This window comes from Gemmobacter caeni (genome assembly GCF_003054195.1).
Classification (GTDB): Bacteria; Pseudomonadota; Alphaproteobacteria; order Rhodobacterales; family Rhodobacteraceae; genus Gemmobacter; species Gemmobacter caeni.
Window position 1 is genome coordinate 1 of the sequence record NZ_QBKP01000006.1, and the last position, 217681, is coordinate 217681.

Sequence of the window (217681 nt, forward strand, 5' to 3'; positions counted from 1 at the left end):
TCGACAATATTCTCGGTATCCAGCAGGTCGCGCAGGCTTTCAAGCCCAAAGGCGGCCAGGAATGTCTCGGTGGTGACGAAGGTATAGGGCGCGCCACGGCGGGGCTCGCGCGGGCCGGTGGCGATCAGGTCGCGCTCGGCCAGCCGGCCGATCAGGTCGCGGCTGATCTCTTTCCCGAAGATCTCTTTCAGGCCGTCGCGGCTGATCGGCTGATGAAACGCGATCGCCGCCAGCACGGCGAGGTCGAATTCATAGGCGCGCACCGCATCAGGGATCAGGCAGGACAAAGCCATGGCGCCCTGCGGCAGGATCATCAGACCCAGAACGGCCGCCAGCCTCGCAATACGCATCTTTTGCTCCTTCCATTTCCCCACAGGACGCAGATCATTGAGCGTTCCTTGGCCTCAGCCCGCCGTTTCCAGCACCTCGGCCAGTGACAGGCCCAGATCGGCGAAGCGCTCCATCTCCCCCACGGACCACAGATCGGAGCGCAACCGCAGGCGCAGGCCGCCGGGGCCAAGGATCACGATGGGGAATCGCCGCTCTGCCGGGTGATCGCGCCGCCAGGCCGCCAGCAGCGGGTGCAGCCGGGTCGCATCCGGCAGGGGCACGCTTTCACTGGAACTGAACACCGTGCCCCCGAAGCCGGTTGCCTCCGGGCGTGGCACCAATGGCCCCATTTCACCTGCGGTCAACAGGGACATGGCGACGGTCCCGCCCGTCAGCCGCGCGGCCAGCGCCGCCTCTGCGCCGTCCAGCGTCGGGCCGATGACCACATGCCCCGGCCATGGCACACCCGGCGCCTCGAACTCGGTCGCAAAGACCGATGTGCCGGTTTCACCCTGAACATAGCGCCGGGTCTCTGCCCGCCAGCCGGGACCGGACAGCCGCAGCTTACGTGCCTTTCCGCCGGTTTCCTCGACCAGCGCCGCCTGCCAGCCACGCCGCGCGGCCAGCGCCGCCGCCCCCTTGCGCAGCCTCGCACTTCCCCGCCCAGCCGTCAGCAGCAGGATCGTACCAAAGGCGACAATGATCAGCGCCAGCGCCACCAGCCCGAGGGCATTCATGCCCGGTTCCGCTTCCATGATGCCCCCCGGCGCCGGGACAGGCGCCTGATCCCCATTCAGTAACCGGATCAGCGTAGGCCGCCCCTTGCCTGGGGTGCAAGCGCGACGCGCTGGCCCGGGCGCGGCGGTCGTGCTAACCACAGGCAAAGCGCGAAGGAACAGCCCATGTCCGACAGGTCTTACCGTTTCACCCATGCGATCACCCGCAAGCCTGCCGCCTCGATCATCGCGGGTCTGCGCGCGGTGGATACCGGCACGCCCGACCTTGCCACGATGCAGGCTCATCACGCCGATTACATCGCGACCCTGCGCGAAACCGGCGCCACGGTGATCGAACTGGAGGCGCTGGATGCCTATCCCGACAGCGTGTTCGTGGAAGATACCGCGCTTTGCCTGCCTTCCGGCGCCGTCGTGATGCGCCCCGGCGCCCCCTCGCGCCTGGGCGAAGCCGCCGAGATGGCGCCGCATCTGGCCGCCCTTTACGGCGACATCCGCCGCATCGAGGGCGCGGACAGCTTCATCGAAGGCGGCGACATCCTGATGACCGAGACGGAAATCCTCGTCGGGCGGTCGGCCCGCACCAATGCGGCAGGCATCGCCGAACTGGCCCGCCTGACCGCCGATTGGGGCGAGGTGGTGCGCGAGGTCCATACGCCTCCCGGCGTACTGCATTTCAAGACCGACTGTTCGCTGCTGGATGCTGAAACCATCCTGTCGACCACGCGCCTTTCGGCCTCCGGCTGCTTCCAGGGCTATCGTCTGATCGACGTGGCCGAGGGCGAGGAAGCGGCCGCCAACACCATCCGCTTCAACGATCTGGTGCTGATGCCCGCAGGCTTCCCCCGCACCCGCGACCGGCTGGTGCAGGCGGGTTACGATGTGCGCGAGATCGGCAACAGCGAATGCGCCAAACTCGACGGCGGCATGTCCTGCCTCAGCCTGCGTTTCACGCCGAAGCCCTAAGGCATCAGCACCGCCGCACGTTCATAAGTGGCACTGTCGGCGGTGCCGTCGTCATAAACGACCATCACATCCACCCGCTGCACCGATCCTGCCGGCAGCACCGCATAGGGCAGCCGGTCGGCCCCGATGGCATTGGGCTGCGCCGTGCCCTCGCGGCAGGGCTCCATCGCCCAGTCGGTCAGCGGGCCGCCGTTGATGGCATAAACCACCCGGTCCAGCCCGCAGCGCCAGCTTTCCAGATGGGTGAAATACAGAAGATCCTGCCCATCGTAATCACGCAGGGCAATCCAGTTGCCCCTGGTGGCCTGTAGGATCGGCCGTACCTCGGCCGCCGTGGTCATCTGCTGGGCGAACACCGGGGTGGCCGCCAGAAAAACAAACGGAAGAACGATCCGCAACATGATGAAAACCCTTTCAAAACGAAGATTTTGACGCCCGCGCGCCTGTTCTGTAGGGTGGCCGGGCAAAACCAGACGAGTATCCGCATCATGGCAAAGGTTCCCGGCGCGGGGCAATCCTTCAATATTCTCGCCATCATGCAGGCGGGACGCCTGCAACATGAGGCCGTGTTGCTTGCGGCCTCCTTGCGCCATTGCAACCCCGGCTTCCGGGGCCAGCTGTTTCTGGCAGAGCCGCAGCCCGGCCCGCGCTGGCAGGAGGATCCGCGCGTGACCAACAGCGCCGTGCGCGAGCTTCTGGCCGAACTGGGCGCAGTGTTCCTGCCCTTTGAAAACAAGGTGTTCGGCCAGTCCTACCCCTATGGCAACAAGATCGAGGCGCTGACCGCGCTGCCGGACGAACCATTCCTGTTTCTGGATACCGACACGCTGATCACCGGCAGCTTCGACACCGTTGGGTTCGATTTCACCCGCCCTTCGGCCTCGATGCGTCGGGAGGGCACATGGCCCGAGCTGGAGCTTTACGGTCCCGGTTATGCCGCCACCTGGAAATCGTTGTATGACCGTTTCGGGCTGGAGTTCGACAGCACGCTGGACCTGAGCCAGCCTGACGAATACTGGCAGCGCTACCTCTATTTCAACGCGGGCTGGTTCTTCCATCAAAGCCCGCAGGCTTTCGGGCAGCGTTTTCTGGATTACGCACGCGAAATCCGCGACAACCGTCCCGATGCGCTGGTCTGTCAGACGCTGGACCCTTGGCTGGACCAGATCGCGCTGCCGCTGGTCATCCATTCCTTCGGGGGGGGCCGTCCGGGGCCGGAGCTGGCGGGGCTGGATGGCGATGTGACCTGCCACTATCGCACCCTGCCCCTGCTCTATGCCCGCGAAAGTGACCACGCCGTCGCGGTGCTGGAGGAGGTGTGCAACCAGAAGCCGGTGAAAAAGGTCTTGCGGGAATATGAAGCCTTCCGGCGCATGGTGTTCCAGCCCAAAGGCCGCAAGGCACGCGCGCTGTTTGACCGCAGCGACCTGCCTCACCGCGAGCATGTGATCCGCAACACCCTGAAGCGGAACGGCTTCTGGTATCGCTGACACAGCAGATGGCACCGCCTCTCACCCCTGCCCTGCTGTCGCCGCTTGCGGCCTTTGCAACCGCGCATCTTGCGGGGGAACCTGCGCCGCTGCCCGATCTGCCGGCAGAGATCCGGGATCAGCGGCTGGTCCATCTGACCCTGCGCCGCAAGGGCAGCTTGCAAATGGCCTTCTGGGCGCAGGGCGCCGGGCTGGCTGACGCCCTTGCGCATAGTCTTGCGCAGGCCCGTGCCGCGCTGGCGGCGGGGCGCCGCTCGCCCCCCGACATGCTGCTGCTGGATATCACCGGGGCACCCGAGCCCCTGGACCCCGATGACCTGCGCCGGGGGCGTTGCAATGCGTTTCGCGGGATCTTTGGGATGGAATTGCGCGCGGCGGGGCGGCTGGCGCGGATCGCACCATCCCTGATGATCGCGCGCAATCTGACACCTGCGCGCGCGCTGGAACTTTTACAAGCGGACCTGTCCCAACCGCCTGAGGCGCCGGTTGAGGCGCTGCGCCTTCCCGCCGTCCAGATTCTGCTGGAACTGCCGCAGGGCCGGGCGCGGCCACTGATGCGCGGGCAGCCGGTGGTGCCACAAACGGCGATCACCCGTACCAGGGTGGCGGAAATGGCCGCCTTGATGACCGGCTGGATGCAGCGCGGCGTCTCACCTTCGGGCCGGGCGACCTACAAATACTGGCCCTCCTCGGGGCAGTATGCGCTGTCCAACAACATGATCCGACAGTTCATGGGCAGCGCCTGCCTTGCCCGCGCCGCCGCACGCCCCGAGGCACCTCAGGGGCTGGCCGAGGCGCGCGACCGCAACTTTGCCCATAACTTCCATCATTGGTATCGCGACGAGGGCGCCTTTGGCGTGATTGTCGAGGGTCCGAAGGTCAAGCTGGGGGCCGCTGCCGTCGCGCTGGGGGCCATCCTCGATCTGCCCGCCCCTGCGGCCTATGCCACCGAGCTGCGGGGGCTCGCCGCCTTTCTGAAGGCGATGCAGCACCCGGAGGGCCGGTTCACCTGCTTTCTGCGCCCGCCGGGGCGTGAGGATGATTGTCAGAATTTCTACCCCGGCGAGGCGTTGCTGGCGCTGATGCGGCTATACCGTCATACCGGCGATCCTGCCCTGCTGGATCAGGTTGCGCGTGGCTTCGCCCATTATCGCGACTGGCATCGCGCGCAGCCGAACCCGGCTTTCGTGCCCTGGCACAGCATGGCGCTGGCGCTTTATCACGCCGAAACCGGCGACGCCGCCGCCGCTGCTTTCGTGTTCGAGATGAACGACTGGCTTCTGGGCATGCAGCAGGGCGATGAGGCCCCCACCGATGTGCAGGGCGAGTTCTTCGACCCTGCCCGGCCGGAGTTCGGCCCCCCCCATGCCTCTGCCACAGGCGTGTATCTGGAAGGGCTGGTCGAGGCCTTCGCGCTGGCACGCGCCCTGGGTGACCGCGACCGGGAAAGCCGCTATCGCCGCGCCATCCTGCGCGGGTTGCGATCACTGCGCCAGCTACAGTTCCGCCATGCCAGCGACATGGGCTATATCACCCGCCGCAGCGCAGTTCTGGGCGGACTGCGGTCCTCGGCCTTCGACAATACGCTGCGCATCGACAATGTGCAGCATGGGTTGATGGCGATTTTCCGCATTCTCGACCTGTTTTCGGATGCGGATTATCGAATGTGACCCCGCCGGCCCGATCCTCCGTTGCCTGCCGCGCGGCTGTCCCCTAACCTCCGCCGCGACTGCATTCCGGGGAGGAGACCCATGACCGACAAACCGCTCGGCTTCGATACGCTTGCCATTCATGCCGGCGCCAAGCCCGATCCCGCCACCGGGGCGCGGCAGGTGCCGATCTATCAGACCACCGCCTATGTGTTCAAAGACGCCGACCATGCTGCACGGCTCTTCAACCTTCAGGAAGTGGGTTACATCTATTCCCGCCTGACCAACCCGACCGTGATGGCGCTGGCCGAACGCGTGGCGGCGCTGGAAGGCGGCGCGGGCGCGATCTGCTGCTCCTCCGGCCATGCGGCGCAGATCATGGCGCTGTTCCCGCTGATGGGGCCGGGACGCAACATCATCGCCTCCACCCGGCTTTACGGCGGCACGATCACCCAGTTCAGCCAGACCATCAAGCGTTTCGGCTGGTCCTGCAAATTCGTCGATTTCGACGATCTGGCGGCGCTGCGTGCGGCAGTTGACGACGACACCCGCGCCATCTTCTGCGAAACCATCGCCAACCCCGGTGGCTATATCACCGATCTGGACGCCATCGCGGGTATCGCCAACGAGGTCGGCCTGCCGCTGATCGTCGACAACACCACCGCAACGCCCTGGCTGTGCAACCCGATCAAGCATGGCGCTACGCTGGTCGTGCATTCGGCCACCAAATACCTGACCGGCAATGGCACCGTCACCGGCGGCGTGGTGGTGGATTCGGGCAAGTTCGACTGGTCGGCCAGCGGCAAGTTCCCCTCGCTGTCGGAACCGGAGCCCGCCTATCACGGGCTTGCCTTCCACCCGGCGCTGGGGCCGATGGCCTTCACCTTCCACTCCATCGCCGTCGGCCTGCGCGATCTGGGCATGACGATGAACCCGCAGGGCGCGCATTACACGCTGATGGGGATCGAGACGCTGGGCCTGCGCATGCAGCGCCATGTCGAAAACGCCCGCACCGTCGCCGAATGGCTGGAGGCCGATCCGCGGGTCGAGGCCGTGACCTGGGCCGGGCTGAAATCCTCGCCCTGGCATGACCGCGTGGCGCGGATCGTGCCCAAAGGGGCCGGGGCATTGTTCACCGTCGCGGTGAAGGGTGGTTATGAAGCCTGCGTGAAGCTGGTGGATAACCTCAGGCTGTTCAGCCACGTCGCCAACCTTGGCGACACCCGTTCGCTGATCATCCACCCGGCCTCGACCACGCACCGCCAGCTGGACGAGGCGGCGCAGGTTCGTGCCGGGGCGGCACCGAATGTGGTGCGCATTTCCATCGGGATCGAGGATGCCGCCGATCTGATTGCCGATCTGGATCAGGCGCTGAGCGCCGCAACTGCCTGAAACAAAAAGGGGCGCCACCGGGCGCCCCTTTCAATTTTACTGGCCGATTTCCCAGACGATCGTCACCTGCATCGCGGTTTCGACCTCACCTCCCGCCATCGGCACCGGGGCCGCCTCGGCCGCCATGCGGAACATCGGCGCCGGGTAATTGCCGCCGCCACCGCCTTCGGTGATCGTCACGATGGGACCAAGCGTCACACCCGCAGCCTCGGCCAGAACAGCAGCCCGCGCCTTTGCGTCGGCGACCGCACGCTTGCGCGCCTCGGCCTCGACCGGGGAGGGATCGGCCAGACCGAAATTCACCCCGTTCAGTGTATTGGCGCCGTCCTTCACGGCCGCATCCAGCACATTGCCAAGACCATCCAGCGCGCGCACCCGCACGGTCAGCATGTTGGAGGCGATATAGCCGGAAATCCGCGACCCGCCGGTCGAACTGTCATTCTGCCAGTTCGGGTTCAGCGACAGCCCCGAGGTCTGAAGATCGCCGGGGGCGATTCCCGCCTGGGTCAGCCGCGCCATGACCGCCGCCAGCGCGGTCGAATTTGCCGCCAGCGCCTCGGCTGCGGTCTTGCCTTCGGTGGTTACACCGAGGCTGACGCTGGCCATGTCAGGCGCCTGCGCCACACGCCCTTCGCCGGTAACGGTCAGCGTCGCCGGGGCAGCCGCGGCAAAGCCGGCAAAACCGGCCACCATGGCAGCCGCCAGAAGGGTCGAACGGAAAGCTTGCATCGTGATCTCCTTGTCCTGATGCGACATTCGCCTGTTATGACGTCCGGCAAAAGCCGATCCTTGGCGTTCACGGGGGTGTTTTTCTTTCATTCGGCGGAAAGCTGCTATAGTGACTTCGGCGGGCGGCGGCTGCGACTCCCCGCATCCTGCCAAGAGTGCTAGACCTCGTGCAATGAAACCAAATTTCGCCCTGAACTTCTCTGACGACGGCATCAGCCTGCTGCATCGCACCGCGCGCGGCTGGCTGGAAGTGGGCTCCACCGCGCTGGACGCGCCCGATCTCGGCGAAGCACTGAATTACCTGCGCCGTTCGGCGCTGGGGCTTGCCCCGCATGGCGTGACCTCCAAGCTGGTCATTCCCAATTCGCAGATCCTCTATACCGAGGTGGATGCTCCCGGCCCGGATGATGCGCACCGGCTGCAACAGATCCGCCGCGCGCTGGAAGGGGTGACGCCCTATGCCGTCGACGATCTGGCCTTTGACTGGTCGGGGGACGGCCCGCGCGTTCAGGTCGCCGTGATCGCGCGCGAAACGCTGCAAGAGGCGGAAGGCTTCGCCGCTGAATACAGGTTCAACCCGGTGTCCTTTGTCGCCATCCCCGACGAAGGCCGCTTTACCGGCGAGCCGTGGTTCGGCCCCTCGTCCATCGCCCCCGAGGTCTTGCCACAGGGCGAAAGCGTGGAACGCGACGCCGAGCCGGTGCTGATGATCAGCCGGGAAACCCGCACGGCCGAAGCCCGGCATGAGGCTACCAGTCCGCCGGAGCCCACGGTTTCGGCAGCGCCCGAGCCCGCCCCTGTGCCGGAGCCCGAGGTTGAGCCCGTGCCAGAACCGGCCCCGGTCGAACCAGCTGCGCCTGTGCCCGCACCTGTCGAGGAGCCTGCCCCCGCGCCGGAGCCGGAAATCCCCGAGCCGGAACCCACTCCTGCGGAGCCGGAGCAGCCGGAACCCGAGGCCCCGCAGCCGGACCTGCCGGAACCCGCCCCGGACCTGCCTCCCGAACTGCCGGAACCGGAGCCGGAACCCGATCTGCCGTCCGCAGAGCCGGAACTGCCCGAACCTGCCGAGCCGGAAATCCCGCTGCCGGAATGGGAACCGGAGGTCGAACTGACAGCGGTTCAGGAGGTCGTGGCTGCGGCATACGAGGCCGCGCAGCACGAAGCTGCGCCTCCGCCCGCCGAGGTTGCGCAACAGCCCGAGCTGGATTTTTCGCCAGTCGCCGCTGCGCCCGCCCCGCCACCGCCGCAGGTGGCGGCGGAAAGCGTGCCCGAAGCGCCCTTCATCAGCATCGACATGGAGGAAGCCGAGGAACTGCCGGCCCGCCGCCGTGCCGTGCCGCCACTCGCGCGCAGCCCTGAGGTGATTCCGCCGGTTGCGCCGGGCAAGCGGAGCACTGGGCGCCGCGTGGCCGATCCGGGTCTGCCGGAAGAACCCCCGGCCTTCGCCTCGCGCCGCGCCGCCGGGCAAGAGCCGCCCGTGTCTGCCGAAGCCCCCAAGCTTTCCGTGACCAACGTCACAGCCCGGCGCAAGGCGCCTGCCGCACCGCTCAGCCCGCCGCCGCTGGCCAGCACGGCCGCCGAGGCCCGGAGCTATGCGCCGCCCGCCGAGGACACCGCAACCGAGGATGATGTGCCGCCGCCGCTGGCCCCCGCGCTTCAGGCGCGTCTGGCAGCGCAACGCGCCGCGCCCGTCGCAAGCCGTCCGACCCGGACTGAGGCCGCCAAGCCTGCCGTCGCCAGGGATGCCGCGGCCAAGGCAGCAAAATCTCTTGGCGGGATGGTGACGGCCCCTGGCATTCCTGGCCTGGCAGCCGGACGCAAGGCAAAGCCCGCGCGCCAGATGTCGCCGCAGGCTGCGGCAGAAACGCTGGTCGCCCCGCCGCCGGGTGCGGTGGGAGAGCCGCCTTTCGGCATGGGCCGCCCGGCACGGCGTGGCAAGCCGCGGTTCCTCGGGCTGATCCTGACGGCGGCGCTCCTGCTGCTGTTGGGTCTGATCGCCGCATGGTCCAGTTTCTATCTGGCGCGTGGCGATGATACGGCCCCCGCCGAGGTTGCCGGCACGGATGGCACTCCGACGCTGGCCGCGCCCGACAGCGGGGCCGATCCGGCTTTCGCCGATGCCGCGCCGGAAGACACTCCGACGACCGAGGACGAGGCCGCCGCAGATGGTGTGCCCCTGCCCGAGGATGAGGCGGCTGCCGACGGGCAGGCGCTTGCCCCCGAAGCGGCACCGGTCGCCGAGCCTGCGCCCGAAGCCGCCTCGGGCACCGGCGCCGCCCCGGTGCCCCTGCCGGGCAGCCAGGATGAAATCATCCTGTCCACCATGGATAACCCGCCCGAGGCACTGGATGCGCTGGCACTTGAGGCGCCGCAAACCACCGCTGATGCCGGGCCGGTTGCCCCTGCGCCGCCACCGCCCTTTGGCACGCAATATGAATTTGGAGCCGACGGGCTGATCAAGCCCACGGCGGAAGGCATCGTGACGCCGGATGGCGTGCGGCTTGTCGCCGGGTCGCCCCCGCGTGTGCCACCAACCCGCCCCGAGAGCATCGCGACGCAGGCCGCTGCGGCTCAGGCAGCGGCCGCACCTGCGGCAGAAGCAACGCCCGCCGAACCGGCACCCGAAGCCGCAACGGCGACGACAGCCGAACCGCCGCCCGCCGCCGACCCGGCGCTGGAGGGGTTCCGCCCGAAACCGCGCCCGGAAGGGCTGGCCACTGCCGCGCCTGCGCAGGATGACGCCGCGCTGGATATTCCGGCGGACCAGCGCATGACCAGCCGCCGCCCGCGCGAACGCCCTGCAAGCATTGCCGCACAGGTGGAACAGCGGCGGCTTGATGAGGAAGCCCGTCGCGTAGCCGAAGCCGCCTCGCTTTCCGCCGCTGCCGCAGCCGAAGCGCTTGCTGCGACCGCGACGCAAACCGAGACGCCCGCTGTTGCGGATCGTGGCCCGGTCAGCCCGCTGGCCGTTGCCATCTCGCGCCGTCCCGCTGCCCGCCCGAAAGACCTGAGCCGCGCCGTCGAGGCCGCAGTGGCCGCAGCCGCCCGCCCGGTCAAGGAAGCCCCGGCCAAGGAAGTGGAGCCCGAGCCGAAACGTGTGGCCCGCAGCGCCATTCCGGGTGAGGATGAAGAACCTGACAACGTTCCCGCCGCGCGCGCACCGAAGATCCCGACCAAAGCCTCGGTCGCCAAGAGCGCGACGTTCGTCAATGCGATCGACCTGCGCAAAACCAACCTGATCGGCGTCTATGGCACACCCGCCAAACGCTACGCACTGGTGCGCACCGGCTCCGGCAGCTACAAGAAGGTCCGCGTGGGAGATCGTGTGGACGGCGGCACCGTGGCCGCCATCACCGACAACGAACTGCGCTACAAAAAGGGCAGCCGGATGATCGCCCTGAAAATGCCGAAGGGCTAAGCTCTATTCTGCCGCTAGGACCCCGCGTTCGATCTGGTCCCGTTCGATGCTTTCGAACAGGGCCTTGAAATTGCCCTCGCCAAAACCCTCATCCCCCTTGCGCTGGATGAACTCAAAGAAGATCGGCCCGACCACGGTTTTCGAGAAAACCTGAAGCAGTATCTTGGTCCGGCCGCCATCCACCACGCCCTCGCCGTCAATCAGGATACCGTGACGAGCCATGCGGTCTATCGGTTCGCAATGGCCCGAAACCCGCGCGTGGCTGTCCTCATAATAGGCCATCGGCGGCCTTGGCATGAAGCGCAGGCCGCGCGCGTGAATCTCGTCCGCCGCGTCATAGATCGCTTCGGTGCCGATGGCGATGTGCTGGATGCCCTCACCGTTGTAGCGGCGCAGATATTCGACGATCTGCCCGGTCTCGCCCTTGTCCTCGTTGATCGGAATGCGGATGCGGCCGCAGGGCGATTGCATCGCCCGGCTGTAAAAGCCGGTCAGCTTGCCCTCGATGTCGAAAAAGCTGATCTGCCGGAAATTGAAATGCCGCCGGTAGAACGCGACCCAGGTTTCCGAATTTCCCTTGTGGACGTTGTGGGTCAGGTGATCGAGATAATAAAAGCCCACGCCTGCCGGACTGGCCTCGGCAATCCAGTCGAAATCCGCATAGGCGCCGCGATCATCGACGAAATAGATCAGCGAGCCCCCGATCCCCACGATGGCAGGAAGATCCAGAGCACGGTCACCGGCGGTATAGGCGACGGCCCCCTGAGCAACCGCATGGGCCAGCGCCTGTGCCGCATCCACGACCCGCCACGCCATAGAAGGCGCGCAGGGTCCGTGTTCCCCGACAAAGCGGCGGGCATGGCTGCCTGGTTCGTCATTCAGCACATAGGTCACATCACCCTGCTGCCAGAGTTCGATGGCCTTGTGCCGATGACGGGCGACGCAGGCAAAACCCATGCGCGAAAACACCACACGCAACTCATCCGGTGCCGGATGGGCAAATTCGATGAACTCTATGCCATTGGTTCCGGCGGGGTTTTCGGCAGTGATTTGCCCTGCCGGGGCTGAATGGGGGAACGGACCCAAGGGGCACCTCACACATTGACGCAAGGATGCCAGAATAAGGCCAGAATGTGTCTAAAAGGTGCCTCAAATGAGATCGCGGCGAGGAAAGACCGTTTCCCTCGCCGCAACATTTTCCAACAAGTTCAAAATGTTACCGTTGCAAATGCAACCTGGTTATTCCGCCGCCGACAGAACCCCACGCTCGATCTGATCGCGTTCGATGCTTTCGAACAGCGCCTTGAAATTGCCCTCGCCAAAGCCGTCATCGCCCTTGCGCTGGATGAATTCAAAGAAGATCGGACCGATCACGGTTTTCGAGAAAATCTGAAGCAGGATGCGGGTTTCGCCGCCATCCACCACGCCTTCACCGTCGATCAGGATGCCGTGCTTCGCCATCTCCTCCAGCGGCTCTTCATGGCCGATCACGCGGTCGCGCGACATATCGTAATAGGACATCGGGGGCTTCGGCATGAATTTCAGCCCGCGATCCGCGATGGCATCGGTGGCGGCATAGATATCATCGGTACCAACGGCGATGTGCTGGATGCCCTCGCCGTTATAGCGCTTCAGATATTCGACGATCTGCCCCTTTTCGCCCCGGTCCTCGTTGATCGGGATACGGATGCGACCACAGGCCGAGGTCAGCGCGCGGCTGTAGAGGCCGGTGAACTTGCCTTCGATGTCAAAGAAACGGATCTGCTTGAAGCCAAAGATGCGGCCGTAGAAATCGAACCAGACATCCATATTGCCCTTGTGGACGTTGTGGGTCAGGTGATCGAGGTAGTAGAAGCCCACGCCTTTCGCCTGTTCAGGCGTCAGGAAATCGAACTCCGCCCAGGCGCTGCCTTTGCGGTGGCCGTCGATAAAGTAGATCAGCGACCCGCCGATGCCGACAATCGCGGGCACATCCAGCGCCTTGTCGTCGGAGTCATGCGGCCTGGCGCCGCTTTTCACCGCATGGTCATAAGCGTGCTGCGCATCCACCACGCGCCAGCCCATTGAGGGGGCGCAGGGGCCGTGTTCCTCGACAAAGCGGCGGGCGTGACTTCCGGGTTCGTCATTCAGGATATAGGTGATATCGCCCTGCTGCCACAGCTCGATCGCCTTCTGGCGATGGCGGGCGGTCAGAGTATAGCCCATGCGGCTGAACAGCGCGCGCAATTCCTCGGGTTGTGGATGGGCAAACTCGACGAAGGCAAAGCCCTCGGTTCCGGCCGGGTTTTCAGCCGAAATCACCGCCGGCGGGGCATTGTGCGGAAACGGACCCATCTTATCCTCCTGTTCGTTCGCGTTCCCGCATTATAGCGCGGAGGCTCCGCCGAATTTGCGCGAACTGGAGCGCATGTCTGGACATAAATGCGTAATTCACGCACGTTTAAAGAAAAACATACGGAAAACCCGCCATGCTGGATGAAACCGATTCCCGCCTTCTGGCCGCGCTGCAACGCGACGCCCATCTGACGGCCGAGGCATTGGGCCAGATGCTCAACCTCTCTCCCAGTCAGGCCGGGCGAAGACGGCAGCGGCTGGAGGCCGAGGGCTATATCACCGGCTATACCGCGCGGCTGGACCCGGCCCGCGTCGGCCTGGCGGTGCAGGCTTTCGTACAGGTGCAGATGGCTGCGCATTCACCCGAGGCCGCGCGCGGCTTCGCAACGCTGATCGCCACCCTGCCCGAGGTGATCTCTGCCTGGACCCTGACCGGAGAGGCGGATTACCTGCTGCGGATCTGGTGCGCCGATCTGCCCGCGCTCAATGACCTGATCCACCATCGTCTGCTGCCGCATCCCGCCGTGGCGCGCGTGCAAAGCCAGATCGTCATGGATCAGTTCAAGGCCGATGCACCGTTGCCCGTGCGCACCTGAGACACGGCATGTTACAAGTGCCTCGCAAAAGGTGAGCCAGCGCCCGTTGCCTCTGCCCCGCTGCCACCGGATAGTCGCGCCATGGAAAATCTGCTGCTACAAGCCACCTTCTATCTGGGCGCCGCCGTCCTGATCGTTCCGATTTCGGTACGGCTCGGGCTGGGGTCGGTTCTGGGCTATCTTGCGGCAGGCCTGCTGCTTGGCCCTGCCCTTGGTCTTGCCGGGTCCGAAACCCATGACCTGCAACATTTCACCGAATTCGGTGTGGTGCTGATGCTGTTCCTGATCGGGCTGGAACTGGAGCCGCGCACGCTGTGGGACATGCGGCACAAGTTGCTGGGCCTCGGTGGGCTTCAGGTCACGCTGACCTCGGCTCTGGTCGCGGCCCTGCTGCTGGCGATGGGAGAGCCATGGCAGATCGCGGCAACGCTGGGCATGTTGTTTTCTTTGTCCTCGACGGCCATCGTGCTGCAATCCATGACCGAAAAGAACCTGCTGCGTACGGCGGGCGGACGCTCCACCTTCGCAGTGCTGCTGTCACAGGACATCGCGGTGGTGCCGATGCTGGCGCTGATCCCGCTGATGGCCCTGCGCAGCCCCGCGCACACGCCCGAGGAGGGCGCCGCGCAGCCCATCATGTCGCTGGTCGAGGCGCTGCCCGGCTGGGCGGTCACCGGGCTGACGCTGGGCATCGTTGCGACCATCGTTCTCGTCGGGCATTTCCTGTCGCGCCCGGTTTTCCGCTTCATCCATGCCTCGCACCTGCCCGAGATGGGCACCTTCATCTCGTTGCTCATGGTCATCGGAATTGCCTTCCTGATGATGCTGGTCGGTCTGTCGCCTGCTTTGGGAAGCTTCATCGCCGGTGTCGTGCTGGCCAACTCGGAATTCCGGCACCAGATCGAGGCCGATATCAAACCCTTCAAGGGTATCCTGATGGGCCTGTTCTTCACCACTGTGGGCGTGAACATCGACACCGGCCTCCTGGCGGATCAGCCCTTGCGCATTCTGGCGCTGACCCTGCTTCTGATGCTGGCCAAGACGGCCGTGCTGTTCCTGCTGGCCACATTGTTCCGTCTGCGCGGCCGCGACCGCGTGCTGTTCACGCTGGCGCTGGCGCAAGCGGGCGAGTTCGGCTTTCTGATCGTCAGCTTCGCCTCGACCCAGGCGATCCTGCCGGAAATGGTGGCACAGCGCGCCCTGCTGGTCATCAGCCTGTCGATGTTGCTGACCCCGCTGCTGTTCATCCTGCATGACCGGCTGGCGCGCCGCCCCCAGCGCGGTGGCGACCAGCCCGCCGACGAGATCGAGGAGAAAGGCACGATCATCATCGCCGGGATCGGGCGCTTCGGGCAGGTGGTCAACCGCATGGCCCGCTCCGCAGGGCTGAGCACGGTGGTGCTGGATTCCGATGCAGCGGCCATCGAGCGGCTGCGCCGTTTCGGCATCAAGGGCTATTTCGGTGATCCTTCGCGCCCGGACCTGCTGCAAGCCGCCGGTCTGGCAGAGGCCGAGGTTCTGGTGGTCGCAGTCGACAGCCCGGAAAACGCCACAAGGATCGTGGAGTTCGCTCGTCGGCAAAGGCCCGACCTGCATATCGTTGCCCGCGCCTATGACCGGGTGCATGTCTACGAGCTGTTCCGTGCCGGGGCGAATGACATCCTGCGCGAAACCTTTGACAGTTCGGTCCGCGCAGGGCGCTATGTGCTGGAAAACATGGGCTTCACCGAATACGAGGCCGCGAAGCTGAGCCAGACCTATTACAAGGTTGACCGCGCGGCCCTGCGCGATCTGGCCGAGCTCTGGGTGCCGGGCCAGCCCATCCACCAGAACGAGGCCTATGTCGCCCGCGCCCGGCGGCTGGACGAGGATCTGCGCACGGCGCTGCTGGACGATCAGGACGACATCGCCGCCGACCGCGCCGCGCAATAGGGCGTTCGGGGCAAAGCGACGCCCCGAACCACCGCAGGCTCAGGCGTCGGACACACCGGCTTCGGCGAAGGTCGCCATGCCGGAATGGCAGGCAACTGCACCTTTCAGCACGCCGATGGCCAGCGCCGCCCCAGAACCTTCGCCCAGACGCAGGCCCAGTTCCAGCAGCGGCTGCTTGCCCAGCTTCGACAGCAAGGCGCGATGCGCCGCCTCGGCACTCGCATGGCCCGCGATGCAGTGATCCAGCGCGCCTTCCGCCGCCAGCGCCAGCACGGCGGCAGCAGCGGTACAGATGAAGCCGTCAAGGATGACCGGAATACGCGCGTGATGCGCGCGCGCGATGGCCCCCGCCATGGCGGCAATCTCGCGCCCGCCAAGGCAGCGCAGCACCTCCAGCGGCTCGCGGTCCGGATTCGTCACCAAGCCCTCGGCCACGACCTGCGTCTTGACCGACAGCCCCTTGTCATCGACGCCGGTGCCCCGCCCGGTCCATTCGCCGGGCGTTCCCCCGAACAGCGCGCAGGCAATGGCGGCGGCCGGGGTTGTATTGCCGATTCCCATCTCGCCCACCACCAGCAGATCGGCAGCCGCATCCACCGCCAGCCAGCCCGCCGCAAGGGCAGAGATCACCTCGGCTTCGGTCATCGCGGCGGTTTGCGTGAAATCGGCGGTCGGGCGATCCAGTTCCAGCGCCAGAACATCCATTGTGGCGCCGAAAGCCTTGGCAAGCTGGTTAATCGCCGCCCCGCCCGCCCGGAAATTCGCCACCATCTGCACCGTCACCTCGGCCGGAAAGGCCGAAACTCCGCGGGCAGCCACGCCATGATTACCTGCAAAGACAATGACCTGCGGGTGTTCCAGCCGGGGCCGGGCATCGCCGCGCCAGCCCGCATACCAGATCGCCAGTTCCTCCAGCCGCCCCAGGGCGCCGGGCGGTTTGGTCAATTGCCCGTTGCGGGCCTGCGCTGCCGCGACCGCCGCCGCATCGGTGGCCGGAAGCGCCTGCAACAGGGCGCGAAACTCGGACAGGCTGGAAAACGGCGCAGTCATGGCGCACTCCTCGATTGAACCTCGGCTGCGCCTTGGCTAGCGAGGATCACGGGTGAAAACCATCCCGGAAAGGGCATTGCAATGTATCAGAGCGACCCCGAGACCCTTGCGGCGCGCCTGTGGACCGAGGCGCGCGCCGGGCTGAGCCTGCTCAGCCGCCTGCCCCTGCCCGCCCCCACCCGTTTTCCCAACCCGCCTGCCGTCTGGGCCTGGCCTGTGGCCGGGCTGGTGCTGGGCGGTCTGGCAAGCCTTGGCGCGGCGCTGGGTGGCTGGTTCGGTCTGCCCGCCAGCCTTGCAGCAGCGCTTTTCCTCGGGCTGGGCACGCTGATGACGGGCGCGCTGCACGAGGACGGGCTGGCCGACAGTTGTGACGGGCTCTGGGGCGGCTGGACGCGCGAACGGCGGCTGGAAATCATGAAGGACAGCCATATCGGCAGTTATGGCGTCATGGGGCTGGTACTGGTGACGCTGGCCCGGTGGAGCGCAGTCACCGCGCTGATCAGCACCGGGGCCTGGGGCGCGATGATCGCCGCCGCCATCCTGTCACGGGCGCCGATGGTGGCCCTGATCAGCTTTTTGCCCAATGCGCGTGGCAGCGGGTTGAGCCAGTCCGTCGGTCGCCCCGATGCCACGGCGGCCCTGCTGGCCATGCTCGTCGCATTCGTTCTGGCGCTGGGGGTGGCCGGGGGCCAGGCCCTGATCATGGCACTTTGGGTCGCGGCCATGACACTCGCGCTGGCCGTTCTGGCCCGGCGCAAGATCGGCGGGCAAACCGGCGATATTCTGGGGGCCAGTCAGCAACTGGGGGAGCTGGCCGCGCTGGCCGCCGCCTGCACACTGCAGTAACGCAAAAGGCCGCGCATCAGCGCGGCCTTTCAACGGATTTCAGGCAGGTCAGGCCGCGCGCGAAGTCAGCACCTGATCAACGGTCTTTTGCGCCTGCGCTTCGTCAACACCGGAAACGGCGGCGACTTCGCGGGTCAGACGCTCCAGCGCGGCTTCATAAAGCTGACGCTCGGAATAGCTTTGTTCGCGCTGGTCATCATTGCGGTGCAGGTCGCGCACCACTTCAGCAATCGACAGCAGATCGCCCGAGTTGATCTTCTGGTCATATTCCTGCGCCCGGCGCGACCACATGGCGCGCTTCACCCGCGCCTTGCCCTTCAGCGTGTCCAGCGCCTTGTTCACCACATCCGGCGTCGAAAGCTGACGCATCCCGATTTCGGTCGCTTTGTGCGTCGGCACACGCAGCGTCATCTTGTCCTTCTCGAACGAGATCACGAAGAGTTCGAGATGGATACCGGCGATTTCCTGCTCTTCGATCGAGATGATCTTGCCGACACCATGGGCCGGGTACACAACAAACTCGTTCGGGCGGAACTCAGGCTTCTTGGTCTTGGTCATTCCAGCGGCTTCCTCATGCGCAGGGCCAACCCGGGCGCAACAAATTCCCCCGCCGGATGCCAGAGCATCGGCAAAATGGGGGAATGTCACATGGATAACCGTCTCAGGCGAGCAGTCCCGAGGCGGAAAGCGGGCAACCGTGCTTTGTTTGTTTCAGAGATATAACACAAAAACGACCTGATTCCAACTGCGACCATACACGCAGCAGGTTCGCCGACGCGCCCAAACGCACAAAAAGGCGCGACCTTACGCCGCGTCACCCCTTCCGTTCGCGAATCGGGGGCCGTCGCCGGATCAGGAGCCTTCGCCCGGATTCGGCGAGAAGTATTTCTCCAGCTTGCCGCTTTCGCCGTCGCGCGCCTCGGCCTCGGGCAGCGGATCGCGCTTCTGGGTGATCACCGGCCAGAGTTCGGCATATTTGCGGTTGAACTCGACCCATTTGTCCATATCCGGCTCGGTATCCGGGCGGATGGCATCCGCCGGGCACTCCGGTTCGCAGACACCGCAGTCGATGCACTCATCGGGGTGGATCACCAGCGTGTTCTCACCCTCGTAGAAGCAATCTACCGGGCAGACCTCGACACAGTCGGTGTATTTGCAGGCGATGCAGTTGTCAGTCACCACATAGGTCATGACTCAAACCCCGGTCAGTCGTTTCTGGGCTGTTGCTCTAGTCCAACGCGCCCGCTCATTCAAGCGACGAAGTGTCATCCCCGGCAGAAGCGTCCTCCGCTCCGGCGGGCTGCGGGTCAAGATCGAGGTAAAGCGTCTGCGCCTCGGTCGCAGGTCCGCGCCGCTGGCCGGAGGCAAGTACCCGGATCAGACGGATGCGGCGGCCCTGCGGGAAGGTGAGCGTGTCGCCCTCCCCCACCTGCTGCCCGGGTTTGAGACAGCGATTGCCATTCAGCCGCAGGTGCCCTTCGGCGATCACGGCACAGGCAAGCGGGCGCGATTTGAAGAATCGCGCCTGCCAGAGCCACTTGTCCAGCCGGATGGTCACACGCGGCGGTGCCGCATCGGCCTTCCGGGCCGCTTCGGAACGGTGCTTGGCCAATCAGACCTTGCCCTTCAGCGCCAGCAATGCCGCAAACGGATTGTCGGGGTCGATGGGCTTTTCAGCCCGGGGCGGACGCGCCTCGTAGGATTTGGGCTTGTGGCCCTGGTCCTTGCCGGGTTTGCCGCCCTTGCGATGCTCGTCACGGCGGCCTTCGGGCTTACCGCCCGGCTTGCCTTCGCGACGCGGCGCATCACCACGCGGACGATCCTCGCGCTTGCCGCCCTCGCGGGCTTCCCGCGGCGCACGTTCAGGACGGTTGCCCTGCGTCTCGCCCGCCTCGCGGCGCGGACCGCGATTGCCCTGCCCCTCGCGGCGCGGACCACGGTTTTCATTCCGCTGACGCGGTGCCCAGGTGAACGTGTAAAACACTTCCATCTCGGGAGCAGCTTCGCCTTCCGCCGCCTCGGGGGCTGCGGTGTCCTCGGCAGGGGCCAGAACCGAAACTTCTTCGGGAATCGGCGCCACGCTGCCTTCGGTCACCTGAGCCGGAGCTTCGGCGCGGCGCTGCTTGGCGCGTTCGCCCTTTTCGCCCTTGTAGCCCAGACCGCCCATCAGATCCGCGAACTGTTCCAGCGTCATGCCGGTGATCGACAGCATGTCGGGCGTGGCCTCAAACCCCGCACGGCTGTCCTTGGCGCGCAGCAGATCTGCCAGACGCTCCAGCATGTCGATGCGAATGGCACGGGTGCCCGCCGGACGATAGCCGGCCAGCGTATAATGCTCTTTCGGCACATCCGGGATGTTCGGAATGGTCACAAGGCCCGGCGGCGGGCTTTCAGGAAACTCCTGAAGCCCCTTGGCCAGCGACCACAGAACCAGACGCAGCCGGGTCGGCGCGGGTTTCAGCAGCAGCGGCAGGAAGATCGTATATTGCCCGAAGCGCACGCCATGCTTGCGCAGCGACGACCGCGCCTCCTGGTCCAGCGCCTTCACATCATCGGCCACGCTTTCGCGGCTGACGATGCCCAGCCCTTCGACCAGACGGAAGGCAAAGCCGCGCGCCAGCCCTTGCAGGCTTTCGTCGCGGTTGAGGTTCGTGAGCGGTTCGAACAGCGCAGCAACCTTGCGGTCGATGAAATGCTGAAGACGACGCTTGACCTTCTCGGTCACCTCCGGCCCGGCCTCTTCGTCAACGAAGGCCTCGACCTGCGGTTTCATCGCATCCGAACCCGCCACCAGCTTGCCGACGGCAGCGCTGCCCCACATGAGGCCACCCTGTTCGGTGAAATCCATCTCGGTATCGGGGGAGTTGTAGAAGCGATCCGCCCGCAGATGGAACTCGGGGCGCAGCGCCTCGTAGGCGGCCTGCCGCATCACCCGCGCCTCTTCACCCGAAGCCGAGGCATCCTGACCGAAGCGGAAACCCTCCAGACGGCCGACGAATTCGCCCTCCACCGTCACTTCACCCTTGTCATTCACCTCAGCCACAAGGCTCTCCTTCTGTTTCAACCGCCGCATCAGGACCGATGTGCGGCGGTCGACAAATCTCTGCGTCAGCCGCGCGTGCAGCGCATCCGACAGGCGGTCTTCTACAGCGCGCGTTTCGTCGCGCCAATGGGATTCATCCTCGACCCACCCTTTGCGCTGCGCAACGTAAGTCCAGGTGCGGATATAGGCCAGACGTTTTGACAGCGCGTCAATATCGCCGTCGCTGCGATCAATGCGCGCAACAGCTTTTTTCAGCCAGTCAGCCGGGATACGCCCATCCTGAAGGAAGCCGAACAGCCGGTGCAGCAGCCCCACATGATCGGAGCCGGTGGTCGAGCGGAAATCGGGGATGCGGCAGACATCCCACAACAATTTCACCGCACGCGGCCCGGCGCGCAGCCGGTCGGCCATGTCGGGCATCTGCGTCAACGCCTTCAGCGCCATCAGATCGTCGGCCTCGCGCGTGCGCATCAGCCATTCATTGCCGGTCGGCGCCTCCAGCGAGGCGATCAGCCGCTCGGCCGAGCCGAAGTCCAGCGCGTCGTTTCGCCACATCAGCTTGCGGACAGGCGCGAAGCGGTGCTCCTCGATGGCGGCGACCAGATCCTCGTCCAGCGGGCTGGCCTCGCCCGTCACGCCGAAGGTGCCTGCCTCCATATGCCGCCCGGCACGACCGGCGATCTGCCCCATCTCGTGCGGGAACAGATGCCGCATCCGGCGGCCATCGAACTTGTGGGTGGCCGAAAAGGCGACATGCTTGATGTCGAGGTTCAGCCCCATGCCGATGGCATCGGTGGCGACCAGGTAATCGACCTCGCCATTCTGATAAAGCGCGACCTGCGCGTTCCGGGTGCGCGGCGAAAGCGCGCCCATCACCACTGCACAGCCCCCCTTCTGGCGGCGGATCAGCTCGGCGATGGCATAGACATCATCAACAGAAAACCCGACGATGGCCGAGCGTGGCGGCATCCGGCTTATCTTTTTCGAACCTGTATAGCTGAGCGTCGACAAACGGTCACGCCGCACGAACTGTGTCTGCGGGATCAGCGCGGCAATCGCCGGGCGCATCGAATCGGACCCGAGGAACATCGTCTCCACCAGCCCGCGCGCATTCATCAGCCGGTCTGTGAAGACATGGCCGCGCTCGGGGTCGCCGCAAAGCTGGATCTCGTCGATGGCCAGGAAATCAGCGCCGATGTCCGTCGGCATCGCCTCGACCGTGCAGACCCAGTATTGGGTCCGTTCCGGCACGATGCGTTCCTCGCCGGTGACCAGCGCCACCACCGAAGGCCCGCGCGCCTTGACGATACGGTCATAGACCTCGCGCGCCAGCAGGCGCAGCGGGAAGCCGATGACCCCCGTCCGATGCCCCAGCATCCTTTCAATGGCGTAATGCGTCTTGCCGGTGTTCGTCGGTCCCAGGACCGCCGTGACCCGTCGCTGAAGGACCATAGGTTCGTTGTCTCAGATGCTTTGCCCGGAGGTTTCAGTTTCCAGGCGTTTCACTGCTTCCAATACCGCCTGCATATGCGGATGTATAGCAAGAGCCGCCCGATAGACTTCCAGCGCCTGAGGTTTTCGGTCAAGCTGCTCAAGAATCATCCCAAACCCGGCCAGCGCGCCGAAATGGCGCGGGTTCAGCGCCAGGACATGCCGGATGTCACTGACCGACTGCCCGTAGCGACCGGCCAGAAAATAGGCCGTGGCCCGTGCGTTCCAGCCTTCGGCGAAATCGGGCGCATGATCGGTCAGCGCGGTCAGATGGTCGATGGCAGTTTCCGCATCGCCCTGGTCGATGGCCTTGCGCCCGCGTTCCAGCAGCAGATCCATCGAAGCCGAACCGGAACGCGACCAGATCCGCTGGATATCGCTTTCGATGGCACGCGCCCCGGCATCATCCGTCGTCTTCAGATCGGCAAACAGCCGGTCCAGCGTCGCTGCATCCTCGGCAGGGCCCGCCTGCGCCGCAGCGTCACCAAGCGCCAGCGCGAAAACTGCCGCCACGGCAAGATTGAGAAGCGTCAACAGGACTTTCATATCTACACTCTATCCAAGGCACGGGGAAATGCCATAACCCTCGGGTCACATTCCGGGGATGGCACAGCGAGGAGGCAAGAATATGAGCGACGTGATCAATGCAGCGGTCGAGGCCCTGTCAGCCAAAGTATCGGGCTTCGACGGTGTGGCGAAGTTCGTCATTCCGGGGGAAGGCGCCATCATGATCGACGCGACGGGCGTCCACGCGGGCGATGAAGAGGCCGATGTTACCCTGACCGCGAATACCGAGGTATTTCGCGCCATTCTGGACGGCGAGATGAACCCGACCACCGCCTTCATGACCGGCAAGCTGAAGGTCGACGGCAGCATGGGAATGGCCATGAAACTCGGCTCCGTGCTGAGCTGACCATGACCGCCGCGCCGTTTTACGCCGATATCGCGCAGGGCCCTGAAAGCGGCCGTGCGGTCTGGCTCGCGGCGGGCGATGGCACAAAACTGCGCGTCGCCCATTGGGCACCCTTCGGGGCGGCGCGCGGCACGGTCCTGCTGTTTCAGGGCCGGTCGGAATATGCCGAGAAATATGGGCCTGCTGCCGTCGCACTGACGGGTGCGGGCTGGCATGTGCTGGCGCCCGACTGGCGCGGCCAGGGCCTGTCGCAGCGCCGCCACCCCGATCCGATGCTGGGCCATGTCGAGGATTTCGACGAATACCAGCAGGATGTCACGGCGGTGCTGGATTTTGCTCGGGCCGAAGGACTGCCTGAACCCTGGCATCTCCTCAGTCATTCCATGGGTGGCTGCATCGCGTTGCGGGCGCTGTTACGCGGTTTGCCGGTGAAAAGCGCCGTGTTTTCCGCCCCGATGTGGGGCATCCGGCTGTTTCCGACGGTGGAACCCGTTGCCGTCACCCTGTCGCGTGTGCTGCATGAACGCGGGCATGGCCATCTGTTGACCCCCACGACCACGCGGCAGACCTATGTTTTGCACGCGAAATTCCGCGGCAACATGCTGACCCGCGATCCCGCGATCTGGAGCTGGATGCGCCAGCAGGCCACGGCCCATCCCGATCTGGCACTTGGCGGCCCGTCGCTGACCTGGCTGCATGCCGCCTTCCGCGAGATGCAGGCGCTGCAAGCCCTGCCCGCCCCCGCCACACCCGCGCTCACCGCGCTTGGCACCTCGGAACGCATCATCAGCCCCCGCGCCGTACGCCGTCGCATGGCCGCCTGGCCGCAGGGCCGGCTGGAGCTTTTCGCGAAGGCGGAACATGAGGTTATGATGGAGCTTCCAGCCCATCGCGGCCGCTTCCTGGCCGAGACCAGCGCCTTCTTCGCCGCGCAATCCTAGACGGCCGGCGCCTCGGCCAGTTGCACCAGCACCGTCATGGCCGCATTCAGCGGAACCGGAATGCCCAGAAGCCCGGCGCGCCGGACGATCTCGCCATTCAGAAACCCGATCTCCGTCGCACGCCCGCGCGCCATATCCTGCGCGGTCGAGGACATTTGCCCCGCCATCGTCTCGGCAATGCGACGCACATCGTCCTCCAGCCCTTCGGGCAGGGTGATCCCGCTGGCGGCCGCCACCGCCCGGCATTCTGCAACGAGGCCAGAAACCACCCCCTCGGCCCCCGGTGCGGCGAGGATGCGGCCATAGGGCTGCCGGGTCAGCGCAGAAATGGCGTTCCAGGCACAGTTGATGGTCAGCTTGACCCAAAGCGCGGTTTCGGCACCTGCGGAGACTTCGGTCGGAATGCCCGCCGCCGCGAACCGCGTGGCCAGTGCCGCACTTTGCGGCGCATCGCCCAGCACCAGATCACCACGTCCGTGGTGGCGCAGATGCCCCGCCGCCGTCATCCCGACCGCGACATAGACCACCGCCGGAATCACAGGCCGCCCCAGAATCGCCGCCAGCCTCTCTGCATTTCCCACGCCGTTCTGAAGGCTCAGCACCACCGCATCGGGCGCCAGATGCGGCGCGATCTGCCGTCCCGCCGCCTCGGTATCCTGAGATTTCACGCAAAAGAGCACAAGCTCAGCCCCGGCTATCGCCCCCGGATCGGTCGCCACCGGCAGGTGCACCACCTCGCGGCCCGTCGCCCGGTCGATGATCAGCCCCTGACCTGCAACAGCGCTGGCCAGCGCGGGACGGCCGATCAGCACAACCTCCTCGCCCGCCTGCGCCAGCATTGCGCCATAATAGCAGCCGACAGCCCCCGCCCCCATCACCGCGATCCGGCCCATTCCTGCCTCCCTGTCCGCAGAAACGAAAACCCCGGCACCTTGGCCGGGGTCTCACGATCAGTTGTCGTCTTCTTCTTCGTCGTCATCGCCATGTGGCAGATTGAAGAAACTGTCCGCATCCGAGTAATCGGCGGGGTTTTCCTCTTTCTCCACCTGCGTGAAGGCCTCCAGACCGGCCAGCGACCCCGGCATCTTCGGCTCGGGCGCCATGCCCAGCGACTGTTCGGTCGACACGAGCTTGCGACGCTCGTCGTCGCTCATCACGCCACCCTCGGCCGCTTTCTTGCGCACGGCGGCCTGCACGGCGGCATCCAGTTCAGACTGACGGCAAAGCCCCAGCGCGACCGGGTCGATCGCCTGCATATTCTGGATGTTCCAGTGCGTCCGCTCGCGGATCGACTGGATGGTAGGCTTGGTCGTACCGACCAGCTTGCCGATGGCGCCATCCGAAAGCTCGGGATGGAACTTCACCAGCCACAGGATCGCATTCGGACGGTCCTGGCGCTTCGACAGCGGGGTGTAGCGCGGCCCGCGACGCTTGTCCTCGCCCACGGCAGCAGCGTTGAACTTCAGCTTCAGCTTGTAGAAGGGATCTTTCTGCCCCTTCTCGATCTCGATCGGGTCCAGCTGGTTGTTCGCCACCGGATCGAACCCCTTCACGCCGGTCGCCACATCGCCATCGGCAATGCCCTGCACTTCCAGCTCGTGCATGCCGCAGAAATCGGCGACCTGCCTGAAGGTCAGCGTCGTATTGTCGACCAGCCAGACCGCGGTCGCCTTGGCCATAAGGGGTTTCGACATGAGGATCACTCCTTTACAAATCTTTCCCGCGCCGGGAAAACGGCTGCGGGCGAGGCCCGCGATTTCCACGTTTTCGGGGAAGTCTGGCGCGCCTTATAGTGCGATTTTACTGCGGGGGAAAGAGAAAATGCGCATCTTGCTCCGGGCCACTCTCGCTTCCCTGATCTCCACCGCCGCGTTTGCCGGGGGCGAGAAAGCCGGCGACTTCGACTACTACGTCATGTCTCTCAGCTGGTCGCCCAACTGGTGCGCGCTGGAGGGGGACGCCCGTGGCGCCCCGGAATGCCACAAGGGCGCGGGACGCGCCTTCACCCTGCACGGGCTCTGGCCGCAATATGAGGAAGGCTGGCCCAGCTACTGCCGCACCACCGAACGCGATCCTTCCCGCGCGGAAAGCGAGACGATGGCCGACATCATGGGCGCCTCGGGACTTGCATGGTATCAGTGGAAGAAACATGGCCGCTGTTCCGGCCTGTCTGCGCGCAGCTATTACGACAGCCTGCGCCGCGCTTTCGCCACGGTGAAGATTCCAAAGGTCTTCCCGATGATCGACAAACGCCTGAAAGTCCCCGCCGATGTGGTGGAAGGCGCATTTCTGGAGGCCAACCCCGGCCTTTCCCCTGACCAGATCACCGTCACCTGCGACAGCGGCATGATTCAGGAAATCCGCATCTGCCTGACCAAGGATCTGCGCCCCCGTCGCTGCGGCGCTGACGCGATCCGTGACTGCCGACTGAAGGATGCGGTGCTGGAACCCATCCGCTGACCACCCCACCTGCGCAGCTTCGACCGGGCAAAACGAGTATTTCTGCAAGAAGCAAGGCAGGGCGGACAAGGGGATGCCAAAACGGCTCTCTGCGGCCTGTATTGCTTCTTGATCAAATACTCAAACTCCTCCCGCGCCGTCGCTGAAACGCTGTATCGAAAGCACCAGCGGCACCACCGCCCATGGCAATGCCGCATGACGATGGCCCCGCCGGGGCCTGAGGAGGGCGGCACTTGTGTTCAGATCAGCCCGTGGCTGCGGAACATTTCCTTCAGGTCAGCCTCGGGACGTGCGCCGATGTGGCTGATGACCTCGGAGGCGGCAAGGCAACCCATGCGGCCCGCCATTTCATAGCCATGGCCGTTGGTCAGCCCCCAGAGGAAGGCCCCGGCAAACAGGTCGCCCGCGCCGGTCGCGTCGACAATCCGCGTCGGGTAAGCTGGCGCGTGCCAGCGCTGGCCCTCGGCGAGGATATGGGCGCCCTTCTCGCTTTCCGTACAGGCCACGATGGCGACATCGGCAGCAGCGGCTTGCAGGGCAGTCTCGAAATCGTCGGTTTGATACATCGACATGATCTCGGCCCGGTTGGCAAACAGCAGGTCAACGTCATCGTGGATCATCTTGCGGAAGGCATCGCGATGGCGTTCGACGCAGAACGGGTCCGACAGCGTGACCGAGACGCGGCCCCCTGCCCCCTTGCAGGCGCGGATCGCCTTGGCGAAGGCCGCGTGGCTTTCCGGGCCATCGAAGCGATAGCCTTCCAGATAGATCCAGTCCGCCTCGGCCATCTGGGCCTCGTCGATGTCGGCGGGGGTCAGGAACTCGGACCAGCCAAGATAGGTATTCATCGAGCGTTCCCCGTCCGGCGTCACCAGAACGATGCAGCGGCCGGTTTCCTGTTCGCTGTCCGCCGGGGCCAGCGCGGTTTCATAGACCGCGCCCTGCGCCCGCAGGTCGTGGGCGAAGATGCGGCCAAGCTGGTCGTCCTTCACCTTGCCGACATAGGCCGTCCGCCCGCCCAGTGCGGCGATGCCCGCAATGGTATTGGCCGCCGATCCGCCCGAAATTTCCTTGGCCGGGCCGATCCGGTCGTAAAGCGTCACGGCACGCTCCATGTCTATAAGCTGCATAATGCCCTTGCCGATACCGTTCGTTTCAAGAAACGCCTCTTCGGCATGGGACAGCACATCGACCATGGCATTGCCGATGCCGACGACCTGAAACTTCTTCATGCAGTTTTTTCCTCGTAGGGGCACAGATCGCGGATCAGGCAATCGGCGCAGCGCGGTTTGCGTGCGGTGCAGATGTAGCGGCCGTGCAGGATCAGCCAGTGATGGGCGTGTTGCTGGAACTCAGCCGGAATATTATCTTCGATGGCACGTTCGACCTGATCGACATCCTTGCCGGGACAGATCCCGGTGCGATTGCCGACGCGGAAGATATGGGTATCGACCGCCTGAGCGGGCACATGCCACCACATGTTCAAGACGACATTGGCGGTCTTGCGCCCCACGCCCGGCAGCGATTGCAGCGCTGCGCGGGACGAGGGCACTTCGCCACCGTAATCATTCACCAAAATCTCCGACAGGCGGATCACGTTCTTCGCCTTCTGGCGAAAGAGGCCGATGGTCTTGATCGCCTCGGTCAGCCCCTCAAGCCCCAGATCCAGCATCTTCTGCGGCGTATCCACGGTGGCGAACAGGGGCCGTGTGGCCTTGTTCACCCCGGCATCAGTGGCCTGGGCGGAAAGCGCGACCGCCACCAGCAGGGTATAGGCATTGACGTGATGCAGCTCGCCCTGCGGTTCGGCCTCGGCGGCCTGAAACCGGGTAAAGATCGTGCGGATCGTATGGTAATCAAGTTGCTTCGCCATGCCGACCTCCTAGCGCGCCCTTGGTCTGCTGCCAAGCGAAGCCGCATATTCCGGGTCGAAGGGTGTTGCATTGCCGCCTAAAGTGGCAATGTGACCTGCCGGAGTTTACCATGAACGACCAAAGCCAGAGCTATCATTACCGTGTCATCGCGCGCGCCCTGGCCGAGATCGACGCGATGCAGGCGGGTGGGCAGGCACCGACGCTGGACGGGCTGGCGGCGCGGATGGGGATGAGCCCGGCGCATTTCCAGCGCACCTTTTCGCAATGGGTGGGCGTCAGCCCGAAACGCTATCAACAATATCTGACGCTGGATCATGCGCGGCACCTGCTTGCAGAACGACATTCCGTGCTGGAGGCGTCACTGGCCAGCGGGCTGTCCGGCACCGGGCGGCTGCATGACCTGTTCATCAAATGGGAGGCGATGACGCCGGGTGAATTCGCCCGTGGTGGCGAGGGGTTGACCATCTACTGGGGCTGGTTCGAAAGCCCGTTTGGCCCCGCGCTTGTCATGGGGACGGATCGGGGCATCTGCGGCATGGGCTTCGCCGCCGAACAGGACGAGGCCGAGGTGATGGCCGATCTGATCCGCCGCTGGCCTAGGGCCGATTTCGTGGAAGACCCGATAATGTTGCGCCCCTGGGTGCTGGATGCCTTCAGCGCTACCGGCACCGCGCCACTGTATCTGATCGGGGCGCCATTCCAGATCAAGGTATGGGAGGCTCTGCTCGCGGTGCCCTCGGGCCATGTCACAACTTATTCCGACATCGCCCGCGTCATCGGCCATCCGGCGGCGGTGCGGGCCGTAGGCACGGCGGTCGGGCGCAACCCGGTCAGCTTCCTCATCCCCTGCCACCGCGCGCTCCGCAAATCAGGGGCGCTTGGCGGCTATCACTGGGGCCTGCGCGTGAAGCGGGCCATGCTCGCATGGGAGGCCGCCCGCGCGGATGCAGGCGGTGCCGCGCCGGTTCCGGTGCCGCAAACGTGATGCGCGGAATACTGCGCATGCGCACGCAACCAATTCCGGCCTCATGCGTTGCTGCGATATGGTGGAGCGAGGCTGGCCCGGTGCCGGCAAAGAGAGAGGCGAGAAAATGACCTTCAGAACCCCGGTTATCCTTGGCATCGCGGGTATTGCCCTGCTGGCAGGCTGTGTGCAGGACCCCTATCGCTATGAAGACCCGAATGCCCGCACCAAGGGCGGCGCGGTTACCGGCGCGGCTATCGGTGCGCTGATCGGCGCCAAGTCGGGTGGCGATGACAAGCTGGCGAAAGCCGTGGTCGGCGCGGCTGTCGGCGGCGCCCTCGGCGGGGCCATCGGCAATGCGATGGACCGTCAGGCCGCCGAACTGCGCGCGCAGATGAGCCCCAACACCACCATCACCAACACCGGCAACGCGCTGGTTGTGACCATGCCGCAGGACATCCTGTTCGCGACCGACAGCGCGAACTTGCGTCCCGATCTGCAAGGCGACATCCGCGCCGTGGCCGCCAACCTCGTGCGCTATCCCAACAGCCGCGTCGAAGTCGTTGGCCATACCGACAACACCGGCTCGGCAGCCTACAACCAGGACCTGTCAGAGCGCCGCGCGCGTTCGGTCGCGGGTGTCCTGATGTCCGGCGGTGTGCCCGGCTCGCGGATTTCGGCCTATGGCCGGGGCGAGGATCAGCCCATCGCCTCGAACCTCACCGAGGCGGGCAAGGCGCAGAACCGCCGGGTCGAGATCATCATTCGCCCGAACTGAGCGGCACTTATGTCGGAAAGGGCGGCCTGCTGGCCGCCCTTTTTCATTGCTGAAACCGACAGTTGGTCATATTTTCTGACCAGTCGGGGGAAGCCATGCCATTCGAAAAGATCGTGTCCGAGAAACTGTCGCAAAGCGTTGCCCGCCAGATCGAACTCCTGGTCCTGCGGGGCATCCTGCGGCCGGGCGAGCGTTTGCCTGCCGAACGCGATCTGGCAGAACGCATGGGCGTGTCACGCCCCTCGCTACGCGAAGCGCTGGAGGCGCTGGAACTGAAGGGGCTGGTAATCAGCCGCCCCGGCTCGGGCGTGTTTGTTGCCGATGTGCTGGGCTCGGCCTTCTCGCCCGCGCTGATCGAGCTGTTTTCCAGCCATGACGAGGCCGTGTTCGACTACCTCGACTTTCGCCGCGATCTGGAAGGACTGGCCGCCGAACGCGCCGCCCGGCTGGGATCGGATACCGACCTTGCGGTGATCGCCACGATCTTCGGCAAGATGGAGGCCGCGCATCAGAAGCGCGACCCGACCGACGAGGCGCAGCTGGATGCCGAATTCCACATGGCTATCATCGAGGCCAGCCACAACGTCGTCATGCTGCACATGATGCGATCCATGTTCGATCTGCTGAAACAGGGCGTGTTCTTCAACCGCATGATGATGTTCCGTGACCGCATGACCCGTGACCGGCTGCTGGACCAGCACCGCGCCATCAATACGGCGATCCAGTCCCGCAATCCGTCCGCCGCGCGGGCGTCGATCTGTCATCACATGGATTACGTCGAACAGGCCCTGAAAGAACAGCAGCGCGCCGCCCGGAACGAGGCAGTGGCCCGCCAGCGTATCGAACACGAACGTCAGCGCTGAAACGCAAAAACCCCGGCAGCGCCGGGGTTCCGCGTCACCGATCCGGGATCGGATCAGTGAAGTTTGGCTTCGACCTGCGCAATCGCCTCGTCGATGGAGGCTGCGGTGGTTTCGGCCGACATCTGCTTGGTCAGCACGTCACCGGCCGCCGCAATCGCCACATCCACCGCGCGCTCGCGCACTTCACGCACCGCCGCAGCTTCAGCCGAGGCAATCCGCTCTTCCGCCGCAGCCAGACGGCGTGCGATGGAGGTCTTGAGATCCGCCTTGGCCTGTTGGGCCGCCGACAGCGCCTCTTCCTTGGCCGCCGCCACGATCCGCTCCGACTGCTCCATCATCTCCTTCTGCTTGCGCTCGTAGGAGGCGAGGATGGTCTTGGCTTCTTCGCGCAGCAAACGCGCTTCTTCCAGTTCCGCCTTGATCAGCGCGGCCCGGTTGTCGAGCATCGCCCCAAGCTTGGCCGGAACCTTCAGATACAGAAGGATCAGGACGAAAACGACGAAGGCCAGCAGGACGATGAAGTTCGAGTTGCGCAGCGAGACGAACGGGCCGTCCGCCGCCAGCGCGGGGCTGGCCGCCAGGGCTGCAACGATCAGGATCAGCTTTTGCATGATCTTATCCTTTCAGCCGGGCGTTGATTGCCGCCGTCACGCTGCGCGCGTCGGCCTTGCCGCCAAGCGCCGCAACCAGTTCCTTCGCCGTATCCTTGGCCACTTCGGTCACGCTTTCCAGCGCGCCCGCACGGATCTCGCCGATCCGGGCTTCGGATTCCGCCGTCTTGGCCGCGATTTCGGCATCGGCCTTCGCCGTCGCCTTGTCGAGATCAGCCTGAATTTCGGCCTTCGCCTCGGCCACGATCCGGCCGGCTTCAACCCGTGCCTTCTCGAGCGCCTCGTTGTAAGCCTTTTCGGCGGCCAGCGCCTTCTGCTTCAGCTCTTCGGCTGCCGCGAGGTCGTTGGTAATGGTGCCGCTGCGTTCGGCCAGAACCGCCCCGATCCGGGGAAGGGCCACGCGCCACAGCACGAGAAAAATCACGACAAGCGCGACCACGAGCCAGAAGATCTGGTTGCCCCAGGTCGAGACGTCGAGTTGCGGCATACCGGCGGAATGACCCGCCGCGCCAGCCGCTTCATGCGCTTCGGTCGCCATGTGATGTCCTCACGTCGTCAAAAACCTGGCCGGGGGACGAAGCGCCCTCCCGGCCGAGAAGATGCGAAGCGTCAGGATCAGACGGCGAACATCAGCAGCAGGGCGATCAGGAACGAGAAGATGCCCAGAGCTTCGGCAAACGCGATGCCGACGAAGAGGTTCGCGGTTTGCGAAGCAGCAGCCGAGGGGTTGCGCAGCGCGCCGGCGAGGAAGTTGCCGGCGATGTTGCCCACGCCGATGCCGGCGCCGCCCAGACCGATGGCCGCCAGGCCAGCACCGATGTATTTGCCCATGAGCGCGAGTTCGACCATTTGAGTTCTCCTTGGTGGAAAGTCAGATTGAAGGGTTGAGGTCCGGACCTTAGTGGTGGGCGCCGCCCACCGCGTCTTTCAGATAGACGCAGGTCAGAATGGTGAAAACATAGGCCTGCACGACCGCGACGAGCAGTTCCAGACCGTAGATCGCGGTCACGGCACCCACCGCCACCGGCGAGATGACAGCCATTGAGGCAAAGCCCGCGAACACTTTCATCACAGCGTGGCCCGCCATCAGGTTGCCCGCAAGACGAATGGAATGGCTGACCGGACGCACGAAGTAGGAAATCACCTCGATCACCGCCAGCACCGGGCGCAGCGCCAGCGGCGCCGACGAGACCCAGAACATGCCGAGGAAGCCGATGCCGTTCCTCACGAGACCCAGGATGGTCACGAACAGGAACACGAGCAGCGCCAGCGTCACGGTCACCGCGACATGGCTGGTGGTGGTGAAGCTCATCGGGATCAGACCGAGCAGGTTCGAGAACAGCACGAACAGGAACAGCGTCATCACGAAGGGGAAGTATTTCACCCCGTCATGGCCCGTCACATCCTCGACCATCTTGTAGATGAAGCCGTAGATCATCTCGCCGACCGACTGGATGCGCGAAGGGATGATCGCCCGACCGCGCGAACCGAACACCATCAGCGCGATGATCACCAGAACCGTCGCAGCCATCCAGACCGTGACATTGGTGATTTCGAACGCACCGATGTTCGAGGTGCAGTCCGCATGCGCGGGATCACAGAAAAACCGTTTCACGATGAACTGATCCATCGGGTGGATCGCAAATCCGGTCTCGGCCACGTCTGTTATCCTTCGGTTCCGGCGGAACGTTCCGCCTGTGTCTCGGTCGCCTGTGCCCGCAACTGGCGCTCCTGCATGTCACGGGCGGTGCCGATGACGGTGCGGATACCAGCCGCAAAGCCGAGCAGGAGGAAGACGATCAGCAGGATGGGCTTGGTGCCGGACAGATAGTCCAGCCCGTAACCGATGCTGCCCCCGATCATGATCCCCGAGGTCAGCTCCAGCACCATCCGCCAGGCCACTTCCGCCTGCGAAAAATCCTTGCCTGCCGCAGCGGGCTTCGCCTTGCTCCCCTTCGCCTCGGCCAGACGCGCTTCCAGCGCGCGAAGCCGTTCCGGATCGGGTTCCTGAGCCATGCGGTACGCCCCCTGAACAGTCGGCGCGAACCTACGCAGAGGCGGGCATTGAGTCAAGCAACACCGCACCCATCAACTCATTGATAAAGAATGATTTTGCAAAATCATTCAGGCCCCGCCGAGGCCGTTTGCGCTCTCACGGCGGCGTGAGACATATTCAACCCCGCAGTTGACGATCACGCGCCCCTCCGCCAAGGATGCGCCATGACCGACCCTCTGTCGCCCATCTTCTCGGCCCTCGCCGACCCGACGCGCCGCGCCATTCTCGGCATGCTGCTGGAGGATGACATGGCCGTCACCGACGTGGCGGAACCCTTCGCCATGTCGCTGGCCGCCATCTCGAAACATCTTCAGGTGCTGGCGGATGCCGGGCTGATCAGCCGCGAGAAACGCGGCCGCGTGATCTGGTGCAAGCTGGAACCCGACGCCATGCGCACTGCCTCGGTCTGGATGCAGGGCTTCGGCCAGTTCGAACCCGTGGATCTGGATGCGCTGGAACGCTTTCTGGAAACCGAGCTGCGTGATGTGGCCCCTGCCCCGCCGGATCAAGGGACGTCCGAAGTTGATTGAGTATTTTTACAAGAAGCAGGACACATCGGTCTGCTCTTGCTTCTTGCCCAAATACTCAAAAGCCTCAAGCGATGCCGCGCGAAGACCGAAGGGTGGCGAAACCTGTCAGCCTCCCATGGCAATGCCGAATGACGATGGCCCCAAAGGGGCCTGAGGAGGGCGGCGCACGTTTGCGGGTCAGGCTGTGAACCAGCCGCTATACTGGTCGCGCAGCAGGTTCTTCTGCACCTTGCCCATGGTGTTGCGCGGCAGGGCCTCGACCACGACAGCGGCTTTCGGCTGCTTGAAGCGCGCCAGACGGTCGCGGATGGCCGCAAGTGCGGTCTCGACCTCCAGCACCGCCCCCTTCTGCAGCACAAGGACCGCAAAGACCGCCTCGCCGAAATCCGGGTGCGGCAGGCCGATCACCGCGCTTTCCAGCACACCCGGCACCTCGTCGAGCAGCAACTCCACCTCTTTCGGATAGATGTTGAACCCGCCCGAGATCACCAGATCCTTGGCGCGGCCGACGATGGTGACATAGCCGTCCGCGCCCTGCACGCCCAGATCGCCAGTGATGAACCAGCCATCCTCACGCAATTCCTCGCGGGTTTTCTCGGGCATCTGCCAATAGCCCTTGAAGACGTTGGGGCCGCGCACCTCAAGCGTGCCGACCTCGCCGCGCGGCACTTCAACTCCGTCCGCCATCACCCGCAGTTCCACCCCCGGCAGTGGCAGGCCGACGGTGCCGGCGCGGCGCTCGCCCTCATAGGGGTTCGAGGTGTTCATGTTGGTCTCGGTCATGCCATAGCGTTCAAGGATCCGATGGCCGGTGCGGGCTTCGAAGTCGCGGTGCGTTTCCGCCAGCAGCGGGGCGGAGCCCGAGATGAACAGGCGGAAATGCCCGACGAGATCGCGGGTGAAGCGCGGATCATCCAGCAGGCGGGTGTAGAAAGTCGGCACCCCCATCATGGTGGTTGCTTGTGGAAGCAGACGGATCACGGCCTCCTGATCGAAACCGGGCAGGAAGATCATCTTGCCGCCAGTCAGCAGGACAAGGTTAGAAGCCACGAACAGCCCGTGCGTGTGGAAGATCGGCAGCGCATGCAGCAGCACATCCTCAGCCGTGAAACGCCAGAGGTCGCGCAGCACTTTGGCGTTGGACAGCAGGTTGAGATGCGTCAGCATCGCGCCTTTCGATCGGCCTGTGGTGCCCGAGGTATAAAGGAAGGCGGCCAGATCCTCGGGACCACGATCCACGGGGGCGATGGTTTGGGGCTGTCCGGCCGCGTGGTCCGTCAGGCTACCGCTGCCATCCGCGTTGAGGGTCAGCACCGTCGCGCCGTGGCGCGCCGCGACCGGCGCAAGCGCTGCCTCTTTCGTGCCGTCACACAGAAAGACCGCAGGCGTCGCATTGCCAAGGAAATAATCAACTTCATCAGGGGTATAGGCTGTATTCAGCGGGAGGAACACCGCCCCCAGCGCCACTGCCGCGCCATAGACCGCCAAAGCCTCGGGGCTTTTGGCAATCTGCACTGCAATCCTGTCACCAGTTCCCAGACCGGCCGCACGCAGGGCATGGGCCTGCTGCGCCACCATTGCCAGAAACGCGTGACCTGTGATCTGGCGCCCGTCCGGCAAGATCAGAAAAGCGTCGTAACGATCCGCAAGCGGCGCGAAAAGGGCATCGAACAGCGTGTTTGGCATGGGCACCTCCGTCACCTTCCTGCCATGCGGCAGGCGCTGCCTCAAGGCTGTGGAGCGGATTGGGTCCGGTTCGGAAACGGTCCGTTTAACCCAATCTTGTGATTTTGCCGGGGCGGAGCGGCTTGCTGCCGCAATTTTGCCGCGAGTGCCCCTGAGGCTCAGGGCAACCAGAAAGGAGGATCACATGAGCTTCGTCACCCGCATGATCCAGATGTTCCGCAAGACGCCCGCGACGCAAGAGGCCACGATGGATGACCTTTTCGATATCCGCATCCGCAAGATGCAGGGCCGCCAGCGCCTTGCGCCGCGCGCCACCCCGTTCAGAAATTCACGGCTACATTCGGCAGCCTGAGTTCGGCCACCAGATCGCGCAATTCCTGCCGGGCCGCGATGTTCGACAGGTTCAACTGCTCGACCCCGGTATCCTTGAGGTCCAGCAGGGTCAGCCCGCGCGGAAAAAGTTCGCGGAAGATCACGCGTTCGGTAAAGCCAGGCGCCACGCGAAAGCCGATACGGCGCGAAAGATCGGTCAGCGCCGCACCAACCTTCTTCTTGTTGTGCATCTGTTGCGCGCCCAGACGGTTGCGCAGCACGATCCAGTCGATCGGCTTCAACCCGGCCTGCGCCCGAAGCTGACGTGCGTTCCACACCATCTCGGCATAGATTGACGGCCCCTTCACCTTGTTGGTTTCCGGGTCGATCCGCGCCAGCAGGTCGAAATCCACGAAGGAATCGTTCAGCGGCGTGATGAGCGTATCGGCCAGGCTGTGCGCGACCTGGCTCAGCCGGGTATGCGAGCCGGGACAGTCAATGATGATGAAATCACTGATCGGTTCCAGCGCCGAAACCGCGACAGACAGCCGGTGGTCATAGGTATTCTCGCCCGGCGCAAGGGTTTCGGCATCGGCCTCGGGCAGTTCGCGGTAATCCGGTGTGGGCAGGTCCACCCCGTTCGCCGCCATCCAGGCGCGGCGGTTCTCGACATATCGGCCAAAGCTGCGCTGCCGCAGATCAAGATCCAGCGCGCCGACGCGATGACCCATCCGCGCAAGGGCCGTGGCGATATGCATGCAGGTGGTCGATTTGCCCGAGCCACCCTTTTCATTGCCCACAACGATAATATGCGCCATGGCCCGCTACCCTTCCGCTGGTCTGTGTGGCGGCCTTCATAAGGCCTGTCCCCGCCAGAGGGAAGCGGGAAGCCGCCGATGTGACACGCTGCGCGCGAATCCTGCAAGACAGACACCATGTCACCGGGCGAGTTGCCCGATGACGGGGCACTCTGATGACCGGCAAAGAAAAAGGCGCATCCGAAGATGCGCCTTTTCCGAAATTCGCAGAGACGTGGATCAGAAACCCAGGCCCGCGTATTTGTTCTTGAACTTCGACACACGGCCGCCGGTGTCCATCAGCTTGGCGGTCTGGCCGGTCCAGGCCGGGTGCGAAAGCGGGTCGATGTCCAGCGCCATCGTGTCGCCTTCCTTGCCCCAGGTGGTGCGGGTGCGGAAGGTGGTGCCGTCGGTCATCTTCACTTCGATGAAGTGATAGTCGGGGTGGATGCCCTGTTTCATGGCGCCAATCCTCACTCAGCTTTTTCTTTGTAGTTGGTGACTTCGGCGATACGGGCCGATTTGCCGCGACGCGAACGCAGGTAGTAGAGCTTCGCACGGCGCACACGGCCACGACGCACCACCTCGATCGAGTCGATGTTCGTCGAATAGAGCGGGAACACACGTTCCACGCCTTCACCGAACGAGATCTTGCGAACGGTGAACGAGGCCGAGATGGTCATGCCGCCCTTGCGGCCGATGCAGACGCCTTCATAGTTCTGCACACGCGACCGGGTGCCTTCGGTCACTTTGTAGCCGACGCGGATGGTGTCGCCGGCTTTGAAATCCGGGATCTTCTTACCGAGGGCAGCAATCTGCTCGGCTTCAAGCTGCGCGATCAGGTTCATGCGCAAGTCCTTTCGTTGCTTGCGGTTGTTCCGCAAAGGTGATGCCGTGTCAGAGCTCCTGGCCTTCGATCGGGTCCCCGCGCATCCGCGCAAGCCCGCCGGAGATGAACCGACGCATTTTGTGCCGCCCCTGTAGCCGAAACCCGGTGAAGAAGCCGGGCCTGTGGCAAAGGGAATCGGGTCCGGCGGGCATTTCGCCCCCGGACTGCGCGCGTATAGGGGGAAGGCGTGATCCGGTCAAGGGCAGCGGGGGGCTCAGCCGCCCTTCTTCGCCTGATGTGCGGCCCACAGATCGGGGCGGCGCGCGGCGGTCAGTTTCTCGGCCTCGGCCCGGCGCCATTTCGCAATCTCGCCATGATGGCCGGATTGCAGCACCGCCGGGATTTCGTGCCCTTCCCAGACCGTCGGGCGCGTGTATTGCGGGTGTTCCAGCAGCCCGTCGGCAAAACTTTCCTCCTCGGTGGAGGCCATGTTGCCCAGAACACCGGGAATCAGCCGGACGGTGGCGTCGATCATCGCCTGCGCAGCGATCTCGCCCCCGGTCATCACGAAATCGCCAAGGCTGATTTCCTCGATGCCATAGGCGTCAATCACGCGCTGGTCCACGCCCTCGAACCGACCACAAAGCAGGGTCAGCCCCTCGGTCGCGGCCCATTCATGCGCCTTGGCCTGGGTGAACGGTCGCCCGCGCGGGCTCAGGAAGACGATGGGCCAGCGGGCACGGTCGCGCGGTGCGCCCTGCATCGCCTGATCGAGCGCCCGCGCCACCACATCGGCGCGCAGCACCATGCCCGCCCCGCCCCCGGCCGGGGTGTCATCGACGTTGCGGTGCCTGCCCTCGCCAAACGGCCGCAGGTCGATTGTTTCCAGCGACCACAGCCCCATATCCAGCGCCTTGCCTGTCAGCGACAGGCCCAGCGTGCCGGGGAAGGCATCGGGGAACAGCGTCACGATCTTTGCGCACCATGCCCCTTTCACCCGCTGCGGCGCCATCAGGTCGCGCGGTTGCAGGCTGGCCGAGATGCTCAGCCGGCCATGGCTTTTCGGCTTCGGGGGGATGGTCGGTTCGCTCATGCCCCCGCTTTTAGGGCAAAGCCTGTGCGGCGCAAAGGGGCGTTACAGCGGCAGGCCCGCGCGAAACTGCGCCAGAAGCGCATCTTTCGCCGCCTGCCGGTCCGCCCGCGGCATCGTCTGCCGGTTCAGCGCGACGAAGGCCGCCACCAGTTGGGCCGGGGCGCCGCGATTGGCGGCAGGCACGGGCGCAAGATGCGCGCGCAGATCCGCTCCCAGCCCCGCCGCATCATAGATTGCCTCCACCGGGCCAAGGCGCCGCTGTGCCTGCTCTTCCAGCGGGGCTGCATGGACGGGTGCGCCAGTCGCACGGGCCACGGCCTCCAGCACCGGGCCTGTGCGCACCGCGCCCGCCATGCGATCCGCGAAAGCGGTGGCATCCTCCAGCATCGTGTGCCGCTTGGCCTGCTGCCAGTGGAGCGAGGCCAGCCAGGCCCCCGGCGCGCGCGTCCCCAGCACGACGCGCAGATCGGCGCCGGGAAAGGCTGCGCGCAGACCCCGCGCAAGCTCGGCCAGCAGGCGGGGCGCGGCCCCGTAATCCGTGATACCGAAATCGCCGGGCATATGCCCCGCCAGATCCTCGCTCGACACGATCAGCCCCTGCCCCGCCGCCAGATCGAGGCCGCCGAGCCATTGCGCCAGCGCCTGACGGTAAAGCCGCATCGCCATCGGGCGCCGCTCCGCCGACCACAGACGCGCTGCCCGGGTCAGCGTTCGGAAGGCCGGGCCGCGCGGCAGTTGAAGCGCGAAGACGGGGGCCAGCGCCTCCCGATGCGCAGCCAGCGCGGCCTGAACCGATGTCGTGCCGGTCTTGTGAAATCCGGCATGGATCACCACCACCCGGTTGCCCGCAGGATCAGCCTGCCCGGACGACACCGCGACCATCGCCGTTCAGCGGCGCGAGCCGCAGGTTGAGCGCGGCAAGCGCGCGCAGGGTCCGGGCCGCCTCGGGACCGGACCGCGCCGCGACGGCCTCAAGCGCCGCTGCATTGGGGCAATCGCCCCAGACATCGACATTCTGCTGCAACAGCGCGGAACAGCGGGTGGCGAACAGTATCAGCAACGCGTCATCGCCTGCCGCGATCTGCAAAGCCCTGACCGGCGCCGCCTGCCCGGCGCAAAGCTCTGCCCCATGGGCATCGGTGGCCTGAAGGATGAAGGCCTGCCGCAGATGGCGCGGGGCCTCCGGGGCCTGGCCCCGCTCCCACAGGGCGCGCAGCAGAAGATCCGGCGGCAGATGCGGCGCCAGCGCGGCCAGATGCGCCTCGATCTGGCCAAGGGCGGTTTCCGCCGGAAGATCGGCCAGGGGTTGCGTCATGCGAAAGGCCAGATCCGGGTCGCACGGCAGGGAGGCACCGCTGTCGCCCGCTGTCGGCCAAGCGTCAGGCGAGGCGCTGCGCGGCCCGGGCGTCCAGATCAGCCGCGCCAGCGGTATCGCAAGGAAGGACAGACCCACCGGCAACATCACGGGGATCTGCGGGGTGCTGCCCATGACACCGCCGATGCCCCGGCCCAGCCCGAACAGCAGGGCAACCAGCAGCACCTGCACCACCAGACGCCCACCCGCGTTCAGCAGGCTGTCCGGCGCCCGCCATTCCGCGCCACCGCGCGGCCAGTCCGCCGGGTTCATCACAAACAGCCAAAGCGCGAAGATCAGGGTGAATGCGGGCACGACCCGCCAGCCAAACCCGCCCAGACCTGCCAGCAGCGGCCCGAAATACATCAGCCCGTTGGCAAACTGCAAAAACCGCAGGCGGTTGGTCATTCCGGTGCCCCCTGACGTGGCTTCATGCCCTTCTTGACGCACAGATTGCGCCGACTTCCCCTGCACGTCCAGCCTGATACGAGGGGCCTCAGCCCCTTACGCCTGCTCCTCCGGCGGATCGACCACCAGAATCCCGGCGGCAAGATCCACGGTCGGCACATTCGCCTGCGTGAACGGCAGCAAGAGACCCTGTTTCAGACCCGGCCCGGAGATTTCCAGAAAATCGCCCGCGCCATGGTTATGCACCGCCCGCACCCGGCCCAACACCGCGCCGCCGGTATCCTGCACCGTCAGCCCGACCAGATCGGCATAATAGAACTCGTCATCCGGCAGCTTCGGAAGGCAGGATTTGTCGGCGTAAAGATGTACACCCTTCAGCGCGTCGGCCTCTTCCTTGGTGGCCACGCCTGACAGCCGCGCGCCCAGCCCGCCCGCCAGGGGCCGGGTCAGGCGCAGCTTGAAGCTGCGGCTGCCATCCTCGGTATAGAGCGGGCCATAATCGGCGATGGCGGCGGGTGCGGCGCAGAAACTTTTCAGCCGCACCTCGCCCTGCACCCCGAACGCGCCCGCGATGGCGCCCACACAGATCCGGTCAGCAGCGTCGGACATCTCAGCGTCTCTCCATGATCAGCGCGGGCGCGCGGGCTTCCCAGCCTGCCCGTTCCAGCTCGGGGGTGTCGTCGGTCTTTTCGGGCCAGCCGAGGCAGAGATAGGCGATGAAGCGCCAGCCCGCCGGCACGGCCAGATCGCGGGTCAGCCGGTCGGGATCGAGAATCGAGACCCAGCCGAGGCCAAGCCCCTCGGCCCGGGCCACCAGCCAGAACAGGCTGATCGCCCCCACCACCGACCAGGCACGGGTTTCAGCCATGGTTCCGGCCCCGAGACCCGCGCCCTTGGCGGTTTCCTCGTCGCAGAATACGGCCAGATGCACCGGCGCCTCGCGCATGCCCGACAGTTTCAGCCGGGCATAAAGCGCCGCCTTGTCGCCATCGTAGGCTGACAGCGCATCCGCATTGGTGCATTCGAAATTGTCAATCGCCGCCGCGCGCGCGGCCTCGCTTTCCACCCGGATCAGGCGCCAGGGTTCGGAAAGTCCAACCGAGGGGGCAAGCGCAAAAGCGCGAAGGCAGCGGTCAAGCACCGCTGCCTCCACAGGATCGGTGCGAAAACGGCGCACATCGCGCCGCCAGCGCATCAGATCCAGAAGCTCTGCCCGGAACTCCGGGCCATAGCTGCCCTGCATGGGCGGCCGATCACTCTTCCGCCGGGGCGGCGTTGCGGGCGGCTTTCTTCGCGGCGCGTTCCTGCGCGGCCTTGCCAGGCACGGCTGCCTTCGGGTTGTTGCGCACGGTTTTCGCCTTCAGGCCAGCGGCTTCGAGGAAACGCGCCACGCGGTCGGTCGGCTGCGCGCCCTGACCCAGCCAGTATTGCACGCGCTCGACATCCATCTTCACGCGGTCTTCGCTGTCCTTGGCCAGCAGCGGGTTGTAGGTGCCCAGCTTCTCGATGAAGCGGCCATCGCGCGGCATGCGCGAGTCCGACGCGACGATGGCGTAGTGCGGACGTTTTTTCGAGCCGCCACGGGCCAGACGGATTTTCATGGACATAGGTTTTCTCCTTCAAGTCCGGTTTGACGGGCGCATCAGCCCCCGCCGGGATGGGTGTTACTTTTGCAGTTGCTCGTGATGCCTGATGACTTCGGAAATGATGAAGTTCAGGAATTTCCGGGCGAATTCCGGGTCGAGATCCGCCTCTTGCGACAGCCGTTCCAGCCGCTCGATCTGCCGCGCCTCGCGCGTGGGGTCCGAAGGCGGCAGCGCATGCTCGGCCTTCAGACGTCCCACCGCCTGAGTATGTTTGAACCGCTCGGCCAGCGTATAGACCAGGATCGCGTCCAGCCGGTCGATCGATTCACGATGTTCCTTCAGCACGGCGGCGGCCCGGGTCGCTGCGTCGGTCGTCATGCGTAAGCCTCCATTCCGCCATCGCTCAGCGTATCGGGCGCCGGGTGACGCCAGATGCCGCTTTCGCCGAATTGTTCATGCACGAATGTGCCGTCGGGCTCGCAGCCCATGCGCCGCGCCAGCGCCTGCGACCGCGTGTTGTTCGCGGCAATCAGGCTGATGACCGTGGGCCAGCCCAGAACGCCATAGACATATCCACGCGCGGCCAGTGCCGCCTCATATGCCAGGCCCTTGCCCTCTGCCTCCGTCGCCCAGACCGACCAGCCGATCTCCGGCTCGGGCCAACCCTCGGGGAACCATGGCCCACACATGCCCAGCGGTGCACCGCTGGCGCGGTCGGTGAAGATGAACATGCCGTAACCGCGATGGACCCAATGCCCGGTCATATGACCAAAGGCCCGCCAGGCCAGCGCCCGGCTGATCGGCCCGCCGATATGGACAGAGCGGTCAGAGGCCATGAACTCCGCAAGAGCCTCGAAATCCGAGGTGACCGGCGCGCGCAGGATCAGCCGTTCGGTTTCCAGCACCGGGGTGGGGCCATAGCTCAGCACGGCAGCCCCCTGCCCCAACGGGTCGCCCTAATGATATGGACGCGACTCCGGCTCATTTCTTCTTCATCAGCCCCGACAGGCCCGAAGGCAGGCCCATGCCACGCGGCAAGCCCGGCATACCACCCCCAAGGCCCGGCATGCCCGATTTCATCGCCCGCGCCGCTTCCTCAAGCTGCGCCGGGTCCATGTTCTTCAGGTCCGGCATGCCGCCGCCCTTGCCCATCATGGCCTTGGCGACCTGCTTCATCATGCCGCCCTTACCCATTTTCTTCATCATATCAGCCATCTGCTTGTGCTGCTTCAGCAGACGGTTCAGCTCAGCCACTTCAAGCCCCGCCCCTTGGGCGATGCGCTTCTTGCGGCTGGCCTGAAGAAGGTCCGGGTTTGCCCGTTCCCTCTTGGTCATCGAATTGATCAGCGCGATCTGGCGGCGCAGCATGCGGTCGTCGAAGCCCGCATCCTCGGCCATCTTGGCGGCCTTGCCCATGCCGGGCAGCATACCCATGACGCCCTGCATCCCGCCCATCTTGAGCATCTGATCCAGCTGCATCTTCAGGTCGTTCATATTGAACAGACCCTTGGCAAAGCGCTTGGCCATGCGTTCGGCCTGCTCGGCCTCGAAGGTCTCGCGCGCTTTCTCGACCAGCGCCACGATGTCGCCCATGCCGAGAATACGACCAGCCACACGCTCAGGCTCAAAGGCGTCCAGCGCGTCCATCTTCTCGCCCAGACCGACAAAGCGGATGGGCTTGCCGGTCACCGCGCGCATCGACAGCGCGGCACCGCCACGGCCATCGCCATCCATCCGGGTCAGCACGACACCGGAGATGCCGACCTTGCCGTCAAACTCGGTCGCCACATTCACCGCGTCCTGCCCGGTCAGACCATCGACCACCAACAGGGTTTCGCGGGGTTGGGCGATGTCGCGCACCGCCTGAACCTCGTCCATCAGCACTTCGTCGATGTGCAGACGGCCCGCGGTATCAAGGAACAGCACATCATAGCCGCCCAGATTGGCCTGGGTCTTCGCCCGTTTGGCGATCTGCACCGCCGACTCGCCCTTGACGATCGGCAGGCTGTCGACGCCGATCTGCCCGGCGAGGATCTGAAGCTGCTCCATCGCGGCGGGGCGCTGCGTGTCGAGCGAGGCCAGCAGAACCTTCTTGCCGTTCTTTTCCTTCAGCCGCTTGGCCAGCTTCGCGGTCGTCGTGGTCTTGCCCGAGCCTTGCAGACCCACCATCAGGATGGTCGCGGGCGGGTTGTCGATCTTCAGCGCATCGGCGGCGCCATCACCCGACAGCACGCGCACCAGCTCGTCATGGACGATCTTCACCACCTGCTGACCCGGCGTCACCGATTTGGTAACCGACTGCCCGGTGGCCTTGGCCTTGACCGCCTTCACGAAGTCGCGGGCGACCGGCAACGAGACGTCGGCCTCCAGCAGCGCCACCCGCACCTCGCGCAGCGCGGTTTCCACATCCGCCTCGGACAGCGCGCCCTGACGGGTCAGCCGCTCGAACACACCTCCAAGGCGTTCCGACAGGTTCTCGAACATCGCGCGCCCTCCTTGGCCGTTGCGGTTCTGCCGGATATGGGTCCGGCGGCGGATGAAGCAAAGCCCAAGGGCACCCGTGGGCGCAACGCGCTGACGGATGGCGATCCCGGCTCATGCCATGGGACCGGAAGCGACGAGCCTCCGGGGAATTGGACCTGCCTCTAGGCCAAACCACACCCTGAGTCAACACAGAGCCCCCTTTTACCCTGGTCCCAATATCCCCGCCGGAGGCACGCCGCGCCGGACCGGTGCAGCCGGACGGCAAGACAAAGCCGTGCGGCCGCCAGGCCGCGCCGCCTGAAAACCGCCCGGAGCCGCTCTCATGCCGGTGCCCCTTGCCGCCGCGGCCCCAGCCGCTAATCTCGCACCGAACAGCAGGAGCCCGCGCATGGAAAACTGGGATGAGGTCCGCACCGCCTTTCAGGTCGCCCGGCTGGGCACCGTCTCGGGCGCGGCCGAGGTGCTGGGCGTGCACCATGCGACCGTGATCCGCCATATCGACGCACTGGAAAAGCGGCTGGGAACCCGGCTGTTCCAGCGCCACGCGCGCGGCTACACCCCGACCGAAGCCGGGCGCGACCTGCTTTCGGTTGCGCAGGCCACTGAGGAACAGTTCAGCCAGCTCGCCTCACGCATCAAGGGTCAGGGCGAAACCGTGACCGGAGAGCTGGTGGTCACCTCGATCACCGGCCTCGCCTCGCTGCTGACGCCGGTCATGGTGTCGTTCCAGAAGACGCATCCGGGGCTGATCGTGCGCTACCTCACCGACATGCGGCTGTTCCGGCTGGACTACGGCGAGGCGCATGTTGCGATCCGCGCGGGCGCCATCCCGGAAGAGCCCGACAATGTGGTGCAACCCCTGCTGCGGATGCGCACCGGGCTTTACGCGGCGCGCAGCTATGTCGAGCAGCATGGCCACCCCCGAAGCCCGGATGAATTTGCCGGACATCTGTTCATCGGGGCTGACAGCAATCTCAGCCGCGCGCCCTTCCACCGCTGGCTGCACGATACGGTGCAACCCGAACAGATCAGCTATCGTGCAACGGACAGCGCCGCACTGGAAGCAGCACTGCGCGAGGGCGCGGGCATCGGCTTCCTGTCGCATTACATTGCCGCCCGTGACCCCGGTCTGGTCGAGATCATGGCGCCGCGCGATGAATGGGCCGCCCCGCTGTGGCTGGTGACCCATGTGGATCTGCATCGCACCGTGAAAGTACAAAGCTTCCTGTCACATCTGAAAGCCGCTGCCGCAAGCTGGGCCGACGTATGACATCGGCGGGGTTGAGCGCATTGAGCCCGGGCCAGCGCGGACATCTGGCGATGCTGGGATTTTCAGCGCTGGTTGCCGGGTCGTTTTCGCTGGGCGCGATGGCAGCCCCCCATATCGCCCCCGCCGCGCTGACCGTGCCGCGGTTCGCGCTGGCTGGCGCGCTGGTGGGGATTGCGGCACATCTGACCACCGGCATTCCGCGCCGCGCCTTCGTGGCCCCCTGGCGCTACCTGATTCTCGGTGCGCTTCTGGCCGCCTATTTCGTGCTGATGTTCGAAGGGCTGCGCACGGCCGCCGCCGTTCCGGCCGCTGCCGTCTTTACCCTGACACCGCTGATGGCGGCAGGCTTTGGCTGGATGTTGCTGCGCCAGCGCACGACCCCACGCATGGCGCTGGCGCTGGCCATCGGGGCCGCCGGGGCTGTCTGGGTGATTTTCCGGGGCGATCCGGCCGCCCTGATGCAGATGCATGTCGGGCGCGGCGAGGCCATCTATTTCATCGGCTGCATCGCCCATGCGCTTTATGCCCCGATGATCCGCCGCCTGAACCGGGGCGAACCCGCCGTGGTCTTTACCTTCGGCATGATGCTGGCGGGCTTCGGCTTGCTATGCCTTTACGGCTGGCGTGACGTACTGGACACAGACTGGGCCGCGCTGCCCGCGATAGTGTGGATCTGCCTTGTCTATGTCGCGGTCGCCGCCAGCGCCGCCACCTTCGTTCTGCTCCAATACGCAACCCTGCGCCTGCCATCCGCCAAGGTCATGGCCTATACCTATCTTGTGCCAAGCTGGGTGCTGATCTGGGAGATCGCGCTGGGGCACGAGGTGCCGCCCGCCATCGTGCTGGGGGGCGTGGCGCTGACGATCATCGCGCTTCTTCTGCTGCTGAAGGACGAGGAAGGCTGAACCTTCTGTGCAAAGCAAGCGGCTGACTGTGCCCCCATGCAGGGCGACATTGACCGCCCGGCTGCTTACCTTGGCGGCAACGTGAAGGAACAGGAGGCAGACCATGGAATTCGGTCTCGATACTTTCGGTGACGTGACCCGTCGCCCCGATGGCAGCCTGAAGGCGCAGGACGAGGTGCTGCGCGATGTGGTGGCCGAGGCGGTCCTTGCCGATCAGGCGGGCGTTGATGTCATCGCCCTGGGGGAACATCACCGCGACGATTTCGCCATTTCCGCGCCCGAGATCCTGCTGGCCAATATCGCCGCCCGGACAAGCCGCATCCGGCTGGCAACCGGGGTCACGGTTCTGTCGACCGACGATCCGATCCGGCTTTACCAGCGCTTCTCGACGCTCAATGCCCTGTCCGGCGGTCGGGGCGAGGTCATCCTCGGCCGGGGATCGTTCACCGAAAGCTATCCGCTGTTCGGCCAGGACCTGCATGATTACGAGATGCTGTTCGAGGAAAAGCTGGACCTGTTCGCCGCCGTCAACAAGGGCGGCCCGGTGAACTGGAAAGGTCGTCACCGTGCGCCGGTGAAAGTTGGCGCGGTCTATCCTCCGGCCGGGCCGCAGGGCATCGCGGCCTGGATCGGCGTGGGCGGCAGCCCGGAATCGGTCGTCCGGGCGGTCCGCTATGACATGCCGATGATGCTGGCCATCATTGGGGGTGACGCGCGCCGCTTCCGCCCCTTCGTCGACCTTTACCATGACGCCTATGCGCAGATCGGCGGCACGGCAAAACCTCTGGGCGTGCATTCGCCCGGCCTGATCGCCGATACCGACGAGGCCGCCCGCGAGATCGCCTATATCGGCTACAAGGCGCTGCATGACCGGCTGGGCCGCGAACGTGGCTGGTCGCCGATCACAAAGGCTGCCTTCCTGCACGAGGTCGAACAGGGCAGCCAGTATGTCGGCAGCCCGGAAACCGTGGCGCGCAAGATCGCCGGGACGGTGAAGGCGCTGGGGCTGAACCGCTTCAGTCTGAAGTATTCGGCAGGCACGACCCCGCACGAAGACCTGATGCGCTCGGTCGAGCTTTACGGCACCCGCGTCATCCCTCTGGTGCGCGGGATGCTGGCGGAAGGCTGATCGGGAAAAGCGGGAAAGCCGGTGCGATCCCGGCTTTCCTTTTGTCCGGCGTTCAGCCGCAATAGGCCAGCCGCAGTTCCGCCATCAGCGCCTCCACCGCTTCGCCGCGCGCGGTCGGAGCGGCATAGAGGCAGACCGAAAGACTCCCCAGATCCGGCAACCCCTGCCCCGAAACCTCGACCGTGCCATCCGGCCAGCGGCCGCGAAGCCGGGCACTGACCGCCAGATCGGCAGCAACCAGCGCCTCAGCCGCCTGCTCGCTGTCGCCCTCGAAGGCAAGCTCCCACGGGATACCTGCCGCATCCAGCGCCGCCTGCGCAGTCGGGCGGAAGATGCAGGTATCCTTGAACCCCAGCCGCAACGGGCGCTGGCTGGCCGCCGTGCCGCCGTCGGCACCGATCCAGACCAGTTCCTGCCGCGACAGAACCTCGCCCCCCGGCCCGGGCCGATCCTCGGTCGTCAGCATCACATCCACCTCGCCCTTGTCGAAGGCAGTGCGCAGCAGCGTGGTGAAAGACGAGGAGAGGTTGATCCGCAGCCGGGGATATTGCCCCGACAGCCGCTTAAGAATGCCGGGGATCGCGGGATAGACGATGTCATGCGGGACACCCAGCCGGATCTGGCCCTCGAACGCATCCGAGGCCAGGCGTGCCGTCGCCTCGTCATTCAGATCCAGCATCCGGCGCGCAAAGCCCAGCAGCTGCATCCCTTCGGGCGTAAGGCTCAGCTTGCGGGCGGCACGCTGGAACAGCGATATGCCCAGGCTTTCCTCCAGCCGCTTGATCTGCATGGAAACCGCGCTTTGCGTCAGGTTCAGCAGGCCCGCCGCCCGCGTCACACCGCCCGCATCTGAAACAGCAACGAAAGCACGCAGCGCCGTAAGGTCGAGATTTCGCGGCATATCACGATCCTTGATATGATTCCCAACGATCATTCGTTTCCATGAAGATGCCAGATCCCGCATGATCCATCAAGAGATCTGATTCATCTTGCCACTTGCATCAGGAAGGAAACTGAAAATGGCACAATCACAAAGCCTCCGCCGCGCCCGGCCCGCCCCGCGCCAACCCTTGCTGCGCCGTCTGTTCGCGCTTGCCCTGCTGTCGCGCCAGCGCCGGGCGCTGGCCCGTCTGGATGCCGCATTGCTGAAGGATATCGGCCTGACGCAGGACGAGGCGGCGGAAGAGGCCCGGCGGGCCATCTGGGACGTTCCGGCGCACTGGCGGCATCCGCTGTGAAACCGGCATGGTTTTCACTGCGAAGCGCTTGAAATCATGTGTGACACTTCCGATATTTGCGGCATAAGGCGCGGCTGGCAGCAATCGGCCGTGCCCCGATGTAACAACCGGAGGCACTCATGGCTGAATACGATACCATCCGAACCGTCGGCGCAGGCGCAAGCGCCGCGCGGATCGACCAAGGGCTTCGCGCCCATATGAACAAGGTCTATGGCCTGATGTCGGTGGCAATGCTGATCACCGGCGCGGCTGCCTGGGCCATTGCGGGTCTTGCTGTCACCACCGATCCCGCTGCGGGTGTCGCGCAGATCGGCGCCGGCGAGTATCTGACCAATTTCGGCGCTCTGCTTTACACCTCGCCGCTGAAATGGGTGGTGATGTTCCTGCCGCTCGTCATGGTCTTTGCCTTCAGCGCCCTGATCAATCGCCTGTCGGCCCCGGCCGCGCAGCTGTTCTTCTACGTCTACGCCGTGGCGATGGGCGTCTCGCTCAGCTCGATCTTCCTCGTGTTCACGGGCACGTCGATCGCGACCACCTTCCTGATCACCGCGATCGCTTTCGCGAGCCTCAGCATCTACGGCTATGTGACCAAGCGCGACCTGAGCGGCATGGGCACCTTCCTGATGATGGGTCTGATCGGGCTGTTTGTCGCGATGATCGTCAACATGTTCGTGGGTTCCGACGCGCTGCAATTCGCCATTTCGGTGATTGGCGTGCTGATCTTCGCGGGCCTGACGGCATACGACACGCAGAACATCAAGAACACCTACATCCAGCACGCCCAGTATGGCGATCAGGAATGGCTGGCGAAATCGGCGATCATGGGGGCACTGAACCTCTACCTCGACTTCATCAACCTGTTCATGTTCCTGCTGCAATTCCTCGGCAACCGCGAATAAGCGGCCCGACGGCACGGCAATCAGGGCCGGGGGAAACCCCGGCCCTTTTCATTGGCGACCTCTTGCAGAAACGCCGTGACGGCCCGGCGGCCTTGCAGATGACGGACTCGTTTGCCCGCCGGAGCCGAAGCAACCAGCCGCGCCATAGCCGCGCGGGAACTGCGACGGGTGCGCCAGATGAAGCCCAGGAACTCCGGCAGGTTCGCAAGCCGTTCAGGGCATCCTTCGGGCAGGTCGGGGCGGTTGCGCCCCAGACCCATCAGCGTGCGGCGCAGGACACGCCAAAGCCGCAGCCACAGCGGCATATCAATCCAGATCAGCGTATCCGCCCGGTCCAGCCTGTTGGCCCATGTTGCCGAATGCCCGCCTTCGAAGATCCAGCGCGGCTGCGCCTCGACCTCTTGGCACAAGCGGGTCTTTTCCTCGCGTGTCCGCTCCTGCCAGCCGGAGCACCAGTGAATCAGGTCGATATGCACTACAGGCAACCCGGTCAGCCCACCAAGCTGGCGCGCCAGAACGGATTTCCCGGCGCCGGGCTGGCCGACAATCATCACGCGCTGCATCACACCCACCCCGCAAAAGCAAAAACCGCGCCGAAAGGCGCGGTTTCGATCCAGAAAGGAGCGGCAGATCTTACTTGATCTTGCCTTCCTTGTATTCGACGTGCTTGCGCACCACCGGGTCATACTTGTTGACCGTCATCTTCTCGGTCATGGTGCGGGCATTCTTCTTGGTCACATAGAAGTGCCCGGTGCCCGCCGTCGAGTTCAGACGGATCTTGATCGTCGTCGGCTTCGCCATAGTCGTCTCTCCTGCATCAGGCGAAACAGCGTCGCCCGCTCAATCCTTTGAAGCCTGCCTTTTAAGGATGCGGGCGGCAGAGTCAACAGCGAAAAGCCGGATTCCCTGCCGCTTTTGCAGGGTCAGACCAGCGGTTTGCCTGCGCCGGTGTGAATCGCCGTCACGGTTGCCGCATCCAGCCCCAAAGCGGTGGCCAGACCGCGCAGATAGGTGCGTTCGGCATCCGTATCCACGGTAATCGCCATCAAAGCCGCGGCATAGACCTGGCTGCGCGCAGCCTCGCCCACATCTGCGGCCAGCCCGGCATAATCGACCGGCGCATCAAGCTGAGCCTGAACGAAGGCAATCTCCTCGTCGCTGGCATCCGACAGATGCGAGAGAATCGCCGCCCGCTCCGCCGGATCAATCTCGCCATCGGACTTGGCGGCCTGAATCATCGCGCGGATCATCAGGCGGGCATTTTCCTCGGCCATCGGGCCAGCCGGGGTGGCGCCGGTCAGTGCCCCCATCATTTCGCCCATGTTCTTGGCGCCCGCCGTCGCGGCGCCGGTCATGGCGCCCATCAGGCTGCCAAGGCCCGCCTCGGCCTGCTCGGTCGCCTGTGCGGCGCCGGCGCCCCATTTGCCCATCATCTCGCGCATGGCAGCGCTGCCGCCGGGGATGCCCAGCTTGTCGGCCATGGCCCCCATCTGGTCAGCCATGCCGCCGGGCTGCCCCGCACCGCGCAGCGCGTCCTTCATGCCGGTCAGACCGCCGTTCTGCTGGAACTTCTGCACGCCTTTTGCGGCGGCGAAGCCCACGGCCAGCGTGGCGAGGGTGCGGATGAAACTCATGATGCGACTCCCTTCTGTTTCCCGCAGCATAGCGCGATTCGTTGAAAGGGAAGCATCGGATTGCCGCGAGGCGGGTCAAAGGGCAGAAAATTGCGCGGATAGCCTGTAAGCCGGATTCTGTCCAAGGCGTTGCCGCCTCTGGATGACCATTCCTCTGCGCGCCGCGTTGCCACGGCGCTCTAGCTGCCAACCCGGGCGCTCTTGGGCTGAAGCGTCCCTTGCGGAGGTCTCCGACAGCCTTGCGGCTGAACGTCGGACCTTTCCGCGCGAGGCCCCTATTCGGCATTGCTCCGGGTGGGGCTTGCCATGCCGGTCCTGTTGCCAGTCCCGCGGTGGGCTCTTACCCCACCGTTTCACCCTTACCCTGCAAGCAGGGCGGTTTGTTTTCTGTGGCGCTTTCCCTGGGGTTGCCCCCGCCGGGCGTTACCCGGCACCCTTACTTCATGGAGTCCGGACTTTCCTCGCACGTCTTACGACGCACGCGGTCATCCAGCCATCCGCGCGACAGGCGGCTTACGCCTGCGCCACGGGGGCGTCAACGGGAAAACGGGTAGCAAGGTCCATGACCATGGCCAGATCGGTGGCATCCACCGGACCGGAGGCATTGGGCCGGAACCGCGCACGGAAGGCTGCCAACAGCACATCCTCGGCCGCATCCGGGTAGCCAAAGCCCCGCGCCGCCGCCACGAAGGCGCCCGGTTCGGGGTCCGGTCCCGCCGTGGTTGCGGGCCAGACCGACAGACCGCGCGCAGCAAAGCGCTGCCAGTCGAAGTCCGGACCCGGGTCGGATTTGCGCGCGGGCGCCATGTCGCTGTGGCCGATGACCCGCTCAGGCGGAATCTGCCAGCGATGCATCAGATCGGCCAGCAACACCTCAAGAGCCGCCATCTGCGCCTCGGGGAATGGCCCCGTGCCGGGATGATCCAGCTCGATCCCTATGGACCGCGAGTTCACATCGCTGGCGCCCCCCCAGGCCCCTGCCCCGGCATGCCAGGCGCGCAGCTCCTCGGGCACCAGCGCGATGACCTTACCCTGTTCCGAGATCAGGTAATGCGCCGAAACCTCGGCACCGGGGTCGCAAAGCCGGGCCTGCGCCTCGGCGCAACTGGCCATTGCGGTATAGTGCAGCACGATCAGATCGGGCTGTGCCCCGTTGCGGCGCGGGCCGCAATTCGGCGAGGGATGATCGCCAAAGGCCAGCATCAGATCAGTTCACCGCCGCGCGGAACGGCGCAGGGTTCCACGAACAGGCATAGCCATCGCCATCGGGATCAAGCCCCTTGCGGTCCTTCTCGGGTCCGCCCGCCTGAAGGAAAGCGATCTGCGCCTGATCCGAGGAGGAGAAGGCGGCACAGGCGCGGTCGGCGTTCTTCAGTTGCAGTGAGGATCGCGGATACATCGGCGTGCCGACCGCATGCGAGGTGGACAGCGCGAACTGCACGATGTTCGGCCCGCTGGAACTTTTCTGCACCGGCAACGGCATGGTCACCGCCGGGGTCACGGGTTGCGGTGCGGGCGCCGGGGCAGCCACCGGAGCCGCGCCAATCATCGCGCCCTGCATCGGCTCGCTTCCGCCCGAGGCTCGGTCGATGGCCGCCCCCACACGCTCGGCCGAGAAGCCGGGCGAGGTTGCGGTGGTGGTGCCTCCCAAAGGCTGCCCCGCCGTCACGCCGCCCGGCATGATCGGCTGCGCGCCAGTCGCCACCATGGGGGTGCCGTTGTTCAGCGCCGCTTCGCGCCGCGCGGCATAGCTGCCGTAATCCTCAAATCCCACTCCGGCGCCGGAATCCGGCACGGAAGGCCCACCGCAGGCCGAAAGAATCAGGACAGGGGCACAGAGGATCAGGGCAGGCAGCGAGCGGCGCATGGCATCCTTCCAGAAAGACAGGACCGGCCCGAGGGGCCGGTCGCAAAGATTTCGCGGTGGATTACCACCATTTCCGGGGTTTTTCCACAAATCCCGCCGCACGTTCCAGCACATAGGCGTGATTGAGCAGATCGCCCTCTTCCCAGGGCCGCCCGATCAGTTGCAGACCCAGCGGCAAACCTTCGCGGTCCAGCCCCATCGGGACCGACACGCCCGGAAGGCCGGCAAGGTTCAGCGTCACGGTAAAGACGTCATTCAGATACATCTCCACCGGATTGGCGCTTTGCATCTCGCCCAGACCGAAGGCCGGGCTGGGCGTAGTGGGCGCGAGGATCGCATCCACCCCGGCGGCAAACGCCTGTTCGAAGTCGCGCTTGATCAGCGCACGCACCTTGCGGGCACGATTGTAGTAGGCGTCGTAGAAACCGGCTGACAGCACATAGGTGCCGATCATGATGCGGCGCTGCACCTCGGCGCCGAAGCCTTCGGCGCGGGTCTTTTCATACATCTCGGTGATGCCGTCGCCCGCCCCCAGCTTGGCACGGTGGCCATAGCGCACCCCGTCATAGCGGGCGAGGTTCGACGATGCCTCGGCCGGGGCGATGACGTAATAGGCGGGCAGCGCGTATTTTGCATGGGGCAGCGAGATGTCGACCACCTCGGCGCCCGCGTCGCGCAGCATGTCGGCACCCTTCTGCCACAGCGCCTCGATCTCCGGGCGCAGGCCCGGCAGGCGGTATTCGCGCGGAATGCCGATCTTCTTGCCGCGGATATCGCCGGTCAGCGCCGCCTCGAAATCCGGCACAGCCAGATCGGCACTGGTCGAATCCTTCGGGTCGTGCCCCGACATCGCGCCCAGCAGGATCGCGGCGTCACGCACCGATTTGGTCATCGGCCCAGCCTGATCCAGCGACGAGGCATAAGCGATGATGCCCCAGCGGCTGACACGGCCATAGGTCGGCTTGATGCCGACGATACCACAGAAAGCGGCGGGCTGACGGATCGAGCCGCCGGTATCCGTGCCGGTGGCCGCGATGCACAGATCGGCCGCGACGGCGCTGGCCGAACCACCGGACGAGCCGCCCGGCGAAAGCTCGCGGTCATCAACCCGCCATGGGTTCACCGCAGGCCCATAGCAGGAGGATTCGTTGGACGAGCCCATGGCGAATTCGTCCATGTTCAGCTTGCCCAGCATCACCGCACCCGCATCGAACAGCTTGGTGGTGACGGTGGATTCGTATTCCGGCCTGAAGCCTTTCAGGATGTTCGACGCAGCCTGTGAAGGCACGCCCTTGGTGCAGAACAGATCCTTGATGCCCAGCGGGATGCCGCACAGATCGGGCGCCCCGCCCGCCTTCAGCCGCGCGTCCGCAGCACGCGCCTGATCCAGCGCCATTTCCGGCGTCTTGTGGACATAGGCGCCCAGCGCATCGCCCGCATCCATCGCGGTCAGACAGGCCATCGTCAGGTCGGTCGCAGACAGATCCCCCTTGCGCAGCGCATCGCGCGCATCGGCAAGCGTCAGTTCGTTGGCGTTCGTCATTCCACCACCTTCGGCACGGCAAAGAAACCCTCACGGGCATCGGGGGCGTTCTTCAGAACCAGCTCCTGGATATTGCCATCCGTCACCACATCGGCGCGGCGCTTCAGGCGCATCGGCGTGACCGAGGTCATCGGCTCCACCCCAGTCACGTCGACCTCGTTGAGCTGCTCCATGAAGCCGAGGATATTCGAAAGCTCCCCGGCCAGTGCCGGCAGGTCGCTTTCATCCACCTGGATACGGGCGAGTTTCGCCACCCGCCGCGCGGTTTCAACGTCGATCGACATTGCCCGATCTCCCTTCGCATCTTTGCCCACCGTTTAACGGGGCCGGGGCAGGCGCGCAAGGCGCAGGGGTCAGACCAGGATGGTATCCTCGCTGGCCAGCAGGTCGGCCAGATCAATCCCCCGCAGAAGGATGCTGGCCTGCCGGATCGTCAACAGCGTGCCATTGTCCACCTGCTCCGGCCGGAGTTGCGCATTGCCGATCATGTCGATCACATCGACCCCGATCACGAAATCCATGACGACATCACGACCACCCCCCGCACGCAGCACGAAAGTATCGGCCCCGGCCCCGCCTTTCAGCACGTCATTGCCGGAGCCCCCTTCCAGCCGGTCGCGCCCGGCGCCGCCCTCCAGCCGGTCCCTGCCACTGCCACCGATCAGCGTATCATGCCCGCTCCCGCCAAAAACCGTATCCCGGCCCGCGCCAGCCCGTGCCACATCATTGCCGGCGCCCAGGCTGATGCGGTTGTCGCCCGAAAGATCCAGCTGCGCGAAAGCCGAAAACAGGGAACGGTCGAAACGATCATTGGCCCGCGTCCCGTCGATCCGCAGGTCATCCTGCCCCAGCAGAAGCCGCGCCAGCCCGGCGCCGTCCTCGCTGTTGACAATGGACAACACCACATCCGCCGGATCAACCGACAGGCCATCAAAGCTGATGATACTCCGCCCGCTGAGCGCCGAAACCAGTTCGATGGCCTTGACCGAACCGGGGGCCTGGTTCGACAGGGCCTGCAAACCGCCCTTGTCGGCATCAAACCGGGTTGCCGTGCTGAACCGGCCGGTAATCTTCAGGTCGAACAGGCCGTCGCGGTCATAGGTCCATTCCCGCAAGCCGCCCTCCAGCACCTGCTCCGACGGCGCGGGCACATTCGGCCGCTCGCCCGTGCGTTCCAGGATGAATTGCATATCGTCGAAAAGACCCGCGAGCTTGCGGCCAAAAGACGCCGCGAAGGAAAGTCTGGGCATGAAATCTCTCCATCAGCTTCAAAATTGCTTGGCCCCGAAAAGTTAAACCCAAACACAGCTTCGGGCAACGAAACTTGCCAGCGCGGCCGCAAACGCCCACATTCGGACAGATAGAAGAAAGGACCATCCCCATGAAGATCATCTGGCTCGGCCATTCCGGTTTCCGCATCGAGATCGAGGACGCGGTGCTCCTGATCGACCCCTGGCTGACCGGCAATCCGGTCTTTCCCGCCGACCGCCGGGCCGAGGCGCTGGCAGGGGCCACCCATATCCTGCTGACCCATGCCCATGGCGACCATGCCGCTGATACCGCTACGCTGGGAGCCGAGCTTGGCATCCCGGTCGCCTGTATCCACGAAGTTTCCGAATGGCTGAATGCCGATGGCAAGGTGCAGACCATCGGCTTCGGCAAGGGTGGCACCATCCGCCTCAGCGGCGCAGCGGTGACCATGGTCAACGCCACCCATTCCGCCTCCATCGACTTCAAGACCGGCGGTTTGCAGCCCGCAGGCTCCGCCGCCGGTTTCATGATCGCGGGCGAGGGCCATACGATCTATGTCTCGGGCGATACCGACATCATGGCCGACATGGACTGGATGGGCGACTACCACAAACCCGACATCGGGATCCTGTCCTGCGGCGGCCATTATACGATGGACATGGCCCGCGCGGCCTATGCGGCCCGGCGCTATTTCAACTTCACGACCGTGATCCCCTGCCATTACAAGACCTTCCCGATCCTTGCGCAGGATGCGGCACCGCTGATCGAAGGGCTGCCCGGCGTGCAGGTGATCGAGCCGCAGGTGATGACGCCCATCATCCTCTGACCCCGGCGGCGCCCCGACGGGGCGCCCCGTTTCAGGGCTTCAGATAGGCATAGCCCTCGTATTGCAACTCCATCAGCCGCACCGCCCCGGAGGGCACCACCTGCGCATCCTCCAGCAGGGGCACGTCCTTGTTGGTCCTCTGCCTGATGGATTCCACCGTGTTCAGACAGGCGGAAAAGGTCAGGTTCTCGTGCTGCAAGGCCAGATCCCCCACGCGTGAGGCGACCGGCGAAATATCCGACCGCAGCATGGTCAGCCCCGGCCCGTAGGTCACGATCTCGACTACAGCCTCTTTGCCAAGCGCCTGATAATGCGCGATGATATTGACGGCATTGTTCAGCGCCATGTTCATCACAGCCGGATCGTCCTGATCGACATGGATCGCCACTTTCGGCACTTCGGGAACCTCCGCCTTCGCGCCGTGCGCCACAGGTGTAAACGCCAGAACCGCCGCCACGGCCAGACCGCGCAGCCCTTGCATGAAACGCATCCCATCCTCCCTTATGAGATTTTTCATATATATGAATATTGCGTTCATCCAGGCCGCGAGACAAGCCATTTACGCATTGCCTCGCCGCTGCGCGAAGAATGTCCGCAACAACCCCTCCGCCTCGGCCCCGGCAATCCCGTCATAAACCTCGGGCACATGGTGGCATTGCGGATGCGCAAAGACCCGCGCACCCACCGCCACGCCCCCGCTTTTCGGATCAGCGGCGCCATAATACAGCCGCGCGATACGTGCCGCCGAAATCGCAGCAGCACACATCGGACAAGGCTCCAGCGTGACGTAGAGGTCATACCCCGTCAGCCGCTCCTGCTCCAGGGCGGCACAGGCAGCGCGGATCGCCAGAATCTCGGCATGGGCGGTCGGGTCACACAGTTCGCGCGTCCGGTTCCCTGCCCGCGCCACCACCCTCCCCGAAGGCGCAACGACAACGGCCCCCACCGGCACTTCGCCCCGGTCACCCGCCGCGCGCGCCTCTGCCAGCGCCAGATCCATATACGACCGGAATCCGCTCACCGTTGCCCTTTCCCCTGCAAACCCGTAATTTGCACCTTGCAGAAATACTCTCGGGGGTCCGGGGGCAGACAGCCCCCGGGGCCGCCGCCCCTCGCCTCCTCCTACATGCCGGGAAACCCATGTCAGAACAAGCCAGGCCCAAAGCGCCGAAATCCGCGGCCCAGAAACCGGCGTCCGGGAAACCGGCCCCCGAAGGCGAGCGTATCGCCAAGGTGCTGTCGCGCGCAGGCGTCGCCTCGCGGCGCGAGGCGGAACGGATGATCGAGGCTGGCGAGGTCAAGGTGAACGGCAAGGTCATCACCTCGCCCGCCCTGAACGTGACCGCGAAGGACCGCATCACCGTGCGGGGTGAGCCGCTGGCCGAAAAACAACCCGCCCGGCTCTGGCTTTACTACAAGCCCGAGGGGCTGGTCACCTCGGCCGCGGATGAAAAGGGCCGCGACACGGTGTTCGACCATCTGCCGGAAGAAATGCCGCGCGTCATGTCTGTCGGGCGGCTCGACCTCAATTCCGAGGGGCTCTTGCTGCTGACCAACGATGGCGGGCTGAAGCGGCAGCTGGAACTGCCTTCAACCGGCTGGCTGCGCAAATACCGGGTCCGGGTCCATGGCAACCCGACCGACGCGGATTTTGAACCGCTCCGCAAGGGGATCGAGGTCGAGGGTGAACGCTTTCAGCCCATGCAGGTGACGCTTGACCGCGTTCAGGGGGCGAATGCCTGGGCCACCGTCGGCCTGCGCGAGGGCAAGAACCGCGAGATCCGCCGTGCCATGTCGGCCATCGGGCTGACGGTGAACCGGCTGATCCGGGTTTCTTATGGCCCGTTCCGCCTGAACGAGCTGCAACCCGGCGAGGTCGCCGAGGTGAAAGGCCGCATCCTGCGCGATCAGCTGGGCTTTGATCCCGACGGCGGCGAGGATCTCGCGATGCCCGAAAGGCCCCGCGCGAAACCCGCGCCCCGCCGCGAAGGGGCGGCGAAGGCCCCGGCAAAACCCACGCCACGATCCGCCGCCAAACCCGGCACCGCCGCCGCACGGCTGGCGCGATCCGCCGATCAGTGGCTGGATGGAGCAGAGGTGCGGGCGATCCGCGCCGGGAAGGCCGCGCCCGGCAAATCAGCAGCAGGCAAACCCCGTGCCACACGCCCCGAAGCCGGTGCCTCTGCCGAAGGTGGCGCCGCGCGCAAACCCGGCCCCACCCGCAGCGGCCCGCCGTCAGGCAAACCCCGCCCCCCGCGCAGCCGGGGCTGACCGGCAGGGGATCAAGGGGGAATTTCGTGCAGCCGCAGCACTGGAATGCAGGCCCAGCCTTCCCTATAATCAGTAGCGTGGCGCCCGCCACGCTGGCTTGACCCTGCCCCCGGAGGCCCGATGCCCGCATCCGCCATCCAAAGCTTCAGCTTCATCCTGTTGATGGCGCTTGTGCTTTATGTCGCATTTGCCGGAGGCGCCTGAGATGGCGCTGCGTTTCGGTGGCAAATATTCCCCGACCGGCGAGGTGCAGCGCGATCACGCCGCCGCCCCGCCGCAACAGCCCGCCAATCCGTTCGACAGCCGCCGCCCGGTGCGGGCCGGCGCGCGCTCGAACCTTCTGTTCGCGGTGCCGGTGATCTTTGCCTTCCAGGCTTTCCGCGCCGATCCGGCCGGGCTGGTGTTCGGCCTTGCCGCGACCGGGTTCAGCCTCGGCGCGGCCTGGCTGACGCGGGAAGGCATCCGCGCGCAGGAGGCCTATGACCAGCGCCGCGTCGCCAAACGCCCCGCCTTCCCGCGCAAGATCGCAGGCGCCGTGCTGACCGGGCTTGGCCTTGCCGCCGCAGGTATGATGACCACCGGCGCACCGCTGCTGGCAGTCGTGTTCGGCGTCATCGGCACTGCGCTGCATCTGGGCGCCTTCGGGCTTGACCCGCTGCGGGATAAAGGCGCCGAGGGGATCGATGCCTTCCAGACAGAACGCGTCGCCCGCGCCGTGGACGAGGCCGAGGCCTATCTGGCAGCCATGAAAGACGCGATCCTGCGCGCCCGCGACCGCGCACTGGAAGCGCGGGTGGATCGTTTCACAGCCGCTGCGCGCCAGTTGTTCCGCATGGTCGAAAACGATCCCGGTGACCTGTCCGCCGCGCGCAAATACATGACCGTCTATCTGATGGGCGCGCGCGATGCGACGGTGCGCTTTGCCGATCTTTACGCGCAGAACCGCGACCCGAAGGCGCGCGGCGATTACGAGGCGCTTCTGGCGGATCTTGAAACCAATTTCGCGGGCCGCACCAAGGCTTTGCTGGCAAATGACGCAAACGCACTGGATGTCGAGATTCAGGTGCTGCGCGAGAGGCTGGAGTACGAGACGCCCAAAGCGGACCGCGCCTGACGCAAGACCGTTGAGAAGCCGCGGCACCCTCCGTATAACCGCCACAGTAGCCCGTATCACCGTTTCAAACCCCGTGAGGCCAGAATGACCGAGACCGTTCGCACCGAAGCCGCCGCCGCCCTGGCGGAAGTGGAGAAAGTCACCGCTGTCGTCCTGCCCGAGCCAGGCACCGAGGTCGTTCCGCTGCAGGCCGCCCCCCCGGCCGAGGCCGCCGAAATCCGCAGACGGATGGACGAGCTGGACATGACCAATACCCAGTCCATCATCTCGTTCGGCTCGTCCGCGCAGGCCGAGCTTCAGGTCATCAGCCAGCAGATGCTGGCCGATGTGAAAAACAAGGATGTCGGCCCGGCGGGCGACGGGCTGCGCTCCATGGTTTCGACGTTGCGCGGCTTTTCGGTATCGGAACTGGACGTGCGCCGTGAGCGCAGCTGGTGGGAGAAACTGCTGGGCCGCACCGCACCCTTCGCCAAATTCGTGGCGAAATACGAAGAGGTGCAGAGCCAGATTGACCGTGTGACCACCGACCTGCTGGAGCATGAGCACAAGCTGCTGAAGGACATCAAGTCGCTTGACCTGCTCTATGCCCGCACGCTCGACTTCTACAACGAACTCGCGCTTTACATCGCGGCGGGCGAGGCCAAGCTGGCCGAACTGGATGCGACTGTGATCCCCGCGAAAGAGGCCGAGGTTGCCGCCGCGCCCGAAAACGATCAGGTTCTGAAAGCGCAGGAACTGCGCGACCTGCGCGGCGCCCGTGACGATCTGGAACGCCGCGTGCATGACCTGAAGCTGACCCGTCAGGTGACGATGCAATCGCTGCCGTCGATCCGACTGGTGCAGGAAAATGACAAGTCGCTGGTCACCAAGATCAACTCGACGCTGGTGAACACCGTGCCGCTGTGGGAAACCCAGCTGGCGCAGGCAGTCACCATCCAGCGCTCGCGCGAGGCGGCGGGGTCGATCAAGGCGGCAAATGACCTGACGAACGAGCTTCTGACCTCGAACGCCAAGAACCTGCAGGAAACCAACCGCATCGTCCGCACCGAGATGGAGCGCGGCGTCTTCGACATCGAGGCGGTGAAACAGGCCAATGCCACGCTGATCGCCACGATCAACGAAAGCCTCGCCATTGCCGACGAGGGCAAGGCCAAGCGCGCGGCGGCCGAGGCCGATCTGCACAAGATGGAGGCGGAGCTGCGCGACACGCTGGCTTCGGCCAAGGCCCGGCGCGACGGGCTGGGCACCGCCACCGGCACTTCGGTCTGAGTTCACATTGTGGCAAAGGGGCTGCGCCGTTTTCTTCTGAACCGTTCCGGCCTCGCCGCGCTGGCGCTGGCGGTCCTGTCGGCTTGCGTGCAGGCTCCTGTCACGCCCGCCCCGCCTGCGACCGGCCCGGCGCCCCGCCCCGCCCAGCCCCCTGCCCGCCCAGAGGTTTCGGCGGAAAGCCGGGCGCTGGAACATTACTATGCCCAGGTGCAGGCCGATCTTCTGTCGCAGCATCTGCTGCGCACCGATGGCGGCGGGGTGGATACGCCCTTCACCGATACGATGCTGACGGAAAACTTCATCCGCATTGCCCTGTTCGATGAATACCGGCGAGGGCCGGGCGGGTTGGTTGCGCAGGAAACCGCCAGCCGGTTGCGCCGGTGGGATGCGCCGGTACGGATGAAGCTGGTGTTCGGCGCCTCCGTCGCGCCGGACCGCCGTGCCACCGACCGGGCGCGCATCGCCTCCTATCTGTCGCGGCTGTCCGCGATCACGGGCCACCCGATCGGGCTGGCAGACAGCAACCCGAATTTCTTCGTCTACATGGTGAACGAAGATGAACGCCGCGCACTTGGCCCCGTCATCAGCGCCACCCTGCCGGATCTGTCCGGCCCGGAGGTTGCGGGGCTGACCAATCTGCCGCGTTCGACCTATTGCATTGTCTATGCGCTGTCAGAGGGGCATTCCTCGACCTACTGGAGGGCTTTTGCGGTCATCCGGGCCGAACATCCCGATCTGCTGCGGCTGTCCTGCATCCACGAGGAAATCGCGCAGGGGTTGGGGCTTGCCAATGACAGCCCGTTGGCACGCCCGTCGATCTTCAATGACGACGAGGAATTTGCCCTGCTGACCCGGCAGGACGAGCTGATGCTGAAAATGCTCTACAACCCTGCCCTGCGGCCGGGGATGAGCGCGGCAGAGGCCCGGCCCATCGTGCGCGAGCTGGCGATGCGGCTGGTCGGCGGCCCAAGCTGAACCAGCAGGGCTGCGGGTGCGACGCAATTCCCCCGCAAACCCCCTTCAAACCTCTGTCGCCTCGGCTATGTTACCCTCATGCAGGACGGGCCCCGTGGCCCGCCCCGGCGCGGCTCTTGCGCCCGGTAACGGAAAGGTTTCGTCATGGTCTTCGATTTTCTGAAGGGCGAATTCATCGACGTCATCGCCTGGCTTGATGACAGCCGCGATACGATGGTCTGGCGGTTCGAGCGGCGCGGTCAGGCGATCAAATACGGTGCCAAGCTGACGGTCCGCGAGGGGCAGGCGGCGGTTTTCGTGCACGAGGGGCAGTTGGCCGACGTGTTTGGTCCCGGCCTTTACATGCTCGAAACCAACAACATGCCGATCATGACCACGCTCCAGCACTGGGACCACGGGTTCCAGTCGCCGTTCAAGAGCGAGGTCTATTTCGTCAACACGACCCGTTTCAACGATCTGAAATGGGGCACCAAGAACCCGATCATGTGCCGCGATCCCGAATTCGGGCCGGTGCGGCTGCGCGCCTTCGGCACCTATTCGATGCGCGTGTCCGACCCGGCGGTGTTCCTCAAGGAAATCGTGGGCACCGATGGCGAGTTCACCGCCGACGAGATCAGCTTCCAGATCCGTAACGTCATCGTGCAGGAGATGAGCCGGGTTCTGGCCTCCTCGGGTATTCCGGTGCTCGACATGGCGGCGAATACCGCCGATCTGGCCAAACTGATCGCCACCGCAATCGCCCCCAAGATCGCCGAATACGGGCTGGTGCTGCCGGAGTTCTATATCGAGAACGTCAGCCTCCCCGAAGAGGTCGAAAAGGTGCTGGACAAGCGCACCTCGATGGGGATTGCGGGCGATCTGAACAAATACATGCAGTTCAACGCCGCCGAGGCAATGAATGCGCCGGGTGGTGCCATGGGCAGCGCGATGGGCGCCGGGATGGGCGCGGCTCTTGGCATGGGCATGGCGGGCCAGATGCAACCCGGCCCCTGGGGCGCCGCCCCGCAGGGTGCGGCGGCGGCCCCGCCCCCGCCTCCCCCGCCGCCGACCGCGAAACAGTGGCATGTCGCCGAGAATGGCGCGACGAAAGGTCCGTTCACCGAAGCAGAGCTGCAAGCCATGGCGCTGTCGGGCGGGCTGTCGCGCGACAGCATGGTCTGGACCGCCGGTCAGGACGGCTGGAAAACCGCCGCCGACACCGAACTCAGCCGCCTTTTCGCGCAGGTGCCCCCACCCCCGCCGCCCGGAGCCTGAGCCTTGGACGGAACCGAACGGCATTTCCCGTGCAAATCCTGCGGGGCGGATCTGCGATTCGCCCCCGGACAGACGCAATTGCGCTGCGATCATTGCGGCCATGTACAGTCCATCCCCGAGGCCGCGCCGGAAGGCCGGACGCGGGCCCTGGGAGAACATGACCTGACCGCTGCGCTGCGTGACGCCCTGCCCCCCGGCGCGATGGAGGAGGTGCGCACCACCCCCTGCCCCTCCTGCGGCGCGCTGGTCGAGTTTCGTGGCGCCGAACATGCCACCGAATGCCCGTTCTGTGCCACGCCCGTGGTCATCGGCACCGGCACCAACCGGCAGATCAAGCCGCAGGCGCTGATCCCGTTCCAACTGGATGAACGTACGGCCCGTTCGGCCATGGGCAAATGGCTGGGCAGCCTGTGGTTCGCCCCGAACGGTCTTGTGGAATATGCCCGTAAGGGCCGGGCGCTGAACGGGCTTTATGTGCCCTACTGGACCTTCGACGCCGAAACCCGCAGCGCCTATACCGGGCAGCGCGGCGAATATTACTATGAAACCCGCACTGTGACCGTCGATGGCAAAAGCCGTCAGGAACAGGTGCGCAAGACACGCTGGTATCACGCAAGCGGCCGGGTACGGCGGTTCTTTGACGATGTGCTGGTGCTGGCTTCGGCCTCGCTGCCCCGCCGCTATACCGATGCGCTCGCCCCTTGGGATCTGGGTCGTCTGGAACCCTACCGCGAGGATTACCTCGCCGGGTTCACCGCCGAAGGCTACACCGTCGGGCTGGAGGAAGGCTGGGCCCGCGCGCGTGAGGAGATGGCGCAGGTCATCGCGCAGGACGTGCGCCGCGACATCGGCGGTGACGAACAGCGCATCACCTCGGTCGACACCGATTATTCGGCGGAAACCTTCAAACATGTGCTGCTGCCGATCTGGATGGCCGCCTACAAGTATAACGGCAAAAGCTATCGCTTCGTCGTGAACGGCCAGACCGGCAAGGTGCAGGGCGAACGGCCCTACAGCGCCTGGAAGATCGCCTTTGCCATCCTGCTGGCGCTGATCGTGGCCGGGGTCTTCGCCTGGGCCAACCAGAAAGGCTATCTGGGATGAGGGGGCACAAGGTTGACAGCCCCCCGCCCGCGCGCGATAGGCAGCCAACCCGCGACCGGAGGCCCCCATGCGTGTTCTGACCGAAGCCCGTATCCCGGAACTGCCCAGCCCCTATTTCGGCAAGGTCCGCGATTGCTATGACCTGCCGCCGACGCCCGACTTCCCCGAGGGCCGCCGCATCCTGATCTCGTCTGACCGGATCTCGGCCTTCGACCGGATTCTGGCGGCGATCCCCTATAAGGGGCAGGTGCTGACGCAGGTCGCGCGCTGGTGGTTCGACCGCACCGCCGATATCTGCGGCAATCACGTTGTGGCCTACCCGGACGCCAATGTGGTGATCGGCAAGCGGCTGACCATCCTGCCGGTGGAGATCGTGGTGCGCGGCTATCTGGCGGGCACCACCGGCACCTCGGTGCTGACGCTTTACAAGAAGGGGCAGCGGCAGATGTATGGCCATACCCTGCCCGACGGGCTGCGCGACAACGAGGCGTTGCCGCAGGCAATCATCACGCCGACGTCGAAAGCCTTTGACGGTGGCCATGACGAGCCGCTGACGGCCACAGAGATCGTGGAACAGGGCCTGCTGAGCCAGGCACAATGGGACGAGGTTTCCACCAAGGCGCTGGCGCTGTTCGCGCGCGGACAGCAGATGGCGGCCGAACGCGGGCTGATCCTCGTCGATACGAAATACGAATTCGGTGTGGATCTGGACGGCAATATCCTGATCGCGGACGAGATCCATACCCCGGACAGCAGCCGCTATTGGCTGGCCAACGGCTATGAAACCGCCCTGCGTGACGGGACGCGGCCGCCGAGCTTTGACAAGGATGTTATCCGCGCCTGGGTCGCGGCGCGCTGTGACCCCTACAAGGATGCCATCCCCGAGATCCCCGCAGAGATGATCGAGGCGACGAGCGCCGTCTATATTCAGGCTTTCGAGGCGATCACCGGCGAGACTTTCGTGCCCGATCTGGAAGGCGCCACCGTGCTGGACCGGGTGCGCGCCCATCTCTCGCCGTATTTCGGGGCGTGAGGCGCCGAGGGGAGGCTGCCTGCCTCCCCGCCCGTTCCGGGCGTCCCCTCCGGGAGTATTTTTGCAAGGAGCAAAGGCGATGTTTGCGCTAACATCGCCTTTTCGGATATAAGCTCCGAAACTTCGGGAGGTTGCGATGATTCTGAGCTGTGGCGAGGCGCTGATCGATATGTTGCCGCGCGAAAGCACGGCGGGCGAGCCCTGTTTCGCACCCTATGCCGGGGGGGCGGTGTTCAATACCGCCATCGCGCTGGGGCGGCTGGGCGCGGCCTCAGCCTTCTTTTCAGGCGTCTCGACCGACATGCTGGGCGAGATTCTGGCCGAGACGCTGGAAGCCTCGAAAGTGGATACGCGATTTCTGGCGCGGTCAGGACGGCCGACGACGGTGGCTTTTGTCAAGCTGGTGAACGGTCAGGCGACCTATGCCTTCTATGACGAGGGTACGGCGGGGCGCATGCTGTCGGTCGATCAACTGCCCGAATTGCCGACCGACGCGGCCGCGTTGTTCTTTGGCGGTATCAGCCTGGTAAACGACCCTGCCGCAAGCACCTATGAGGCATTGCAGGCGCGCGAGGCCCGCGTGCGGGTGACGATGATCGACCCCAATATCCGGCCCGGTTTCATTGCCGGCAAAGAGGCGGAATATCGCGCGCGGATCGAGCGGATGATCGCGCGGGCCGATATCGTGAAACTGTCGGACGAGGATCTGCACTGGCTGCTGGGTCCGGGCGAGGTTTCGGCGCTCGCGCGGGGGATTGTCGCGCAGGGGCCGAAGCTGGTGTTCATCACCGAGGGCGCGGCGGGTGCGCGGGCGGTGACGGCAACGCAGGATCGCTTCGTTGCGGCAACCAAGGTGACTGTGGCTGATACGGTAGGCGCGGGCGATACGTTCAACGCGGGCGTTCTGGCGGCGCTGGACGAGGCGGGTGTGCTGACGAAGCAGGCTCTGGTCACCCTGCCCGATACGGTGCTGGATGCGGCGCTGAGCCTAGGCACGCGTGCGGCGGCCGTGACCGTTTCGCGCGCGGGCGCCAATCCGCCCTGGCGGTCCGAGTTGTGAGGGCCATCGTCCAGCGCGTTTCGCGCGCGAAGGTCACTGTGGACGGCAGTGTGACAGGGGAGATCGGTGCCGGGCTGATGATCCTCATCTGTGCCATGCAGGGCGATACCGAAGCCGATGCGGATAAGCTGGCGACGAAGATCGCCAGGCTGCGCATTTTCCGCGATGACAAGGACAAGATGAACCTGTCGGTGCGCGACATCGGCGGCGCCTGTCTGATCGTCAGCCAGTTCACGCTGGCCGCCGATCTGCGCGGCAACCGCCCCGGATTTTCGACCGCCGCACCCCCGTCTGAAGGGAAGCGGCTTTATGAGTACTTCACTGCGCGGATGCAGGCGGAGGGTCTACCCACCTCCAATGGCATCTTCGGCGCCGATATGGATGTGGAACTGGTCAATCATGGGCCGGTGACGATCTGGATCGACACCGACAATTGACAGACCTCAGCCCTGCCAGTCCCAAGCGGTTGCGAAATTGCCCAGCACCTGCGCCACGCGATCCGCCTCGGCCTTCGGCGCGAGTTTCGCGGTGAGGCCACGCTTCTTGTCCTCGACCACCTCGACCACGCGCGCTTCCAGACCTTCGGCTGCGAGCGCGGCATCCAGAACCCGCCGGATTGCCATACGGCGCAGATCGGGTTTGAACACCTTGCCCACGGCAGTCTTGGGCAGTTCGGGCAGGATTTCGACGTGTTTCGGCACGGCGGCGCGTTCGGGGATATGCTCCCTGGCAAAAGCCGCAAGCTCCGCTTCGGTCACGCTTGCCCCCTTTACCAACTCGACATAGGCGCAGGGCAGTTCACCCGCATGGGCATCGGGCTGACCGATGGCACCCACAAAGGCCACCGCCTCGTGCCGCATCAGGGTTTCCTCGATCAGCGCCGGGTCGATGTTATGGCCGCCCCGGATGATCAGATCCTTCGCCCGCCCGGTGATGAACAGATAGCCCTCGGCATCCAGCCGCCCCAGATCGCCGGTACGCAGATAGCGGCCTTCGGCAAACAGTGAGCGGTTCTTGTCGACCTCGGTATAGGTTGACCCCTCGAAGACACCGGGATTGGCCACGCAGATCTCGCCAACCTCATCGACACCGCATTCGCGGAAGCCGCCATTGCCGTCGGCATGCAGGATGCGGACATGGGTATAGGGGAACGGGATGCCGACAGAGCCGGTCTTCTTGGCCCCCGAAGGCGGGTTGCAGGACACAAGGCAGGTGCATTCCGTCAGGCCGTAACCTTCGATGATCTGCACGCCGGTCGCTTTTTCGAAGCGGTTGAACAGCTCAATGGGCAAGGGCGCCGAACCGGAGAAGGCGCCGCGCAGCGTGCTGACATCGGCATCAAGCGGGCGCTGCATCAGCGCGGCCAGCGCGGTGGGCACGGTGATCAGATATGTCACCTTCCAGCGCGCGATCAGCTTCCACAGATTGTCAAACACGCCCTCGCCGCGATAACCGGCAGGCGTCGGAAAGATCACATGTGCGCCTGAGGCGATCATGGACATCAGGATCGGATAGACCGCGAAGACATGGAACAGCGGCAGCGGGCACATCACCGTATCGGTTTCGCGGAACAGCAGCCGGTGCCCCAGCCAGCCGTTATAGACCATGCCGGAGACTTTGTGCTGCGCCACCTTCGGCATGCCGGTCGTGCCGCCGGTGTGGAAATAGGCGGCCACACGATCCTCGCGCGTATCGGCAAAGGTCAGGCGGTCAGCCGGATGTTTGCGTATCTCGGCATGGAAACTTTTGACATTTGCATGATGTCCGACCGGCGATCTGGGGCGCAGGAAATGCGCGATCCATTTCTTCGGCGGCTTCAGATAGCGCAGCAGGTCGACCTCCAGCACCGTCTTGACCGAAGGCGCGTATTTCACCGCCTCGGCCACCTTGGCTGACAGGTCGGTCTTGGGGAAGGCGCGCAAAGTGACGACAACCCTGGCATTGGTCTCGCGCAGGATCGCGCTGATCTGTTCGGGTTCCAGCAGCGGATTGATCGGGTTGACGATCCCCGCGACCATTCCGCCCAGCAGCACCTGCACGGTTTCCGAGCTGTTGGGGAGCACGAAGGCCACGACATCCTTTTCGCCAACGCCCAGACTGCGGAACAGGTTGGCGGCCTGGGTGACCTTGCCGAAAAGTTCGGACCACGTCAGGGTTTCCGAAGGATCGGCAGGACCGGAAGTCAGCATGTAGGTCACAGCGGGGCGGGCTCCATGAGCCTTGGCCGCGCGGCCGATGAAGTCGTGAATGCTACGGGCCATGTCACGTTCGGCCCAGCCCATTTCGGCCTCGATCGCCTTGATGTCGGCGACATTGGCAAAGCTTCCCATCCGTCAATTCCTCCCCTGCCGCCGGTTCCGCGCGTGATGCGACGACCGGGCGGTCTCCTCTCTGCCAGAATGCGGATTTCCGGGCCTTGCCGCAAGCAAAGCGGTCTGGAGGCTACGCTACGTCCCGCCCTGACCGACGCAGCGTCAGAAACAGCGGGCGGCGGAGGGGCCGCCCGCGCGGCATCACTTCTGCGGGATACGCAGCATCTGGCCCGGATAGATCTTGTCGGGGTGGCTCAGCATCGGCTTGTTGGCCTCGAAGATTTCCATATAGCGGTTGCCGTTACCCAGCGTCGCCCTGGCGATGGCCGACAGCGTATCGCCCTTCCTGACGGTGTGGAACACCGGCGCGGGGGCATCGGGGTGATCTTCGGCCTCGACCTCGGCCACACCATCGACATTGCCCACGGCGAGGATGATCTTTTCCTGCGCTTCCGGCGTTGCGGCCTTGCCGGTCAGCTTGACCTTGTCGCCCTCGACCCTGATCTGCACATCCCTGGCATCAAGGCCCAGCTTCTCGACCTCTTTCTTCAGCGCCTCTTCCTTGGCGGCAGCCGCGTCCGGTGCCTCGGCAGCCTCAGCTTTCGAGCCAAACAGCGACGACCCGGCATCCTTCACGAACGACCACAGACCCATGACATTCTCCCACCTGTACCGGCCGCAGCGACATGCGCGGCCCCTTCAGGAAAAGCATGCCCCGCATCGGCACCGGGTTCCAGTGAACATTCTGCGGCAATTTTCCCCCTTGAGCGGGATCAGGCCGTACCATCGGTAAATTGCAGCCGTGCGAGACGGGCATAAAGCCCGCCTTCGGCCACCAGCGCGTCATGGCTGCCCTGCGCGACGATCTTGCCGCCCTCGAACACCACGATACGGTCGGCGCGTTTCACGGTGGCCAGACGGTGCGCCACCACAAGCGTGGTGCGCCCTTCGGCCAGACGATCCACCGCCGCCTGCACCGCACGTTCGCTTTCCGCATCCAGCGCCGAGGTCGCCTCGTCCAGCAGCAGCACCGGCGCGTCGCGCAGGATGGCGCGGGCGATGGCTACACGCTGTTTCTGCCCGCCCGACAGCATCACCCCGCGCTCGCCCAGGAAGGTGTCATAGCCTTCGGGAAGCGCGGTCAGGAAATCATGCGCGGCGGCGGCGCGGGCGGCAGCCTCCACCTCGGCATCACTCGCCTCGGGGCGGCCGAAGCGGATATTGTCGCGTGCGGAGGTGGCGAAGATCACCGGGTCTTGCGGCACCAGCGCCATGGCCTGCCGGAAATCGCCGCGCGCCATGTCGCGCAGGTCGATCCCGTCCAGCGTGATGCGCCCCTCCTGCGGGTCGTAGAACCGTTGCAGCAGTTGCAGGATCGTGGTCTTGCCCGCGCCGGAAGGGCCGACCAGCGCCACTGTCTCGCCCGCCCGCACATGCAGGTCCACCCCGTTCAGGGCAGAGCTTTCGGGCCGCGTCGGATAATGGAAACGCACGCCCTCAAAGGCGATTTCACCCCGCACCGGGCGCGGCAGCACCCTGGGCTCGGGCGGGTCTTGCACCGTGTCCTCGGCATGCAGCAGTTCCACCAGTCGCTCGGTCGCGCCCGCCGCGCGCTGTAACTCGCCCCAGATTTCCGACAGCGCGCCCACGGCGCCCGCCACCATCACGGCATAGATGACGAACTGCACCAGCTCACCCGCCGTCATCGCGCCCTCGCGCACGTCGCGCGCACCGATCCACAGCACACCGACGATCCCGGCAAAGACGAGGAAGATCACGATGACCGTCATCACCGCCCGCGTGCCGATCCGCGCCTGCGCCGAAGCATAGGATTTCTCGGTCACATCGGCGAAAGCGGCGCGGGTGCGGCCCTCATGCGTATAGGCCTGCACGGTCTGAACCGCCTGCAACGCTTCAGAGGCCGATCCCGACGAAGCGGCGATCCAGTCCTGATTGTCGCGGCTGAGCCTGCGCAGCTTGCGCCCCATCACCACGATTGGCACCACCACCACCGGCACCACCAGCAGAACAAGGCCGGTCAGTTTCGGCGAGGTCCAGAACAGGAAGCCGAGCCCCCCCAGCAGCAGCAGCACATTTCGCAGCGCGACCGAGACGGAAGAGCCGATCACCGACAGGATCAGCGTCGTGTCGGTGGTCAGCCGCGACAGAACCTCGCCGGTCAGGATACGTTCGAAGAAGGCGGGCGACAGGCTCGAAACGCGGTTGAACAACGCGCTGCGGATATCGGCCACAACCCGCTCGCCCAGCCGGGTGACAAGGTAATAGCGTGCCCCGGTGCCCAGCGCCAAAGCGGCAGCGATCAGCAGCGCCGCCCCGAAATACTGATCCAGCAGCCCGGCGGCAGAGTTGAAATTGTCGACGACACGCCGCACCGCCAGCGGCAGGATCAGGCTGACCGTGGCGGTCAGCGTCAGCGCGGCAAGCGCGCCGATCACCATGAACCGATAGGGCGCAAGGAAGGGTTTCAGCCCGGCCAGCGCGCCCACACGTTTCGATGCGGCGCGGTCGGGAAGGGGTTCAGTGCCACGGGCCATCGCGCTTCTCCTGTCTCGCGCCGACGGGTTTAGGGGCTGGATCGGCGCGGGGCAAGCGTGACGAACCGCCGCTGCCCCCCTTTCGTCTGCCCTGCCCCTGTGCCAGTTTGGCGCCCGGAGGTGCGTGATGCAGGTTTCAGTGGTGGTTTTCGATGCCTACGGCACGCTGTTCGACGTGGCGGGTGCGGCACGCGCGGCGGCGGCCAGCGATACCCGGCTGGCCGGGCTCTGGCCCCGGTTGGCCGATGACTGGCGGCGTAAACAGCTTGAATACACCTGGCTCCGCAGCCTGATGCGCGATCATGCCGATTTTGCCTCGGTCACAGCCGAGGCGCTGGACTGGGCGATGGAGGCGGCAGGGCTGGAAGATGCGGCGCTGCGCGCCCGTCTGCTGGCGCTTTACGACGAACTGCCCGCCTATCCGGAGGTGCCCGCGATGCTGAAGGCGGTGCAGACGCGCGGCCTGCCCCGCGCGATCCTGTCGAACGGCACGCCCGCCATGCTGTCCTCTGCCACCCGTGCCGCCGGTGTCGCGCCCCTGTTGGACGCCGTGCTTTCGGTCGAGGATCTGGGCATCTACAAGCCGGACCCGTCGGTCTATGCGCTGGTGACCGCACACTTTGACGTACCCCCGCCCGAGGTGCTCTTCGTTTCCTCGAACGGCTGGGACGTGGCAGGCGCCAGTGCCTTCGGCTTCCGCACGCTCTGGGTCAACCGCATGGGCGCGCCGGTCGACCGCCTGCCCGGACGGCCCGACCATATCGCCCGCGACCTTTCCTCATTGACGGATCTTCTGCCATGACCGCCTTCTTCACCGCCACAGACGGCGCCCGCCTTGCCTACAAGGACGAAGGCGCGGGGCTTCCGGTTCTTTGCCTGCCCGGCCTTACCCGCACCATGGGCGATTTCGCCTATATGATCCCGCATCTGCCGCCCGTCCGGCTGATCCGCATGGATTATCGCGGACGCGGAGAAAGCCAGTGGACCGGCGCCGAGACCTACACCGTGCCGCAGGAGGCGCAGGATGCGCTGCGCCTGCTGGATCATCTGGAAATCGACAAAGCCGCTGTTCTGGGCACTTCGCGCGGCGGGCTCATTGCCATGTTCCTTGCCGCCACCGCAAAGGATCGTCTGCGCGGCGTCGCGCTGAACGACATCGGCCCGGTGATCGAACGTCCGGGGCTGGAGCGGATCTTCGACTACATCGGCCATAATCCCCGCGCCAAAAGTTACGAAGCGCTGGCCGAGGCCCTGCCCCGCAACATGCCGGGCTTCGCCAATGTGCCCGCAACCCGCTGGCTGGAGGAAGCACGACTGCATTATCAGCCCACTGAGCGCGGGCTTGGCATCACCTATGACCCGGCGCTGCGCGACGCTTTCCTTGCCGCCTTCAAGGGCGATCTGCCGGAAGCCTGGCCGCTGTTCGACGCGCTGGCAGACCTGCCGGTTGCGCTGATCCGGGGCGCCAATTCCGATCTGTTGTCCGAGGCCACCGCGACAGAGATGCGCCGCCGCCGCCCCGACATGATCTTTGCCGATGTGCCGGACCGCGCCCATATCCCCTTCCTCGACGAAACCGAAGCCGTCGATGCCCTGCATCGCTGGATCAGGAGCATGGCATGATCGACATCACCAATATCGAGGCCGCGGCCGCCCGGCTGTCCGGGCATGCGCTGCGCACGCCGCTGTTGGGATCTGCCTTCCTGAACGACATCGCCGGGCGCCAGGTCTGGGTAAAGGCCGAATGCCTGCAACATACCGGCTCTTTCAAGTTTCGCGGCGGCTGGTCAGCGGTCTCTGCCCTGTCCGCCGAACAGCGCGAGGCCGGTGTCATCGCCTATTCCTCGGGCAATCACGCGCAGGGGGTGGCGCTGGCCGCTCAGCGCCATCACGCGCCCTGTGTGATCGTCATGCCCGGCGACGCGCCGCGCCTGAAGATCGACAACACCCGCGCCCTCGGGGCTGAAGTTGTGCTGTATGATCGTGAACGGGAAAACCGTGATGCCATCGGCGCCCGGATCGCGTCAGAGCGCGGGCTGACCCTGATCAAGCCCTATGACGAGCCCGAGGTCATCGCCGGGCAAGGCACCTGCGGCCTTGAAATCGCCGAACAGGCGACGGAACACCGTATCCGGCAGGCCGATGTCATCATCCCCTGCGGCGGCGGCGGATTGACTGCCGGTGTGGGTCTTGCACTGGAAAGCCGGATGCCGGGCCTGCGCCCCCGCCCGGCCGAACCCGAAGGCTTTGACGATACGGCCCGCAGCCTTGCCAGCGGTGAGGTTTGTCGTAACGCCCGGCTGGCCGGGTCGCTCTGCGATGCCATCGTTACCCCGGCCCCCGGCGCGCTGACCTTCCCGATCAACCGCCGGCTCTGCGGCCCCGGCTTTGCCGTAACGGATGACGAGGCCTTGCACGCCGTCGCTTTGGCCTTCACGCGGTTGAAGATTGTGCTGGAGCCGGGCGGCGCGGTGGCCCTTGCCGCCGCCCTGTTCCGCCCCGACGAGATCGAGGGGGATGACGTTATCGTCATCGCCTCTGGCGGCAATATCGACGCGGGCCTGTTCACTTCGGCCCTGTCCCGCTTCGGGGGCTGAGCCATGCCGCTGGCCTTCCTGCCCGATCTGCGCCTGAACTACCGCGACGAGGGCACCGGCGCGCCGGTGGTCTTTTCCCATGCGCTTGGACTTGACCTGACGATGTGGGACGCGGTGCTGCCGCTGCTGCCGCCTGGCCTGCGCCTCATCCGCTATGACCATCGTGGTCACGGCGGGTCAGACGTGCCTGCCCCACCCTATACGATGGGTGCACTGGTGCGCGATGCAGAGCGTCTGCTGGATCATCTGGGGGTAAAGGACTGCGTATTCGTCGGCCTGTCGATGGGGGGGCTGGTGGCACAGGGGCTGGCCGTGAAGCGCCTGGATCTGGTGCGCGGTATGGTACTGTCGAACACCGCCGCGCGTATCGGGATCGAAAGCCAGTGGCAGGCCCGCGCCCAATCGGTATCAGATCAGGGCATGGAGGCCGTGGCCGACACCACGATGGAACGCTGGTTCAGCCGCCGCTTCCGAGCCGGGGGCCACCATCTTCCGTGGCGCGAACGGCTGCTGGCCTGTGCGCCCGAGGGTTATATCGGCGCCTGTGCCGCGATTGGCGGGACGGATTTCTATACGCCGACCGCCAGCCTCACGCTGCCGACACTGACCCTTGCGGGCAGCGAGGACGGCTCGACTCCGCCCGATCTGGTGCGCGAAACCGCCGAATTGATCGCAGGGGCAGAGTTCCGCCTGCTGCGCGGTTCCGGCCATCTGCCGCCCGTCGATGCGCCTGAGGCATTTTCCGAGGCGCTATCCGGCTTCCTGCGCCGTATCGGCCATGTATAAATCGAACAATCCGGCCAAAAAGGCCCGGATGAAGGAAGCCCGCTGACTCACTGCTCTGTGAGGGATATTCCTGATGTCCTGTTGCTTTGTCCTGCAAATGTCTTGACCTTTCCCGACTTTCGGGCCGGTTTGCCGGCACAGAACTTCGTCCGGTCGCACGCCTGACATTTACGACGAAAATTGTCGCGCCTGAGCCATCCTTGTCGCACAATCACTGGTCTCACGCGCGTTGCGGGCTTAGCCTTTCCCAGTGAAACAGGGGCAACCGGCGACGGGAAGCGCAGGCCCGCGCCCTCTGCGACAGGGATACAGCGCATGAAGCTGAAGGATCTGGAACTCTTCATCGTCGCGCCTCCGGCGCCCGGCTGGGGTGGGCGCTACTGGATTTTCCCGAAGCTGACGACCGATGACGGCATTACCGGCTATGGCGAATGCTACGCCTCGACCGTGGGGCCAAAGGCCATGCAGGCGGTGATCGAGGATGTGTTCGAACGCCACATGCAGGGCGAAAACCCGGAAAACACCGAGCTGATGTTCCGCCGCGCCTATTCCTCGGGCTTCACACAACGGCCCGATCCCACCGTGATGGGGGCCTTTTCAGGGCTGGAAATCGCCTGCTGGGATATCCTCGGCAAGGCGCGCAACAGACCCGTCTGGGCGCTGCTGGGTGGGCGCATCAATGACCGCATCCGGTCTTACACCTATCTTTATCCGGAACCGGGCCGCGAAAGCGCTGAATTCTGGGTCTCGCCCGAGATGGCAGCCGAAGCAGCGGTGCGCTTCATGAATCTGGGCTTCACGGCGGTGAAGTTCGACCCCGCCGGCCCCTACACGATCCGGGGCGGACACGAACCCGCCATGTCCGATATCACCCGTTCGGTCGCCTTCTGCCGCGCCATCCGCGAGGCGGTGGGGGACCGGGTCGACCTGCTGTTCGGTACGCATGGCCAGTTCAGCACGCCCGGCGCGATCCGTCTGGGACGCGAGCTGGAGCCCTACAACCCGCTGTGGTATGAAGAGCCGATCCCCCCGGACAATCTGCTGGAATTTGCCGAAGTCGCCAAGTCGGTCCGCGTGCCGCTGGCCACGGGCGAGCGGATGACGACCAAGGCCGAATTCGGCACCCTGCTGCGCGCGGGTGGGGTGAAGATCCTGCAACCTGCGCTGGGACGGGTCGGCGGTATCTGGGAAGCAAAGAAAATCGCCGCCATGGCCGAGGTGTTCAATGCCCAGATGGCCCCGCATCTTTATGCCGGGCCGGTGGAATGGGCGGCGAACGTGCACCTTGCGGCTTCGATCCCCAATCTGCTGATTGCCGAGACCATCGAGACGGGTGGCGCTTTCCACCAGAAGCTGATCCGCAATTCGATCCGCTGGGAAGATGGCTATATCCTGCCGCCAGAGGCGCCGGGCCTCGGGATCGACTTTGACGAGACGGTAGCCCGCGCCCATCCCTATACCGGCACGCAATTGCACCTCCAGATGCAGGAAGCGCCTTGTGATTACAGCCGCCCCAATCATTTTGAGGGGGGCGCCCCTTCCACCCCGACCTGAGTTGGCGCGTCAGGGCGCCTGACCGGCGCCCTGCCCCATGCCTTGCGGCAGGTGCATCCGTGCGCATCCCCTGCCCGCATGTTTCGCAGCATAAAGCGCCAAATCGGAATCCTGCATCAGCACAGCCGCTTCGGGGGTCTGGTAGAACCCCGACATGGTGATGCCCACAGATGCAGCAATCCGGCAAACCTCCCCCTCGTAGATCATCGGTTCGGACACGCGGTCGATGATCCGTTGCGCAATATCGGTCAGCCGCGCCGGATCGGCCGCGCCGGGCAGAAGCAGCATGAACTCATCCCCCCCGATTCGCGCCAGGGTGTCGCCGCGACGGGTTTCGACCGTAAGGATGCGCGCAACCTCGCGCAGTACATGATCGCCCGCCGCATGGCCCAGGCTGTCATTCACCTGTTTGAAGAAATCCAGATCCAGATGCATGAGACCGAAGGGCTGCGCCGCATCTATCATCCGGGACAAGGCCAGCTCGAACGCGCGGCGGTTGCGCAATCCTGTCAGCATGTCAGTTGCGGCCTGCTCTTCTGCCACCGATTTGGCGCCCTGAAGCCGCAGCGTCAGGCCGCGCAGCTCATCCGTGACAGCCGATTTCGCCTCGACCACATACAGAAGTTCCATCGCCAGCTCGGTCGGTGCGAAATCGGCGCTGGTCAGGGCGTGACGGCGCACCGCCTCAATGATGTCGATGCCGAAGGACAGGTTGACCAGCATGTCGCCCTCCCCCGCCAGCGGCACGGCAATTGCGCGGAACTGGGTCTGCGGCAGATGCCGGGCGGCGAGGAACAGCCTTTGCCCGGCGACTTGCTGCAAGAGGCCCATGCTGGTCAGGCCCGAAGGCCGCCGTATTTCGAACAGGCTGAAGAAATCCGCCGCGCCGGATGCCGCGCCCAACAGCCTGAATGCCGTCGGGCCGCAGGATCGGAGCCTGCCATCAGGGCCAAGATGCAAGTGCAGCGGCAAGAGCAGACCCAAGGCCCTTGCATCGAAACAGGCGACCGTCATCGGGTGACCCCGGGCGTCGCGCGGGCAAGCTCGAACTGACGACCCGCGCTGAATCCGGCCTGGGCCAGCGTAATGGAAATCCGCTCTCCCTCCGGGCCAGAGCCGCAGTGATCAACCAGACACAATGCCCCGTAATCATCCGCCATGGCCCGCAACAGCCCCACCACGACATGCCCCGCCCCATGAATTGCAGACCGGCAGATCAGGGTGAATTCGGTGGCGGAATGATCCTGCAATTCCAGCGTCGGAAGATCGATATCGGGCACGGCAAGACGGGCGCGGCCGGGCAGTTCCTCCAGCGATTGCAGGAAATCCACGAAGGTGGCGCCGCCAAAACGCAGCAGGCGCCGCAAGCCCTGCACGTTGGGATGCGACACCAGATAGATGCCCAGATCCTCCAGCACCGTATCGCGTGGCCGTGCCAGCAGCCGCGCGGCGGCGTCAATCACCCGGTCGGTCAGGCCCGGTTCATAAAGCAGCATCGGCTCAAACCCTTCAAGACCGGGTTGAGCCGCCTGCGCCACCGCCGACCACAGCGGGTGCCCATAGGTATCGCGCAGAAAGCACTGGATTGCCCTGTTGATCAGCCCGTGCATCGAAAACCCCTCAGATTTCCGACGAGGCTAGGGCATGGGCCTTAACAAAGCCCTTAGGGCAACAGGGGCAGCTCAACCTCGCCAAGGCGCAGGGCATTCAGCGGCACCGGCACAAACTCGGGTGTGCCTTTCGCCAGTTGCCGCATCAATGCCACCGCTGCCGCCCCTTCCGGCAGGACACCGCGCAGTGGAGTGACATAGCGCCGTTCCGAAAGGCCATCAGGCCAGCCGAAGCCGGTGACATCCAGCAGCCTGCCATCGCGCAACAGCAGGACCATCGCCTCGTCCCCCGCGATATGCGGCCAGAAATCCCCGGCGATCATCAGACAGGCGGTGCCTCCCTCCCCCGGCAGGTTCTGAAGGCAGGTCTGGCGCCAGTCTGCCAGCTCGGGCGCCGCCAGCTCAGACAGCACCCGGTCGCGCAGCGCCGTGGCCGTAGCGGGCCGCACCGGCAGCAGGGTCGCGAGTTCCTCACGCAGTGCAGCGGCATCCTCGGGCAGTGCGGGGACTGTCGCAGGCTTGCGGCGGAACAGCTCTGCCAGCGCCTCCTGCCCCGGCTCCGCCGCGCGCAGTCTCAGCATTTCGACCGCATCGCGTCCTGGCCGGCCCCAGTCTCGCAGCGCGTCGAGATCGAAACGTGCAACCGGAACCCGACCATTCTCCAGCCGGGCAAGCTGGCTCCGCGTCGCGATCCTTTCGGGGTTCAGAAGCGGGGTCAGCAGGGCGGCGGAAACTGCGATGATCAGCAGCGCCATCACGATATTGGCCTGCCGCAGACGCGCCATCCAGCCACCCAGACGCAGCGCGGCAATGGCATAGAGCACACCATAGCCCAGCCCGAATCCGGCGATCACGGCGCCCAGCACGCGCTCGGGCGTCCAGCCGTATTGCGCCACGCGCAACCAGACCGCCCAGGCTCCGAGCGCCGCGGGGGCGATGATCAGCACCGCCATCGCCCGCGCGGCCCAGCGCACCAGCCTGGCGCGCGCCGCCTCTTCATCCGACTGGTCGACAGCCGATGTGACCAGCGTCGCTCCGGTGGCCGCAATAGTCAGCAGCGTCGCCGCCGCCGACAGCGCGCCGAACAGACCATCCAGCCCCTGCACCGGCAGCACCACGAGGAACAGCACCACCACAAGCAGCAACACCGGCAGCAGAAGTCGCAGCAGCCGCAGGATCAGATAGGGCGACATCACATCGGCCATCTCGTCCACCACGGCAATGCCAAGGCCCAGCGCGATGCCGGTGATGACAGGGCTGATGAACGGCGTGCTGATCAGATCACCCAGAAAGCCGATGCCCACGGTTTTCAGCAGAGCATCCGACAGGAACAAGACCGCCCAGACAATACCGACGAACAGCCAGGCCGCCGCGTAGCGGATGACGATGGTCCAGGCTTCGATGAAAAGCAGCCGGTAATCCCGCCAATGGCTGAGTTGCGCTGCGACCAGAAAGGGTTGCGGCAGGAAGGTCAGGGCCAGAGCGGCAAGGATCACCGCCGGGGTGTCAAACATCTGATCAGCAGAGACATAGCCAAGGCTGGCCCAGGCCAGCCCCAGCCCGACCACCAGCGCCAGCGGCAGGGCCGTCAGCACCGACCGGCGCAGCGACAGCGGTCCCGCCATGCCCAGAACCGCAACAAAGAACACCAGGGTGAAGCCGGTCAGCGCGAGTGCGGCGCGTTCGGGCAGCAGATTATAGTCATGAATCTGACCCAGCCCGAAGAAGGCCAGCCCCGCCAGCCCCCCGGTCGCCGCCATGGCGATACGTTGCGAAATCTGCCGGTCCATGCCTGCCTCCTGCCATTCCGGCGCAGGTTATCCCGCGCCGGGGGCAAGGAAAAGGCGGTCAGAAATCGGTGGGGGCGCCGCCCTCCTGCTTGCGCTGCGCAACGAACCGGGTCAGCGCCTCCAGCCGGTCACCCTCGATGGGGGGCGGAGTGAAATCGGCGAGGATCTGTTTATACATCCGGTGCGCGCGCTCTGCCGTCCAGACCGCGCCATCCTGATGCCAGGCCTCGTAATTGCGCCAGTCGGCCAGGAATGGCGAATAAAAGGCGGTCTGGTAGCGGTCCTGCGTATGCTGGCAACCAAAATAGTGGCCCCCCGCCCCCACCTCGCGGATCGCGTCGAAGGCCAGATCGTCGTCGGTGGTGCCAAAGGTCTCTGGTTCGCAATAGCGCTGAATCATTTGCAGCACCTCGCAATCCATCACGAATTTTTCGGGGCTGGCGATCAGCCCGCCCTCCAGCCAGCCAGCCGCATGATAGACCATGTTGGACCCGGCCTGCACGGCGGCCCAGAGCGAATTGCAGGTCTCCCACATGCTCTGACCATCCGGCACGTTGGCTGCGCAGACACCGGAAGACCGCTGCGGCACGCCGTAGAAGCGTACAAGCTGCCCGGTCATCTGTGTCGCCCGCATGTATTCCGGCGTGCCAAAGGCCGGGGCGCCGGATTTCATATCGACGTTGGAGGTGAAAGTGCCGATGGCAACCGGGCAACCGGGGCTGATGTATTGCAGCAGTGCAATGGCCGACAGCGCCTCGGCCAGCGACAGGGCGACTGCGCCTGACATGGTGACCGGGGCCATGGCGCCCGCAAGGGTAAAGGGCGTTACCACCACCGGCTGCCGCCGCCGCGCCAGCCGCATCGCGCCATCCAGCATCGGATAGTCGTGTTTCAGGGGCGAAACCGAGTTGATGTTGGTATACATCCGCGGCTTCGCCTCGAACTCGTCATGGCTGAGCCCGCCCGCCAGACGCACCATCTCCATCACATCCTCGACCCGCTCGGCGCCAAGGCTGTAGGCGTGGCACACCTTGTCGGTGAGCGTCAGCTTCTCGAACAGGCAATCGAGATGGCGCACCGAAGGATGAATGTCGATCGGCTCTACCGGATAGCCGCCCGCGATATGGATGCAGTTGAAATACTGCGTCAGTTTCAGGAATTCCCTGAACGTTTCGAAATCGCCCGAACGTTTGCCGCGTTCCAGATCCCAGGCATTCGGCGGGGACGAGACATTGACGAAGACCATATGACGCCCGCCCAGAATGATCTCGCGTTCCGGGTTGCGCGGCGTGATGGTGAATTGCGACGGTGCCTTGCGCACCATCTCCATCACGAAATCCTCGTCCATCTTCACATTGGTGCCCGAAACCTTGCAACCCGCCTGCTTCAGGATCTCGCAGGCTTCGGGATTCAGCATTTCGATGCCGATTTCCCTCAGGATGCGCATGGCGGTGCGGTGGACGCGCTGCACGCCTTCGGCATCCAGCGGCTCGACCGGGGCGTCGGGCAGCACGGGGATGCGCCAGGGCATCTGGTCGATCACGGCGGTTCCGGCGCGGGCCTGATTACCCGCCCGGCCACCGGCGCGGCTGCGTTTGCGGCCCTGATCGTCGCTCATGCCCGTTCTCCATCCTGGGATTCCGCTTTCCGCCAGAATGGCCGAAAGGAACCGCCAAGGCGGACAACAAGCGCGACAGGTTTGTGTCGTTTTTGATCTAGGCGGTCAGGGCCGCGCCAGAGAGCGAGTCCAGCCAGCCCGGCAACGCACCAATGTGATCCAGCACCAGATCGGCATGCGGCGCAAGTTCGTCCTGCAAGGCGATGCCAGTCAGCACGGCAACACAGGTCATCCCGGCCGCGCGGCCGGCCTCCATGTCGTGCCGGCTGTCACCAACCATCGCAATGCGCGACGGGTCCAGCCCCATCTGCCCCGCAAAGGCCAGAAGCTGTCCCGGCGCGGGCTTGCCGCCATAGCCCGAGTCGTAACCGGCCACAAAATCGAACAGCTCCAGCACCCCATGCTTACGCAGATGCGTGCGGGCGGGGATTTCGGTATCATTGGTCGCAAGCCCGATTTTCAGCCCGCGTGCCTTCAGCGCGGTGAACAGCGGCACCAGCGGCACAGCCTCCACCGTGGGCGCCTCAGCGGCCAGCAGGTTCATGCGGTCCACAAGGCTGCTCGCGGCTTCGGGCGCCAGATGCGGCAGCATCGCTTCGGCAATTTCCGGGGCGGTGGCGGCGATCACCGGGCTGTCGGGGGCAAAATCCATCCGCGCCGCATCGAACCCGATGGACTGCGCCAGCACAGCGCGCCGGTCGGCATCCGGTTCCAGCTCGGCCAGCAGTCGCGCGGCCCAGCCGCCCCAGCTTTGCCGGAAGTCGAACAGCGTACCGTCCTTGTCGAAGATGAGCCCGTCGATCATTTCATCCCTATCCCGCGCGCTGCGCGTGGTTATGTCCAGTGTGGCAGCTCGCCGCCCGGCAGACCGGCCCGCGCCTGCATCGGCGCCTCGTAAGGCAGACCAGCCGCATCGCAGAAAGCCATGACCAGCGCATCCTCGGCCAGCAGAAAATCCATCACCGCCGCCAGAAACTCCGGCTCAGTTGCGCGGGCGGGAAGATCGGCGGGCGCGCTGCCGGTCGCCGCCAGAAAACCCGGCAACAGTTCCTCCTGGGTCACCAGCCAGCCCAGCGCACGAAGGGCCAGAGTTTCGGCAGATTCCCGCGCAGTCACCGGGAAAACTCTGATCTGGGATGCGACATTTCGGCTTTGATCCGCAAAGTGTGAACAGGTGGCAATGATTTCTTAACCATCTCGCGAAACACTGTCGATCAGGGAACGGTGACGGAGCTGGATATGGTCGGCAAGATCCTCATTGCGGATGATGTGGCCACCAATCGCATCGTCTTCAAGGTAAAATTGGCGGCGGCCTGCTATCATCCGCTGCTGGCGGGCGATGCGCAAACCTGTCTCGCCATGGCGCGGGCGGAAAAGCCTGATGCGATCCTGCTGGACGCAGATCTGGGAAACCGCAGGGGCCTTGCGGTGCTGGAACAATTGCGCGCCGATGCCGCCACGGCTGATATCCCGGTACTGATGCTGGCGGCATCACCGGATGCCGGGCTGCGGCTTGCCGCATTGCGGGCCGGTGCGGAGGATTGCCTGGCCAAGCCGCTGGACGACCAGTTGCTCATGGCCCGGCTGCGCAATCTGTTGCGGCTGCACGAAACCGCCGACGAACTGGGTCACCGCGAACAGGCCCTGCAGGTGCTGGGCCTGGCCGAGGCGCCTGCGGGGTTTGAGCGGCAGGGGCTGGTCGTCGTCGTCGCGGAGCGACCGGAGCAGGCATTGCTGTTGCGTCGCCAGCTTGCGGGGCGCGCGGGGATCGAGGTGCGGACCATGGGCCGGGACGAGGCGCTGAACGCCACCGCCGCCGGGCTGGCCCCTGATATCTTTGTGCTGGATGCCGAAATCAGCGGGCCGGGCGGCGGGTTGCGGCTGATGTCCGACCTGCGCGCGCGCCGCACCGCACGGCACAGCGCCATGGTGTTGATCGGTCAGGGGCAAGTGCCCGCCGATCTTGCCATGGCCTATGATATGGGAGTCAGCGCCGCCCTGCCCGACGATCTGCCGGCCGAGGAAATGGCCTTCCGGCTTCAGGCATTGCTGCGGCGCAAACGCACCGGCGACCGTCTGCGCCATTCGGTGCAGGACGGGCTGCGCCTTGCTGTGACCGATCCGCTGACCGGGCTTTACAACCGCCGCTATGCCCAGCCCCGACTGGCCGCGATTGCCGAGCGCGCCCATGCCTGCGGCAGCGCTTTCGCGGTCATGGTAATCGACCTCGACCGTTTCAAACAGGTGAACGACCGCTGGGGCCACGCGGCAGGGGATGCGGTTCTGGTCGAGGTCGCGCAGCGGTTAAGCCTGAACCTGCGTCCGGCGGATCTGGTTGCGCGCATCGGCGGCGAGGAATTTCTGGTGATCCTGCCCGAATCCGGCGCCTCCGAGGCCCGTCACATTGCCGAACGGCTGCGCCATGCCATCGAAAAGCCCCCGGTTGCCCTGCCGGGGGGGGAAACCTTGCAGATTACCGTGTCCATAGGCCTCGCCGTGCAGGACAGCGCACAAGCCGCAATTCCGGCGGCTGATCTGGTCGACATGGCCGATCAGGCCTTGCTTTGCGCGAAATCGCGCGGCCGCAATCAGGTGATCCAAAGCCGCAGCGCTGCCTGAGGCGCCTTACCTGTCGCCCTTGCGGTCCTCGGGCGGCGGGCTCTTGCGCGTGATGCGCTGTTCCAGCCGGTCGGCAAAGGCGTGGCGTTCGGCATCGCTCATCCCGGCCAGCCGCTCGCGCAGCAGATCCTGCCCGAGTTTCAAGTGATCGGCCAGACGCGCCTGCTGGGTGTCGAAAGCCCGAGAAAGCCGCCCGGCATCAAAAGGATCGGCCCGCAGGGCAGACAGCATCTCGCCCATATCCGCCCGCATTTGTGCCCGCGCCGCGCGGAAATCGGGGCGACGGTCGCGAAAGGATTTGCGCAGGGCGTCACGATCCGCCTCGCTCAGCGCCTCGGTGAAGGGACCGAAACCAAGATCCCGCACTTCGCGCCCACGGTCATGGGGGTCTTTCAGCAGGGCACCGCCCACGATACCGGCAACCATCAGGTTGACCGCCAGCGAGGCGAAGAAGGCGATCTTCCAGCGCCGCAGGCTGCGGTGACTGGCCGGGCGTGGTTCAGGGGTCGTCGTCATGGCTTCATCCCTCCGCCAGCCAGATTTCAAGATCGGGGATCAGTTCGACCACATCCACCGCAGCGGGTTCAAGGGCCTGCGATACATCGGCGACCGGCGCGGGTTGCACGAAGCCGATCCAGACCCCTGCCAGTGTCGCAGCCACCAGGCCCGCCGCCGCGCGGTTGTTCGCGGGTGAAAACAACCCCGCCAGCCAGCCCCGGCGCGCGGCAGGCCGGCGCTGAGCCGTATGCTGCGGCAGGGCATCCTGCGCGGCATAGGCATCTGCCAGCACCCGCGCCATCAGCCCCGAAGCCTCGGGCGGCGCAGCGGCGCGCGCCTCATCAAACAGGCTGTCCAGCGCCTCGGCCGTCAGTCCCACATCATCCCGAAGCCTGACACTCATGTCCCGGTCTCCTCATCCTCATAGCCCAGCGCCGCGCGCTGGCCCGACAAGACCGCAGCAAGGGCGCGTTTGCCCCGTGCGGTCAGGCTTTCCACAGCCTCTACCCCGATGCCCATGATCCCGGCGATCTCGGGGTTCGCAAGTCCCTCAAGGTGGCGCAACACCACCGCCTGACGCTGCCGCTCCGGCAGGGCAGTCAGGGCGGTGTCGAGTGCGGCCATCCTGTCGCGTTGCATCATCGCCGCCGCCGCGCCAGGCGCATCATCCGCCACCTCAGGTGCCGTCTCCGGCAGATCCAGGGGACGCCTCGCCCGCGCGCGCTGCCGGTCGGTCACCAGATTGGTGACCACACGATACAGCCATGTGCTGACCTGCGCCTCTTCCGCGCGCCAGTCCGGCGCAATCCGCCAGAGCCGCAACATGGCTTCCTGGGCCACATCCTCGGCCTCGGCACGGTCGCCCAGCAGACGGGTGGCATATCCCAGAACGCGCGGCGTGAACCGCAAGGTCAGAACCCGCGCAGCCGCCCGGTCGCCCGCCGCATACCGGGCAAGCAGAACCGCGTCGGGCAGGTCTGAGGAAACGTCAAGGGGCATGGACATCCTGCAAGGGTGTTATCCGCGAAACGGGGGCGCGACAATCGCCGCGCCCCCGGCACTCGTCAATTCCCTGCGCCGTCTTCCGCCGCACCCTCTTCGGGCTGCGGCATCACCGGCTTGCCGCCCTGCCCCTTGGCCCCGCGACCGTCCTTGCCATGCCAGCCCTTGCCATGCCCGCCCTTGCCGTGCTCGCCATGACCCCGGCGCTCCATGCGTGACATCATCTTCTCGCGCGCGGCATCCGCCTCGGCCTTGCTGATCGCACCATCGCCGTCCGTATCGACGCGGGCCAGCATCTTCGGCCCCGGTCCGGGCATCGCCAGAACCTCGGCCGCCGTCAGCATCCCGTCGCCATCCGCATCCAGACGCTGCATCATCTGATCGACCTGCGCGCGGATACGCTCTTCCGCACCCCGCATCCGCATCGCCACCAGTTCGTCGGCGCTGATCTTGCCATCCTTGTCGGCATCAAGTTCAGCCACCCGTGCTGCACGGGCCGCCGCGAATTCCTCGGGCGTGATCTTGCCGTCCTTGTCGGCATCCAACTTGTCAAAATCGAACATCGGGCCGTCCTGCATCATCATGCCCATCGGCCCCATACCGCCATGATCGCGCATCCGGTCTGCAAGCGCGGCAGATCCCAGACCACCGGCCAGGATCGAGGCCAGCGCTGCGGTGTAAACGAGGGTGCGTTTCTGCATCTTCAATCTCCTGTCTGTCGGGTGGGCCGCCTCTGCATGGCGCCACCGTCATGCCAGACAAACGCCCGGCGGCTGGGTTTCCGTCGCAATCACCGCTCACTTTCGGTCACGGCCCCGTGAGCACCTAAATGCGACTTTCCAGCGCATGTTTTCCGCGCCCCTTGCTCCTGCCCTGTCGCCATGACTATGCTGCGCCGATCCAGACCGCTATGCCCCCCTGATCCGAGGTTGACCGATGACCGCACTGGCGCAGACCGAAGACGACCGCCCGCTGTGGCCCGCTATCGTGCGCGGCTGGCGGCGGCGCTGCCCGAACTGCGGGGCGGGGCCGGTGCTGCGCGGCTATCTGACGGTGCGCGAAAGCTGCCCCGTCTGTCATGAGGCACTGCACCACCAGCGCGCAGATGATGGCCCGGCCTATATCACCATTCTGATCGTCGGGCACATCATGGGACCGGCGCTGCTGTGGGCCTTTGTGAAATGGCGGCCCGATCCGCTGATTCTGGTGTCGATCTTTTCGGTGATCGCGGTTGCGATGACCCTCTGGCTTCTGCCGCGCGTGAAAGGCGCCTTCGTGGCGCTGCAATGGTCACGGCGCATGCATGGATTCGGCTCAAGTGACTGAGCGGCCAGCCGATACGCCGGTACGGCCTGCTGCAACCGTGGTGCTGACCCGCGCGCGGGCCGGTGGCCCCGAGGTACTGATGGGCCAGCGCGGCGCCGGTGCGGCCTTCATGCCTTCGAAATACGTCTTTCCAGGCGGTGCGGTGGACCGCGCCGATGCTGCCGTTCCGCTAGTCGCGCCGCTGGGTGAGCCTTGTCGCAGTCGGCTGGCCGGAACGGACATCGCACCCGACACGCTGGCCGCCGCCGCAATCCGCGAATTGTTCGAGGAAACCGGCCTGGCTTTGGGCCAGCCCGCCACCTGGGCCGATCCGCCCGCAGACTGGCAGAGCTTCGCCGCGCGCGGTCTGCGCCCCGATGCCTCGGGTTTCCGCTTCATCTTTCGCGCCATAACCCCGCCCGGCCGCCCCCGCCGCTTTGACGCGCGCTTCTTCCTTGCCGATGCAGACGCCGTTCAGGGCGACGTCGAGGATTTCTCGGCCGCCTGTGACGAGCTTTCGCATCTGCACTGGATCTCTCTGGCCGAGGTGCGGCGGCTGGACCTGCCCTTCATCACCGAGGTCGTCCTGTCTGAAGTCGCCCTTCTGATGCGCGGCGGCCAGCAACCCGGTGTGCCGTTCTTCGACAATTCCGGCACCCGGCCCACCTTCCGGCGGATCACCTAACGCCGGAACGGCCAGAGCGGGTGCGGCACCGGATCTTTTGCCGTCACCAGATAGCGGCGAAACACCTCGGCATAGCTGCGGTAGACATAGCCATCGTTGCGTCGCTGATAATGATCCCGATGCGCGTGATAAAGCGCAGGCAGGGCATACCAGGGCACATTCGGGTGCATGTGATGCACCACATGCAGGTTGTTGTTCAGAAACAGCAGCGCCAGCGGGCCGCGATCTTCAATGATCACGGTGCGCGCGCGCGCAGCCTCATGGGCGCGGTGTTCCAGAAAGGTGCGGATCTTCAGCAGTGCATGGCCGATATAGGCCGCCATCAGATAGGCCCAGCCGCTCATCGGGGCGACCCAGATCCACCAGATCACCGGCACCAGCCCCGCCAGATGCAGCAGCCAGTCGCGGATCACCGCCCGGTCGCCACGCAATGCCAGCCCGGCCTCGGTGCGCAGCCACAGCAGATTGCCGATCAGCGGCCCCAGCAGCACCCGCCCCGCGAGGGTGTTGTTCACCTCCAGCAGCCAGCGTGCAGGGCGCGACAGCCGCGCCCAGACCGCCGGATCGAAATAGTTCGATTCCGGGTCGTCGTAGGGGTCGGTCAGGACCGGGTCGTGGTGGTGCGCCAGATGGGTGTCGCGAAAGCGGCCATAGGGCACGGTCAGGTTCAGCGCCGGGAAGGCCAGCGCCTCGTTGGCCATCCGCGAATGGAAGGGATGACCATGCAGCATCTCGTGTTGCAGCGAAGAAAACTGAGCGATGGCAACTCCGGTCAGCGCCACTCCCAGCACAGGCGACAGATCATAGGCCCAGGTCGTGCCCAGCGCCCAAAGCGCATAGGTCATCAGCAGCAGCGACAGGGTGATCCATTCAACGGTGCGGGGGGGGTGGCGCATAGCGGCTCCGGCATTTTTCAAGGGCTTAGCACCGGGCACGACCTGCGAGAATGCGGAAGATGCGCATGACAAAGTCATCAGAATTGATTATAGTCATCAATGATGGAAAAGATCGACAAACGTGACCGCGCCACCCTGTTTCGCGTCCGACTGGCCGAGGCGATGGCCGCGCGTCAGATGACACAGGCCGCGCTGGCGCGCGCGACCGGGGCAGACCGTTCCACCATTTCGCAGCTTCTGGCCGATGGGGTGCGGCTACCCAATGCCCAACTGGCCGCCGATTGCGCGCAGGCGCTGGGGATCAGCGCAGACTGGCTTCTGGGCCTGACCGAACGGCCCGAGCCGGTGGCCGACCTGCTGGCCACGCAACTGACGATGCGGGAAGCGCCGCGCGCCCTGTTTGACGAGGCGATCTTCGGCTGGCACCGCGAGGCGGCGGGCTACAAGATCCGGCATGTCCCGGCGACGCTGCCCGACATGCTGAAAACCCGCGCTCTGGTGGAATGGGAATATCGCCCGCAACTGGGCCGCACCGCCGAACAGGCGATCGGCGCCTTCGAGGATCAGCTGGCCTGGCTGCGCACCGCGCAATCGGATTACGAAATCGCCCTGCCGCTGCACGAGATGGAGGCGTTTGCCACCGGCACCGGCTATTACGCCGGGCTTCCGGTCGAGGTACGGCTGGGTCAGATCGAGCGGTTCGAGACGCTGGCGGATCAGCTTTACCCCTCGCTGAGGCTGTATCTCTTTGATGCGCGGCGGGTGTTTTCAGCGCCCGTGACGGTGTTCGGCCCGCTGCTGGCGGTGGTGTATCTCGGTCGCCATTACATCGCCTTCCGGGACCGTGCGCGGGTCGAGACCATCAGCGCGCATTTCGACTGGCTGGTGCGCGAGGCAACCCTGGGCGCCCGCGATTTTGCCGCGCATATGCGCGATCTGCGGACGCGCGTTCAGAACATCTGAAGCCCGGCAAGGCTATAGCCGTTCCAGTCGAGGATTTCGCGCGCGGCCTTCAGCCGGTCAGGCGAGGTTACGCCACCGCGTTCCAGCACAAAGCCCATGCGCCCCGACGGCGTGCCGATGACCAGCGTGCGGCTGTCGGCATCGGCCCACAGCACCCACCACGGTTCGGCCAGCGCACCTTCCGCAGCCTCGAGCTGCAAACGACCGGGCGCAACCAGCCGGGCGTTACCGCGATAGCGCGCGCGCTGCCCGTCAAGGCAAAGATCGGCTTCCACCTGCAGACCCTGCGCGCCCGACGGGCCGAAACTGACCATCCCGCCCCGGCAGCCCCCCGCCTCTGCCGCGAAGGTGCCGACCTGCTGCCAGCGACCGGCAAGACTTGCCGCATCCAGCACAGCGCTGGAATAGATCGGCACCGCCGTGTTGCGAAAGGCGCGTTCCGGCTCCGGTGTTTTGGCACAGGCGGACAGCGCCAGCAGCAGTGCAAACATTAGTCGAGACACAGTGTCACCTCGCGCCCGTCGGCCTGAAGGATGGGGTTGCAGCCGAAAAGCGGCGTGACCGGCGCGCAACTGCGCGAGCGGGCAAGACAGAATCCCTCGCAATCGCTTTCGCGGCTGCATTGCTTGCCCGCGTCCCGCGTGCGCCGCACGCAGGTCCGGGCCTGCGACAGCCCGGCAGCGGACCAGGTGCCCCCCGCCTTTTCGCAACTGATCTGCGCGGCGGTCTTCGCGGCAGGCTCAGGTTGAGGCGCCGTTACAGGCCTGGGCGGTGCGGCGGTGGGAGGCACCCCGGGTTGGGCCTCTGGCGCAGCCTTCGGCGCTGGGTCAGGCGCGGCGGCCGGTTTGACATCGGACGCCGCGGTTGCCGGGGCCAATGTCGTGGTCGTCACCGGACCGCCGGTGATCGCCCCCGGCGCGGCAGTTACCCCAGCTTCAGGCGGCGGCGCAGTCTTGCCGCCCCCAAGCCCCGCAGGCAACTGGCAGGCCGCCAGCAGGCCAATCGTCAACAGCGCTGCAATACGGCGCATCCCGTCCCCCACTCATCCCGCCTCAATAGGCCCGAAGCCCGGCACGGGCGCAACCCGTTCAGTAAGGCGCAGGGTAAAGACGGTGCAAGGCGTCAATATCGGCCAGAACCTCGTCCGACAGCGTCAGATCTGCCGCACCGATATTGCTTTCAAGCTGCGCAAGTGTCGTGGCGCCGATGATCGGAATGCAGGCAAACGGCCTCTGACGGGTGAAGGCAATCGCCATCTGGCAAGGATCAAGCCCATGATCGCGCGCAAGGCCAAGATAGGCCGAAACGGCAGGAAACACCTGCGCGGTGACACGTCCGCCCAGATCGGGGGTGCGTTCACGCCGCGTGCCTTCGGGCACCACATCCCCGGCGTACTTGCCCGACAGCAGCCCCGTTGCCAGCGGCGAATAGGCCAGCAACGGCATGTCCTCCAGCACCGAAAACTCGGCCCAGTCGGTATCGAACTGGCGGCAGAGCAGCGAATATTCGTTCTGCACGCTGGCCATGCGCGGCAGGTTTTCCATCCCGGCCAGCCGCAGCCATTCGGCCGCGCCCCAGACGCTTTCGTTCGACAGGCCAAGCGCGCGGATCTTGCCTTCAGCCACCAGATCGCCCGCAGCGCGCAGCACTTCGGCCATGTTGTCGCGGATCGCTGCGGGGTCGTCGAAACGCGGCGCATAGCGCCACATCTGGCGGAAGTGATAGCTGCCGCGATTGGGCCAGTGCAGTTGGTAAAGGTCGATGTAATCGGTCTGCAACCGCCGCAACGAACCTTCGACCGCCGTGCGCAAGGTGGCGGCGCTAATCGGCTGATCGGCGCGCACCGTCTTGCCCTTGCCGGTGATCTTGGTCGCCAGAACCACACGCTCACGCCCGCCGCGCGCGGCGAACCAGTTGCCGATGATCGCTTCGGTCCCGCCGACGGTTTCGGCGCTGACCGGGTTGGTCGGATACATTTCGGCGGTGTCCCAGAAGGTCACGCCGCGCTCTGTCGCCATATCCATCTGGGCAAAGGCCTCGGCCTCGGTGTTCTGGGTGCCCCAGGTCATCGTGCCGAGGCAGAGTTCCGAAACCATGAGCCCGCTGCGGCCCAGTGCAACCTGTTTCATCACGTTTCTCCTTGTCGGGCATCAGCTTAGAGCGGAACGCCGCAGTGGCAAGACCTGCGCCACCTCACGCGCTGTTACAAACTGTGATCATTTCGCCCTGTCATCCGGGCGCAATCCGGGCCAACCTGCCCCTCAAGCCCTGCCGGAATGACGAGCCGATGCGACTGCTGATCTCTTTTGCCGCCCTGTTCCTCGCTGTCGTGCTGCTGCAACTCGGTTCGGGTGGGGTCGCGCCGCTGGACGCGATTTCGGGCGCGAGCCTCGGTTTTTCCACCGAACAGCTTGGTCTGCTGGGCTCGGCCCATTTCTTCGGCTTCTTCATTGGCTGTTGGTGGGCGCCGCGGCTTATGGGGTCTGTCGGACATTCCCGCGCCTTCGCGGCCTTCACGGCGGCGGGGACCATCGGCATTCTGGCGCATATGCTGATCGTCGATCCGCTGGCCTGGTCGGTGATGCGGATGGCTTCGGGCCTTTGTGTTGCAGGCTGTTACACGATCATCGAGGCATGGTTGCAGGACAAGGTGACGAACGCGACCCGCGCCCGCGCCATGGGGGTTTACCGGGTTGTGGACATCGCGGGCAGCCTTGGCGCGCAGCTGATGATCGGCGTGCTGGAGCCTGCCTCCTACGTTTCCTACAACCTGCTGGCGCTGCTGTGCTGCTGTGCCATCTTCCCGCTGACCCTGACCCGCAGCGAGGCGCCCCCTACCCCGCTGGCCCCCCGCCTGCGCCCCGGTCTCGCATGGCGCAAATCACCATTGGCCAGCATGGGGGTGGTGGTATCGGGCGTGACCGGCGCAGCGTTTCGCATGGTCGGCCCGGTCTACGGGCTGGAGGTCGGTCTGGGCGCCGATCTGATCGCGCTGTTTCTGGCCGCCTATGTGCTGGGCGGGGCAGTGGCGCAAATTCCGGTCGGCTGGCTCGCCGACCGCTATGACCGCCGGTCCGTGCTGATCTGGATATCGGTCGCGGGCATCTTCGCCTGTGGCGCCACCATCGCTCTGGCGGCCTCCGGCATTTCCGGCGTCTTTGCTGCCGCCGCGCTGTTCGGATTTGCCACCTTGCCCGTCTATTCCATCTCGACCGCGCATGCCCATGACTACGCCGAGCCGCAGGAAAGGGTGGAGCTTTCGGCGGCGCTGATGTTCCTATATGCTGTCGGCGCCATCGCCAGCCCCTATGTCGCCTCGCTGGTGATTGAACATTTCGGGCCGGAAGCGATGTTCGTGATGATCGGGATTGCGCATGCCGGACTGATCGTCTTCGGCTTCGCCCGGATGCGGGTGCGCCCGTCGCAGACCCGCACCGCCTATACCTATGAACCGCGCACGTCATTCCTGATCGGGCGCCTTCTGAAGCGCGACCGCACGGGAGAGTGATCGGCCATTTGCGCCGGATCAACGCGATCACCCGCCGCCTGTGCCATACTGCCCCCACAAACAGCGACAGGAGGCAGAAATGCAGATTTCCTTTAGTGGCAAGACGGCCCTTGTAACCGGAGCGGGCTCCGGCATTGGCGAGGCCATCGCGCTGGAACTGGGTCGTGCCGGGGCGCGGGTCATTGTGGCCGACCTGCACCCCGATACGGCTGCCGCCGTCGCCGACCGGATCGTCGCGGCGGGTGGACAGGCCCAGCCCGGCGCGGGCGATATCTCGGACCCGGCGGTGGTGGAGCGCCTGGTGGCCGAGGCGGTGGCGGCGGGCGGCAGGATCGACCTGCTGGTGAACAACGCCGGAATCGGCGGACCGACAGCGCCTTTGGGCGAGTATCCGCTGGAGGGCTGGCGACAGGTGATGGGCGTGAACCTTGACGCCGTGTTCTACGGGTTGCGCTTCGCCATTCCCGAGATGCTGAAATCCGGTGGCGGCGCCATCGTCAACATGGCCTCGATTCTCGGCTCGGTCGGCTTTGCCAATGCGGGCGCCTATGTGGCGGCGAAACACGCGCTGCTGGGGCTGACCCGCACCGCCGCGCTGGAATATGCGGCGAAAGGCATCCGGGTAAATGCCGTGGGCCCCGCCTTCATCGACACGCCCCTGCTGGCCAACCTGCCCGAGGGCGCGAAAGAGGCGCTGGTGGCGGTGCATCCGGTGGGGCGGCTGGGACAACCGGCGGAGGTCGCGGCGCTGACGCTGTTCCTCTTGTCGGATCAGGCGAAATTCATCAACGGATCGTATCACCTGATCGACGGCGGATACTGCGCGCAATAGGCCGAAAGCCCTTTTCCCGCCTCGTCTGCGGCGCTAAACAGCGCCGGAACGGAAAGGCCTGTGGCGCTTGGCGGCGCAGCAATGGAAAGGCCCGCGGCGCAGGATGGTGCCGCAATGGAAAAGGGGACGCGGCATGGCTCGGATTCTCATCACTTCGGCTATTCCCTATATCAACGGGATCAAGCATCTGGGCAATCTGGTGGGCAGCCAGCTGCCCGCCGACCTGTTCGCCCGCTACATGCGCGCGCGCGGCAACGAGGTCATGTTCATCTGCGCGACCGATGAACATGGCACCCCGGCCGAGCTGGCCGCCGCGAAGGCGGGCAAGCCGGTCGCAGAATATTGCGCCGAGATGCACGAGGTTCAGGCCGATCTTGCGCGCGGCTTCCGGCTGTCCTTCGACCATTTCGGGCGATCCTCCAGCCAGCGGAACCACAGGCTGACCCAGCATTTCGCGGGGCAGCTGGCTGATCACGGGCTGATCCGCGAAGTTTCGGAAAAGATGATCTTTTCCATCGACGACAACCGCTTCCTGCCCGACCGCTATATCGAGGGCACCTGCCCGAACTGCGGCTATGACAGCGCGCGGGGCGACCAGTGCGACAACTGCACCAAGCAGCTTGACCCGACCGACCTGATCAACCCGCATTCCACGATTTCCGGCTCCACCAATCTGGAAGTGCGGGAAACCAAACACCTCTATCTGATGCAGCGCGCCCTGCGCGACAAGCTGGAAGCCTGGATCGACAGCAAGGCCGACTGGCCGGTGCTGACCACTTCCATCGCGAAGAAATGGCTGAATGACGGCGACGGCTTGCAGGATCGTGGCATCACCCGCGACCTGCATTGGGGTATCCCTGTGATGAAGGGCGATCAGCCCTGGCCGGGGATGGAGGGCAAGGTCTTCTACGTCTGGTTCGATGCCCCCATCGAGTATATCGCGGGCACCGCCGAATGGGCCGATGCCAATGGCAAGCAGGACGCCGATTGGGAACGCTGGTGGCGCACCGACAAGGGCGCCGAAGACGTGACCTATTACCAGTTCATGGGCAAGGACAACGTGCCCTTTCACACCCTGTCCTTCCCCGCCACGATCCTGGGGTCGGGCGAGCCGTGGAAGCTGGTCGATTACCTCAAGTCCTTCAACTACCTGAACTATGATGGCGGCCAGTTCTCCACCTCGCGCGGGCGCGGGGTGTTCATGGATCAGGCGCTGTCGATCCTGCCTTCGGATTACTGGCGCTGGTGGCTGCTCAGCCACGCCCCTGAAAGCGCCGACAGCGAGTTTACATGGGAGAATTTCCAGGCTTCCGTGAACAAGGATCTGGCCGACGTTCTGGGCAATTTCGTCAGCCGCGTGACCAAGTTCGCCAAGTCCAAGCTGGGCGAAACGGTGCCGGAGGGCGGCGAATTCGGCCCGCAGGAAACCGCGCTGATCGCGGAACTGGGGGTGCGCATCCGCGATTACGAAGGCTATATGAACGCGATTGAGGTCCGCAAGGCGGCGGCCGAGTTGCGGGCGATCTGGGTGATCGGGAACGAATACCTGCAAGCGGCGGCACCGTGGAGCGCGATCAAGACCGATCCGGCTCGGGCCGAGGCGATGATCCGCCTCAGCCTGAACCTGATCCGGGTCTATGCGATCCTGTCGCAGCCCTTCATCCCCGATGCAGCGCAGGCCATGATGGCCGCGATGGGATCAGACGACTGGACCTGGCCCAGCGACGTTCCGGAGGCCATTCGCGCCCTGCCCGCCGGGCACGCGTTCACCGTGCCGGAGAACCTGTTCCGCAAGATCACTGATGAGGAACGCGCCGACTGGCAACAGCGCTTTGCGGGCAAGCGCGAGTGATCGGGACATCATCATCGCCGTCGCAGAAAGCTGGTCACCATCGCTAATGCGTGGTGCAGGGACCGTCAGAAATGGGCGGCCCCGATGTGCTGAGAGCTACAGTTGCCAGAGCCGCTGACCGGAGAGCCTGTTGGGACGGGCAGCAATCGGATTTCGGCGACAGACCGCAGATCAATGGCCCCCAACGTGGGGGCCATGATGGCGGCGCGAACTGGGTCAGATCACCGCGCGCAGTTTTTCCTGGGCCTCTTTCGAGAAGGGGGCAAGGTGGACCGTGGCGCGGATCGTCGTTTGGTCGTGCCGTTCGACATGGGGTTTGCGCGAGCCGCCGCCCACTTCGCCCCAGGTCAGCACGACCTCGGTGCCTGGTTCGGCAAAGGCTTCGTCGACACAGGCCAGTGACAGGAATTCGCGTTCGTTGATGTTGTAACCGCAATATTGCGACATGCCGATCAGCGCGCCATCGGCGCTGCGCAGTTCATCTGCCTGGGGCCAGCCGTAATAGGAGGTGGGCATGTCGATCGCCTTGTAGATCGGCCCGTCGCCGGTCTGAGAGGCGAAGATCCTGGCCACATCGTCATGATGCCAGCGCAGCACGCGCTTGACGCGGCGCGGGGCCTGCATCTGCGCCTCAAGCGCGGCGCGACCGATGAAATCATGGTCGAACTTGACGAATTTCTCATATCCCAGCGCCGAGGGCGTCCAGTAATAATCCTCGATATCCCGGCTGTAGAGGCTGCCGCCCAACTGCATGTTCGCCTCCCAGCTGTCGGCCGGCAGCCATTCGCGATAGGCGCGCAGCTCGTCGCCGGTATAGATGCCGGGCAGCGGATAGGGAATCCAGCCGTCTTCAAGCGGGGTGGAGTAATAGGTCCGGGTGCCTGCCTGGCGCAGGCCGCGCTTTTCGCCCGCAGCAAGGATCGCATCGCGCACCCGGTCGAGTTCGGCGAAGGGGCCCGAGAGTTCCGCCCCGGCATGTCCGGCCATGCCATGCCGCAGCACATGCACCCGGCAGCCCGCGATGGTGACATACGCGGTGTGGAAGAACCTGATCTCGGGCCAGCCGCCCTCGCAGATCTCGTCCAGAATGTCCCGGGCATTGGGGCCTTCAAGCTGAAAGCGGAACTTCTCGCGCTGGCCGTCCCTGGCGTAGGGTGTGCTCGGATCGAAGCGCATCTGCACGTCATAGCCGCCGGTCTCGCCGTGGAAGCGGACCCAGTTCAGAACCGGCATGCCAGAGATGAGTTCGAAGCCCTCTGCCTCGCCATAGTAGTTCAGCACGCAGTCGCCGACATGATGGCCGCGCGGGGTGACGCAGAAATACTGCTTCGCCCGGTCGGTCGAGAGGTTCGAGAAGGTGCAGGGGCTGAGATATTCCAGAAGCTTGCGGGCATCGCGGCCTTTGACGAACAGGACCGGCATGTGATGCGACTGGTTGAACAGCACCGCCGTTTCGCGCCAGGCGCGCTGTTCTTCGCGCCAGGTCGTGTATTCGGGGGCGATCAGCGTGGCGAGGAGGCCGGTGCGCGACTTGTGATACTGCGAGATCGTGTCGTTGTAGAGGTGATCAACCAGATCGGGCGTCTGGTCGATCAGGTCCTGAAGCGTTTTCATCTTTCCGCTCCGCATGTCGGGTATGGACGGCTTTTGGGGTGAATTCGGGCATGCATCTTCGATCGCACAGCGCCCTTTGGCTGCGCGGTTCGGACCCTGCGCTGCTCCTCCTCTGATCGCGCGGGTGCGGGGTTATCGTGCGGGCAGGATAAGGCAAGACGGGCGAAAACGCAACTTACAAGGAGTATTCCTTGTTTTTTAAGTAGCTGAGAACTTGGGCAGAATCAGCACTGCAACCATTTGTTTTTGAAAACTTAAAGCCCGGACGCCAGCAAGGCGCGCGAGGCGTCACGCCATTGTGCGATGATCTTTTCGCGTTCGTCTCCCTGGGGCAGCCAGGTCTCGGCAAGATAGAGACCGCGCATCAGCACATGCGACAGGTCGACATAGCGCCGGGCGACGGCGGCCTCCTGACCCAGGCGGATCAGGACCTCGGTCCAGACATCGTCGAGCCGCCGCCTCGCATCAAGGACGATCGGGTGGATCACCCCGGCCAGCGCCCTGTCGGCACGGGCGGCGATGAGAAGCTCGATCTGGGCGGCATAGGCAGGGGCGAAGAAGAAGCGTTCCGAAGCGGAAAGGAAGGTGCCGACCGGATCGCCCGCCATGTCCGGGCTTGCGGCCGCTTCGCGCGCTTCGGCCACGGAACGCTCAATGGCATGGTGGCAGGCGGCGGCGATGAGGTCGATCTTCCTGGGATAATAATGCTCAAGTGCCCCGCGCGAAATACCGGCCCGCGCAGCGACCCCGCTTGAGGCGAAGGCGACGTAGCCCTCGGTCGCCAGGATTTCGAGCGCCGTGTCGAGGACCGCGGCCTGCGTCGCCTCGCGCCGTTCGCTTTGGGTACGCCGCCGGCGCGCCGGTTGTTCCGCCATCTTCCCGCCCTTCGCCGAAGCCACCTGCCCCTGCCTAGCGGGACAGGAAGCCGCCGTCGACGGGCAAGTTATGGCCGGTGATCATCGCCGCTGCATCAGAGGCAAGGAACAGGATCGCCGCCGCGACCTCCTCCGTCTCGGCCATGCGGCCAAGCGGCATCGCGGCCTGCATACGCTGCATAAGCGCCGGATCGCTTTCAAGCTTGCCGATAAAGCCGGTGCGCACCCAGGTGGGGGCGACGGCATTGACGCGGATCAGCGGCGCCCATTCATTCGCCATGGCACGGGCCATGCTGGCAACCGCGCCCTTGGTCGCGTGGTAGGACAGGTTCGGGTAGAGCCCGCCGCCCGAGAAGGCGAGGATCGAGGACAGATGCACCATGGCCGCCGGGCGGCCGCGCGCCAGCATGCCGCGTGCGACCGCGCGGGAGACCAGAAAAAGCCCGGTCTGGTTGACGGCGACCACCCGGTCCCAATCGGCCTGCGGCATCTCGGTCGCGGCCATGCGCAGCGCGATGCCAGCCGAATTGACCAGAATGTCGATGCCGTCCAAAGCCGTTTCGGCCTGCGCCAGGGCAGCCTCGACCTCGTCGGCCCGGGTGACATCGGCGGCAAGCGCCAAAGTCAGCCCCTCGGCCGAGCAAACGGCCCGGACCGCCGCTGCGTCGCGATCCAGGATCGCCACCCGCGCGCCGGCCCGGTGAAACAGCCGCGCCGTGGCAAGGCCAATGCCACTCGCCCCGCCTGTGATCAGGGCCGCCCGACCCTCCAGCCGGAACAGGTCCATCACGCCTCGCGCAGCGCGTCGCGCACAGACCTTGCGGCGGCGACCAGCAGGCCAAGATCGACGCTGCCCGCGACGAAGGCATAGCCCCAGGACAGGTAGCGCCGCGCATCAGCCGGATTGGTGGCCAGGATGCCGCCGGGCTTGCCCAGCTTGTGCAGCCGCGCGATGGCGTCTTGCAGCGCGGCCTGCACATCGGGATGCGCCGGATTGCCCAGATGCCCCATCGAAGCCGCAAGGTCCGAGGGGCCGATGAACACGCCATCGACGCCCGGAACCGAGGCGATCTCTTCCAGACGCGCCAGCGCCTCGCCGGTCTCGATCTGCACCAGCAGGCAGATCTCGGCATTGGCGACGCTGAAATAATCCGCGGTCTGGCCATAGCGGCTGGCCCGCGTGCCACCGGCCACGCCGCGGATGCCGTGCGGAGGGTAACGGCAGGCGGCGACAGCGGCCGCCGCCTCCCCGGCTGTCTGGACGAAGGGCACCAGCAGGGTCTGCGCCCCCATATCAAGCGCGCGCTTGATCAGCACCTTGTCGTTCCAGGCCGGACGCAGCACATGGGCCGAGGGCCCCGCAGAAGCCGCCTGCAGCAAGGGTTGCAGATCGGCCAGATCGACGGCCGCATGTTCGGTGTCGAACAGCAGCCAGTCGAAGCCCAGGAGGCTCAGCGCCTCGGCCGTCACCGCATTGGGGATCGACAGCCAAAGCCCGTGCAAAGCCTCGCCCGCCGCAAGCCGCGCCTTGAAGGCGTTGCGCGGGGCGGAAATCGGGCCGGTGGTCAGCGGGTGATGCGGCAGGCCGGTCATGTGAACTGCACCGAAACCGAGCCGAGCGGGCCGAAATCGGCATGCAGCGTATCGCCCTTTTTCGCATGGACGGGCCGGGTGAAGCTGCCTGACAGCATCATATGGCCGGGTTCCAGCACCGTGCCATATTGCCCGACCTTGTTCGCCAGCCAGGCAATCGCCATCGCCGGATGGCCCAGCACGCCCGCCGCAAGACCGGTCTCTTCGATTTCCGAATTGCGGTAGAAGATCGCGCCGACCCAGCGCAGGTCCACATCGGTGGGCCGCACCGGGCGGCCGCCCAGGATGATCCCCGCCGCCGCGCCATTATCGGCCACCGTGTCGAAGATCCGGCGCGGTTCGGTCACGCGGGCATCGATGATCTCGATCGAGGGCACGACCCATTCGGTGGCGCGCATCACGTCGATCAGCCCGATGCCCGGGCCTTTCAGCGGTTCTTTCAGGATGAAGGTCAGCTCGGGCTCGACCCGCGGCACGCAGAAACTGTCGAAGGGCACCTTGGCGCCGTCGTTCAGGATCAGGTCGTCGAACATATAGCCGAAATCCGGCTCGTCGATCTTCGAGGCCGCCTGCATCGCCTTCGAGGTCAGGCCGATCTTATGGCCGATGATGCGGGCGCCGGCCTTGACCTTGGCGTCGGCCACGGCCGAGGAGATCGCATAGCTGTCTTCCAGCTCGATCTGCGGAAAGCGTTCCGAGGGGCGCAGGCCCTGCACCTTGGTGCGGTGGCTTTCCAGAAGCGAGGCGACGCATTCCGCCCGCTGGTCTTCGGTCAACATGGGGCTTTCCTTAAAGCTTGATGCAGATGTTGCGAAGTTCGGTATAGAACTCCATCGAATGGACCCCGCCCTCGCGCCCGATGCCCGAGGCCTTGGCGCCCCCGAACGGCGTGCGCAGGTCGCGCAGGAACCAGCAGTTCACCCAGGAAATCCCCACCTCGACCTGACGGGCGACGCGATGGGCGCGGCCCAGGCTTTCGGTCCAGATCGTGGTGGCAAGCCCGTAGGGTGAGTTGTTGGCCAGGGCGATCGCCTCGTCCTCGGTGTCGAAGGGTTGCAGATGGGTGCAGGGCCCGAAGATTTCCTCGCGGATCACCGGACTGTCTTCCGCAAGGCCGGTCCAGACCGTGGGTTCCACCCAATAGCCACCTTCATAGCCCTGGATCGACGGCACGCCGCCACCGGCCAGGATCTGCGCCCCGCCCCTGGCCGCGCGGTCGTAATAGGACAAGACCTTGGCGCGATGTTCGGCCGAGATCACCGGACCCATGGTCGTCGCGGGATCGAAAGGGTCGCCGAAGCGATAGGCCCGCGCCTTGGCGGCCAGACCCTCGGCCACGCGGTCGAAAATGCCGCGCTGCACATAGATGCGTTCGGTGCCCAAGCAGACCTGCCCGGTATTCGCGAAACAGGCGCGCCCGATCCCTTCCATCGTCTTGTCGAAATCGGCATCATCAAAGATGATCCCGGCATTCTTGCCGCCCAGTTCCAGCGAAACCGGCCGCACGCCCCTGGAAGAGGCGGCCATGATCGCCTCGCCGGTCGAGGTTTCGCCGGTGAAGGTGATGCCGTTCACGCCGGGATGGCGGGTCAGGAATTCGCCGGCCGAGCCGGGGCCGTGGCCATGCACCACGTTATAGACGCCGGGCGGGATGCCTGCGGCGTTCATCACCTCGCCCAGAAGCGTGGCGGTGGCCGGGGTTTCCTCGGACGGCTTCACCACCACCGTATTGCCGCAGGCCAGCGCGGGCGCGACTTTCCAGGTCATCAGCAAGAGCGGCAGGTTCCAGGGGCAAACAACCGCGATCACCCCGCGCGGTCCGCGCACGGCATAGTTCAGCGCGCCGCCGCCATCAGGCGTCGCCATCTCGAAGCTTTCATTCGACAGCGTCATCACCTGATCGGCGAAGACGTTGAAATTGGCGGCCCCGCGCGGGATGTCGATATGGCTGGCAATCGAGCGCGGCTTGCCGGTGTCGCGAATCTCGGCGGCCAGGAATTCGTCGAAGCGGGCGTTGATCCCGTCGGCCACCTTGCGCAGCAGCGCCACCCGTTCGGCCAGGGCCATCCGGCCCCATGGGCCTTTCAGCGCTCGCTGCGCCGCGCCCACCGCCTCGTCGACCTGATCGCGGTCTGCGGCGCGCACCTCGCCCAGCACTTCGCCGGTCGAGGGGAAGTGGTTGGCGAAGGCCTCGGCCCGACCGGGAACGAAACGCCCATCAATGAAATTCAGAAACTCAGTCATCACGCTCTCCTTGCGGACCCGTGGCCGCGGCGCCTTCAGGGTCGCCTTCGGTCAGGTAGTCCCACATCCGTTCAAAAATCCGTCCGGCCTTGGTCGCCCGTTCGGCTGCGGCCTCAGGTCCGATCACCGGCGCATCGGCGAGGCCCGAGGCCAGCGCCGCCAGTTCGATCCGGCAGGCATCTTCCAGGTAGAAGGCCAGGCCCAACGCCTCGGTCAGGCTGTCGCCCGCCACCACCGCGCCATTGCCACGCATCAGCAGGCCCCGGCTGTCGCCCATGGCGGCGATCGCGCCCTTGGCCTTGGCATCATCGCGCACCAGTTGCGGATCATCCCACAACCCGACGCGTGGGGCAAAATAAGTGCCGAAGCCATGGCGCATTGCAGGCACGCGGCCCAGCGCCGCCAGGGCCATCGCCTGAGGCGACATGAAGCGGATCACGCCGCCCGCCTCGGGCCGCAGCGCATAGATCCGCTGATGCAGCCGCACCTCGCCCAGCACGCCCTCGGGCAGAGGGCCATTCACGGGCACCACGGTGCAGGCCTCGCCCGGGCGGACATGGGCCAGGGGTTTCGACGGCGCGACCAGAAAGTGATCGGCGTCGATCCGGGCCGAGCAATGGCCATAGGCATGGACCAGCCCTGCCCGCCCCAAGGCCCGCGCCGCGATCCGCACCGTGCGGGCCAGCGTTTCAATCTGCGCCGTCATCATTTCTTGAACGCCGCAATCTGTGGAGCAGAGCCCCAGTGGCAGAAGCCCTTCGGCTCGAAATGGAACTGGCGGTCGCGCCACGCCGGTTCGTCATGGATTTCGCGCACGCCGGTCGAATATTCGAAGGTCATGCCCTCGGGCCCGGTGAAATACAGGAATTCCGCCGAAGAGGTCGGATGCGCGCCGGGGCCGAAGGTGATGTTCACCTGGTTCTCGCGCACGAAATGGAACGAGCGCTGGATGTCGTCAGTCGATCCGACCTGGTGGTTGATGTGCTGGATGCCCGCGCGGTGAAAAGGGAACAGCGCAATGGAATGGTGGATCGTGCCCAGCCGCATCAAAGGCGCATCGCCGATCCGGTCCGACACCCGGGCATTGCAGACAGAGGTCCAGAAATGTTCGTCCCGCGCCAGATCGGACGAACACAGGCCGACATGAGAGAAGCCGGTGATCCCGGCATTGCGGCTGCCGTGATAGTCAAGCCCGGTGGTTTCCGGCCGCAGCACGAATTCGATCACATTGCCGGTCGGGTCGCGGAAGCGGATGAATTCGCGCACCATCCGTGCTTCGCATTCCGCGCGGGTGCCGTAATAGACATCATGGCCCAGCGCTTCCAGCGTGGCGCCGGCTGTGTGCAGATCCTGCGCCGTGCCGATCTCGAAGGCCGTCATCTGATCGGTCGGGTCGCCCTCGAAATAGCACAGCGTATGGGCGCGGGCGTCGGATTTGAAATAGACCGCGCCCTTGCGCCGCTCGGCCACTTCAAGCCCCAGGATATTGACCGCATACCATTCGGCGCCCGCCAGATCGGTTGTGCCCAGGCGGCAATAGACGACATCGCGAAGTTCGATCATCCTTCGGTCCTTCCCTGAAATTCCGGCTGCGTGCTGGGCGAGCCCCAGGCGCAATGCGACCGGGCGGCATCGGCGAATTGGCGCGGGCCGCGGGTTGCGATCTGCGGGCCCTTCTCCATGCCGTGGATATAGGAGAACAGAAGCCCCCCCGGCCCGCGCGTGGTGACGAAACTGGCGCCCGAAGTGGGCTGGCGGCCGGGCCCGGCCACGACGGGCAATTGCAGCTTCTGGAAATGATACCAGTTGCGCATGATGTGATCGCGGGTCGCGACCTCCCAGCTTGCGCCCAGGATGCCGTCCCGCTCCGACGGATAAAGCGCGATGCGGTGATGCGCCTCGTCCAGCGCGAGGAAAACCGCGTCACCGGCATAGTCGCTGACGCGAAGGCCCAGGCCCCTGACCCAGAACTCCTCGCTCGCCGCGATGTCGCGGCAGCACAGCGAGACGGCGGCGAAATCGCTGATCCCGGCATCACGCCCGCCATGATAGGGCCAGCCCGAGGTCAGCGGCCGCCACACCAGCTCCACCGTCACGCCATTCGGCGCGGCGACCGCCAGCCCCTGTTTGACCTGCCGCACCGCGCAGGCCTCGGCCGAGAGCCGGGCCGATGGATGGCCCGCTGCCGCCAACCGATCGGCCAGGGCATCCAGATCCTCGGGTCGCGCCACGGTCAGCGCCACGGCATTACCGTCGCCCCGCGCGCAGCACAGCGCATAGTTGCGCGCGTCCGAGCGGAACAGGGCACGGTTGTCGTCGCGGTCCATCGGCATCAGCGCAAAGACATCGGCGGCGAAGGCGCTCGCCGCCTCAAGGTCTTCGACATCGACGCGCAGATAGCGCAGGTCACGATAGGTCATCTTCGTCTCCGCAGGGCTTGGCGGAGGCCGGGCAGGCTGGCGCCCGGCCCCCTAAAGGTCAGTTTGACGCCAATTCGGCTTCCAGTTCGACAAGAAGCGGGGCTTTCACGCGCCAGTCTTCATACCATTTGTCGACCGCCGGGCCGAACCAGGCGCGGTCCACCGTCACGACCGGGACCGGGGTCGTCTTGAGGTCTTCCATGTATTTGTTATCGAGTGCGCCATAGGCGTCGATGATGTCGGTGAAGTTCGCGGTCATGATTTCCTGGATCGCGGCGCGATCTTCTTCGGAGATCGCCTGCCATTTGCGGCCCGAGGCCACGGCGACCATGGGGAACATCATGTGGCGCGAGTCGATGATCGTGCCGGCATGATCGTAATATTTGGTGTTCCAGGTGCCTTCATGGTCCAGCTGCGCGCCATCGACCTGGCCATTGGCCAGCGCATCATAGAGCGCGGGCAGCGGCATCGGCGTAGGGGTCGCGCCCAGAAGCGTCCAGAAATCCAGTTCCGGCGCGTTCGGCACGGTGCGAATCTTCTTGCCTGCCAGATCGCCCACATTGGCGATGGTGCCGCGCATGACGACGGTGCGCATCCCGGCCGAGCTCCAGCCCAGACCGACGAGCCCGAACTTGTTCATGTCGGCCAGAAGCTTGCCCGCCGTGGCCCCGCCGAGAACCGTCTTGGCACCCTCGATGTCGCTGACCAGATAGGGGGCAAGAAAGATGCCGTAATTCGGATCGCGGTTGGCGAATTCGCCGACGGTCAGAAAGGCGAAATCCAGCGCGCCGGTCTGCAGCTGCTGCAGCATCTGCGCCTCGGAGCCAAGCTGGCCCGAGGGGAAAAGGCTGATCTCAACCCGGCCATCCGTCTTTTCCTTGATCGCATCCGCCGCCTTCTGGGCATGGACACTCCATTGATGCGAAGGCGGGGTGATCAGGCCCAGCCGGTATTGTTCCGCCGCGGCCATGCCACCGGACAGCAGAAGCGCCAGCCCCGCCGCCCATCCGATCGTCTTAAACTTCATCTTGTCTTCCTCCCTTGGACCCGTCAGCGCGGGCCATCTCCTCCAGAAACGTCAAGACTTGCGGCAGGCGCCGGTCGCGCGCGGCGCCGATCTCAGCCACGCTGCGCGGATCGGCCTCCGCCATACCCTGGACCAGTGCGGCGCGGGTTTCGGCATCGAAGCGGGGCGCGCCCAGCGTGTCCCACCAGCGTTCGAATTCCGGGCCCAGCGCGTCGAAAAAACCTTCAAAGCCGCGCGGCCCGCCCGAGACATGGAACACCGCCGAAGGCCCCATCAGGCACCAGCGCGGCGCCAGACCCAGCGTCACCGCATCTTCCACATCGGCAAGTGAGGCCACGCCTTCGCGCACCAGATGCACCGCCTCGCGCCACAGCGCCGCCTGCAGGCGATTGACCAGATGGCCCGGCATCGGCCTGGCCAGGGTCAAGATACGCTTGCCCAGCCCTTCATAGAAAGCGCGGGCCCGCGTCAGCACCTCGGGTGCGGTCGCCGCCCCGCCCGACAGTTCCACCACCGGCATCAGCCAGGGCGGATTGCAGGGATGGGCGATGAACAGGCGCTCTGCGCCCTCCAGCCCTTGTTGCAGGTCCTCGGGCGACAGGCCCGAGGAGGACGAGGCGATCAGCGTCTGCGGATTCAGAAGCGGCAGGATTTCCGTCAGGGCGGCGCGTTTCAGCGCCAGCCGCTCGGGCAGGCATTCCTGCACCAAAGCCGGGGCCGGACCTTGCGGAGCCACCGTGACGTGCGGCAGCGCCGCCCCTTTGTCGCCCATCGCCGCCGTGGCACGGGCCCAGACCTCGTCCAGCCGCGCCTGTACCGCCGCCATGTCGGGATCGATCACCTGCACGGCATGACCCGCCAGCCCGAAGGCCGCGGCCCATCCCGCCCCGATCAGCCCGCCGCCCAGAACCCAGACCGTCGCCATCACAGCACACCGGGCAGGAAGGTGACGGTCTGCGGGAAACACACCATCAGCAGAATCACCGCCAGCACCGCCACGAAGAAGGGCAGCAGCAGCACCGCCAGCCGTTCGGCCCTGACGCCGCCCATCAGCGCGGCGGTGAACAGGCCCGTGCCGACCGGCGGCGTCAACAGTCCCAGGGTCAGGTTGACGCAGACGACGACGCCGAAGAATACCGGGTCGATGCCATAGACCCCGGTCGCCACCGGCAGCATCACCGGCACGATCAGGATGATCGCGGGGATCGGGTCGGTGACCATACCGATCATCAGCAGCAGGACGTTCAGCATCAGCATGAACACCAGGGGCGAGGCCGTCATCGCCTGCATCGCCGCAGCGACCTGTGCCGGGATGTTCTCGAAGGTGATGACCCAGGAAAACACCGTAGCGGTGGCGATCAGGAACAGCACGATTGCCGAGGACCGCGCGGCATTGCCGAAGGCCACCAGAATGTCGCGCCATTTCAGCTCGCGATAGATGAAGGCGCCGACGATGATCGTGGCGATGCTGCCCAGGGCGGCGCTTTCGGTCGGATGGGCGATGCCGCCCAGGATCGTGCCGATGATCGTCGCCGGGATCAGCGCCGCAGGCAGTGCCTCGGCGATGGCGCGCAGGCGGGCGGGCAGCGGCAGCGACTCGCTGCGGGGAAAATCGTGCTTATGACCAAGCCAGCCGATCACCGCCAGGAAGGCGAGAAAGATCAGAATGCCCGGCACGATACCCGCAATGAACAGATCGCCGATGGGCAGCTGCGCGATGACGCCATAGATGATGAACAGCATCGAGGGCGGAACAATCGGCGCCAGCAGCCCGCCCGCCGCGGTGATCGCCACCGAGACATCGCGCGGATAGCCCTGCTTTTCCATCTCGGGCACCGCCAGGCGGGACATGATGGTGATCTGCGCCACGGTCGAGCCCAGAATCGCCGCCATCATCATGTTCGCGCCGAGGTTTACATAGGCCAGCCCCCCCTTGACGGAGCCAAGGATCGCCACGGCCAGCGCCATCAGCCGCCGGCCGATGCCGCCCACATTCATGAATTCGCCCAGCAGGATGAAAAGCGGCAGCGACAACAGGCCGTAATTTTCAAGCCCGCCGAACAATTGCTGCGGGAAGGATTGCAGAAGGACGGTGTTGCCGCTGACGAAAATGTAGATCAGCGCACAGATCGCCAGGACGAAGGCGATGGGGACCGACAGGATGACAAGTCCGATGAAGCTGCCGCCGACGATCATCGCCCCGCCCCTTTCAGCAGCCGCAGATCAGCCTCGATCTGGGCGAGGCAGTGGATGGTCGCGGTGACGGCAAAGACCGGAAGGATCAGCCAGAACCAGACCTTGCGGACGCCAAGCGTCACGGTCGGTTCCTGATAGATGAAGTTGAAGCTTTGCGCCGCGAAGGCATCCAGCGTTTCGGCAGCGGCAGCGGTCAGCGGATCGAACCAGATCCAGACCATCCACGCCAGTGCCAGAAGGAAGGCCAGCAGGATCAGGTCGGCCAGAAGCCGGAGCAGGCCAGCGGCGCGGGGCGACATCATGTCGGACAAAAGCGTGACCGCGATATGCTGTCGCGCGTCCAGCGCGGCGGCGGCGGCCAGGAAGGCCACGATCACCATCAGGTAGACCGCAAGCTCATCAACCCAGATCAGCGGCACCCCGAGGAAACGGCCGGTCACATTGGCCAGAAGCAGCACGAACAGGAGGAACATCAGCACCCCCGCCAACAGGATTTCGGCCTGCGCCAGCCCGGTGCTGAATCGGGCCAGGGCCGAAGGCGGCCTGACCTGCCCGGCAAGCCCTGCCGATGATTGAACGGTGTTTTCCATATTTTCCTCCCCGTCAGCAGAAAATATTGATATTATGACCATGTCAAACTAAAATTTGATTTTATTGCGATGCGCTCTATGATCGGGTTCACCGCAAGCCCACACTTCAACCCCGGCAGCCCGCATGCAGCAGACGATTGTCCTTCCCCAAGATGCCTTTGAGTCCAGCGACAAGACCCTTGCGGAAAAGGCCTATCGCCTTTTGCGCGAAGATATCGTGGCGGGGCGGCTTGCACCGGGACTGAAGCTGAAGATCGAAATGCTGCGCGACCGTTATGGCCTGGGCGCGGGCCCGCTGCGCGAGGCATTGGCGCGGCTCTCGGGTGACCATCTCGTCACGCTTCTGGGCCAGCGGGGCTGCATTGTGGCGCCGCTTTCGGCGCAGGACGCGCGCGAAATCGGCGAGCTCCGCAAGCAGCTGGAGGCCGAAGCCATCGCGCAGTCGCTGCCGCGCGGCGACCGCGCCTGGGAAGAGCGTCTGATCTCGGCCTGGTATCGGCTGGAACGGCTGGAACGCAGCGCCGAGCCGCGCGACCTGACCGAGTGGGAGGGGCTGAACACCGAATTCCACGAGGCGCTGGTCGGCGCGGCAAGTTCAGTCTGGCTTCTGCGGATGCGCAGCATGATGTACAAGCATCACGAACGCTATCGCCAGTTGTCACGCAGCCGCCCTGCACTGTCGCGAGACGTGCATGAAGAACACCGCGCCCTGTTCGAAAGCGCGATGGACCGCGACGTGCCCCGCGCGATCGAGGTCACCCTCGCCCACATCCAGCGCACGACCGACCGCGTCGTCGCAGCACTTGAAGCCGGAGGGACGGCGCCCACCACGCCGTAACGGGCGACGGGGTGTTGTCAGAGGAAATGCGCTTGCCGACGTGCTGGACGTCCGCTGACCTCGTCGGAAGTCCAGGCGTTCTCCGTTCCAATATTGCAAGAAAAGCCCGTCGATCATCCGCCTTGCATTGATGCTCTGCTGGCAGCGTTCCAGCGCAGAAAGCAGCCTGCCCACAACGTATCGCCGGGCTTCAGGGGCAACCCGAACCAGGCAAGCGCACCGGCTTCCGGCACGCGGACCTGCCGTGCCGGGTCCGGGCGAACCGTGGTGAGCTGATCTGGGCGTTGCCAGTGCTGATCCAGAACCGGATCGAAAGGGCAAGCCCGCGCCAGTGAACACAATCCGATGGGGCTCCTACGACGCCCACCACGCCGCGCGGGATCTGCTGCTGGAAGCGGCCAGCGAGATGGGCGAGGCGGGCAGCGCTGCGCGTCAGGGCAACCCCATGCTCGCACGCGCAATCGCCTTCGGGGCGGAAGCTGACCTACTCAAAGCGTAGATCTTGTCAAGGCAATCGGGGCGCTGCAACGGCTTGGGTATCAGACAGAACTCCTGTGGTCGCCCGGAAGGGCCGAGAGTCGGCCCTCGCTGCAGTGTTAGCCAAGGTCAGCTATTCCGGACAAAGCGGACGTTGCGCAGCTATTTGCTCTCCTCTGTTAGCTCAAGCTTTGTCCTCAATGCGTCGCTATCCCTAAACCAGAACGTGGTTCCACAGTTGTAAGATGTTACACGGAACTGTTCCGAGGCTTGAGAAAACTCTGCGCCGCGCGAAGCACTGTCAAGATCAAGGGCGGTGATCGCAACCAAGTAGGGTATCTGATAGCCGTCCTCATCTTGTAGCAAACGCAAGTAACGAAGGTCGATGTGATCCGCCCGCACACCTATGCGGTCATCTATAACTGCAACTGACAGAACGGGTTGAACAGCCTCTCCCTTCAGCACCTCATCCACTTGGATGTCAAAACGGGCCAGCCTTCTGGAGACGTCCAGTATTTGATAATCGGAGATTCGACCCACCACGACAAGCTCGACGCCCTCCAAGTCTCTAGGAAGTGGCGGCATGTGAGTTCTGCAAGCCGTGGCCATGCCCGAAGTCGCCGCCATCAAGATACTGGCGAAAAGAACCGAGAGTATGGGCTGTCTCATTCGCGTCTTCCCGAAAGCTGGGTATCACTAATGTTTACCCAAGAGGCTCATGGCCGCAATGGGCTTAGGCTGTGTGGAAACTCTTCGCCGAAGACCAGTTAGCTGCTGCGAGGGCAAGGATAGCGCGCCACGCGACGGATTTCGGCAGAGCATGGTTTTGTGCTCTCTTTCAGCCCTTCACCGCTGCCATTAGCCCTCGGATACCAATCAGCGCCACCATCCGCTTGATGTTGTAGGCGAGGACGTTCAGCGCCATCTCGGTTCTCACATTTCTCAGCCGTCGGGTCAGGAAGTGGGTTGCGCCCATCCAGGCTTTGATGGTGCCGAAGGGATGTTCAACCGTGCCACGGCGGACCGTCATCGGCTCTGTCGGTCCGATCAGTCTGGCCCGCGCCGCTTCGATCAGGTGCTCGCGTGCCCATCGCGTGATCCTGCGTTCCTTGTCAGTCGTGCAGCGCGCTTTAATCGGGCAGCCACCGCATTCGCCGGTCCAGTAGCGGCGCAGTTCCAGCCCGTCTTCCTCAGTGGTGTAGCGGTAGGTCAGCGCTTCGCCGGCCGGGCAGCGGTAAAAGTCTGCATCAGCCTCGTAGGCGAAGTCGGCCTTCACATACAGGCCCTTGGCCCGGTTGCCCGACGTCTCGGGGCGCGGAATCGTGGTGGTGATTCCTGCCTCGTAGCAGGTCAGGATCTGCCGCCCGCTGAAGTAGCCCTTGTCAGCCAGCACGTGTATCTCGTCGCGGTGAAGCGCCTCTTTCGCAGCGGCGGCCATCGGCACCAAAAGGTCGCGATCATGGCCTTGGTTGGTGACATCGTATGCGACGATCAGATGCGTCTCGGCATCGACGGCAGTCTGGACTTTGTAACCGACCATGCCGCTGTTGCGGGCACAGGTCGCCATGGCACGGGCATCGGGATCGGTCAGGGATATCTGTCCGTCCGGCGCATCGGCCAGCGCCCGATCCATCGCTTGCAGATGCTGGATGTGCTGCCGGACCCGCCCGTAACGCTTGGCCAGGTGCGCGACTTTCTCGGCTCGGACCTCGCCTTCTTCTTGTCGATCAACGCGGACCATCTCGGCGATGTAGCGCCCGGCGTCCGCCTCCAGATCGGCGATGCGGTTCGCGATCTTGCCCTTGGTGAAGATTCGGTCACGGGAGTTCACCGCCCGGAACTTGCTACCGTCGATGGCAATGCACGCGCCCTTAAGCACACCGATGCGGCGGCACAGTTCCACAAACTGGGCGCAGGTGCGGCGGATGCCGGGCCCATTGTCGCGGCGGAAGTCGGCGATGGTCTTGTGATCGGGAGCGAGGCGGCCGGTCAGCCACATCAGCTCGACATTCCGCCCCGCCTCCCGTTCCAACCCGCAGCTCGACGGGATGCGGTTCAAATAGCCGTAAATGAACAGCTTGAGCATAACAGCAGGATGGTAGCCGGGGCGGCCCGTGCGTGCCGCTGCCGAGCGCACGAAACCAAGGCCCGCCAGATCAAGCTCATCTACGAAGAAATCAACCACCGGACCAGATGATCCTCATGAATCCAGTCATCGAGCCGATCAGGGAAAAGGACCGTCTGTCCACGCGCAACGCCTTCGATGAAACCCGACATGCCGATCCCCCGCAGCTATGCAGAAGCTTAACACAGGCCGGAGTTTGCACACAGCCTCGGCTCTAAGCTGCCATTCGATGCATCGACCATGAAAATCAACTCTGGGCTGTCTTGGCTGTGTTGCACAAATCGGGTGATGGCCGGGCCTCCCCTTCCCCGGACAGACCTATCCTGCGACCTCTGTGATGGGTGTGCCGAGGGCGGTGAACCCGTTCAGGACGGCGACACGGACCTGGAACTCTGCAACCTGACGGTCGAAGTCCCGCGCGGACAGGCGCTGCCCGAGAAGCTTGATGCAGTGCATCTTAGTTTCAGCGCGGCTTCGGCGGTGGTAACCGCTCCATCGACGCCAGGTCGTCCGGCCAACCCGCTTCGATGTCCGCAGGATTTCGTTCCGGGCCATGGCTCCCGCAGTGTCGGGTTTCCAGGGTTTGGCGTTCTCGCGGGGCGGGATGATCGCGGCCGCGCGACGGGTGGCGATGGCGTCGTGGCACTTGCGGGTATCGAAGGCACCATCGGCGCTGACGGAGGCGATCTCTTGCTCCGACGGGATCTGGTCGAGCAGTTCGGGCAGCATGGGCGCATCGCCCACGTCGCTGGTGGTGAACTCCGCAGCCCGGATTTCCAGCGTTTGCTCGTCGATCCCGATGTGGATCTTCCGCCAGACGCATCGCTTGCCACCGCCATGCTTGCGGGCGTTCCACTCCCCTTCACCCTCGACCTTGATGCCGGTGCTGTCGACCAGCAGGTGCAGCGGGCCATTCGAACCAGGATAGGGGATGTTGACCTTCAGCATCTTCTGGCGTCGCGACAGCGTGCCGAAGTCGGGCACCGTCCAGTCCAGGCCGATCAGCCGCAACAGGCACTCGACGAACCCGGTCGTTTGCCTGGGCGCCATGCCAAAGAGGACCTTCATCGTCAGGCAGGTCTGGATCGCGGCATCGCCGCAGTCGCGCTGTCGACCACGCTTGCCGGTCGGCGCCGCTTCCCAAGTCATGGCGGGATCAAACCAGATCGTCAGCGAGCCGCGGCGCTTCAGCGCTTCGTTATAAGCTGGCCAGTTCCTGGTCTTGTAGGTCGGGGGCGTTGGTCTGCTCATGCAGTCCAGCTACCACGCCGGATTCACGAGATGAATCCCTCGCGCGATTTGTGCAACAGAGTCGTTTCCGGTCCAAAAACAGGGGTTTCGGGGGCGAAAGACCGGGTGAAATCCCCGTAAGCCATGAAAAGACGTAACTATGAACCGAGTTGAAAAATCCGCGCACGAGTTCCGAGTTTCGCACTTTCCCCGGATTGGCTGAATCGCCCTAAAACAGCCGTTAAGGCCAAGTTTTATTGATGTTTTCGGGTGATTAGCAGCTCGGGTGCAGCCGCCAGCGAGGGGGCGGATCACGCTCTGGCCACCTGTTTGGCGCAATATTTTCGTCACGACCGACATGGACGCCCCGAAGCCGCCCAGACACGCCACCAGAACCTATCAACCTCGGCAAGCGCCTATTTTATTGAGGAGAGACGGATGGCGACGGGTAACGACACCTAGCGACGGATGGCGGCGCCCAGTCCCCCGAAAACACCCTTATTTTGTCGGGTTACAGTAAGGCGCTCCACGCGGAGCCACACGCATCCTATACGCCAATGGATCAGAAACCGCCGTCGCCAATTTCGCTTTGGGATGAGATTTCTTTCAGAACGGTTCAGACAACCCAGGTAGTCCATCACGCGCAACCAGATGCGTAATGTAGCCCGGATGTAGCCCAGCGGACCAGCCGCACGAAAAGCAACGAGAAAAGTAATTGCTACTTTCTCTTATTTTAAGGGAGATTTAAGTGGTGCCCAGAGCCGGAATCGAACCAGCGACACGCGGATTTTCAATCCGCTGCTCTACCAACTGAGCTATCTGGGCACTGTCAGCCTGTGGCTGCTTGGTGGGGCGGTATTAAGCGAGGGCGCAGGGGCTGTCCAGAGGGTTTTGCGAAAAAAGTTCAGTGCTTCGGCGGTTCTTCGGATGGGACAGCCTCGTCCTCTTCCTGCGCGGTAGCGGGGATCACATAGCCGCCTTTCAGCCAGCGACCGAGATCGATATCGGCACAGCGCTTGCTGCAGAAGGGGCGGTACTTTTCTTCCGCAGCCTTGCCGCAGATCGGGCAGCTCATGCCCGATCCTCCAGCAGGGTGGCCAGCGGCGCGCGGTCGCGTTTGCGCACCAGTTCGAACAGACCCAGCGTGGTCCATCCGGAGAGACTGGTCTCGGCCGCCTCACCCTTGAATGCCGCGCGCAACACCTGTTCCAGAACGGCACGGTCCTTCTTCGGCATCGGCGCGAAATCGACCACGACCTGCCCGCCAAAGCCGCGCAGACGCAACTGGCGCGGCAAATCACGCGCGGCGGCCACATTGGCCTTCAGCGCAGCTGCGGGCGAGGTATCGGGGCCGGTGTTCACATCCACCGCCACCAGCGCACGGGTCGGCTCGATATACATATGCGCGCCAGCAGGCAGCGCAACGCGGGGGGTCAGCGCGCGGTCCAGCATCTCCGCCACGCCATGCGACCCGAAACTGCCTGCGTTGTCGTCAAAATCATCCGGAACCGGATCGCACCAGTCGCGCCACGCGGTTTCATGCGCGGTCGCGCCCTCGACCAGAAGCTCGGGCTGGCCGTCAACATCAGACAGCACCGCAACGGCAAGCTCGCGCATCGCGAGAATGTCCTCGGCGATCTCGGCCTCGTCAGCGCCTTCGCAGGCGGAGCGCAGGATCAGCCCGAGGTCACGGGGGGCGCCCTCCATCCCCGCCTGCGCCAGCGCGTCGAGGTCGGCACGCAGATCCTCGTCGCGGATGCGACGGCTGATGTTCAGCCCCGGTGCGCCGGGGGTAATGATCGCGTAGCGGCTTTTAAAGAGCAGGCGCGCCGCTACGGGCACCGCCTTGCCCGGCTCCGCCGTGCCCGACACCTGCACCAGCAGCGGCTGGCCAGGCGCGAGACCCGACACCTGCCGCAGGAACCCCGAACGGCCATCCGGCAGGCGCAGGAACACCCCGCCCTGCCCTTTCACCGGCCGGTCGACGATGCCACGATAGATGGCACCGGGCAGCGGTGTATCATCTGCCGGGTCGATAAGGAAATCCTCAAGCTGACCATCGACGATCAGCGCCGCCGCCTCGCGGTCGCCAATCCGGTCCAGCGCGATCGTGCGGCCTTTCATGCCGTCTCTCCATAAAGGGGGTAGCCCGCAGCGGCCAGCAGCGCGGCGGTTTCCGCGACTGGCAGGCCGACCACGCCAGTGAACGAGCCGGAAATCCACGGGATGAAGGCACCGGCGAGGCCCTGAATGGCATACCCCCCCGCCTTGCCCTGCCATTCACCCGAGGCGAGATAGCTGTTCAGTTCGACATCCGAGAGGCGCTTCATCTTCACATCGGTCACGACCTCGCGCGACCAGAGCCGCGCCCCGCGCCGCACCGCGACAGCGGTGATCACCTGATGACGACGCCCGCCCAGAAGGGTCAGGAAAGCCGCCGCCTCACCCGCATCCGCAGGCTTGCCGAGGATACGGCGCCCCAAAGCCACGGTCGTATCAGCGCAAAGCACGATGTCATCGGGGTCTGCCGCCACCGCAGCCGCCTTTTCGCGGGCCAGACGCGCGCAATAGGGGCGCGGTAGTTCGCGGGGTTTCGGGTCTTCGTCGATGTCAGGGGGCAGAATCGCGTCAGGCACGACACCAAGCTGCGCCAGAAGATCCTTCCGGCGCGGGCTGGCAGAACCGAGGATCAGCTTCACTTGAAGCGATAGTTGATGCGGCCCTTCGACAGGTCGTAAGGGGTCATTTCCACCTGCACCTTGTCGCCTGCCAGAACACGGATGCGGTTCTTGCGCATCTTGCCTGCCATCGTCGCGATCAGTTCATGGCCGTTTTCCAGCTCGACCTTGAACGTCGCATTGGGCAGGAGTTCCTTCACGACGCCGGGGAATTCGAGCAGTTCTTCCTTGGCCATGGTCACTCCAAATAGGTATCGCCCGCGATCCATGCGCAGGCATGGGCGCTAGATGCGCCTCTTTCCCCTGATTTTCAAGGGGGAATTGGAGTTGTCCTGAAACTAGGTGCGAATGACGCCCCGTTCAACCCGTGCGCCCTGCTCATGCCAGTGCAGGTTGTTCAGCACGCCGCCATTACGGCGGACCTCGGCCACCGCCTCCAGTGAGACATCGGCGAAGGCCCAGCCGGGCTGGTTGAGCGGGGTCTGCGCGAAGATCCCGTCATCGGGAAATCCGATATCCGGCGGGCCATAGATGGCGGCGGCGCCGACGTTCTCGTCCACCGCCGGGCAGAAATCACACAGGCCCACGGTGGGGGAATGGACGACAATACACTGGTTCTCCAGCGCCCGCGCCATGGCACCGACCTTGACGCGGGTGAAGCCCCGGAACGTGTCGGTGCAGGAGGGCGCCAGCAAGATTTCCGCCCCTGCCTCAACCAGAGCACGCGACAGCAGGGGAAATTCGCTGTCATAACAGATGACCACACCGATGCGGCCCAGCGGCGTATCAAACAGAGCCAGCCCCTGCCCCGGATCGACGAACCATGTTTCACGCTCGAAGCGCGTCATGATCTGTTTGTCCTGATGGCCGAGGATGCCCGAAGGCCCATAGAAAGTGGCACGGTTCACCGGGCGCGGCTGGCCAGGCAGGAACACCGGGCCGGAAGCGCCGAGGATATGCAGCCCGTGCTGCGCCGCCAGATCGGCATGCAGCGCATCGACCTGCGGCTTCCAGCGGGCGACCTCGTGCAGGCAGGCCTCCAGATCCGCAGCGACGTCGCGGCCGCCAAGGCTGCCCAGTTCCATCGCCCCATATTCAGGAAAGACCAGAAGCTGCGCTCCTTCAGCGGCGGCCCGCGCCACCCATTCCGTGACCTTGGCGGCATAGGCATCAAAGCTGGCAAAGAAATCCAGCGGATAAGCGGCAGCGGCGATCTTCATGGTCTCTCTTTCCTGTCGGAGGAAGGCGTCAGAGCGCCCGCATCCAGAATTGCAGCGGCTTGCGGCTTTCTTCGGTATCACCGACATCCTTCCACGAAAATGCGGCAAGGGCACCCGGCAACGGCGCATAGCCGCGCTTCGTCCAGAAGGCGTCATTGGTACGGAAGGCAACCGGCCGCATCGGATGATCGTCCGGCCGCTTTACCGAACAGAAGGCCACATGGCTGCGGCCAAGCTGGCGGGCATGGGCCTCGCGTGCATCGAAGAAGGCATGTCCCAGCCCCTGCCCGCGCCAGGCGGGCAACAGCACCGATTCCGCGCAATAGAAAATCTGCTCCAGCGGCACGCCCGCCCCGGCCAGCGCCGCGCCGAAATCCCCGGCGTGATCCTCCATCGGCGTGCCGGTCGAGGCGCCGACCAGCCGCGCACCATCGAAGGCCCCCACCAGAATGGCACCAGGGCTGTCGCGATAGGTTTGCAGGTAATCGCGCTCATACTCCAGCGAGCCATCATACAGATACGGCCAGTCGCGGAACACGGTGATCCGCAACCGCGCCACATCGTCCAGCGCCGCATCCAGTGCGGCGCCGGTCAGAACGCGAACCTCGGTCATGCCGAAACCTGTGCGATCCAGTCGTTCAGGTTGTAGAAGGTGGTCACCCGCGAAATCTTGCCATCCCGCAGGTCGAAGAAGGCACCTGCGGGCAGGATGTATTTCTGGCCTTTGGCCTCGGGCAGGCCCGGATCGGTTTGCAGATATTCGCCATGCACCGTGAACTCGGCCGCGCCACGGGTGCCTGCCTCGTTCACGAAGATTTCCATGTCCTTCAGCTCTTCCCGGTAGCTGACACCCATATGCGAGCAGAACTCGGCGAATTTTTCCATACCGCGGCGGATACCGCCCTCATTCACGCGGTGTTCGATGTCATCGGTCAGGCAGGCCATCATGCCTTCGGGGTTCGCTGCATTGAAGGCGGCGTAATAGGCTTTGATCGTGGCGCGGCTCATCTTGGCTCTCCGGTTGGTCCTGTGATTTTCGGCGCAGCCTGCACCGAAACTCCGGCCGCGCCAATGCCCAGCCGGACCTCCCACAGCGCTTTTGCGACACCGCGCCACGCATGTTCACAGCAGCGTGAGATGAAAGTGAACGTTCACTCACGTCGAATAATGAGCGCGAAAAATGTGGCCTAATCGCCGCCGCTCAATCCGCCTATCTCCACTGCATGAGAGGCGACGCCGCTCAGACAAACACTCAACCAACGGAGATCGTTATGAAAACCCTCGCAACTGCCCTGACTGCCGCCCTTGTTCTGGGTGGTGCCGCCTATGCCGCCGACAGCAACGAACGTGGTGCTTCGCTGTCCGTTTCGACCAAGAACGTGACCAAGGTCGAAACCACCGCCGGCGAACTTTACTCGACCCGCGATCTGATCGGCTACCGCGTTTCCGCCGACACCCCGGTCAGCGTGACGCTGATCCCGTCGAGCGGCCAGGTTGATCGCCCCAGCCGGAACGACTGATCCGATGCGGCGGGAAACAGGGCGCCTGTGGTAACACGGGCGCCCTTGCCTATTCCAACAGCCGCCACCGTCAATCTGGCATTTTGTGCATACGCGCACAGAAGCACGCCGCCAGCCGCGTCACATTCCTGTTTCAATTTCCCCGGCCAGTCCCCATCTCTCCGTCCATTGAAGGCCGCTGCTGCGGCACACACTGGATCGGACCCCCGATGGATACCGCTGTACTGCAAACTTACCTTCATATCGTGGATGAGGGCAGTTTCGCCGCCGCCGCCCGCCGCATGGGAATATCGAAAAGCCTGTGCAGCAAGTATATTTCCGATCTGGAAGACAGCCTTGGCACACGGTTGCTGACCCGCTCCACCCGGTCGGTGCGACCCACCCCCGTCGGGCGCGAATATTACCAGAAAATCCGCGATGTCATGGGCCAGCTTCAGGCTGCCAATGAAAGCGTCAAACGGCTGTCCGCCCATCCCAGCGGCCCTCTGCGCATCGGATCGCCGGTGTCTTACACACTCAAGGTGCTTGGCCCGCATATCATGCGCTTTATCGAGGCGCATCCCGACATCCAACTGGAAGCGGTGCTGGACGACCGCCACAGCGATGTGATCAGCGAGGGCTTCGATGCCGTCATCCGCATCGGTGAACTGGGCGATTCCAGCCTCTATGCCCGCCGCCTGCATTCGGCGCGCATCCTTGTCGTGGCCTCACCCGACTATCTGACCGAACACGGCACACCCGAACGGCCGGAGGATCTTCTGGCCCATCGCTGCCTGCATTATTCCAACCTGCGCGGCGCCGGAACCTGGCCCTTCCGCGATGGCTCCGAGACACTTTATCAGAAGATCCAGCCCGCCTTTTCCACCAACAGCGCCGAGATGATGCGCGCGGCGGTGCTGGAAGGGCGCGGCGTGGCCCTGCTGCCCGAGTTCATGATCGAGGAGGAACTGCGCAGCGGCACACTGGTGCCGGTGCTGGCCCGCTTCGCCCTGCCCGACCTGCCGGTCAATCTGGTCTATCCCTCGCGCAAGAACATGACGGCAGCGCTGAAAGCGTTTCTGGATTTCACCGCCGGGCTGAAGCTGGAGGGGTGAAATCCTGCGCGCCCGGCTCGCTTGGCGGACCGAACCGCGCCACCATGCGGTCGCGGATCATGTCCCGCGCCTGACGATAGGCGGCCAGCTTTGCCTCGCGTGTATCGCCGATGGCGGTCGGGTCCACGATGGGCCAGAACTCGACATCCAGATGAAAGAACCGCGTCAGCGTCAGCGCCATACGCTGACTGGCCGGGGAAAGTGCGACGATCAGGTCGAACTGCGACAGGTCATCCCCCCATTCCTGCATTTCCTCGAAGGAGCGCGAACGGTGGCGACTGAGTTCAATCCCCATCTCCTTGCAGACCGCAACGGAAAAGCCGTCGATCTCCATATCATTGCGCACCCCGGCGGATTGCACATAGGCGCGCTGCCCATAGAGCTTTTTCATCAGCCCCTCGGCCATGGGCGAGCGCACGGCATTATGATCGCAGCAGAACAGAACCGAAGAGGGAAAGCTGCCGCTCAAGATTACCCCCAGTGCAGGACGCAGATCAGGGTGAACAGGCGGCGGGCCGTCGCGGTATCGACATCGGCCTTGCCTTCCAGGCGTTCCTGCAACACGCGGGCGCCCTCGTTGTGGATGCCGCGGCGCGCCATGTCGATCGCCTCGATCTGGCTCGGCGGCAGGCGCTTCACCGCGTCGAAATAGCTTTCGCAGATCTGGAAGTAATCCTTCACCACCTGCCGGAACGGCCCGAGGCTCAGGTGAAACTCACCGATCTTCGCTTCGTTCTCGGTGGCGATGTCGAACACCAGACGGCCATCGCGGATCGCCAGCGCCAGCCGGTAGGGACCGGGCGGCACATCGCGCCCGTCCCGCACCGGCAGGCCGAAGCTGTTTTCCTCCAGAAGATCGAACACCGCGACACGGCGTTCCTGCTCGATGGCGGGGGTGGCGGCTTTCAGGCCGCTTTCGTCGATCTCGATATGGCAGATGCGGTTCGTCATGGTCGGTCCTGAGAAGGCTTGGACCGTGATGCCCGAGACGGCCCTTCGGTTCAAGGTTGAACTGCCCGGGCCCGGCCCGGTACCGCCCGGATCAGCCGTTCAGCCGGTCCAGACGTGCCCGCACCGACAGGCCATGAGCCTGAAGGCTTTCGGATTGCGCCAGCCGCTCCGCCGCCGGACCGATGGCCGCCAGCGCCTCGGGTGTCATGCGGGCAATGGTCGTGCGTTTGACGAAATCCAGCACCGACAGGCCCGACGAAAACCGCGCCGACCGGGCGGTGGGCAGAACGTGATTCGGGCCTCCGACGTAATCGCCGATGGCCTCGGGCGTCCAGTGGCCAAGAAAGATGGCTCCGGCGTGAGTGATTTTCCGGCTCAGCGCCTCCGCGTCCGCCACGCAAAGCTCAAGATGCTCCGGCGCCACGCGATTGGACAGCGCTGCCGCCTCGTCCAGATCGCGGGTTACGATGACCGCGCCGAAGTCGCGCCAGCTTGCACCCGCGATCTCGCGCCGCTCCAGCACCTGAAGCTGCCGCTCAACCGCTTCGGTCACAGCGCGGGCAAGACCCGCATCCGGCGTCACCAGAATGGCCTGTGCGGATTGATCATGCTCCGCCTGGCTGAGCAGATCGAGCGCGATCCAGTCGGGATCGCCGCCCGCATCCGCAATCACCAGAATCTCGGACGGCCCGGCGATCATGTCGATGCCAACCTTGCCGAACACCCGGCGCTTTGCAGCGGCCACGAAGGCATTGCCAGGGCCGGTGATCTTGTCGACCGGCTGAATCGTCGCCGTGCCATAGGCCAGCGCGGCAATCGCCTGCGCGCCGCCGATGCGATACACCTTATCCACCCCGGCCAGCTGCGCCGCCAGAAGGACCAGCGGGTTGACCGCCCCGCCCGGTGTCGGGCAGGCGATGACCAGCCGTTCAACGCCCGCGACCTTGGCCGGAATCGCATTCATCAGCACCGACGAGGGATAGGAGGCAAGCCCGCCCGGTACATAAAGGCCCGCCGCCGAAACCGGCGTCCAGCGCCAGCCCAAAGTCGCCCCGCTGGCATCCTGCCATTCCGCATCCTCGGGCATCTGGCGGCTGTGATAGGCGCGGATACGGTCCGCCGCCAATTCCAGCGCCGCACGATCCTCGGGCGAAACCCTGGTGATTTCAGCAGCCATTTCCTCTGCCGAGAAGGCGAGCGTTTCGGGTGTCAGCTCCAGCCGGTCGAATTTCGTGGTAAGGTCGATCACCGCCGCATCCCCGCGCGCGCGCACATCCGCGATGATACCCGCGACCGTTGCATCGACATCCGGGCTGTCCTCGCGCTTCATGCCCAGGAGGGCGGTGAAGGCGGTTTCGAAACCGGCATCGGCGGTATTGAGGAACTGAGGCATGGGGCGGCTCCGCGTGAATCTGACGAAGCCTTAGCCTGCACCGCGCGACGCCTCAAGCCGGGGGCAGGAAAATGGCGGCTCTGCCCCCGCTGTTGTATTTCCTTACACCTGATACACGGTTTCAAAATATCTGATACCAGGTGAGACCAGCCGAAATTTGCCGGGATCAGGTTTCTTTTGCCGTCGTTAGCTGTCGTCAGGTGTCGCTGTCTGTCGCGGGTTTCTGGTGAAGGTGGCGGTTTTTCTGCCACCAGTCGCTCAGGCTGGACCGGCTGACCCAGAGGTCGGGCGGGAAGTTGAGGGTGATGAGGGCGCTGATTGCGCTGAGCGAATGGCGTTCGATGTGGTCCAGCACAAAGGCGCGCAAGGCTGCATTCCGGTCGATCCTTGAGGCACGCGCGCTCATACGAGTCGCCCCTCCTTGAGCCATTTCCTGACCGACTGGTCGGTAACGCGCAACTGTCGCGCGATATTGGCGGCGGACTGCCCCTTCCAAGACAGATAGGCGGCCAGCCATCGCTTCGCGAGAGGCACACGCCTCTGCAACCGATGGGCATTTGCCCCAAGCATCCGCGCCTTTTCGGGGCCGACCAGCGCTTCAAGCTGGGAGCGGCCCTTGGGATCAACCGAAAGGGCCAGTTTGGCGCCACCGAAAGTCAACAGGAACTCGACGGCGAGGTCTATTCCAGAATATTGACATAGGGTGCGACCTGCGCGGTGGGGCGCGGCGAAGGGGGACCAAGCGGGTTCATCTGTCACTCTTCCGGTGGGGGATAGCATCCCTCTGGCCGGGATACATTCCGGCCAGAGGAGAGGCCGTGCGGGCCGTCATCCGCACGGCTTCCGATACGGTCCCTGCACGGCCCGTATCGGAATGGCTCAGTCCGCGAGCGATCCGGGCTTGAGGCCGAGTTGCGCGCAGATTGCCGCTTCTTCGCCGATCACGGCGCTGCCCCGCGGCGTGATTTCGATATGCGGGATGGGGCGTGTCAGATGCGCCCAAGGTGCGGGCGATTTGGCAAGGAAGGTGTCGAAGCTCGCCGGGTCTTCCATGCAGAGCGCCGTGGCCCATTCTCGCATGGCCGGGGTGATATAGCCCTCTCTGAAGGCCCACTCCACCTTCCGCGAGGCCTCCTCTTCGCGCATTGTGGCAATCCGGCCATTCCGGTCCGCAAGCAGATCCTGCACCGCCCCGATGGGAACGAAACGGGCGGGGTTCGGGCGGTCGGAATTCAGGCGCTTCGGGGCCTTAACCTTGCCCGAGGTCAGCGCGGCCAAAAGCGTGGTCAGAATCGCCGCCGCATCGCTTTCAGGGGACATCCCCAGTGCCTCGGCCAGCTTGGGCAGAAGTTCTGCAGGCGCTTCCTTTGCGGAGCTCTTCGGCGCTGTGTCATTCTTGTCGGGGGCAGCCATATCGAGTTCCTCACTCGCAAATGCTGTCAGGTAGAGATTGGGGTTGTGAACAAGGCCAGCCCCCTTGAGTCGAGAAACCTGCCTTGTGAGCCGGTTGAACAGAAAGGACGGGCTGAGATAGCGGTATTCGCGCCGCGCGATCATCTCGCGCGCCGTGGCCGTCCATTCGACACGCCCCCAGAGGCCACTTTCCTCCGCCCGCAACTCCTTGATCCATCCCGCAGCCGGAACAGGGCCATTCGTGACCGGCCGGTCGTTCTGATGTTCGTAGTCGATGGGCAGATCGACGCCCCGCGACTGGAAATCACGCATCAGCGCTTGCGGGTCGGGCAGTTCGAACTGGCGGCCGTCACGGGTCATCATGCGGCCAGCCGGGAAGAGGTGAACCCATTCACCGCAAGGGCAACGGCCAGGGCTACCGGCTGCACCGATTTGCCCGGCGTGGCCCCCGGCGCATGGCCTGCATGGGCGCCCAGAAACTCTGGCCGGTCGTCGATCACGCGGGAAAGAGTGGCAAAAGTGCGCTCTGCGATCTTGGCTTTCGCGTTCTTCGGGATTGCGAACTTTGTCTCGATACCAAGGTGATAGCAGACGCCAAGCGGCTTTACGCCCGGCTTCGCAGCACCTTTGCCGCGCCATTTGAAATCCGCGCCGCCCGCGACCAGATGCCCGGCAAAGGCCGAACCGTTGTCAGTATACAGCCTGTCAAAGATGCTGTGTTCACGGCAAACGTTGCGGATCAACCTCGCCGTCGCCACCGCGTTTTCGGATGCGGCCAACTCATAGCCAAGCACATAGTTCGACGCCACGTCGATCAAGGCCAGCATCACCGGCCGGACCGGCTTGCCATCCCCGAAATCCACCCAGAAATCTTGCGTCCGGCCATCCAGAGAAACCCATTCCAGTGACCGTATCGTCGTCTTGTCGCGCCGGATCGGCTGGGCCAGACGCTTGATAGCCTCTTCGGTGCCATGACGCGCGGCCAGCTTTTCGGCCTCGGGCATGGCATCCCAGCGCCGCCAGACCGTGATATACTTCGGCCATGCCCAACCGCGCCTTGCTGCCACGTCGCGCACATCGCGCCATGCCTGCTTGAGCGGAAAATGCGGCCCGGCATCCCGGATCGTCGTCAGGAAATACGCCCAAGCCTCGGCCGAAAATTCGGCGGGCGGTTTGCCCATGCGGCTATGAGACGGAAGCAGCGCAGGCGCGAAATTCACCGGATCGACCCCGGCAACAGTGCGCAAGATGCGTCGCAGTGTCATCTTGTCGGTCCCATCCACACCGAATTTGGCACGCGCCTGATCGGCCAGTTCCGAGGTCAGGCCCCGCCCTTCGGACGCCCCGCCAGCAGTCAGATACCGGGCAATCTCGGCCTTGCGCAGCGCCGTTGCCTGCATCACAGGCGTTACCGCAGCAAAACGATCATGGGCCGCGTCGTCATATTCCCCGGCAGGCAGGCCCGCCGCTTCGATTTGGCGAGCCTCCCATGAGCGGCGCTCGGGCTCTGGAAGATGCAGAATGTTCACAAGCTCTGGCTTGCGGCCATCCGACTCGCGAATCGTAGTCGGAACATTCAATTTGCTCATCCATCGGGATGCGGCGCTTCGGTCCTGCGGAATTCTACCTAGTCCAAGAATGCTGACGATTCCGACAACCGGACCAACGCTTGCGGGAGCGATTAATGAGGAGCGATCAGGGTTGGCTGACCTTATCATTCACGCGGCACCCCCCGTGAACCGGGCTTTGATCGGACGAGCCTTCAGACCGAGATCGACAGCGATTCGATGACTGACTCCATGGCGGCAAGCAAGCTGTCCTTGCAAAACAGCGTAGACAGTGCGGGGCTTGTAGCCCCGGCTTTCCGCCCATGCTCTGATCGAAATGCCCTCAGCGATGAACTGTTTGCGGACAACCTCAATATCCATGAGGATCTGATGGCATTCAGATCTCTGTCCCATGGGCGCATCCTGTGTTACACGTTAGCGAAACACTGATAGAGGTATGTCACGATAGCGAAACAATGAGAGCTATCGGTGAGCGCCTGCGAGAGGTCCGAGGTGAGCGGACCCTCGCTGAATTCACACAACGCCTTGGCCTCGCCCGGACAACGTGGTCCAACTACGAAGCGGGCCGTCGTCTTCCCAGCCATGAGGTCATGCAACTCCTGGAACGGGTCGAAGACGTGCCTCCCGACCGCATCCTGCCTTCCGCAGAACTCACCCGGACCGTTCTCTCCAGAGGAAGCGATGACTGGTGGAGCTACATCCCTGTGTTGTGGCTTTTCTCAAGACTTAAGGGCGCGCGCCCTTTTGCCTCTGATTCCGATGAACTGACATGGTGGGCGGAGCATCTGCCAGCCCTTGCTGACGAGTTTGCTCACAGGACATTTGAGTTGGCAGAGAAGCGCGACCTGTCTCTAGATGATGCCGCCCACCAAGTCTGCGCATACTTGCAAGCAAGGACGCCTGACGAACTATTTCAATTCGTCGACAGCAAAGAATAGATCGTGGATCGTGGGCAAAATTGCCCACGACTTCGAAATAGGCCCCATTGATTTCATTGAATATTTTCTGCGCCAGCAGAACGCGATACCGTCCACCTCCGCCCAAACGGCCCCGATAGTATCAAACCTATTGAAAACAAAGGGCCGAAAAATCGGCCGGTATCAAACCTTTTGAAAGCCGTCACCCGCGTCTGCGGCGCTCCCCCGGGATATTTGGGCCAAGATAAATCAGGCGCCGTGATCGGGCATCTTGCCCGAGGGCGCGGTGTAGGGCCGGGTCACATCCCGCAGCGCGACATCCAGCGTTTCGACCTCCAGCGCGATGGCGCCATCGCCGGCCAGCGTCAGGATCAGCCGGCCTGTGCCGTCCACGCCCGGCTCGAAGGTGATGTCGAGCAAGGACAGAATTGTGTCACGGTCGCTGCGGTCAATGCCCTGTGATCGAACCGCCTGCACGTCGCGCACCAGCAGCATGGCACGCACCCGTTCGTAAGGCCGCCCCGCCGCCTCGGCCGCCGCGCGGTCTTCCCAGCGGAAGCGGTTGAGCAGGATGGCAAATTCACGCCGCGACCGCGCGAAGGTCATGTCGGTGATCGGAAAGACCGCATCCTGCACCAGCGAGGCCAGAACCTTCAGATCCTCGCCATCCGCCGCCCCGAGCCACAGCGGACCTTCATCGGCATCTTCAAACCGCGCGTCAGCCATCAGCCTGCAATCCGTTCGATCTGTGCCCCGCAGGCACCGAGTTTTTCTTCGACATGCTCATAGCCGCGGTCGAGGTGATAGACCCGGCTGACCACGGTTTCGCCCTCGGCTGCAAGCCCCGCAAGGATCAGCGAGACGCTGGCGCGCAGGTCGGTGGCCATGACCGGGGCGCCGCGCAGTTTTTCGACGCCGGTGACGGTCGCATGGCCCCCGTGCACGTCGATGCGTGCCCCCATGCGGATCAGTTCGGGTGCGTGCATGAAGCGATTCTCGAAGATTTTTTCTTCCAGAACCGAGGTCCCCTCGGCCGTGCACAGAAGCGCCATCATCTGCGCCTGAAGATCGGTGGGGAAACCGGGGAAAGGCTCGGTCGTCACATTGACCGCCTTCACCCGGCCATTCTTGCGCGCGACCTTCAGGCCGGTTTCGGTTTCGGTCACCGAAATCCCCGCCTCATCCAGCTTTTCAGCAAAGGCGCCAACCAGATCCAGCCGCCCGCCCAGGCATTCGACCTCGCCACCGCAGATCGCGGGGGCGAGCATATAGGTGCCGAGTTCGATGCGGTCTGTCACCACCGGATGCGTGGCGCCGCCCAGCCGATCAACGCCCTGGATCGTAATGGTTTCGGTGCCTTCGCCCTCGATCTGCGCGCCCATGCGGCGCAGGCAATGCACGAGATCCACGATTTCCGGCTCGCGCGCGGCATTCTTCAGCACGGTTGTGCCCTTGGCCAGCGAAGCCGCCAGCAGGGCGTTTTCGGTCGCGCCCACGGAAACGAAGGGAAACTCGACCACGGCGCCCCTGAGCCGCCCGCCTGGCGCCCTTGCGTGGACATAGCCGTCGCGGAGGTCCAGTTCAGCCCCCATCGCCTCCAGCGCCTTCAGGTGCAGGTCCACCGGCCGCGCCCCGATCGCACAGCCTCCCGGCAGCGACACGACGGCATGGCCATCCCGCGCCAGCATTGGCCCGAGGACAAGGATCGAGGCGCGCATCTTGCGCACGATGTCATAATCCGCAGTGTGATTGTCGATACGCCACGAGGACATGGACAGCACCTTGCCGCCCTGAAGGCTCGCGACTTCGGCCCCCAGCGATTGCAGAAGTTGCGTCATGGTGCGGATGTCCGACAGGCGCGGCGCATTGGTCAGCGTCAGCGGCTCTTCCGTCAGCAGGGTCGCGGGCATCAGCGTGAGACAGGCGTTCTTCGCCCCCGCGATCGGGATCGTCCCGCGCAGTTCACCCCCGCCCCTGACCAGAATCGAATCCATCGCGCTGCCTCACTCTTTCTCGTTATCATCTTGCGCCGCCCGCGCCCGGGCCTGCGCCTTGCGCCGCGCCATGTTCGCTTTCAAAGCCGCTTTCAGCCGATCCTCGCGCGAAAGCTCGGCCGTCCGGGCTTTCGCCGCAGGCTTCACAACACGGGAAGACGGGAGAACGGGATCGTCAGGCTGGCTCATAAGCTCTCTGTTAGCGCAGGCATAAAAAAGGGTCCAGATTGCGCTTGCACATGTCCGCGAATACGTCTATCTCCCCGCCACGCCCGGCAGGAAGACGCCGAAGCGAAGGCAAAAGCCCCGGTTGGCTGCGGTAGCTCAGTGGTAGAGCACTCCCTTGGTAAGGGAGAGGTCGAGAGTTCAATCCTCTCTCGCAGCACCATTTATCAGTTTAAAATCAAATACCTGCAAGCAGACGGTGTTTTGATCTGCCCGTTCGGCGGTTCGATTTCCGGCACTCCGTTCATTGCCGCATGTTCGGCTCTGATTACTCTCTGCTTCGAATGTGCGAAGCGTCAGACGCTCCCCTATCAGGCACGGATACCCAGCGCGACGGGGTCGCATCCTGCCGCACGGATGCGCCCGATCAGCTTCGGCAGGAAGGGGCGGCGCGCGTCGATATTGCGGCGGCGCAGGAACCACAGCAGGAATCGCGCAAAGGGCCAGCGGGTCGTCATCGCGGTGTCCAGCGCCGCGGGCCAGTCCCCGGCGCGCTTCACCGTCACCGCGCAGTGATGCAGGTCACTTTGCCCGAAAAACACCGCCGGCACGCCATGCAGCATCCCCTCCAGCCCGACGGAGGAGGAGATAGAGACCGAAACCGCCGCCCCCGCCAGAATATCATGCAGATTGGCCCCGGTGATCTGCACACCCGTAACGCCGGTCAGTCGGCGCAGAATCGCCTCGGTCTCGGGCCCGCTGTTGCGGGGATGCGGTTTCACAACCAGCATCCGCCCGTTCCGATGCGCCAGCACGGCATCGACCATTTCCGCCGCCGTCATGTGGCGCGCACGTTCCACCGGATCGGACAGGTCTTGTAGGAACAGCGAGATATGCCCGCCGGGGAAGGTCGCCTGCGCCTCCGGCTGGACATGCCGCGACCGGCGCGGCCTCACATATTGCGCGCGCAAATCGGCCAGAAAATCGGCCGCGCGATCCTCGGGCACCATATCGGGCCGGAACCTTGCCCGCATCGTGCTGCTTTCAAAGAAGATCCCCTCGGGATCGGCATAGAAGAAGCGGTCCAGATAGGCGGTGCCCAGAGTCAGCGCCTGCCCCCGCCCCACCGCCGCCGCATGAACCAGATCCAGATGCCCGCCCTCCGGCCCCGCGCGCAGACGGTCAATATCGCGGTGACAAAGCTCGACGCGCGCGCCAAGCCCCGCCAGCCCCTCCAGCGCACGGCGATAGAATTGCGGCATCCGCGCGGCCCCGTTGTCGAGCATATGGGCAGGCAGGTGCAGGCGGATGCGGGCGTCGGTCATGGTCCTTTTCTAGCGCGACGGTCCCGCCCCGCAAAGCGGCAAAGGCTTGACATTCGCGCCGCCCTGCCCCATCTGCGCCTTGTCCGACACCCGGCCGCGTGAGCCTGAACGGGGTGCGGCAATGGTTCCCACAAGTCACGCAGGGGCACCGCGGTTCGACGGTGAACGGGGGTTCCCCCGGCACGAGGCGACCCGCCACCCCTCGCGGATGCCCGTTGCGGCATCCCGACGACTATTGGAACGACTTATGACGACTTTCGCTGATCTCGGCCTTTCGCCGAAGCTCCTCAAGGCGCTGGAAGGCACCAGCTTCACCACGCCGACGCCGATTCAGGCGCAGGCCATTCCGCAGGTGATGAAGGGGCGCGACCTGATGGGTCTGGCGCAGACCGGCACCGGCAAGACCGCCGCTTTCGGCCTGCCGCTGCTGCACCGCCTGCTTGACATCACCCACCCACCGGGGCCGCGCAATGTGCGCGCGCTGATCCTGGCCCCCACGCGCGAACTTGTGCAGCAGATCTATGACCACATCTTCGCCTTCACCAAGGGCACGCCGGTCAAGCTGACCATGGTGGTCGGCGGCGCCTCGATCAACAAGCAGTCCGAACGGCTGGCCAAGGGCACCGATGTGCTGATCGCCACCCCCGGCCGGCTGATCGACCTCTTGGAGCGCGGCGACGTGCGGCTGGACAGCTGCGGCTATCTGGTGCTGGACGAGGCCGATCACATGCTGGACATGGGTTTCATCCATTCGCTGCGCCAGATCGCCAAATTCCTGCCGCTGCGCCGCCAGACCCTGCTGTTCAGCGCCACCATGCCGAAGGACATCGAGGAAATCGCCGATACCTATCTGCGCGATCCGGTCCGCGTGCAGGTCTCGCCCCCCGGCAAACCGGCGGAAAAGATTGTGCAGGGCGTGCATTTCACCCCGCAGGGTGACAAGGCAAAGCTCTTGGAAAGCTATCTGCAAAAGCATCCGGGAGAGGCAGCCATCGTCTTTGCCCGCACCAAGCATGGTGCCGACAAGCTGGCGAAGCTGCTGGTGACCTGGGGCTTCAATGCGGTAGCGATCCACGGCAACCGCAGCCAGAACCAGCGCGAGCGCGCGCTGGCCGATTTCCGCGAGGGCACGATGGATGTGCTGGTCGCCACCGATGTGGCGGCGCGCGGCATCGACATCCCCACCGTGCGGCACGTCTATAACTACGACATGCCGAACGTGCCGGAAAACTATGTTCACCGCATCGGCCGCACTGCGCGGGCGGGTGCCGGTGGCAGCTCGGTCAGCTTCTGCGCGCCGGCCGAAATGGACGAACTGAAACAGGTCGAGACGCTGCTGAAAAAGACCGTGCCTGTCATCGGCGGCGCGCCCTGGGCGATGGATGCGGTGAAAGAAGCCAATGCACTGAAGGTCGCGCGGGCGCAGCAGAACCAGCAGCGGCGCGGCGGCGGCGGGCGTCCGCAAGGGCAGAAACAGGGCCAGAAACCGCAGGGGCAGAAACCTTCGGGCGGCAAACCGGCGGCCAAGCCCGGCGGGGCCCGTCCGCAGGGGCAGAAACCGGCCCGCAAGGCGGCGGGCGGCTCTGCCCCGCCCCGTCGGCCCGCACGCGGCTGACAGATGCAAAAGGCCGGGCATGCAGCCCGGCCTTTTCTTATTTCGTGCGGCCAAGGGCTCAGTGTCCGGCTTCTTCCTCAAGATTGAGCTTCATTTCCAGCAACACCTGCTGGATTGCCAGTGTTTCGCGCAGCAGGCGCTTGGCCTCGTTCACCGAAATACGACCGTCGGCGATGGCCGTGTTGTATTCCGCCATCAGCATCCCGAACCTTTGCGCCAGCGCCACCACATCCGAATTGATGCCGCCCGACTGCGCATTGCGGCGTTCCGCGTCATAGCTGAAGGTGATGCCGCGCAGTTCCGCCAGCGCCGAGGTCACATGCGGGTAGCGCGCCGCCGCCTCCAACTGGGCCACGACGTCAATGGGCATGAAACGGTCGCTGTGTTCGTCCTGTTCGGAATAGTAGCGCCCGATGGTGGCCTTGGACTTGCCGGTGAGGTCGCAGGCCGCTTCGATTCCCACGTCCTTCACCAAGGCTTCGGTGTGTTTTTTCAGATAGGACTCGATAGACATGAAACCCGCTAATCCTTCCACATCCCCCATTTGGGGGAAATCACTGTTTCTTTTCCCATTAATCGGACGGCAGGGGTTTGTCATTCATAATCCAGTTCCGGCGAGCCCGGAACCTTGATGAGTGAGCTTCCGGCGTCCCCAGCGCCGGAGCGGGTGGGGGTCCGCCGTGCCAAGGTCTCACGGGGAAACCGGCCGGGAAACCGGAAGGTTGTGCGGCGGACCCGTCAGTTCCGAGTGTTGTCGCCCTTCCCTCGTGGGCGCGACGTAACGAGTATGGCGGTCCGCCGCATGTGCCTTCTGTTCGTCCGGGTGGGCGCTGGCCACGTCAAATCCACCTCCCGGCGTGCCCCCACCCCCTCTGTTTCTGGGGAGGTCTTGTTGTCCGGTGCGGGTGCCGTCACGGCACCCGGGTACGAGTATCAACAGTGACCCTGTATCAGTGCGACGGCCCCGCTTGTGACAGGCGGGGCTTTTCGCTATCGGGCGGCATGGCCAAGCTTTACTTCCACTACTCGACGATGAACGCGGGCAAATCCACCGCGCTTCTGCAAGCCTCTCACAACTACCGAGAAGGGGGCATGCAGACTTATCTGCTGACCGCGCGGCTCGACGACCGCGCCGGAACCGGCCGCATCGCCAGCCGTATCGGCATTGGCGAAAGCGCCGACATGTTTGGCGCCGCTGATGACATGTGTGCTCTGATCGCGACCCGGCTGGGGCGCGGCCCGGTGGCCTGTGTCTTCATCGACGAAGCACAGTTCCTGACCAAGGCCCAGGTCTGGCAACTGGCGCAGGCGGTGGACGATCTGGGCGTGCCGGTGATGTGCTACGGCCTACGGGTGGATTTTCAGGGCAACCTGTTCCCCGGATCGGCAGCACTTCTGGCCTGGGCCGATGAAATGCGCGAGGTGCGCACGATTTGCCATTGCGGCAAGAAGGCCACCATGGTGGTGCGCCGTGCCCCGGATGGCAGCGCGCTGCGCGATGGCGACCAGGTGCAGATCGGCGGTAACGAGACCTATCAGAGCCTGTGCCGCCGTCACTGGCGCGCCGCCATGGGGGATACCGACGCCTAGCGCCGCGCCCGCAGGGCAATCATCACCCCCGCGGCCGCGATCAGTGCCATACCCGCCAGCGCCAGCAGGCTTTGCGTCTCGCCCCAGATCAGCCAGCTCCACCCCGCCGAGGCGGGCAGGATCACATATTCAAAGACCGATACGCGGCTCGCTTCGGCCAGTTGATAGGCCTTGATCATCATGCCCACCCCCAGCAGCGAACCTGCGGCCTGAACCAGCGTCCAGAACAGGAAATCCGCCGAAGGCCAGACCGGGCCGCGCAGCACGAAGCCCGCGGTGCCCTCGGGCACCTCCACCGGCACCAGTGCCAGAACTGCCATGCCGATCAGGCCGAAAATCCCCAGCGCGGCAAAGAAGCCACCCAGCAGAGTTTCCGCCGTTTCCCCGTCGCACCACTCCCGCGTGGCGATATTGCCCAGCGCGTAAAGCGCGCCAGCCAGCACCGGAAGGAAAGCGGCCACGCTGGCGCCACGCATCGCCTCCGGGCCCAGCACCATGACCACCCCGGCAAAGCCCACGGCCACCGCCAGCACCCGCACCGGACCGATGGGGTGGCCATAGATGAAGCGCGAGATCAGCAGGACGAAGATAGGTGCGGTGAATAATCCTGCCGCTACCTGTGCCACAGACAGGAAAGCCAGTGCGCCGAAATAGATTACCATGCCACTGCCATGAATGGCCGACCTCGCCACCACCGCCCGCAGGTTGCGGGGCCGCAGCCGCAACCGCAGCGGCACCATCAGCGCCAGCAGGATCGCCCAGGCCATGACCGAGCGCGTCGCATGAAACTGCCACAGCCCGCCATCCGCCGCGATCAGGCGCACGAAATTATCGGTGAAGCCGATCAGCATGGCATAGACCAGCACCATCCCGGCGGCAGCCAGGGTGCGGTCCGGGCTGCGGTCGGTTGCCGCAGCCATGTTAGCGGTAGTCATCGCGCAATTCCTTTCTTCCCCTCTTTTCAATGCCCTGAACCCGCCGCAAACTGCGCGCCGGAAAACGACATGTTCCGCCAGTTCAGGAGGAGAGCGCGCTATGGGTTGGCTGGTTGACGAGACCGGACTGGAAAAGAATGCCGCGAACCATGTGGCGCTGACGCCGCTGTCGCATCTGAAGCGCGCCGCCGACGTGCATGCCGGACGCACCGCTCTGGTCTGGAAATCGACGCGGCGCAGCTATGCCGAATATCTCGACCGCACGACCCGCCTCGCCTCTGCCCTGGCCCGTCGGGGAGTGGCACCGGGCGATGTGGTGGCGACGCTGCTGCCGAACATCCCGCAGCAGGCCGAGGCGCATTTTGGCGTGCCCGCCTGCGGCGCGATCATCAATACGATCAACACCCGGCTGGATGCCGATACGGTGGGCTATATCTTCGGCCATGCCGGCGCGAAAATCGTACTGGTCGATACCGCGCTGCTGCCGCTGGCCGAGGCCGCTATCAAGAAGATGGAGGGCTCCGCGCCGCAGATCATCGAAGTCTGCGACCGCGAGGCGGGTTTCACCCCCGGCGGGCATTATCTGGAATACGAGGATCTGCTGGCCGAAGGCGACCCGGAGTTCGACTGGGTTTTGCCCGAGGATGAATGGGAAAGCCTTGCCATCAACTATACCTCCGGCACCACGGGACGGCCGAAGGGTGTGGTCTATCATCATCGCGGCGCTTACCTCGCGACCATGGCCAATGTCATCGCCTGGCGGATGCAGCTTTTTCCCAAGGTGCTGACCATCGTGCCGCTGTTTCATTGCAACGCATGGGTGCAGCCCTGGCTGGTGCCGATGATGGGCGGCACGCTGGTCTGTTGCCGCGACGTGACCGCGAAAGCGATCTATGACGCCATTGCCGATGAAGGCGTCACCCATTTCGGCGGCGCCCCCATCGTGCTGAACACCATCATCAACGCGAAAGACGCAGACCGCCGCGCCTTTGATCATGTGGTCGAGGTCTTCACCGCTGGCGCCCCGCCGCCTGCAGCCACACTTGCCGCCATCGAACCGCTGGGTTTCAATGTCACGCAGGTTTACGGGCTGACCGAAACCTATGGCCCCGCCACCGAATGCCTGTGGCAACCGGAATGGGACGACAAGACGGGCGAAGACCGCGCTGCCTTCAAGGCCCGCACCGGCGTGCCGATGGCCATGCTGGAGGCCGCCGAGGTGCATGATACCCACGGTGTGCCGGTGCCGCGCGACTCGGCCCATCTGGGCGAGATCGCCATGCGTGGCAACATGGTGATGAAGGGCTATTACAAGAACCCGCAGGCCACGGCCGAGGCGTTCAAGGGCGGGTGGTTCCGCTCGGGCGACATCGCGCTTCAGCATCCCGACGGCTATATCAAGATCACCGACCGCGCGAAGGACATCATCATCTCGGGCGGCGAGAATGTCAGCTCGGTCGAGGTCGAGGGCGCGCTGATGCACCACCCGGCGGTCAGCCTGTGTGCTGTGGTCGCCAAGCCGGATGCGAAATGGGGCGAGGTGCCCTGCGCCTTTGTCGAGCTGAAATCCGGCGCCGAAGCGACAGAGGAAGAGCTGATCAAGTTCTGCCGCGCACGTCTGGCAGGTTTCGCCACCCCCAAGGCGGTGGTGTTCTGCGAGTTGCCGAAAACCTCGACCGGCAAGATCCAGAAGTTCGAACTGCGCGCCGTGGCCAAGCTGATGGCACAGCAACAGGGCGTAACGGTGTGACGCCACGCCCCGAAGGTGCGGACGAGGCGGCGGTGATCGGCCGGTTGATCACCGATGCCTTCGCCACCGCCGCCCATTCCGATGGCAATGAGGCCGAAATCGTGGCCGCATTGCGGGCTTCGGGTGATCTGCTGCTGTCGCTGGTCTGCGAGGATGGCCATGGCCTGACCGGCCATATCGCAGCCTCGCCGTCACCATCGGCGGCACGCCGGGCTGGGCCTGTATCGCGCCAGTCTCCGTCGCACCGCGTTGCCAGCGGCAGGGTGTCGGCCATGCTTTGATGCAGGGCGCGCTGGCAACCTTGCAGGCGCAGGGGCATGGTGGCGTCGTGATCCTTGGCGATCCGGCCTATTACGGGCGCTTTGGCCTTGTGGCTGACGCGGCCCGTCACATTCCGGGCGTGCCTGCGGAATATGTGCTGTCGCGGCCCTTCAGCAGCCCGGCCCCGACCGGCGAAATCCGCTTTGCCCCGGCCTTCGGACCCGTCTGAACCGAGGCGGTTGTGACCACGGGACAATCCCGATAAGCTGGGCTGAATAGCGGCAAGAAGGCCATCAATGCGCACGACGGCGCTGAAGCAGTATCAGAAGCTTGAAAGCCCGGGGCTATGGCGTGAAGCGCCGGAAATGCAACGGCGCGAGGTGATCGTGGCCTTCGGTGAGGCCTCGCTGACGCTGTCCGATCCGCGCACCGAAGCCGCCCTGTCGCACTGGTCACTGCCCGCAGTGGAGCGGCTGAACCCCGGCGAGGTCCCCGCCCTGTTCGCCCCCGGTCAGGACGCGCTGGAAACGCTTGAACTGGACGACCCGACCATGATCGCCGCACTGGAGAAGGTGCGGCACACCCTTGCCACCGCCCGCCCCCGGCCGGGACGGCTGCGGGGGTCGCTTCTGCTGGCAGGGACTGCGCTGGTCTTGCTGGCGGGGGCGGTTTTCGTGCCCGGAGCGATGATCGACCACACCGCCGCCATGGTGCCGCCGACGATGCGGAAATCCATTGGCCGCACCGCTCTGGCGGATCTGTCCCAGGTCGCCGGGGCGCCCTGTTCCGATGTGTCGGGCCTGTCGGCGCTGGAAAAGCTGTCGGCGCGCCTGTTCGGGGAAAACCCGCCGCAGCTTGTCGTGCTGCGGGACGGCACCGCCCTGTCGCTGCATTTGCCGGGCCGGATCATCGCATTGCACCGCTCGCTGATCGAAAACCAGAACAGCCCGGATGTGGCCGCAGGCTTCGCGCTGGCCGAGGCTGAGCGTATCAGCGAAACCGATCCCATGCTGCCCCTGCTGGAATATGCCGGGGTGCGGGCAACCTTTGGCCTACTGACCACGGGCCGCCTCGCACCCGGATCGGTGCAGGGCTACGGGCGGCTGGTCCTGACCGAGCCGCCCTCGGAAGTGGATACCGAGCATTTGCTTACTCGCTTTGCCGAGGCGGGCGTGGCCAGCACCCCCTATGCCCGCGCAGTGGACCCCAGCGGTGAGAGCGTGCTTCGGCTGATCGAGGCCGATCCTTTCGCGCAGGAGGCAGCCCCTCCTCTGCTGAAGGATGGCGACTGGATCAGCCTTCAGGCGATCTGCGCCGAATAGCCCCGGACAGCGAATAGCCGCGGACAGAAAGACGCCCCCGACCGGAACGGCGGGGGCGCAGGGTTATTCTGCCCGTTTTTTGCCTGCTCAGAATTACCGGATGAACGCGTCGCCGAAGCCCGCGCGACGAACCGCCCCGAGGGCGGCCTGCGCCGAGGCCGCATCCCCGAAGGGCCCGGCCAGAACGATCTGAAGCGGTTTGCCGCTCTTGTTGATGCGCGAGGTGCCGACCGGCAGGCCCGCTGCCCGCAGACGCGCCTTGGCACCCTCGGCATTGGCAGGCTCGCCAAAGGTGCCGATCTGCACGAACATCCGCCCCGCGCGCGCCTGAACCGGCGCCTTGGCCGTGCCCATGCTGGAAACCTGAACCTTACGGACAGGTTGCACCTTGTTCTTGGACGAAACGACGACAAGGCGACGGGTCTGGCGCGGCGCCTGATCGGCAACCAGTTCAGCCGGCACATCGCGGGTCCAGATCTGATCCTGCGCCGCCTGACCGGACGCCGTCCCGACACCACGATAGGGATTCAGACGGTCATCCTTCCACGCGGATTTATAGCCCTTCGGAACCGGAAACTCATCCGTGACCTCTGCCGAGCGCAGGATCACCGTGGCGCGGTCGGAGCTGCCGATGTCATTCACGCTCAGCGTGCCGCGGCTGACAACCGTCCCCGCCGGCTCGGTCAGCCCCGCACCCAGACGCGGCCCGTTCCCCAGCGCAACTTTGGAATAGATCGGCGCATGAGCGCCATTCAGTGTCCCGTCCCCACGGGTACACAGCACGGCCGTGCCGCCATTGGACAGCGCGTAAAGCTTCGGCACCGGGGCCGAGGCATAGCAGGCAATCTTGCGGCCACCCGGCGCGGCGGCGAGGCTTGGCACGGTCGTTGGCGCAGCTGCGGCGCGCGCGACTGGCGCCTGCGCCACCATGACCGAGGCCGGGGGCGTCGGATGTGCCATCACCACAGGCGCGGGCACACCACGCATCAGCGCCGGATCGACCGGACGTGCCGCAGTGGTGCGGATGCGCGGCGGCGTTGTCACCGTCGCGACCGTCGCCATGGGCGCCCCCACGGCGCGAGGCGTCGGAGCGGCGGCCACACGCGGCGCGGGCTCCTCCGCCGGTGCGACCGGAACAGGCTTGCCAAGGGTGGCCAGAGTCGGCGGATACCCACAGAGCGCCCGGCGGTCCCGGCTGACGCGCGGCACCCAGCTGGTGACACCGTTCAGGCCCGCCCGCAGGAACACGCAGCCCCGGCTGTCGACATACATTTGCCCCTTGAAACCCGGAGGAGGCAGCTCGCGCGGCTCGCCGATCTGAGACACTGTTTGCGCCTGGGCGACAGTTGTACCGGACAACACGGCAAGAACCGCAGCGGCAACAAACCTGCGAAGCATGAAGACCCCCTCATCGAGTAAGCGAATCATGCAACAGGATTGTTCTCGGGTAAAGGGGTAATGGCTTATTTTGTGCCGAACATACGGTCGCCCGCATCCCCTAGGCCAGGGACAATATATCCATGGTCGTTGAGGTGGCTGTCCAACGAGGCCGTGACGATCGGCACATCGGGATGCGCCTCTTTCATGCGCTGCACGCCTTCCGGCGCCGCCAGAAGGCAGAGGAAGCGGATGTTCTTCGCCCCCGATTGTTTCAGCAGGTCAATGGCCGCCACGCTGGAATTGCCTGTCGCCAGCATCGGATCGACCACGATGCAGATGCGTTCGTCCAGCCTGTCCGGCACCTTGCAGTAATACTGCACGGGTTGCAGCGTTTCCGGGTCACGATACAATCCGACAAAGCCCACGCGCGCTGCCGGGATCAGCTCCAGAATGCCGTCCAGCAGCCCGTTGCCCGCCCGCAGAATGGAAATCAGCGCCAGTTTCTTGCCATCCAGCGTCGGCGCATCCATTGGCTGCAACGGCGTCTCGATGCGGGTGGTGGTCATGTCCAGTTCGCGCGTCACCTCATAGGCCAGCAGCAGGCTGATCTCTTTCAGCAGGCGGCGAAACCCGGCAGTCGATGTATCCTTGTTGCGCATGATGGTCAGCTTGTGCTGCACCAGCGGGTGATTCACGACGGTCAGATGTTCGGTCATGCGCGGGGCTCCAGTCTCTTGGCAAGTTTCTCTTTGGTGTCGCGGTCGCAGAAGGCAGCGTCAAGCGCGGTGCGGTTGAGCGTGTCGAACACGCCCTGATCCCAGTCGAAAGCATCGGCCAGCCGGTCCCATTCGCGGGTCATCGTGGTGTGGAAGAAGGGCGGATCGTCGGTGGAGACCGTGACCTTCACACCCCGGTCGTAAAGCTGCCCGATGGGATGTTTGCGCCAGTCAGGATAAAGCCCCAATGCGATGTTGGAGCCTGGGCAAACCTCCAGCACCGTGCCGCGTTCTGCGAGTTCGTCGACCAGCGCCAGATCCTCGATTGCACGGACACCATGGCCGATGCGGCTTGGCGCCAGCGCCGCCAGCGTGTCACGGATATGCTGTGGCCCGCGCCATTCCCCCGCATGCGCCGTCAGACCCAGCCCGGCCTCGCGGGCACAGTCGAAGGCCCAGGCGAAATCTTTGGGCTCACAGACCGCCTCATCCCCCGCGATGCCAAAGCCGGTGACAAACCGCCCGGCGGTTTCGGCGGCACAGATCGCCACATCACGCGATTCTTCCGGCCCGAAATGACGGATCGGCGTGATGATGGCGCGCAGCGTGATGCCCATTTTCGCTTCGGCCTCCGCCGCCGCATCCTCGATGGCGGCCAGATAGTCGCGCCAGGCCGCCACATCCCGACCACCGCAGAAATCGGGGCTGAGGAAGGTTTCGCTGTAAATCACGCCATGTGCGGCGCTTTCCTCCAGCACAGCCAGCGCAAGGCGGCGATAGTCCTCGGGGCTGCGCAGGACCGAGGTCGCAGCCTCGTAAACCCGCAGGAAGTGCCGGAAGTCGCGCCAAGCATAACCGCCGCCTTCGTTGAAAATGCCCGAGATATCTTCGTGCTTTTCCGCCGCCAGCCCCCTTATGAAAGCGGGCGGGGCCGCACCTTCCAGATGCAGGTGCAGTTCGATCTTGGACTGGTCTTTCAGGGTCACAGGAAGCTCCGCCCCGGCCCTTGCGCCGGGATGTTCAGATGGGTGGCAAGGCTTGCGGCCACATCGGCAAAAGCGCACAGGCCGAAGCTGCCCGCGTCGCTTCCGGCAATCAGCACCGGCACGCGTTCGCGGGTGTGTTCAGTGCCGCGCCAGGTGGGATCATTGCCGTGGTCAGCCGTGAACAGCGCCAGGTCCCCGGGCCGGAGACGCGCCAGAAATTCCCCTGCGCGTGTGTCGAACCATTCCAGCGCACGGGCATAACCCGAGACGTCACGGCGGTGGCCATAAAGGCTGTCGAACTCAACAAAGTTCGCAAAGGTCAAGCTTCCCGGCTCGGCTTCCGTCGCAAGCCGGTCCAGATGATCGAAAAGTGCAGCGTCATCCTTGCCTTTGTGCAGTTTGCCAATTCCGCGATGCGAGAAGATGTCGCCGATCTTGCCGATGGCATGGGTCGGGCGCCCTGCCTCCTGCACCCAGTCCAGCAGCGTAGGTGCAGGCGGTGCGATGGCAAAGTCCCGGCGATTGGCGGTGCGGCTGAAGCTGCCGGGCTGACCGACGAAGGGCCGTGCAATCACGCGCCCCACACGCCGGGCATGCAGCACAGGTGCCAGCCCCTCGCACAGCGCGATCAGCCGGTCGAGGCCAAAGCTTTCCTCATGCGCGGCAATCTGGAACACGCTGTCCGCCGAGGTATAGCAGATGGGCCAGCCGCTGCGCATATGCTCCGGCCCCAGCCGGTCAATGATCTCGGTGCCCGAGGCGTGACAATTGCCAAGGATGCCCGCTGTCCCGGCCAGACAGCAGACCTCGGCCACGATCTCGGGCGGGAAGGCAGGGGCGGTATCGGGGAAATAGCTCCAGTCCCAAGGCACCGGCACCCCTGCCAGTTCCCAATGGCCCGAGGGCGTGTCCTTGCCGCGTGACACTTCGGTCGCGGCCCCCCAAAGGCCGGTCGGCACCGCCCCCAATCCGGGCACCCGCGCGCCCGACGCCAGATGCAGTGCCGCACCGAGCCCGAGCGCATCCAGCACGGGCATCCGCAACAGGCCACTCCGCCCCTGTTCGGCCTGCCCCGCGGCACAGGCTTCGGCGATATGGGCCATGGTATTCGCCCCTTCATCGCCAAAGGTCGCAGCATCCGGCGCACCGCCGATGCCCACGCTGTCCATCACGATCAGAAAGGCCCGGTTCATACGGCGATCCTTTTCAAGACAAGGGGCGGCAGTTCCGGCCGCCCGGGCGTGATGCGACAGGCGGCCAGCACCGCCGCAGCCGCCGCCTCCGCCGCCGTTTCGGATTGCGCATGCACCACCGCCAGCGGCAGCCCCCGAAAGATCTCGGTCCCGATTTCGGGGAGCCCGGCGAGACCAACGGCCGGGTTCACCCGGTCGCCATCGCGCAAGCGGCCGCCACCCAGATGCACGACCGCCTCACCCAGCCGGAAACCATCCACCGCAGCCAGAAACCCTGCTTCCGGCGCCGGAACCGGGCGCATGACGGGTGCCGAGGACAGCCGGTCGGGCCAGCGATCCACAAAATCGGCAGGCCCGCCCTGCGCGGCGACCATCCGGCCGAAACATTCGGCAGCAGCCCCGCTTTCCAGCGCCTCGGTCACCAGTCCCTCGCCCTCCGCCGCATCGGTGGCAAGGCCCGCCAGCGCCAGCACCTCGCCGCCCAGGGCCGCAGTCAGCGCACCAAGCCGCGTGCGCAGCGCACCGCCGGTCATCACCTCCATCACCTCGATCACCTCCAGCGCATTGCCCGCTGAAGGCGCCAGCGGCTGCGTCATGTCGGTAATCAGGGCCGAGGTCTTGCACCCCGCCCCATTCGCCGTGCTGACCAGCGCCTGAGCCAGAGCCTCCGCCTCGGTTTCGGTCTTCATGAAGGCGCCGGAACCAGCTTTCACATCCAGAACCAGCGCCTGCAGCCCCGCCGCAAGCTTCTTGGACAGGATCGAGGCGGTGATGAGGTCGATGCTTTCCACCGTCGATGTCACATCACGGATCGCGTAAAGCCGCCGATCCGCCGGCGCGATATCGGCGCTGGCCGCCACGATGGCGCAGCGCACCTGGCCAAGTTGCCGCCGCAGTGCCGCTTCATCCAGCCCGGTACGGAACCCCGGGATCGATTCCAGCTTGTCCAGCGTACCGCCGGTATGGCCCAGCCCGCGACCCGAGATCATGGGCACACAGGCCCCACAGGCCGCCAGCGCGGGCGCCAGCAGAAGCGAGACGCAATCACCGATGCCGCCGGTCGAATGTTTGTCGATCACCGGCCCCGGCAGATCCCAGCGCAGCACCTTGCCGCTGTCACGCATGGCCTCTGTCAGCGCCACGCGGCCCGTCTCGCCCAGCCCGCGCAGAACCACCGCCATGGCAAAGGCCCCGGCCTGCGCATCCGTCACCTCGCCCGAGGCAAGGCCGCGCGCGAACCAGCGCAGGTCTTCGCGCCCCGGATGCCCGCCGTCGCGCAACGTGGCGATGATCGCGCGGGCGTCGGTCATGTGCGGTCCATATGCGCGGCGCTGAACCGGCCAGGCAGTAGTTCGGCCACGCTGGTCCGCATCTGCGCGCCTTGGGTGGTGCAGAGCGTGACGGGCGCATCGCCTGCCGCAAACTCGGCCAGTTTCTGACGGCAGCCTCCGCAGGGCGGCACCGGGTCGGGGCTGTCGGCGATGACCAGCGCCTCGGTGAACCGGGTTTCTCCCGCCGCGACCATGGCGGCAATGGCGCCCGCCTCGGCACAGGTGCCCTCGGGGTAGGCTACGTTTTCCACATTGCAGCCGGAATAGACCACGCCCGAGGCCCCCCGCAGCGCCGCCCCCACCCTGAAGCGCGAATAGGGCGCATAGGCATTCTCGCGCACCGCCGTCGCGGCATGCAGCAGGGCAGGATCGGGGGTGGACATGGGTGCCTCGCGAATTTGACCAACAGGTCGGATTGTGCGGCAGCCCCGCGTCCGGCGCAAGCCGCCGCCCCTGCCCCGCCCGGCGCGACTTGCGGTTTTCCGCGATTGCGGCGAGGCAAGCTTGTCGGCACAGTGAAGGCGGAACAGATGCGGCATCCGGCGCATAGGCGCCATGCAGCGCGCAAAGCCGCTTTTTATTGAGTGGAGAATCTGGTTTAACCCTAAACCAGATTTCGGGAGGACGGAATGGACGAGACCCGCCAGGACAGCGCGCGTCAGGCCGCGCTGGATTATCACGAATACCCCAAACCGGGAAAGCTGGAGATCCGGGCAACCAAGCCGCTGGCCAACGGTCGCGACCTGTCGCGCGCCTATTCGCCTGGCGTGGCCGAGGCCTGCCTTGAGATCAAGGCAGATCCATCCACTGCAAGCCGTTATACAACAAGAGGAAATCTGGTTGCCGTGGTGACGAACGGCACCGCTGTACTTGGCCTTGGCAATATCGGTGCGCTGGCCTCCAAGCCAGTGATGGAGGGCAAGGCCGTCCTGTTCAAGAAGTTCGCAAACATAGATTGTTTTGACATTGAACTAAATGAACCCGACCCGGTGAAGCTGGCCGATATCGTCTGCGCGCTGGAGCCGACCTTCGGCGCGATCAACCTTGAGGACATCAAGGCGCCCGACTGTTTCGTGGTCGAAAAGCTGTGCCGCGAACGGATGAACATTCCGGTTTTCCATGATGATCAGCACGGAACCGCCATCGTGGTGGGCGCCGCGGCGACCAATGCGCTGCATGTGGCGGGCAAAAGGTTCGAGAATATCAAGATCGTCAGCACCGGCGGCGGGGCAGCTGGCATCGCCTGCCTGAACATGCTGCTGAAGCTGGGTGTGAAGCGCGAAAACGTCTGGCTTTGCGACATTCACGGTCTGGTCCATGAGGGCCGCGAGATTGACATGAACCCCCAGAAGGCTGCCTATGCCCAGGCCAGCGACAAGCGAACGCTGGACGAGGTGATCGACGGTGCCGACATGTTCCTCGGCCTCTCCGGCCCCGGCGTGCTGAAACCTGAAATGGTGGCGCGGATGGCGGAGAACCCGATCATCTTCGCGCTGGCCAACCCGACGCCGGAAATTCTGCCGGACGAGGTGCGCGCCGTCGCCCCCGGCGCGATCATCGCCACCGGCCGCAGCGACTTTCCCAATCAGGTCAATAACGTGCTGTGCTTCCCCTTCATCTTCAGGGGCGCGCTGGACGTGGGGGCGACGCAGATCAACGATGCAATGCAACTGGCCTGCATCGACGGAATCGCAGCCCTGGCCCGTGCCACCACCAGCGCCGAAGCCGCCGCCGCCTATCGCGGCGAAAAACTCAGCTTCGGGCCGGATTATCTGATCCCGAAACCCTTCGACCCCCGGCTGATCGGCGTCGTCGCCAGCGCGGTGGCGAAGGCCGCGATGGAGTCGGGCGTCGCCACCCGCCCCATCGTCGACCTCGCCGCCTATCGCGAGCGGCTGAACGGCTCGGTCTTCAAATCCGCGCTGATCATGCGCCCGGTGTTCGAGGCCGCGCGCAATGCCGAACGCCGCATCATCTTTGCCGAGGGCGAGGATGAGCGCGTGCTGCGGGCGACCAACGCGATGCTGGAGGAAATGACCGACAAGCCGATCCTCATCGGCCGCCCCGAGGTCATGGCCCGGCGCTGCGAACGCGCGGGCCTGCCGATCCGCCCGGACCGGGATTTCGAGGTCATCAACCCCGAAAGTGACGCCCGTTACCGCGATTACTGGGGCAGCTATCACGAGCTGATGGCCCGGCGCGGCGTTACACCCGATCTGGCCCGCGCCATCCTGCGCACCAATACCACCGCCATCGGCGCCATCGCGGTGCATCGTGGCGATGCTGACAGCCTGATCTGCGGCACCTTCGGACAATATCTCTGGCATCTGAACTACATTTCGCAGGTTCTGGGCCGGGGCAGCCTGTCGGCGCATGGCGCGCTCAGCCTGATGATCCTTGAGGACGGGCCGTTGTTCATCGCCGATACCCAGGTGAGCCCGATCCCCACGCCGGAACAGATCGCCCTCACCACGCTGGGCGCCGTCCGCCATGCCAAACGTTTCGGCGTAACACCCAAGGTCGCGCTCTGCTCGCATTCCAATTTCGGCAACCTCGACAGCGATTCCGGCCGCCGGATGCGCGAGGCGCTGGCGCTCCTGGATGCGGAGAGCCGCAGTTTCGTCTATGAAGGCGAAATGAGCATCGACGCCGCGCTGGACGCCGACCTGCGCGCCCGCATCTTCCCCGGCTGCCGGCTGGAGGGTGCCGCCAATATCCTGATCTTCGCTTATTCCGATGCGGCCAACGCGGCCCGCAACATGCTGCGGATGAAGGCGGGCGGGCTGGAAGTCGGGCCTATCCTGATGGGCATGGGCAACAAGGCGCATATCGTGACCCCCTCAATTACGCCGCGCGGGCTTTTGAACATCTCGGCCCTCGCCGGAACACCCGTGGCGCATTACGGCTAAGACATTCGGCGGCCGGAAATCCGGCCGCCGACTCACTTTCAGGCAGCAGGCAAACTGCAAATCCTGAAAAATTTGCAAACTCCCCGGCTATTCCAACAAAATTTGGCATAACGTGCGACTTTGCATAAATTTGCCGTCCGCAAACAGCATAATTCTGCAAATTTTCTGCCCCTGCGCCCCGACGTGATCGGTAACACCGTTGCGGCAATACCCGGTCGTCGCGTAACAATCCGTCAAACCGGAGGAGGGTGCATACCATGGCATACAGGGAAATCTACCAAAGCTGGAAGGCAGACCCGGAAGGCTTCTGGATGAAGGCCGCCGGGGCGATCGACTGGGTGAAACCGCCGTCGCGCGCCCTGAATGCCGACCGCGCCCCCCTCTACGAATGGTTCACCGATGCGCAGGTCAACACCTGCTGGAATGCGGTGGACCGCCACGTCCTCGCCGGTCGCGGCAACCAGCTGGCCATCATCCATGACAGCCCCGTCACCCACCTGCGCAAGGGTATCACCTACAAGGAGCTGCAAACCCGCGTCGCCAGCCTCGCTGGCGCCCTGCGCGCCAAGGGCGTGGAAAAGGGCGACCGTGTCATCATTTACATGCCGATGATCCCCGAGGCGCTGGAGGCGATGCTGGCCTGTGCCCGTCTCGGCGCCATCCATTCGGTCGTGTTCGGCGGGTTTGCCGCCAATGAGCTTGCCGTGCGGATCGACGATTGCAAGCCCAGGGCGATCATCGCGGCAAGCTGCGGGATCGAGCCGAACCGCATCGTGCATTACAAGCCGTTGCTCGACGGCGCCATCGAACTGGCCACGCACAAGCCGGATTTCTGCGTGATCTTCCAGCGCGAGCAAGAGGTCGCCAAACTGGTCGAAGGCCGCGATGTCGCCTGGCACACCTTCCAGTTCGGCGTCGAACCCGCCGAATGCGTGCCGGTCGAGGGCGATCACCCGGCCTATATCCTTTACACCTCCGGCACGACCGGCCAGCCCAAGGGTGTGGTGCGCCCCACCGCAGGCCATCTAGTCGCGCTGAACTGGACGATGCGCGCCGTCTATGACGTGGGCGTGGGCGACGTGTTCTGGGCCGCCTCGGATGTGGGCTGGGTCGTGGGGCACAGCTATATCTGTTACGGCCCGCTGATCGCCGGTTGCACCACCATCGTGTTCGAGGGCAAGCCCGTGGGCACCCCCGACGCGGGCACCTTCTGGCGCGTCATCAGCGAAAACAAGGTGAAAAGCTTCTTCACCGCCCCCACCGCGCTCCGCGCGATCCGCCGCGATGACCCCGAAGGAGAATTCATCGGCGAATATAACCTCAAGCACCTCAAGGCCCTCTACCTTGCCGGTGAACGCGCCGACCCCGACACGATCCAATGGGCGCAAAAGCACCTCGGCGTGCCGGTGATCGACCACTGGTGGCAAACCGAAACCGGCTGGGCCATCGCCGCCAACCCGCTGGGGATCGAGGAACTTCCCGTCAAGCTTGGCTCGCCCTCGGTGCCGATGCCGGGCTATGACGTGCAGGTACTGGACGAGGGCGGCCACCCGGTCTCCGCAGGCACGCTCGGCGCCATCGCGGTGAAATTGCCGCTGCCCCCCGGCACCCTGCCGACGCTGTGGAACGCTGAAGACCGCTTCAAGAAAAGCTATCTCAGCCATTTCCCCGGCTATTATGAAACCGGCGATGCGGGCTATATCGACGAGGACGGCTATCTCTACATCATGGCGCGCACCGATGACGTGATCAACGTCGCGGGCCACCGCCTCTCGACCGGCGCCATGGAAGAGGTGCTCGCCTCGCATCCGGATGTCGCCGAATGCGCGGTGATCGGGGTCAGCGACACGTTGAAAGGCCAGTCGCCGCTCGGCTTCCTCTGCCTCAAGAAAGGCGCCAACACCCCGCATGACGAGGTGGTGAAAGGCTGCATCAAACTGATGCGCGACCGTATCGGCCCGGTGGCCGATTTCAAACGCGCCGTCGTGGTGGATCGCCTGCCCAAGACCCGCTCGGGCAAGATCCTGCGCGGCACCATGGTCAAGATCGCGGATAATGAAGATTACAAGATGCCCGCGACCATCGACGACCCGGCCATCCTGGACGAGATCAGGCTCGCCCTGCAAAGCCTCGGCCTCGCCAAAGGCTGACCCATAGCCGCGTCCCTGCCACGGGGCGCGTCATCTGCCTTTTGCTTCTTGCAAAAATACTCATGCAACGGCGGCCAGAAGTGCCGCCGTTTCACATGAACTGCTCATGCGTCAGCCGCTCTTCCAGCCCGTGCCCCGGATCGAACAGCAGCCGGTGACAGACGCTCGGCTCTGACCGGATCTCCACACTCAGCACATCGCGGAACGACCGGCTGTCGGCATCGGCCATGACCGGCCGCTTCGCCGCCTCCAGCACGTCGAACCGCACCACGGCCGTCTTCGGCAGCAACGCCCCGCGCCAGCGGCGGGGCCGGAAGGCTGCCATCGCGGTCAGCGCCAGAACATCGGCGCCGATCGGCAGGATCGGTCCATGTGCCGAGTAATTATAGGCGGTCGATCCCGCGGGTGTGCAGACCAACGCCCCGTCGCAGACCAGTTCGGCCATCCGCTCGCGCCCATCCACGCTGATCCTCAGCTTGGCGGCCTGCGGCCCCGCGCGCAGCAGGCTCACCTCATTGATCGCCAGCGCATGATGCTCCCGCCCCGAGGCGGTGACGGCATGCATGGCCAGCGGATTGATCACCGTCTCTTCCGCCGCGTGCAAACGCTCTTCCAGCGCCTCTTCGGAATAAGAATTCATCAGAAAGCCGATGGTGCCGCAATTCATGCCATAGACCGGCAGGCCAAGGCTCTGCGTCTCGTGCAGGGTCTGCAACATGAAGCCGTCGCCCCCCAATGCCACGATGACATCTGCCGACCGGATCGGCGCATCGTCATAGCGGTCGCTCAGCGCTGTATAGGCGGACAGCGCCGAAGCGCTTGTGCTGGCCCGGAAATTGATCCGCATGGCATCCTTCCTCGATCCCTGCCGTCAGTCTTGCGGGGCGGCGGGAGCAAACTCAAGTCTCTGCGGCGCAGCGCGACGGAAAAGTTTCCGATAGGCGACATTCTGTTCGTTTGAATTCGGGTCCATGTCGGTTTCTACCCTTCCCTGTCGCTTGGGGCATGGTCTAAATGACCGCGAATCCGCCCTTCCTTGACAGGAGACGCCCATGACCGACATCCGCGATCCCGGTTTCTTCACCGAAACCCTCGCCTCCCGCGACCCCGAGCTGTTCGGCTCGATCACTGACGAACTCGGCCGCCAGCGGGACGAGATCGAGCTGATCGCGTCGGAAAACATCGTCAGCCGCGCCGTGATGGAGGCGCAGGGCTCGGTGATGACCAACAAATATGCCGAAGGCTATCCGGGCAAGCGCTACTACGGCGGCTGCCAGTTCGTCGACGTGGCGGAAAACCTCGCCATCGAGCGCGCCTGCAAGCTGTTCGGCTGCACCTTCGCCAACGTCCAGCCCAATTCCGGCTCGCAGGCCAATCAGGGCGTGTTCAACGCGCTGCTGAAACCGGGCGACACCATTCTGGGCATGAACCTGGCCTCGGGCGGTCACCTGACCCACGGCGCCGCGCCGAACCAGTCGGGCAAATGGTTTAACGCCGTGCAATATGGCGTGCGCCAGCAGGACAGCCGCATCGACTATGACGAGGTCGAGCGTCTGGCCGACGAGCATCAGCCGAAGCTGATCATCGCCGGCGGTTCGGCCGTGCCGCGGCAGATCGACTTCGCCCGTTTCCGCGCCATCGCCGACAAGGTTGGCGCCTTCCTGATGGTCGACATGGCGCATTTCGCGGGCCTCGTGGCTGGCGGTCAGCACCCCTCGCCCTTCCCCTATGCCGATGTGGCGACCACCACCACGCACAAGACCCTGCGCGGCCCGCGTGGCGGCATGATCCTGACGAACAACGAGGATATCGCCAAGAAGGTCAATTCGGCCATCTTCCCGGGCATCCAGGGCGGCCCGCTGATGCATGTCATCGCCGCCAAGGCGGTGGCCTTCGGCGAGGCGCTGCGGCCCGAGTTCAAGGCCTATGCCGCACAGGTGGTGGTCAATGCGCAGGCGCTGGCCGACCAGCTGATGAAGGGCGGGCTGGACATCGTGACCGGCGGCACCGACACCCACGTCATGCTGGTGGACCTGCGCCCGAAAGGCGTGAAGGGCAATGCGACCGAAAAAGCGCTGGGTCGTGCCCATATCACCTGCAACAAGAACGGCATCCCCTTCGACCCTGAAAAGCCGACGGTGACCTCAGGCGTGCGTCTGGGCACCCCGGCAGGCACCACCCGCGGCTTCGGCGAGGCCGAATTCCGCCTGATCGCCGACTGGATCGTCGAAGTGGTCGATGGCCTGGCCGCCAATGGCGAGGATGGCAATGGCGAGGTCGAAGCCGCCGTGCGCGCCAAGGTCGCCGGCCTCTGTGCCCGCTTCCCGCTCTACCCCGGTCTCTGACCGGCACGGGGCCCCGGCACTCCGGGGCCCCAAATTTCCTGCAAAGACATTTGCAAAAGTTTTCTGAACGCTTTTGCCTCTGCGCCCACGTCCTCAGAGCAATTCCTATGCCCCATGCCCCGCACAGCACCCGGCTGGAACGCCGTCTTGGCGACTGGGCGCGGGCGCGTCTGCCCTATGGTCTCGCCGAACTGGTGATGTTCATACTGAAGCAGGGCTGGGCCTGCCTGTTTGGCGGCCTGCTGCTGATCGCCATTCTCGCCACCCGCCTGATCTGGTCACCGGAATGGCCTGTGCATCGCTACGATGCGCTGTTCCTGTTTGCCATCGCCACGCAGGTCGTCTTTCTGTGGAAAGGGCTGGAGACATGGGAAGAAGCCCGTGTCATCCTGATGTTCCACCTGACAGGCACCGCGATGGAATGGTTCAAGGTCGGCGCCGGATCATGGTCCTACCCGGAACCGGGCCTGTTCAAGCTCTGGGGCGTGCCGCTGTTTTCCGGCTTCATGTATGCCAGTGTCGGCAGCTACATGGCGCGGGTCATCCGGCTGTTCGACATGCGCTTTGCACCCTACCCGCCGTTCTGGCTGACCATGGTGTTCGCGCTGGCCATCTATGTGAATTTCTTCGCCCATCACTTCCTGCCGGACATCCGGGTCGCACTTTTCGCAGGATCAGTGCTGCTGTTCTCCCGCACGCGGATCTGGTTCCGCATCTCTGACCGGGACTGGTGGATGCCGCTGCCGGTTGCGGCATTCCTCTCCAGCTTCGCGCTCTGGCTGGCCGAGAATATCGGCACGGCAACGGGAACCTGGCTCTACTCCGGTCAGGTCGCCGGACAGGTCGTCAGTTTCGCCAAGCTGGGGTCGTGGTATCTGCTGCTTTACGTCTCGTTCGTCACCGTCACACTGGTCAGCCGCGCGGCGCTGCATCGGCAGCCCCTGCCCGTCACATCAGCCCGCGCAGCTTCAGCACAAGTACGGCCAGCCCGGCCACGACGATAAGGCCGAAGACCACCTGCGCCACGACCGAAATCAGCAGGCCTTTGCGCCGACCGGCGGAGCCCAGAGGTGACAGGTGACGCAGACAGATGTCATAGGCTTCGGCCACCTCGCCCTCATCCACCTGCAACAGAAGCTTCGGGTTTTGCGACATATGCGCCGCCTCGGCCAGCCGCTCTGCCGCGGCCCGCACTTTGCGCGGCAACCGCCGACCGCCACGCGACAGCTTTTCGGCCAGCCCCGCACCCTTGATGCGCAGCCGTTCCTCCATCAGCCCCGCAACCCGGTCCGCCATCTGCTGAATGGTAATCGCGCCCATCTTCGTGTCCTGCCCGCCGCTGTCCGGCGGTCTGCCACCGCCCTTGCGCGGCAGACTACGCTTGCACGCGGAAGGCATCAACCGCTCTGGCAGTCGCGGAAAGGCTCGGTTACTTCTGTGCCATGCTGAACACGATCCATTATCCCGCCACCACCGCATCGGACCTGCCCCCCATCCTGATCGTGCACGGGCTCTACGGCTCGGCACGGAACTGGAACGTCATCGCCCGCCGCCTGTCAGAGCGGCGCGATGTGTTGGCGGTCGACATGCGCAATCACGGCGAAAGCCCCCGCTTTACGACCCACAGCTATCCCGACATGGCTGCCGATCTGGCCGAGGTGATCGGCGCCCATGGCGGGCAGGCCGATGTGATCGGGCATTCGATGGGGGGCAAGGCGTCGATGATGCTGGCGCTGAATCATCCCGGCCTTGTGCGGCGGCTGGTCGTCGCCGATGTGGCGCCGGTGCCCTATGCCCATGACCAGACGCAATACATCACCGCGATGCGCGGGCTCGATCTGGCGGGCCTGACCACGCGCGGTGAGGCCGACCGCAGGCTTGCGGAAACCGTACCCGAGGCCCCCCTGCGCGCCTTCTTCCTGCAATCGCTGGACCTGAAAGCGGAGGGCGGGCCGCGCTGGCGGCTGAACCTTGACGTGCTGGAGGCTGAAATGCCCAAGATCGTCGGCTGGCCCGATCCGGCCGGGCAATTCGACGGGCCGACCCTGTTCCTGACCGGCGGCGACAGCCATTATGTGAAGCCGGAATACCGCCCGGCGATCCGCGCACTGTTTCCCAATGCGCATTTCGCCAAACTGCCAAGCGCCGGACACTGGCTTCATGCCGACAAACCGCGCGAGTTCGAGCAGACACTGAAAGTGTTCCTCGACGCCTGAATGCGCCTAGTCCGCCGGACGGGCCATACGCCGCATCAGCCCGTCCCGCAGCACGAATTGATGCCAGAGCGCACCGGCCACATGCAGGCCGATCAGCGCCAGAAGCACCGCCTTCAGCACCTCATGCGCTTCGGCCGCTACCGAAATGCCACCGAACCACGCCATACCCCCCGTCACGGCGAGGGCAATCATCGCCAGATAAAGACCTGCATGGGCCAGCTTCGAAAGCGGGCGCAGAATGGCGGGGCTGCCCTCTGCCGGCGCAGGCGCCCCGCGGCGGCCTTGCAGGCCGATCCGCCACAAAGCCAGCACCAGGACGGCAATCCCTCCCGCCACATGGCCCGCGACCAGCGGATCAAAGGCCGGGCTTCCCCCCTGACGCAGGCTGCGCCATGCGGCGGAAATCGCGTCATTGCCGATGAACTGCCAGGCGACAAGAACCACCGTCAACCAATGCAGCACAATCTGGCTGCGGGAATAGCCCTTGGGCATGTGAAGCTCCCGTTGCTGGCCACGCACCGGCGTGGTCTTCGTTGACTTCTACGCGACGATACAAGACTTCCGTCGCCCGTCAGCCCGTGATCTGGCGAGCGACGAACCAACTCACCGGAATGGCCGCGACAAAGCCCACTGCGGCGGCCACCAGAATGGCTTTCAACGTCACCATGCCCATGGTCAGGGCGGCGACGATCCCGACCCCCATGAGCGAGGTCGACGCCATGGAGAAGATAATCATCATCAGACGGTTCATTGCTGGCCTCTTGTCATCCGGCGCGTTCGGCCTCACCCGATCACACCGACGCGAGGTGCACCTTGATCCGCATCAACCGCCGTCTCTGCGGCCGCGCAGAAAAGGGTGGCAAAGCGTCGCGGTGCTTGACGACCCGACCCGCCAGCCCGAAGACTGCACACGTCCGGAACCCGAGTGCGCCAAAGCCTATGCCCCTCCATCGTGCCGCATTGCGCGCTGTAACAGCCGTCGCTCATTGCAAAAGCGTCATGGCCTGCAATACAAATTCCTGCTGTTGGCTGGCCGACAAGGCGCTGTTTTCACAGACCCGCGCCCTTGCGCTTGATCAGATCGAACAATTCTGCGCCGGAGGCGGCCCACACGACCTAATTGCAACCTTCGACGCGCCAGTTCACTGCGGCAGTGGGCTGGAGAACAACATTCTCAGCTCTGTCTCTGCCACCCCAGGGAGTTCCGCCCGTGACCATCGAATTGCGTGATCTCTCCGGCATGACCGAATTCCGCGCGGCGGAAGACCTGCAACGTCAGGTCTGGGGCGAAGGGGACAGAGAAGACCCGGCCGATCTGATGATGGTCATTCAGCACGAAGGCGGGCTGGTGGCTGGCGCCTTCGAGGATGACACGCTCCTCGGCTATGTCTTCGGCTTTCCGACCGTCACACCGGGGGTGCAGCATTCGCACCGGCTCGCCGTTCTGGCGCAGGCCCGCGGTCTGGGCCTCGGTCTGCGGTTGAAATGGTATCAGCGCGACTGGTGTCTGGCGCGCGGCATCACACATGTTCGCTGGACCTACGATCCGCTGCGGCTTGCCAATGCCGCGCTGAACATTCACCGGCTGGGCGCCTCATCGCAAACCTATCTGCCGGATTACTACGGCGAGATGGAGGGGATCAACAAGGGTGCCCCCTCCGACCGTCTGATGGCCGACTGGCACCTGCAAAGCCCCCGCGTGGTGGCCGCAGCGGCCGGGCAGCCACTGCCCCCGGACCGGGTGGCAGAGGAAATAGAGATCCCGGCCGATTTCGGTGACATGATGATCCACGCCCCCGAAATGGCTCAAGCGCTGCGACTGGAAAACCGCGCAGAGATGCAGGCCGCCTTTGCCGCAGGTCTGCGTATCACCGGCTTTGACAGCGCGAGGCGCCGTTATCTGCTGAGCAGGGCCTGATAGCGAAATCAGACATTTCAAAGGAAAAGGACCACCGGAAACCGGCAGCCCTTTTGATTTTCATACATTCCGGCGGAAGATCAGCCGTTGAACAGGAAGTGCAGCACGTCGCCGTCCTGAACCTCATAGGTCTTGCCTTCGACGCGGAACTTGCCCGCCTCCTTGGCCCCGGCTTCTCCCTTGCCCGCGATGTAATCGTCATAGGCCACGGTTTCGGCGCGGATGAAGCCCTTTTCGAAGTCACCATGGATCACACCCGCCGCCGCCGGGGCCAGAGTGCCCTTGGTGATCGTCCAGGCGCGGGCCTCCTTCGGGCCGACGGTGAAATAGGTTTGCAGGCCAAGCAGTTGATAACCCGCGCGGATCAGCCGATCCAGCCCCGCCTCGTGCAGGCCCATTTCCTCAAGGAACATCGCCGCCTCGTCCTCGGGCAACTGGCTGATCTCTTCCTCGATCTTCGCGGAAATCACCACCGAGGCGGCACCGATCTTCGCCGCCATCTCGGCCACCCGCGCCGACTGGCTGTTGCCCTCGGCCGCTTTCGATTCTTCGACGTTGCAGACGTAAAGCACCGGCTTCGCCGTCAGAAGTTGCAGCATCCGCCATTGCTTCAGATCATCCGCCGCGACCTGCACGCTGCGCGCGGGCTTGCCATCATTCAGCGCGACCTGTGCCAGCGCGAGCAGCCTGTCCTGATCGGCAGATTCCTTGTCGCCACCCTTCAGCTTGCGGGCAAGGTTGGCACGGCGGCGTTCGATGGATTCCAGATCGGCCAGCATCAGCTCGGTCTCGATGGTTTCGGCATCGGCCACCGGGTCGATCCGGCCTTCGACATGGGTGATGTCGCCGTCTTCAAAGCAGCGCAGCACATGGGCGATGGCGTCGCATTCACGGATATTGGCAAGAAACTGGTTGCCCAGCCCCTCGCCTTTCGACGCACCGCGCACCAGACCGGCAATATCAACGAAGGTCATCCGCGTCGGGATGATCTGCTTCGACCCGGCAATGGCAGCCAGCTTGTCCAGCCGCGGATCGGGCACCGCCACCTCGCCCACATTCGGCTCGATGGTGCAGAAGGGGAAGTTCGCGGCCTGCGCGGCAGCGGTGCGCGTCAGCGCGTTGAAGAGCGTGGACTTGCCCACATTCGGCAGCCCGACAATGCCCATCCTGAAGCCCATGGCGATCCCCTTTCGAAACTTCGCCCGCTCTTAGGGCCTGCACGGCGGAATCGCAAGCGCCGGCCCAAGCCCCATTGATTTCTGCCCCGCTTCGCGGCACATCGGACCAGAGTGCAGAAGAGGACCGCCATGACCCGGATCGACGCCAAGTTCGCCGCCCTGAAGGCCGAGGGCAAAAAGGCCTTCGTCGCCTATATCATGGGGGGTGATCCGAATGCGGAAACCTCGCTTGAGGTGATGAAGGGCCTGCCGGGCGCCGGGGTCGATGTGATCGAACTGGGGATGCCCTTCACCGATCCGATGGCGGACGGCCCGACGGTACAGCTTGCCGGGCAGCGTGCGCTGGATGGCGGCATGACGATGGACAAGGTTCTGGACATGGTGCGCGATTTCCGCGCGGGCGATCAGACGACGCCGATCGTGCTCATGGGCTACTACAACCCGATCTATTCGCGCGGCGTCGACCGTTTTCTGGCCGAGGCGAAAGAGGCGGGCATCGACGGGCTGATCGTGGTCGATCTGCCGCCGGAGGAAGACAGCGAGCTGTGCCTGCCCGCACAGGCCGCCGGGCTGAACTTCATCCGGCTGGCTACGCCCACCACCGATGACCGCCGCCTGCCGACAGTACTGCAAAACACCAGCGGTTTCGTCTATTATGTCTCGATCACCGGGATCACCGGCGCGGCCGCCGCTCAGGCCGCTGATGTGGCGCCCGAGGTCGCACGGATCAAGGCTGCGACCGATCTGCCGGTCATTGTGGGCTTCGGCATCTCGACCCCCGACAATGCGCAGGCCATCGCAGGCATCGCGGATGGCTGCGTCGTGGGATCGGCTATTGTGAAGGAGATCGGTGCAGGCAAGCCTGTGGCCGATATTCTGGGCACCGTTGCCGCGCTTGCAGCGGGCGCTCACGCCGCCTGAGGGGTGCTGCCTTCCGGAAACCAATCCTCTACCGGCGGGAAGGCCGCGTCGAAGGCGCGGCGCCCGGCGGGGGTGAAACGCAGGGCGCGGCTGCCCTCAACCCGGTGCAGCCAGGCCAGCCCCAGCATGTGATCCAGCATCGCACGGCCCAAGGCCCCGGCCAGATGGCTGCGCCGCTCGCTCCAGTCCAGACAATCGCGGCACAGCACCCGCCGGCGTCCGGCCCGCAGGGCTGCAAGGTCGATTCCGAAGCTGGTCACAAAGGTGGCGCCCGCGTCCGTCAGGGCCAGCCCCTCGGGCGCCGGGCCAAGGAAACCACGCGCCAGCAGGCTGTCGTAAAGCCGTATCCCCGCCTCGCCCGCCATATGATCGTAACATACCCGCGCTGCGCGCAGCGATGGATCGCGCGGGCCGGGTCGGCTGCGCAGATGGCCGCGCGCGGCGGCAAGGCCAAGCAGAGCCTCCAGCACCCGCGCCACTTCGACCCCGCGCAGGGCGAAATACTTGTGACGGCCCGACCGGCGGGGCACCACCAGCCCGCCTTCCTCCAGCCGCGCCAGATGGCCCGAGGCGGTCTGCACCGTCACACCGGCCTCGGCCGCAAGCTCGGTCACCGTCAGCGCGCGCCCCGCCATCAGTGCGGTCAGGATGTTGGCGCGCGCCGGTTCACCGATCAGCGCGGCAATGCGGGCAAGGTCCGGGCCTTCTTTCATCACGCTGTCCTCCACAGTTCGATCATGGCCGAAACATTACTTTCGCACAATCGGGCACAAGCGGATGTGAAAGGAGTCACCCATGCTGACCTGCATCATCCGCTATCACATCGACCCGACAAAGAAGGCCCAGTTCGAAACCTATTCCCGCAGCTGGGGACAGGCGATCCCACGTTGCGGGGCTGATCTGATCGGCTATTTCGCGCCGCATGAAGGGTCGTCCACACTGGCCTACGGCATCTACAACATCCCCTCTCTGGCTGAATACGAGGCGTACCGCACGCGGCTGGCGGCTGATCCCCTGGGGCGCGAGAATTACCAATTCGCCCAGAAAGAGCGGTTCATCCTGCGCGAGGATCGCACCTTCCTGCGGCTGGCCTCAGCCCCGCACGGGTGTGGCGCATGATCGCCGTCCTGTTCGAGGTCATCCCCGCCCCCGGCGCGCGGGACGCTTATATGGCTCGCGCCGCTGATCTGCGGCCGCTGCTGGACGGGATCGACGGATTTCTGGGGGTGGAGCGGTTTCAGAGCCTCTCCGACCCCGGCAAGCTTTTGTCTCTGTCCTTCTTTCGGGACGAGGCGGCAGTACAAGGCTGGCGCGAAACCGCAGAACACCGCCTTGCACAACAGGCCGGACGCAGCGGGCTGTTCACCACCTACAGGCTGCGCGTGGCCGAGGTGCGGCGCGACTACGGGTTGCATGATCGCACCGAAGCACCGGGCTCAGGGAAAGCAGTTGCGCGAAATCTCCGATATTGGTAAAGGAAACTAACCAATATCGGAGGTTCGCATGCCCGTCATCACCTGCATCGACGATCTGAAGCGCCTGCATGCCCGTCGCACCCCGCGCATGTTCTACGATTACGCGGAATCCGGCAGCTATACCGAACAGACCTTCCGCGAGAATGTGACGGATTTCGAAAAGATCCGGCTGCGGCAGAAGGTGGCGGTCGACATGTCGAACCGCAGCATCGCGGGCGAGATGATCGGCACGCCGGTGACCATGCCCGTGGCGCTTGCGCCTGTCGGGCTCACCGGCATGCAATCGGCGGATGGCGAGATCAAGGCGGCGCGGGCGGCTGAAAAGTTCGGCGTGCCCTTCACGTTGTCGACCATGTCTATCTGCTCGATCGAGGATGTGGCGGCGCAAACCACCGCACCGTTCTGGTTCCAGCTTTACGTCATGCGGGACGAGGATTTCGTCGACCGCGTGCTCGACCGCGCCAGGGCCGCAGGCTGTTCTGCGCTGGTTCTGACGCTGGATCTGCAAATTCTCGGCCAGCGGCACAAGGATCTGAAAAACGGATTGTCTGCGCCGCCAAAGCTGACGATCCCGAATATCCTCAACATGATGACGAAGCCGGAATGGTGCCTTGGTATGCTGGGCACCAGACGGCGCAGCTTTGGCAATATCGTTGGTCATGCGAAGGGCGTGGGCGACCTGTCCTCGCTGTCCAGCTGGACGGCGGAACAGTTCGATCCGCAGCTGGACTGGACCAAGATTGCGCGCATCCGTGACCGCTGGGGCGGCAAGCTGATCCTCAAGGGCGTTCTGGATGTCGAGGATGCGCAGCGCGCCGCCGATTTCGGGGCTGATGCCATCGTCGTCAGCAACCACGGCGGGCGGCAGCTGGATGGCGCGCTGTCGTCGATCCGCATGCTGCCCTCCATTGTGCGGGCGGTGAAGGGGAAGACCGAAATCTGGCTCGACAGCGGCATCCGCTCGGGTCAGGACGTATTGAAGGCCCTTGCCCTCGGGGCGGATGGCACGATGATCGGGCGCAGCTACATCTATGGTCTGGGCGCAATGGGCGAAGCCGGCGTGACAACAGCGCTGGAGGTCATCCGCAAGGAACTGGACACCACAATGGCGCTGTGTGGCGAGCGGGACATCAGGAACCTCGGGCCGCACAACCTCCTGGTGCCCAAGGATTTTGAAGGCGACTGGGCCTGACCCTCAGCCCCGCCGCATCAGCAGCGGGGTGAGCACCAGCACCGCCATCAGCATGGCAGCGGCAAAGACGAAGGCCGCGCGCAGCCCGAACAGGCCCGCCAGAAAGCCCAGCATGGGCGGGCCGAAGAAATAGCCGAAATAGCCGTAAAGCGTGGCCCTTGCGACAGCGCGGGCGCGGGCTTCCGGCGCCGCCATCCGACCCACCAGCGAAAAGGCGGTGGGGGCGATGACCGACGATCCGATCCCCATGACGATGAACCCGGCATAGGCCATCGTGGGGCTGGTGGCGAAGGCCGCCCCCAGCGCGCCGGTGGCGGAAACCACCGCCCCCGCGCGCAACAGCCGCCCCGCATTCAGCCGCGCCACCAGACCCTGCCCGGCGATCCGCGCAAATCCCATGGTCAGTGCCAGCGCGGCAGGCCCCATCGCACCCTCGGCGGGACTGCCGCCCAGGGTTTTCTCGATATGCAGGGCCGACCAGTTTTCGGCCGCGTTCTCGGTCAGAAAGGCGATCAGTACGATGCCACCGCCGATCAGCGGCACGAGGCCCAGCCCGCTGCCCTGCCCCTTTGGCGGGCGGGCAAGACCGTGGATGGTGCCGTCCCGTTCAAAGGCCAACACAGCAATCAGTGCAGCACAGATCCCCGCCACCGCCATCACCACGCCTGGCGGCAGCGCCGCATCGCGCATCACGCCTGTCGCCAGCGCCCCGCCAGCATAGCCGAAGGAATAGGCGGCGTGGCAAAGGTTCATCAGATGCAGCCCGCGCTCATTCTCCAGCGCGGCGACACGGGCGTTCATCAGCACATCGGTCAGGCCGGTTGCCGCACCGGCGCACATCATGGCAAGCGGGAAAAAGGCCGCCACATGAACCTGCCCCGGCAGGATGAAGGCCAGCCCCATCGCCAGTGCTGCCACCGGCAGCGCAATCCGGCCCAGTGCCACACCGACAAGCGGTGCCACCAGCATCGCGCTGACCGCCGCCAGCGGCGTCGGCAGCAACAACAGCCCCAGCCGCGCCTCGTTCACATCCAGCTGCGCCTTGAGGTCCGGCAGCGCGGCGGCGAAAGTGCCCCACAACACGCCCATGGCGGTAAAGGCCGCAAGCGGCGCATGCGCCGTGACGATCAAGCGGGGCGAAAGCATCGGGGGTTCCTTCTGTCCTGATGCCGTGCTAGCCCGACAGGACAACCCCGGCAAGCCCGGCGCCGACACCGACCCGCCCGTGCCCGACACGCGGCGCCAGAGGTGATTTTTCACGACTTTCGGCTTTCCTTGCAGGCGATTCCCCGCTATAGGCCCCCGATCCGTCATGCACCCTTGGAGGATGACGGACCAGTGCAACCAAAGGAGATACCTATGGCACGCGAGATCCCGGATCTTAACGCCGTGGTGCGGACGGGGACAGGCAAGGGGGCCGCCCGTCAAGCCCGTCGTGAGGGCAACGTTCCCGGCATCGTCTACGGCGACGGCAAAGAGCCGCAGCCGATCAGCATGAACTACAACGCCCTGCTGAAGCGCCTGAAAGCCGGCCGCTTCATGTCGACCCTCTTCAACCTGAAGGTCGAAGGCCAGCCGGACGTTCATGTCGTTTGCCGCGGCGTCCAGCGCGACGTCGTGAAAGACCTGCCGACGCATATTGACTTCATGCGCCTGCACGACGACAGCCGCATCAACCTGTTCATCCATGTGACCTTCATCAACCACGATCAGGCCCCCGGCCTGAAGCGTGGCGGCACGCTGACCGTGGTGCGCCCGGAAGTCGAACTGGAAGTTCTGGCCTCCGACATCCCGAACGAGATCGTTGTCGATCTGGCGGGCCGCACCTTCGGCGACGTGATCCACATCAATGATGTGGCGCTGCCGAAAGGCGCGAAGCCGACCATCGACCGCAACTTCGTGATCGCCAACATCACCGCCCCGTCGGGTCTGGTGGCAGAAGAGGAGTCGGCCGAAGGCTGATCCCCCCTACAGGGCAAACAGACGCGGCAGGGTCTCCCTGCCGCGTTTTTTTTGTGGCGGGAACTCGCGCATTGCCGGTGCAGGTCCGGTTTTACTTACCTTTCAATTGATTACCATTTTGGTAGGGTGCAGCCAGTTTCTACATTGGAGGTAACCGATGGCCACGATCAAAGGCTACGATGGCATCGACGACATTCTGGTCGGCAATCCCACGGAAAATGATTACCTGTACGGCGGCAGCGGCGACGACACTTATCGGTTCGACTCCCTGCCGGGTAATGATGTCGTCTATGACACCGAGGGCGCCGACAAGATCGAGTTCGACAGTTCGGTTACTGCCGGTATGCTGCGTATGAACATCAGCCCGTCGGATTATGATGACCTGCTGATCTCGATTGTCGACAGCAACGGCGCGGTGGTCGGAACGGTTTCCCTGAACGAACATTTCAACGGCGCCACCATCGAACAGCTGAAGCTGGCCGATGGGACGACGATGAACCTGACCGGCGGCCTGAAGATCCAAGGCACGATCTCGCAGACCACGCTGCGTGGCACCGGCAACAATGACACGCTGGTCGGCTCGGACCGGAACGAGACCCTTTATGGCGGCGCGGGCAACGATACCTACGTCATCTCGGCGGGTCAGGGTTCGAAACTTATTGAAGATTCGCAGGGCGCAGACACGCTCAGCCTCGACAGCTCGGTTCTCGCCCGCAATGTGCGCCTCAATACCAGCAGCAGCGATTATGATGATCTGGTCATCCGCCTGGTGGACGCGAACGAGAACATCATCGACACGATCTACCTGAACGAACATTTCAACGGCCGCCCGATTGAAACGCTGACCTATTCTGACGGTACCAGCGTGAACCTGCTGGCCGGGCTGACGATCCGCGGCGCGGTGAACGACACCACCCTGCGCGGCACCGATCTCAACGATTCGCTGATCATGTCCAGCCGCAATGAAACGCTTTATGGCGGCAATGGTGATGATACCTACATCTGGTCAAGCGCCGGTGGCAGCAAGCTCATCTATGACGGGCTTGGCAATGACGCGATCCAGATCAAGGGCGTCCCGGCTGCCCGCGTGCGGATGAGCGCGAGCACAAGCGACAGCGACGACCTGCGCATCTGGATCATCGACAAGAACGAGAATGTGCGCAGCACCCTGACGCTGGACGAGCATTTCAACGGTCACGGCATCTCGACCCTGCGGGTCGGCTCGGGCCAGGCCCTCGACCTGCTCGGCGGGCTGAAGATCCAAGGCGCTGTGGATCAGACGACGCTGATCGGCACCGCCCTGAACGACCGGCTGATCATGTCAAACCGCAACGAGACGCTGTATGGCGGCGGCGGCAATGACACCTATGTGCTGGGCAAGGGCGATGAAGCCAATTTCATCAGCGACAGCCAGGGGCGCGACCGCATTCTGGTCGAAAAATCCATCTCTGCTGCGAATGTACGGCTGAATGCCAATGGTTCTGACGATCTGCGGGTCATGGTGGTGGACCGGAACGGCAATGTCGTCAGCTCGATCACCATCGACAACCATTTCGACGGCCGCGCGATTGAAAGCCTTGTGTTCTCCGGCGGTGGCAGCATCGACCTGCGCGGCGGGCTGACCATCCAGGGCGCCGTGGATGTCACCAACCTTTACGGCACCGGCCAGTCCGATACGTTCATCGGCTCACAGCGCAATGAATACATGGCAGGTGGCAACGGGAACGACACCTACAAGTTCGAAGCCGGTTTCGGCGAGGATACCGTCTATGATATCGGCGGTCGCGACACGATCGAGATTACGGGCATCGACCCGGCGCGGGTCCGGCTGGTTCAGCCGTCGTTCAGCAATGACCTGCAAATCCAGGTGCTGAATGCCAAGGGGCTGGTGGCGGATCAGATCTCGCTGCGCAGCTATTACGCCAGCGGCTCGGCCAAGATCGAAAATCTGGTGATCGACGATCAGAGCTGGAATATCGCGCAACAGCTTGCCGGGCCGAAAACCAGCACCCGCGCCGATGTCGTGCAAAGCTTCTTCGGCGACACCACGATCAACGGCAAGGGCGGCAACGACAAGATCACCGATCTGTTCGGCAACAATACCGTCAATGGCGGCACGGGTCGGGATACGATCACAACTGGCGGCGGTCGGGACACGCTGGTCGGTGGCAGTGGGAACGATACCCTGTCGGGCGGCGGCGGCAATGACCGGCTCACCGGCGGCAGTGGCGCGGATCAGCTGACCGGCGGTGCCGGGCGCGACAGCTTTGTCTTCGCGCGGGGCATGGGCACCGATACCGTCACCGATTTTTCCAAGGGGATCGACAAGCTGGTGCTGAACGACAACCTCTGGGGCGGCGCAGACCTGACCAAGCGTCAGGTGGTGAACCAGTACGCCACAGATATCGGTGATGACATCGTTCTGGACTTCGGTGCGCGCGGCAAGATCGTGCTGGAGGATGTGGCCTCGCTCTACAAGCTGTGGAACAGCATCGAGATCATCTGATCCGACAGGGGGCCGGTCAGCCGGCCCCCTGCCCCGCCGCCGCCATGTGATGCTGCCAGCGGGGGTCTTGTTCCAGCGCATGTCCTGCTTTTTCGGCCAGCCGCCCCGCATAATCCGCACAGCACAGATGATGCAGCCGCGCGACGCCGGGCAGCGCCATGGCCCGCGCATGAAGGGCATCGAACTCGGCTTCATAGCGCAGGGCAGACAGGTCACGCCGCTCGTTCCGGTTGGTCGAACGATAATAGCTGTCGTTATAGCGATCAGCCCCCTGCACCGCTGACGGCGTGCCACGCTTCAGGCCCCAGCTTTCTTCGGATCGCAGCATGTAATGGTTCATCTGTGCCACTTCATGCGTCGTCAGCTCTGGCGGCAGGACACGCAGATACTGCGCCTCGTCCTGCCAGCCGGGAACCGGCACTCCTTCGGCATTCACCAGACGTGGTTCCGGCTCCGCCGCAGGATCGAGCCCGCGCGGCCCGTGTTCGGCCAGGGCGCGGAAGGCCTGCGGTTTGCGGTGGATCACCTTGATCCAGCGCGAGATCCAGTTGCGCGTCGGGCCTGCATTCAGGAAGGTGCGGTGGATCGGCGCATCCTCCCACCTTTCGATGCCAGAGGTGCCGAATACCCGCCAGTTGATCGCCATGGCGGTGAAATCGGGTGACGCCCCCAAAAGATCGGGCAGCTTGCCCGCGCCGCGATGGATGACCAGAAATTCATCGACATCGCAGACCAGCACCCAGTCAGCACGCCGCACCGCCCGGTGCCGCTTTGCCTGCCGCAGCTTCGCCGCCGTCACCTTGCCCCCGGCGGGCACCTCGGAGCGCAGATGGACCAGCCACCCCGCCGCCTGAAGCGCATCCAGCAGATCAGGCGATGGGTCGGTGCAGTCATTGGTGACGACAACAAGATCGGTAAAGCCGAGCATGCGATACCAGACCACCCATTCCACGATGAACGGGCCTTCGTTGCGCATCGAACAGACGACCGTGGCCCGCACCGCTTCTCCTTGTGTTTTCCGCAGGTTGGGCGGCGCGGGGCGCGCTGTCAACCGGCCATGGCGAGGCTTTGCACCGCGTCGAACACCTCAAGCTCGGGCGGTCCGGCATAGAGATCGCCATGCCCGCCCGCGCCGCGATGGGCCATGCGGAACGCCTCGGATTTCGTCCAGTCCTGAAAGGCCGTCTCGTTTTGCCACAGCGTATGCGAGGCATAAAGCGTATAGCCCTCACGCGCCGGGCCTTTCATCAGGTGAAAAGAGATAAAACCGGGAACGGACGGCAACTGGCTGTCGCGCGCCTTCCACACGGCCTCGAACGCCGCTTCCTGCCCGGGTTTGACCTTGAAACGGTTCATCGTCAGATACATCTGGCTGATCCTGTCCTGGGATTTCCGGCTGGAGGGCGGCAGGGAGAGAGCAAATCCACCGCGGCTGTCTGGCGTGGGGCACAGGATCGGGGTTAGAACGTCCGGGGTCAAGAGGCGGAGGGTGCGATGCAGCTTTGGGTGGGTCTGGGTAATCCGGGCGCGAAATATGCGGGCAACCGTCACAACATCGGCTTCATGGCGCTGGACCGTATCGCGGGGGATCATGGCTTTGGTCCCTGGCGCAAGGGGTTTCAGGGGCTGGTGTCCGAAGGCCGCTTCGGATCGGAAAAGGTGGTGCTGCTGAAGCCCGAAACCTTCATGAACCTTTCAGGTCAATCGGTCGGCGAGGCGCTGCGCTTTTACAAGCTGTCCCCGGGTGACGTGACCGTTTTTCACGACGAGCTGGACCTTGCCCCCGGCAAGCTGCGGCTGAAGACCGGCGGCGGGCATGCAGGCCACAACGGGTTGCGATCCATCCACGCGCATATCGGCGAGGCTTATCACCGCGTCCGGCTCGGCATCGGCCACCCCGGCCACAAGGATGCGGTGGCAAGCTATGTACTGCATGATTTCGCCAGGGCCGATCAGGACTGGCTGGATGATCTGCTGCGCGGTATCTCTGACGGCGCCCCGGCGCTCGCCGCCGGGGACGGGCCGCGCTTCCAGAATGCCGTGGCGCAACGCACGTCACCGCCCCGCCCCTCGACCGGGCGCGAGAAGGCGGGGCCAAAGCCTGCGCCTGACGCTACGGCACCGACAGAAGATACCCGTAACCCGCTGCAAAAACTGGCAGATCGTTTTCGCTGAACTATGATCGGCGCAACAGGGAGGAACCAATGCGCCGATTTCTGAAGATTCTGGGGGTCGTGACCCTGATCGTGGCCGCGCTTGCCGTGTGGAAGCGGGAAGAGATTATCCGGCTCCAGTCGGTCCTGACCCTGTTTGACGCGGATCGCATTACCGGCAATTTCAGCCATATGGACGCGGCCTTCCTGTCAACCCCGCTGCCCAAGGGGGACCGCCCCGCCCTGCCCCTGCCTCCCGGTCCGGCCTTCGATCTGCCGCCTGAAACCGAAGACTGGATCACCGACCGCCATGTCACCGCCCTGGTGATCCTGAAGGACGGCGCGCTGCGTCATGAGGGCTATTACCTTGTTACCGGCGCAATGGACCGTCGGATCAGCTGGTCGGTCGCCAAAAGCTTTCTCTCCGCGCTTCTTGGTACGGTGGTGACAGAGGGCGCCATCGACCTTGACGCGCCTGTGGATCAGTATGCCCCTGCGCTCCGCGGCTCTGCCTATGAAGGCGTGACGGTGCGGCAGGTCGCCAATATGACCTCGGGCGTGGCCTTCAACGAGGATTATCTGGATTTCTGGAGCGACATCAACAAGATGGGCCGGGTTCTGGCGCTTGGTGGTTCGATGGACAGCTTTGCCGCCGGGATCAAGACCCGGAGCGGGCCGCCCGGTGGAGCATGGCACTATGTGTCCATCGACACGCATATTCTGGGCATGGTGATCCGTGGCGCCACCGGACGCGGGATCGTGGATCTGATGTCGGAACGGATCGTCAAACCGCTCGGGCTGGAAGTGGAGCCCTATTATCTGACCGATGGTTATGGTCAGCCCTTCGTGCTGGGCGGACTGAATCTGATCACCCGCGACTATGCACGCATGGGCGAGCTGTTCCGCCGCGAGGGCCGGATCGACGGGCAGCAGATCGTGCCACAGGATTGGGTGGATGCCTCGACCCGCCCCCAGGCCGACACACCCGCAGACGGCATGGGCTACGGCTATCAGTGGTGGATTCCGCCGCAGGCCGAACCGGGTGAGTTCATGGCGCAGGGCATTTATGGCCAGTTCATCTATGTGAACCGGCGCGCAGGCGTTACCATTGCCTCCAATGCCGCTGACCGGGGCTTTACGGCGGCAGGCGTCGAGGACCAGAATGTAGCGATGTTCCGCGCTCTGGTGCGGGCACTGGAGGCAGCGGATGGATGAGCGCGAGGACAGTATCAACGTGTTGGGCGAGGCGCTGGAAAGCTGCTCGACACAGCCGCTGACCGGCTTCTGGCGGAATGGCTGCTGCGATACCGGCCCGGCAGATCGCGGGCGCCACACCGTCTGCGCGGTGATGACGGCAGAATTTCTGGCCCTGTCCAAATATCTGGGCAATGACCTGAGCACGCCGCGCCCGGAGTTCGGCTTTGCCGGACTGAAACCCGGCGACAACTGGTGTCTCTGTGCCGCGCGCTTTCTTCAGGCCCATGAGGAAGGCGCGGCACCGCAGCTCCGGTTGCGCGCCACCCACCGGCGCACGCTGGATATCGTACCGCTGGAGGTGCTGCGGCTTTACGCCGCCGACTGATCGCGCGACCGCACCCCCGGCTCGCGCGGTTTGGCCGCAGGGTTGCCGGGCGCACCAAGGCGCAGCGGATCGTCGTCGCGCATCAGCTCATCAATGAAGAGGCTCAGCAACTGCGGCCGCCCGCTGACCCCTGCCTTGCGATAGATCGCATTGGTCTGCGCCTTCACCGTACCCTCTGACGTTTCGCGCAAGCCTGCGATCTGGGCGGTGGACAGGCCCTTGATGGCGAACAGCGCCACATCGCGTTCTGCCGGCGTCAGCCCCCATTCACCAAACCGTTCCTCAAGAATTTCGGCGAAGGCCCCCGAAGCACGGCGCAACCGTTCCTCGGCCACATTACGCTCGGCCATGGCGAGCCGCAGTGCCCATGCCCCCAGTGCGATGCCGGTCACCAGACCCAGCGCCGCGCCCAGTTCCAGCAGTTCGCGGAATTGCCAGCTGAGCGGACCGGCGTTGAAGCCGATCACCGAAGACAGGATATCGGTGATAAAAACTGCCGCGCAGAGGATCTGGAACAGCAGCAAAACCGCAAGCCCGATCGGGCGGCGCGTCAGAAACCGGTGCAGGCCGTTGCGTCCCGGTCCCTTCATTCGGTGCCCGTTCCCACATCACCGACGGCGCCGCCGTCAGTCTGGCCATCATTTGAGATGCCGACATCGACCCCCTCGGAAATATTTGGCGTCTTGTCAGTCACGTCGCGCACGGTGGTGTTGCCGGGCGCGTTGGCCCGCTCGTCCCCGGCATACCGATGATCGGTGCGCAGCAGGTCGCGCAGAATTTCGCCGGTGATCGGGTTGACGACGATCTCGCGCTTACGGTCCCCACGCTCTGCCGTCACCCGCACCCGGCCCAGAAAGGTGCGGCTGACCACGATCCGGCCATAGCCCTGTTCTTCCAGCTGCGAAACGATCTGGCCCTGAACGGCATCGGCGGGGTCTATCTGCGCCGCGACGGGCGTTGCGGCCAGCAGGGCCGCAACCAGGATCGGCAGAACATTCGGTCGCATTTCATGCTCCAGCATTCACGACAAAGAAAGCGGTCGGGGCGCTCCGCGTCCCGACCCTTGCCCATCGCGCCAGGTCGCAGGGTGGCAGGCCCCGCGCCCGGCGTCAATCGCGGCTCAGCGGTCGCCGCAGCGATAGGCGACGCCCGCAAGTCCGCAACGATCCGTCGGGCGCTCGCCGCCCGGCGCACGGCCCGCCATCTGCGACCTGCCGCCGCGCTGCTGCTGGACGCCGGCGGTCATGGACATGACCTCTGCATCATCCACCACCACGCCGCCACAAGCCTCGCAGAAATCAGGATCACCGCCCGCCCACATGGTGTCGTCATCCACCGTGACGCTGTCATCCAGAGGGTCACCCAGCTCGACATCGACCGGCTCGGGGGTTTCACCCTCGTCCTCGACAACACCGCCGCAGGCCTCGCAGAAATCCGGGTTGCCGCCCGCCCAGACCGGGCCATCCTCGGCGTCATCTGCCGTCTCGTCAGAGGCAGGTTCGCCCTTGTCATCGCCGCGCCACATCTTGTCGCCTGGCGCACCGTCCTCGGCCGAAGCCAGCCAGATCCGTGCCTCCGAAGCAGCACCACCCTTGGCCAGTTGCAGCACCGGCAGTACGGGCGCGGCCCATGCCACGCCGGACACCAGAACTGCGGCCGCCGCCCCCGCCAACAACCTGCCCGTCATTCCCGATTTCATTCTTGTCGCTCCATCGTTACCTCAACACCGCGCCGGATCGGCTGCGGTTGTGTCATGAGGCCACGGAGACGAGGGGCGCACCATTCGCCGGATGTTTAGCGCCCGTCCCACAGAGTTGAAACTGCCGCACTAAACCGGGGTTTAGGCGGCAATTCCCTAGATCTTCATGTCGAAGCCCAGATGTTTGGCGACAGTGAAGATGTCCTTGTCGCCACGGCCACACATGTTCATCACGATGATATGGTCGCGGGGCAGCGTCGGCGCCAGCTTGATCACATGGCCAAGGGCATGGCTGGGTTCGAGCGCCGGAATGATTCCCTCCAGCTTGCAGCACAGCTGGAACGCTTCCAGCGCCTCGGCATCGGTGATGGAAACATATTCGGCGCGGCCGGTATCGTGCAGCCAGGCGTGTTCCGGCCCGATTCCGGGGTAATCAAGGCCCGCGCTGATCGAGAAGCCTTCCAGAATCTGCCCATCCGGATCTTGCAGCAGATAGGTGCGGTTGCCATGCAGCACGCCGGGGCGTCCGCCGGTCAGACTGGCGCAATGCTGCATCCGGTCATCCACGCCCTTGCCGCCCGCCTCGACCCCGATGATGCGGACCGAAGGATCATCGAGGAAGGGGAAGAACAGACCCATGGCATTGGACCCGCCCCCGATGGCGGCGATGATCGTATCGGGCAGGCGGCCTTCGCCTTCCTGTTCCGCCAGCTGCCAGCGCACTTCTTTGCCGATGATCGACTGGAAGTCGCGCACCATGGCCGGATAAGGGTGCGGCCCCGCCACCGTGCCGATGCAGTAAAAAGTATCGCGCACATTGGTCACCCAGTCGCGCAGCGCATCATTCATCGCGTCTTTCAGCGTACCCCGGCCCGAAGTAACCGGGATGACCTCGGCGCCCAGCAGGCGCATGCGGAAGACGTTGGGCGCCTGGCGTTCGACATCATGCGCGCCCATATAGACCACGCATTTCAGCCCGAACTTGGCGCAGACCGTAGCCGTTGCCACGCCATGCTGGCCCGCGCCGGTTTCGGCGATGATGCGGGTCTTGCCCATGCGGCGGGCAAGGATGATCTGGCCCAGCACATTGTTGATCTTATGCGCGCCGGTATGGTTCAACTCGTCGCGCTTGAGATAGATTTTCGCGCCGCCCAGATGCTCGGTCAGGCGGGGCGCGAAATACAGCGGCGAAGGGCGGCCGACATAGTGTTTCCACAGGTCATCCATCTCGGCCCAGAAGGTCGCATCCGTCTTGGCGTGGTTGTAGCGCTCTTCCAGTTCCAGGATGAGCGGCATCAGCGTTTCCGACACGAAACGCCCACCGAAAAGGCCGAAACGGCCCTGTTCGTCCGGCCCCGTCATGAAGCTGTTGATCCCGTCCTCGGCCATGGCTTCCCCCTGCGATTACGCCTTCGATGTAGCGAGTTTGCGCCAGCGGGGAAAGGGGGCTTTCCGCCCCCTCTGCCCTGCGGGCATTCACCCCCGAGGATATTTTGGCCAGGATAAAGGGCGCCGGTCAGTCGAGCGACTTCTTGTAGCCCAGGTGACTGGCTTCATAGCCCAGCCGGTCATAGAAGGCATGGGCGCGGGTGCGGCTTTTGTCGGTGGTCAACTGGATGATCCGTGCACCGGCGGCATGGGCGCGGCTCTCGGCCTCTGCCATCAGGGCGGCGCCGATCCCCTTGCTGCGCAAATCGGGCGCGGTGCGGACGGATTCGACCAGAGCGCGGGTCATGCCCTGCCGCGAAAGGCCGTGCAGGATGGTGAGCTGGCAGGTGGCGACAATGCGGCCCTCGACCTCGCCCACGATGATCTCATGCATCGGATTGGCGGCGATGGCATCGAACCCGGTCAGATAAGGCGCAAGATCGCTGCTTTCGCGGGCGCGGCCCAGCGGATCGTCGGTCAGCAGCGCGACAATGGCGGGCACATCGGCACGGGTAGCGGTACGGAATCGGATCATTGCGCCGCCTTTGCGAAAGCCGCGATGCGGGCGTGATCCTTCACCCCCGGTGCGCTTTCGACGCCGGAAGACACATCGACCTGCCGCGCATTGGTCAGGCGGATCGCCTCGGCCACGTTTTCGGGCGTGAGGCCGCCCGCCAGCATCCAGGGTCGGAGCCAGCGGCGCTGCGCAACCAGCCGCCAGTCGAAACTAAGGCCGTTGCCGCCCGGCAGCGCCGTATTCTTCGGCGGCTTGGCGTCGATCAGCAACTGATCGGCCGTCGCGGAATAATCGAAAATCGCGGCCAGATCGCCTTCATCCGCCACGCCCACCGCCTTCATCACCGGCAGACCATAGCGCGCGCGCACCTCGGCCACACGGTCCGGGCTTTCGGCACCATGAAGTTGCAGCATGTCCAGCGGCACCGCCTCGATGATCGCGTCCAGCGCCGCATCATCGGCATTCACCGTCAGCGCCACCTTGGCCAGCCCCGGCGGCGCCGCAAGCGCCAGATCGCGCGCGGTGGCCAGATCAAGATGCCGCGGGCTTTTGGGGAAGAACACAAAGCCCGCATAGGCAGCACCAGCGGCAGCGACGGCGGTGACATCAGCTACGGTCCGCAGACCGCAGATCTTTACCCGGATGTCGGCCATGTCAGGCTTTCTTTTCCAGCAGCGCCATCACATCGTCCTGCGGCTGACCCTTGGCATCACGCATCGCGGCCAGTTCCCGTTCCAGCCGCTGCGCCTCGGCCGTCTTGGTGGAGGCGACACGACGGTGCCGGTGTTCGCGCAACCATTCCCAGACGAAGCCGATCAGCAAGCCCACCGCCACGCCGCCGAAGATGGCAACGAACAGCGGCACCTCGACCTGCGAGTTCCAGCCGACAACCTGCGCCACATCGCCGGGCAGCACGCTGAGCGTGACCAGGGTGCGATTGGCGAAAGCAATGGTCAGCAGGACAAGCCCGATGACCAGAAGAACGAGATACCTCAGATACCGCAGCATCGGCGCAAGCGCCCCCTTTCCTTGCGCGCGCCGTCAGGCCTTGCCGTTCAGCCGGTCGCGCAGCAGTTTGCCCGTCTTGAAGAAGGGCACCTTCTTGTCTTCCACCTCGACCGCCTCGCCGGTGCGGGGATTGCGGCCGGTGCGGGCATCCCGCGCCTTGACCGAAAACGCGCCGAAGCCACGCAACTCGACCCGGTCACCGCGCGCAAGCGCCTCGATGATCTCGTCGAATACAGTGTTTACGATTCGCTCGACATGGCGTTGCGTCAGATGCGGATTGGCGTCCGCGATTTTCTGGATCAGTTCCGACCGGATCATCGGCGATGTCCCCCCCGGGGCGTTGTGGCAGCAGCCCGTTTTTGTTGTGCTATGGACTATAAGCAAGAAATCCGGGGGGACAAACGAAAAGCCGTGCAATCGCCGTAGGTTGGCAGTGCAGCATGGCAAAAACCCGCCATCAAAGGCAAAGGCCCCGCCGGTTGGCGGGGCCTTCACGCGATTCATGGGCCGCGAAATCAGCCGCGGTCGGCGCCCTTGAGGGCCGCGCCGAGGATGTCACCCAGCGACGCCCCCGAATCAGACGAGCCGTATTGTTCCACGGCTTCCTTCTCTTCCGCGATTTCGCGGGCCTTGATCGACAGGCCCAGACGGCGGGTTTTCGAATCCACGTTGGTCACGCGGGCATCGACTTTGTCGCCAACCTGGAAACGCTCGGGGCGCTGGTCCTGACGGTCGCGGGCCAGATCCGAACGGCGGATGAAGGATTTCATGCCGTTGTAATCAACCTCGATGCCGCCTTCCTCGATCGCGGTGACCGCGACGGTGATGACCGAGCCACGCTTCACGCCGTCAACCGCTTCGGTGAAGGTGTCGTCGCCCAGCGCCTTGATCGACAGCGAGATACGTTCTTTCTCGATGTCCACCTCGGTGACGGCGGCTTTCACCACATCGCCCTTGCGATAGTTCTGGATGGCGTCCTCGCCGCGCTGGTCCCACGACAGGTCGGACAGGTGAACCATGCCGTCGATGTCGTTTTCCAAGCCGATGAACAGACCGAATTCGGTGATGTTCTTGACTTCACCCTCGATGGCGGTGCCGACCGGATGGGTTTCAGCAAAGACTTCCCACGGATTGCGCTGGGTCTGCTTGAGGCCGAGCGACACGCGGCGCTTGGCGCTGTCGATTTCCAGAACCATGACGTCCACCTCTTGCGAGGTCGAGACGATCTTGCCGGGGTGCACGTTCTTCTTGGTCCAGGACATTTCCGAGACGTGAACCAGACCTTCGACGCCGGCTTCCAGCTCCACGAAGGCGCCGTAATCGGTGATGTTGGTCACGCGGCCCTTGTGGACCGAACCGATCGGATAGGCACGTTCCACGGCATCCCACGGGTCGGACTGAAGCTGCTTCATGCCGAGGCTTATGCGGTGGGTTTCCTTGTTGATCTTGATGACCTGAACCTTGACGGTCTCGCCGATCGACAGGATTTCCGACGGGTGGTTCACACGGCGCCATGCCATGTCGGTGACGTGCAGCAGGCCGTCAACGCCGCCCAGATCCACGAAGGCACCGTATTCGGTGATGTTCTTGACAACACCCTCGACGGTCTGACCTTCGCTGAGGTTCGCGATGACTTCGGCGCGCTGTTCGGCACGCGATTCTTCCAAGATGGCGCGGCGCGAGACAACGATGTTGCCGCGGCGACGGTCCATTTTCAGGATCTGGAAGGGCTGCTTGATGCCCATCAGCGGGCCGGCATCGCGCACGGGGCGCACATCGACTTGCGAGCCGGGCAGGAAGGCCACGGCACCGCCCAGATCGACGGTGAAGCCACCCTTGACGCGACCGAAGATCGCGCCTTCGACGCGGGTCTCGTTGGCGTAGGCTTTTTCCAGACGGTCCCAGGCTTCTTCGCGACGGGCCTTGTCACGCGAGATGACGGCTTCGCCACGGGCGTTCTCGACGCGGTCCAGATAGACCTCGACCTCATCGCCGACATTGATCGACGGGGCTTCGCCGGGATTTGCGAATTCTTTCAGATCGACACGGCCTTCCATTTTGTAGCCGACGTCGATGATGGCCTGGCCCGCCTCGATGGCGATGACCTTGCCCTTGACGACCGAACCCTCTTCGGGGGTATCGATCTCGAAGCTTTCCTTCAGGAGGGCTTCGAATTCATCCATGGATGCTTTGGCGCACATATGCAGTTCAGTCCTTTTCATGGTTTTCTGGCCATGCGGTTGGCTCCGCCGGTCTTTGATGGCCCCGAACGGGAAAGGCCCGGAGAACCGGGCCGAGTCACCTTGGGATGGGCGCGCTATACCGGCTTTGGGCCAACGGGGCAAGGGAAAGGCACGCGGAAGGCCGGTCAGGCCATCTGCTCCAGCCGGGACAGGTAGGCGTCATCGGTCTCTCCCGGCATCCGCGCCTGCGGAAAGCCGGAGCCGAACCGCAGCGTATCTGCCGCCACACGCGCAAGGGCGAGGATGAGATCGCGCGCCTGCGCCACCGAAACCGGCGGAGGCGCGCCATCGCCTTTCAGTTCCAGCCCGTGCTCCATCTCGAAGAAATGGTCATAGCCCAGTGCCCAGCCCTCGAACGGGCTTTCCGCGCTGCCGTCCTCGTCCAGCAGCATGTCAAATCCACTGTGCCTTTCGTCCGCCGCAATCCGGGCCAGCAGGGCCTCCATCGCCGCCTGCGGCCCGTGCAGTGCCTGCAGGAACTGATCGGCCGTGCGAACCAGATAGCCGGTGATTCCGGAAGCCGCGTTGAACTGTAACGCCGTCCGCAGGATTGCGACGTCGCTGCGGTCGAAATCCGGGTGGCTGGGCAGGCTGCGGTACAGAATCTGCCGGTAGGGTGCGGACATGCGTGGAAACTCCAGAAGCCCCTGTATTAGCGGCAAAACCTGCCCGGCGGTCAAGACGGTTCTGTCACCCCGGCAACTGCGCCTGCACCAGGGCGATGGCCTGCGCAATCGCCTCTTCCGGCCCAAGGCCGGACGTATCCAGCAGCACGGCATCCGCCGCAGGTTTCAGCGGTGCATCTGCGCGGTTCATGTCGCGGTCATCACGTTCGCGCACCTCGGCCAGAACCCGTGCGGCATCTCCGCCGACCTCCAGCCAGCGGCGATGGGCCCGCACCTCGGCGCTGGCCGTCACGAACAGTTTCACCTCGGCCTCGGGGCAGATCACGGTGCCGATGTCGCGCCCGTCCAGCACGGCCCCGCCCTCGCGCCGCGCGAAGCGGCGCTGAAAGTCCAGAAGCGCGGCGCGAACCTCGGGGATGACCGCAACGCGGCTGGCGGCCAGACCGGCCTCCAGCGTGCGGAGATCGTCGCGCGCAAGATCCTCCGGCGTCAGGCCATTCGCTGCCGCGACCGGATCACCGCCCTTCACCCCGACGGCACGATAAAGCGCGCCGGTATCCAGATGCGCAAAGCCGAAACGCGCCGCGACCGCCCGGCTGATCGTGCCCTTGCCTGCCGCCGCAGGCCCGTCGATTGCCACCGTGAAGATCATCGCATTCTCTCCGCTTTGCTCTGGCGCGGTTTATGCCTCGGGGCGCGCAAGGTCAATTCTTGGCAAGCCCCGCCGCCCGTGGGAGGCTGTAATCGTATCTGTGCAGGAGCCGCATGAGAATCGCCCTTCTGAACCCGCCGCATCGCGCCATCGGCTCGCGTGTGCCGAAAGAGCAACTGCCGCCGCTGGGGCATCTGGCGATTGGCGGGCCGCTGATCGACGCGGGCCATGCAGTACGTCTGATCAATGCCGACCCCGGCCCGATGACGGATGCGGAAATCCTTTCCGCCCTGATGGAAAAACCGCCCGAGGCTGTGCTGATCGGGCACGCGGGGTCGACCTCGGCGCATCCGGTGGTGGCGCGGCTTGCGCCCCTGATCCGCGCAGCGCTGCCCGAGGCGCATATCGTCTATGGCGGGGTCTATCCCAGCTATCATTGGCAGGAGGTGCTGACTGACTGCCCCGAGATCGACGTGGTGGTGCGGGGAGAAGGCGAGGTCACCGCGCCCCGCCTGATCGCGGCGCTGGAGGCTGGCGCCGATCTTGCGACAGTCCCAGGCATCGCCTTCCGGCGCGACGGCCAGCCCCATGCCACGCCGCCTGCGCCGATGCTGCGCGACCTCGACAGCGCCCGCATCGGGTGGGAACTGGTGGACCTGTCGCGCCACAGCTATTGGGGCGGCAAGCGCGCGGTAATCCTGCAATTCTCGCGCGGGTGCCCGCATCTGTGCACCTATTGCGGCCAGCGCGGTTTCTGGACGCAATGGCGCCATCGCGACCCGGTGAAATTCGCGGCTGAGATCGCCTGGCTGGTGCGCGAACACGGCGTCGAGCTGGTAAACCTCGCGGACGAGAACCCGACCTCCTCGCGCAAGGCGTGGAAAGCGTTTCTGGAGGCGCTGGTGGCGACCGGGGTGAAGGTCACCCTCATCGGATCGACCCGCGCCGATGACATCGTGCGCGACGCGGACCTGCTGCCGCTTTACAAACGCGCCGGTTGCCTGCGCTTTCTGCTGGGGCTGGAGGGCACGGACGAGGCCACGCTCGCCACCGTCCGCAAGGGCGGCACGCGGGCAAAGGACCGTGAGGCCATAGGCCTTCTGCGCGCGCATGGCATGATCGGGCTATGCACCTTCGCCGTGGGGTTCGAGGAGGAAACCGACGCCGATTACGCGCGGCTTTTGCGGCATCTGCTAGTCTATGACCCCGATCAGATCATGTCGGTCTATGCCACACCGCACCGCTGGACATCGTTCTTCGGGCAAAGCGCACATCGGCGGGTGGTTCAGACCGATCTGAGCCTTTGGGATTACAAGCATCAGGTGCTGGAAACTCCGCGCGTGCCAGCCTGGCGGGTGTTCCTCTGGGTCAAGCTGATCGAGGCTGTGGTGCAACTGCGCCCGCGCGCGCTGGCGCGGATCTGGTTGCAGAAAGACCCCGAACTGCGTCATGCACAGCGTTGGTATACCGCCATGGGGCGTGGCGTCTGGCTGCGCGAGTTCCGCGATGCATTCCGCTTTCGCGCGCGGCCCGGCCCGACGGTCGAAACCTTCCTCGGGGCCGGGCAATTGCCGGAAAACGCGCTGGACCGCCGCCGCGACGCCGCGTGATCAGCGCGTCAGCGTCGCGCCAAGCCCGGTCATCAGCCCTTCAAAAATCGGGAAGGAGGTGACGATGGGCGAGGCGTCATCCACAGAAACCGGCTTCTGCGCCGCCATGCCGCAGACGAGGAAGCTCATGGCGATGCGGTGGTCGAGATGGGTCGCCGCCGTGGCGCCGCCGGGCACACCGCCCGCGCCCATGCCATGCACGATCAGCGTATCCTCGTCTTCCTCGATGGTCACGCCGCAGGCCTCAAGGCCCCGCGCCATGGCGTCGATGCGGTCGCTTTCCTTCACCCGCAACTCCTTGACGCCGCGCATCACCGTCTTGCCGGTCGCAAAGGCCGCCACGACCGACAGGATCGGGTATTCGTCGATCATGCTCGGCGCGCGTTCGGGGGGCACCTCGATGCCCTTCATATTGCCCGAGAAGCGGACGCGCAGGTCGGCCACAGGCTCGCCGCCTTCCTCGCGCAGGTTCTGGAACTCGATCTCCGCCCCCATCTCGACCAGCGTGATGTAAAGCCCGTTGCGGGTCAGGTTCTGGCTGACACCGGGCACGAGGATGTCAGAGCCTTCGACGATCAGCGCCGCACAGACCGGGAAGGCGGCAGAGGACGGATCGCGCGGCACCGCCACGGTCTGCGGGCGCAGCTCCGGCTGGCCCTTCAGGGTGATGATATGCCCCTCCGCCCCCTTTTCCACATGCAGCTCGGCGCCGAAACCCAAGAGCATGCGTTCGGAATGGTCGCGCGTCGGTTCCCGCTCGATCACCACGGTTTCGCCCGGCGCATTCAGACCGGCCAGCAGCACCGCCGATTTGACCTGCGCACTGGCGACAGGCAGCGCATAGCGCACCGGCACCGGGTTCGCGGCGCCCACGATGGTCATGGGCAGGCGCCCGCCCTGCCGCCCGTAGGCCCGCGCGCCGAACAGCGCCAACGGGTCGGTCACCCGGCCCATCGGGCGTTTGCGCAAGGACGCGTCGCCCGTGAAGGTCGCGGTCATGTCGGTGGTCGCCATGCAGCCCATGATGAGCCGCACGCCGGTACCGGAATTGCCGCAGTCGATCACATCGGCCGGCTCGCGGAATCCACCCACGCCCACACCATGCACCGACCAGGCGCCCGGCCCGTGCTGCGTCACCTCGGCCCCGAAGGCGCGCATCGCCTTGGCGGTATCCAGCACGTCCTGTCCTTCCAGAAGGCCGGTGATCTTCGTCTCGCCCACAGCCATGGCCCCGAAGATCAGCGCGCGATGGCTGATCGACTTGTCGCCCGGCACGGCGGCCGTCCCGCTCAGCGGGCCCGACTTGCGGGCGGTCATCGGTTGCGCGTCACCATGGCCGGACATTCTGGGGCTCCCTCTCATCCTTGCCCCCGCGTTAGCGCAAGCGGGGACGACGGTCCAGCCCCGCCGCTTCAGCGCAGGAAAAACACCACCGCCATCCCCAGCCCGATCACCACGATCAGGGCCCGCAACACCGCAACCGGCATCCGCCGCGCCAGCCCCGCGCCGATCCAGCCACCCAGCGTGCAGGCGGCAGCCATGATCAGCCCCTCATACCAGCCGATCAGCCCGGCAATGGCAAAAGCCGCACAGGACAGCACCGCCATCAGCCCCGAAAGCAGCACTTTCAGCCCGTTCATTGTGTTGAGATTGGTGAACCCGATCAGCCCGAACAGCGCCAGCAGCAAGATGCCCAGACCGCCGTTGAAATAGCCGCCGTAAACCGCCACCACAAAGACCAGCGCCGCGCTGAGGCCCGGCCCGGTCGCCCCCATGCCGCGCGCCCGCAGCGTCGCCAACAGGCGCGGACCAAAGGCGAACAGCCCCGTCGCCACCAGAAGCAGTACCGGCACCAGCCCGTCAAACACATCCGAAGGCGTAACCAACAGCAACAGCGCGCCTGTGACTGAACCCACCAGCGACAGCGCGATGATCTGCCACAGCTTCAGCGCCCCTTCCGACCGGATATCATGGCGAAAGCCCCAGGCGCCGCCCAAATAGCCGGGCAGCGCCGCAAAGGTTGCCGTGGCATTGGCGGCCACCGAGGGCAGACCGGCCCAGACCAGCGCCGGGAAGGTCAGGAAGGTGCCGCCTCCTGCCACTGAGTTCAGCACCCCGGCCACGAAGCCCGTCACCGCCAGAACCAGTATCTCGACCATTGCCCGCGCCCTCCCCGGCGATCCCTTGACCCGTCATGTGCCCCGGTCCAGATTGGTCTGCAAATTGGTCCGGGGAGCGATCATGGCCCGACACGATGACATCCTGCCCCGGCTGCGCGATCTGGCCGAAGGCCCGCCGCGCCGCCTGCCCCCTGAACGTCAGTTGGCCGCCGATCTGGGATGCAGCCGCCAGAGCCTGCGCGCGGCCCTCGCCATACTGGAAACCGAGGGCCGGATCTGGCGCCATGTCGGCCAGGGCACCTTCACCGGCCCGCGCCCCGGCCCGGCCCCGCTGCGGGAAAACCTGCTGATCGAGGCCGCTACGCCCGAGGCGCTGATGCACGCCCGTCTTTTGCTGGAACCCGCCATTGCCGGGGCCGCCGCCGAACGTGCAACACCCGCCACCTGTGCCCGGCTGTCGGCGCTGGTCGGCTCGGGGCGCAGCGCACGCGACCGGCAGGCCGCTGAAGCCGCGGACGAGGCTTTTCACGCCGCCCTCGCCGATGCGGCGCGCAATCCCGTTCTGATTGCCGTGATGCGCTTCCTGTCACGCGCACGGCGGCGTGTCGGCTGGCAACAACGATGGGAGACCGCTTATCGCCGCGCCGGGGTTGATGCCTTCACCGGCCTGCACAGCGACCAACATGCCGCCGTGGTCATGGCCGTCGCGGCAGGAAACGGCCCGCAGGCCGCCAGCGCCATGCGCGAACATCTGGAAACCATCGCCCGCATGATGGAGAGATAGGCCTCAGCCCTCACCCAGCCAGCGTGCCGGATTGACCTCGGCAATCTGGCGAAACAGCGTCTCGCCCAAACCAAAGCGCAACCGCACTGCAACGGCGCGCTCTGACAACGCCTCTTGCCGGGTCATGTAGAAATCCGATCCGAACAGCACGCGTTCGCGCAGGCGAGGATGCGCCATGAACAGCCGCAGGAAGGGCAGAAACGCCTCCGACTGGAACAACGTATAGGACACATCGGTCCACAGGTTCGGGAAATCACCGCTTTCGATCATCCCGCGCAGGGCGATCAGGAAGTTGCCGTCGCGCGCTGCCGGATCATAGGGGTCCAGCCCTTCGCCGATATACCGCTCCCAATCGCTTTGCCCGCCGAAATGCGCAAGATTCACCTGCATCTTCGGGAAGGCCCGCAGCACGGGCGTGAAAGCCATCGGATGCGACAGGCGATCCGCCTCGGCCCGGCTCAGCCGCCCCGTCACCCCGCCGCGCGAACAATGGCTGACCACCGCCAGCCCGCGCGCGTTCAGCAACGGATAAACCTCACGCATCAGCACCGGATGATCGGGGGCATAGCCGATGCGGGGGTAAAGCTTCAGCCCGCGAAAGCCCAGATCCTCGATGCAGCGCCGCACCTCCGCCGCAGCGCCGGGCAGACGCGGGTCGCAAGCCGCGACGGGGAGGATCAGCCCCGGCCAGGCACGGGCCAGTGCCGCCAGCTCGTCGTGCTGCGCCCGCAGATCGGCAGTGACCCGCCCCTGCCCCAGCCCGGCCATCTGCATCGGCAAGACGACAAAGCGCGTGCCCGCCGGGTATTGCGCGATGAGGCGGTCAAAGATTTCCGCCTGCCCGCCTGCCTGCGCTTCGGCCTGAAAGCGATGCAGCCGCCCCAGCGCCGCCGCCGCGCGCTCCTGCCCCAGCACGCCCGCCCCGAGGGCAAGAGCGCGCAGCAGCCACGGCAGCCGCTTGAACGGCATCAGCAGAACATGCGGATAGCGGGCGGGGATATGCCGCCCGGTGAAGGTGTGGACATGACAATTCGTGATGGCAAGGCGCGACATGCAGGCTCTCCGGTCGGATGACCGGCCAAGCCTGCCCACATGCCCGCAAAAACCCGGCTAAGGCAGCGCGCGTTGCGTCTTCAGCCCTGACGGCGGAAGGTCAGGTAATTCGGTGCGCGCCCTTCGCGCAGGGCCTTCTGCTCGTACCGGGTCGACAGCCAGTCCTCCCATGCCCCGCCCTCACCAGCCTGCCGGATCAGATCAAACCCGGCGGGCGGCACCTCCTCCAGTGTCTGACGGACATAATCGGGAATGTCGGTCGCCACCCGGAACTCGGCCCCCGGCTGCATCACACGCGCCAGCGCCGACAGATAGCCCGGCGTCACGAAGCGCCGCCGGTGGTGCCGCGCCTTGGGCCATGGATCAGGGTAGTTGAGGAAACATTTCTCGACACAACTATCCGGCAGCACGTCGAACAGATCGCGCACATCCCCCGGATGGATAACGAGATTATCCAGCCCCGCCTGCCGCACCTTGCCCAGCAGCATGGCGACACCGTTCACGAAAGGCTCGCAGCCGATAATGAACACGCCAGGATAGCGCGCGGCCATATGCACCAGATGCTCGCCGCCGCCAAAGCCGACCTCCAGCCAAAGCGGTCGCCCGCCGGTCAGTTTGGCAAGGTCCAGCGGGGTGCGGGCCGGATTGTCGGCCCGCGTCACCCCCGACAGGCTGATGCGGCCCAGATCCTCGGCCAGATATTGCTTCTGGCTGGCACGCAACGTCTTGCCATGGGTCCGGCCGTAGAAATTGCGCCGCTCTGTTTCTTCCGTCATCACCGGCCTCCTTCGGACGGCGGGGGCCTACCCCCCGGCACGGCGCCGGTCAAGCCGTTGCAGAGGGGCGTCTGCCATCTGCTTCAGGCCACACGCGACGGGATGCGCCCCTCGAACCAGCGGAAGCCCAGCACGATGATGCCGGTGATCGCCATATAGACCACCGCGAGCAAGAGCAGCGGTTCATAGGTGATGAAGGTGTCCTGCCGGACCCGGCTCGCGACGGCATAGATATCAACCACGGTGATGGTGGCAACCAGCGGTGTGGCCTTCAGTTGCAGCACCGTCTCGCCGCCGAGCGTCGGCAGCGCGCGGTGCAGCGCCTGCGGCAGCCAGATCCGGCGCAGGATGGTCAGGCGCGGCATACCCATGGCACGCGCGGCCTCCAGCTGCCCCTTCGGCACGCCCTTGAAGGCGCCGCGCATCACCTCGCCCTCATACCCTGCAAAGCTGAGCGTCAGGGCCAGCAGCCCGTAGGGCCAGGCCTGCCGCAGGATGGGCCAGAACTCGCTTTGCCGGATCCAGGGGATCGTCGGGAACAGCGACCCGAGGCCGTAATAAAGCAGCCAGAGTTGCAGCAGAAGCGGCGTGCCCCGGATCACCGTGCAGAAGGTGCGGGCAGGCCAGGCGAGGATGCGCGGCCCCACCGCCTGCGCCAGCCCCAGCGGGATGGCCAGCGCCATACCCAGCACGATGGAGGCCGCCAGCAGCCAGATCGTGCGCCAGATGCCCTGCGCCGCAAGGCCCAGATAATTTGGCACCCAGTCCCAGCGCAGGTTCAGCACCGACCAGACGACAATCACCAGCGCGATCAGCGCCATGACGATGCGATGCGGTTTCCAGAATGCCCTCATCCGTGCAGCTCCGGCTGGCCACGGCGGGCACGGCGTTCCAGCCGGGCGAACAGCCAGCCCGAGCCGATGGAGAGGATCAGGTACAGCACCCCCGCCGCCATGAAGAAGGTGAAATAGGCTTTCGTCGCACCGGCTGCCTGCCGGGTTTCCTGCGTCAGTTCGCCAAAGCCCACAACCGCCAGCAGCGCGGTGTCCTTGGTGGCCACCAGCCACAGGTTCGCCAGCCCCGGCAGCGCGTTCGAAAGCATCAGGGGCAGGGTCACGCGCCGGGCCAGCAGACCGGGTGGCATGCCCATGGCGCGGGCGGCCTCGATCTGTCCAGCGGGCACCGCCTGAATGGCGCCGCGCAGCACCTCGGTCGCATAGGCGCCCTGCACCACGCCCAGAACGGCAATCCCGGCAGCAAGGCCGGAAATCTGGATCCGGTCATAGCCAAAGGCGAGCAGCGTCTGGTTCACCGCATCGGTAACCGCATAGTAAAGTATGAGGATCAGCACCAGTTCCGGCACCGCCCGCACGACGGTCGTGTAGACCGCCAGCAGGTCGCGCAGCACCGGCCCGCCGTAAAGCTTGCCAAAGGCACCCAGCGTGCCGATCCCTATGCCAAGCCCGAAGGCCCCACAGGCGATAAGGATCGAATTCCACAAGCCACGCAGCAGGTTCGCCCCCCAACCGGGAGGCGAAAGTTGCAGAAGTTCAAACATGGAAGCCGCGCCTGCGGCCCCGACCAGCGCCGTCACGGCCATCAGCCGCCGTAGATCGACGAGCTGAAGTAGGGTTTGGAGATTTCCTCATAGGTGCCATCCTCCAGCACCTTGGCGATCCCGGCGTTGAACTTGGCCTTCAGCTCTTCGTCGCCCTTGCGCAGACCGACGCCGACGCCAAGGCCCAGAACATCCGGGTCATCCGCCACCGCGCCCTTGACCTCGCAGCAGGCCGCCCCTGCCTCGGATTTCAGGAAATCGTCCAGCGCAATGCTATCGGCCTGCGTGGCGTCGATCCGGCCCGCGACCAGATCCTGATTGGCCTCATCCTGGGTCTGGTACACCTTGATCTCGGCCACCGCGTCCTTGAAGTGTTTCTGCGCATACGCCTCGTGGATGGTCGAGACCTGCACGCCGAGGATCTTGCCTTTCAGCCCCTCGGCATCGGCGGTCATCGCATCGGCCTTCGGCCCGACGATCACGGTCGGGGTGTTGTAATACTTGTTCGAGAAGTCGATGGTCTTCATCCGTTCTTCGGTGATCGACATAGAGGCCATGATGGCGTCGATTTGACCGGCAGTCAGCGCGGGAATGATGCCGTCCCAGGCCACCGGCACGATCTCGCATTCCATTTCGGCCGCCTTGCAGACTGCACCGATCATATCGACCTCCCAGCCGACCCACTTGCCCGAGGCATCGGGCGAGGCGAACGGCGGATAGGGTTCGGCGGCGATGCCTACCTTCACCGGCGCGGCCATGGCAGCCCCGCCCATCATCAGCACCGCCGTCAGCGTCAGCGCGAGTTTTTTCATCTTGTTACCCCTTCTGTTGGATAATTTGGCGGCTCTTCAGGCCACGCTTTTCAGGAATTGCTGTAATCTTTCGGAACGCGGCGCGCCGAACAGCTGTTCAGGCGGGCCTTCCTCCTCGATCAGACCGTTGTGCAGGAAGACGACATGGCTGGCGACCTCCCGCGCGAATTTCATCTCATGCGTGACGAGGATCATGGTGCGCCCTTCGGCGGCCAGATCGCGGATCACTGCCAGAACCTCACCCACCAGTTCCGGGTCCAGCGCCGAAGTTGGTTCGTCAAACAGCATGGCACGCGGCTCCATGCACAGGGCGCGGGCGATTGCGGCGCGCTGCTGCTGTCCGCCCGACAGGAAAGCCGGATAGACGTCGGCCTTCGCCGAAAGCCCGACGCGCGCCAGCAGGCGTTCGGCGCGGGCAATCGCCTCGGCCTTCGGCACACCCAGCACATGTACCGGAACCTCGATCAGGTTTTCAAGAATCGTCCGGTGAGACCAAAGGTTGAATTGCTGGAACACCATGCCAAGGCTCTGGCGCAGCCGTTCGATCTGCTTTCGGTCAGCGGGGCTGCCATCTGGACGCATCGCCACAGCTTCATTGCCGATGATGATCTTGCCCGCGCTTGGCGTTTCCAGAAAGTTGATGCAGCGCAGCATGGTCGACTTCCCGGAACCGGAACCGCCGATCACCGCCACCACATCGCCTTCGCGCGCCGCCAGCGAGACCCCTTTCAGCACCTCAAGCTGGCCGAAGGATTTGTGCAATCCTTCGATGCGGATTGCCTCGGGCCGGGGGACATCGCCATCTGGTCGCGTCATCGGAACTCCGTCACTGGGTGATTGCAGTAAGCCCCGATCCCTGTAATTATGCAAGTGTATAATTGAGGTGCCCATGCAAGGCGAACGGCGCAAGTTCAGACGGGAGGGTGAGGAGCGGCGGCGCGATGCGCTGGTTTCCGCAGCCCTGGACCTGATATCCGAGGGCGGCCCTTCGGCCGCGACTGTCCGCGCCATTGCCGAACGGGCAGGCGTTACGCCCGGCCTGATTCGTCACTATTTCCAGACGAAAGAGGAACTGACCCGCGAAGCCTATCGCGCGCTGATGCACCGGATGAGCAGCGAAAATGCCGCGGTGCTGGAGGCCGCGCCAGCCGATCCCATGGCCCGGCTGGCCGCCTTCGTCGCCGCCGCGCTGCGCCCGCCGGTGGTCGATCCGCGCAGCATGGGCCTTTGGGCCGGGTTTCTGCATCAGGTGCGCTCCGATCCCGCGATGGCCGCGATTCACGCCGAAACCTATCTGGGCTATCGCGACCTGCTGCAGGAACTCATCGCCGCCCTGCCGGGGCACAACGATCCTGCCCGGCTGCGCACACTCGCCATCGCCTGCAACGGCGTGATCGACGGGCTGTGGCTGGAAGGCTGCGCCCTGCCGGAGGCTTTTGCGCCCGGCGAACTCGAACATATCGGGCTGGAAGCTGTCGGCGCCATTCTTGGTCTCGACCTTGCCGCCAGCCTGCCCCCCGCCATGCCAGAGGAAACGCCATGAAATACGCCTCCGTCACCGAACGCCTCGCCGATCTGGGCGGCGCGAAATGGGAAATCCACGCCCGCGCCCGCCGGATGAAAGCCGAAGGCACCGCCGTGCTGGAATTCACCATTGGCGAACCGGATGTGCCCTGCCCGCCCGAACTGATGGAAACCGCCGCGCGCGCCATGCTGTCGGGGCGCACCGGCTATTCCAATGGCCAGGGCGAGCCAGGGCTGCTGCGGGCGCTGGCCGCGCGCTATTCCATCCGGCGCGGGCGGCACATCGGCCCGGAACAGGTGATGTGCTTCCCGGGCACCCAGACCACGCTCTACGCCGTCTTCATGGCCATCGCCGAGGCAGGGGCTGAAGTCATCGTTGGCGACCCGATGTATGCGACCTACGAAGGGCTGATCCGCGCCACAGGCGCCACGCCGGTTCCGGTGACGCTGCGCCCCGAACGCGGCTTCCGGCTCGATCCGGCCGATGTCGCGGCCGCCGTTACCCCGGACACGCGCGCGATTTTCCTCAACACCCCGCACAACCCCACCGGCGCCGTGCTAACGCGCGAGGACATCGCTGCCATCAGCGAGGTTGCCCGCGCCCATGACCTGTGGATCGTGTCGGACGAGGTCTATGAGGATCTGGTGTTTGAAGGCGTTCACTTCACCTCGCCGCTCGATCTGGCCGAACTGGCAGACCGCAGCATCACCTGCGCCTCGATCTCCAAATCCCACGCGGCGCCCGGCTTCCGTTCGGGCTGGTGCGTCGGCCCTGCCGAGTTCTGCGCCCGCCTGCTGCCGCTGTCGGAAACCATGCTCTTCGGCAATCAGCCCTTCATTGCCGACATGACAACTCAGGCAGTCAGCCATCCCTCGCCGGTTGCCCCCGGCATGGCTGCGCGTTTCGCGGCCCGAGCCACCATGATCCACGACAAGCTGCATGGCACTGCGGGCCTGCGCGTCCATCGCCCCGATGCGGGCATGTTCGCCCTGGTCGACGTGCGCGCCACCGGCCTTTCAGGCGAGGCCTTCGCGCAAAGCCTGCTCGATGCCGAACATGTCGCCGTCATGCCGGGCGAAAGCTTCGGCGCCGCGCTTTCCGGCTGGCTGCGCCTCGCGCTCACCCAACCCGACGCCGCTATTGCCGAAGGCTGCACCCGCATCGCCCGCCATGCGGCGCGCTTCCGCGCCGACGCCGCCTGATTTCACCTTGGTCCAAATATCCCGGGGGTGAGCGCCGAAGGCGCGAGGGGCAGCGCCCCTCCCCGCAGCAAACGGAGCAGATCATGCCTCTTTCCACCGGACAGGCGCTTGTTCAGGGCCTGAAACAGCGCGGCGTCGATTTGGTCTTCGGCATCCCCGGCGTCCATACGATCGAGCTTTACCGTGGCCTTGCCGGTTCCGGCATCAGCCATGTCACGCCCCGCCACGAACAGGGCGCCGCCTTCATGGCGGATGGCTATGCCCGCGTCTCAGGCAAGCCCGGCGTGGCCTTCGTCATCACCGGCCCCGGACTGACCAATGCGCTGACCGCCATGGCACAGGCACGGGCCGATTCGGTGCCGATCCTTGTGATCTCCGGCGTGAACCGGCGCGCAAGCCTTGGTGGCGGCTATGGCCTACTGCACGAACTGCCAGATCAGGCCGGGATGGTGCGCACACTCTGCCCCAGCTTCCAGATCACTGCGCCCGAGATGGTGGAGCCCGTGCTCGACCGCGCCTTCGCCGCTCTGACCTCGGGCCGGCCCGGCCCGGTGCATATCGAAGTGCCAACCGATGTGATGCCACTGCCCGCCACAGCGCCGCGCCCGGCTCCTGCCGCGCGCCCGCTGTTACCGGAGCCCGAGGCGCTGGCCCTCGCCATCACCCGCCTTTCCGCCGCCACAACCCCGGTCATCCTTGCCGGTGGCGGCGCCCGGCGGGCCGAAGCGCCGTTGCGCGCGCTGGCCGAGGCGCTGGACGCTCCGGTGGTGCAGACCACCAATGCCCGCGGATTGATGCATGGCCATGCCCTGACCGTACCCGCCTCCCCCTCGCTCGACGCCACCCGAGCGCTGATCGCCGGGGCGGATCTGGTGCTGGCCGTCGGCACCGAGCTTGGTCCCACCGATTATGACATGTATGTGCGTGGCGGCCTGCCGGACCTTTCCGCCATGATCCGCATTGACCTCTGCCCCGACCAGCTCGCCCGGCACCCTGCCAGCCTGACCCTCGCCGCCGACGCCACCACAACGCTGGCCGAACTCGCCGCCGCCATCCCGCCGCGCAGGGGCGATGGCGCCGGGCGGGCCGGTGCCACCCGTGATGCGGCAAGAGCCGAACTGGCAAGGCTGCATCCCGACATGCCGCATCAGCTTGCCATGCTGGAAGCCCTGCGTGAAGCCGTGCCCGGTTCCATCGTGGTCGGCGACAGCACGCAGCCGGTCTATGCCGGGAACCTTTATTACGACCATGACCGCGCGGGTGGCTGGTTCAATGCCGCCACCGGCTATGGCGCCCTGGGCTTTGGCCCCGGCGCCGCCATCGGCGCCGCGCTTGCCGCCCCCGGTACGTCAGTCATCTGCCTGATCGGTGATGGCGGGTTGCAATTCTCGCCCGGTGAACTGCGCGCCGCCGTGGACGAAAAGCTGCCCGTCACCTTCCTCGTCTGGAACAATGCAGGTTTCCGCGAAATCGCCGAGGCGATAACCGGCGCCGGGGCAGAGGTCATCGGCTGCACCCCCTCCCCCCTGCGGATGGAGCCTTTCGCAGCCGCCTGCGACCTGCCGTTCCAGAGCGTCGCCAACACCCCGGCCGAACTCGCCAAAGCCTTGCAACAGCCTTGCACCGGACCGCGCCTGATCGAAATTCGCGTCGCCTGATCCCGGCGACCGGAGGCCGTCTTCCATGGCAATGCCTTGGCCGGGGGGTCGATGCCCCCGGCAAAGGCTCCCGGTTTCAGATCACCGTCACCACAGCCTGCGGCAGGCCATCTATCTGCACCACACAGGTTTCGCCCCGCGCAATCGCGCCAACCCCGGCAGGTGTGCCGGTCATGATGAGATCGCCCGGCTCCAGCCGAACCAGCCCCGACAGATGCGCAATGACATCCGCGACCGGCCAGATCATGTCCGCCAGCGCTGCCTCCTGCCGCACGCCCCCCGCAACAAGGCAGCGAATCGCGCCCTCCGGCACCGCCTGCCCCGGCACAATGGTGCCGACCACCGCCGAGGCATCAAAGCCCTTCGACATATCCCAGGGTCGCCGCGCCGCCTTGGCCGCGGCCTGCATGTCGCGGCGCGTCAGGTCATTGCCTGCCGCATAGCCGAACACATGATCGAGCGCCTGCGCCATGGCAATCCCCGCACCACCCTTGCGAATGGCAACCACCAGTTCCGCCTCGTGGTGCAGATCCGCCGTCGCGGGCGGATAAGCGATCTGCATCCCGTCCTGCACCAGCGCGTCGGCAGGCTTGGTAAAGAAGAACGGCGGTTCGCGGTCCGGGTCATGCCCCATTTCGCGCGCGTGTTCGGCATAGTTGCGCCCGACGCAGAAGATGCGGCGCACGGGGAAACGCGCAGCCATACCCTGAACGGGCAGGCTGGGCACAGGCGCGGGCGGGAAGACGTAGTCCATGAAACAAAACCTCCGGGTCAGGTGTCAAACCTGCCCGGAGGCGATCCGATCCGCAAGATCAGCCGCGGCCTTACGGCCCGAGGGTGAAGCACTGCGTGCCGCGCGCCTGAAGCCGAAGACAGGCAAGCTCCGCCTGTTTCTGGCTCAGGCCCATGAAATTGGCGTCAAAGCCTGTGGGTTTCTGCACGATCTTGCGCAGCCCCTCGTTCAGCGTGGCGCCCTCCGACAGCATGGTCTGCATCAGGGCGCGTTCTGCCGCGCCCCGGCTGGCAAAGCGACCGATGTTCACACCCCAGTGCCGCCCGCCCGAAGTCGAGATGCGGGTCACCACCTCGGTCGGTGTCGGCGTCACACGGGCGCTGGCCACCTGCTCTGCCGCTTCGCCCGCCATGGGCGTGGCGGTGTGAATCACGGTCGGCACATGCGCGGGCTTCGCCTTTGGCGCGGCCGCCTGCGGCACGGCAACCGCCGCCGCCAGAGTCATCACGCTGCCATCGGTGATTTCCGGCAGGCCGGTATCAGCCTCGGCAATGGCGACCTCCGTGGTTTCCGCCCCGGCCGCAGCCAGCGCATCGGCAATGCTGTCCTGCATGGCGGCCACGGCCACTTCGGCAGCGATCCGTTCCGCCACCGCATCCACTGCAGCCTCGACCGCCGGATCGGGCCGGGCCTCCGGCAGCGTTTCAACCTGTGCCACCATCGCGACCGGCGCAGCCCCCGGACGGGCCCGCGGCACCGGCGATTTCGCCAGCGTCGTGCTGACACGCACGGTCTTCGCCCCGACAACCCTTCCGCCCGAGGCATCGGCCACCAGCATATCCTCTGCCGGGGCCGCCGGCGCTTCGGGCTGCTGGTAGACCGGCGGCGCCGGCGGTTGCACCTTGGCCCCCGGACGCGCCTTGGCAAAGCCAAGGTCCAGCAGTTCCGACATCTTGGCATTACGCTGCGCAGTCGAAGTGCCGCCGAACACGGTTGCGATGATCCGCACGCCATTGCGCTCCGCCGAAGCGGTCAGGTTGAACCCTGCCGCATTGGTGAAGCCGGTCTTGATGCCATCGGCCCCCTTGTAGCTGTCAAGGAACCTGCGGTTGGTCGACAGCACGTCCCGCACACCAGCATCCGTCTCGCGCCGCGAGAAAATGTTGTAATATTGCGGGAAATCGTAGAACAGCCGCCGCCCCAGCACCGACATGTCATGTGCGGTCGACAAGTGGCCCGACCGCGTCAGGCCGTTGGCGTTCTGGAAGGTGGTGTTGGTCATGCCGATCGCCTTGGCGGTGCGGTTCATCCGCTTGGCGAAATTCGCCTCCGATCCGCCGACCGCCTCGCCAATGGCCGTAGCCGCGTCATTGGCCGATTTGATGGCGGCGGCGCGAATCAGATGGCGCAGGGCGATCTTCTGCCCCGGCTTCAGGCCAAGGCGCGAGGGCGGCTCGTTCGCCGCATGTTTCGAGATGGTGACCATGCTGTCGAGGCTGATTTCGCCGCGCTCCACCGCCTCGAAGGCGATGTACAGTGTCATCATCTTGGTCAGCGAAGCCGGATGCAGCCGCGTATCCGCGTTGGTCTGGTAAAGAGTCTCGCCGGTGCGCGCATCCATCACATAGGCGGCGTAGGGCGCCGCGCCAGACGGTGTCGGTCGGGTTGCGGAACAGGCCGCGACCACAATGAAAACCGCCATCAGGGTGAAGTTGCGAACGAACTGCCCAAGTCGTGAAGCCACGTCCCTGCCCCTCGCCTTATTGTTATCTGCCTCGGTATCGTCTGCCCCGTGTAGTCCGGGGCTTTTGACGAAGGCTAACACAGGGTATCGGCGCCGGAAACCCCGGAAATTCAACCACTTTTGCGGCGTTGTTCAGAAGCCATAGCGATATGTGGTGGGGGCCATGGAACGCCACCACCACATTATGACGAAAGCTGATCCAGGAGCCCCGGCAGTGCCGAAAGATCGGACAATTCGCGAAAACGCGCGTGGCCGGTCGGCGGATCGGCGCGCTCCAGCGCCCAGGTCAGGCCGTGGGGCACATGCACCCCCCAGCCGCCGGTTTCGATCACCGGCAGAACGTCGGATTTCAGCGAGTTTCCAACCATCATCGCCGCCTCGGGGCGCACGCCATGGCGGGCAAACAGCCGCGTATAGACCGATGCCGTCTTGTCCGACACGATCTCCACCGCGTCGAACAGATCCCCCAGCCCTGACTGCGCCAGCTTGCGCTCCTGATCCATCAGATCCCCCTTGGTGATCAGCATGACGCGGAACCCTGCCCCGGCCGCTGCCGTCACCGCCTCGCGCGCATGGGGCAGAAGCTCGATCGGATGGGACAGCATCTCGCGCCCCGCCGCGATCAGCTCGGCAATGACGGAGGCGGGCACCCGGCCCTCGGTCACCTCGATGGCGGTTTCGATCATCGAAAGCGTGAAGCCTTTCACCCCGAAACCATACTGGCCGACATTGCGCCGCTCTGCCGCCAGCAGCCGTTCGTGCAGATGATCGGCGGCGGCGTGATCCGCCAGCAAAGACTCGAACCTGTCCTGCGTCAGCCGGAAGAAGGTCTCGTTCTGCCAGAGCGTGTCGTCGGCATCGAAGCCGATAAGCGTCAGTTTTTCCATGGCCGCGAAAGTAGCGCCGGGTCACGGATTCGCCAGCCCCTTTTCGCGCCGCCGCTTTGCGCTATAATCTACCGATATCACGAATCCGCCGAACCTGCCGGAGCGACCCTTGACCCTGCGCCCCTTTTTCATGTCCGACAAAGACGACGGGCCCGGATCGGAAGCCTCGATCCTGACGAAGGCAAAGACCCGCACCCAGCGGCCACCCATGTACAAGGTGCTGCTGCTGAATGACGATTACACGCCGATGGAATTCGTGGTGCATATCCTTGAACGCTTCTTCGGCCTCAATCACGCGCAGGCGTTCGAGATCATGCTGACGGTTCACAAGAAGGGCCTCGCCGTGGTTGGCGTGTTCTCCTTCGAAGTGGCCGAAACCAAGGTTGCGCAAGTGATGGATTTCTCGCGTCGGCATCAGCATCCGCTGCAATGCACGATGGAGAAGGAATAAGAGAGGATAAGGCCCCAAGGGGCCGCCCATGCGTTCCACCCGTCTTGAGCTTGCGCTGGATACCGGCGCCATTGCCCTGCCGCCCGAGGGGCGCATCGCTGTCTTCCGCCCGCGCGCGGGCGACGACCTGTCGGCGCTGCCGAAGGCCCGCGTGCAGGTCATCACCGGCTTCCGCCCGGACCATGATCATTTCACCGGGCTGGGCCATGCCTGTGCCACCGCGCCGGAGGGCGATTATACAGCCGCGCTGATCTGCGTGCCGCGCGCACGGGCCGAAGCCCGCGCGCTGGTCGCCACTGCCTGCGCTCATCTGCCGCCCGGGGCCCTTGTCATTCTGGACGGGCAAAAGACCGATGGCATTGACACGCTGCTGAAAGACCTGCGCGCCCGCGTGGATCTGGGCCAAGCGCTCGCCAAGGCGCATGGCAAGATCGCCGCCTTCCCTTCCGGCCCGGATCTGTCCGACTGGTCCGCCCGCCCGCAGCAGGTTGACGGCTTCACCACCCTGCCCGGCGTGTTTTCCGCCGACGGGCCGGATCGTGGCTCGATCATGCTGGCCGGGGTGCTGCCCGCCAAATTTCCCTCGCGCGTGGTCGATCTGGGTGCTGGCTGGGGCTACCTGTCCCGCGCGGTCCTTACCCGCGACGGTGTAAAGGAACTGCATCTGGTCGAAGCCGATCACACCGCGCTCGACTGCGCACGTCTGAATATCCCCGACCCGCGCGCGCATTTCCACTGGGCCGATGCACGGCTCTGGCAGGTCCCGCATCTGGCGGGCGCCGTGGTCTGCAACCCGCCCTTCCATACCGGGCGCGAGGCCGATCCCGGTCTCGGCCTCGCCTTCCTCAAGGCCGCGGCAAAGATGCTTGCCCCCGATGGCACGCTCTGGCTGGTCGCCAACCGTCATCTCCCCTATGATCCCGCCCTGCGTGCGGCGTTCCGAGAGGTGGAGGAGATCGGCGGCGACGGCGCATTCCGGCTTGTCCGCGCCTCCTATCCCAGCCGCCGCTAGGCAGAAAGGGCTCCTCCTCATGTCGCTTTCCATTCAAGGCAAGACCGCCATCGTTACCGGCGCCGCCAACGGTATCGGCCGCGCCATCGCCCGCCACTTTGTTGACAAGGGCGCCAATGTGATCTTCGCCGACATGGACGAAGCCCGGCTGGAGGCCGAGGTCGGTGACGAAGCACGGGGCGAAGGCCCGGTACGCATGTTCGCGGGCGATCTACGGCAGAAGCTGGCCATCACCAACCTGCTGTCCGCCACCATGGATGCCTTCGAACGGGTGGACATCCTCGTGAATGCAAGCCGCCAGATCAGCCTGTCGGACCCGCTTTGCATCGACGACGACGCGGTCGAACCGATGCTGGAACAGAACCTGTTCCCCAGCCTGCGCCTGACGCAGCTGACTGCCAAGCGGATGATCCTTCAGGCCGAGCGCAATGGCGGCGGCCCGGCGGGGTCGATCATCAACATCTCGTCCATCGCCGCGCAGCATACCCGGCCCGAGCTTCTGGGCTATTCCGTCGCCTGCGCCGCGCTGGACCAGATGACCCGCTCGATGGCGGTCGCCCTTGCCCCCAAAGGTATCCGGGTGAATGCGGTCGCCTTCGGTTCGGTGATGAGCGCGAGCCTTCAGGCCGCCCTGAAAGATACCCCCGACTACCGGGAGGCGATCACCGCGGGCACGCCCATGGGCCGCATTGCCGCCGCCAGCGAACTGGCGGAAACGGTGCAGTACCTCGCCTCCGATGCCTCCGGCTTCATGACCGGGCAGGTGCTGACGGTGGATGGCGGGCGCAGCCTCGTCGATGCGGTAACGGCCCCCGCCCACTGATCCCTATTCGGGATACTGTGCCTTGCAGGCCGCGACCGAACTGCTGCTCTGCCTCGCCAGCGCATCCCGCTTCGTCCGAAGCTGCCGCAGCTTCACCGCCTCGGCATCCAGATCAATGGCTTTCGGCCGCGTGCGCGTCACGTCGATATCATCCAGACACATCTGCGGTGGTGCGGGCTTGCCCTTCTCGTCCACGCCACCCGGCCCACAGGGCCGCCAGCGCGTCACCGTCGTGACGTAGGTTTCAATGGCATAGCCACGGCGCAAATTCTCTTCGGTTTCGGTGATCAGCCGCTCCACCACGCGCTGATCGCGGGTGACCTGGCGGATGCATTGCTCTTGCGGCGTGCCACAAGCCGCCAGCAGCGGCAGCAGGATCAGCAGACGTTTCATCACGCACTCCACTCTTTGCGCCAGCCTAGCAGCGCCCGCCCGCACGGGAAATCCGATTCTGGCAGCCTGCGGACGAAGTTGATAGGAAGGGGCCGACCGCAGCGGAGAGCAGCCGATGACCGAGGATTTCGAAACCCGCAAGACACGCGCGGCAGACTGGTTCCGCAGCCTGCGCGACGAGATCGTGACCGCCTTCGAGGCGCTGGAAACCCGCTTTGGCGGCGATGCGGCGGGCCGGTTCGAGGTCACCCCCACCACCCGCGACAGCGGCGGCGGCGGGTTGATGAGCGTGATGCGCGGCGGCACGGTCTTTGAAAAGGTCGGCGTCAATATCTCCACCGTCCATGGCAGCCTTGGCGCGCGCGCGCAAAAGGCCATGGCGGCGCGTGGTGTGCCCGGCATGGCGGAAGATCCGCGCTTCTGGGCCAGCGGCATCAGCCTCGTGGCCCATATGCAGAACCCGCACACCCCGGCGGTCCACATGAACACCCGGATGTTCTGGACGCCCCATGCCTGGTGGTTTGGCGGTGGTGCCGATCTGAACCCCTGCATCGAATATGCCGAAGACACCGCGCATTTCCACGCCGCCCTGCAAGCCGCCTGCGATGCGCATGACGCGGGCTATTACCCGCGTTTCAGGGCCTGGGCCGACGAGTATTTCTTCATTCCCCACCGGGGCCGGGCGCGCGGGGTCGGCGGCATCTTCTATGACGATCTGAATACCGGCGACTGGGAGGCTGATTTCGCCTTCACCCGCGCAGTGGGTGCCACCTTCCTGCCCGCCTTCCTGCCGGTGACGGAACGCCGCCTCGGCACGCCTTCCAGCGCGGACGACCGCGAAACCCAACTCCGCCACCGCGGTCTCTATGTCGAATACAACCTCGTCTATGATCGCGGCACCAAATTCGGGCTGGAGACCGGACACAACGCCGATGCCGTTCTGATGAGCCTGCCCCCCGTCGCGAAGTGGTATTGAACATGACCGGCATTGTGGTGAAAGCGGCTTATGCGACCGTGGCGGAAGAGGACGGGCTGATCTTCGTGGGCTTCGTCGATGCGCGTGACGAAAGCTATGCGCTGTTCCGTCAGCCCAAGACCGGCGGCCCGCTCTGGTTCGAGGTGAATGACGAAGATTTCGGCGCCGAGGATGCCATCGAAACCGCCAGCCTTGGCCCGGACGGCCTGGCGCTGACCCTGCGCCCGACATCCGCCGGGCGCTTCGGCTTTGCCAGCGCAGTGACGATCCGTCTGAAGAATTGCGAAGACGCTGAACCGGCGCTGAACCGCCTGCGTGGCATGGGGGTTCCCGGCCTGTGAAGCAAAGGGGGCTGTCTGCCCCCCGCGCCCCGTCAGCCGCGCAAAAGACGGCCGAGGCGGGCGATGCCCTCGTCGATTTTCTCTTCCGTCGCACAAGAAAACGACAGCCGCAGCGTATTGCGGTTTGACCCGTCCGCGTGGAAAGCGCCGCCGGGCACGAAGGCCACACGCTCTTCCGCGATGGCACGGGCCAGCAGGTCGGCGCCGTCCATGCCTTCGGGCAGCGTCAGCCAGATGAACATGCCGCCTTCGGGCCGGGTGAAGCGCACGCCTTCCGGCATCTCGCGATCCAGCGCCGCCAGCATCCGGTCACGCCGTGCGCCATAGGTGGCGCGCAGTCTGGCGACATGACTGTCAAAGAGTTCGCGTGCCACGCGATCCGTGACGATCTGGCTCATCGTCGCTGAATGCAGGTCGGCCGCCTGTTTCATCAGTACCAGCCGCGAGATTACCTCGCGCGCGCCACAGACCCAGCCCACGCGCAGACCCGGCGCCAGCGTCTTGGAGAAAGAGCCGCAATAGATCGTGCGGGTATTTTCGATCCCGCCGGAGCGCTCGATATCCAGTGCAAGGATCGGCGGGATCGGTTCGCCATCGTAGCGCAGGAACTGATAGGCGCCGTCCTCGATCACCGCGACGCCCAGCGCTGCTGCCTGATCCAGCAGTGCCTCGCGCGCGGCGCGGGTCAGCGTCTCGCCGGTCGGGTTGCAGAAATCAGCGGAAAGATAGGCGAATTTCAGAGCCCCGCCAGCCTCGCGGGCCTCGGCCTTCTGCGCCTCGGGATCGGCGTTGGAGCCGGGGTCCAGCCGCACATACAGCGGCTCATAGGCGTTGAAAGCCCCCAGCGCGCCCAGATAGGTGGGCCAGGTAACCATTGCAGTGTCACCGGGTGACAGCATCAGTTTGCCCAGGTAATCCAGCGCCTGTTGCGAGCCCGAGGTGATGAGAATGTTCTCGGCCGTGCAGGGCACGCCGATCTTGCCCATTTCGGCCGCGATCCAGTCGCGCAGCGGCTTGTAGCCTTCCGATACCGAATATTGCAGCGCGGCTGCGGCCTGACTGTCGGCCATGACATCGGCAAAGGCGCGGGCGAAGGCATCAGCCGGGAACAGGGCCGGATCGGGAATCCCGCCGGCGAAGGAAATGATGTCGGGCTGGTCCAGCAACTTCAGCAGTTCCCGGATTTCCGACGCCTTCATTCTCGTGCTGCGGGTCGCCAGCACGTCGCTCCACTGCATGTCATCCTCCCTGACGCGATTCGGGGCGGAGGGTGCGCCTGACCGGCATACAAGTCAACAAGGCTGACCTGAATTGTGATCATGTTTCAGGGCGAGACCCGCATCAGCAAGGCAACCCCCAAAAGCAGCACGCCAATACCCGCCATCTGGCGCGGTGTGACGCGCTGGCGGAAGGCGAAGCGCGCGACAGCCAGGGCAAAGACCACTTCGGCCAGCGCAAGCGTCCGCACATTGGCAGCCGAAGTCAGCGAGAAGGCGATGAACCAGAAGGCCGAGGCCAGCGCGCCCAGAAATCCCGCCGCCAGCGAAGGCAGCCACTCGCGCAGGCTGCCCGCCAGCGCCGGGCGGTCGCGCAGCGCCAGCCACAGGCCCAGCATGCCGGTCTGGATCGCGAGTGACAGCACCAGCGTTGTCAGCGAGCGCACCAGAAAGCCGCCCTCTGGCAGCGCGGTGATCCCGCCACGAAAGCCGATGGCCGCCATACCGAAAGCCAGCCCCGCCAGCAGACCCATCGCGGCGGGACCAAGGCCCGTCAGCATGGCGCGGCCCGCGCCGGGCTTCAGCGTCAGGATCAACACCCCCACCACCGCGACGCCGATGGCGCCCAGCATCGGCGCGGTCAGCGGGTCGCCCAGCATCGCCCAGCCAACCAGCGCGACCAGAACGGGTTCAACCTTCAGCCAGGCGGTCGTAATGCCGAAGCCCTGGGTCCGCATCACCTGCAACATCAGCGCGGTTGCGGCGATCTGTGCCAGCGATCCCATGGCCGTAAAGCCGATGGTACGCAGGGTCAGTGCGGGCAACGGCTCGCCCGACCACATGAGCGCGAGCCACAGGAACAGCGCGGCAAAGGGCAGACCGAACAGGAAGCGGACATTGGTCGCGCCCAGAGTGCCCAGACGCGCGGTCAGCCCCGACTGCGCGGCATTGCGCCCGGTCTGTGCCAGCGCCGCCGCCAGACCGGCCCAGGCCCAAAGCGGCAGGGCCATCGCCTTATGCCCCGCGAATGGTGTCGATCATCAGCCGCACGTTCTCGGGGTCGGCATCAGGGGTGATGCCATGACCGAGGTTGAAGATATGCGGGCCATTGCGGAAGGCCTCGATCACATGGCGGGTTTCGCGCACCAGCGCCTCGCCACCCGTCACCATATGGCCGGGGGCGAGGTTGCCCTGCACACAGCCATCGACCTGCACATGCGCGGCCCCCCATTCCGGAGTGACAGAGTTGTCCAGCGCCACGCAATCGGCGCCGGTGGCGCGGGCGAAACCGATATAGCCCTCGCCCGCCTCGCGCGGGAAAGCGATGATCGGCAGGCCGGGGTGGCGCGATTTCAGTTCTGCGATGATCCGTGCGGCGGGCTTCACCGCGAAGTCGGTGAAATCGTCGCCCTTCAGGCTGCCCGCCCAGCTGTCGAACAGCTTCACCACTTCGGCCCCGGCCTTCACCTGTTCCGACAGATAGTCGATGGTCGCTTCGGTGATCAGGTCGATCAGGCCCTGAAAGGTCGCGCGATCCGCCGCCTTCAGCGCATGGGCCGGACCCTGATCCCTGGTGCCGCGCCCGGCAATCATGTAGGTCGCCACCGTCCAGGGGGCACCGGCGAAGCCGATCAGCGTGGTTTCGCGCGGCAGGTCGCGCGACAGACGCCGCACGGTTTCATAGACCGGCGACAGCCGGTCATGGATGGCCGATGCGGGTTTCAGCGCCGCAAGCTCCGCCCCCGTGGTGATGGTGGACAGGCGTGGCCCCTCGCCGGTTTCGAACCACAGATCGGCGCCCAGTGCCTGACAGATCAGCAGGATGTCGGCGAACAGGATCGCCGCGTCAAAGCCATAGCGGCGAATGGGTTGCAGCGTGACTTCGGCGGCGAGTTCCGGGTTATAGCACAGCGACAGGAAATCCCCCGCCTCAGCCCGTGTCGCACGATATTCCGGCAGATAGCGCCCGGCCTGCCGCATCATCCACACCGGCGGCACCGGCAGCACCTCGCCGCGCAGGGCCCGCAGGATCAGCTTGTCGGTCTTTGCTTCGGTCATCTCGGGCGTCCTTTCCAGTTGCCCCTGACTTGCCCGGCAGGCGGGCGAAGTCAAGCGCGGCAGGGTGCCGCCCCTTTCGGCCCGGCGAACCGTCAGACCGGGATATTGTCGATCAGCCGGACATCACCGATGGTCGCCGCCACCAGAAGCCGCGCGGGTTGCGCGACCGATGTCGCGGGCTCCAGCATCGCCGCCGTGCGCAGTTCCAGATAATCCACGTCCGAAAACCCGGCGAGCCGCAGATCAGCCACCGCCTGCGCCAGAACCGGCGCGACCTCGGCCCCGCCCCGCAGGGCCTGCGCGGTTTTCTGGAGGATACGATGCAGCGCAGGCGCCTGCGCCCGGCTGAGGGGATCCAGCCGCACATTGCGCGACGACATAGCCAGACCATCAGGCTCGCGGATGGTTTCGCAGCCCACCACCTCGACCGGAATGTTCAGGTCGGCAACCAGCCGCTTGACCACCTGCAACTGCTGCCAGTCCTTCTGGCCGAAATAGGCGCGGTCGGCCTGTGTCATGCCGAAGAGCTTGGTGACAACAGTCGCCACGCCCTCGAAATGGCCGGGGCGGCGTTCGCCTTCCAGCGGGGCGCTGACACCATTGACGATGACCTGCGAGGCAAAGCCCGCCGGATACACCTCATCCGGGCCGGGGGCGAACAGCACATCCACACCTTCCTCGGCCAGTAGAGCAGCATCCGCAGCCTCGGTCCGGGGGTATTTCGCCAGATCCTCGGGGTTGTTGAACTGGGTCGGGTTCACGAAAACCGTGACGATCACCCGATCACAGCCGCGTTTCGCCGCCCGCACGAGGCTCAGATGCCCTTCATGCAGCGCGCCCATCGTGGGCACCACGCCGACCTGACGGCCATCGGCCTTCCAGCCGCGCACCCGTGTCCGCAACTCGGCGACAGTCCTGAGAATTTGCATCAGCCTTGCGCCCCCTTGGCCGGCAGAACATCGGCGAAGGCGTGCTCCGGCCCCGGAAAGGCCCGGTCGCGCACTTCGGCGGCATAGGCGGCCACCGCCTCGTCGGCGGTTTCACCGAAATTGGCAAAACGCTTCACGAATTTCGGGCGGAAATCGGTGAACATGCCCAGCATGTCGTCGACCACCAGCACCTGCCCGTCACAGCGCACCCCAGCGCCGATGCCGATGGTCGGGATGGTCAGCCGCTGAGTGATGCGCGACGCAAGCCCCTCGGGCACCTTTTCCAGCACGACCGAGAAAGCACCGGCCTCCTGCACCGCCACCGCATCCGCCATGACCTTCTCGGCCTCGGCGTCCCGGCCCACCACCTTGTAGCCGCCCAGCGTGTTTACCGCCTGCGGTGTCAGCCCGATATGCGCCATCACCGGCACGCCGCGCGACGTCAGGAAGGCGATGGTTTCCGCCATGTGCTGCCCGCCCTCCAGCTTCACTGCCGGGGCGCCGGTTTCCGCGATCAGCCGCGCCGCATTGCGGAACGCCTGCTGCGGGCTTTCCTCATACGATCCGAAGGGCATGTCGATCACCGCCATGGCCTTGGTCAGGCCGCGCACCACTGCCCTGCCATGCAGGATCATCATGTCCATCGTGACACCGATGGTCGATGGCAGGCCATGCAGCACCATGCCGAGGGAATCCCCAACCAGCGCCACATCGCAGTGACGGTCGACGATTCGCGCCATGGGCGTCGTATAGGCGGTCAGCACCACGAGGGGCGTGCCCCCCTTGCGCGACTGGATGTCGGCAGGCAGTACCGGGCGCAGAGGGCTTGATGCGCTCATGTCTCTCTTGCTCTCCCTCAAGAGGAACGTTGACCCCCTGTATAGCCGCCGCCCCTGTGCCGCGCCAGCGAAACATGCCCGCCGCGCCGCAGCAGAAATCCGGCTTGACCAAAGCACATGACGCGAGGCCAATGACGGGGCCACCAATTGCGCAAAGACCCGTCAGAGGACATCCATGAACCACCTGTTCAAATTCGACCGCACCGACATCGCCCCCGAAACCGAGCGCCCGGACGCCGAAATCGTGCTGGCGGGCGATCCCGTCCACACGACCTGGAGTATGGAAGAGCGTGAGGACGAAGGCATCTACAGCGGCATGTGGCAGACCACGCCGGGCAAGTGGAAAGTGTCCTACGAGGAATGGGAATACGTTTATATCCACGAAGGCGTTTCGATCCTGACCGACACCGAAGGCAAGGCCACCACTCTGCGCGCAGGCGACCGCTGGCTGATCCGGCCGGGGTTCGAGGGCACCTGGGAATGCGTGGAAACCACACTGAAGGACTATGTGATCGTCATGCCGTAACAGGCGAAGGGCGGGCCGTAAGGCCCGTCCTTGTCACGGAAGGCCACTTGTTTCCGATGCGGAGGCAACGCCCACTTCGGCCGGTTGCACAAGGGATTTGAACCGCCCCGCAGGGCAGTGCCATGACATCCGCGGTTCCGGCGCCGGACCGGCGCATCTCAGGTCAGGTCTGCCGATACCGGAAACGCGTTGTGGTCCCGCAGACAGGCCGAACAAAGCACCCGCGCCTCGTCGATAAAACGGGTGTTTCGATCCGCGCCTCCGGGTTCCTGCATCCGTGGGACGATCCAGCCGACATAGGTTGCCGCCCTCAGCGCGATGAACAGGTCGATCAGCCCAAGATCCAGGGACTTTCGGGCAAGGTAACCTGCCAGCAACGCGTCTTTGAGCGCGGGATAATCGGGTTCGCCCAGCGTCTTGAGCAGCACCGTCGCCAGATCGAACTGGCGGAAACCATAGCCCCCGTCATCGAAGTCAATCATCCGCACGACCGGACCATCGAGAAGGACATTCTCGCGCACGAGATCGGCGTGGATCAGGCCAAATTCGGGCGCGGCCGCAGACAGGCGCTGCCGCGCAACTGCGCGGAAGGCATGAAAGATGGCCCGCGTCTGGTCATCCAGCGTCGGGTTCTCCCAGAACCTGCCCCAGACTGGCGCATCGCCCAGAAGCCCGTCGAAATCCCAGTGGCAGCGGCGAAAGCCCGGCGGCACCTGCCAGGCATCGCAGGCCAGATGGAGCCGGGCAATCTCGGCCCCGAGCGCGCGGAAGGTTCCGGGCCGGTCGGGCAGCTCCAGCGGAATGCGGCTTTTGCCCAAGGGGGTTCCCGGAAGCCAGGTCACCACATCCGCGAACCCTTCCCCGGCCCGTTCCAGCAGGCGACCGGACCGCGAGGGCAGCGGTGCGGGCACGCTGAGCCCTGCCCTGTCCATCGCGTTCAGCCAGTCAAGCTCTGACCGGAGTTCGACTTCATCGCGGTAGCCGGGGCGCTTGATCCGCAGTGCATACCGCGCTGCCGGTGTGGTGATGCGATACACCTGGTTTTCGCGCCCGGCGACAAAGACGCAATCCGCTTCCTGCAAGCCCCAAAGTGCGAGGGCCTCGCTGACGCGATCGGTCATGCTATCACCGGCGTTTCGGTCAGCACCTCGTCCAGCGTGGTCATCAGCAGATCCAGATGTTCCGCGCCGAAGGGCATGGGCGGCCGGATTTTCAGCGTGTTCTTGTGGCGACCGAGCTTCGACAGGATGATGCCCCGCTGACGCATCTTGTTCACAACAAGATCGGCATAAGCCGCCGCCGGGGTTCTTTCCTGCCGGTCCAGCACGAATTCCGCACCAAAGACCATGCCCGACTGACGCACATCGCCGATGACAGGATGCCTGCCCGCCAGCTCGACGAGCCTTTGCTGTGCAAGCTGGCCGATCCGCGCCGCATTGGCCTGAAGGTTACGCTCCTGCAATTCGTCCAGCACCGCCATGGCAGCCGCGCAGCTGACCGGATTTCCACCGAAAGTGTTGAAATAGCGGAAGGACTTGCGGAAACGCGCCATGATCTCGGCCGTCGTCACCAAACCCGCGACCGGATGGCCATTGCCCATCGGCTTGCCCATGGTCACCACATCGGGCGTCACCCCCTGGCGTTGATGCGCCCAGAAATGGCTGCCCGAGCGGCCAAAGCCGGATTGCACCTCGTCGCAGATCAGCAGGCCCCCGGCGCGGCGCACTGCCTCTGCCGCCGGGCGCAGCCAGCCCTCGGCCTGTGTCGGGAAACCTTCGTTCAGGAACAGCGGGCAGACGATCAGGGCTGCAAAGCCGATGCCCGACCGCTCCAGATCGTCGATCGCCTCCTGCACCTTCGCCGCGAAACGCTGCCCGTCCGGGTCGGCAATACGGTAACTGTCAGGCGCCTCGACATGGCGAAGATACTGACCAAGGCCAAAGCCCACCTCCGGCACATTGCTTTTCGACAGGTGGCTGACCAGCGTGGTGTTGCCGTGATAGGTGGCGTCGGTCGCGACGATTCCGCGCTTGCCCGTCATCGCCTCGGCCATACGCAGCGCGATATCATTCGCTTCGGACCCCGTGCAGGTCAGGATCGCTGTTTCGAGGGGGTCCTCACAGGTGGCGGTCAGCCGCTCGACATAATCGAGGATGCCTTCGTGCAGATAGCGGGTATGGGTATTCAGCGTGGCCGCCTGCTTGCAGATCGCCTCGACCACGCGCGGGTTGCAATGGCCGACATGGGGGACATTGTTATAGCAATCGAGGTATTTGCGCCCCCCGGCATCCCACATCCAGACGCCCTCGCCCCGGACGATATGCACCGGATCGTCATAGAAGGTCGAAACATTCGGCCCGAGAAGGGCACGGCGGCGGGCAACAAGGTCGGTCATGGCATGGGCTTTCGCAGACAGGTTCGGGCGCGCGGGCACTGACTGGATCAGGCGCCCGCGCATGAGGTCAGACCGGGGTGGCGTTGCGCTTCCTGCGCAGGCTGGTCCAGCCGAAGATCAGCAGGGCCCCGACGGCAAGGCCGATCAGTGTGGCCGAGATGGGGCGCTCGAAGAACACCATCATATCCCCGTTCGACAGGCTCAGCGACTGTGCAAAACGCCATTCGAACAGCGGCCCCAGCACCAGCCCGATCACCATGGGGAAGGCAGGGATGTCATTGCGGATCATGATGCGCCCGACGATAGCGAAGACAATCATGATCAGCGCATCGCTGACGCGATAATTCTGCGTGTATGACCCGATCAGGGCCAGGATCATCACACAGGCCCCGATGAAGCGCGGGTTAAAGTTGGCCAGTTTCGTGATGTATTTCGTTGCGAACAGAAGGATCACGAGGATCAGGATGTTCGCAAGGAAAAGCGAGGCATAAAGGCCGCTTACGAAATCGGGATGGTCAACGAACAGCCGCGGGCCGGGAACGATGTTGTGGATCATGAAGACGGTCAGAACCATCGCCATCAGCGGGTCGGTCGGCATCCCCAGCGACAGCAGCGGGATCATCACGGTCGAAGTGCAGGCCGAGATGGAGCTTTCGGAAGCGATCAGCCCTTCCGGCGCGCCTTTCCCGAACGTCTCTGGCTTTTTCGAAAGGCGCTTCGTGATCGAATAGCTCAGGAACTGCGCCCCGAACTCGCCAACACCGGGCAGAAGGCCCATCGTCAGACCAAGGCCGACCGACCGGCCCAGAACCTTGGGATAGCGCAACGCCTCCAGCAGGCCGCGGAAACGGTTGGAATATTCCATGTTCACCGTCGGCCCCTTGCGGGAGGGCGAGGTCAGCAGGACAAAGCCCTGGCTCATGGCGAAAAGGCCGATGACGACCGGGACAAGCGGCACACCGCCCAGAAGCCAGCCCTGATCAAAGGTGTAGCGCTGCGTGCTGAACACGCTTTCCATACCCACCGTGCCAAGGAACATGCCGAAACCCAGTGACATGACCGCCCCACCAACCTGATTGTAGTGGGCAAGGATCACCGAAGCGATGGCCAGAACGGCGATGGCCACATATTCCGGCGGGCCGAAGCTGGCCGCGACACCTGCAAGATAAGGGGCCAGAAACACCAGCGCCATGACCGAACAGATACCGCCGATGAACGAGGATGAATAGGCCAGCGACAGCGCACGATGCGCCTCGCCCCGCCTGGTCATCGGATAGCCGTCATAGGTTGTCAGCACGTTGACGGGTGTGCCCGGCACCTTGATGAGGATGGCCGGAATGGCCCCGCCGTACCAGGCGCCGCCGTAACAGCCCAGCAAGAGCGTGATGCCCGCCAGCGGTTCCAGTTGCAGCGAGAAGGGCAGCAGGATTGCCATGGCACCTGCGGGTTCAAGCCCCGGAATCGCGCCGACGGCAATGCCGCAGATCGCGCCGAGAAACAGGGCCAGAATGATCTGGATGGTCAGAATATGTTCGAAGCCGGCGATGACACTGTCCACGGGGAACCTCAGAGGTAAATGGCGACGGACCGGACGAACCAGTCCGGGAAGAACGCCGGGTAAAGCGGAGCCATCGGGAACCACACGCCCATCAACACGCGGAAGACCAGCACAACAAGAACGACGAACAGCGCGGCCTTCAGCTTCCATGCCGTGCTGCGCAGCCCCGCCATCCAGATCACCACCTGCATGAAGATGAAGGACGGCAGCGCAAAGCCGCCCCAGCCGACAGCAAAAAGATAGACGATGAATGCGGCTGAATACTTCAGCGCTGGACCAAGCGCGCCAAAAGCCCAAAGCGACTTCTGCCGGAAATCGGCGCCGAACCTCGCAGCGCGGCCCGCACGGACCCAGCGCAGCGCCTCGAAGCCGCCCGCCGCGACGGTGATGGACAGCGCAAAGATCGGCCAGGTGGCAGGCTCGACCCACCACCCCTTGTGCATGGGGGCCGCGCGGGTCGCGACCGGCACCAGCAACAGCAGAATGCCCGCGAGGATGACGAAGACGAGCGCGATCAGCGATTGTGCTTCAGGATGGACGAATTCGGTGTGCTCCGGGTCGTCCGGCAAGGGCACACCATGCGGCACGGGCTCGAACCCCGATGCCCCTGGATCGGTGGACATGGCATCTCCATTGCGGCCAGCGGCCGCGCAGCCTGCTTTGCGGGTGGAAAAGGCGGGGCGTTTTCACGCCCGGCAACCTTCATATCTGCCGGGCCGCGCGAAGCGCCCGGCAGCATGTCACATTATTCCTGCATTTCCTTCACCAGCGCCTCTGCCGCGCTGTAGTCGGCATCAATGCGCGCCTTGGCATCGGCAGCACCCATCCAGTAGACACCTGCCCCGGTATTCTTCGCGACATCCTGCGCCTTTTCCGAAGCCATCGCCTTCTCGGCCACCGCCGCCAGCTTGTCGATGATGTCCTGCGGCGTTCCCTTCGGCACGAAGAGGCCGTTCCACAGCGTGATGTCGAGGCCCGGCACCTGTTCGGACAGCAGCTTGACATCAGGCGCCAGGGAAAGCGGCTGGTCGGTATAGGCGGCAACCACCTTGACCTGATCGAGGCAGGGCAGAACCAGCGCCATCGACGTCGCCATCACATCGACATCCCCCGATTGCAGCAGCGTACAATCCAGCAGGTCCGCCGGTGTATCAGCCGCAAACGAGAACCCCAACCGCTTGGCCGCGGCGAAAGTCGCCATGGTGGGCACCACGTCATAGCCAAAATGCCCCAGTTTGACCGGGTTGTCCTTCGCATAGGCGGCAAGGCTCGCCATGTCGCTGTAAGGCGCATCCCCACGCGCGACCAGCGCGAACGGATAGGTCAGGAAGATCCCCACGGGCTCAAACGTGTCCCGGTTATACGTCGCGACCTGCTTGATGACATGCACGGTGGGCACGTCGATCACGAAAGATCCCACGGTATAGCCGTCGGGCGTGGCCTGGGCCACGAAGGTCGCCCCCTCCACCGCGCCGCCACCGGGCCGGTTGACCACCTTGGCCGGAACGCCGGTTTCGGTGGTGAATTCATCCGCGATGATGCGGGTCAGCTGGTCCTCAAGATCACCCGGCGGCCAGGGCACGACCATCGTGACGGGGCGTTTCGGGTATTCAGCCAGCGCAGGCGCCGCAAAGGCGAAGGCCGCCAGACCTGCCAGAAACAGTTTCGTGGTGTACATCGTCGTCTCCCTGTGGTTTATTATTGACACCGACGGTTCAATGCTATTGATTGAGGTCTGGTCCGTCAACGTATTTGATGCCGTCCAGATGCCCGTTTTTGACGGGAAGGGAGCTCTCCATGTCCAGCACAGTTGCCAAAGCCCTGTCATTGCTCGATTTCTTTTCAGAATCCGAACCCGAGATCGGACTCTCGGAACTTGCCCGCCGGTCCGGCGTCGATAAGGCGACCGTGCATCGGATGCTGGTGGTGATGTGCGATTACGGGTTGCTGGAAAAACGTGGCGACGCACGGCTTTACCGCCTGGGCGCGGGCGTGCTGCGTCTGGCGCGGGTGCGAGAAACGGCTTTTCCCGTTTCCTCCGTCTTCCAGCATTCCCTTGATTCGCTCTCCGCGGCCCTTGGTGAAACGGCGCATGCCTCCCTTGTTTCCGGTCGCGCCCTTGCAACCATCGGGGTCAGCGAAAGCAATCGGGGCAGCCGCGTCTCACTGGTGGCGGGGGAGATTCTGCCGCTTCACAGCACGGCGTCAGGCCTTGTGGTTCTGGCCTTCGCGCGCCCTGACTTTGTTGATCGCGCCCTGTCGGAGGCTCTGCTGGCCAAGACCTCACGAACCATCACGGACTCCAGCATTCTCAAGGCCCGCCTGCAGGAAGTGCGGCTGACCGGCTATGCCGAGGCCGACCAGACCAACGAGGATGACGTCTACGGCATTGCCGTCCCCGTCTTCGACACGGATGGAACTCCGGCGGGCGCGGTCGCCGTTGCCGTGCCCGCGCACCGCATGACCAGCGACCTGCGCCGTCAGACCATCGCCGCCCTGTTTGGCGAGGCGGAGAAGCTGAACTACGGCATCGGCGGGCGTCCGTCAGCCGAGTTTCGCGCAGCCGCAGCGCGTTTTGCCCAGTCCTGACGCCCCGCAACGCAACGTGCTGTTGACCCGTCACGATGATCGGTGCATGATAAACACCATTGGTGTAAATAAAGAACCGATGAACCCTCATGACCTCGATTGAAAGCCTTCGCCGTTCGCCGCTCGCGCCGTTCCTGCACGTCATCAACGGCAAAAGGCAGCCCGCCTCGGATGGCGGCACGCGTATTGTCCGGTCGCCCATCGACGGCTCGGTCCTGACAACCTGCGCCAATGGCACCGCAGCGGATGCGGAAGCGGCCATCGCTGCGGCCCGCACAGCCTTTGACGACGGGCGCTGGTCGGATCTGTCTCCAGCCGCGCGAAAGCAGATCCTTCTTCGCTGGGCAGACCTTATCGAGGCGAGCGCGCTGGAAATCGCGGTTCTGGGTGTACGCGAGAACGGAACCGAGATCGGCATGGCGCTGAAGGCCGAGCCGCATTCGGCGGTGGCCACGATCCGCTATTATGCCGAGGCAATCGACAAGCTGACCGGCGAGGTCGCGCCGACCGACCCCGCCTTCCTTGGCCTTGTCCATCGGGCGCCCGTGGGCGTGGTGGGGGCCATCGTGCCATGGAACTTCCCGCTGATGATCGGCGCCTGGAAATTCGGCCCCGCGTTGGCGGCTGGCTGCACCATGGTCCTGAAACCTGCTGAAACCGCTTCGCTTTCATTGCTGCGTGTGGCCGAACTGGCGCTTGAGGCAGGCATGCCCGCCGGGGTCTTCAATGTCGTGACCGGCGAAGGGGCTATCGTCGGCGCCGCTCTCGCATCTTCCATGGATGTCGATGCACTGGTCTTCACCGGCTCCGGCCCGACAGGACGCAGGCTGATGGAGGCCTCGGCACGGTCGAACCTCAAGCGCGTCTACCTTGAACTGGGGGGCAAGTCGCCGAATATCGTCTTCGCCGATGCGCCCGATCTGGACGAGGCGGCGAAAGTCTCGGCCCAGGGTATCTTCCGCAATTCGGGACAGGTCTGCATTGCCGGGTCGCGCATCCTGGTCGAGCGCAGTATCCACACGGCCTTAGTCGAAAAACTGGCCGCCCATGCTGCCGCAATCAAGGTTGGCGATCCCCTGGACAATGCGACGCAGGCGGGGGCAGTGAACTCTGAACGGCAATTGCTTCAGAACCTGGCTTTCGTCGACGAGGCGAAGGCAAACGGACGGAATGTCATCGGCGGTGCGCGTCTCTTGCAGGAAACCGGCGGCTACTACATGGCGCCTGCCATCGTCGCGGATGCAAGACCCGAAGACCGCGTGTTTCGGGAAGAGGTTTTCGGCCCGGTGGTAACCGTGACGCCGTTCGACACAGAGGCCGAAGCCATCGCCCTGGCCAATGATTCGACCTATGGGCTGGCCGCGGCGGTCTGGACATCGAACCTGTCGCGCGCGCACCGGATGGTGCGCAAGATCCATGCTGGCCTTGTCCATGTGAACACCTATGGCGGCTCCGACCTGACGGTGCCGCTGGGCGGCGTGAAGCAATCCGGCAACGGCCATGACAAGTCACTGCATGCCTTCGACAAATATCTCGATCTGAAAACCGCATGGGTAAAGCTGTGAGCCGCGCACTGGTGCTCGATTTCGGCGGGGTCATCTCGAAGACCCTGTTCGAGACGCATGCGCTTTCGGAGGCGGCTCTCGGCCTCGCCCCCGGCACGCTGGTCTGGCGAGGGCCGTTCGATCCCGGTCAGGACGCTCCGTGGCGGGCGATGCAAGCCGGCGAAATCACCGAACGCGATTACTGGGCGCTTCGGATGCGCGAGACAGGCGCATTGGTGGGCGAGCACTGGACCGAATTTCCGCAATTCGTGGGCCGTTTGCGGGGGGCGGATCCTGCCGCCGTCATCCGGCCCGAAGCGCTGGAAACCATCCGGGCCGCACAGGCAGAAGGTTTCCGCCTTGCGATCCTGTCCAACGAGCTGGACCTGTTCTACGGCAGGGATTTCCGCACGAAGTTGCCGTTTCTCGCGGACTTCGACCTGATCGTGGATGCGACCTATACGGGCATCCTGAAACCTGACCCGCGCGCCTTCCACCTTGTGACCGAAGGGCTTGCCTTGCCCGCCGATGCCTGCGTCTTTGTCGATGATCAGGCCAGAAACCTGCGCGGCGCGGCAGAGGTGGGCATGCCCCATGTCCATTTCGATGTCACCAAACCGGGCGACAGCTATGCGCGCGCCCTTTCCCTGTTACGCCAAGGAGATTGACCCCATGAAAGACTCCAATTTCCTCAAGGAAAACAACGCACGCCGTCTCTGGCACCCGATGACGCATCCCGCCGACAGCCTGGCCAATCCGCCCGACATCATCGTCGAGGCAGAAGGGGTGGAGATCATCGACATCGACGGGCACCGGACAGTCGATGCGGTGGGCGGGTTGTGGAACGTCAACCTTGGCTATTCCTGCCAGCCGGTGAAGGACGCCATCACCGCGCAGCTGGGCCGCCTGCCCTATTATTCGATTTTCCGCGGCACGACGAATGACAATGTCATCGAACTGGCCGAGATGCTGGCCGAGTTTTTCGCGCCGGACGGCCTGTCCCGCGCTTTCTATACCTCGGGCGGTTCGGACGGGGTCGAGGTCGCGCTGAGGCTGGCCCGGCAGTATCATAAGATCCGGGGCGAGGCGGGGCGCGTGAAGTTCCTCAGCCTGAAGAAAGGCTATCACGGCACGCATACGCTTGGCGCTTCGGTGAACGGCAATGCCAACTTCCGCACTCAGTACGAGCCGCTGATGCCGGGCTGCTTCCATATTCCGGCGCCCTACACCTATCGCAACCCGTTCAACGAAACCGATCCCGCGCGGCTGGCGCAGTTTTGCCTTGCCGCCATCGAGGACGAGATCAAGTTTCAGGATGCCTCGACCATCGCCGCCTTCATCATGGAGCCGGTGCTGGGCGCGGGCGGCGTGATCCCGCCGCATGAAAGCTTCATGCCCGGTGTGCGGGCGCTGTGCTCGAAATACGGCATCCTGCTGATCGCGGACGAGGTGATCACCGCCTTCGGCCGGACGGGCAGCAAGACCGGGTCGCGCCACTGGGGGGTGCAACCCGATCTGCTGGTTTCCGCCAAGGCGATCACCAACGGCTATTTCCCTTTCGGCGCGGTGATGATCTCCGACGCGGTTGCCGAGGTTTTCGAGAAGGATACTACCGGCAAGGGCGCGATCGGGTCGGGCTATACCTACTCGGGCCATCCGGTCGGGGCGGCGGCAGCGGTCGCCTGCGTGCAGGAGATCGAGCGCCAGCAGATCCACCTGAATGCCGGAGCGCGGGGCACCCAGCTTTTCGCCGGGCTTCAGGCGCTGATGGCGCGGCACCAGATCATCGGTGATGTGCGCGGCGGGCACGGCCTGATGTGCGCGCTGGAACTGGTAGCCGACCGGGCAAGCAAGGCCCCGGTCGACAAGAAGATCATTGGCAAAGTGCACCGCGCCACTTACGAGGCCGGGGCGATGGTCCGTGTATCCGGCAACAACATCATCCTCTCGCCACCGCTCGTGGTGACCGAAGCAGATGTGGCCAAAATCCTGTCCGCGCTCGAAGCGGGCTTCTCGTCACTGTAATCGCGCCTCCGGGCCAGAACAAAGGCCCGCCCTGCAAAGGGCGGGCCTTTCGCGTTACCCGCGCATCCTCGCGCCCTGTGGATCGTAGAACGGCGCCAGCCCGACCGTCAGCGGATAGAAGGCACCGGCGATCTGGACGGTAAAGCCACCCGCGTCCAGCCAGGCCTTGTCCACCCCTTCATCGCGGTGCAGCGAAGCAAGGCCAACCATGGCCTCCAGCCGAAAGCCCCAGTCGCCCGAGGTGACATGACCGACGATCCGGCCATCGCGCCAGATCGGTTCGTTATGGATCAGATAAGGCCCGTTCACCGCGTCAACCCCCTCGACACGCACCGAAACGGTGCGATGTCTGGTGGCGGGGCCACCCGCCTTCTGCTGCGCCAGTGCCTCGCGTCCAAGGAAGGCTTCGGCCTTGTTCAGCGCTACGGCAAAACCGAGGCCGGTTTCATAGGGCGTATCGTCTTCGGCGATGTCATGGCCGAAGTGGCGGAAACCTTTCTCGATACGGCAGGCGTTCATGGCGAACATGCCCATGTGACGCAGCCCCAACGGCTGCCCGACATTCAGGATCTCGTCATAGATCCCCGCGGAAAATTCGGCTGGCAACAGCAGCTCGAACCCCAGTTCGCCCAGAAAAGACCGACGGATCGCCCAGCCACGGGCATAGGCAATGTCGATCTCTCGGGCCGCGCCAAAGGGAAAAGCCGCATTCGACAGGTCATCGTCGGACAGGGCCTGAAGAATTGCACGCGACTGCGGGCCATGCAGCGACAACAGGGCATAGGCCGAGGTGGCATCGAAAATCTCGAACCGCCACTCCGGGTCGGCGTGATCGCGAATCCATCCCTGATCGCGCATCTGGCTGGGATGGCCCGTGATGACCATGAAGCATTCCGGCGCGATGCGCGTAACGGTCACATCCGCCTCGATCCCGCCCCGCATGTTCAGGAACTGCGTATAGACCGAGGTGCCCACGGCAACATCCATCTCGGCGCCGCAAACGCGATTGAGCGCGCGCACCGCATCCGGCCCCTGAACCTGGATCTTTGCATACATCGACTGGTCAATCAGCACAGCGGCATCGCGCGCGGCCAGACATTCCTGTTGCACCAGCCCCGACCACGCCTTCCAGCGCAGGCGCGGGGTTTCATCCCAGCCGCGCTTTTCGGGGTCGTAATATTGCGGCATCTCCCAGCCAATCCGTTCGGCAAAGGTTGCCCCGGCCGCGGCCAGCCGGTCATGCAACGGTACGCGACGCACCCCACGGGCGGAATGGACCTGCCGCCCGGCCCAGCTGACCCCGTAATGGAACCCGACGGATTCCGCCGCGCGATCGCGGTTATAGCGCGTGTTGCGCTGGAACGGATGCGCGCGGCGTTGCAGAAGCGGCCCCATCCCGCGCGAGGGCTGGCCATCGATCAGCCATTCCGCCATGGTCAGCCCGACACCGCCTGAATTGAGAATACCGTTCGAATTCATGCCGGTGGCGACAAATAACCCCTTCACCTCGCTTGTCGGACCAAGATAGGGGCGGCCGTCAGGGGTAAAGCTTTCCGGTCCGTTGAAGAAGGTCTGGATGCCAAGGTCACCCAGGCCCGGCATTCGGGAAAACATCCGTTCCAGTTCCGGTTCGACATGGTCCATGTCAAAAGGAAGCTGGTCGAACTCGAAGTCTTCAGGGATACCGCTCTGCCCATAGGGCTTGCCGTGTGCCTCGAAACCGCCGATCAGCAGCTTGCCGGTATCCTCTTTCCAGTAGGTCCGTTCCTCGGCGATGTTCAGGATCGGCTGATCCTTCCGCAGGCCCGCCAGGGGTTCGGTCACGATATAGAAGTGTTCGGTGGCATGCAGCGGCACCGTGACACCATGCGCCTTGGCAAAAAGATGGCTCCACATGCCGCCCGCCAGCAGGACTTTCCCTGTCGCGATCACGCCACGGTCGGTGGCCACACCTGCGACCTTGCCATCACGGATCACGATTTCCGTGACCTTGGTCTGTTCAAACACCTGCGCGCCCTGCGCCCGTGCGCCCTTCGACAGGGCAACCGTCACGTCCAGCGGGTTCACCTGCCCGTTCGAGGGGACGAAGAAGGCAGAGCGCACATCCTCCACCACGATCCAGGGCCATTTCTCTGACAGTTCATCGCGCGTCAGAAGGTAGGTCGGAATCCCCATCCGCACCGCATGGTCATGGCTGCGCAGCAGCTGTTCATGCCGCACCTCCCCCAGCGCCAGATTGATTGTCCCGTTCGGCTTGTAGCCGGTCGCCTGCCCGGTTTCGATCTCAAGCTCCGCGAAAAGGCGGGCAGTGTATTTGCCGAGCTCCGTTTGCGCCGTGCTGTCGCGCAATTGCCCCACGATCCCGGCGGCATGCCAGGTCGTGCCCGAGGCAAGCTTTCTGCGCTCCAACAGCACCGCCGGCACTCCGCGTCTGGCAAGGTGATAAAGCGTAGAAACCCCGACAATTCCGCCACCGATGATGACGACCGGCGCGCTGGAGGGAAGGTCGGATGATGTTTTCCTGGCGATATCCATATCAGGGTCCTTGCTGGCTGTGGCAGACGGGCGGATCAGTCTCTGGGCGGGATTGGTTTAAAATAATCACCTATGGTGCATTATTTTTGATTCAGGCAGTCCCTGTCAAGCAACAATCTTCTGCCCGGCGGAGGCATCACATTGACTTTTCCTCAAGAAAAGCTATTATTGGTGATAATAATAAACCGACAAACTTGCTGCACCGGGAGAACGCTTCATGTCATCTGATGAAAGACCCGTCGCGCTGGTGACGGGTGGAGGAAGCGGGATCGGTGCTGCGATCGCGCGTCGCCTGGCTGCCGATTACCGCGTGGTGATCTGCGGCCGCAGACCCGAACCGATCACCCGGCTGGCCGACGCAATTGGCGGCGTCGCCCTGGTCTGTGACCTGAACAACCTTGCAGAGACGCGCGGCCTGCCCGACCGGATCATCGAACGTCTTGGCCGTCTGGATGCGCTGGTGCTCAATGCCGGGATTGTCGCACCCGCGCCCGTGGCGGAGATGTCGCTGGACGACTGGCAGGCACAGCTGACGGTCAACCTGACCTCCCCCTTCGTGCTCGCGCAGGCCGCCCTGCCCCATCTGCTGCATCGGCAGGGCAGGGTCGTCGGGATTGCCTCCGTTGCCGCCCATGCAACCGGGATGGGTCTTTCGGCCTATTCGGCCTCAAAAGCCGGTCTGATCCGCCTGATCCAGTCGCTTGCCTTCGAGAATGCACGCCACGGCCTGCGCGCCAACGCAGTGTCGCCCGGCTGGGTCAGGACCGAGATGGGTGACATGGAAATGGCTGAACTTGGGGGCAGCGCCGAGGAAGGCTATGCACAGGTAACAAAACACATCCCACAGCGCCGCGCGGCAGATGCCTCGGAGATCGCGGGTGTGGTGGCCTTCCTGCTGTCTGACGCCGCGAGTTTCATCAACGGAAGCGTCGTCACCGCAGACGGGGGCGGCCGGACCGTAGACGCAGGCATGCTGGCCTTCGACAGCTAGGCGCCGGATCTGCCGCCCAGCTGACGGGTCACCTGCTTGGCTGCGGCGCAGACCAGCGCGCCCGCCCGTGCAATCGCCTCGCCATCCATGCGCGAGCTGAGCCCCGCCACAGCCACGGCCCCGATCACGCGCCCGCTGGCATCGAAGAATGGCGCCGCAACCCCGACGGTATCGGCCTCCAGCGTGCCATGCGCCACGGCAAAGCCATTCTGCCGCGCGGCGTCGACCCGCTGGCGCAGGTCGCGCGCGTCAACCGGCGTCGTTTCGGTGAACTGCTCGAAACGGGTGGCCTGAAGAATCGCCTCGCCCTGTTCGGCATCGGCAAAGGCACAAAAGACCTGACCCGAGGCTGAGGCATGGAAAGGCAGGCTCGCGGAAGGATCGACAAAGACGCGGGTGGAGCGTTGGGGCTCACTGACCCCGATTGTCAGCATGCCTTCGCTGGCGCCCAGGCTCGCATGTGCAGTTTCCCCGCTGTCCGTCGAAAGCTGGGCCAGAACCGGCGCCAGAATGGCCGTGATTGGCACCGACGCCTCGCGCACCTGCGCAAGGCGCAGCGATTCCGGTCCAAGCCGGTATTTTCTGGTGGCGGGCATCTGTTCCAGCAGACCGTTCCGGGCCAGCGCGGTGAGGATGCGATGCACGGTCGCCTTGTCCAGACCGGATCGCCGTGTAACGTCGGCAAGCCCAAGCTCCGGCTCCGCGACGGTGAAATAGCGCAGCACGGCCAGGGCGCGATCAACGCTTTTCATCACCTTATTCGGGTTTACCTCTTCCCTGCTCTGCATCGCCACCGATCCCTGCTGCCTGCACTGGCGTATAGGATATTAAACCGGACCGGCGAATTCAAACCCCAGCTTTGGGCAAGGGGCGCAGCCCCGTCGCATCGAGACCCCGCCCCCGCCGGGATCAGGCGGCCATGCGGATCGTGCCATCCGCCACCCATTCATCAATGATCGCCAGCACTTCCTGCGCAAAAGCGGCGTCATTGATGTGGCAGTCAAGCTCGCGCAGATCGACCGGCGCCGCGACCGCCTTGCGCACCTCATCAGCCATCGCGGCCAGTCCGTCGGGATCATGCGCCGCCTGCCCCTCGCGATCCCATTCCTCGACCCCGTGCAGCGGCATCAGGAATTTCACGGGCGCTGTGGCCTTCGAAAGTCGTTCGGCAATGTCGCGGATCAGCGCCCGCCGTTCGTCGCCTGACAGAGCCGACGACACGATGAGCCGGTTATGCGCGTGGAAGGGCCGGTCGGCATAGGCGTCGGGAATGGCTTGCCATCCTGCGAAGTCAATCAGGTCGGTGCAGCCCGGCGCAACGATCTGCGGCACGCCGGCCAATCCGGCATTGGTCAGCCTGTCCTTGCCCGCATGGGCGACCGACCCCACCATCAGATTGCCGACCTCAGGCAGCGCGAGATCCAGCGCGACGGCGAAATAATCCTGCCGCGCCAGCGCCTCGAAGGCCATTCCCCCCATGCCGGTGGCATGAAACACCGCCACTTCAAATCCCCGTTCTTCCAGAGGTTCACGCAGGTATTTCATGTATTTAAGGCAGGATGATCCAAGGCTGGTCATCCCGACGACCGGCCGGTTACGTCGGGGCTGCTCCACCGCCATCGCGGCGCCCAGCACGGCCCCAGCGGCCTGCGAAAGCGACGACCGGCAGACCGAGTTCAGCCCGTAAAGCCCGCCGGCCCACAGGATCATCTGGATATCGGGCGACAGCCGGTCGGTGGGGATCAGGGGCGAGAATGACACCGTGGAGACCACATATTTCGGCACGCCCAACGGCAACGCCTGACAGCAATCCAGCACAAGATCGGTGCCCATCGTGCCACCCAGCCCGATCAGGCCGTCGATCTTGCGCTCGGCATAAAGCTGGGCGGTAATACGGCTGGCACCTGCCGCCATGATCTGCATGGCAAGATTCTCGTCGCCCGCATTGATCACATCCCCGATCGACTTACCCGCCGCTGCGGCGACCTGATGTTTCGAGACATCGGTGGGGTTGGACGGATCACCCAGCACGCTGACATCCATCGAAAGCACCTGCCCCCCCATGCGCCGGATGCTATCGGCGACATAGTGCAGTTCCTGATCCTTCGTGTCGTAGGTTCCGATCACCAGAATGGTTTTCGTCGCAGCCATAAATTCTCCTGTTGGTCCAAGCACCGGACTGCGGGTTGCCCCCGTCTCTGCCCCGGCACCACATCTGGCATTCCGGCACCGGCACGCCCGACCGATCCGGTCTGCCACGCCACCGCTGCCCTTGTGCTTCTCCGGGTCTCTCCTCACGCCCACCCGACTCGGGCGCTTCAATATCATCACCCGAGATGCACATTCGTTGCATTTGATACCGTTTTCTGTCAAGCCTCGCTTGGTTGAACAGTCGCAAACAGCAAGCAAAACGCGCCTTACGACGAAAGGCCCGCCCAGGGCTCCTGAAACGGCACAGCATAAGGCAGCAACCACTGGCCACGCTGGCCTTGGCCAGTATGCCCGCAGAATGCGGACCCTTCCCGGGCGGACAACCTGCCCTGCCGGGCCAAGCGCGTCAGCCAGACTCGTTTGAACATGCGCAGAACGCCTGACCTATGGCGGGCAGGTCACGGACGCGCGCTTGCG

233 protein-coding genes, 2 tRNA genes, 1 other RNA gene and 2 pseudogenes are annotated in these 217681 nt (G+C 64.9%); 86 read left to right on the forward strand and 152 right to left on the reverse strand.

Annotation, left to right across the window (positions count from 1 at the left end; genetic code table 11):
- Together scpB and C8N34_RS10380 are read right to left on the reverse strand one after the other, a co-directional pair.
- A pseudogene (scpB, locus tag C8N34_RS10375) lies at window positions 1-251 on the reverse strand (SMC-Scp complex subunit ScpB); the annotation flags it as partial.
- Between the two features lie 153 nt (window positions 252-404).
- A complete protein-coding gene (locus C8N34_RS10380; protein ID WP_108128829.1) occupies window positions 405-1085 on the reverse strand; it encodes a hypothetical protein in 681 nt (226 codons plus the stop codon).
- A 147-nt stretch (window positions 1086-1232) separates the two neighbouring features.
- On the opposite strand from C8N34_RS10380, the gene C8N34_RS10385 reads away from it, so the two are divergent.
- Window positions 1233-2030 carry a dimethylarginine dimethylaminohydrolase family protein gene (locus C8N34_RS10385; RefSeq protein ID WP_108128830.1) on the forward strand — a complete coding sequence of 266 codons (798 nt, stop codon included), beginning with the start codon at window positions 1233-1235 and terminating at the stop codon, window positions 2028-2030.
- Here the strand turns inward: C8N34_RS10385 and C8N34_RS10390 are convergent.
- The gene (locus C8N34_RS10390) at window positions 2027-2431 is read right to left on the reverse strand and encodes a hypothetical protein (RefSeq protein WP_054300810.1); all 405 of its coding nucleotides are present in this window, start codon (window positions 2429-2431) and stop codon (window positions 2027-2029) included. The genes C8N34_RS10385 and C8N34_RS10390 overlap by 4 nt on opposite strands.
- An 87-nt stretch (window positions 2432-2518) precedes the next feature.
- On the opposite strand from C8N34_RS10390, the gene C8N34_RS10395 reads away from it, so the two are divergent.
- From C8N34_RS10395 to C8N34_RS10405, 3 genes are all read left to right on the forward strand, one after another.
- Window positions 2519-3520, forward strand: a complete 1002-nt coding sequence (locus C8N34_RS10395; RefSeq protein WP_108128831.1) for a hypothetical protein — start codon at window positions 2519-2521, stop codon at window positions 3518-3520.
- Window positions 3521-3528: 8 nt separating this feature from the next.
- Entirely contained in the window at window positions 3529-5190 is a 1662-nt protein-coding gene (locus C8N34_RS10400; RefSeq protein ID WP_108128832.1) for a hypothetical protein, read from the forward strand.
- Between the two features lie 81 nt (window positions 5191-5271).
- Entirely contained in the window at window positions 5272-6561 is a 1290-nt protein-coding gene (locus C8N34_RS10405; protein ID WP_108128833.1) for an O-acetylhomoserine aminocarboxypropyltransferase/cysteine synthase family protein, read from the forward strand.
- A gap of 36 nt (window positions 6562-6597) precedes the next feature.
- Here C8N34_RS10405 and C8N34_RS10410 read toward each other — a convergent pair whose 3' ends face one another.
- Entirely contained in the window at window positions 6598-7290 is a 693-nt protein-coding gene (locus C8N34_RS10410) for an SIMPL domain-containing protein (protein WP_054300886.1), read from the reverse strand.
- Between the two features lie 172 nt (window positions 7291-7462).
- Between C8N34_RS10410 and C8N34_RS27145 the strand changes: the two genes are divergently transcribed.
- A complete protein-coding gene (locus C8N34_RS27145; protein WP_108128834.1) occupies window positions 7463-10708 on the forward strand; it encodes a translation initiation factor 2 in 3246 nt (1081 codons plus the stop codon).
- Between the two features lie 3 nt (window positions 10709-10711).
- Here the strand turns inward: C8N34_RS27145 and hppD (C8N34_RS10420) are convergent, their stop codons facing one another.
- Window positions 10712-11794 (reverse strand): 4-hydroxyphenylpyruvate dioxygenase, encoded by a 1083-nt coding sequence (hppD, locus tag C8N34_RS10420; protein ID WP_108128835.1) that lies wholly within the window; start codon window positions 11792-11794, stop codon window positions 10712-10714.
- A 153-nt stretch (window positions 11795-11947) separates the two neighbouring features.
- Complete coding sequence (hppD, locus tag C8N34_RS10425) at window positions 11948-13042, reverse strand: 4-hydroxyphenylpyruvate dioxygenase (protein WP_108128836.1); 1095 nt, start codon at window positions 13040-13042, stop codon at window positions 11948-11950.
- 134 nt (window positions 13043-13176) lie between these two features.
- Here hppD (C8N34_RS10425) and C8N34_RS10430 point away from each other — a divergent pair, with 134 nt between their 5' ends.
- Window positions 13177-13638 carry an Lrp/AsnC family transcriptional regulator gene (locus C8N34_RS10430; protein WP_054300817.1) on the forward strand — a complete coding sequence of 154 codons (462 nt, stop codon included), beginning with the start codon at window positions 13177-13179 and terminating at the stop codon, window positions 13636-13638.
- Between the two features lie 81 nt (window positions 13639-13719).
- Window positions 13720-15570 carry a cation:proton antiporter domain-containing protein gene (locus C8N34_RS10435; RefSeq protein ID WP_108128837.1) on the forward strand — a complete coding sequence of 617 codons (1851 nt, stop codon included), beginning with the start codon at window positions 13720-13722 and terminating at the stop codon, window positions 15568-15570.
- Window positions 15571-15609: 39 nt separating this feature from the next.
- Here C8N34_RS10435 and cobT read toward each other — a convergent pair whose 3' ends face one another.
- Window positions 15610-16620, reverse strand: coding sequence for a nicotinate-nucleotide--dimethylbenzimidazole phosphoribosyltransferase (cobT, locus tag C8N34_RS10440; protein ID WP_108128838.1), 1011 nt, complete (start codon window positions 16618-16620; stop codon window positions 15610-15612).
- 81 nt (window positions 16621-16701) lie between these two features.
- Here cobT and cobS point away from each other — a divergent pair, with 81 nt between their 5' ends.
- On the forward strand, window positions 16702-17466 hold the full coding sequence (cobS, locus tag C8N34_RS10445) for an adenosylcobinamide-GDP ribazoletransferase (RefSeq protein ID WP_108128839.1): 765 nt from the start codon (window positions 16702-16704) through the stop codon (window positions 17464-17466).
- A gap of 48 nt (window positions 17467-17514) precedes the next feature.
- On the opposite strand, the gene C8N34_RS10450 is transcribed toward cobS, so the two are convergent.
- From C8N34_RS10450 to C8N34_RS10470, 5 genes are all read right to left on the reverse strand, one after another.
- Window positions 17515-18024: a CarD family transcriptional regulator gene (locus tag C8N34_RS10450; RefSeq protein ID WP_054300821.1), complete on the reverse strand. Its 510-nt coding sequence runs from the start codon at window positions 18022-18024 to the stop codon at window positions 17515-17517.
- Window positions 18025-18318: 294 nt separating this feature from the next.
- Entirely contained in the window at window positions 18319-18657 is a 339-nt protein-coding gene (gene fdxA, locus C8N34_RS10455) for a ferredoxin FdxA (RefSeq protein WP_054300822.1), read from the reverse strand.
- A gap of 55 nt (window positions 18658-18712) precedes the next feature.
- The gene (locus tag C8N34_RS10460; protein ID WP_242013773.1) at window positions 18713-19078 is read right to left on the reverse strand and encodes an RNA-binding S4 domain-containing protein; all 366 of its coding nucleotides are present in this window, start codon (window positions 19076-19078) and stop codon (window positions 18713-18715) included.
- A complete protein-coding gene (locus C8N34_RS10465; RefSeq protein ID WP_108128840.1) occupies window positions 19079-21961 on the reverse strand; it encodes a helicase-related protein in 2883 nt (960 codons plus the stop codon). It abuts the gene before it with no gap.
- 12 nt (window positions 21962-21973) lie between these two features.
- Window positions 21974-22546 carry a tetratricopeptide repeat protein gene (locus C8N34_RS10470; RefSeq protein ID WP_108128841.1) on the reverse strand — a complete coding sequence of 191 codons (573 nt, stop codon included), beginning with the start codon at window positions 22544-22546 and terminating at the stop codon, window positions 21974-21976.
- A gap of 82 nt (window positions 22547-22628) precedes the next feature.
- Here C8N34_RS10470 and C8N34_RS10475 point away from each other — a divergent pair, with 82 nt between their 5' ends.
- Both C8N34_RS10475 and C8N34_RS10480 read left to right on the forward strand, forming a co-directional pair.
- Window positions 22629-22913 carry an SCP2 sterol-binding domain-containing protein gene (locus C8N34_RS10475; RefSeq protein WP_054300824.1) on the forward strand — a complete coding sequence of 95 codons (285 nt, stop codon included), beginning with the start codon at window positions 22629-22631 and terminating at the stop codon, window positions 22911-22913.
- 2 nt (window positions 22914-22915) lie between these two features.
- Entirely contained in the window at window positions 22916-23854 is a 939-nt protein-coding gene (locus C8N34_RS10480) for an alpha/beta hydrolase (protein WP_108128842.1), read from the forward strand.
- On the opposite strand, the gene C8N34_RS10485 is transcribed toward C8N34_RS10480, so the two are convergent.
- Window positions 23851-24747 (reverse strand): ketopantoate reductase family protein, encoded by an 897-nt coding sequence (locus C8N34_RS10485; RefSeq protein ID WP_108128843.1) that lies wholly within the window; start codon window positions 24745-24747, stop codon window positions 23851-23853. The genes C8N34_RS10480 and C8N34_RS10485 overlap by 4 nt on opposite strands.
- Before the next feature lie 57 nt (window positions 24748-24804).
- Window positions 24805-25548 carry a DUF1013 domain-containing protein gene (locus C8N34_RS10490; RefSeq protein ID WP_054300827.1) on the reverse strand — a complete coding sequence of 248 codons (744 nt, stop codon included), beginning with the start codon at window positions 25546-25548 and terminating at the stop codon, window positions 24805-24807.
- 127 nt (window positions 25549-25675) lie between these two features.
- On the opposite strand from C8N34_RS10490, the gene C8N34_RS10495 reads away from it, so the two are divergent.
- Entirely contained in the window at window positions 25676-26314 is a 639-nt protein-coding gene (locus tag C8N34_RS10495) for a ribonuclease T2 family protein (protein ID WP_108128844.1), read from the forward strand.
- Window positions 26315-26553: 239 nt separating this feature from the next.
- Here the strand turns inward: C8N34_RS10495 and C8N34_RS10500 are convergent, their stop codons facing one another.
- Window positions 26554-27546, reverse strand: a complete 993-nt coding sequence (locus C8N34_RS10500) for an adenosine kinase (protein ID WP_054300829.1) — start codon at window positions 27544-27546, stop codon at window positions 26554-26556.
- Window positions 27543-28187: an endonuclease III gene (gene nth / locus C8N34_RS10505; protein ID WP_108128845.1), complete on the reverse strand. Its 645-nt coding sequence runs from the start codon at window positions 28185-28187 to the stop codon at window positions 27543-27545. The genes C8N34_RS10500 and nth overlap by 4 nt, the downstream gene beginning before the upstream one ends.
- Before the next feature lie 110 nt (window positions 28188-28297).
- Here nth and C8N34_RS10510 point away from each other — a divergent pair, with 110 nt between their 5' ends.
- From C8N34_RS10510 to C8N34_RS10520, 3 genes are all read left to right on the forward strand, one after another.
- Window positions 28298-29173: a methylated-DNA--[protein]-cysteine S-methyltransferase gene (locus C8N34_RS10510; protein ID WP_108128846.1), complete on the forward strand. Its 876-nt coding sequence runs from the start codon at window positions 28298-28300 to the stop codon at window positions 29171-29173.
- Between the two features lie 106 nt (window positions 29174-29279).
- Window positions 29280-29930, forward strand: a complete 651-nt coding sequence (locus C8N34_RS10515; RefSeq protein ID WP_054300832.1) for a YiaD family glycine zipper/OmpA-like lipoprotein — start codon at window positions 29280-29282, stop codon at window positions 29928-29930.
- 95 nt (window positions 29931-30025) lie between these two features.
- Entirely contained in the window at window positions 30026-30793 is a 768-nt protein-coding gene (locus C8N34_RS10520) for a FadR/GntR family transcriptional regulator (RefSeq protein WP_054300833.1), read from the forward strand.
- A gap of 53 nt (window positions 30794-30846) precedes the next feature.
- Here the strand turns inward: C8N34_RS10520 and C8N34_RS10525 are convergent, their stop codons facing one another.
- From C8N34_RS10525 to C8N34_RS10545, 5 genes are all read right to left on the reverse strand, one after another.
- On the reverse strand, window positions 30847-31404 hold the full coding sequence (locus tag C8N34_RS10525) for a F0F1 ATP synthase subunit B (protein ID WP_108128847.1): 558 nt from the start codon (window positions 31402-31404) through the stop codon (window positions 30847-30849).
- A 4-nt stretch (window positions 31405-31408) separates the two neighbouring features.
- Window positions 31409-31942 (reverse strand): F0F1 ATP synthase subunit B', encoded by a 534-nt coding sequence (locus C8N34_RS10530; RefSeq protein WP_054300835.1) that lies wholly within the window; start codon window positions 31940-31942, stop codon window positions 31409-31411.
- A 77-nt stretch (window positions 31943-32019) separates the two neighbouring features.
- Window positions 32020-32253: a F0F1 ATP synthase subunit C gene (locus C8N34_RS10535; protein WP_054300836.1), complete on the reverse strand. Its 234-nt coding sequence runs from the start codon at window positions 32251-32253 to the stop codon at window positions 32020-32022.
- Between the two features lie 49 nt (window positions 32254-32302).
- Window positions 32303-33073 (reverse strand): F0F1 ATP synthase subunit A, encoded by a 771-nt coding sequence (locus C8N34_RS10540; RefSeq protein WP_255349790.1) that lies wholly within the window; start codon window positions 33071-33073, stop codon window positions 32303-32305.
- Window positions 33070-33420 (reverse strand): AtpZ/AtpI family protein, encoded by a 351-nt coding sequence (locus tag C8N34_RS10545; protein WP_108128848.1) that lies wholly within the window; start codon window positions 33418-33420, stop codon window positions 33070-33072. The genes C8N34_RS10540 and C8N34_RS10545 overlap by 4 nt, the downstream gene beginning before the upstream one ends.
- Window positions 33421-33624: 204 nt before the next feature.
- Here C8N34_RS10545 and C8N34_RS10550 point away from each other — a divergent pair, with 204 nt between their 5' ends.
- On the forward strand, window positions 33625-33990 hold the full coding sequence (locus C8N34_RS10550; protein WP_108128849.1) for an ArsR/SmtB family transcription factor: 366 nt from the start codon (window positions 33625-33627) through the stop codon (window positions 33988-33990).
- A 177-nt stretch (window positions 33991-34167) separates the two neighbouring features.
- Here the strand turns inward: C8N34_RS10550 and C8N34_RS10555 are convergent, their stop codons facing one another.
- Window positions 34168-35676, reverse strand: a complete 1509-nt coding sequence (locus C8N34_RS10555; RefSeq protein WP_108128850.1) for a malonate--CoA ligase — start codon at window positions 35674-35676, stop codon at window positions 34168-34170.
- A 184-nt stretch (window positions 35677-35860) separates the two neighbouring features.
- On the opposite strand from C8N34_RS10555, the gene C8N34_RS26350 reads away from it, so the two are divergent.
- The gene (locus tag C8N34_RS26350) at window positions 35861-36028 is read left to right on the forward strand and encodes a hypothetical protein (protein ID WP_158640674.1); all 168 of its coding nucleotides are present in this window, start codon (window positions 35861-35863) and stop codon (window positions 36026-36028) included.
- Here the strand turns inward: C8N34_RS26350 and C8N34_RS10560 are convergent.
- The 12 genes from C8N34_RS10560 to ffh all read right to left on the reverse strand — a co-directional run bounded on the left by C8N34_RS10560 (window position 35997) and on the right by ffh (window position 44539).
- Complete coding sequence (locus C8N34_RS10560) at window positions 35997-36806, reverse strand: division plane positioning ATPase MipZ (RefSeq protein ID WP_054300840.1); 810 nt, start codon at window positions 36804-36806, stop codon at window positions 35997-35999. The two genes, C8N34_RS26350 and C8N34_RS10560, sit on opposite strands and share 32 nt — an antisense overlap.
- A gap of 219 nt (window positions 36807-37025) precedes the next feature.
- Window positions 37026-37247 carry a 50S ribosomal protein L31 gene (gene rpmE / locus C8N34_RS10565; RefSeq protein ID WP_054300841.1) on the reverse strand — a complete coding sequence of 74 codons (222 nt, stop codon included), beginning with the start codon at window positions 37245-37247 and terminating at the stop codon, window positions 37026-37028.
- Window positions 37248-37258: 11 nt separating this feature from the next.
- The gene (gene rplS / locus C8N34_RS10570; protein ID WP_054300842.1) at window positions 37259-37633 is read right to left on the reverse strand and encodes a 50S ribosomal protein L19; all 375 of its coding nucleotides are present in this window, start codon (window positions 37631-37633) and stop codon (window positions 37259-37261) included.
- Between the two features lie 255 nt (window positions 37634-37888).
- The gene (gene trmD, locus C8N34_RS10575; RefSeq protein ID WP_082400619.1) at window positions 37889-38707 is read right to left on the reverse strand and encodes a tRNA (guanosine(37)-N1)-methyltransferase TrmD; all 819 of its coding nucleotides are present in this window, start codon (window positions 38705-38707) and stop codon (window positions 37889-37891) included.
- A gap of 42 nt (window positions 38708-38749) precedes the next feature.
- Window positions 38750-39589 carry a sulfotransferase gene (locus C8N34_RS10580; protein ID WP_108128851.1) on the reverse strand — a complete coding sequence of 280 codons (840 nt, stop codon included), beginning with the start codon at window positions 39587-39589 and terminating at the stop codon, window positions 38750-38752.
- The gene (locus C8N34_RS10585) at window positions 39561-40469 is read right to left on the reverse strand and encodes a hypothetical protein (protein WP_108128852.1); all 909 of its coding nucleotides are present in this window, start codon (window positions 40467-40469) and stop codon (window positions 39561-39563) included. Before C8N34_RS10585 ends, C8N34_RS10580 begins: the two co-directional genes overlap by 29 nt.
- A 96-nt stretch (window positions 40470-40565) precedes the next feature.
- A complete protein-coding gene (gene rimM, locus C8N34_RS10590; protein WP_108128853.1) occupies window positions 40566-41078 on the reverse strand; it encodes a ribosome maturation factor RimM in 513 nt (170 codons plus the stop codon).
- A 1-nt stretch (window position 41079) separates the two neighbouring features.
- A complete protein-coding gene (gene bluB / locus C8N34_RS10595; protein WP_108128854.1) occupies window positions 41080-41712 on the reverse strand; it encodes a 5,6-dimethylbenzimidazole synthase in 633 nt (210 codons plus the stop codon).
- A gap of 10 nt (window positions 41713-41722) precedes the next feature.
- A complete protein-coding gene (rpsP, locus tag C8N34_RS10600) occupies window positions 41723-42076 on the reverse strand; it encodes a 30S ribosomal protein S16 (protein ID WP_054300847.1) in 354 nt (117 codons plus the stop codon).
- Window positions 42077-42133: 57 nt separating this feature from the next.
- Window positions 42134-42433, reverse strand: coding sequence for a chorismate mutase (locus C8N34_RS10605; RefSeq protein WP_054300848.1), 300 nt, complete (start codon window positions 42431-42433; stop codon window positions 42134-42136).
- Window positions 42430-42984 (reverse strand): GNAT family N-acetyltransferase, encoded by a 555-nt coding sequence (locus tag C8N34_RS10610; protein ID WP_054300849.1) that lies wholly within the window; start codon window positions 42982-42984, stop codon window positions 42430-42432. The genes C8N34_RS10605 and C8N34_RS10610 overlap by 4 nt, the downstream gene beginning before the upstream one ends.
- Before the next feature lie 52 nt (window positions 42985-43036).
- The gene (gene ffh, locus C8N34_RS10615) at window positions 43037-44539 is read right to left on the reverse strand and encodes a signal recognition particle protein (RefSeq protein WP_108128855.1); all 1503 of its coding nucleotides are present in this window, start codon (window positions 44537-44539) and stop codon (window positions 43037-43039) included.
- A gap of 388 nt (window positions 44540-44927) precedes the next feature.
- Here ffh and C8N34_RS10620 point away from each other — a divergent pair, with 388 nt between their 5' ends.
- The 3 genes from C8N34_RS10620 to C8N34_RS10630 all read left to right on the forward strand — a co-directional run bounded on the left by C8N34_RS10620 (window position 44928) and on the right by C8N34_RS10630 (window position 47843).
- Window positions 44928-45809: a LysR family transcriptional regulator gene (locus C8N34_RS10620; protein ID WP_054300851.1), complete on the forward strand. Its 882-nt coding sequence runs from the start codon at window positions 44928-44930 to the stop codon at window positions 45807-45809.
- A complete protein-coding gene (locus C8N34_RS10625; protein WP_108128856.1) occupies window positions 45806-46714 on the forward strand; it encodes an EamA family transporter in 909 nt (302 codons plus the stop codon). The genes C8N34_RS10620 and C8N34_RS10625 overlap by 4 nt, the downstream gene beginning before the upstream one ends.
- Window positions 46715-46817: 103 nt before the next feature.
- Window positions 46818-47843, forward strand: a complete 1026-nt coding sequence (locus C8N34_RS10630) for an LLM class flavin-dependent oxidoreductase (protein WP_054300853.1) — start codon at window positions 46818-46820, stop codon at window positions 47841-47843.
- A 52-nt stretch (window positions 47844-47895) separates the two neighbouring features.
- Here the strand turns inward: C8N34_RS10630 and C8N34_RS10635 are convergent, their stop codons facing one another.
- Entirely contained in the window at window positions 47896-48744 is an 849-nt protein-coding gene (locus C8N34_RS10635) for a LysR family transcriptional regulator (RefSeq protein ID WP_054300891.1), read from the reverse strand.
- A 118-nt stretch (window positions 48745-48862) separates the two neighbouring features.
- Between C8N34_RS10635 and C8N34_RS10640 the strand changes: the two genes are divergently transcribed.
- Both C8N34_RS10640 and C8N34_RS10645 read left to right on the forward strand, forming a co-directional pair.
- Window positions 48863-49081, forward strand: a complete 219-nt coding sequence (locus tag C8N34_RS10640) for a YjiS-like domain-containing protein (RefSeq protein WP_054300854.1) — start codon at window positions 48863-48865, stop codon at window positions 49079-49081.
- 119 nt (window positions 49082-49200) lie between these two features.
- A complete protein-coding gene (locus C8N34_RS10645; RefSeq protein ID WP_054300855.1) occupies window positions 49201-49980 on the forward strand; it encodes a Bax inhibitor-1/YccA family protein in 780 nt (259 codons plus the stop codon).
- A 20-nt stretch (window positions 49981-50000) separates the two neighbouring features.
- Here the strand turns inward: C8N34_RS10645 and C8N34_RS10650 are convergent, their stop codons facing one another.
- From C8N34_RS10650 to C8N34_RS10690, 9 genes are all read right to left on the reverse strand, one after another.
- Window positions 50001-50543, reverse strand: coding sequence for a P-loop NTPase family protein (locus tag C8N34_RS10650; RefSeq protein WP_054300856.1), 543 nt, complete (start codon window positions 50541-50543; stop codon window positions 50001-50003).
- Between the two features lie 70 nt (window positions 50544-50613).
- The gene (gene rpmG / locus C8N34_RS10655) at window positions 50614-50781 is read right to left on the reverse strand and encodes a 50S ribosomal protein L33 (RefSeq protein WP_011750518.1); all 168 of its coding nucleotides are present in this window, start codon (window positions 50779-50781) and stop codon (window positions 50614-50616) included.
- Window positions 50782-50903: 122 nt separating this feature from the next.
- A complete protein-coding gene (locus C8N34_RS10660) occupies window positions 50904-51614 on the reverse strand; it encodes a DUF533 domain-containing protein (RefSeq protein WP_108129021.1) in 711 nt (236 codons plus the stop codon).
- 90 nt (window positions 51615-51704) lie between these two features.
- Window positions 51705-52115, reverse strand: an RNA gene (gene rnpB / locus C8N34_RS10665) — RNase P RNA component class A.
- A 12-nt stretch (window positions 52116-52127) separates the two neighbouring features.
- Complete coding sequence (locus tag C8N34_RS10670) at window positions 52128-52817, reverse strand: N-acetylmuramoyl-L-alanine amidase (RefSeq protein ID WP_108128857.1); 690 nt, start codon at window positions 52815-52817, stop codon at window positions 52128-52130.
- Window positions 52818-52821: 4 nt separating this feature from the next.
- Window positions 52822-53481 carry a hypothetical protein gene (locus C8N34_RS10675; protein WP_229825228.1) on the reverse strand — a complete coding sequence of 220 codons (660 nt, stop codon included), beginning with the start codon at window positions 53479-53481 and terminating at the stop codon, window positions 52822-52824.
- A 61-nt stretch (window positions 53482-53542) separates the two neighbouring features.
- Window positions 53543-55024, reverse strand: a complete 1482-nt coding sequence (gene gatA / locus C8N34_RS10680) for an Asp-tRNA(Asn)/Glu-tRNA(Gln) amidotransferase subunit GatA (RefSeq protein ID WP_108128858.1) — start codon at window positions 55022-55024, stop codon at window positions 53543-53545.
- Window positions 55021-55308 carry an Asp-tRNA(Asn)/Glu-tRNA(Gln) amidotransferase subunit GatC gene (gene gatC, locus C8N34_RS10685; RefSeq protein ID WP_054300861.1) on the reverse strand — a complete coding sequence of 96 codons (288 nt, stop codon included), beginning with the start codon at window positions 55306-55308 and terminating at the stop codon, window positions 55021-55023. The genes gatA and gatC overlap by 4 nt, the downstream gene beginning before the upstream one ends.
- Before the next feature lie 69 nt (window positions 55309-55377).
- A complete protein-coding gene (locus C8N34_RS10690; RefSeq protein ID WP_108128859.1) occupies window positions 55378-56274 on the reverse strand; it encodes a calcium-binding protein in 897 nt (298 codons plus the stop codon).
- Window positions 56275-56405: 131 nt separating this feature from the next.
- On the opposite strand from C8N34_RS10690, the gene C8N34_RS10695 reads away from it, so the two are divergent.
- Window positions 56406-57101 (forward strand): metal-dependent hydrolase, encoded by a 696-nt coding sequence (locus tag C8N34_RS10695; protein WP_108128860.1) that lies wholly within the window; start codon window positions 56406-56408, stop codon window positions 57099-57101.
- A 31-nt stretch (window positions 57102-57132) separates the two neighbouring features.
- On the opposite strand, the gene C8N34_RS10700 is transcribed toward C8N34_RS10695, so the two are convergent.
- The gene (locus C8N34_RS10700; RefSeq protein ID WP_108128861.1) at window positions 57133-57591 is read right to left on the reverse strand and encodes a DsrE family protein; all 459 of its coding nucleotides are present in this window, start codon (window positions 57589-57591) and stop codon (window positions 57133-57135) included.
- A 69-nt stretch (window positions 57592-57660) separates the two neighbouring features.
- Window positions 57661-58101 (reverse strand): nucleoside deaminase, encoded by a 441-nt coding sequence (locus tag C8N34_RS10705; protein ID WP_108128862.1) that lies wholly within the window; start codon window positions 58099-58101, stop codon window positions 57661-57663.
- Window positions 58102-58241: 140 nt separating this feature from the next.
- Between C8N34_RS10705 and C8N34_RS10710 the strand changes: the two genes are divergently transcribed.
- The 9 genes from C8N34_RS10710 to dtd all read left to right on the forward strand — a co-directional run bounded on the left by C8N34_RS10710 (window position 58242) and on the right by dtd (window position 67618).
- Entirely contained in the window at window positions 58242-59372 is a 1131-nt protein-coding gene (locus C8N34_RS10710; RefSeq protein ID WP_108128863.1) for a pseudouridine synthase, read from the forward strand.
- 205 nt (window positions 59373-59577) lie between these two features.
- Window positions 59578-60486, forward strand: a complete 909-nt coding sequence (locus C8N34_RS10715; RefSeq protein WP_108128864.1) for a 5-bromo-4-chloroindolyl phosphate hydrolysis family protein — start codon at window positions 59578-59580, stop codon at window positions 60484-60486.
- A gap of 84 nt (window positions 60487-60570) precedes the next feature.
- Window positions 60571-61755, forward strand: coding sequence for a toxic anion resistance protein (locus C8N34_RS10720; RefSeq protein ID WP_054300866.1), 1185 nt, complete (start codon window positions 60571-60573; stop codon window positions 61753-61755).
- Window positions 61756-61764: 9 nt separating this feature from the next.
- Window positions 61765-62730 (forward strand): DUF2927 domain-containing protein, encoded by a 966-nt coding sequence (locus C8N34_RS10725; protein WP_407645982.1) that lies wholly within the window; start codon window positions 61765-61767, stop codon window positions 62728-62730.
- Window positions 62731-62874: 144 nt separating this feature from the next.
- Window positions 62875-63984, forward strand: coding sequence for an SPFH domain-containing protein (locus tag C8N34_RS10730; RefSeq protein ID WP_108128866.1), 1110 nt, complete (start codon window positions 62875-62877; stop codon window positions 63982-63984).
- Window positions 63985-63987: 3 nt separating this feature from the next.
- Entirely contained in the window at window positions 63988-65088 is a 1101-nt protein-coding gene (locus tag C8N34_RS10735) for a TFIIB-type zinc ribbon-containing protein (RefSeq protein ID WP_108128867.1), read from the forward strand.
- 67 nt (window positions 65089-65155) lie between these two features.
- Complete coding sequence (locus C8N34_RS10740; protein ID WP_054301565.1) at window positions 65156-66121, forward strand: phosphoribosylaminoimidazolesuccinocarboxamide synthase; 966 nt, start codon at window positions 65156-65158, stop codon at window positions 66119-66121.
- A gap of 136 nt (window positions 66122-66257) precedes the next feature.
- Window positions 66258-67181, forward strand: a complete 924-nt coding sequence (locus C8N34_RS10745) for a carbohydrate kinase family protein (protein WP_108128868.1) — start codon at window positions 66258-66260, stop codon at window positions 67179-67181.
- Entirely contained in the window at window positions 67178-67618 is a 441-nt protein-coding gene (gene dtd / locus C8N34_RS10750) for a D-aminoacyl-tRNA deacylase (RefSeq protein WP_108128869.1), read from the forward strand. Before C8N34_RS10745 ends, dtd begins: the two co-directional genes overlap by 4 nt.
- Before the next feature lie 6 nt (window positions 67619-67624).
- Here the strand turns inward: dtd and C8N34_RS10755 are convergent, their stop codons facing one another.
- The 3 genes from C8N34_RS10755 to C8N34_RS10765 all read right to left on the reverse strand — a co-directional run bounded on the left by C8N34_RS10755 (window position 67625) and on the right by C8N34_RS10765 (window position 72048).
- Window positions 67625-69511 (reverse strand): acyl-CoA synthetase, encoded by a 1887-nt coding sequence (locus C8N34_RS10755; protein ID WP_108128870.1) that lies wholly within the window; start codon window positions 69509-69511, stop codon window positions 67625-67627.
- 183 nt (window positions 69512-69694) lie between these two features.
- Window positions 69695-70147 carry a peptidoglycan-binding protein LysM gene (gene lysM, locus C8N34_RS10760; protein WP_108128871.1) on the reverse strand — a complete coding sequence of 151 codons (453 nt, stop codon included), beginning with the start codon at window positions 70145-70147 and terminating at the stop codon, window positions 69695-69697.
- Between the two features lie 119 nt (window positions 70148-70266).
- Window positions 70267-72048 (reverse strand): ABC transporter transmembrane domain-containing protein, encoded by a 1782-nt coding sequence (locus C8N34_RS10765; RefSeq protein ID WP_170120551.1) that lies wholly within the window; start codon window positions 72046-72048, stop codon window positions 70267-70269.
- A gap of 127 nt (window positions 72049-72175) precedes the next feature.
- Between C8N34_RS10765 and C8N34_RS10770 the strand changes: the two genes are divergently transcribed.
- The 5 genes from C8N34_RS10770 (at window position 72176) to C8N34_RS10790 (ending at window position 76985) form a co-directional block, all read left to right on the forward strand.
- A complete protein-coding gene (locus C8N34_RS10770) occupies window positions 72176-72850 on the forward strand; it encodes a haloacid dehalogenase type II (RefSeq protein ID WP_108128872.1) in 675 nt (224 codons plus the stop codon).
- Window positions 72847-73671: an alpha/beta fold hydrolase gene (locus tag C8N34_RS10775; RefSeq protein WP_054301558.1), complete on the forward strand. Its 825-nt coding sequence runs from the start codon at window positions 72847-72849 to the stop codon at window positions 73669-73671. Before C8N34_RS10770 ends, C8N34_RS10775 begins: the two co-directional genes overlap by 4 nt.
- The gene (locus C8N34_RS10780) at window positions 73668-74645 is read left to right on the forward strand and encodes a threonine ammonia-lyase (RefSeq protein WP_108128873.1); all 978 of its coding nucleotides are present in this window, start codon (window positions 73668-73670) and stop codon (window positions 74643-74645) included. The genes C8N34_RS10775 and C8N34_RS10780 overlap by 4 nt, the downstream gene beginning before the upstream one ends.
- 3 nt (window positions 74646-74648) lie before the next feature.
- Window positions 74649-75431, forward strand: coding sequence for a 3-oxoadipate enol-lactonase (gene pcaD, locus C8N34_RS10785; RefSeq protein ID WP_108128874.1), 783 nt, complete (start codon window positions 74649-74651; stop codon window positions 75429-75431).
- A 315-nt stretch (window positions 75432-75746) separates the two neighbouring features.
- Window positions 75747-76985, forward strand: coding sequence for a mandelate racemase/muconate lactonizing enzyme family protein (locus C8N34_RS10790; RefSeq protein WP_108128875.1), 1239 nt, complete (start codon window positions 75747-75749; stop codon window positions 76983-76985).
- Window positions 76986-76994: 9 nt separating this feature from the next.
- Here the strand turns inward: C8N34_RS10790 and C8N34_RS10795 are convergent, their stop codons facing one another.
- The 6 genes from C8N34_RS10795 to C8N34_RS10820 all read right to left on the reverse strand — a co-directional run bounded on the left by C8N34_RS10795 (window position 76995) and on the right by C8N34_RS10820 (window position 83119).
- Window positions 76995-77999, reverse strand: coding sequence for a GGDEF domain-containing protein (locus C8N34_RS10795; protein WP_108128876.1), 1005 nt, complete (start codon window positions 77997-77999; stop codon window positions 76995-76997).
- A complete protein-coding gene (locus C8N34_RS10800; RefSeq protein WP_108128877.1) occupies window positions 77996-78595 on the reverse strand; it encodes a heme NO-binding domain-containing protein in 600 nt (199 codons plus the stop codon). The genes C8N34_RS10795 and C8N34_RS10800 overlap by 4 nt, the downstream gene beginning before the upstream one ends.
- A gap of 53 nt (window positions 78596-78648) precedes the next feature.
- A complete protein-coding gene (locus tag C8N34_RS10805) occupies window positions 78649-80385 on the reverse strand; it encodes a DUF4153 domain-containing protein (protein ID WP_108128878.1) in 1737 nt (578 codons plus the stop codon).
- Window positions 80386-80443: 58 nt separating this feature from the next.
- Complete coding sequence (locus C8N34_RS10810; RefSeq protein WP_054301551.1) at window positions 80444-82003, reverse strand: trimethylamine methyltransferase family protein; 1560 nt, start codon at window positions 82001-82003, stop codon at window positions 80444-80446.
- 97 nt (window positions 82004-82100) lie between these two features.
- Entirely contained in the window at window positions 82101-82808 is a 708-nt protein-coding gene (locus C8N34_RS10815; protein WP_108128879.1) for an HAD family hydrolase, read from the reverse strand.
- A gap of 29 nt (window positions 82809-82837) precedes the next feature.
- Complete coding sequence (locus C8N34_RS10820; RefSeq protein WP_108128880.1) at window positions 82838-83119, reverse strand: DUF3572 domain-containing protein; 282 nt, start codon at window positions 83117-83119, stop codon at window positions 82838-82840.
- A 123-nt stretch (window positions 83120-83242) separates the two neighbouring features.
- On the opposite strand from C8N34_RS10820, the gene C8N34_RS10825 reads away from it, so the two are divergent.
- Window positions 83243-84622, forward strand: coding sequence for a diguanylate cyclase (locus tag C8N34_RS10825; RefSeq protein WP_108128881.1), 1380 nt, complete (start codon window positions 83243-83245; stop codon window positions 84620-84622).
- Window positions 84623-84628: 6 nt separating this feature from the next.
- On the opposite strand, the gene C8N34_RS10830 is transcribed toward C8N34_RS10825, so the two are convergent.
- From C8N34_RS10830 to C8N34_RS10845, 4 genes are read right to left on the reverse strand one after another with little or no spacing between them, the layout of a single operon-like run.
- Complete coding sequence (locus C8N34_RS10830) at window positions 84629-85138, reverse strand: periplasmic heavy metal sensor (protein ID WP_108128882.1); 510 nt, start codon at window positions 85136-85138, stop codon at window positions 84629-84631.
- 4 nt (window positions 85139-85142) lie between these two features.
- Entirely contained in the window at window positions 85143-85523 is a 381-nt protein-coding gene (locus C8N34_RS10835; RefSeq protein ID WP_108128883.1) for a dihydroorotate dehydrogenase, read from the reverse strand.
- Entirely contained in the window at window positions 85520-86125 is a 606-nt protein-coding gene (locus tag C8N34_RS10840) for an RNA polymerase sigma factor (RefSeq protein WP_054301545.1), read from the reverse strand. Before C8N34_RS10840 ends, C8N34_RS10835 begins: the two co-directional genes overlap by 4 nt.
- Before the next feature lie 59 nt (window positions 86126-86184).
- Window positions 86185-86823, reverse strand: a complete 639-nt coding sequence (locus tag C8N34_RS10845; protein ID WP_242013775.1) for an EF-hand domain-containing protein — start codon at window positions 86821-86823, stop codon at window positions 86185-86187.
- A gap of 235 nt (window positions 86824-87058) precedes the next feature.
- On the opposite strand from C8N34_RS10845, the gene C8N34_RS10850 reads away from it, so the two are divergent.
- The gene (locus C8N34_RS10850) at window positions 87059-87448 is read left to right on the forward strand and encodes a DUF983 domain-containing protein (protein ID WP_054301544.1); all 390 of its coding nucleotides are present in this window, start codon (window positions 87059-87061) and stop codon (window positions 87446-87448) included.
- Entirely contained in the window at window positions 87426-88112 is a 687-nt protein-coding gene (locus tag C8N34_RS10855) for an NUDIX hydrolase (protein WP_108128884.1), read from the forward strand. Before C8N34_RS10850 ends, C8N34_RS10855 begins: the two co-directional genes overlap by 23 nt.
- Here C8N34_RS10855 and C8N34_RS10860 read toward each other — a convergent pair.
- Window positions 88109-89008 (reverse strand): fatty acid desaturase, encoded by a 900-nt coding sequence (locus tag C8N34_RS10860; RefSeq protein ID WP_108128885.1) that lies wholly within the window; start codon window positions 89006-89008, stop codon window positions 88109-88111. The two genes, C8N34_RS10855 and C8N34_RS10860, sit on opposite strands and share 4 nt — an antisense overlap.
- Before the next feature lie 99 nt (window positions 89009-89107).
- On the opposite strand from C8N34_RS10860, the gene C8N34_RS10865 reads away from it, so the two are divergent.
- Window positions 89108-89971 carry a helix-turn-helix domain-containing protein gene (locus C8N34_RS10865; RefSeq protein WP_108128886.1) on the forward strand — a complete coding sequence of 288 codons (864 nt, stop codon included), beginning with the start codon at window positions 89108-89110 and terminating at the stop codon, window positions 89969-89971.
- Here C8N34_RS10865 and C8N34_RS10870 read toward each other — a convergent pair.
- From C8N34_RS10870 to C8N34_RS10880, 3 genes are read right to left on the reverse strand one after another with little or no spacing between them, the layout of a single operon-like run.
- A complete protein-coding gene (locus C8N34_RS10870; protein ID WP_108128887.1) occupies window positions 89959-90474 on the reverse strand; it encodes a lipocalin family protein in 516 nt (171 codons plus the stop codon). The two genes, C8N34_RS10865 and C8N34_RS10870, sit on opposite strands and share 13 nt — an antisense overlap.
- Complete coding sequence (locus C8N34_RS10875; protein WP_108128888.1) at window positions 90462-91001, reverse strand: hypothetical protein; 540 nt, start codon at window positions 90999-91001, stop codon at window positions 90462-90464. The genes C8N34_RS10870 and C8N34_RS10875 overlap by 13 nt, the downstream gene beginning before the upstream one ends.
- A gap of 58 nt (window positions 91002-91059) precedes the next feature.
- Window positions 91060-92100, reverse strand: a complete 1041-nt coding sequence (locus C8N34_RS10880; protein ID WP_108128889.1) for an aldo/keto reductase — start codon at window positions 92098-92100, stop codon at window positions 91060-91062.
- A gap of 158 nt (window positions 92101-92258) precedes the next feature.
- Between C8N34_RS10880 and C8N34_RS10885 the strand changes: the two genes are divergently transcribed.
- From C8N34_RS10885 to metG, 3 genes are all read left to right on the forward strand, one after another.
- Window positions 92259-93479: an MFS transporter gene (locus C8N34_RS10885; RefSeq protein WP_108128890.1), complete on the forward strand. Its 1221-nt coding sequence runs from the start codon at window positions 92259-92261 to the stop codon at window positions 93477-93479.
- Window positions 93480-93558: 79 nt separating this feature from the next.
- Window positions 93559-94311 carry an SDR family NAD(P)-dependent oxidoreductase gene (locus C8N34_RS10890; protein ID WP_108128891.1) on the forward strand — a complete coding sequence of 251 codons (753 nt, stop codon included), beginning with the start codon at window positions 93559-93561 and terminating at the stop codon, window positions 94309-94311.
- Between the two features lie 133 nt (window positions 94312-94444).
- Complete coding sequence (gene metG / locus C8N34_RS10895) at window positions 94445-96163, forward strand: methionine--tRNA ligase (RefSeq protein WP_108128892.1); 1719 nt, start codon at window positions 94445-94447, stop codon at window positions 96161-96163.
- 216 nt (window positions 96164-96379) lie between these two features.
- Here the strand turns inward: metG and C8N34_RS10900 are convergent, their stop codons facing one another.
- The 13 genes from C8N34_RS10900 to C8N34_RS10960 form a co-directional block, all read right to left on the reverse strand.
- Complete coding sequence (locus C8N34_RS10900; RefSeq protein WP_199750660.1) at window positions 96380-97777, reverse strand: aminomethyltransferase family protein; 1398 nt, start codon at window positions 97775-97777, stop codon at window positions 96380-96382.
- Window positions 97778-98031: 254 nt separating this feature from the next.
- The gene (locus C8N34_RS10905; RefSeq protein WP_108128894.1) at window positions 98032-98652 is read right to left on the reverse strand and encodes a TetR family transcriptional regulator; all 621 of its coding nucleotides are present in this window, start codon (window positions 98650-98652) and stop codon (window positions 98032-98034) included.
- A 34-nt stretch (window positions 98653-98686) separates the two neighbouring features.
- Complete coding sequence (locus tag C8N34_RS10910) at window positions 98687-99439, reverse strand: SDR family NAD(P)-dependent oxidoreductase (protein ID WP_108128895.1); 753 nt, start codon at window positions 99437-99439, stop codon at window positions 98687-98689.
- Complete coding sequence (locus C8N34_RS10915; protein WP_277878228.1) at window positions 99439-100245, reverse strand: HpcH/HpaI aldolase family protein; 807 nt, start codon at window positions 100243-100245, stop codon at window positions 99439-99441. The genes C8N34_RS10910 and C8N34_RS10915 overlap by 1 nt, the downstream gene beginning before the upstream one ends.
- Window positions 100242-101024 carry an FAA hydrolase family protein gene (locus C8N34_RS10920; RefSeq protein ID WP_108128896.1) on the reverse strand — a complete coding sequence of 261 codons (783 nt, stop codon included), beginning with the start codon at window positions 101022-101024 and terminating at the stop codon, window positions 100242-100244. The genes C8N34_RS10915 and C8N34_RS10920 overlap by 4 nt, the downstream gene beginning before the upstream one ends.
- A gap of 10 nt (window positions 101025-101034) precedes the next feature.
- Window positions 101035-102489, reverse strand: a complete 1455-nt coding sequence (locus tag C8N34_RS10925; RefSeq protein WP_108128897.1) for a 2-hydroxymuconic semialdehyde dehydrogenase — start codon at window positions 102487-102489, stop codon at window positions 101035-101037.
- A complete protein-coding gene (locus tag C8N34_RS10930) occupies window positions 102482-103195 on the reverse strand; it encodes a class II aldolase/adducin family protein (RefSeq protein WP_108128898.1) in 714 nt (237 codons plus the stop codon). The genes C8N34_RS10925 and C8N34_RS10930 overlap by 8 nt, the downstream gene beginning before the upstream one ends.
- The gene (locus tag C8N34_RS10935; RefSeq protein ID WP_054301527.1) at window positions 103195-104052 is read right to left on the reverse strand and encodes a VOC family protein; all 858 of its coding nucleotides are present in this window, start codon (window positions 104050-104052) and stop codon (window positions 103195-103197) included. The genes C8N34_RS10930 and C8N34_RS10935 overlap by 1 nt, the downstream gene beginning before the upstream one ends.
- Complete coding sequence (locus C8N34_RS10940; protein ID WP_108128899.1) at window positions 104049-104909, reverse strand: VOC family protein; 861 nt, start codon at window positions 104907-104909, stop codon at window positions 104049-104051. The genes C8N34_RS10935 and C8N34_RS10940 overlap by 4 nt, the downstream gene beginning before the upstream one ends.
- 58 nt (window positions 104910-104967) lie before the next feature.
- Window positions 104968-105936 (reverse strand): TRAP transporter substrate-binding protein, encoded by a 969-nt coding sequence (locus C8N34_RS10945; RefSeq protein WP_108128900.1) that lies wholly within the window; start codon window positions 105934-105936, stop codon window positions 104968-104970.
- On the reverse strand, window positions 105926-106861 hold the full coding sequence (locus C8N34_RS10950) for a 3-hydroxyacyl-CoA dehydrogenase family protein (RefSeq protein ID WP_108128901.1): 936 nt from the start codon (window positions 106859-106861) through the stop codon (window positions 105926-105928). The genes C8N34_RS10945 and C8N34_RS10950 overlap by 11 nt, the downstream gene beginning before the upstream one ends.
- Window positions 106861-108132, reverse strand: a complete 1272-nt coding sequence (locus C8N34_RS10955; protein ID WP_108128902.1) for a TRAP transporter large permease — start codon at window positions 108130-108132, stop codon at window positions 106861-106863. The genes C8N34_RS10950 and C8N34_RS10955 overlap by 1 nt, the downstream gene beginning before the upstream one ends.
- The gene (locus C8N34_RS10960) at window positions 108129-108722 is read right to left on the reverse strand and encodes a TRAP transporter small permease (protein WP_054301522.1); all 594 of its coding nucleotides are present in this window, start codon (window positions 108720-108722) and stop codon (window positions 108129-108131) included. The genes C8N34_RS10955 and C8N34_RS10960 overlap by 4 nt, the downstream gene beginning before the upstream one ends.
- Before the next feature lie 124 nt (window positions 108723-108846).
- Between C8N34_RS10960 and C8N34_RS10965 the strand changes: the two genes are divergently transcribed.
- Both C8N34_RS10965 and C8N34_RS26355 read left to right on the forward strand, forming a co-directional pair.
- The gene (locus tag C8N34_RS10965) at window positions 108847-109560 is read left to right on the forward strand and encodes a GntR family transcriptional regulator (RefSeq protein ID WP_054301521.1); all 714 of its coding nucleotides are present in this window, start codon (window positions 108847-108849) and stop codon (window positions 109558-109560) included.
- A 331-nt stretch (window positions 109561-109891) separates the two neighbouring features.
- Entirely contained in the window at window positions 109892-110059 is a 168-nt protein-coding gene (locus tag C8N34_RS26355; RefSeq protein WP_158640675.1) for a hypothetical protein, read from the forward strand.
- 140 nt (window positions 110060-110199) lie between these two features.
- On the opposite strand, the gene C8N34_RS10970 is transcribed toward C8N34_RS26355, so the two are convergent.
- From C8N34_RS10970 to C8N34_RS11020, 11 genes and pseudogenes are all read right to left on the reverse strand, one after another.
- Window positions 110200-110706: a hypothetical protein gene (locus C8N34_RS10970; protein ID WP_108128903.1), complete on the reverse strand. Its 507-nt coding sequence runs from the start codon at window positions 110704-110706 to the stop codon at window positions 110200-110202.
- 169 nt (window positions 110707-110875) lie between these two features.
- Window positions 110876-112314, reverse strand: a pseudogene (locus tag C8N34_RS10975) (IS1182 family transposase).
- Between the two features lie 166 nt (window positions 112315-112480).
- Window positions 112481-113413, reverse strand: a complete 933-nt coding sequence (locus C8N34_RS10980; RefSeq protein WP_108128904.1) for an IS5 family transposase — start codon at window positions 113411-113413, stop codon at window positions 112481-112483.
- Between the two features lie 728 nt (window positions 113414-114141).
- Window positions 114142-114217 (reverse strand) — tRNA-Phe (locus C8N34_RS10985).
- A gap of 79 nt (window positions 114218-114296) precedes the next feature.
- Window positions 114297-114467: a DNA gyrase inhibitor YacG gene (yacG, locus tag C8N34_RS10990; RefSeq protein WP_054301518.1), complete on the reverse strand. Its 171-nt coding sequence runs from the start codon at window positions 114465-114467 to the stop codon at window positions 114297-114299.
- Window positions 114464-115516: a ribonuclease E/G gene (locus C8N34_RS10995; RefSeq protein WP_054301517.1), complete on the reverse strand. Its 1053-nt coding sequence runs from the start codon at window positions 115514-115516 to the stop codon at window positions 114464-114466. Before C8N34_RS10995 ends, yacG begins: the two co-directional genes overlap by 4 nt.
- Entirely contained in the window at window positions 115513-116091 is a 579-nt protein-coding gene (locus C8N34_RS11000; RefSeq protein ID WP_054301516.1) for a Maf family protein, read from the reverse strand. The genes C8N34_RS10995 and C8N34_RS11000 overlap by 4 nt, the downstream gene beginning before the upstream one ends.
- Window positions 116088-116306, reverse strand: a complete 219-nt coding sequence (infA, locus tag C8N34_RS11005; protein WP_054301515.1) for a translation initiation factor IF-1 — start codon at window positions 116304-116306, stop codon at window positions 116088-116090. The genes C8N34_RS11000 and infA overlap by 4 nt, the downstream gene beginning before the upstream one ends.
- Before the next feature lie 102 nt (window positions 116307-116408).
- Entirely contained in the window at window positions 116409-117290 is an 882-nt protein-coding gene (locus C8N34_RS11010) for a carbon-nitrogen hydrolase family protein (protein ID WP_108128905.1), read from the reverse strand.
- Between the two features lie 28 nt (window positions 117291-117318).
- Window positions 117319-117903: a GNAT family N-acetyltransferase gene (locus tag C8N34_RS11015; RefSeq protein WP_054301513.1), complete on the reverse strand. Its 585-nt coding sequence runs from the start codon at window positions 117901-117903 to the stop codon at window positions 117319-117321.
- Window positions 117900-118298, reverse strand: a complete 399-nt coding sequence (locus C8N34_RS11020; RefSeq protein WP_108128906.1) for a ketosteroid isomerase-related protein — start codon at window positions 118296-118298, stop codon at window positions 117900-117902. Before C8N34_RS11020 ends, C8N34_RS11015 begins: the two co-directional genes overlap by 4 nt.
- Before the next feature lie 263 nt (window positions 118299-118561).
- Between C8N34_RS11020 and C8N34_RS11025 the strand changes: the two genes are divergently transcribed.
- Both C8N34_RS11025 and C8N34_RS11030 read left to right on the forward strand, forming a co-directional pair.
- Complete coding sequence (locus C8N34_RS11025; RefSeq protein WP_054301511.1) at window positions 118562-118810, forward strand: hypothetical protein; 249 nt, start codon at window positions 118562-118564, stop codon at window positions 118808-118810.
- A gap of 209 nt (window positions 118811-119019) precedes the next feature.
- Window positions 119020-119904: a LysR family transcriptional regulator gene (locus C8N34_RS11030; RefSeq protein ID WP_054301510.1), complete on the forward strand. Its 885-nt coding sequence runs from the start codon at window positions 119020-119022 to the stop codon at window positions 119902-119904.
- On the opposite strand, the gene C8N34_RS11035 is transcribed toward C8N34_RS11030, so the two are convergent.
- The 8 genes from C8N34_RS11035 to C8N34_RS11070 form a co-directional block, all read right to left on the reverse strand.
- Complete coding sequence (locus C8N34_RS11035) at window positions 119876-120310, reverse strand: arsenate-mycothiol transferase ArsC (protein WP_229825420.1); 435 nt, start codon at window positions 120308-120310, stop codon at window positions 119876-119878. The two genes, C8N34_RS11030 and C8N34_RS11035, sit on opposite strands and share 29 nt — an antisense overlap.
- Window positions 120311-120375: 65 nt before the next feature.
- On the reverse strand, window positions 120376-120855 hold the full coding sequence (locus C8N34_RS11040) for a UPF0262 family protein (RefSeq protein WP_054301508.1): 480 nt from the start codon (window positions 120853-120855) through the stop codon (window positions 120376-120378).
- Window positions 120856-120946: 91 nt separating this feature from the next.
- Entirely contained in the window at window positions 120947-122248 is a 1302-nt protein-coding gene (hisD, locus tag C8N34_RS11045) for a histidinol dehydrogenase (RefSeq protein WP_108128907.1), read from the reverse strand.
- Between the two features lie 196 nt (window positions 122249-122444).
- Entirely contained in the window at window positions 122445-122654 is a 210-nt protein-coding gene (locus C8N34_RS11050; RefSeq protein WP_054301506.1) for a hypothetical protein, read from the reverse strand.
- Window positions 122651-122908 (reverse strand): helix-turn-helix domain-containing protein, encoded by a 258-nt coding sequence (locus C8N34_RS11055; RefSeq protein WP_145693584.1) that lies wholly within the window; start codon window positions 122906-122908, stop codon window positions 122651-122653. The genes C8N34_RS11050 and C8N34_RS11055 overlap by 4 nt, the downstream gene beginning before the upstream one ends.
- A 219-nt stretch (window positions 122909-123127) precedes the next feature.
- A complete protein-coding gene (locus C8N34_RS11060) occupies window positions 123128-124024 on the reverse strand; it encodes a phage protease (protein WP_108128909.1) in 897 nt (298 codons plus the stop codon).
- On the reverse strand, window positions 124021-125250 hold the full coding sequence (locus C8N34_RS11065; protein ID WP_158640676.1) for a DNA-binding domain-containing protein: 1230 nt from the start codon (window positions 125248-125250) through the stop codon (window positions 124021-124023). The genes C8N34_RS11060 and C8N34_RS11065 overlap by 4 nt, the downstream gene beginning before the upstream one ends.
- Window positions 125251-125379: 129 nt before the next feature.
- Entirely contained in the window at window positions 125380-125622 is a 243-nt protein-coding gene (locus C8N34_RS11070) for a DNA-binding protein (RefSeq protein WP_199750661.1), read from the reverse strand.
- 62 nt (window positions 125623-125684) lie between these two features.
- Between C8N34_RS11070 and C8N34_RS11075 the strand changes: the two genes are divergently transcribed.
- Window positions 125685-126167: a helix-turn-helix domain-containing protein gene (locus tag C8N34_RS11075; RefSeq protein WP_108128911.1), complete on the forward strand. Its 483-nt coding sequence runs from the start codon at window positions 125685-125687 to the stop codon at window positions 126165-126167.
- A 228-nt stretch (window positions 126168-126395) separates the two neighbouring features.
- On the opposite strand, the gene C8N34_RS11080 is transcribed toward C8N34_RS11075, so the two are convergent.
- Genes C8N34_RS11080 through C8N34_RS11090 form a run of 3 tightly spaced genes read right to left on the reverse strand, consistent with a single transcriptional unit; the run spans window position 126396 to window position 128329 of the window.
- Window positions 126396-126872, reverse strand: a complete 477-nt coding sequence (locus C8N34_RS11080; protein ID WP_054301498.1) for a DUF2948 family protein — start codon at window positions 126870-126872, stop codon at window positions 126396-126398.
- Complete coding sequence (gene murA / locus C8N34_RS11085; protein ID WP_108128912.1) at window positions 126872-128140, reverse strand: UDP-N-acetylglucosamine 1-carboxyvinyltransferase; 1269 nt, start codon at window positions 128138-128140, stop codon at window positions 126872-126874. Before murA ends, C8N34_RS11080 begins: the two co-directional genes overlap by 1 nt.
- A 9-nt stretch (window positions 128141-128149) precedes the next feature.
- A complete protein-coding gene (locus C8N34_RS11090; RefSeq protein ID WP_054301496.1) occupies window positions 128150-128329 on the reverse strand; it encodes a hypothetical protein in 180 nt (59 codons plus the stop codon).
- 124 nt (window positions 128330-128453) lie between these two features.
- On the opposite strand from C8N34_RS11090, the gene C8N34_RS11095 reads away from it, so the two are divergent.
- Window positions 128454-128528: transfer RNA gene (locus tag C8N34_RS11095), tRNA-Thr, on the forward strand.
- Window positions 128529-128676: 148 nt separating this feature from the next.
- Here C8N34_RS11095 and C8N34_RS11100 read toward each other — a convergent pair.
- Window positions 128677-129630 (reverse strand): hypothetical protein, encoded by a 954-nt coding sequence (locus C8N34_RS11100; protein WP_108128913.1) that lies wholly within the window; start codon window positions 129628-129630, stop codon window positions 128677-128679.
- Between the two features lie 247 nt (window positions 129631-129877).
- On the opposite strand from C8N34_RS11100, the gene C8N34_RS11105 reads away from it, so the two are divergent.
- Window positions 129878-131245, forward strand: a complete 1368-nt coding sequence (locus C8N34_RS11105) for a DEAD/DEAH box helicase (RefSeq protein WP_108128914.1) — start codon at window positions 129878-129880, stop codon at window positions 131243-131245.
- A 58-nt stretch (window positions 131246-131303) separates the two neighbouring features.
- On the opposite strand, the gene C8N34_RS11110 is transcribed toward C8N34_RS11105, so the two are convergent.
- Window positions 131304-131759, reverse strand: coding sequence for a hypothetical protein (locus C8N34_RS11110; protein ID WP_054301493.1), 456 nt, complete (start codon window positions 131757-131759; stop codon window positions 131304-131306).
- Window positions 131760-132247: 488 nt separating this feature from the next.
- Here C8N34_RS11110 and C8N34_RS11115 point away from each other — a divergent pair, with 488 nt between their 5' ends.
- Window positions 132248-132835: a thymidine kinase gene (locus C8N34_RS11115; RefSeq protein WP_108128915.1), complete on the forward strand. Its 588-nt coding sequence runs from the start codon at window positions 132248-132250 to the stop codon at window positions 132833-132835.
- Here C8N34_RS11115 and C8N34_RS11120 read toward each other — a convergent pair.
- A complete protein-coding gene (locus tag C8N34_RS11120; RefSeq protein WP_242013778.1) occupies window positions 132832-133770 on the reverse strand; it encodes a DMT family transporter in 939 nt (312 codons plus the stop codon). The two genes, C8N34_RS11115 and C8N34_RS11120, sit on opposite strands and share 4 nt — an antisense overlap.
- A 100-nt stretch (window positions 133771-133870) precedes the next feature.
- Here C8N34_RS11120 and C8N34_RS11125 point away from each other — a divergent pair, with 100 nt between their 5' ends.
- The 4 genes from C8N34_RS11125 to C8N34_RS11135 all read left to right on the forward strand — a co-directional run bounded on the left by C8N34_RS11125 (window position 133871) and on the right by C8N34_RS11135 (window position 137103).
- Complete coding sequence (locus tag C8N34_RS11125) at window positions 133871-135520, forward strand: AMP-binding protein (RefSeq protein ID WP_108128917.1); 1650 nt, start codon at window positions 133871-133873, stop codon at window positions 135518-135520.
- Window positions 135517-135801, forward strand: coding sequence for a hypothetical protein (locus C8N34_RS26865; protein ID WP_242013779.1), 285 nt, complete (start codon window positions 135517-135519; stop codon window positions 135799-135801). Before C8N34_RS11125 ends, C8N34_RS26865 begins: the two co-directional genes overlap by 4 nt.
- A complete protein-coding gene (locus C8N34_RS26870; RefSeq protein ID WP_242013782.1) occupies window positions 135717-136010 on the forward strand; it encodes a GNAT family N-acetyltransferase in 294 nt (97 codons plus the stop codon). Before C8N34_RS26865 ends, C8N34_RS26870 begins: the two co-directional genes overlap by 85 nt.
- A gap of 67 nt (window positions 136011-136077) precedes the next feature.
- Window positions 136078-137103, forward strand: coding sequence for a hypothetical protein (locus C8N34_RS11135; protein ID WP_108128918.1), 1026 nt, complete (start codon window positions 136078-136080; stop codon window positions 137101-137103).
- 93 nt (window positions 137104-137196) lie between these two features.
- On the opposite strand, the gene C8N34_RS11140 is transcribed toward C8N34_RS11135, so the two are convergent.
- The 6 genes from C8N34_RS11140 to C8N34_RS11165 form a co-directional block, all read right to left on the reverse strand.
- On the reverse strand, window positions 137197-138501 hold the full coding sequence (locus C8N34_RS11140; RefSeq protein ID WP_158640677.1) for an SPOR domain-containing protein: 1305 nt from the start codon (window positions 138499-138501) through the stop codon (window positions 137197-137199).
- A 65-nt stretch (window positions 138502-138566) separates the two neighbouring features.
- Window positions 138567-139199, reverse strand: coding sequence for a uracil phosphoribosyltransferase (upp, locus tag C8N34_RS11145; protein WP_054302383.1), 633 nt, complete (start codon window positions 139197-139199; stop codon window positions 138567-138569).
- Entirely contained in the window at window positions 139196-140185 is a 990-nt protein-coding gene (locus C8N34_RS11150; protein ID WP_108128920.1) for an adenosine deaminase, read from the reverse strand. The genes upp and C8N34_RS11150 overlap by 4 nt, the downstream gene beginning before the upstream one ends.
- Window positions 140182-141378 (reverse strand): phosphopentomutase, encoded by a 1197-nt coding sequence (locus C8N34_RS11155; RefSeq protein ID WP_108128921.1) that lies wholly within the window; start codon window positions 141376-141378, stop codon window positions 140182-140184. The genes C8N34_RS11150 and C8N34_RS11155 overlap by 4 nt, the downstream gene beginning before the upstream one ends.
- Window positions 141375-142688 (reverse strand): thymidine phosphorylase, encoded by a 1314-nt coding sequence (locus tag C8N34_RS11160; protein WP_108128922.1) that lies wholly within the window; start codon window positions 142686-142688, stop codon window positions 141375-141377. The genes C8N34_RS11155 and C8N34_RS11160 overlap by 4 nt, the downstream gene beginning before the upstream one ends.
- Window positions 142685-143092 carry a cytidine deaminase gene (locus C8N34_RS11165; protein WP_108129026.1) on the reverse strand — a complete coding sequence of 136 codons (408 nt, stop codon included), beginning with the start codon at window positions 143090-143092 and terminating at the stop codon, window positions 142685-142687. Before C8N34_RS11165 ends, C8N34_RS11160 begins: the two co-directional genes overlap by 4 nt.
- A 246-nt stretch (window positions 143093-143338) precedes the next feature.
- Between C8N34_RS11165 and C8N34_RS11170 the strand changes: the two genes are divergently transcribed.
- Complete coding sequence (locus tag C8N34_RS11170) at window positions 143339-145618, forward strand: NADP-dependent malic enzyme (RefSeq protein WP_108128923.1); 2280 nt, start codon at window positions 143339-143341, stop codon at window positions 145616-145618.
- Between the two features lie 257 nt (window positions 145619-145875).
- Window positions 145876-147768, forward strand: a complete 1893-nt coding sequence (prpE, locus tag C8N34_RS11175; RefSeq protein WP_108128924.1) for a propionate-CoA ligase PrpE — start codon at window positions 145876-145878, stop codon at window positions 147766-147768.
- Window positions 147769-147859: 91 nt separating this feature from the next.
- Here the strand turns inward: prpE and C8N34_RS11180 are convergent, their stop codons facing one another.
- A complete protein-coding gene (locus C8N34_RS11180) occupies window positions 147860-148615 on the reverse strand; it encodes an NAD kinase (RefSeq protein ID WP_108128925.1) in 756 nt (251 codons plus the stop codon).
- A gap of 205 nt (window positions 148616-148820) precedes the next feature.
- Between C8N34_RS11180 and glyA the strand changes: the two genes are divergently transcribed.
- A complete protein-coding gene (glyA, locus tag C8N34_RS11185) occupies window positions 148821-150113 on the forward strand; it encodes a serine hydroxymethyltransferase (RefSeq protein WP_108128926.1) in 1293 nt (430 codons plus the stop codon).
- A gap of 107 nt (window positions 150114-150220) precedes the next feature.
- Entirely contained in the window at window positions 150221-151117 is an 897-nt protein-coding gene (locus C8N34_RS11190) for a DUF817 domain-containing protein (protein WP_108128927.1), read from the forward strand.
- Here the strand turns inward: C8N34_RS11190 and C8N34_RS11195 are convergent.
- On the reverse strand, window positions 151062-151433 hold the full coding sequence (locus C8N34_RS11195) for a hypothetical protein (protein ID WP_108128928.1): 372 nt from the start codon (window positions 151431-151433) through the stop codon (window positions 151062-151064). The genes C8N34_RS11190 and C8N34_RS11195 overlap by 56 nt on opposite strands.
- A 122-nt stretch (window positions 151434-151555) precedes the next feature.
- On the opposite strand from C8N34_RS11195, the gene C8N34_RS11200 reads away from it, so the two are divergent.
- Window positions 151556-152329: an alpha/beta fold hydrolase gene (locus tag C8N34_RS11200; RefSeq protein WP_108128929.1), complete on the forward strand. Its 774-nt coding sequence runs from the start codon at window positions 151556-151558 to the stop codon at window positions 152327-152329.
- Between the two features lie 6 nt (window positions 152330-152335).
- Here C8N34_RS11200 and C8N34_RS11205 read toward each other — a convergent pair whose 3' ends face one another.
- Both C8N34_RS11205 and C8N34_RS11210 read right to left on the reverse strand, forming a co-directional pair.
- Complete coding sequence (locus C8N34_RS11205; protein WP_108128930.1) at window positions 152336-152821, reverse strand: cytochrome b; 486 nt, start codon at window positions 152819-152821, stop codon at window positions 152336-152338.
- Window positions 152822-152900: 79 nt separating this feature from the next.
- Entirely contained in the window at window positions 152901-153080 is a 180-nt protein-coding gene (locus C8N34_RS11210; RefSeq protein WP_054302395.1) for a hypothetical protein, read from the reverse strand.
- Between the two features lie 459 nt (window positions 153081-153539).
- Between C8N34_RS11210 and C8N34_RS11215 the strand changes: the two genes are divergently transcribed.
- Window positions 153540-154247 carry a GNAT family N-acetyltransferase gene (locus C8N34_RS11215; protein WP_242013780.1) on the forward strand — a complete coding sequence of 236 codons (708 nt, stop codon included), beginning with the start codon at window positions 153540-153542 and terminating at the stop codon, window positions 154245-154247.
- An 80-nt stretch (window positions 154248-154327) separates the two neighbouring features.
- Here the strand turns inward: C8N34_RS11215 and ychF are convergent, their stop codons facing one another.
- A complete protein-coding gene (gene ychF, locus C8N34_RS11220; RefSeq protein ID WP_054302396.1) occupies window positions 154328-155425 on the reverse strand; it encodes a redox-regulated ATPase YchF in 1098 nt (365 codons plus the stop codon).
- A 129-nt stretch (window positions 155426-155554) separates the two neighbouring features.
- Here ychF and trpA point away from each other — a divergent pair, with 129 nt between their 5' ends.
- Entirely contained in the window at window positions 155555-156346 is a 792-nt protein-coding gene (trpA, locus tag C8N34_RS11225; protein ID WP_054302397.1) for a tryptophan synthase subunit alpha, read from the forward strand.
- On the opposite strand, the gene C8N34_RS11230 is transcribed toward trpA, so the two are convergent.
- Complete coding sequence (locus tag C8N34_RS11230; protein WP_108128931.1) at window positions 156334-157059, reverse strand: ArsR/SmtB family transcription factor; 726 nt, start codon at window positions 157057-157059, stop codon at window positions 156334-156336. The two genes, trpA and C8N34_RS11230, sit on opposite strands and share 13 nt — an antisense overlap.
- 82 nt (window positions 157060-157141) lie before the next feature.
- Between C8N34_RS11230 and C8N34_RS11235 the strand changes: the two genes are divergently transcribed.
- The 3 genes from C8N34_RS11235 to C8N34_RS11245 are packed head-to-tail and all read left to right on the forward strand — an operon-like array spanning window position 157142 to window position 159013.
- Entirely contained in the window at window positions 157142-157465 is a 324-nt protein-coding gene (locus tag C8N34_RS11235; protein ID WP_108128932.1) for an NIPSNAP family protein, read from the forward strand.
- The gene (locus tag C8N34_RS11240; RefSeq protein WP_108128933.1) at window positions 157462-157821 is read left to right on the forward strand and encodes an antibiotic biosynthesis monooxygenase family protein; all 360 of its coding nucleotides are present in this window, start codon (window positions 157462-157464) and stop codon (window positions 157819-157821) included. Before C8N34_RS11235 ends, C8N34_RS11240 begins: the two co-directional genes overlap by 4 nt.
- A gap of 28 nt (window positions 157822-157849) precedes the next feature.
- Window positions 157850-159013, forward strand: coding sequence for an alpha-hydroxy acid oxidase (locus C8N34_RS11245; RefSeq protein ID WP_108128934.1), 1164 nt, complete (start codon window positions 157850-157852; stop codon window positions 159011-159013).
- Between the two features lie 3 nt (window positions 159014-159016).
- Here C8N34_RS11245 and C8N34_RS11250 read toward each other — a convergent pair whose 3' ends face one another.
- On the reverse strand, window positions 159017-160159 hold the full coding sequence (locus C8N34_RS11250) for an MFS transporter (RefSeq protein WP_108128935.1): 1143 nt from the start codon (window positions 160157-160159) through the stop codon (window positions 159017-159019).
- Between the two features lie 213 nt (window positions 160160-160372).
- On the opposite strand from C8N34_RS11250, the gene C8N34_RS11255 reads away from it, so the two are divergent.
- Both C8N34_RS11255 and C8N34_RS11260 read left to right on the forward strand, forming a co-directional pair.
- Complete coding sequence (locus C8N34_RS11255; protein WP_054302403.1) at window positions 160373-160975, forward strand: 50S ribosomal protein L25/general stress protein Ctc; 603 nt, start codon at window positions 160373-160375, stop codon at window positions 160973-160975.
- A 157-nt stretch (window positions 160976-161132) separates the two neighbouring features.
- Window positions 161133-163481 (forward strand): calcium-binding protein, encoded by a 2349-nt coding sequence (locus C8N34_RS11260; RefSeq protein ID WP_108128936.1) that lies wholly within the window; start codon window positions 161133-161135, stop codon window positions 163479-163481.
- A gap of 16 nt (window positions 163482-163497) precedes the next feature.
- Here the strand turns inward: C8N34_RS11260 and C8N34_RS11265 are convergent, their stop codons facing one another.
- On the reverse strand, window positions 163498-164481 hold the full coding sequence (locus C8N34_RS11265) for a glycosyltransferase family 2 protein (protein ID WP_145693585.1): 984 nt from the start codon (window positions 164479-164481) through the stop codon (window positions 163498-163500).
- A gap of 47 nt (window positions 164482-164528) precedes the next feature.
- Window positions 164529-164849: a heme-degrading protein HmuQ gene (gene hmuQ / locus C8N34_RS11270; protein ID WP_054302406.1), complete on the reverse strand. Its 321-nt coding sequence runs from the start codon at window positions 164847-164849 to the stop codon at window positions 164529-164531.
- Between the two features lie 126 nt (window positions 164850-164975).
- Here hmuQ and pth point away from each other — a divergent pair, with 126 nt between their 5' ends.
- Genes pth through C8N34_RS11285 form a run of 3 tightly spaced genes read left to right on the forward strand, consistent with a single transcriptional unit; the run spans window position 164976 to window position 167216 of the window.
- Window positions 164976-165656 (forward strand): aminoacyl-tRNA hydrolase, encoded by a 681-nt coding sequence (pth, locus tag C8N34_RS11275; RefSeq protein ID WP_054302407.1) that lies wholly within the window; start codon window positions 164976-164978, stop codon window positions 165654-165656.
- Window positions 165657-165685: 29 nt separating this feature from the next.
- Entirely contained in the window at window positions 165686-166849 is a 1164-nt protein-coding gene (locus C8N34_RS11280) for a serine hydrolase domain-containing protein (RefSeq protein WP_108128938.1), read from the forward strand.
- Entirely contained in the window at window positions 166842-167216 is a 375-nt protein-coding gene (locus C8N34_RS11285; protein ID WP_054302409.1) for a DUF2237 family protein, read from the forward strand. Before C8N34_RS11280 ends, C8N34_RS11285 begins: the two co-directional genes overlap by 8 nt.
- On the opposite strand, the gene C8N34_RS11290 is transcribed toward C8N34_RS11285, so the two are convergent.
- The 11 genes from C8N34_RS11290 to C8N34_RS11340 form a co-directional block, all read right to left on the reverse strand.
- The gene (locus C8N34_RS11290; protein WP_108128939.1) at window positions 167201-167806 is read right to left on the reverse strand and encodes a helix-turn-helix transcriptional regulator; all 606 of its coding nucleotides are present in this window, start codon (window positions 167804-167806) and stop codon (window positions 167201-167203) included. The two genes, C8N34_RS11285 and C8N34_RS11290, sit on opposite strands and share 16 nt — an antisense overlap.
- Window positions 167803-168222 (reverse strand): hypothetical protein, encoded by a 420-nt coding sequence (locus C8N34_RS11295; RefSeq protein ID WP_145693586.1) that lies wholly within the window; start codon window positions 168220-168222, stop codon window positions 167803-167805. The genes C8N34_RS11290 and C8N34_RS11295 overlap by 4 nt, the downstream gene beginning before the upstream one ends.
- A gap of 114 nt (window positions 168223-168336) precedes the next feature.
- Window positions 168337-168903 (reverse strand): hypothetical protein, encoded by a 567-nt coding sequence (locus tag C8N34_RS11300; RefSeq protein ID WP_108128941.1) that lies wholly within the window; start codon window positions 168901-168903, stop codon window positions 168337-168339.
- 168 nt (window positions 168904-169071) lie between these two features.
- On the reverse strand, window positions 169072-170304 hold the full coding sequence (gene trpB / locus C8N34_RS11305; protein WP_054302413.1) for a tryptophan synthase subunit beta: 1233 nt from the start codon (window positions 170302-170304) through the stop codon (window positions 169072-169074).
- A 127-nt stretch (window positions 170305-170431) separates the two neighbouring features.
- Window positions 170432-170878, reverse strand: coding sequence for a GNAT family N-acetyltransferase (locus tag C8N34_RS11310; RefSeq protein WP_054302414.1), 447 nt, complete (start codon window positions 170876-170878; stop codon window positions 170432-170434).
- Window positions 170875-171513, reverse strand: coding sequence for a phosphoribosylanthranilate isomerase (locus C8N34_RS11315; RefSeq protein ID WP_054302415.1), 639 nt, complete (start codon window positions 171511-171513; stop codon window positions 170875-170877). The genes C8N34_RS11310 and C8N34_RS11315 overlap by 4 nt, the downstream gene beginning before the upstream one ends.
- Window position 171514: 1 nt before the next feature.
- Window positions 171515-171868, reverse strand: coding sequence for a LapA family protein (locus C8N34_RS11320; RefSeq protein ID WP_229825401.1), 354 nt, complete (start codon window positions 171866-171868; stop codon window positions 171515-171517).
- 33 nt (window positions 171869-171901) lie between these two features.
- Window positions 171902-172186 carry an integration host factor subunit beta gene (ihfB, locus tag C8N34_RS11325; protein ID WP_054302416.1) on the reverse strand — a complete coding sequence of 95 codons (285 nt, stop codon included), beginning with the start codon at window positions 172184-172186 and terminating at the stop codon, window positions 171902-171904.
- A gap of 197 nt (window positions 172187-172383) precedes the next feature.
- Entirely contained in the window at window positions 172384-174069 is a 1686-nt protein-coding gene (rpsA, locus tag C8N34_RS11330) for a 30S ribosomal protein S1 (protein WP_054302417.1), read from the reverse strand.
- A gap of 167 nt (window positions 174070-174236) precedes the next feature.
- Window positions 174237-174737 (reverse strand): BLUF domain-containing protein, encoded by a 501-nt coding sequence (locus C8N34_RS11335; RefSeq protein ID WP_158640678.1) that lies wholly within the window; start codon window positions 174735-174737, stop codon window positions 174237-174239.
- A 64-nt stretch (window positions 174738-174801) separates the two neighbouring features.
- Complete coding sequence (locus C8N34_RS11340) at window positions 174802-175389, reverse strand: (d)CMP kinase (RefSeq protein WP_108128943.1); 588 nt, start codon at window positions 175387-175389, stop codon at window positions 174802-174804.
- Between the two features lie 113 nt (window positions 175390-175502).
- On the opposite strand from C8N34_RS11340, the gene bchE reads away from it, so the two are divergent.
- The gene (gene bchE / locus C8N34_RS11345) at window positions 175503-176999 is read left to right on the forward strand and encodes a magnesium-protoporphyrin IX monomethyl ester anaerobic oxidative cyclase (protein ID WP_108128944.1); all 1497 of its coding nucleotides are present in this window, start codon (window positions 175503-175505) and stop codon (window positions 176997-176999) included.
- Here the strand turns inward: bchE and aroA are convergent, their stop codons facing one another.
- Window positions 177000-178343, reverse strand: a complete 1344-nt coding sequence (gene aroA, locus C8N34_RS11350) for a 3-phosphoshikimate 1-carboxyvinyltransferase (protein ID WP_108128945.1) — start codon at window positions 178341-178343, stop codon at window positions 177000-177002. It abuts the gene before it with no gap.
- A 68-nt stretch (window positions 178344-178411) separates the two neighbouring features.
- Window positions 178412-179158 carry a sulfite exporter TauE/SafE family protein gene (locus C8N34_RS11355; protein WP_108128946.1) on the reverse strand — a complete coding sequence of 249 codons (747 nt, stop codon included), beginning with the start codon at window positions 179156-179158 and terminating at the stop codon, window positions 178412-178414.
- Window positions 179159-179240: 82 nt separating this feature from the next.
- Here C8N34_RS11355 and C8N34_RS11360 point away from each other — a divergent pair, with 82 nt between their 5' ends.
- Window positions 179241-179903 (forward strand): FadR/GntR family transcriptional regulator, encoded by a 663-nt coding sequence (locus tag C8N34_RS11360; RefSeq protein ID WP_108128947.1) that lies wholly within the window; start codon window positions 179241-179243, stop codon window positions 179901-179903.
- Between the two features lie 3 nt (window positions 179904-179906).
- Here C8N34_RS11360 and C8N34_RS11365 read toward each other — a convergent pair whose 3' ends face one another.
- The 6 genes from C8N34_RS11365 to C8N34_RS11390 all read right to left on the reverse strand — a co-directional run bounded on the left by C8N34_RS11365 (window position 179907) and on the right by C8N34_RS11390 (window position 184918).
- Window positions 179907-180956 carry an amidohydrolase family protein gene (locus C8N34_RS11365; RefSeq protein WP_108128948.1) on the reverse strand — a complete coding sequence of 350 codons (1050 nt, stop codon included), beginning with the start codon at window positions 180954-180956 and terminating at the stop codon, window positions 179907-179909.
- An 80-nt stretch (window positions 180957-181036) separates the two neighbouring features.
- A complete protein-coding gene (gene trmB, locus C8N34_RS11370) occupies window positions 181037-181732 on the reverse strand; it encodes a tRNA (guanine(46)-N(7))-methyltransferase TrmB (RefSeq protein WP_108128949.1) in 696 nt (231 codons plus the stop codon).
- A gap of 83 nt (window positions 181733-181815) precedes the next feature.
- Window positions 181816-182586 carry an ABC transporter permease gene (locus tag C8N34_RS11375; RefSeq protein WP_054302426.1) on the reverse strand — a complete coding sequence of 257 codons (771 nt, stop codon included), beginning with the start codon at window positions 182584-182586 and terminating at the stop codon, window positions 181816-181818.
- The gene (locus tag C8N34_RS11380) at window positions 182583-183290 is read right to left on the reverse strand and encodes an ABC transporter permease (protein WP_199750662.1); all 708 of its coding nucleotides are present in this window, start codon (window positions 183288-183290) and stop codon (window positions 182583-182585) included. The genes C8N34_RS11375 and C8N34_RS11380 overlap by 4 nt, the downstream gene beginning before the upstream one ends.
- 41 nt (window positions 183291-183331) lie before the next feature.
- Complete coding sequence (locus C8N34_RS11385; protein WP_082400850.1) at window positions 183332-184102, reverse strand: transporter substrate-binding domain-containing protein; 771 nt, start codon at window positions 184100-184102, stop codon at window positions 183332-183334.
- Window positions 184103-184138: 36 nt separating this feature from the next.
- A complete protein-coding gene (locus C8N34_RS11390; RefSeq protein WP_108128950.1) occupies window positions 184139-184918 on the reverse strand; it encodes an ABC transporter ATP-binding protein in 780 nt (259 codons plus the stop codon).
- Window positions 184919-184991: 73 nt separating this feature from the next.
- On the opposite strand from C8N34_RS11390, the gene C8N34_RS11395 reads away from it, so the two are divergent.
- The 3 genes from C8N34_RS11395 to C8N34_RS11405 all read left to right on the forward strand — a co-directional run bounded on the left by C8N34_RS11395 (window position 184992) and on the right by C8N34_RS11405 (window position 188487).
- Complete coding sequence (locus C8N34_RS11395) at window positions 184992-185645, forward strand: TetR/AcrR family transcriptional regulator (protein ID WP_108128951.1); 654 nt, start codon at window positions 184992-184994, stop codon at window positions 185643-185645.
- Entirely contained in the window at window positions 185642-186829 is a 1188-nt protein-coding gene (locus C8N34_RS11400; protein ID WP_108128952.1) for a pyridoxal phosphate-dependent aminotransferase, read from the forward strand. The genes C8N34_RS11395 and C8N34_RS11400 overlap by 4 nt, the downstream gene beginning before the upstream one ends.
- An 83-nt stretch (window positions 186830-186912) precedes the next feature.
- Window positions 186913-188487 carry a 5-guanidino-2-oxopentanoate decarboxylase gene (locus C8N34_RS11405; RefSeq protein ID WP_108128953.1) on the forward strand — a complete coding sequence of 525 codons (1575 nt, stop codon included), beginning with the start codon at window positions 186913-186915 and terminating at the stop codon, window positions 188485-188487.
- 76 nt (window positions 188488-188563) lie between these two features.
- Here C8N34_RS11405 and C8N34_RS11410 read toward each other — a convergent pair whose 3' ends face one another.
- The 3 genes from C8N34_RS11410 to C8N34_RS11420 form a co-directional block, all read right to left on the reverse strand.
- Window positions 188564-189241: a fumarylacetoacetate hydrolase family protein gene (locus C8N34_RS11410; RefSeq protein WP_054302432.1), complete on the reverse strand. Its 678-nt coding sequence runs from the start codon at window positions 189239-189241 to the stop codon at window positions 188564-188566.
- 70 nt (window positions 189242-189311) lie between these two features.
- Window positions 189312-190964, reverse strand: a complete 1653-nt coding sequence (locus tag C8N34_RS11415) for a D-alanyl-D-alanine carboxypeptidase family protein (RefSeq protein WP_082400851.1) — start codon at window positions 190962-190964, stop codon at window positions 189312-189314.
- A gap of 182 nt (window positions 190965-191146) precedes the next feature.
- On the reverse strand, window positions 191147-191851 hold the full coding sequence (locus tag C8N34_RS11420) for an HAD family hydrolase (protein ID WP_054302433.1): 705 nt from the start codon (window positions 191849-191851) through the stop codon (window positions 191147-191149).
- Between the two features lie 130 nt (window positions 191852-191981).
- On the opposite strand from C8N34_RS11420, the gene clpS reads away from it, so the two are divergent.
- The 3 genes from clpS to C8N34_RS11435 are packed head-to-tail and all read left to right on the forward strand — an operon-like array spanning window position 191982 to window position 194137.
- On the forward strand, window positions 191982-192302 hold the full coding sequence (gene clpS / locus C8N34_RS11425; RefSeq protein ID WP_054302611.1) for an ATP-dependent Clp protease adapter ClpS: 321 nt from the start codon (window positions 191982-191984) through the stop codon (window positions 192300-192302).
- A gap of 28 nt (window positions 192303-192330) precedes the next feature.
- Window positions 192331-193314, forward strand: coding sequence for a class I SAM-dependent methyltransferase (locus C8N34_RS11430; RefSeq protein WP_108128955.1), 984 nt, complete (start codon window positions 192331-192333; stop codon window positions 193312-193314).
- A 19-nt stretch (window positions 193315-193333) separates the two neighbouring features.
- The gene (locus tag C8N34_RS11435) at window positions 193334-194137 is read left to right on the forward strand and encodes an SDR family NAD(P)-dependent oxidoreductase (protein WP_054302435.1); all 804 of its coding nucleotides are present in this window, start codon (window positions 193334-193336) and stop codon (window positions 194135-194137) included.
- A 3-nt stretch (window positions 194138-194140) separates the two neighbouring features.
- Here C8N34_RS11435 and C8N34_RS11440 read toward each other — a convergent pair whose 3' ends face one another.
- Entirely contained in the window at window positions 194141-194530 is a 390-nt protein-coding gene (locus C8N34_RS11440) for a hypothetical protein (protein WP_054302436.1), read from the reverse strand.
- Window positions 194531-194645: 115 nt separating this feature from the next.
- On the opposite strand from C8N34_RS11440, the gene hemF reads away from it, so the two are divergent.
- Window positions 194646-195506, forward strand: coding sequence for an oxygen-dependent coproporphyrinogen oxidase (hemF, locus tag C8N34_RS11445; protein ID WP_108128956.1), 861 nt, complete (start codon window positions 194646-194648; stop codon window positions 195504-195506).
- A gap of 2 nt (window positions 195507-195508) precedes the next feature.
- Window positions 195509-195847 carry a hypothetical protein gene (locus C8N34_RS11450; protein WP_108128957.1) on the forward strand — a complete coding sequence of 113 codons (339 nt, stop codon included), beginning with the start codon at window positions 195509-195511 and terminating at the stop codon, window positions 195845-195847.
- Between the two features lie 32 nt (window positions 195848-195879).
- On the opposite strand, the gene C8N34_RS11455 is transcribed toward C8N34_RS11450, so the two are convergent.
- From C8N34_RS11455 to panB, 5 genes are all read right to left on the reverse strand, one after another.
- Window positions 195880-197085 carry an aminotransferase-like domain-containing protein gene (locus tag C8N34_RS11455; protein WP_170120552.1) on the reverse strand — a complete coding sequence of 402 codons (1206 nt, stop codon included), beginning with the start codon at window positions 197083-197085 and terminating at the stop codon, window positions 195880-195882.
- Window positions 197086-197171: 86 nt separating this feature from the next.
- Complete coding sequence (locus C8N34_RS11460; RefSeq protein WP_108128958.1) at window positions 197172-198074, reverse strand: DMT family transporter; 903 nt, start codon at window positions 198072-198074, stop codon at window positions 197172-197174.
- Window positions 198075-198078: 4 nt separating this feature from the next.
- Entirely contained in the window at window positions 198079-199122 is a 1044-nt protein-coding gene (hemE, locus tag C8N34_RS11465) for a uroporphyrinogen decarboxylase (protein ID WP_108128959.1), read from the reverse strand.
- A gap of 92 nt (window positions 199123-199214) precedes the next feature.
- Entirely contained in the window at window positions 199215-200054 is an 840-nt protein-coding gene (panC, locus tag C8N34_RS11470; protein ID WP_108128960.1) for a pantoate--beta-alanine ligase, read from the reverse strand.
- Complete coding sequence (gene panB / locus C8N34_RS11475; RefSeq protein WP_108128961.1) at window positions 200051-200890, reverse strand: 3-methyl-2-oxobutanoate hydroxymethyltransferase; 840 nt, start codon at window positions 200888-200890, stop codon at window positions 200051-200053. The genes panC and panB overlap by 4 nt, the downstream gene beginning before the upstream one ends.
- 175 nt (window positions 200891-201065) lie before the next feature.
- On the opposite strand from panB, the gene C8N34_RS11480 reads away from it, so the two are divergent.
- On the forward strand, window positions 201066-201416 hold the full coding sequence (locus C8N34_RS11480; protein ID WP_054302444.1) for a cupin domain-containing protein: 351 nt from the start codon (window positions 201066-201068) through the stop codon (window positions 201414-201416).
- Window positions 201417-201574: 158 nt separating this feature from the next.
- Here the strand turns inward: C8N34_RS11480 and C8N34_RS11485 are convergent, their stop codons facing one another.
- The 5 genes from C8N34_RS11485 to C8N34_RS11505 form a co-directional block, all read right to left on the reverse strand.
- On the reverse strand, window positions 201575-202537 hold the full coding sequence (locus C8N34_RS11485) for a phosphotransferase enzyme family protein (RefSeq protein ID WP_108128962.1): 963 nt from the start codon (window positions 202535-202537) through the stop codon (window positions 201575-201577).
- Entirely contained in the window at window positions 202534-203811 is a 1278-nt protein-coding gene (locus C8N34_RS11490; RefSeq protein ID WP_108129029.1) for an aspartate aminotransferase family protein, read from the reverse strand. The genes C8N34_RS11485 and C8N34_RS11490 overlap by 4 nt, the downstream gene beginning before the upstream one ends.
- A gap of 67 nt (window positions 203812-203878) precedes the next feature.
- Entirely contained in the window at window positions 203879-205369 is a 1491-nt protein-coding gene (locus C8N34_RS11495) for a tripartite tricarboxylate transporter permease (RefSeq protein WP_108128963.1), read from the reverse strand.
- A gap of 8 nt (window positions 205370-205377) precedes the next feature.
- On the reverse strand, window positions 205378-205992 hold the full coding sequence (locus C8N34_RS11500; protein ID WP_108128964.1) for a hypothetical protein: 615 nt from the start codon (window positions 205990-205992) through the stop codon (window positions 205378-205380).
- A gap of 122 nt (window positions 205993-206114) precedes the next feature.
- Complete coding sequence (locus tag C8N34_RS11505) at window positions 206115-207047, reverse strand: tripartite tricarboxylate transporter substrate binding protein (protein WP_108128965.1); 933 nt, start codon at window positions 207045-207047, stop codon at window positions 206115-206117.
- Window positions 207048-207166: 119 nt separating this feature from the next.
- Here C8N34_RS11505 and C8N34_RS11510 point away from each other — a divergent pair, with 119 nt between their 5' ends.
- From C8N34_RS11510 to C8N34_RS11525, 4 genes are all read left to right on the forward strand, one after another.
- Window positions 207167-207958: an IclR family transcriptional regulator gene (locus tag C8N34_RS11510; RefSeq protein WP_158640679.1), complete on the forward strand. Its 792-nt coding sequence runs from the start codon at window positions 207167-207169 to the stop codon at window positions 207956-207958.
- Window positions 207959-208047: 89 nt separating this feature from the next.
- Entirely contained in the window at window positions 208048-209523 is a 1476-nt protein-coding gene (locus C8N34_RS11515; RefSeq protein ID WP_108128967.1) for an aldehyde dehydrogenase family protein, read from the forward strand.
- The gene (locus C8N34_RS11520) at window positions 209508-210170 is read left to right on the forward strand and encodes an HAD-IA family hydrolase (protein WP_108128968.1); all 663 of its coding nucleotides are present in this window, start codon (window positions 209508-209510) and stop codon (window positions 210168-210170) included. Before C8N34_RS11515 ends, C8N34_RS11520 begins: the two co-directional genes overlap by 16 nt.
- Window positions 210171-210174: 4 nt before the next feature.
- Window positions 210175-211527 carry an aminotransferase class III-fold pyridoxal phosphate-dependent enzyme gene (locus tag C8N34_RS11525; protein WP_108128969.1) on the forward strand — a complete coding sequence of 451 codons (1353 nt, stop codon included), beginning with the start codon at window positions 210175-210177 and terminating at the stop codon, window positions 211525-211527.
- 54 nt (window positions 211528-211581) lie between these two features.
- Here the strand turns inward: C8N34_RS11525 and C8N34_RS11530 are convergent, their stop codons facing one another.
- Complete coding sequence (locus tag C8N34_RS11530) at window positions 211582-214062, reverse strand: FAD-dependent oxidoreductase (protein ID WP_108128970.1); 2481 nt, start codon at window positions 214060-214062, stop codon at window positions 211582-211584.
- A 217-nt stretch (window positions 214063-214279) separates the two neighbouring features.
- Here C8N34_RS11530 and C8N34_RS11535 point away from each other — a divergent pair, with 217 nt between their 5' ends.
- Window positions 214280-215053: an SDR family NAD(P)-dependent oxidoreductase gene (locus tag C8N34_RS11535; RefSeq protein ID WP_108128971.1), complete on the forward strand. Its 774-nt coding sequence runs from the start codon at window positions 214280-214282 to the stop codon at window positions 215051-215053.
- Here the strand turns inward: C8N34_RS11535 and C8N34_RS11540 are convergent.
- Complete coding sequence (locus C8N34_RS11540) at window positions 215050-215805, reverse strand: IclR family transcriptional regulator (RefSeq protein ID WP_158640680.1); 756 nt, start codon at window positions 215803-215805, stop codon at window positions 215050-215052. The two genes, C8N34_RS11535 and C8N34_RS11540, sit on opposite strands and share 4 nt — an antisense overlap.
- Window positions 215806-215962: 157 nt before the next feature.
- Window positions 215963-217204 carry a Tm-1-like ATP-binding domain-containing protein gene (locus C8N34_RS11545; protein WP_108128972.1) on the reverse strand — a complete coding sequence of 414 codons (1242 nt, stop codon included), beginning with the start codon at window positions 217202-217204 and terminating at the stop codon, window positions 215963-215965.
- Window positions 217205-217681: the final 477 nt, after the last annotated feature.

What these genes read in the sequence shown, in the direction of transcription:
- C8N34_RS11310 (WP_054302414.1), bottom strand. Translation starts at nt 170,878, where the DNA reads ATGATCCGATTCCGTACCGCTACCCGTGCCGATGTGCCCGCCATTGTC.
- C8N34_RS11160 (WP_108128922.1), bottom strand. Translation starts at nt 142,688, where the DNA reads ATGACCGACGCCCGCGCGATCATCGCCACGTTGCGCGACGGCGGGCAT.
- C8N34_RS10435 (WP_108128837.1), top strand. Translation starts at nt 13,720, where the DNA reads ATGGAAAATCTGCTGCTACAAGCCACCTTCTATCTGGGCGCCGCCGTC.
- C8N34_RS10410 (WP_054300886.1), bottom strand. Translation starts at nt 7,290, where the DNA reads ATGCAAGCTTTCCGTTCGACCCTTCTGGCGGCTGCCATGGTGGCCGGT.
- C8N34_RS10625 (WP_108128856.1), top strand. Translation starts at nt 45,806, where the DNA reads ATGACATCGGCGGGGTTGAGCGCATTGAGCCCGGGCCAGCGCGGACAT.
- C8N34_RS10865 (WP_108128886.1), top strand. Translation starts at nt 89,108, where the DNA reads ATGATGGAAAAGATCGACAAACGTGACCGCGCCACCCTGTTTCGCGTC.
- C8N34_RS11110 (WP_054301493.1), bottom strand. Translation starts at nt 131,759, where the DNA reads ATGTCTATCGAGTCCTATCTGAAAAAACACACCGAAGCCTTGGTGAAG.
- C8N34_RS10650 (WP_054300856.1), bottom strand. Translation starts at nt 50,543, where the DNA reads ATGCAGCGCGTGATGATTGTCGGCCAGCCCGGCGCCGGGAAATCCGTT.
- ihfB (WP_054302416.1), bottom strand. Translation starts at nt 172,186, where the DNA reads ATGATCCGGTCGGAACTGATCCAGAAAATCGCGGACGCCAATCCGCAT.
- rimM (WP_108128853.1), bottom strand. Translation starts at nt 41,078, where the DNA reads ATGTCCGACGCTGCTGACCGGATCTGTGTGGGCGCCATCGCGGGCGCG.
- C8N34_RS10935 (WP_054301527.1), bottom strand. Translation starts at nt 104,052, where the DNA reads ATGATCGAACTTCGCGATGTCGTCTATTGCCGCCTGGGCACAACCGAT.
- C8N34_RS11205 (WP_108128930.1), bottom strand. Translation starts at nt 152,821, where the DNA reads ATGCCCAAGGGCTATTCCCGCAGCCAGATTGTGCTGCATTGGTTGACG.
- prpE (WP_108128924.1), top strand. Translation starts at nt 145,876, where the DNA reads ATGGCATACAGGGAAATCTACCAAAGCTGGAAGGCAGACCCGGAAGGC.
- C8N34_RS11075 (WP_108128911.1), top strand. Translation starts at nt 125,685, where the DNA reads ATGAGAGCTATCGGTGAGCGCCTGCGAGAGGTCCGAGGTGAGCGGACC.
- C8N34_RS11155 (WP_108128921.1), bottom strand. Translation starts at nt 141,378, where the DNA reads ATGAACCGGGCCTTTCTGATCGTGATGGACAGCGTGGGCATCGGCGGT.
- C8N34_RS10690 (WP_108128859.1), bottom strand. Translation starts at nt 56,274, where the DNA reads ATGCCCAGACTTTCCTTCGCGGCGTCTTTTGGCCGCAAGCTCGCGGGT.
- nth (WP_108128845.1), bottom strand. Translation starts at nt 28,187, where the DNA reads ATGGCGAAGCAACTTGATTACCATACGATCCGCACGATCTTTACCCGG.
- C8N34_RS10795 (WP_108128876.1), bottom strand. Translation starts at nt 77,999, where the DNA reads ATGACGGTCGCCTGTTTCGATGCAAGGGCCTTGGGTCTGCTCTTGCCG.
- C8N34_RS11200 (WP_108128929.1), top strand. Translation starts at nt 151,556, where the DNA reads ATGCTGAACACGATCCATTATCCCGCCACCACCGCATCGGACCTGCCC.
- C8N34_RS10710 (WP_108128863.1), top strand. Translation starts at nt 58,242, where the DNA reads ATGTCAGAACAAGCCAGGCCCAAAGCGCCGAAATCCGCGGCCCAGAAA.
- C8N34_RS11065 (WP_158640676.1), bottom strand. Translation starts at nt 125,250, where the DNA reads ATGAGCAAATTGAATGTTCCGACTACGATTCGCGAGTCGGATGGCCGC.
- C8N34_RS11080 (WP_054301498.1), bottom strand. Translation starts at nt 126,872, where the DNA reads ATGGCTGACGCGCGGTTTGAAGATGCCGATGAAGGTCCGCTGTGGCTC.
- C8N34_RS10860 (WP_108128885.1), bottom strand. Translation starts at nt 89,008, where the DNA reads ATGCGCCACCCCCCCCGCACCGTTGAATGGATCACCCTGTCGCTGCTG.
- C8N34_RS27145 (WP_108128834.1), top strand. Translation starts at nt 7,463, where the DNA reads ATGAAACCAAATTTCGCCCTGAACTTCTCTGACGACGGCATCAGCCTG.
- C8N34_RS11435 (WP_054302435.1), top strand. Translation starts at nt 193,334, where the DNA reads ATGTCGCTTTCCATTCAAGGCAAGACCGCCATCGTTACCGGCGCCGCC.
- bchE (WP_108128944.1), top strand. Translation starts at nt 175,503, where the DNA reads ATGAGAATCGCCCTTCTGAACCCGCCGCATCGCGCCATCGGCTCGCGT.
- C8N34_RS10380 (WP_108128829.1), bottom strand. Translation starts at nt 1,085, where the DNA reads ATGGAAGCGGAACCGGGCATGAATGCCCTCGGGCTGGTGGCGCTGGCG.
- pth (WP_054302407.1), top strand. Translation starts at nt 164,976, where the DNA reads ATGCAGCTTTGGGTGGGTCTGGGTAATCCGGGCGCGAAATATGCGGGC.
- C8N34_RS10480 (WP_108128842.1), top strand. Translation starts at nt 22,916, where the DNA reads ATGACCGCCGCGCCGTTTTACGCCGATATCGCGCAGGGCCCTGAAAGC.
- C8N34_RS10545 (WP_108128848.1), bottom strand. Translation starts at nt 33,420, where the DNA reads ATGGCTCAGGAACCCGATCCGGAACGGCTTCGCGCGCTGGAAGCGCGT.
- C8N34_RS10970 (WP_108128903.1), bottom strand. Translation starts at nt 110,706, where the DNA reads ATGAGACAGCCCATACTCTCGGTTCTTTTCGCCAGTATCTTGATGGCG.
- C8N34_RS10605 (WP_054300848.1), bottom strand. Translation starts at nt 42,433, where the DNA reads ATGACGACCGACGCAGCGACCCGGGCCGCCGCCGTGCTGAAGGAACAT.
- C8N34_RS11335 (WP_158640678.1), bottom strand. Translation starts at nt 174,737, where the DNA reads ATGTCCGCACCCTACCGGCAGATTCTGTACCGCAGCCTGCCCAGCCAC.
- C8N34_RS10835 (WP_108128883.1), bottom strand. Translation starts at nt 85,523, where the DNA reads ATGAGTGTCAGGCTTCGGGATGATGTGGGACTGACGGCCGAGGCGCTG.
- C8N34_RS11510 (WP_158640679.1), top strand. Translation starts at nt 207,167, where the DNA reads ATGTCCAGCACAGTTGCCAAAGCCCTGTCATTGCTCGATTTCTTTTCA.
- C8N34_RS10645 (WP_054300855.1), top strand. Translation starts at nt 49,201, where the DNA reads ATGGCTGAATACGATACCATCCGAACCGTCGGCGCAGGCGCAAGCGCC.
- C8N34_RS10585 (WP_108128852.1), bottom strand. Translation starts at nt 40,469, where the DNA reads ATGACCAACCGCCTGCGGTTTTTGCAGTTTGCCAACGGGCTGATGTAT.
- C8N34_RS10550 (WP_108128849.1), top strand. Translation starts at nt 33,625, where the DNA reads ATGACCGACCCTCTGTCGCCCATCTTCTCGGCCCTCGCCGACCCGACG.
- upp (WP_054302383.1), bottom strand. Translation starts at nt 139,199, where the DNA reads ATGACCGAACATCTGACCGTCGTGAATCACCCGCTGGTGCAGCACAAG.
- C8N34_RS10670 (WP_108128857.1), bottom strand. Translation starts at nt 52,817, where the DNA reads ATGCTGGCCTTTGGCGATCATCCCTCGCCGAATTGCGGCCCGCGCCGC.
- C8N34_RS11035 (WP_229825420.1), bottom strand. Translation starts at nt 120,310, where the DNA reads ATGGCCGAGGGGCTGATGAAAAAGCTCTATGGGCAGCGCGCCTATGTG.
- C8N34_RS11015 (WP_054301513.1), bottom strand. Translation starts at nt 117,903, where the DNA reads ATGACCGAGGTTCGCGTTCTGACCGGCGCCGCACTGGATGCGGCGCTG.
- C8N34_RS11440 (WP_054302436.1), bottom strand. Translation starts at nt 194,530, where the DNA reads ATGAAACGTCTGCTGATCCTGCTGCCGCTGCTGGCGGCTTGTGGCACG.
- C8N34_RS10525 (WP_108128847.1), bottom strand. Translation starts at nt 31,404, where the DNA reads ATGCAAAAGCTGATCCTGATCGTTGCAGCCCTGGCGGCCAGCCCCGCG.
- C8N34_RS11490 (WP_108129029.1), bottom strand. Translation starts at nt 203,811, where the DNA reads ATGACCGACCTTGTTGCCCGCCGCCGTGCCCTTCTCGGGCCGAATGTT.
- C8N34_RS11485 (WP_108128962.1), bottom strand. Translation starts at nt 202,537, where the DNA reads ATGACCGATCGCGTCAGCGAGGCCCTCGCACTTTGGGGCTTGCAGGAA.
- C8N34_RS10915 (WP_277878228.1), bottom strand. Translation starts at nt 100,245, where the DNA reads ATGACCGGCCTGCCGCATCACCCGCTGACCACCGGCCCGATTTCCGCC.
- C8N34_RS10780 (WP_108128873.1), top strand. Translation starts at nt 73,668, where the DNA reads ATGATCGACATCACCAATATCGAGGCCGCGGCCGCCCGGCTGTCCGGG.
- C8N34_RS11545 (WP_108128972.1), bottom strand. Translation starts at nt 217,204, where the DNA reads ATGGCTGCGACGAAAACCATTCTGGTGATCGGAACCTACGACACGAAG.
- C8N34_RS10560 (WP_054300840.1), bottom strand. Translation starts at nt 36,806, where the DNA reads ATGGCGCATATTATCGTTGTGGGCAATGAAAAGGGTGGCTCGGGCAAA.
- C8N34_RS11010 (WP_108128905.1), bottom strand. Translation starts at nt 117,290, where the DNA reads ATGAAGATCGCCGCTGCCGCTTATCCGCTGGATTTCTTTGCCAGCTTT.
- C8N34_RS10620 (WP_054300851.1), top strand. Translation starts at nt 44,928, where the DNA reads ATGGAAAACTGGGATGAGGTCCGCACCGCCTTTCAGGTCGCCCGGCTG.
- C8N34_RS10695 (WP_108128860.1), top strand. Translation starts at nt 56,406, where the DNA reads ATGAAGATCATCTGGCTCGGCCATTCCGGTTTCCGCATCGAGATCGAG.
- C8N34_RS10485 (WP_108128843.1), bottom strand. Translation starts at nt 24,747, where the DNA reads ATGGGCCGGATCGCGGTGATGGGGGCGGGGGCTGTCGGCTGCTATTAT.
- clpS (WP_054302611.1), top strand. Translation starts at nt 191,982, where the DNA reads ATGTCCGACAAAGACGACGGGCCCGGATCGGAAGCCTCGATCCTGACG.
- C8N34_RS11460 (WP_108128958.1), bottom strand. Translation starts at nt 198,074, where the DNA reads ATGGCCCTGCCGCTTTGGGCCTGGGCCGGTCTGGCGGCGGCGCTGGCA.
- C8N34_RS10765 (WP_170120551.1), bottom strand. Translation starts at nt 72,048, where the DNA reads ATGGCCCGTGGCACTGAACCCCTTCCCGACCGCGCCGCATCGAAACGT.
- C8N34_RS10635 (WP_054300891.1), bottom strand. Translation starts at nt 48,744, where the DNA reads ATGCCGCGAAATCTCGACCTTACGGCGCTGCGTGCTTTCGTTGCTGTT.
- C8N34_RS10390 (WP_054300810.1), bottom strand. Translation starts at nt 2,431, where the DNA reads ATGTTGCGGATCGTTCTTCCGTTTGTTTTTCTGGCGGCCACCCCGGTG.
- C8N34_RS11240 (WP_108128933.1), top strand. Translation starts at nt 157,462, where the DNA reads ATGATCGCCGTCCTGTTCGAGGTCATCCCCGCCCCCGGCGCGCGGGAC.
- C8N34_RS10850 (WP_054301544.1), top strand. Translation starts at nt 87,059, where the DNA reads ATGACCGCACTGGCGCAGACCGAAGACGACCGCCCGCTGTGGCCCGCT.
- C8N34_RS11535 (WP_108128971.1), top strand. Translation starts at nt 214,280, where the DNA reads ATGTCATCTGATGAAAGACCCGTCGCGCTGGTGACGGGTGGAGGAAGC.
- C8N34_RS10555 (WP_108128850.1), bottom strand. Translation starts at nt 35,676, where the DNA reads ATGCCAAACACGCTGTTCGATGCCCTTTTCGCGCCGCTTGCGGATCGT.
- C8N34_RS10430 (WP_054300817.1), top strand. Translation starts at nt 13,177, where the DNA reads ATGCTGGATGAAACCGATTCCCGCCTTCTGGCCGCGCTGCAACGCGAC.
- C8N34_RS11260 (WP_108128936.1), top strand. Translation starts at nt 161,133, where the DNA reads ATGGCCACGATCAAAGGCTACGATGGCATCGACGACATTCTGGTCGGC.
- C8N34_RS10845 (WP_242013775.1), bottom strand. Translation starts at nt 86,823, where the DNA reads ATGCAGAAACGCACCCTCGTTTACACCGCAGCGCTGGCCTCGATCCTG.
- C8N34_RS10675 (WP_229825228.1), bottom strand. Translation starts at nt 53,481, where the DNA reads ATGCGCCGCTCGCTGCCTGCCCTGATCCTCTGTGCCCCTGTCCTGATT.
- C8N34_RS10960 (WP_054301522.1), bottom strand. Translation starts at nt 108,722, where the DNA reads ATGGAAAACACCGTTCAATCATCGGCAGGGCTTGCCGGGCAGGTCAGG.
- C8N34_RS11385 (WP_082400850.1), bottom strand. Translation starts at nt 184,102, where the DNA reads ATGAAAAAACTCGCGCTGACGCTGACGGCGGTGCTGATGATGGGCGGG.
- C8N34_RS11500 (WP_108128964.1), bottom strand. Translation starts at nt 205,992, where the DNA reads ATGTCCACCGATCCAGGGGCATCGGGGTTCGAGCCCGTGCCGCATGGT.
- C8N34_RS11290 (WP_108128939.1), bottom strand. Translation starts at nt 167,806, where the DNA reads ATGAAGGGACCGGGACGCAACGGCCTGCACCGGTTTCTGACGCGCCGC.
- C8N34_RS10740 (WP_054301565.1), top strand. Translation starts at nt 65,156, where the DNA reads ATGCGTGTTCTGACCGAAGCCCGTATCCCGGAACTGCCCAGCCCCTAT.
- C8N34_RS10980 (WP_108128904.1), bottom strand. Translation starts at nt 113,413, where the DNA reads ATGAGCAGACCAACGCCCCCGACCTACAAGACCAGGAACTGGCCAGCT.
- ychF (WP_054302396.1), bottom strand. Translation starts at nt 155,425, where the DNA reads ATGGGCTTCAGGATGGGCATTGTCGGGCTGCCGAATGTGGGCAAGTCC.
- C8N34_RS11365 (WP_108128948.1), bottom strand. Translation starts at nt 180,956, where the DNA reads ATGTCGCGCCTTGCCATCACGAATTGTCATGTCCACACCTTCACCGGG.
- rpsA (WP_054302417.1), bottom strand. Translation starts at nt 174,069, where the DNA reads ATGTGCGCCAAAGCATCCATGGATGAATTCGAAGCCCTCCTGAAGGAA.
- C8N34_RS11320 (WP_229825401.1), bottom strand. Translation starts at nt 171,868, where the DNA reads ATGCTGCGGTATCTGAGGTATCTCGTTCTTCTGGTCATCGGGCTTGTC.
- C8N34_RS10800 (WP_108128877.1), bottom strand. Translation starts at nt 78,595, where the DNA reads ATGCACGGGCTGATCAACAGGGCAATCCAGTGCTTTCTGCGCGATACC.
- C8N34_RS10775 (WP_054301558.1), top strand. Translation starts at nt 72,847, where the DNA reads ATGACCGCCTTCTTCACCGCCACAGACGGCGCCCGCCTTGCCTACAAG.
- fdxA (WP_054300822.1), bottom strand. Translation starts at nt 18,657, where the DNA reads ATGACCTATGTGGTGACTGACAACTGCATCGCCTGCAAATACACCGAC.
- C8N34_RS11540 (WP_158640680.1), bottom strand. Translation starts at nt 215,805, where the DNA reads ATGAAAAGCGTTGATCGCGCCCTGGCCGTGCTGCGCTATTTCACCGTC.
- C8N34_RS11210 (WP_054302395.1), bottom strand. Translation starts at nt 153,080, where the DNA reads ATGAACCGTCTGATGATGATTATCTTCTCCATGGCGTCGACCTCGCTC.
- C8N34_RS10465 (WP_108128840.1), bottom strand. Translation starts at nt 21,961, where the DNA reads ATGGTCCTTCAGCGACGGGTCACGGCGGTCCTGGGACCGACGAACACC.
- C8N34_RS10950 (WP_108128901.1), bottom strand. Translation starts at nt 106,861, where the DNA reads ATGGCGACGGTCTGGGTTCTGGGCGGCGGGCTGATCGGGGCGGGATGG.
- C8N34_RS10715 (WP_108128864.1), top strand. Translation starts at nt 59,578, where the DNA reads ATGGCGCTGCGTTTCGGTGGCAAATATTCCCCGACCGGCGAGGTGCAG.
- aroA (WP_108128945.1), bottom strand. Translation starts at nt 178,343, where the DNA reads ATGTCCGGCCATGGTGACGCGCAACCGATGACCGCCCGCAAGTCGGGC.
- C8N34_RS11235 (WP_108128932.1), top strand. Translation starts at nt 157,142, where the DNA reads ATGCTGACCTGCATCATCCGCTATCACATCGACCCGACAAAGAAGGCC.
- C8N34_RS10840 (WP_054301545.1), bottom strand. Translation starts at nt 86,125, where the DNA reads ATGTCCATGCCCCTTGACGTTTCCTCAGACCTGCCCGACGCGGTTCTG.
- C8N34_RS11140 (WP_158640677.1), bottom strand. Translation starts at nt 138,501, where the DNA reads ATGCTTCGCAGGTTTGTTGCCGCTGCGGTTCTTGCCGTGTTGTCCGGT.
- C8N34_RS11505 (WP_108128965.1), bottom strand. Translation starts at nt 207,047, where the DNA reads ATGTACACCACGAAACTGTTTCTGGCAGGTCTGGCGGCCTTCGCCTTT.
- C8N34_RS11390 (WP_108128950.1), bottom strand. Translation starts at nt 184,918, where the DNA reads ATGACGCGACCAGATGGCGATGTCCCCCGGCCCGAGGCAATCCGCATC.
- C8N34_RS11100 (WP_108128913.1), bottom strand. Translation starts at nt 129,630, where the DNA reads ATGACCGACGCCCGCATCCGCCTGCACCTGCCTGCCCATATGCTCGAC.
- C8N34_RS11120 (WP_242013778.1), bottom strand. Translation starts at nt 133,770, where the DNA reads ATGACTACCGCTAACATGGCTGCGGCAACCGACCGCAGCCCGGACCGC.
- C8N34_RS10790 (WP_108128875.1), top strand. Translation starts at nt 75,747, where the DNA reads ATGAAGCTGAAGGATCTGGAACTCTTCATCGTCGCGCCTCCGGCGCCC.
- C8N34_RS11405 (WP_108128953.1), top strand. Translation starts at nt 186,913, where the DNA reads ATGCCTCTTTCCACCGGACAGGCGCTTGTTCAGGGCCTGAAACAGCGC.
- rplS (WP_054300842.1), bottom strand. Translation starts at nt 37,633, where the DNA reads ATGAACCTGATCGCGCAGCTTGAAGCCGAGCAGATTGCTGCCCTCGGT.
- C8N34_RS10640 (WP_054300854.1), top strand. Translation starts at nt 48,863, where the DNA reads ATGGCACAATCACAAAGCCTCCGCCGCGCCCGGCCCGCCCCGCGCCAA.
- C8N34_RS10700 (WP_108128861.1), bottom strand. Translation starts at nt 57,591, where the DNA reads ATGCGTTTCATGCAAGGGCTGCGCGGTCTGGCCGTGGCGGCGGTTCTG.
- C8N34_RS10395 (WP_108128831.1), top strand. Translation starts at nt 2,519, where the DNA reads ATGGCAAAGGTTCCCGGCGCGGGGCAATCCTTCAATATTCTCGCCATC.
- C8N34_RS10810 (WP_054301551.1), bottom strand. Translation starts at nt 82,003, where the DNA reads ATGAGCGACGATCAGGGCCGCAAACGCAGCCGCGCCGGTGGCCGGGCG.
- C8N34_RS10910 (WP_108128895.1), bottom strand. Translation starts at nt 99,439, where the DNA reads ATGGACCTGTTCCGGCTGGAGGGTCGGGCGGCCCTGATCACAGGCGGG.
- C8N34_RS11250 (WP_108128935.1), bottom strand. Translation starts at nt 160,159, where the DNA reads ATGCTTTCGCCCCGCTTGATCGTCACGGCGCATGCGCCGCTTGCGGCC.
- C8N34_RS11105 (WP_108128914.1), top strand. Translation starts at nt 129,878, where the DNA reads ATGACGACTTTCGCTGATCTCGGCCTTTCGCCGAAGCTCCTCAAGGCG.
- lysM (WP_108128871.1), bottom strand. Translation starts at nt 70,147, where the DNA reads ATGGGTCTGTGGTCGTTCGTGAAGGATGCCGGGTCGTCGCTGTTTGGC.
- C8N34_RS11180 (WP_108128925.1), bottom strand. Translation starts at nt 148,615, where the DNA reads ATGCGGATCAATTTCCGGGCCAGCACAAGCGCTTCGGCGCTGTCCGCC.
- C8N34_RS10515 (WP_054300832.1), top strand. Translation starts at nt 29,280, where the DNA reads ATGACCTTCAGAACCCCGGTTATCCTTGGCATCGCGGGTATTGCCCTG.
- C8N34_RS11135 (WP_108128918.1), top strand. Translation starts at nt 136,078, where the DNA reads ATGCGCACGACGGCGCTGAAGCAGTATCAGAAGCTTGAAAGCCCGGGG.
- C8N34_RS10495 (WP_108128844.1), top strand. Translation starts at nt 25,676, where the DNA reads ATGCGCATCTTGCTCCGGGCCACTCTCGCTTCCCTGATCTCCACCGCC.
- C8N34_RS10955 (WP_108128902.1), bottom strand. Translation starts at nt 108,132, where the DNA reads ATGATCGTCGGCGGCAGCTTCATCGGACTTGTCATCCTGTCGGTCCCC.
- gatC (WP_054300861.1), bottom strand. Translation starts at nt 55,308, where the DNA reads ATGTCGATCGACGTTGAAACCGCGCGGCGGGTGGCGAAACTCGCCCGT.
- C8N34_RS11190 (WP_108128927.1), top strand. Translation starts at nt 150,221, where the DNA reads ATGCCCCATGCCCCGCACAGCACCCGGCTGGAACGCCGTCTTGGCGAC.
- C8N34_RS11020 (WP_108128906.1), bottom strand. Translation starts at nt 118,298, where the DNA reads ATGAGCCGCGCCACGATCAAAGCCTATTACGCCGCCTTCAATGCAGCG.
- C8N34_RS10535 (WP_054300836.1), bottom strand. Translation starts at nt 32,253, where the DNA reads ATGGTCGAACTCGCGCTCATGGGCAAATACATCGGTGCTGGCCTGGCG.
- yacG (WP_054301518.1), bottom strand. Translation starts at nt 114,467, where the DNA reads ATGAGCTGCCCGATCTGCGGCAAGGCTGCGGAAGAAAAGTACCGCCCC.
- C8N34_RS10490 (WP_054300827.1), bottom strand. Translation starts at nt 25,548, where the DNA reads ATGTCGAAACCCCTTATGGCCAAGGCGACCGCGGTCTGGCTGGTCGAC.
- C8N34_RS10730 (WP_108128866.1), top strand. Translation starts at nt 62,875, where the DNA reads ATGGTCTTCGATTTTCTGAAGGGCGAATTCATCGACGTCATCGCCTGG.
- C8N34_RS11450 (WP_108128957.1), top strand. Translation starts at nt 195,509, where the DNA reads ATGACCGGCATTGTGGTGAAAGCGGCTTATGCGACCGTGGCGGAAGAG.
- hisD (WP_108128907.1), bottom strand. Translation starts at nt 122,248, where the DNA reads ATGCCTCAGTTCCTCAATACCGCCGATGCCGGTTTCGAAACCGCCTTC.
- C8N34_RS11420 (WP_054302433.1), bottom strand. Translation starts at nt 191,851, where the DNA reads ATGGAAAAACTGACGCTTATCGGCTTCGATGCCGACGACACGCTCTGG.
- trmB (WP_108128949.1), bottom strand. Translation starts at nt 181,732, where the DNA reads ATGACGGAAGAAACAGAGCGGCGCAATTTCTACGGCCGGACCCATGGC.
- C8N34_RS11315 (WP_054302415.1), bottom strand. Translation starts at nt 171,513, where the DNA reads ATGGCCGACATCCGGGTAAAGATCTGCGGTCTGCGGACCGTAGCTGAT.
- C8N34_RS11480 (WP_054302444.1), top strand. Translation starts at nt 201,066, where the DNA reads ATGAACCACCTGTTCAAATTCGACCGCACCGACATCGCCCCCGAAACC.
- C8N34_RS10925 (WP_108128897.1), bottom strand. Translation starts at nt 102,489, where the DNA reads ATGACTGAGTTTCTGAATTTCATTGATGGGCGTTTCGTTCCCGGTCGG.
- C8N34_RS11090 (WP_054301496.1), bottom strand. Translation starts at nt 128,329, where the DNA reads ATGAGCCAGCCTGACGATCCCGTTCTCCCGTCTTCCCGTGTTGTGAAG.
- C8N34_RS11025 (WP_054301511.1), top strand. Translation starts at nt 118,562, where the DNA reads ATGAAAACCCTCGCAACTGCCCTGACTGCCGCCCTTGTTCTGGGTGGT.
- C8N34_RS10705 (WP_108128862.1), bottom strand. Translation starts at nt 58,101, where the DNA reads ATGGATCTGGCGCTGGCAGAGGCGCGCGCGGCGGGTGACCGGGGCGAA.
- ffh (WP_108128855.1), bottom strand. Translation starts at nt 44,539, where the DNA reads ATGTTCGAGAACCTGTCGGAACGCCTTGGAGGTGTGTTCGAGCGGCTG.
- C8N34_RS11395 (WP_108128951.1), top strand. Translation starts at nt 184,992, where the DNA reads ATGCAAGGCGAACGGCGCAAGTTCAGACGGGAGGGTGAGGAGCGGCGG.
- infA (WP_054301515.1), bottom strand. Translation starts at nt 116,306, where the DNA reads ATGGCCAAGGAAGAACTGCTCGAATTCCCCGGCGTCGTGAAGGAACTC.
- C8N34_RS11245 (WP_108128934.1), top strand. Translation starts at nt 157,850, where the DNA reads ATGCCCGTCATCACCTGCATCGACGATCTGAAGCGCCTGCATGCCCGT.
- C8N34_RS10805 (WP_108128878.1), bottom strand. Translation starts at nt 80,385, where the DNA reads ATGGACCGGCAGATTTCGCAACGTATCGCCATGGCGGCGACCGGGGGG.
- C8N34_RS10470 (WP_108128841.1), bottom strand. Translation starts at nt 22,546, where the DNA reads ATGAAAGTCCTGTTGACGCTTCTCAATCTTGCCGTGGCGGCAGTTTTC.
- C8N34_RS11070 (WP_199750661.1), bottom strand. Translation starts at nt 125,622, where the DNA reads ATGGGACAGAGATCTGAATGCCATCAGATCCTCATGGATATTGAGGTT.
- C8N34_RS11300 (WP_108128941.1), bottom strand. Translation starts at nt 168,903, where the DNA reads ATGACGGGCAGGTTGTTGGCGGGGGCGGCGGCCGCAGTTCTGGTGTCC.
- C8N34_RS10825 (WP_108128881.1), top strand. Translation starts at nt 83,243, where the DNA reads ATGGTCGGCAAGATCCTCATTGCGGATGATGTGGCCACCAATCGCATC.
- C8N34_RS10510 (WP_108128846.1), top strand. Translation starts at nt 28,298, where the DNA reads ATGAACGACCAAAGCCAGAGCTATCATTACCGTGTCATCGCGCGCGCC.
- C8N34_RS10385 (WP_108128830.1), top strand. Translation starts at nt 1,233, where the DNA reads ATGTCCGACAGGTCTTACCGTTTCACCCATGCGATCACCCGCAAGCCT.
- C8N34_RS11030 (WP_054301510.1), top strand. Translation starts at nt 119,020, where the DNA reads ATGGATACCGCTGTACTGCAAACTTACCTTCATATCGTGGATGAGGGC.
- C8N34_RS11520 (WP_108128968.1), top strand. Translation starts at nt 209,508, where the DNA reads ATGGGTAAAGCTGTGAGCCGCGCACTGGTGCTCGATTTCGGCGGGGTC.
- C8N34_RS10405 (WP_108128833.1), top strand. Translation starts at nt 5,272, where the DNA reads ATGACCGACAAACCGCTCGGCTTCGATACGCTTGCCATTCATGCCGGC.
- C8N34_RS11515 (WP_108128967.1), top strand. Translation starts at nt 208,048, where the DNA reads ATGACCTCGATTGAAAGCCTTCGCCGTTCGCCGCTCGCGCCGTTCCTG.
- C8N34_RS10875 (WP_108128888.1), bottom strand. Translation starts at nt 91,001, where the DNA reads ATGCGCCGTATTGCAGCGCTGTTGACGATTGGCCTGCTGGCGGCCTGC.
- C8N34_RS10475 (WP_054300824.1), top strand. Translation starts at nt 22,629, where the DNA reads ATGAGCGACGTGATCAATGCAGCGGTCGAGGCCCTGTCAGCCAAAGTA.
- C8N34_RS11455 (WP_170120552.1), bottom strand. Translation starts at nt 197,085, where the DNA reads ATGCAGTGGAGCGACGTGCTGGCGACCCGCAGCACGAGAATGAAGGCG.
- C8N34_RS11295 (WP_145693586.1), bottom strand. Translation starts at nt 168,222, where the DNA reads ATGCGACCGAATGTTCTGCCGATCCTGGTTGCGGCCCTGCTGGCCGCA.
- C8N34_RS11355 (WP_108128946.1), bottom strand. Translation starts at nt 179,158, where the DNA reads ATGGTCGAGATACTGGTTCTGGCGGTGACGGGCTTCGTGGCCGGGGTG.
- C8N34_RS10885 (WP_108128890.1), top strand. Translation starts at nt 92,259, where the DNA reads ATGCGACTGCTGATCTCTTTTGCCGCCCTGTTCCTCGCTGTCGTGCTG.
- C8N34_RS11230 (WP_108128931.1), bottom strand. Translation starts at nt 157,059, where the DNA reads ATGAAAGAAGGCCCGGACCTTGCCCGCATTGCCGCGCTGATCGGTGAA.
- C8N34_RS10630 (WP_054300853.1), top strand. Translation starts at nt 46,818, where the DNA reads ATGGAATTCGGTCTCGATACTTTCGGTGACGTGACCCGTCGCCCCGAT.
- hemE (WP_108128959.1), bottom strand. Translation starts at nt 199,122, where the DNA reads ATGACCGAAGCAAAGACCGACAAGCTGATCCTGCGGGCCCTGCGCGGC.
- C8N34_RS11525 (WP_108128969.1), top strand. Translation starts at nt 210,175, where the DNA reads ATGAAAGACTCCAATTTCCTCAAGGAAAACAACGCACGCCGTCTCTGG.
- C8N34_RS11115 (WP_108128915.1), top strand. Translation starts at nt 132,248, where the DNA reads ATGGCCAAGCTTTACTTCCACTACTCGACGATGAACGCGGGCAAATCC.
- C8N34_RS10400 (WP_108128832.1), top strand. Translation starts at nt 3,529, where the DNA reads ATGGCACCGCCTCTCACCCCTGCCCTGCTGTCGCCGCTTGCGGCCTTT.
- gatA (WP_108128858.1), bottom strand. Translation starts at nt 55,024, where the DNA reads ATGACGAACGCCAACGAACTGACGCTTGCCGATGCGCGCGATGCGCTG.
- C8N34_RS10770 (WP_108128872.1), top strand. Translation starts at nt 72,176, where the DNA reads ATGCAGGTTTCAGTGGTGGTTTTCGATGCCTACGGCACGCTGTTCGAC.
- C8N34_RS11375 (WP_054302426.1), bottom strand. Translation starts at nt 182,586, where the DNA reads ATGAGGGCATTCTGGAAACCGCATCGCATCGTCATGGCGCTGATCGCG.
- hppD (WP_108128836.1), bottom strand. Translation starts at nt 13,042, where the DNA reads ATGGGTCCGTTTCCGCACAATGCCCCGCCGGCGGTGATTTCGGCTGAA.
- rpmG (WP_011750518.1), bottom strand. Translation starts at nt 50,781, where the DNA reads ATGGCGAAGCCGACGACGATCAAGATCCGTCTGAACTCGACGGCGGGC.
- rpsP (WP_054300847.1), bottom strand. Translation starts at nt 42,076, where the DNA reads ATGTCCATGAAAATCCGTCTGGCCCGTGGCGGCTCGAAAAAACGTCCG.
- cobS (WP_108128839.1), top strand. Translation starts at nt 16,702, where the DNA reads ATGTATCAGAGCGACCCCGAGACCCTTGCGGCGCGCCTGTGGACCGAG.
- C8N34_RS10940 (WP_108128899.1), bottom strand. Translation starts at nt 104,909, where the DNA reads ATGACCTATCGTGACCTGCGCTATCTGCGCGTCGATGTCGAAGACCTT.
- C8N34_RS10500 (WP_054300829.1), bottom strand. Translation starts at nt 27,546, where the DNA reads ATGAAGAAGTTTCAGGTCGTCGGCATCGGCAATGCCATGGTCGATGTG.
- C8N34_RS10580 (WP_108128851.1), bottom strand. Translation starts at nt 39,589, where the DNA reads ATGGTCGCGGTGTCGTCCGGGCAGGCTGATCCTGCGGGCAACCGGGTG.
- C8N34_RS10660 (WP_108129021.1), bottom strand. Translation starts at nt 51,614, where the DNA reads ATGAGTTTCATCCGCACCCTCGCCACGCTGGCCGTGGGCTTCGCCGCC.
- C8N34_RS10745 (WP_108128868.1), top strand. Translation starts at nt 66,258, where the DNA reads ATGATTCTGAGCTGTGGCGAGGCGCTGATCGATATGTTGCCGCGCGAA.
- C8N34_RS10945 (WP_108128900.1), bottom strand. Translation starts at nt 105,936, where the DNA reads ATGAAGTTTAAGACGATCGGATGGGCGGCGGGGCTGGCGCTTCTGCTG.
- hemF (WP_108128956.1), top strand. Translation starts at nt 194,646, where the DNA reads ATGACCGAGGATTTCGAAACCCGCAAGACACGCGCGGCAGACTGGTTC.
- C8N34_RS10520 (WP_054300833.1), top strand. Translation starts at nt 30,026, where the DNA reads ATGCCATTCGAAAAGATCGTGTCCGAGAAACTGTCGCAAAGCGTTGCC.
- metG (WP_108128892.1), top strand. Translation starts at nt 94,445, where the DNA reads ATGGCTCGGATTCTCATCACTTCGGCTATTCCCTATATCAACGGGATC.
- C8N34_RS11050 (WP_054301506.1), bottom strand. Translation starts at nt 122,654, where the DNA reads ATGAGCGCGCGTGCCTCAAGGATCGACCGGAATGCAGCCTTGCGCGCC.
- C8N34_RS11410 (WP_054302432.1), bottom strand. Translation starts at nt 189,241, where the DNA reads ATGGACTACGTCTTCCCGCCCGCGCCTGTGCCCAGCCTGCCCGTTCAG.
- C8N34_RS11195 (WP_108128928.1), bottom strand. Translation starts at nt 151,433, where the DNA reads ATGGGCGCGATTACCATTCAGCAGATGGCGGACCGGGTTGCGGGGCTG.
- pcaD (WP_108128874.1), top strand. Translation starts at nt 74,649, where the DNA reads ATGCCGCTGGCCTTCCTGCCCGATCTGCGCCTGAACTACCGCGACGAG.
- C8N34_RS10880 (WP_108128889.1), bottom strand. Translation starts at nt 92,100, where the DNA reads ATGAAACAGGTTGCACTGGGCCGCAGCGGGCTCATGGTTTCGGAACTC.
- panB (WP_108128961.1), bottom strand. Translation starts at nt 200,890, where the DNA reads ATGAGCGCATCAAGCCCTCTGCGCCCGGTACTGCCTGCCGACATCCAG.
- C8N34_RS10855 (WP_108128884.1), top strand. Translation starts at nt 87,426, where the DNA reads ATGGATTCGGCTCAAGTGACTGAGCGGCCAGCCGATACGCCGGTACGG.
- C8N34_RS11060 (WP_108128909.1), bottom strand. Translation starts at nt 124,024, where the DNA reads ATGATGACCCGTGACGGCCGCCAGTTCGAACTGCCCGACCCGCAAGCG.
- C8N34_RS10995 (WP_054301517.1), bottom strand. Translation starts at nt 115,516, where the DNA reads ATGAAAGGCCGCACGATCGCGCTGGACCGGATTGGCGACCGCGAGGCG.
- C8N34_RS11285 (WP_054302409.1), top strand. Translation starts at nt 166,842, where the DNA reads ATGGATGAGCGCGAGGACAGTATCAACGTGTTGGGCGAGGCGCTGGAA.
- C8N34_RS11340 (WP_108128943.1), bottom strand. Translation starts at nt 175,389, where the DNA reads ATGATCTTCACGGTGGCAATCGACGGGCCTGCGGCGGCAGGCAAGGGC.
- C8N34_RS10530 (WP_054300835.1), bottom strand. Translation starts at nt 31,942, where the DNA reads ATGGCGACCGAAGCGCATGAAGCGGCTGGCGCGGCGGGTCATTCCGCC.
- C8N34_RS11170 (WP_108128923.1), top strand. Translation starts at nt 143,339, where the DNA reads ATGGACGAGACCCGCCAGGACAGCGCGCGTCAGGCCGCGCTGGATTAT.
- trpA (WP_054302397.1), top strand. Translation starts at nt 155,555, where the DNA reads ATGACCCGGATCGACGCCAAGTTCGCCGCCCTGAAGGCCGAGGGCAAA.
- C8N34_RS10965 (WP_054301521.1), top strand. Translation starts at nt 108,847, where the DNA reads ATGCAGCAGACGATTGTCCTTCCCCAAGATGCCTTTGAGTCCAGCGAC.
- trmD (WP_082400619.1), bottom strand. Translation starts at nt 38,707, where the DNA reads ATGAGCGAACCGACCATCCCCCCGAAGCCGAAAAGCCATGGCCGGCTG.
- cobT (WP_108128838.1), bottom strand. Translation starts at nt 16,620, where the DNA reads ATGACTGCGCCGTTTTCCAGCCTGTCCGAGTTTCGCGCCCTGTTGCAG.
- rpmE (WP_054300841.1), bottom strand. Translation starts at nt 37,247, where the DNA reads ATGAAACAGGGCATCCACCCCGACTATCACTTCATCGAAGTGAAGATG.
- C8N34_RS10920 (WP_108128896.1), bottom strand. Translation starts at nt 101,024, where the DNA reads ATGTTGACCGAAGACCAGCGGGCGGAATGCGTCGCCTCGCTTCTGGAA.
- C8N34_RS11430 (WP_108128955.1), top strand. Translation starts at nt 192,331, where the DNA reads ATGCGTTCCACCCGTCTTGAGCTTGCGCTGGATACCGGCGCCATTGCC.
- trpB (WP_054302413.1), bottom strand. Translation starts at nt 170,304, where the DNA reads ATGGCCGAGGACGGGATCAACAGCTTCATGACGGGGCCGGACGAACAG.
- C8N34_RS10830 (WP_108128882.1), bottom strand. Translation starts at nt 85,138, where the DNA reads ATGACGACGACCCCTGAACCACGCCCGGCCAGTCACCGCAGCCTGCGG.
- C8N34_RS11125 (WP_108128917.1), top strand. Translation starts at nt 133,871, where the DNA reads ATGGGTTGGCTGGTTGACGAGACCGGACTGGAAAAGAATGCCGCGAAC.
- hmuQ (WP_054302406.1), bottom strand. Translation starts at nt 164,849, where the DNA reads ATGTATCTGACGATGAACCGTTTCAAGGTCAAACCCGGGCAGGAAGCG.
- C8N34_RS11255 (WP_054302403.1), top strand. Translation starts at nt 160,373, where the DNA reads ATGGCACGCGAGATCCCGGATCTTAACGCCGTGGTGCGGACGGGGACA.
- C8N34_RS10815 (WP_108128879.1), bottom strand. Translation starts at nt 82,808, where the DNA reads ATGATCGACGGGCTCATCTTCGACAAGGACGGTACGCTGTTCGACTTC.
- C8N34_RS10755 (WP_108128870.1), bottom strand. Translation starts at nt 69,511, where the DNA reads ATGGGAAGCTTTGCCAATGTCGCCGACATCAAGGCGATCGAGGCCGAA.
- glyA (WP_108128926.1), top strand. Translation starts at nt 148,821, where the DNA reads ATGACCGACATCCGCGATCCCGGTTTCTTCACCGAAACCCTCGCCTCC.
- C8N34_RS10450 (WP_054300821.1), bottom strand. Translation starts at nt 18,024, where the DNA reads ATGACCAAGACCAAGAAGCCTGAGTTCCGCCCGAACGAGTTTGTTGTG.
- C8N34_RS10900 (WP_199750660.1), bottom strand. Translation starts at nt 97,777, where the DNA reads ATGAAAACGCTTCAGGACCTGATCGACCAGACGCCCGATCTGGTTGAT.
- C8N34_RS11360 (WP_108128947.1), top strand. Translation starts at nt 179,241, where the DNA reads ATGGCCCGACACGATGACATCCTGCCCCGGCTGCGCGATCTGGCCGAA.
- C8N34_RS11380 (WP_199750662.1), bottom strand. Translation starts at nt 183,290, where the DNA reads ATGTTTGAACTTCTGCAACTTTCGCCTCCCGGTTGGGGGGCGAACCTG.
- C8N34_RS26350 (WP_158640674.1), top strand. Translation starts at nt 35,861, where the DNA reads ATGAGCTTCGTCACCCGCATGATCCAGATGTTCCGCAAGACGCCCGCG.
- C8N34_RS11400 (WP_108128952.1), top strand. Translation starts at nt 185,642, where the DNA reads ATGAAATACGCCTCCGTCACCGAACGCCTCGCCGATCTGGGCGGCGCG.
- C8N34_RS10890 (WP_108128891.1), top strand. Translation starts at nt 93,559, where the DNA reads ATGCAGATTTCCTTTAGTGGCAAGACGGCCCTTGTAACCGGAGCGGGC.
- C8N34_RS11280 (WP_108128938.1), top strand. Translation starts at nt 165,686, where the DNA reads ATGCGCCGATTTCTGAAGATTCTGGGGGTCGTGACCCTGATCGTGGCC.
- C8N34_RS10720 (WP_054300866.1), top strand. Translation starts at nt 60,571, where the DNA reads ATGACCGAGACCGTTCGCACCGAAGCCGCCGCCGCCCTGGCGGAAGTG.
- murA (WP_108128912.1), bottom strand. Translation starts at nt 128,140, where the DNA reads ATGGATTCGATTCTGGTCAGGGGCGGGGGTGAACTGCGCGGGACGATC.
- C8N34_RS10905 (WP_108128894.1), bottom strand. Translation starts at nt 98,652, where the DNA reads ATGGCGGAACAACCGGCGCGCCGGCGGCGTACCCAAAGCGAACGGCGC.
- C8N34_RS10930 (WP_108128898.1), bottom strand. Translation starts at nt 103,195, where the DNA reads ATGACGGCGCAGATTGAAACGCTGGCCCGCACGGTGCGGATCGCGGCG.
- C8N34_RS11040 (WP_054301508.1), bottom strand. Translation starts at nt 120,855, where the DNA reads ATGACGAACCGCATCTGCCATATCGAGATCGACGAAAGCGGCCTGAAA.
- C8N34_RS11165 (WP_108129026.1), bottom strand. Translation starts at nt 143,092, where the DNA reads ATGTCCACCCCCGATCCTGCCCTGCTGCATGCCGCGACGGCGGTGCGC.
- C8N34_RS11530 (WP_108128970.1), bottom strand. Translation starts at nt 214,062, where the DNA reads ATGGATATCGCCAGGAAAACATCATCCGACCTTCCCTCCAGCGCGCCG.
- bluB (WP_108128854.1), bottom strand. Translation starts at nt 41,712, where the DNA reads ATGCAGGGCAGCTATGGCCCGGAGTTCCGGGCAGAGCTTCTGGATCTG.